Source organism: Mycobacterium sp. GA-0227b, assembly GCF_001499855.1.
Classification (GTDB): domain Bacteria; phylum Actinomycetota; class Actinomycetes; order Mycobacteriales; family Mycobacteriaceae; genus Mycobacterium.
In genome coordinates this window covers 1-195,407 of sequence record NZ_LQIK01000006.1, presented here as the reverse complement: position 1 = coordinate 195,407, position 195,407 = coordinate 1, and the positions used below count along the sequence as shown (strand labels likewise).

The 195,407-nt window shown below is 67.5% G+C and carries 195 protein-coding genes, 1 tRNA gene, 2 pseudogenes and 1 riboswitch; of the genes and pseudogenes, 117 read left to right on the top strand and 81 right to left on the bottom strand.

Annotated elements, in window-relative coordinates; all coding sequences use genetic code 11:
• Positions 1 to 171: 171 nt before the first annotated feature.
• Genes AU185_RS07785 through recN form a run of 6 tightly spaced genes read left to right on the top strand, consistent with a single transcriptional unit; the run spans position 172 to position 5,679 of the window.
• Positions 172 to 954 (top strand): tetratricopeptide repeat protein, encoded by a 783-nt coding sequence (locus AU185_RS07785; RefSeq protein ID WP_082683784.1) that lies wholly within the window; start codon positions 172 to 174, stop codon positions 952 to 954.
• A 1-nt stretch (position 955) separates the two neighbouring features.
• Positions 956 to 1,978 carry an HAD-IIA family hydrolase gene (locus tag AU185_RS07780; protein WP_059098650.1) on the top strand — a complete coding sequence of 341 codons (1,023 nt, stop codon included), beginning with the start codon at positions 956 to 958 and terminating at the stop codon, positions 1,976 to 1,978.
• Positions 1,979 to 1,986: 8 nt separating this feature from the next.
• Complete coding sequence (locus AU185_RS07775; protein ID WP_059098670.1) at positions 1,987 to 2,172, top strand: hypothetical protein; 186 nt, start codon at positions 1,987 to 1,989, stop codon at positions 2,170 to 2,172.
• 5 nt (positions 2,173 to 2,177) lie between these two features.
• On the top strand, positions 2,178 to 2,987 hold the full coding sequence (locus AU185_RS07770; protein WP_059098649.1) for a TlyA family RNA methyltransferase: 810 nt from the start codon (positions 2,178 to 2,180) through the stop codon (positions 2,985 to 2,987).
• Positions 2,984 to 3,907, top strand: coding sequence for an NAD kinase (locus AU185_RS07765; protein WP_059098648.1), 924 nt, complete (start codon positions 2,984 to 2,986; stop codon positions 3,905 to 3,907). Before AU185_RS07770 ends, AU185_RS07765 begins: the two co-directional genes overlap by 4 nt.
• Complete coding sequence (gene recN / locus AU185_RS07760) at positions 3,907 to 5,679, top strand: DNA repair protein RecN (protein WP_059098647.1); 1,773 nt, start codon at positions 3,907 to 3,909, stop codon at positions 5,677 to 5,679. The genes AU185_RS07765 and recN overlap by 1 nt, the downstream gene beginning before the upstream one ends.
• Here recN and AU185_RS07755 read toward each other — a convergent pair.
• Positions 5,676 to 6,251 carry a TetR/AcrR family transcriptional regulator gene (locus AU185_RS07755; protein ID WP_059098646.1) on the bottom strand — a complete coding sequence of 192 codons (576 nt, stop codon included), beginning with the start codon at positions 6,249 to 6,251 and terminating at the stop codon, positions 5,676 to 5,678. The two genes, recN and AU185_RS07755, sit on opposite strands and share 4 nt — an antisense overlap.
• A gap of 31 nt (positions 6,252 to 6,282) precedes the next feature.
• Between AU185_RS07755 and AU185_RS07750 the strand changes: the two genes are divergently transcribed.
• The 6 genes from AU185_RS07750 to xerD all read left to right on the top strand — a co-directional run bounded on the left by AU185_RS07750 (position 6,283) and on the right by xerD (position 12,359).
• Positions 6,283 to 6,663: a VOC family protein gene (locus AU185_RS07750; protein ID WP_059098645.1), complete on the top strand. Its 381-nt coding sequence runs from the start codon at positions 6,283 to 6,285 to the stop codon at positions 6,661 to 6,663.
• Between the two features lie 82 nt (positions 6,664 to 6,745).
• Complete coding sequence (gene steA / locus AU185_RS07745) at positions 6,746 to 7,930, top strand: putative cytokinetic ring protein SteA (RefSeq protein ID WP_059098644.1); 1,185 nt, start codon at positions 6,746 to 6,748, stop codon at positions 7,928 to 7,930.
• Position 7,931: 1 nt separating this feature from the next.
• Positions 7,932 to 8,873 carry a copper transporter gene (locus tag AU185_RS07740; protein WP_059098643.1) on the top strand — a complete coding sequence of 314 codons (942 nt, stop codon included), beginning with the start codon at positions 7,932 to 7,934 and terminating at the stop codon, positions 8,871 to 8,873.
• 165 nt (positions 8,874 to 9,038) lie between these two features.
• Positions 9,039 to 10,802 (top strand): CTP synthase, encoded by a 1,764-nt coding sequence (pyrG, locus tag AU185_RS07735; protein ID WP_059098642.1) that lies wholly within the window; start codon positions 9,039 to 9,041, stop codon positions 10,800 to 10,802.
• Complete coding sequence (locus AU185_RS07730) at positions 10,795 to 11,415, top strand: NUDIX domain-containing protein (protein WP_059098641.1); 621 nt, start codon at positions 10,795 to 10,797, stop codon at positions 11,413 to 11,415. Before pyrG ends, AU185_RS07730 begins: the two co-directional genes overlap by 8 nt.
• On the top strand, positions 11,412 to 12,359 hold the full coding sequence (gene xerD / locus AU185_RS07725) for a site-specific tyrosine recombinase XerD (protein WP_059098640.1): 948 nt from the start codon (positions 11,412 to 11,414) through the stop codon (positions 12,357 to 12,359). The genes AU185_RS07730 and xerD overlap by 4 nt, the downstream gene beginning before the upstream one ends.
• A 51-nt stretch (positions 12,360 to 12,410) precedes the next feature.
• Here the strand turns inward: xerD and AU185_RS07720 are convergent, their stop codons facing one another.
• Entirely contained in the window at positions 12,411 to 13,172 is a 762-nt protein-coding gene (locus AU185_RS07720; RefSeq protein ID WP_059098639.1) for an O-methyltransferase, read from the bottom strand.
• 138 nt (positions 13,173 to 13,310) lie between these two features.
• Between AU185_RS07720 and AU185_RS07715 the strand changes: the two genes are divergently transcribed.
• From AU185_RS07715 to AU185_RS07670, 11 genes are all read left to right on the top strand, one after another.
• A complete protein-coding gene (locus AU185_RS07715; RefSeq protein WP_059098638.1) occupies positions 13,311 to 14,183 on the top strand; it encodes a ParA family protein in 873 nt (290 codons plus the stop codon).
• Between the two features lie 8 nt (positions 14,184 to 14,191).
• Positions 14,192 to 15,028 (top strand): segregation/condensation protein A, encoded by an 837-nt coding sequence (locus tag AU185_RS07710; protein ID WP_156425435.1) that lies wholly within the window; start codon positions 14,192 to 14,194, stop codon positions 15,026 to 15,028.
• A gap of 100 nt (positions 15,029 to 15,128) precedes the next feature.
• Positions 15,129 to 15,767: an SMC-Scp complex subunit ScpB gene (scpB, locus tag AU185_RS07705; RefSeq protein ID WP_059098669.1), complete on the top strand. Its 639-nt coding sequence runs from the start codon at positions 15,129 to 15,131 to the stop codon at positions 15,765 to 15,767.
• Positions 15,760 to 16,503, top strand: a complete 744-nt coding sequence (locus tag AU185_RS07700) for a pseudouridine synthase (protein WP_059098636.1) — start codon at positions 15,760 to 15,762, stop codon at positions 16,501 to 16,503. Before scpB ends, AU185_RS07700 begins: the two co-directional genes overlap by 8 nt.
• Entirely contained in the window at positions 16,500 to 17,183 is a 684-nt protein-coding gene (gene cmk, locus AU185_RS07695) for a (d)CMP kinase (protein WP_059098635.1), read from the top strand. Before AU185_RS07700 ends, cmk begins: the two co-directional genes overlap by 4 nt.
• Entirely contained in the window at positions 17,180 to 18,598 is a 1,419-nt protein-coding gene (der, locus tag AU185_RS07690; protein ID WP_059098634.1) for a ribosome biogenesis GTPase Der, read from the top strand. The genes cmk and der overlap by 4 nt, the downstream gene beginning before the upstream one ends.
• Before the next feature lie 95 nt (positions 18,599 to 18,693).
• A complete protein-coding gene (locus AU185_RS07685) occupies positions 18,694 to 19,461 on the top strand; it encodes a sulfite exporter TauE/SafE family protein (RefSeq protein WP_059098633.1) in 768 nt (255 codons plus the stop codon).
• Between the two features lie 225 nt (positions 19,462 to 19,686).
• The gene (locus tag AU185_RS07680) at positions 19,687 to 20,601 is read left to right on the top strand and encodes a sulfite exporter TauE/SafE family protein (protein WP_059098632.1); all 915 of its coding nucleotides are present in this window, start codon (positions 19,687 to 19,689) and stop codon (positions 20,599 to 20,601) included.
• An 85-nt stretch (positions 20,602 to 20,686) separates the two neighbouring features.
• Positions 20,687 to 20,760, top strand: a tRNA-Pro gene (locus tag AU185_RS07675).
• 158 nt (positions 20,761 to 20,918) lie between these two features.
• Entirely contained in the window at positions 20,919 to 21,050 is a 132-nt protein-coding gene (locus tag AU185_RS25540; RefSeq protein WP_286131862.1) for a hypothetical protein, read from the top strand.
• 121 nt (positions 21,051 to 21,171) lie between these two features.
• Positions 21,172 to 21,486, top strand: a complete 315-nt coding sequence (locus AU185_RS07670; RefSeq protein ID WP_059098631.1) for a hypothetical protein — start codon at positions 21,172 to 21,174, stop codon at positions 21,484 to 21,486.
• Between the two features lie 107 nt (positions 21,487 to 21,593).
• On the opposite strand, the gene AU185_RS07665 is transcribed toward AU185_RS07670, so the two are convergent.
• Both AU185_RS07665 and AU185_RS07660 read right to left on the bottom strand, forming a co-directional pair.
• On the bottom strand, positions 21,594 to 22,277 hold the full coding sequence (locus AU185_RS07665) for a sensor domain-containing protein (RefSeq protein ID WP_059098630.1): 684 nt from the start codon (positions 22,275 to 22,277) through the stop codon (positions 21,594 to 21,596).
• 305 nt (positions 22,278 to 22,582) lie between these two features.
• Positions 22,583 to 22,927 (bottom strand): hypothetical protein, encoded by a 345-nt coding sequence (locus AU185_RS07660; RefSeq protein WP_059098629.1) that lies wholly within the window; start codon positions 22,925 to 22,927, stop codon positions 22,583 to 22,585.
• A gap of 681 nt (positions 22,928 to 23,608) precedes the next feature.
• Here AU185_RS07660 and AU185_RS24555 point away from each other — a divergent pair.
• On the top strand, positions 23,609 to 24,967 hold the full coding sequence (locus AU185_RS24555; protein WP_082683781.1) for an acyltransferase family protein: 1,359 nt from the start codon (positions 23,609 to 23,611) through the stop codon (positions 24,965 to 24,967).
• Here AU185_RS24555 and AU185_RS07645 read toward each other — a convergent pair.
• The 6 genes from AU185_RS07645 to AU185_RS07620 form a co-directional block, all read right to left on the bottom strand.
• Positions 24,855 to 27,722 (bottom strand): MMPL/RND family transporter, encoded by a 2,868-nt coding sequence (locus AU185_RS07645; RefSeq protein WP_059098626.1) that lies wholly within the window; start codon positions 27,720 to 27,722, stop codon positions 24,855 to 24,857. The genes AU185_RS24555 and AU185_RS07645 overlap by 113 nt on opposite strands.
• A gap of 113 nt (positions 27,723 to 27,835) precedes the next feature.
• Positions 27,836 to 28,228 carry a DUF5078 domain-containing protein gene (locus AU185_RS07640; protein ID WP_082683791.1) on the bottom strand — a complete coding sequence of 131 codons (393 nt, stop codon included), beginning with the start codon at positions 28,226 to 28,228 and terminating at the stop codon, positions 27,836 to 27,838.
• A gap of 44 nt (positions 28,229 to 28,272) precedes the next feature.
• Complete coding sequence (locus tag AU185_RS07635) at positions 28,273 to 28,620, bottom strand: DUF732 domain-containing protein (protein ID WP_059098625.1); 348 nt, start codon at positions 28,618 to 28,620, stop codon at positions 28,273 to 28,275.
• Positions 28,617 to 31,523, bottom strand: a complete 2,907-nt coding sequence (locus AU185_RS07630) for an MMPL/RND family transporter (protein ID WP_059098624.1) — start codon at positions 31,521 to 31,523, stop codon at positions 28,617 to 28,619. The genes AU185_RS07635 and AU185_RS07630 overlap by 4 nt, the downstream gene beginning before the upstream one ends.
• Positions 31,520 to 31,948, bottom strand: a complete 429-nt coding sequence (locus tag AU185_RS07625) for an MmpS family transport accessory protein (RefSeq protein ID WP_059098623.1) — start codon at positions 31,946 to 31,948, stop codon at positions 31,520 to 31,522. Before AU185_RS07625 ends, AU185_RS07630 begins: the two co-directional genes overlap by 4 nt.
• Positions 31,949 to 32,108: 160 nt before the next feature.
• Positions 32,109 to 32,705 (bottom strand): TetR/AcrR family transcriptional regulator, encoded by a 597-nt coding sequence (locus tag AU185_RS07620; protein ID WP_082683780.1) that lies wholly within the window; start codon positions 32,703 to 32,705, stop codon positions 32,109 to 32,111.
• A gap of 54 nt (positions 32,706 to 32,759) precedes the next feature.
• Here AU185_RS07620 and AU185_RS07615 point away from each other — a divergent pair, with 54 nt between their 5' ends.
• The 4 genes from AU185_RS07615 to AU185_RS07595 all read left to right on the top strand — a co-directional run bounded on the left by AU185_RS07615 (position 32,760) and on the right by AU185_RS07595 (position 38,191).
• Complete coding sequence (locus tag AU185_RS07615; RefSeq protein ID WP_059098622.1) at positions 32,760 to 33,596, top strand: mycofactocin-coupled SDR family oxidoreductase; 837 nt, start codon at positions 32,760 to 32,762, stop codon at positions 33,594 to 33,596.
• 8 nt (positions 33,597 to 33,604) lie between these two features.
• A complete protein-coding gene (locus AU185_RS07610; RefSeq protein ID WP_059098621.1) occupies positions 33,605 to 34,810 on the top strand; it encodes a cytochrome P450 in 1,206 nt (401 codons plus the stop codon).
• A gap of 373 nt (positions 34,811 to 35,183) precedes the next feature.
• The gene (locus AU185_RS07600; RefSeq protein ID WP_059098619.1) at positions 35,184 to 36,536 is read left to right on the top strand and encodes an aromatic ring-hydroxylating oxygenase subunit alpha; all 1,353 of its coding nucleotides are present in this window, start codon (positions 35,184 to 35,186) and stop codon (positions 36,534 to 36,536) included.
• A complete protein-coding gene (locus AU185_RS07595) occupies positions 36,530 to 38,191 on the top strand; it encodes an FAD-binding protein (RefSeq protein WP_059098618.1) in 1,662 nt (553 codons plus the stop codon). The genes AU185_RS07600 and AU185_RS07595 overlap by 7 nt, the downstream gene beginning before the upstream one ends.
• Here AU185_RS07595 and AU185_RS07590 read toward each other — a convergent pair whose 3' ends face one another.
• From AU185_RS07590 to AU185_RS07575, 4 genes are read right to left on the bottom strand one after another with little or no spacing between them, the layout of a single operon-like run.
• Positions 38,192 to 39,028, bottom strand: a complete 837-nt coding sequence (locus tag AU185_RS07590; RefSeq protein WP_059098617.1) for an enoyl-CoA hydratase/isomerase family protein — start codon at positions 39,026 to 39,028, stop codon at positions 38,192 to 38,194.
• Positions 39,029 to 39,037: 9 nt separating this feature from the next.
• The gene (locus tag AU185_RS07585) at positions 39,038 to 40,258 is read right to left on the bottom strand and encodes a CaiB/BaiF CoA transferase family protein (RefSeq protein WP_059098616.1); all 1,221 of its coding nucleotides are present in this window, start codon (positions 40,256 to 40,258) and stop codon (positions 39,038 to 39,040) included.
• Positions 40,255 to 41,358 (bottom strand): acyl-CoA dehydrogenase family protein, encoded by a 1,104-nt coding sequence (locus AU185_RS07580; RefSeq protein ID WP_059098615.1) that lies wholly within the window; start codon positions 41,356 to 41,358, stop codon positions 40,255 to 40,257. The genes AU185_RS07585 and AU185_RS07580 overlap by 4 nt, the downstream gene beginning before the upstream one ends.
• 16 nt (positions 41,359 to 41,374) lie before the next feature.
• Positions 41,375 to 42,529 (bottom strand): acyl-CoA dehydrogenase family protein, encoded by a 1,155-nt coding sequence (locus tag AU185_RS07575; RefSeq protein WP_059098614.1) that lies wholly within the window; start codon positions 42,527 to 42,529, stop codon positions 41,375 to 41,377.
• A gap of 93 nt (positions 42,530 to 42,622) precedes the next feature.
• Between AU185_RS07575 and AU185_RS07570 the strand changes: the two genes are divergently transcribed.
• The 7 genes from AU185_RS07570 to AU185_RS07540 are packed head-to-tail and all read left to right on the top strand — an operon-like array spanning position 42,623 to position 48,422.
• Positions 42,623 to 43,486 carry a mycofactocin-coupled SDR family oxidoreductase gene (locus AU185_RS07570; RefSeq protein ID WP_059098613.1) on the top strand — a complete coding sequence of 288 codons (864 nt, stop codon included), beginning with the start codon at positions 42,623 to 42,625 and terminating at the stop codon, positions 43,484 to 43,486.
• Between the two features lie 7 nt (positions 43,487 to 43,493).
• Positions 43,494 to 43,820, top strand: coding sequence for a DUF4286 family protein (locus AU185_RS07565; RefSeq protein ID WP_231740259.1), 327 nt, complete (start codon positions 43,494 to 43,496; stop codon positions 43,818 to 43,820).
• On the top strand, positions 43,817 to 44,797 hold the full coding sequence (locus AU185_RS07560) for a thiamine pyrophosphate-dependent dehydrogenase E1 component subunit alpha (RefSeq protein WP_059098612.1): 981 nt from the start codon (positions 43,817 to 43,819) through the stop codon (positions 44,795 to 44,797). The genes AU185_RS07565 and AU185_RS07560 overlap by 4 nt, the downstream gene beginning before the upstream one ends.
• Before the next feature lie 11 nt (positions 44,798 to 44,808).
• Positions 44,809 to 45,807 carry an alpha-ketoacid dehydrogenase subunit beta gene (locus tag AU185_RS07555; protein WP_059098665.1) on the top strand — a complete coding sequence of 333 codons (999 nt, stop codon included), beginning with the start codon at positions 44,809 to 44,811 and terminating at the stop codon, positions 45,805 to 45,807.
• Positions 45,800 to 46,036 (top strand): lipoyl domain-containing protein, encoded by a 237-nt coding sequence (locus AU185_RS07550; RefSeq protein ID WP_059098611.1) that lies wholly within the window; start codon positions 45,800 to 45,802, stop codon positions 46,034 to 46,036. The genes AU185_RS07555 and AU185_RS07550 overlap by 8 nt, the downstream gene beginning before the upstream one ends.
• Positions 46,037 to 46,049: 13 nt before the next feature.
• Entirely contained in the window at positions 46,050 to 46,913 is an 864-nt protein-coding gene (locus AU185_RS07545; protein WP_059098610.1) for an enoyl-CoA hydratase/isomerase family protein, read from the top strand.
• Positions 46,914 to 48,422, top strand: a complete 1,509-nt coding sequence (locus tag AU185_RS07540) for an acyl-CoA synthetase (RefSeq protein WP_059098609.1) — start codon at positions 46,914 to 46,916, stop codon at positions 48,420 to 48,422.
• A 75-nt stretch (positions 48,423 to 48,497) separates the two neighbouring features.
• On the opposite strand, the gene AU185_RS07535 is transcribed toward AU185_RS07540, so the two are convergent.
• Positions 48,498 to 49,655, bottom strand: a complete 1,158-nt coding sequence (locus AU185_RS07535; RefSeq protein WP_059098608.1) for a Zn-dependent alcohol dehydrogenase — start codon at positions 49,653 to 49,655, stop codon at positions 48,498 to 48,500.
• Positions 49,652 to 50,857, bottom strand: coding sequence for a cytochrome P450 (locus AU185_RS07530; RefSeq protein WP_059098607.1), 1,206 nt, complete (start codon positions 50,855 to 50,857; stop codon positions 49,652 to 49,654). Before AU185_RS07530 ends, AU185_RS07535 begins: the two co-directional genes overlap by 4 nt.
• Before the next feature lie 86 nt (positions 50,858 to 50,943).
• Here AU185_RS07530 and AU185_RS07525 point away from each other — a divergent pair, with 86 nt between their 5' ends.
• From AU185_RS07525 to AU185_RS07515, 3 genes are read left to right on the top strand one after another with little or no spacing between them, the layout of a single operon-like run.
• Positions 50,944 to 51,300, top strand: coding sequence for a Rieske (2Fe-2S) protein (locus AU185_RS07525; protein WP_059098606.1), 357 nt, complete (start codon positions 50,944 to 50,946; stop codon positions 51,298 to 51,300).
• Positions 51,297 to 52,373: an amidohydrolase family protein gene (locus AU185_RS07520; protein ID WP_059098605.1), complete on the top strand. Its 1,077-nt coding sequence runs from the start codon at positions 51,297 to 51,299 to the stop codon at positions 52,371 to 52,373. The genes AU185_RS07525 and AU185_RS07520 overlap by 4 nt, the downstream gene beginning before the upstream one ends.
• The gene (locus AU185_RS07515; protein ID WP_059098604.1) at positions 52,370 to 53,509 is read left to right on the top strand and encodes an amidohydrolase family protein; all 1,140 of its coding nucleotides are present in this window, start codon (positions 52,370 to 52,372) and stop codon (positions 53,507 to 53,509) included. The genes AU185_RS07520 and AU185_RS07515 overlap by 4 nt, the downstream gene beginning before the upstream one ends.
• On the opposite strand, the gene AU185_RS07510 is transcribed toward AU185_RS07515, so the two are convergent.
• Together AU185_RS07510 and AU185_RS07505 are read right to left on the bottom strand one after the other, a co-directional pair.
• On the bottom strand, positions 53,502 to 54,215 hold the full coding sequence (locus tag AU185_RS07510) for an SDR family oxidoreductase (protein ID WP_059098603.1): 714 nt from the start codon (positions 54,213 to 54,215) through the stop codon (positions 53,502 to 53,504). The two genes, AU185_RS07515 and AU185_RS07510, sit on opposite strands and share 8 nt — an antisense overlap.
• A 10-nt stretch (positions 54,216 to 54,225) precedes the next feature.
• Positions 54,226 to 55,035 carry a FadR/GntR family transcriptional regulator gene (locus tag AU185_RS07505; protein ID WP_059098602.1) on the bottom strand — a complete coding sequence of 270 codons (810 nt, stop codon included), beginning with the start codon at positions 55,033 to 55,035 and terminating at the stop codon, positions 54,226 to 54,228.
• Between the two features lie 118 nt (positions 55,036 to 55,153).
• On the opposite strand from AU185_RS07505, the gene AU185_RS07500 reads away from it, so the two are divergent.
• Positions 55,154 to 57,454, top strand: a complete 2,301-nt coding sequence (locus AU185_RS07500) for a CaiB/BaiF CoA-transferase family protein (RefSeq protein WP_059098601.1) — start codon at positions 55,154 to 55,156, stop codon at positions 57,452 to 57,454.
• A gap of 1 nt (position 57,455) precedes the next feature.
• Here AU185_RS07500 and AU185_RS07495 read toward each other — a convergent pair whose 3' ends face one another.
• Positions 57,456 to 58,694 (bottom strand): cytochrome P450, encoded by a 1,239-nt coding sequence (locus AU185_RS07495; RefSeq protein WP_059098600.1) that lies wholly within the window; start codon positions 58,692 to 58,694, stop codon positions 57,456 to 57,458.
• 134 nt (positions 58,695 to 58,828) lie between these two features.
• On the opposite strand from AU185_RS07495, the gene AU185_RS07490 reads away from it, so the two are divergent.
• Genes AU185_RS07490 through AU185_RS07470 form a run of 5 tightly spaced genes read left to right on the top strand, consistent with a single transcriptional unit; the run spans position 58,829 to position 62,897 of the window.
• Positions 58,829 to 59,944, top strand: coding sequence for a Rieske 2Fe-2S domain-containing protein (locus AU185_RS07490; RefSeq protein WP_059098599.1), 1,116 nt, complete (start codon positions 58,829 to 58,831; stop codon positions 59,942 to 59,944).
• Positions 59,945 to 59,958: 14 nt separating this feature from the next.
• The gene (locus tag AU185_RS07485) at positions 59,959 to 61,533 is read left to right on the top strand and encodes an AMP-binding protein (protein ID WP_156425440.1); all 1,575 of its coding nucleotides are present in this window, start codon (positions 59,959 to 59,961) and stop codon (positions 61,531 to 61,533) included.
• Between the two features lie 10 nt (positions 61,534 to 61,543).
• Complete coding sequence (locus tag AU185_RS07480) at positions 61,544 to 61,957, top strand: nuclear transport factor 2 family protein (protein WP_059098597.1); 414 nt, start codon at positions 61,544 to 61,546, stop codon at positions 61,955 to 61,957.
• A 53-nt stretch (positions 61,958 to 62,010) separates the two neighbouring features.
• A complete protein-coding gene (locus AU185_RS07475) occupies positions 62,011 to 62,484 on the top strand; it encodes an FAS1-like dehydratase domain-containing protein (RefSeq protein ID WP_059098664.1) in 474 nt (157 codons plus the stop codon).
• Entirely contained in the window at positions 62,481 to 62,897 is a 417-nt protein-coding gene (locus AU185_RS07470) for a MaoC/PaaZ C-terminal domain-containing protein (RefSeq protein ID WP_059098596.1), read from the top strand. Before AU185_RS07475 ends, AU185_RS07470 begins: the two co-directional genes overlap by 4 nt.
• Here AU185_RS07470 and AU185_RS07465 read toward each other — a convergent pair.
• Positions 62,894 to 64,348 carry an aldehyde dehydrogenase gene (locus AU185_RS07465; protein ID WP_059098595.1) on the bottom strand — a complete coding sequence of 485 codons (1,455 nt, stop codon included), beginning with the start codon at positions 64,346 to 64,348 and terminating at the stop codon, positions 62,894 to 62,896. The genes AU185_RS07470 and AU185_RS07465 overlap by 4 nt on opposite strands.
• Positions 64,349 to 64,442: 94 nt before the next feature.
• Between AU185_RS07465 and AU185_RS07460 the strand changes: the two genes are divergently transcribed.
• Positions 64,443 to 65,759 carry a lipocalin-like domain-containing protein gene (locus AU185_RS07460; RefSeq protein WP_059098594.1) on the top strand — a complete coding sequence of 439 codons (1,317 nt, stop codon included), beginning with the start codon at positions 64,443 to 64,445 and terminating at the stop codon, positions 65,757 to 65,759.
• A gap of 4 nt (positions 65,760 to 65,763) precedes the next feature.
• Here AU185_RS07460 and AU185_RS07455 read toward each other — a convergent pair whose 3' ends face one another.
• Positions 65,764 to 66,900 (bottom strand): aromatic ring-hydroxylating oxygenase subunit alpha, encoded by a 1,137-nt coding sequence (locus tag AU185_RS07455; RefSeq protein WP_059098593.1) that lies wholly within the window; start codon positions 66,898 to 66,900, stop codon positions 65,764 to 65,766.
• Between the two features lie 136 nt (positions 66,901 to 67,036).
• Between AU185_RS07455 and AU185_RS07450 the strand changes: the two genes are divergently transcribed.
• Both AU185_RS07450 and AU185_RS07445 read left to right on the top strand, forming a co-directional pair.
• On the top strand, positions 67,037 to 68,032 hold the full coding sequence (locus AU185_RS07450; protein ID WP_059098592.1) for an alpha/beta hydrolase: 996 nt from the start codon (positions 67,037 to 67,039) through the stop codon (positions 68,030 to 68,032).
• 31 nt (positions 68,033 to 68,063) lie between these two features.
• Complete coding sequence (locus AU185_RS07445) at positions 68,064 to 68,510, top strand: SRPBCC family protein (protein ID WP_059098663.1); 447 nt, start codon at positions 68,064 to 68,066, stop codon at positions 68,508 to 68,510.
• Here AU185_RS07445 and AU185_RS07440 read toward each other — a convergent pair.
• On the bottom strand, positions 68,507 to 68,914 hold the full coding sequence (locus tag AU185_RS07440) for an Rv0313 family protein (RefSeq protein ID WP_059098591.1): 408 nt from the start codon (positions 68,912 to 68,914) through the stop codon (positions 68,507 to 68,509). The genes AU185_RS07445 and AU185_RS07440 overlap by 4 nt on opposite strands.
• Positions 68,915 to 69,020: 106 nt before the next feature.
• Between AU185_RS07440 and AU185_RS07435 the strand changes: the two genes are divergently transcribed.
• The 4 genes from AU185_RS07435 to AU185_RS07420 all read left to right on the top strand — a co-directional run bounded on the left by AU185_RS07435 (position 69,021) and on the right by AU185_RS07420 (position 71,108).
• Positions 69,021 to 69,827 (top strand): nuclear transport factor 2 family protein, encoded by an 807-nt coding sequence (locus tag AU185_RS07435; RefSeq protein ID WP_059098590.1) that lies wholly within the window; start codon positions 69,021 to 69,023, stop codon positions 69,825 to 69,827.
• A gap of 36 nt (positions 69,828 to 69,863) precedes the next feature.
• Positions 69,864 to 70,043 (top strand): hypothetical protein, encoded by a 180-nt coding sequence (locus AU185_RS07430; protein ID WP_502687983.1) that lies wholly within the window; start codon positions 69,864 to 69,866, stop codon positions 70,041 to 70,043.
• A gap of 90 nt (positions 70,044 to 70,133) precedes the next feature.
• Complete coding sequence (locus AU185_RS07425; RefSeq protein WP_082683778.1) at positions 70,134 to 70,718, top strand: hypothetical protein; 585 nt, start codon at positions 70,134 to 70,136, stop codon at positions 70,716 to 70,718.
• A 24-nt stretch (positions 70,719 to 70,742) separates the two neighbouring features.
• Positions 70,743 to 71,108 (top strand): DUF732 domain-containing protein, encoded by a 366-nt coding sequence (locus AU185_RS07420; RefSeq protein WP_059098588.1) that lies wholly within the window; start codon positions 70,743 to 70,745, stop codon positions 71,106 to 71,108.
• Here the strand turns inward: AU185_RS07420 and AU185_RS07415 are convergent.
• Together AU185_RS07415 and AU185_RS07410 are read right to left on the bottom strand one after the other, a co-directional pair.
• On the bottom strand, positions 71,105 to 71,875 hold the full coding sequence (locus tag AU185_RS07415) for an SGNH/GDSL hydrolase family protein (RefSeq protein ID WP_059098587.1): 771 nt from the start codon (positions 71,873 to 71,875) through the stop codon (positions 71,105 to 71,107). The genes AU185_RS07420 and AU185_RS07415 overlap by 4 nt on opposite strands.
• 9 nt (positions 71,876 to 71,884) lie before the next feature.
• Complete coding sequence (locus tag AU185_RS07410; protein WP_059098586.1) at positions 71,885 to 72,670, bottom strand: hypothetical protein; 786 nt, start codon at positions 72,668 to 72,670, stop codon at positions 71,885 to 71,887.
• 45 nt (positions 72,671 to 72,715) lie between these two features.
• Here AU185_RS07410 and AU185_RS07405 point away from each other — a divergent pair, with 45 nt between their 5' ends.
• From AU185_RS07405 to AU185_RS24550, 3 genes are read left to right on the top strand one after another with little or no spacing between them, the layout of a single operon-like run.
• Positions 72,716 to 74,026 (top strand): NAD(P)/FAD-dependent oxidoreductase, encoded by a 1,311-nt coding sequence (locus AU185_RS07405; RefSeq protein WP_059098585.1) that lies wholly within the window; start codon positions 72,716 to 72,718, stop codon positions 74,024 to 74,026.
• Between the two features lie 33 nt (positions 74,027 to 74,059).
• Positions 74,060 to 74,251 (top strand): hypothetical protein, encoded by a 192-nt coding sequence (locus AU185_RS07400; protein ID WP_059098584.1) that lies wholly within the window; start codon positions 74,060 to 74,062, stop codon positions 74,249 to 74,251.
• A gap of 48 nt (positions 74,252 to 74,299) precedes the next feature.
• Entirely contained in the window at positions 74,300 to 74,791 is a 492-nt protein-coding gene (locus tag AU185_RS24550) for an NUDIX hydrolase (RefSeq protein WP_082683777.1), read from the top strand.
• Positions 74,792 to 74,813: 22 nt separating this feature from the next.
• Here AU185_RS24550 and AU185_RS07395 read toward each other — a convergent pair.
• From AU185_RS07395 to AU185_RS07375, 5 genes and pseudogenes are all read right to left on the bottom strand, one after another.
• Positions 74,814 to 75,212, bottom strand: a pseudogene (locus tag AU185_RS07395) (nuclear transport factor 2 family protein); the annotation flags it as partial.
• The gene (locus AU185_RS07390) at positions 75,212 to 76,087 is read right to left on the bottom strand and encodes an LLM class F420-dependent oxidoreductase (RefSeq protein WP_059098582.1); all 876 of its coding nucleotides are present in this window, start codon (positions 76,085 to 76,087) and stop codon (positions 75,212 to 75,214) included. The gene AU185_RS07390 and the pseudogene AU185_RS07395, both read right to left, overlap by 1 nt.
• Complete coding sequence (locus tag AU185_RS07385) at positions 76,084 to 77,523, bottom strand: serine/threonine-protein kinase (protein WP_059098581.1); 1,440 nt, start codon at positions 77,521 to 77,523, stop codon at positions 76,084 to 76,086. The genes AU185_RS07390 and AU185_RS07385 overlap by 4 nt, the downstream gene beginning before the upstream one ends.
• A 23-nt stretch (positions 77,524 to 77,546) precedes the next feature.
• Complete coding sequence (locus AU185_RS07380; RefSeq protein WP_059098580.1) at positions 77,547 to 78,680, bottom strand: PDR/VanB family oxidoreductase; 1,134 nt, start codon at positions 78,678 to 78,680, stop codon at positions 77,547 to 77,549.
• Positions 78,680 to 79,579 (bottom strand): metal-dependent hydrolase, encoded by a 900-nt coding sequence (locus tag AU185_RS07375; protein ID WP_059098579.1) that lies wholly within the window; start codon positions 79,577 to 79,579, stop codon positions 78,680 to 78,682. The genes AU185_RS07380 and AU185_RS07375 overlap by 1 nt, the downstream gene beginning before the upstream one ends.
• 94 nt (positions 79,580 to 79,673) lie before the next feature.
• Between AU185_RS07375 and AU185_RS07370 the strand changes: the two genes are divergently transcribed.
• Together AU185_RS07370 and AU185_RS07365 are read left to right on the top strand one after the other, a co-directional pair.
• The gene (locus AU185_RS07370) at positions 79,674 to 80,519 is read left to right on the top strand and encodes a lysophospholipid acyltransferase family protein (RefSeq protein ID WP_059098578.1); all 846 of its coding nucleotides are present in this window, start codon (positions 79,674 to 79,676) and stop codon (positions 80,517 to 80,519) included.
• 94 nt (positions 80,520 to 80,613) lie between these two features.
• Positions 80,614 to 81,048, top strand: coding sequence for an SRPBCC family protein (locus tag AU185_RS07365; RefSeq protein ID WP_059098577.1), 435 nt, complete (start codon positions 80,614 to 80,616; stop codon positions 81,046 to 81,048).
• A gap of 4 nt (positions 81,049 to 81,052) precedes the next feature.
• Here the strand turns inward: AU185_RS07365 and AU185_RS07360 are convergent, their stop codons facing one another.
• The gene (locus AU185_RS07360) at positions 81,053 to 81,463 is read right to left on the bottom strand and encodes a hypothetical protein (protein WP_059098576.1); all 411 of its coding nucleotides are present in this window, start codon (positions 81,461 to 81,463) and stop codon (positions 81,053 to 81,055) included.
• A gap of 77 nt (positions 81,464 to 81,540) precedes the next feature.
• Entirely contained in the window at positions 81,541 to 83,685 is a 2,145-nt protein-coding gene (gene malQ, locus AU185_RS07355; protein WP_059098575.1) for a 4-alpha-glucanotransferase, read from the bottom strand.
• 167 nt (positions 83,686 to 83,852) lie between these two features.
• Between malQ and AU185_RS07350 the strand changes: the two genes are divergently transcribed.
• Entirely contained in the window at positions 83,853 to 85,052 is a 1,200-nt protein-coding gene (locus AU185_RS07350; protein ID WP_059098661.1) for an MFS transporter, read from the top strand.
• On the opposite strand, the gene AU185_RS07345 is transcribed toward AU185_RS07350, so the two are convergent.
• Together AU185_RS07345 and AU185_RS07340 are read right to left on the bottom strand one after the other, a co-directional pair.
• Positions 85,021 to 85,344, bottom strand: a complete 324-nt coding sequence (locus AU185_RS07345) for a DMT family transporter (protein ID WP_059098574.1) — start codon at positions 85,342 to 85,344, stop codon at positions 85,021 to 85,023. The two genes, AU185_RS07350 and AU185_RS07345, sit on opposite strands and share 32 nt — an antisense overlap.
• Positions 85,344 to 85,676 (bottom strand): DMT family transporter, encoded by a 333-nt coding sequence (locus tag AU185_RS07340; protein WP_059098573.1) that lies wholly within the window; start codon positions 85,674 to 85,676, stop codon positions 85,344 to 85,346. The genes AU185_RS07345 and AU185_RS07340 overlap by 1 nt, the downstream gene beginning before the upstream one ends.
• A 77-nt stretch (positions 85,677 to 85,753) precedes the next feature.
• Here AU185_RS07340 and AU185_RS07335 point away from each other — a divergent pair, with 77 nt between their 5' ends.
• From AU185_RS07335 to AU185_RS07290, 10 genes and pseudogenes are all read left to right on the top strand, one after another.
• Positions 85,754 to 87,310, top strand: coding sequence for a carboxylesterase/lipase family protein (locus AU185_RS07335; RefSeq protein WP_059098572.1), 1,557 nt, complete (start codon positions 85,754 to 85,756; stop codon positions 87,308 to 87,310).
• 70 nt (positions 87,311 to 87,380) lie between these two features.
• Positions 87,381 to 88,295 carry a sterol desaturase family protein gene (locus AU185_RS07330; RefSeq protein ID WP_082683788.1) on the top strand — a complete coding sequence of 305 codons (915 nt, stop codon included), beginning with the start codon at positions 87,381 to 87,383 and terminating at the stop codon, positions 88,293 to 88,295.
• A gap of 102 nt (positions 88,296 to 88,397) precedes the next feature.
• The gene (locus AU185_RS07325) at positions 88,398 to 89,411 is read left to right on the top strand and encodes an MEDS domain-containing protein (RefSeq protein ID WP_172800158.1); all 1,014 of its coding nucleotides are present in this window, start codon (positions 88,398 to 88,400) and stop codon (positions 89,409 to 89,411) included.
• On the top strand, positions 89,311 to 90,276 hold the full coding sequence (locus AU185_RS07320; RefSeq protein WP_082683775.1) for an MEDS domain-containing protein: 966 nt from the start codon (positions 89,311 to 89,313) through the stop codon (positions 90,274 to 90,276). The genes AU185_RS07325 and AU185_RS07320 overlap by 101 nt, the downstream gene beginning before the upstream one ends.
• Positions 90,277 to 90,286: 10 nt before the next feature.
• A pseudogene (locus AU185_RS07315) lies at positions 90,287 to 91,704 on the top strand (NAD(P)/FAD-dependent oxidoreductase).
• Positions 91,705 to 91,887: 183 nt separating this feature from the next.
• Positions 91,888 to 92,571 (top strand): Rv1815 family serine proteinase, encoded by a 684-nt coding sequence (locus AU185_RS07310; protein WP_059098568.1) that lies wholly within the window; start codon positions 91,888 to 91,890, stop codon positions 92,569 to 92,571.
• Positions 92,572 to 92,625: 54 nt separating this feature from the next.
• Complete coding sequence (locus tag AU185_RS07305) at positions 92,626 to 92,964, top strand: ArsR/SmtB family transcription factor (protein ID WP_059098567.1); 339 nt, start codon at positions 92,626 to 92,628, stop codon at positions 92,962 to 92,964.
• The gene (locus AU185_RS07300; protein ID WP_059098566.1) at positions 92,961 to 93,599 is read left to right on the top strand and encodes an SRPBCC family protein; all 639 of its coding nucleotides are present in this window, start codon (positions 92,961 to 92,963) and stop codon (positions 93,597 to 93,599) included. Before AU185_RS07305 ends, AU185_RS07300 begins: the two co-directional genes overlap by 4 nt.
• A 49-nt stretch (positions 93,600 to 93,648) precedes the next feature.
• The gene (locus tag AU185_RS07295) at positions 93,649 to 94,131 is read left to right on the top strand and encodes a VOC family protein (RefSeq protein ID WP_059098565.1); all 483 of its coding nucleotides are present in this window, start codon (positions 93,649 to 93,651) and stop codon (positions 94,129 to 94,131) included.
• 8 nt (positions 94,132 to 94,139) lie between these two features.
• On the top strand, positions 94,140 to 95,615 hold the full coding sequence (locus AU185_RS07290) for an FAD-binding protein (protein WP_082683787.1): 1,476 nt from the start codon (positions 94,140 to 94,142) through the stop codon (positions 95,613 to 95,615).
• On the opposite strand, the gene AU185_RS07285 is transcribed toward AU185_RS07290, so the two are convergent.
• On the bottom strand, positions 95,612 to 97,525 hold the full coding sequence (locus AU185_RS07285) for an ABC transporter ATP-binding protein/permease (protein WP_502687732.1): 1,914 nt from the start codon (positions 97,523 to 97,525) through the stop codon (positions 95,612 to 95,614). The genes AU185_RS07290 and AU185_RS07285 overlap by 4 nt on opposite strands.
• A gap of 111 nt (positions 97,526 to 97,636) precedes the next feature.
• Between AU185_RS07285 and AU185_RS07280 the strand changes: the two genes are divergently transcribed.
• The 13 genes from AU185_RS07280 to gcvP all read left to right on the top strand — a co-directional run bounded on the left by AU185_RS07280 (position 97,637) and on the right by gcvP (position 111,855).
• Positions 97,637 to 99,289, top strand: a complete 1,653-nt coding sequence (locus AU185_RS07280; protein WP_059156954.1) for an acetolactate synthase — start codon at positions 97,637 to 97,639, stop codon at positions 99,287 to 99,289.
• 67 nt (positions 99,290 to 99,356) lie between these two features.
• Entirely contained in the window at positions 99,357 to 100,187 is an 831-nt protein-coding gene (locus AU185_RS07275; protein ID WP_059098561.1) for a GNAT family N-acetyltransferase, read from the top strand.
• A 48-nt stretch (positions 100,188 to 100,235) separates the two neighbouring features.
• Entirely contained in the window at positions 100,236 to 102,560 is a 2,325-nt protein-coding gene (secA2, locus tag AU185_RS07270) for an accessory Sec system translocase SecA2 (RefSeq protein WP_059098560.1), read from the top strand.
• A 9-nt stretch (positions 102,561 to 102,569) separates the two neighbouring features.
• A complete protein-coding gene (locus AU185_RS07265; RefSeq protein ID WP_059098559.1) occupies positions 102,570 to 103,196 on the top strand; it encodes a CDP-alcohol phosphatidyltransferase family protein in 627 nt (208 codons plus the stop codon).
• 28 nt (positions 103,197 to 103,224) lie between these two features.
• Positions 103,225 to 104,139 (top strand): DUF881 domain-containing protein, encoded by a 915-nt coding sequence (locus tag AU185_RS07260; RefSeq protein WP_059098558.1) that lies wholly within the window; start codon positions 103,225 to 103,227, stop codon positions 104,137 to 104,139.
• 22 nt (positions 104,140 to 104,161) lie between these two features.
• The gene (locus AU185_RS07255) at positions 104,162 to 104,494 is read left to right on the top strand and encodes a small basic family protein (protein ID WP_059098557.1); all 333 of its coding nucleotides are present in this window, start codon (positions 104,162 to 104,164) and stop codon (positions 104,492 to 104,494) included.
• Positions 104,495 to 104,497: 3 nt separating this feature from the next.
• Positions 104,498 to 105,310 (top strand): DUF881 domain-containing protein, encoded by an 813-nt coding sequence (locus AU185_RS07250; RefSeq protein WP_059098556.1) that lies wholly within the window; start codon positions 104,498 to 104,500, stop codon positions 105,308 to 105,310.
• Positions 105,311 to 105,355: 45 nt separating this feature from the next.
• Positions 105,356 to 105,751, top strand: coding sequence for a glycine cleavage system protein GcvH (gene gcvH / locus AU185_RS07245; RefSeq protein WP_059098555.1), 396 nt, complete (start codon positions 105,356 to 105,358; stop codon positions 105,749 to 105,751).
• Between the two features lie 132 nt (positions 105,752 to 105,883).
• Entirely contained in the window at positions 105,884 to 106,363 is a 480-nt protein-coding gene (gene garA, locus AU185_RS07240) for a glycogen accumulation regulator GarA (protein WP_059098554.1), read from the top strand.
• Complete coding sequence (gene ftsR, locus AU185_RS07235) at positions 106,364 to 107,098, top strand: transcriptional regulator FtsR (protein ID WP_059156953.1); 735 nt, start codon at positions 106,364 to 106,366, stop codon at positions 107,096 to 107,098. It begins immediately after the preceding gene.
• Positions 107,099 to 107,158: 60 nt separating this feature from the next.
• Positions 107,159 to 107,653 carry a bifunctional nuclease family protein gene (locus AU185_RS07230; RefSeq protein WP_059098552.1) on the top strand — a complete coding sequence of 165 codons (495 nt, stop codon included), beginning with the start codon at positions 107,159 to 107,161 and terminating at the stop codon, positions 107,651 to 107,653.
• A 301-nt stretch (positions 107,654 to 107,954) separates the two neighbouring features.
• Positions 107,955 to 108,590, top strand: a complete 636-nt coding sequence (locus AU185_RS07225) for a MerR family transcriptional regulator (RefSeq protein WP_059098551.1) — start codon at positions 107,955 to 107,957, stop codon at positions 108,588 to 108,590.
• A gap of 136 nt (positions 108,591 to 108,726) precedes the next feature.
• Positions 108,727 to 108,824: riboswitch (glycine riboswitch) on the top strand.
• 184 nt (positions 108,825 to 109,008) lie between these two features.
• Positions 109,009 to 111,855: an aminomethyl-transferring glycine dehydrogenase gene (gene gcvP / locus AU185_RS07220; RefSeq protein ID WP_231740257.1), complete on the top strand. Its 2,847-nt coding sequence runs from the start codon at positions 109,009 to 109,011 to the stop codon at positions 111,853 to 111,855.
• Between the two features lie 78 nt (positions 111,856 to 111,933).
• On the opposite strand, the gene AU185_RS07215 is transcribed toward gcvP, so the two are convergent.
• The 9 genes from AU185_RS07215 to AU185_RS07175 all read right to left on the bottom strand — a co-directional run bounded on the left by AU185_RS07215 (position 111,934) and on the right by AU185_RS07175 (position 124,232).
• Entirely contained in the window at positions 111,934 to 114,015 is a 2,082-nt protein-coding gene (locus AU185_RS07215) for a substrate-binding domain-containing protein (protein WP_059156952.1), read from the bottom strand.
• A 36-nt stretch (positions 114,016 to 114,051) separates the two neighbouring features.
• On the bottom strand, positions 114,052 to 116,265 hold the full coding sequence (locus tag AU185_RS07210; protein ID WP_059098660.1) for a malate synthase G: 2,214 nt from the start codon (positions 116,263 to 116,265) through the stop codon (positions 114,052 to 114,054).
• A 48-nt stretch (positions 116,266 to 116,313) separates the two neighbouring features.
• On the bottom strand, positions 116,314 to 117,183 hold the full coding sequence (locus tag AU185_RS07205) for a 3-methyladenine DNA glycosylase (protein ID WP_172800156.1): 870 nt from the start codon (positions 117,181 to 117,183) through the stop codon (positions 116,314 to 116,316).
• On the bottom strand, positions 117,176 to 118,228 hold the full coding sequence (locus AU185_RS07200; protein WP_059098658.1) for a hemolysin family protein: 1,053 nt from the start codon (positions 118,226 to 118,228) through the stop codon (positions 117,176 to 117,178). The genes AU185_RS07205 and AU185_RS07200 overlap by 8 nt, the downstream gene beginning before the upstream one ends.
• Positions 118,221 to 119,609 carry a hemolysin family protein gene (locus AU185_RS07195; RefSeq protein WP_059098548.1) on the bottom strand — a complete coding sequence of 463 codons (1,389 nt, stop codon included), beginning with the start codon at positions 119,607 to 119,609 and terminating at the stop codon, positions 118,221 to 118,223. The genes AU185_RS07200 and AU185_RS07195 overlap by 8 nt, the downstream gene beginning before the upstream one ends.
• Before the next feature lie 201 nt (positions 119,610 to 119,810).
• Positions 119,811 to 121,247, bottom strand: a complete 1,437-nt coding sequence (locus AU185_RS07190) for a GuaB1 family IMP dehydrogenase-related protein (RefSeq protein ID WP_059098547.1) — start codon at positions 121,245 to 121,247, stop codon at positions 119,811 to 119,813.
• Positions 121,248 to 121,349: 102 nt separating this feature from the next.
• Positions 121,350 to 122,813, bottom strand: a complete 1,464-nt coding sequence (gene gnd, locus AU185_RS07185; protein ID WP_059098546.1) for an NADP-dependent phosphogluconate dehydrogenase — start codon at positions 122,811 to 122,813, stop codon at positions 121,350 to 121,352.
• A 46-nt stretch (positions 122,814 to 122,859) separates the two neighbouring features.
• A complete protein-coding gene (locus AU185_RS07180) occupies positions 122,860 to 123,801 on the bottom strand; it encodes a M56 family metallopeptidase (protein WP_059098545.1) in 942 nt (313 codons plus the stop codon).
• Between the two features lie 14 nt (positions 123,802 to 123,815).
• A complete protein-coding gene (locus tag AU185_RS07175) occupies positions 123,816 to 124,232 on the bottom strand; it encodes a BlaI/MecI/CopY family transcriptional regulator (RefSeq protein WP_059098544.1) in 417 nt (138 codons plus the stop codon).
• Positions 124,233 to 124,449: 217 nt separating this feature from the next.
• Here AU185_RS07175 and AU185_RS07170 point away from each other — a divergent pair, with 217 nt between their 5' ends.
• The gene (locus tag AU185_RS07170) at positions 124,450 to 125,223 is read left to right on the top strand and encodes a hypothetical protein (protein WP_059098543.1); all 774 of its coding nucleotides are present in this window, start codon (positions 124,450 to 124,452) and stop codon (positions 125,221 to 125,223) included.
• A gap of 165 nt (positions 125,224 to 125,388) precedes the next feature.
• Here AU185_RS07170 and AU185_RS07165 read toward each other — a convergent pair whose 3' ends face one another.
• The gene (locus AU185_RS07165; RefSeq protein ID WP_059098542.1) at positions 125,389 to 125,766 is read right to left on the bottom strand and encodes a rhodanese-like domain-containing protein; all 378 of its coding nucleotides are present in this window, start codon (positions 125,764 to 125,766) and stop codon (positions 125,389 to 125,391) included.
• Between the two features lie 64 nt (positions 125,767 to 125,830).
• On the opposite strand from AU185_RS07165, the gene AU185_RS07160 reads away from it, so the two are divergent.
• Genes AU185_RS07160 through AU185_RS07130 form a run of 7 tightly spaced genes read left to right on the top strand, consistent with a single transcriptional unit; the run spans position 125,831 to position 130,633 of the window.
• Positions 125,831 to 126,259, top strand: a complete 429-nt coding sequence (locus AU185_RS07160; RefSeq protein WP_231740256.1) for a PaaI family thioesterase — start codon at positions 125,831 to 125,833, stop codon at positions 126,257 to 126,259.
• A gap of 55 nt (positions 126,260 to 126,314) precedes the next feature.
• Entirely contained in the window at positions 126,315 to 126,617 is a 303-nt protein-coding gene (locus AU185_RS07155) for an urease subunit gamma (RefSeq protein ID WP_059098541.1), read from the top strand.
• Positions 126,614 to 126,928, top strand: a complete 315-nt coding sequence (locus AU185_RS07150) for an urease subunit beta (RefSeq protein ID WP_059098540.1) — start codon at positions 126,614 to 126,616, stop codon at positions 126,926 to 126,928. Before AU185_RS07155 ends, AU185_RS07150 begins: the two co-directional genes overlap by 4 nt.
• The gene (locus tag AU185_RS07145; protein ID WP_059098539.1) at positions 126,925 to 128,646 is read left to right on the top strand and encodes an urease subunit alpha; all 1,722 of its coding nucleotides are present in this window, start codon (positions 126,925 to 126,927) and stop codon (positions 128,644 to 128,646) included. The genes AU185_RS07150 and AU185_RS07145 overlap by 4 nt, the downstream gene beginning before the upstream one ends.
• 10 nt (positions 128,647 to 128,656) lie before the next feature.
• Positions 128,657 to 129,292, top strand: coding sequence for an urease accessory protein UreF (locus AU185_RS07140; RefSeq protein WP_059098538.1), 636 nt, complete (start codon positions 128,657 to 128,659; stop codon positions 129,290 to 129,292).
• 10 nt (positions 129,293 to 129,302) lie between these two features.
• The gene (gene ureG / locus AU185_RS07135) at positions 129,303 to 130,007 is read left to right on the top strand and encodes an urease accessory protein UreG (protein ID WP_059098537.1); all 705 of its coding nucleotides are present in this window, start codon (positions 129,303 to 129,305) and stop codon (positions 130,005 to 130,007) included.
• Positions 130,007 to 130,633 carry an urease accessory protein UreD gene (locus tag AU185_RS07130; protein ID WP_059098536.1) on the top strand — a complete coding sequence of 209 codons (627 nt, stop codon included), beginning with the start codon at positions 130,007 to 130,009 and terminating at the stop codon, positions 130,631 to 130,633. The genes ureG and AU185_RS07130 overlap by 1 nt, the downstream gene beginning before the upstream one ends.
• 4 nt (positions 130,634 to 130,637) lie before the next feature.
• Here the strand turns inward: AU185_RS07130 and urtE are convergent, their stop codons facing one another.
• Genes urtE through urtA form a run of 5 tightly spaced genes read right to left on the bottom strand, consistent with a single transcriptional unit; the run spans position 130,638 to position 135,363 of the window.
• On the bottom strand, positions 130,638 to 131,330 hold the full coding sequence (gene urtE / locus AU185_RS07125) for an urea ABC transporter ATP-binding subunit UrtE (protein ID WP_059098535.1): 693 nt from the start codon (positions 131,328 to 131,330) through the stop codon (positions 130,638 to 130,640).
• On the bottom strand, positions 131,330 to 132,166 hold the full coding sequence (urtD, locus tag AU185_RS07120) for an urea ABC transporter ATP-binding protein UrtD (RefSeq protein WP_059098534.1): 837 nt from the start codon (positions 132,164 to 132,166) through the stop codon (positions 131,330 to 131,332). Before urtD ends, urtE begins: the two co-directional genes overlap by 1 nt.
• Complete coding sequence (gene urtC / locus AU185_RS07115; protein ID WP_059098533.1) at positions 132,163 to 133,287, bottom strand: urea ABC transporter permease subunit UrtC; 1,125 nt, start codon at positions 133,285 to 133,287, stop codon at positions 132,163 to 132,165. The genes urtD and urtC overlap by 4 nt, the downstream gene beginning before the upstream one ends.
• A complete protein-coding gene (gene urtB, locus AU185_RS07110; protein WP_059098532.1) occupies positions 133,284 to 134,168 on the bottom strand; it encodes an urea ABC transporter permease subunit UrtB in 885 nt (294 codons plus the stop codon). The genes urtC and urtB overlap by 4 nt, the downstream gene beginning before the upstream one ends.
• A 1-nt stretch (position 134,169) precedes the next feature.
• A complete protein-coding gene (gene urtA / locus AU185_RS07105) occupies positions 134,170 to 135,363 on the bottom strand; it encodes an urea ABC transporter substrate-binding protein (protein WP_231740260.1) in 1,194 nt (397 codons plus the stop codon).
• On the opposite strand from urtA, the gene AU185_RS25535 reads away from it, so the two are divergent.
• On the top strand, positions 135,245 to 135,532 hold the full coding sequence (locus AU185_RS25535; protein ID WP_231740261.1) for a hypothetical protein: 288 nt from the start codon (positions 135,245 to 135,247) through the stop codon (positions 135,530 to 135,532). The genes urtA and AU185_RS25535 overlap by 119 nt on opposite strands.
• A gap of 180 nt (positions 135,533 to 135,712) precedes the next feature.
• On the opposite strand, the gene AU185_RS07100 is transcribed toward AU185_RS25535, so the two are convergent.
• From AU185_RS07100 to AU185_RS07090, 3 genes are all read right to left on the bottom strand, one after another.
• Positions 135,713 to 137,086 (bottom strand): NAD(P)/FAD-dependent oxidoreductase, encoded by a 1,374-nt coding sequence (locus tag AU185_RS07100; RefSeq protein WP_059098530.1) that lies wholly within the window; start codon positions 137,084 to 137,086, stop codon positions 135,713 to 135,715.
• 108 nt (positions 137,087 to 137,194) lie between these two features.
• Positions 137,195 to 138,124, bottom strand: a complete 930-nt coding sequence (locus AU185_RS07095; protein WP_059098529.1) for an LLM class F420-dependent oxidoreductase — start codon at positions 138,122 to 138,124, stop codon at positions 137,195 to 137,197.
• 51 nt (positions 138,125 to 138,175) lie between these two features.
• On the bottom strand, positions 138,176 to 138,847 hold the full coding sequence (locus AU185_RS07090; protein ID WP_059098528.1) for an SDR family oxidoreductase: 672 nt from the start codon (positions 138,845 to 138,847) through the stop codon (positions 138,176 to 138,178).
• Positions 138,848 to 138,984: 137 nt separating this feature from the next.
• Between AU185_RS07090 and AU185_RS07085 the strand changes: the two genes are divergently transcribed.
• The 3 genes from AU185_RS07085 to AU185_RS07075 all read left to right on the top strand — a co-directional run bounded on the left by AU185_RS07085 (position 138,985) and on the right by AU185_RS07075 (position 142,160).
• On the top strand, positions 138,985 to 139,779 hold the full coding sequence (locus tag AU185_RS07085; RefSeq protein ID WP_172800155.1) for an ABC transporter permease: 795 nt from the start codon (positions 138,985 to 138,987) through the stop codon (positions 139,777 to 139,779).
• 6 nt (positions 139,780 to 139,785) lie between these two features.
• Positions 139,786 to 140,838, top strand: coding sequence for a sulfate/molybdate ABC transporter ATP-binding protein (locus tag AU185_RS07080; protein ID WP_059098527.1), 1,053 nt, complete (start codon positions 139,786 to 139,788; stop codon positions 140,836 to 140,838).
• A 221-nt stretch (positions 140,839 to 141,059) separates the two neighbouring features.
• The gene (locus tag AU185_RS07075) at positions 141,060 to 142,160 is read left to right on the top strand and encodes an APA family fibronectin-binding glycoprotein (protein WP_059098526.1); all 1,101 of its coding nucleotides are present in this window, start codon (positions 141,060 to 141,062) and stop codon (positions 142,158 to 142,160) included.
• A 69-nt stretch (positions 142,161 to 142,229) separates the two neighbouring features.
• Here AU185_RS07075 and AU185_RS07070 read toward each other — a convergent pair whose 3' ends face one another.
• The gene (locus tag AU185_RS07070) at positions 142,230 to 142,475 is read right to left on the bottom strand and encodes a CDGP domain-containing protein (RefSeq protein WP_059098655.1); all 246 of its coding nucleotides are present in this window, start codon (positions 142,473 to 142,475) and stop codon (positions 142,230 to 142,232) included.
• 257 nt (positions 142,476 to 142,732) lie between these two features.
• Between AU185_RS07070 and AU185_RS07065 the strand changes: the two genes are divergently transcribed.
• Positions 142,733 to 143,749, top strand: coding sequence for a zinc-binding alcohol dehydrogenase family protein (locus AU185_RS07065; RefSeq protein ID WP_059098525.1), 1,017 nt, complete (start codon positions 142,733 to 142,735; stop codon positions 143,747 to 143,749).
• A gap of 23 nt (positions 143,750 to 143,772) precedes the next feature.
• Here AU185_RS07065 and AU185_RS07060 read toward each other — a convergent pair whose 3' ends face one another.
• Both AU185_RS07060 and AU185_RS07055 read right to left on the bottom strand, forming a co-directional pair.
• The gene (locus AU185_RS07060) at positions 143,773 to 144,534 is read right to left on the bottom strand and encodes a CPBP family intramembrane glutamic endopeptidase (RefSeq protein WP_059098524.1); all 762 of its coding nucleotides are present in this window, start codon (positions 144,532 to 144,534) and stop codon (positions 143,773 to 143,775) included.
• An 11-nt stretch (positions 144,535 to 144,545) separates the two neighbouring features.
• The gene (locus tag AU185_RS07055; protein WP_059098523.1) at positions 144,546 to 146,963 is read right to left on the bottom strand and encodes a phosphoketolase family protein; all 2,418 of its coding nucleotides are present in this window, start codon (positions 146,961 to 146,963) and stop codon (positions 144,546 to 144,548) included.
• Between the two features lie 116 nt (positions 146,964 to 147,079).
• On the opposite strand from AU185_RS07055, the gene AU185_RS07050 reads away from it, so the two are divergent.
• Genes AU185_RS07050 through AU185_RS07040 form a run of 3 tightly spaced genes read left to right on the top strand, consistent with a single transcriptional unit; the run spans position 147,080 to position 151,724 of the window.
• Positions 147,080 to 147,952, top strand: coding sequence for a TIGR03619 family F420-dependent LLM class oxidoreductase (locus AU185_RS07050; protein WP_059098522.1), 873 nt, complete (start codon positions 147,080 to 147,082; stop codon positions 147,950 to 147,952).
• A complete protein-coding gene (locus AU185_RS07045) occupies positions 147,949 to 150,255 on the top strand; it encodes a CaiB/BaiF CoA transferase family protein (RefSeq protein WP_059098521.1) in 2,307 nt (768 codons plus the stop codon). Before AU185_RS07050 ends, AU185_RS07045 begins: the two co-directional genes overlap by 4 nt.
• Positions 150,255 to 151,724 carry an acetyl-CoA acetyltransferase gene (locus AU185_RS07040; protein ID WP_059098520.1) on the top strand — a complete coding sequence of 490 codons (1,470 nt, stop codon included), beginning with the start codon at positions 150,255 to 150,257 and terminating at the stop codon, positions 151,722 to 151,724. The genes AU185_RS07045 and AU185_RS07040 overlap by 1 nt, the downstream gene beginning before the upstream one ends.
• Before the next feature lie 5 nt (positions 151,725 to 151,729).
• Here the strand turns inward: AU185_RS07040 and AU185_RS07035 are convergent, their stop codons facing one another.
• From AU185_RS07035 to AU185_RS07005, 7 genes are all read right to left on the bottom strand, one after another.
• Complete coding sequence (locus tag AU185_RS07035) at positions 151,730 to 152,317, bottom strand: hypothetical protein (RefSeq protein ID WP_059098519.1); 588 nt, start codon at positions 152,315 to 152,317, stop codon at positions 151,730 to 151,732.
• A gap of 62 nt (positions 152,318 to 152,379) precedes the next feature.
• On the bottom strand, positions 152,380 to 153,105 hold the full coding sequence (locus tag AU185_RS07030; RefSeq protein ID WP_059098518.1) for a DUF72 domain-containing protein: 726 nt from the start codon (positions 153,103 to 153,105) through the stop codon (positions 152,380 to 152,382).
• Between the two features lie 7 nt (positions 153,106 to 153,112).
• Positions 153,113 to 153,760: an HhH-GDP family DNA glycosylase gene (locus tag AU185_RS07025; RefSeq protein ID WP_059098517.1), complete on the bottom strand. Its 648-nt coding sequence runs from the start codon at positions 153,758 to 153,760 to the stop codon at positions 153,113 to 153,115.
• A 19-nt stretch (positions 153,761 to 153,779) separates the two neighbouring features.
• Complete coding sequence (locus AU185_RS07020) at positions 153,780 to 154,112, bottom strand: TfoX/Sxy family protein (protein WP_059098516.1); 333 nt, start codon at positions 154,110 to 154,112, stop codon at positions 153,780 to 153,782.
• 102 nt (positions 154,113 to 154,214) lie between these two features.
• Positions 154,215 to 156,554 carry an endopeptidase La gene (gene lon / locus AU185_RS07015; protein WP_059098515.1) on the bottom strand — a complete coding sequence of 780 codons (2,340 nt, stop codon included), beginning with the start codon at positions 156,552 to 156,554 and terminating at the stop codon, positions 154,215 to 154,217.
• A 171-nt stretch (positions 156,555 to 156,725) separates the two neighbouring features.
• Entirely contained in the window at positions 156,726 to 157,730 is a 1,005-nt protein-coding gene (locus AU185_RS07010; protein ID WP_059098514.1) for an esterase family protein, read from the bottom strand.
• 192 nt (positions 157,731 to 157,922) lie between these two features.
• Positions 157,923 to 159,176: an alpha-hydroxy acid oxidase gene (locus AU185_RS07005; protein ID WP_059098654.1), complete on the bottom strand. Its 1,254-nt coding sequence runs from the start codon at positions 159,174 to 159,176 to the stop codon at positions 157,923 to 157,925.
• A 55-nt stretch (positions 159,177 to 159,231) separates the two neighbouring features.
• On the opposite strand from AU185_RS07005, the gene AU185_RS07000 reads away from it, so the two are divergent.
• Positions 159,232 to 159,696 carry a DUF1810 domain-containing protein gene (locus AU185_RS07000; RefSeq protein WP_059098513.1) on the top strand — a complete coding sequence of 155 codons (465 nt, stop codon included), beginning with the start codon at positions 159,232 to 159,234 and terminating at the stop codon, positions 159,694 to 159,696.
• On the opposite strand, the gene AU185_RS06995 is transcribed toward AU185_RS07000, so the two are convergent.
• Both AU185_RS06995 and AU185_RS06990 read right to left on the bottom strand, forming a co-directional pair.
• Positions 159,680 to 160,957 carry an alpha-amylase family protein gene (locus AU185_RS06995; protein WP_059098653.1) on the bottom strand — a complete coding sequence of 426 codons (1,278 nt, stop codon included), beginning with the start codon at positions 160,955 to 160,957 and terminating at the stop codon, positions 159,680 to 159,682. The two genes, AU185_RS07000 and AU185_RS06995, sit on opposite strands and share 17 nt — an antisense overlap.
• A gap of 20 nt (positions 160,958 to 160,977) precedes the next feature.
• Positions 160,978 to 161,457, bottom strand: coding sequence for a nucleoside deaminase (locus AU185_RS06990; RefSeq protein ID WP_059098512.1), 480 nt, complete (start codon positions 161,455 to 161,457; stop codon positions 160,978 to 160,980).
• 64 nt (positions 161,458 to 161,521) lie between these two features.
• On the opposite strand from AU185_RS06990, the gene AU185_RS06985 reads away from it, so the two are divergent.
• Positions 161,522 to 162,166, top strand: a complete 645-nt coding sequence (locus AU185_RS06985) for a DUF5701 family protein (protein ID WP_059098511.1) — start codon at positions 161,522 to 161,524, stop codon at positions 162,164 to 162,166.
• A 4-nt stretch (positions 162,167 to 162,170) separates the two neighbouring features.
• Here the strand turns inward: AU185_RS06985 and AU185_RS06980 are convergent, their stop codons facing one another.
• A complete protein-coding gene (locus AU185_RS06980) occupies positions 162,171 to 164,159 on the bottom strand; it encodes an FUSC family protein (protein WP_156425431.1) in 1,989 nt (662 codons plus the stop codon).
• Between the two features lie 290 nt (positions 164,160 to 164,449).
• Here AU185_RS06980 and AU185_RS06975 point away from each other — a divergent pair, with 290 nt between their 5' ends.
• From AU185_RS06975 to AU185_RS06955, 5 genes are all read left to right on the top strand, one after another.
• Entirely contained in the window at positions 164,450 to 165,286 is an 837-nt protein-coding gene (locus tag AU185_RS06975) for an SH3-like domain-containing protein (RefSeq protein ID WP_059098510.1), read from the top strand.
• Positions 165,283 to 165,996, top strand: coding sequence for a thiocyanate hydrolase subunit gamma (gene scnC, locus AU185_RS06970; protein ID WP_059098509.1), 714 nt, complete (start codon positions 165,283 to 165,285; stop codon positions 165,994 to 165,996). The genes AU185_RS06975 and scnC overlap by 4 nt, the downstream gene beginning before the upstream one ends.
• Complete coding sequence (locus AU185_RS06965; RefSeq protein ID WP_059098508.1) at positions 165,993 to 166,364, top strand: hypothetical protein; 372 nt, start codon at positions 165,993 to 165,995, stop codon at positions 166,362 to 166,364. The genes scnC and AU185_RS06965 overlap by 4 nt, the downstream gene beginning before the upstream one ends.
• A gap of 26 nt (positions 166,365 to 166,390) precedes the next feature.
• On the top strand, positions 166,391 to 167,104 hold the full coding sequence (locus AU185_RS06960) for an EthD domain-containing protein (protein WP_059098507.1): 714 nt from the start codon (positions 166,391 to 166,393) through the stop codon (positions 167,102 to 167,104).
• Positions 167,105 to 167,223: 119 nt separating this feature from the next.
• Positions 167,224 to 167,994: an enoyl-CoA hydratase/isomerase family protein gene (locus AU185_RS06955; RefSeq protein WP_059098506.1), complete on the top strand. Its 771-nt coding sequence runs from the start codon at positions 167,224 to 167,226 to the stop codon at positions 167,992 to 167,994.
• Between the two features lie 7 nt (positions 167,995 to 168,001).
• Here the strand turns inward: AU185_RS06955 and AU185_RS06950 are convergent, their stop codons facing one another.
• Positions 168,002 to 168,211: a (2Fe-2S)-binding protein gene (locus tag AU185_RS06950; protein ID WP_059098505.1), complete on the bottom strand. Its 210-nt coding sequence runs from the start codon at positions 168,209 to 168,211 to the stop codon at positions 168,002 to 168,004.
• 3 nt (positions 168,212 to 168,214) lie between these two features.
• Positions 168,215 to 168,847 (bottom strand): hypothetical protein, encoded by a 633-nt coding sequence (locus AU185_RS06945; protein WP_059098504.1) that lies wholly within the window; start codon positions 168,845 to 168,847, stop codon positions 168,215 to 168,217.
• Positions 168,848 to 169,088: 241 nt separating this feature from the next.
• Between AU185_RS06945 and bfr the strand changes: the two genes are divergently transcribed.
• The 4 genes from bfr to AU185_RS06925 all read left to right on the top strand — a co-directional run bounded on the left by bfr (position 169,089) and on the right by AU185_RS06925 (position 173,746).
• Positions 169,089 to 169,574, top strand: coding sequence for a bacterioferritin (gene bfr / locus AU185_RS06940; protein WP_059098503.1), 486 nt, complete (start codon positions 169,089 to 169,091; stop codon positions 169,572 to 169,574).
• A gap of 190 nt (positions 169,575 to 169,764) precedes the next feature.
• Positions 169,765 to 171,819, top strand: a complete 2,055-nt coding sequence (locus tag AU185_RS06935) for an MDR family MFS transporter (RefSeq protein WP_059098502.1) — start codon at positions 169,765 to 169,767, stop codon at positions 171,817 to 171,819.
• A 52-nt stretch (positions 171,820 to 171,871) separates the two neighbouring features.
• Positions 171,872 to 172,354: a carboxymuconolactone decarboxylase family protein gene (locus tag AU185_RS06930; RefSeq protein WP_059098501.1), complete on the top strand. Its 483-nt coding sequence runs from the start codon at positions 171,872 to 171,874 to the stop codon at positions 172,352 to 172,354.
• Between the two features lie 30 nt (positions 172,355 to 172,384).
• Entirely contained in the window at positions 172,385 to 173,746 is a 1,362-nt protein-coding gene (locus AU185_RS06925; protein WP_502687731.1) for a type I glutamate--ammonia ligase, read from the top strand.
• A gap of 4 nt (positions 173,747 to 173,750) precedes the next feature.
• On the opposite strand, the gene AU185_RS06920 is transcribed toward AU185_RS06925, so the two are convergent.
• From AU185_RS06920 to AU185_RS06910, 3 genes are all read right to left on the bottom strand, one after another.
• A complete protein-coding gene (locus AU185_RS06920; protein ID WP_059098499.1) occupies positions 173,751 to 174,194 on the bottom strand; it encodes a nuclear transport factor 2 family protein in 444 nt (147 codons plus the stop codon).
• Entirely contained in the window at positions 174,184 to 175,974 is a 1,791-nt protein-coding gene (locus tag AU185_RS06915; protein WP_082683786.1) for an N-acyl-D-amino-acid deacylase family protein, read from the bottom strand. The genes AU185_RS06920 and AU185_RS06915 overlap by 11 nt, the downstream gene beginning before the upstream one ends.
• 87 nt (positions 175,975 to 176,061) lie before the next feature.
• A complete protein-coding gene (locus tag AU185_RS06910; protein WP_059098497.1) occupies positions 176,062 to 176,985 on the bottom strand; it encodes an SDR family oxidoreductase in 924 nt (307 codons plus the stop codon).
• Between the two features lie 18 nt (positions 176,986 to 177,003).
• Between AU185_RS06910 and AU185_RS06905 the strand changes: the two genes are divergently transcribed.
• The 5 genes from AU185_RS06905 (at position 177,004) to AU185_RS06885 (ending at position 180,800) form a co-directional block, all read left to right on the top strand.
• The gene (locus AU185_RS06905; RefSeq protein WP_059098496.1) at positions 177,004 to 177,906 is read left to right on the top strand and encodes a dienelactone hydrolase family protein; all 903 of its coding nucleotides are present in this window, start codon (positions 177,004 to 177,006) and stop codon (positions 177,904 to 177,906) included.
• Positions 177,907 to 178,002: 96 nt separating this feature from the next.
• The gene (locus AU185_RS06900; protein WP_059098495.1) at positions 178,003 to 179,109 is read left to right on the top strand and encodes a glycosyltransferase; all 1,107 of its coding nucleotides are present in this window, start codon (positions 178,003 to 178,005) and stop codon (positions 179,107 to 179,109) included.
• A 55-nt stretch (positions 179,110 to 179,164) separates the two neighbouring features.
• Entirely contained in the window at positions 179,165 to 179,563 is a 399-nt protein-coding gene (locus tag AU185_RS06895; RefSeq protein ID WP_059098494.1) for a hypothetical protein, read from the top strand.
• A gap of 98 nt (positions 179,564 to 179,661) precedes the next feature.
• On the top strand, positions 179,662 to 180,105 hold the full coding sequence (locus AU185_RS06890; RefSeq protein ID WP_059098493.1) for a hypothetical protein: 444 nt from the start codon (positions 179,662 to 179,664) through the stop codon (positions 180,103 to 180,105).
• Positions 180,102 to 180,800 (top strand): HAD family hydrolase, encoded by a 699-nt coding sequence (locus AU185_RS06885; protein ID WP_059098492.1) that lies wholly within the window; start codon positions 180,102 to 180,104, stop codon positions 180,798 to 180,800. Before AU185_RS06890 ends, AU185_RS06885 begins: the two co-directional genes overlap by 4 nt.
• A 16-nt stretch (positions 180,801 to 180,816) precedes the next feature.
• Here the strand turns inward: AU185_RS06885 and AU185_RS06880 are convergent, their stop codons facing one another.
• The 4 genes from AU185_RS06880 to AU185_RS25530 all read right to left on the bottom strand — a co-directional run bounded on the left by AU185_RS06880 (position 180,817) and on the right by AU185_RS25530 (position 185,406).
• Positions 180,817 to 181,917: an Rv2629 family ribosome hibernation factor gene (locus AU185_RS06880; protein WP_059098491.1), complete on the bottom strand. Its 1,101-nt coding sequence runs from the start codon at positions 181,915 to 181,917 to the stop codon at positions 180,817 to 180,819.
• A gap of 71 nt (positions 181,918 to 181,988) precedes the next feature.
• On the bottom strand, positions 181,989 to 183,308 hold the full coding sequence (locus AU185_RS06875) for a cytochrome P450 (RefSeq protein WP_059098490.1): 1,320 nt from the start codon (positions 183,306 to 183,308) through the stop codon (positions 181,989 to 181,991).
• Positions 183,309 to 183,352: 44 nt separating this feature from the next.
• Positions 183,353 to 183,856 carry a Cif family virulence factor gene (locus AU185_RS06870; RefSeq protein ID WP_059098489.1) on the bottom strand — a complete coding sequence of 168 codons (504 nt, stop codon included), beginning with the start codon at positions 183,854 to 183,856 and terminating at the stop codon, positions 183,353 to 183,355.
• A 734-nt stretch (positions 183,857 to 184,590) separates the two neighbouring features.
• Positions 184,591 to 185,406 (bottom strand): glycosyltransferase family 39 protein, encoded by an 816-nt coding sequence (locus AU185_RS25530; protein WP_231740255.1) that lies wholly within the window; start codon positions 185,404 to 185,406, stop codon positions 184,591 to 184,593.
• On the opposite strand from AU185_RS25530, the gene AU185_RS06860 reads away from it, so the two are divergent.
• Positions 185,405 to 186,364 (top strand): alpha/beta hydrolase, encoded by a 960-nt coding sequence (locus tag AU185_RS06860; protein ID WP_059098488.1) that lies wholly within the window; start codon positions 185,405 to 185,407, stop codon positions 186,362 to 186,364. The two genes, AU185_RS25530 and AU185_RS06860, sit on opposite strands and share 2 nt — an antisense overlap.
• A 20-nt stretch (positions 186,365 to 186,384) precedes the next feature.
• Here AU185_RS06860 and AU185_RS06855 read toward each other — a convergent pair whose 3' ends face one another.
• The 3 genes from AU185_RS06855 to AU185_RS06845 all read right to left on the bottom strand — a co-directional run bounded on the left by AU185_RS06855 (position 186,385) and on the right by AU185_RS06845 (position 187,597).
• The gene (locus tag AU185_RS06855) at positions 186,385 to 186,849 is read right to left on the bottom strand and encodes an SRPBCC family protein (protein WP_059098487.1); all 465 of its coding nucleotides are present in this window, start codon (positions 186,847 to 186,849) and stop codon (positions 186,385 to 186,387) included.
• 100 nt (positions 186,850 to 186,949) lie between these two features.
• Positions 186,950 to 187,294, bottom strand: a complete 345-nt coding sequence (locus tag AU185_RS06850) for a hypothetical protein (protein WP_059098486.1) — start codon at positions 187,292 to 187,294, stop codon at positions 186,950 to 186,952.
• A 93-nt stretch (positions 187,295 to 187,387) separates the two neighbouring features.
• Positions 187,388 to 187,597 carry an Rv3202a family protein gene (locus AU185_RS06845; RefSeq protein ID WP_059098485.1) on the bottom strand — a complete coding sequence of 70 codons (210 nt, stop codon included), beginning with the start codon at positions 187,595 to 187,597 and terminating at the stop codon, positions 187,388 to 187,390.
• 230 nt (positions 187,598 to 187,827) lie between these two features.
• Here AU185_RS06845 and AU185_RS06840 point away from each other — a divergent pair, with 230 nt between their 5' ends.
• Entirely contained in the window at positions 187,828 to 188,715 is an 888-nt protein-coding gene (locus tag AU185_RS06840) for a cyclopropane mycolic acid synthase family methyltransferase (protein ID WP_059098484.1), read from the top strand.
• Between the two features lie 74 nt (positions 188,716 to 188,789).
• Here AU185_RS06840 and AU185_RS06835 read toward each other — a convergent pair whose 3' ends face one another.
• Positions 188,790 to 189,629 carry an alpha/beta fold hydrolase gene (locus AU185_RS06835; RefSeq protein ID WP_059098483.1) on the bottom strand — a complete coding sequence of 280 codons (840 nt, stop codon included), beginning with the start codon at positions 189,627 to 189,629 and terminating at the stop codon, positions 188,790 to 188,792.
• A gap of 61 nt (positions 189,630 to 189,690) precedes the next feature.
• Here AU185_RS06835 and AU185_RS06830 point away from each other — a divergent pair, with 61 nt between their 5' ends.
• Positions 189,691 to 190,344 carry a TetR/AcrR family transcriptional regulator gene (locus tag AU185_RS06830; protein ID WP_059098482.1) on the top strand — a complete coding sequence of 218 codons (654 nt, stop codon included), beginning with the start codon at positions 189,691 to 189,693 and terminating at the stop codon, positions 190,342 to 190,344.
• A gap of 35 nt (positions 190,345 to 190,379) precedes the next feature.
• On the opposite strand, the gene AU185_RS06825 is transcribed toward AU185_RS06830, so the two are convergent.
• Both AU185_RS06825 and AU185_RS06820 read right to left on the bottom strand, forming a co-directional pair.
• A complete protein-coding gene (locus AU185_RS06825; RefSeq protein WP_059098481.1) occupies positions 190,380 to 190,892 on the bottom strand; it encodes a GNAT family N-acetyltransferase in 513 nt (170 codons plus the stop codon).
• Between the two features lie 4 nt (positions 190,893 to 190,896).
• Positions 190,897 to 191,274, bottom strand: a complete 378-nt coding sequence (locus tag AU185_RS06820; protein WP_059098480.1) for a thiol-disulfide oxidoreductase DCC family protein — start codon at positions 191,272 to 191,274, stop codon at positions 190,897 to 190,899.
• Positions 191,275 to 191,392: 118 nt separating this feature from the next.
• Here AU185_RS06820 and AU185_RS06815 point away from each other — a divergent pair, with 118 nt between their 5' ends.
• Positions 191,393 to 192,343: a threonine ammonia-lyase gene (locus AU185_RS06815; protein WP_059098479.1), complete on the top strand. Its 951-nt coding sequence runs from the start codon at positions 191,393 to 191,395 to the stop codon at positions 192,341 to 192,343.
• Between the two features lie 15 nt (positions 192,344 to 192,358).
• Here AU185_RS06815 and AU185_RS06810 read toward each other — a convergent pair whose 3' ends face one another.
• Positions 192,359 to 193,825, bottom strand: a complete 1,467-nt coding sequence (locus tag AU185_RS06810; protein ID WP_059098478.1) for a peptide MFS transporter — start codon at positions 193,823 to 193,825, stop codon at positions 192,359 to 192,361.
• Between the two features lie 233 nt (positions 193,826 to 194,058).
• Here AU185_RS06810 and AU185_RS06805 point away from each other — a divergent pair.
• On the top strand, positions 194,059 to 195,407 hold a 1,349-nt coding region (locus tag AU185_RS06805; RefSeq protein WP_216636415.1), incomplete at its 3' end, for a DUF7159 family protein.

Here is a 195,407-nt window from a genome sequence, read left to right as displayed (position 1 = left end):
CCGGAAGCTAAGCCTGCCAGCGCCAATGATACTGCCCAACCCGGGCGGAAAAGTAGGACACCGCCGAACACAAATTAGGATTACCCCCCACGATTGCGTGGGGGGTAATTCTATTTCACGACAATCGAATACGTATTCTCGCGGTATCGTCCATCGGGTAGAAAGGCATACGTGGCTGAGGACAGGAGAGGCGGCGACAATGGGCGCCGTCCGCAACGTTCGGCCCCGCGCAGTTCGGGCCCGAATCGGGCACGGCGGTCGCAGCCCAGACCCGACGGCGAGTCGCGTCAGCCCGCGGGCCCGCCGATACCCGAAGGCATCGAAGCCAGACAACTGGCACCCGATGTCCGCGGCGAGCTCACCACCTTGGACCGTCCCACCGCCGACTTCGTGGCCCGCCACCTGGTGGCCGTCGGCCAGCTCATCGACGAGGACCCGCAGGCGGCGCTCGAGCATGCCCGCGCCGCCCGGTCCCGTGCCGCCCGCATCCCCGCAGTGCGCGAAGCCGTCGGAATCGCCGCCTACCACTGCGGCGACTGGGCCCAAGCACTCGCCGAACTTCGTGCCGCACGGCGTATGGGCAGCAGGTCTTCACTGCTGGCAATGATCGCCGACTGCGAACGCGGCGTCGGACGCCCGGAGCGGGCGATCGAACTGGCCCGCAGTCCTGAGGCCGCACAACTCACCGGTGACGATGCCGACGAGTTGCGGATCGTCGTGGCCGGCGCCCGGTCGGATCTCGGCCAGCACGAGCAAGCTTTGGCGCTCCTTTCGACACCGCAACTGGATCCGGCGCGCACCGGACAAACCGCGGCCCGCCTGTTCTACGTCTACGCCGAAACCCTTCTCGCCTTGGGGCGCAACGAGGATGCGCTGCAGTGGTTCATCAAGGCTGCCGCCGCCGATGTCGACGGCGTCACCGATGCCGAAGAGCGCATCACGGAGCTGTCCTGACGTGAGCACTCTCGCGCGCGAACATGACTGCCTCCTAATGGATCTCGACGGCACCGTGTTCCGCGGTCACGAGGCCACCGTGGGCGCGGTCGAGACACTGGCCACCGTCACCGCGCGCACTCTCTACGTCACCAACAACGCGTCGCGGGAACCGGCCGAAGTCGCCCAGCACCTGCACGCGCTGGGTTTCGCCGCCACGCCCGAGGACGTCGTCACCAGCGCACAAAGTGCCGCGAAACTTCTGGCCGGCCAATTGCCGCCCGGCGCAATCGTTCTCGTCGTCGGCACCGACGCGTTGGCCGCCGAGATCAGCCGCGTCGGCCTCAAGCCCGTTCGGCAGTGGTCGGATGGACCGGTCGCCGTCGTTCAAGGCCACTCACCGATGACCGGTTGGCCCGACCTGGCCGAAGCATCCTTGGCGATCCGGGCCGGCGCGCTGTGGGTGGCGGCCAACGCCGACCTGACCCTGCCGTCCGAGCGGGGCCTGCTGCCCGGCAACGGCGCCATGGTCGCGGCCCTCCGCGCGGCCACCGATCGCGACCCGCAGGTGGCCGGTAAGCCCCAGCCCACCCTGCTCACCGACGCGTTGGCCCGCGGCACATTTCACACGCCGCTCGTGGTGGGCGACCGCCTCGACACCGACATCGCCGGTGCCAACGCGGCCGGACTGCTCAGCCTGCTGGTGCTCACCGGTGTCAGCACCGCCGGCGACCTCGTCCGAGCGGAGGCATCGCAGCGGCCGACCTATGTCGCCGCCGATCTACGGTCGCTCGATGCGCCGGCGGACACGCTGCGCATCGGGCCGCACCCGGCCTGGCGCATCGACATCGACACGTCTGCGGCGACGGTGTACTTCACCGGCCGCGAAACCGCCGACCCACTGTCGGTGGTGCGCGCCACCGCCGACGCGGTGTGGAAGGCCCGCCTCGACGGCCGCTCGGTGACCGTGGCCGCCGGTGACGACGCCGCACAGCAGGCCCTGCGGCGCTGGTCCCTGCTTGCCGAGCCGAATCGACTAGCGTGAAACCCGACATGAGTACCGATCCCGAACAGATCCGCGCACGGATCGTGGAGTTGCTGGCCGACCTGCCCGACCCCGCGCAAGAAGGCTCGGGTTTTGCGGACCTGGCCGACACCGACATCGAGGTCCTCGCGGCACGGCTGGAAGAGGCGCACGACATGCTCGTGCAGGCGCTCGAGTCGGTCGAGAAAGGCTGACCGCCGTGACGCGGCGCGCGCGAGTCGACGCCGAGCTGGTGCGACGTGGCCTGGCCCGGTCCCGCCAGCAGGCAGCCGAACTGATCGGTGCGGGACGGGTGAGCATCGACGGCATGCCGGCCGCCAAACCCGCGACCGCGGTCGCGGTCACGGCCAGCCTCACCGTGGAGGGCGCTGACGAACGCGCCTGGGTGTCACGCGGTGCGTACAAGCTGATGGGCGCGCTGGCCGCCTTCGACGTAGTGGTCGATGGCCGCCGCTGCCTGGACGCCGGCGCATCGACCGGAGGTTTCACCGAGGTGCTGCTCGACCGCGGCGCGCGCCAGGTGATCGCCGCCGACGTGGGCTATGGTCAGCTGGCCTGGATGCTGCGCACCGATCCCCGGGTGACGGTGATGGAACGCACGAACGTGCGCGAATTGGGCGCCGACGCGATCGGCGGGCCCGTCGACCTGGTGGTCGCCGACCTGTCCTTTATCTCGCTGTCCACAGTGCTGCCGGCGCTGACGTCGTGCGCATCACCCGACGCCGATATCGTTCCCATGGTGAAACCGCAGTTCGAGGTCGGTAAGGAGCGCGTCGGAGCGGGAGGCGTCGTCTCCGATCCGGACCTGCGCGCGGACGCCGTGCTCGCGGTGGCGGGCCGCGCCGCCGAACTGCGCTGGCACACGGTCGCAGTGAAAGCGAGCCCGCTGCCCGGCCCGTCCGGCAACGTCGAATACTTCTTGCACCTGCGTTACGGCGCCGACGGCGGGCTCCAAGGGCAGGAGCTTCTGCGCGCCGTGCGCACCGCGGTCGCGGAGGGTCCGCAATGAACGTTGAGCGCACCATCCTGATGGTGGTGCACACCGGTCGCGACGAAGCCAGCGACGTGGCCCGGCGAGTGCAGAAGGTGCTCGGCGACAACGGGATCGGGCTCAAAGTACTGTCAGCGGAAGCCGTCGACCGCGGCCCGGTTCACCTGTCGCCCGACGACAAGCGCGCGCTCGGGCCGGGGATCGAAGTGGTCGACGCCGAGGAACGTGCCGCCGAAGGCTGCGAACTCGTCCTCGTCCTCGGCGGTGACGGCACGTTCCTGCGCGCCGCGGAGCTGGCCCGTAACGTCGAAATCCCGGTGCTGGGAGTCAATCTCGGGCGCATCGGCTTTCTGGCAGAGGCAGAGGCCGACTCCATCGACACAGTGCTCGACCACGTCGTCAACCGCGACTACCGCGTCGAGGAGCGCATGACGCTCGATGTCGTGGTGCGCGTGGAGGGCAAGATCGTCGACCGGGGGTGGGCGCTCAACGAGGCCAGCCTCGAAAAGGGACCCCGGCTGGGCGTCTTGGGAGCCGTCCTCGAGGTCGACGGCCGGCCGGTGTCGTCGTTCGGCTGCGACGGTGTGCTGGTGGCGACACCGACCGGATCGACGGCCTGGGCGTTCTCGGCGGGCGGCCCGATTGTGTGGCCCGATCTCGAGGCGATCCTGGTGGTGCCCAACAACGCCCACGCGCTGTTCGCCCGGCCGATGGTCACCAGCCCCGACGCAGCCATCGCCATCGAGGTCGAGGCGAGGGGCCATGCCGCGTTGGTGTTCTGCGACGGCCGCCGCGAGATGGTCGTGCCCGCCGGGGGGCGGGTCGAGGTCACCCGGTGCGGAACCCCGGTGAAGTGGGTTCGGCTCGACAGCGCGCCGTTCACTGACCGCCTTGTGCGCAAGTTCCGGTTGCCGGTCACGGGGTGGCGCGGACAGTAGTGCTTTCCGAGATCCGTATCGAGTCACTGGGTGCGATCAGCACGGCGACCGCCGAGTTCGACCGCGGTCTGACGGTGTTGACCGGCGAGACCGGCACGGGCAAGACGATGGTGGTCACCGGCCTGCATCTACTGGGCGGCGCGCGCGCCGACGCCACCCGGGTGCGGTCCGGCGCCAACCGCGCGGTTGTCGAAGGTCGTTTCACGACAACAGAACTCGGTGATGGCATCCAGTCACTGGTCGACGAGATCCTCGACTCCTCGGGTGCTGAACGCGACGACGACGGCAGCGTGATCGCCGCCCGCTCGGTCAGCCGCGACGGCCCGTCGCGCGCCTACCTCGGCGGACGCAGCGTGCCGGCGAAGTCGCTGAGCAGCTTCACCACCGAACTGCTCACGCTGCACGGGCAGAACGATCAGCTGCGACTGATGCGGCCCGACGAACAGCGCGCGGCGCTGGACCGGTTCGCCGACGTCGATACGCCGCTGAAGCGGTACCGCAGGGCGCGCGACGACTGGCTGGCCGCGCGTCGAGATCTCCTCGACCGCAGACAGCGGGCACGGGAGTTGGCGCAGGAGGCCGACCGGCTCAAGTTCGGGCTCAATGAAATCGACGCGGTCGCACCGCAACCCGGCGAGGATGCCGCACTCGTCGACGACATTCGGCGGCTCTCCGAACTCGACGCGCTGCGTGAGGCGGCCCATGTCGCACGAGCGGCACTAGCCGGGCCGGACGACCCGTCACCCGACATCATCTCGGCGACTCATGGTGCCGCACAGGCGAAGTCGGCGTTGGAGGCGACCGGCGACACCGCGCTGACGGCGCTCGCCGAACAACTCTCCGAGGCGCTGGCCGTGATCGCCAGCGTCAGTAGCGAGTTGAGCACCTTTCTGTCCGGACTGCCCATCGACGCCAGCGCCTTGGAGGCCAAGCTGGCCCGCCAGGCCGAGCTGCGCACGCTCACCCGGAAATATGCCGCCGACATCGATGGCGTGCTCGACTGGGCCAATGAGTCGCGAGATCGGCTGGCACAACTCGACGTCTCGGAGGAGGCGCTGGCCGCACTGGACGCCCGCGTCGAGGAGCTGCGCAGCAAGGTCGTCTCGTCGGCGGCCGAACTGACCAGGGCCAGAACGAAAGCGGCGAAGGGTTTGGCGAAGGCGGTGACGGCCGAACTGGCGGGCTTGGCGATGGCCGACGCCGACTTCACGGTGACGGTGAGCGCGCTGTCAGCCAAGGCCGACGACTCCGCGCCGATGACCCTGCCGTCCGGGGACATCGTGCACGCAGGCCGCGACGGCGTCGACAACGTCGAGTTCGGATTCGCGGCGCACCGCGGCACCGACGTGTTGCCCCTGAACAAGAGCGCGTCGGGCGGTGAGCTCTCCCGGGTGATGTTGGCCCTCGAAGTGGTGCTGGCCTCCTCCGCCGAGGGCACCACGATGGTGTTCGACGAGGTCGACGCTGGGGTCGGCGGCCGCGCGGCGGTGCAGATCGGCCGCCGGCTGGCCCGGCTGGCCCGCACCCACCAGGTCATCGTCGTCACCCACCTGCCCCAGGTCGCCGCCTACGCCGACGTCCACCTCGTGGTCGACAGTGGCGGGAGGAATGGCGGCAAGAACCACGCCAGCGAGGTGCGCCGCCTCAACGAGGAGGACCGAGTCGCTGAGTTGGCGCGAATGCTGGCCGGCCTGGGGGAGTCGGACAGCGGCCGTGCCCATGCGCGAGAGCTGCTCGAGGCCGCGCAGACGGACCGTGCCGAGGCCGGTTAACGCCCCAGCACCGTGTCGACCAGGCGGCTGACGAAGTCGTCATCCGCCACATCGGATGTCGCCAGTCGCCGGTAGAACAGGGCACCCGACAACGCCGTCGCCGCTGCCTCCGGATCGACACGGCCCGGGAATTCGCCGCCCGCCACACCGACGGCAACCGTATCGGTCAAGCGCTGACGGCGGTGTGCCGAGTACTCATAGAAGAAGTCCCGCACCGCGGGCTCGCTTTGGGCGGCATGGACGAGGGCGGGAACGCAGGCCGACACTGCCGAGTCGGTCAACGCGGCGGCAAGGTGGCGCAGCAGTACCTCGACGCGCCGCCGCGCCGTCGCCGCCGGCTCATCGCCTCCCGGGTTGGGTTGCACGTTGAGCGTGTCGAGCGCATCGGCGATCAGGGCGGCTTTGTCGGGCCAATGGCGGTAGAGCGTGCTGCGGCCGACCCCGGCGCGGGCCGCGACCGACTCCATTCGAAAGCCCGCGTATCCAGCGTCGGCGAACTCGTCGAGGGCGGCGCGACAGATCACGCGGCGGGAGTGCTCAGCCCGCGGATCCCGGTGACTTTTCTGGGACATAGATGTATCATAACGCTCAGGAGGTGCACTGATGTCTAACGTAAGCGTTCGCTACATCGTCGACGATGTCGATGCTGCAGTGGACTTCTACACATCGCAGTTCCAGTTCGAGGTCGGCATGCGGCCAGGCCCGGGATTCGCCATGCTGCGCCGCGGGGCGTTGCGGCTACTGCTGAACTCCCCGGGCGGCGGAGGGGGTGCGGGTCAGACCCTCGAAGACGGCAGCCAACCGGCACCCGGCGGCTGGAACCGGATTCAGCTGCCGGTCAACCATCTTGACGACACCGTCGCTTCCCTGCGCGATGCCGGCGTCGAGCTGCGCGGTGAGGTCATCACCGGGCGAGGAGGCCGCCAGGCGCTGGTGCGAGACCCGTCGGGCAACCTCGTCGAGCTCTTCGAGGCCTACTCGTGACGCTGTTACTGATGTGACAAAAGGGACAGATGATACGGCGCGCCTCCGACAGATAGGGCGCTGATCTCGACAAAATCGGCGCATGAAGATGTCAGCGCTGCTATCTCGCAATGCCAGCTCACGGCCGGGCATCACCGGCACGGCCCGCGTCGACCGCGACATCGACCGGCTGCTGCGACGCGTCACGCCGGGCGACATCGTCGTGATCGACGCGCTGGATCTGGACCGGATCACCGCGGACGCGCTGGTCGAAGCGGGTGTCACCGGGGTGGTCAACGCCTCCCCGTCGATCTCAGGGCGGTACCCGAATCTGGGACCCGAGGTGCTGGTGGCCAACGGCATCACGCTGATCGACGACACCGGGCAGGAGGTCTTTAAGAAGGTCAAGGACGGCGCGCGGGTGCGGTTGCACGAAGGCGGCGTGTACAGCGGCGATCGTCGCCTGGTGGCGGGGGCCGAGCGGACCGATCACGAGATCCATGAGTTGATGCACGAGGCCAAGAGCGGCCTGGTGGCGCACCTCGAGGCGTTCGCAGGCAACACCATCGAGTTCATTCGCAGTGAGAGCCCGCTGCTGATCGACGGCATCGGAATTCCCGACGTCGACGTCGACCTCAACCGGCGTCACGTGGTGATCGTCGCCGAGGACGTCGACGCCGCCGTCGACCTCAAGGCACTCAAACCCTTCATCAAGGAGTACCAACCCGTGCTAGTCGGCGTCGGCACCGGCGCCGACGTGGTGCGCAAGGCCGGCTATCGCCCGGAACTCATCGTCGGCGACCCGGACAAGATGAGTGCAGAGGTGCTGCGGTGCGGGGCGCAGGTGGTGCTTCCCGCCGACGCCGACGGGCACGCCGCCGGGTTGGAGCGGATCCAGGACCTCGGTGTCGGAGCGATGACGTTCCCCGCGGCGGGCTCGGCGGCCGACCTGGCGTTGCTGCTGTGCGACCATCACGGCGCGTCGCTGATCGTCACCGCCGGCCACACCGCCAGCATCGAGGAGTTTTTCGACCGCGCCCGCCAGCAGAGCAATCCGTCGACTTTTCTGACGCGTTTGAAGGTGGGCGAGAAACTCGTCGACGCCAAAGCCGTTGCCACGCTGTACCGCAGTCGGGTGTCAGGCGGCGCGATCGCAATGCTGGTGCTCGCCATGCTGGTCGCGGTGATCGTCGCACTGTGGGTGGCGCGCGTCGACGCTGCGCTGCTGGACTGGATCGTCGATTACTGGAACCGCTTCTCGCTATGGGTCCAGGGCTGGGTCACCTAGGATGATTTCGCTACGCACACACGCGATTTCGCTCGCGGCGGTGTTTCTCGCCCTTGCAATCGGCGTTGCGCTGGGGTCCGGCTTGCTGTCGAACACCGTGCTGTCGGGTCTGCGCGACGACAAGCGGGGACTGCAGGAGCAGATCAACACGCTCACCGAGGAGAAGAACAGGCTCAACGAAAAGCTCAGCGCCGCTGATGAATTCGATGCGATGATGTCCCCGCGCATCGTGCGCGAGGCACTGGTCGACAAGTCGGTCGTGTTGTTCCGTACCCCCGATGCCGCCGACAACGACATCGACGCGGTGACGCGGCTCGTCGGCCAGGCGGGAGGGACCGTCACCGGCACCGTGGCGCTGACCCAGCAGTTCGTCGACGCCAACGCCGCCGAGAAGCTGTTGTCGGTGGTCAACTCGCCGATCGTGCCGGCCGGAAGGCAGTTGAGCACCGCGTCGGTGGACCAGGGTTCGCAGGCCGGCGACCTGCTGGGCATCGCGCTGCTGATCAACCGAGACCCGAAGGTGGCGGCCGTCGACGACACCCAGCGCGCCACAGTGCTCGCGAGCCTGCGCGATACCGGCTTCATCACCTACGGCGACCAGCAAGTCGGCGCGGCGAACACGGCGCTCGTCGTGACCGGCGGGGCACTGGGCGACGACGCCGGTAACCGGGGCGCCACCGTCGCCCGATTCGCCGGTGGGCTGGCGCCGCACGGATCGGGCACGGTGCTGGTGGGTCGCGACGGCTCGGCGGCGGGCACCGCGGCGGTCGCCGTGGCCCGCTCGGACTCCGCGTTGAGCTCCGCAGTGAGCACCGTCGATGACGTCGACAGTGCGTCCGGCCGCATCACCGCGGTGCTGGCGCTGGCCGACCTGGTCAACGGCGGCCGACCCGGCCAGTACGGCATCGGCCCGGGGTCGACATCGGTCACCGTCCCGCAATGATGTCGCGTCTCTGCGACGCTCCCTCCGCGCGCACGGCGCGCCAGCGACGGCTTGTCGGTGTCGGTGTTAGGGTGGGGTTCCGTGGGTCGGCAGGCCCCAAACTGGGAATCAGCCCAGAAATGTAAGCCCTGCCCGTCGTCACGGAGGTTGCTCTTGCCCGGTCAAGTGAAGCCGCTACGCAAGCACCCGCAAACGGCCACCAAGCACCTCTTCGTCACGGGCGGCGTCGTTTCCTCACTCGGCAAGGGGCTGACCGCTTCGAGTCTCGGGCAGCTGTTGACCGCGCGTGGCTTGCAGGTGACGATGCAAAAGCTCGACCCCTACCTCAACGTCGATCCCGGCACCATGAACCCGTTCCAGCACGGCGAGGTGTTCGTCACCGAGGACGGCGCCGAGACCGATCTGGATGTCGGGCACTACGAACGTTTCCTCGACCGCAATCTGTCCGGGTCGGCGAACGTCACGACCGGACAGGTGTATTCGTCGGTCATCGCCAAAGAACGCCGTGGCGAATACCTCGGCGACACCGTGCAGGTGATCCCGCACATCACCGACGAGATCAAGGCCCGCATCCTCGCGATGGCGGCGCCCGACGAGAGTGGTCGACGGCCCGACATCGTGATCACCGAGATCGGCGGCACGGTCGGCGACATCGAATCGCTGCCGTTCCTGGAGGCCGCGCGGCAGGTTCGTCACGAGGTCGGGCGGGAGAACTGTTTTTTTCTGCACTGCTCGCTGGTGCCGTACATGGCGCCGTCGGGCGAACTGAAGACCAAGCCGACGCAACATTCGGTGGCGGCGCTGCGCAGCATCGGTATCACGCCGGACGCGTTGATCCTGCGCTGCGACCGTGATGTACCCGAACCGCTGAAGAACAAGATCGCGCTGATGTGTGACGTCGACGTCGACGGCGTCATCTCAACCCCCGACGCGCCGTCGATCTATGACATCCCCAAGGTGCTGCACCGCGAGGAACTCGACGCGTACGTGGTGCGCCGGCTGAACCTGCCGTTCCGCGACGTCGATTGGACCCAGTGGAACGATCTTCTCCAGCGGGTGCACGAACCGCATGAAACCGTGCGAATCGCGTTGGTGGGCAAGTACATCGACTTGTCGGATGCCTACCTGTCGGTGGCCGAGGCGTTGCGTGCGGGCGGATTCAAGCACCGGGCCAAGGTCGAGATGCGCTGGGTCGCCTCCGACGACTGCGAGATCGACGGCGATGCGGCCGCCGCCCTCGCCGACGTGCACGGTGTGCTGATCCCCGGCGGCTTCGGCATCCGGGGCATCGAAGGCAAGATCGGCGCGATCCAGTACGCCCGTAAGCGCGGCCTGCCGGTGCTGGGACTGTGCTTGGGATTGCAGTGCATCGTGATCGAGGCGGCCCGCTCGGTCGGTATCAGCGAGGCCAACTCCGCAGAGTTCGACCCGGCGACCCCCGACCCGGTGATCTCCACCATGGCTGATCAACGCGACGCCGTCGCAGGCGACGCGGATCTCGGCGGCACCATGCGTCTCGGTGCGTATCCCGCTGTGCTGCAGCCGGATTCGATCGTGGCGCGGGCATACGACGCTACCGAGGTGTCCGAACGGCATCGTCACCGCTACGAGGTGAACAATCAATACCGCGACCGCATCGCCGAGAGCGGCCTGCGGTTCTCCGGTACGTCGCCGGACGGTCACCTCGTCGAGTTCGTGGAGTACTCGGCCGATGTGCATCCGTTCATCGTCGGCACCCAGGCGCACCCCGAACTGAAAAGCAGACCCACCCGACCGCATCCGTTGTTCGTCGCGTTCGTGGGGGCAGCGCTCGACTACAAGGCGGAGGAGCGACTTCCCGGCATGGACATCTCCGGGAAGCGGCCCAACGGCGTCGAACATGCCGACGAAGTCGGGGCCCTGCTGCAAGAGCCCGCGACCCGTGGCTGACCACGACTTCGAGACCGTCTCCTCCGAAACCCTGTACGTCGGAAACATCTTCGCGTTGCGCGCGGACGAGGTCCGCATGCCCGGCGGCCACACCGCCCGCCGTGAGGTGGTCGAACACTACGGCGCCGTCGCCGTTCTCGCGATGGACGACGACCGCAACATCGCGCTGGTCCACCAGTACCGGCACCCGCTGGGGCGGCGGTTGTGGGAACTGCCCGCCGGCCTGCTCGACCTCGGCGGTGAACCGCCCCACCTCACCGCCGCGCGGGAACTCGAGGAAGAGGCCGGTCTGTCGGCCACCGACTGGTGCGTGCTCGTCGACCTGATTTCCGCGCCGGGCTTCAGCGACGAAAGTGTGCGGGTGTATCTGGCCACCGGCCTCACCGACGTCGGGCGCCCCGACGGCCGAGATGAGGAAGCGGATCTGACGGTGCGGTGGTATCCGCTCGATGACGCGGTCCGCATGGTGCTGGCCGGGGAGATAGTCAATTCGCTTGCGGTGGGCGGTCTTTTGGCCGCGCACGCCATCAATGATCGGGCGGCGCTGCGGCCCGTCGACGCGCCGTGGCCCGATCGGCCGACGGCGTTCGGCCGCCGGAAAGGGCATCCGTGACCACCTTTGCGACCGCGCTCGACGGTCAGGTGCAGGGTTACCTTGACCACCTGACCATCGAACGCGGCGTGGCCGCAAACACGTTGAGTTCCTACCGTCGCGACCTGCGCCGCTACACCGAACACCTGACCGCGCGCGGTATCGACGACCTGACCAATGTCGCCGAGACCGATGTCAGCGAGTTCCTGGTCGCGCTGCGGCGCGGCGACGCCGGGGCTGGCACCGCACCGCTGTCGGCGGTTTCGGCGGCGCGCGCGCTGATCGCGGTGCGGGGACTACACCGCTTCGCGGCCGCTGAAGGGCTCACCGATCTCAACGTCGCGTCGGCGGTCAAACCTCCGACGCCGAGCAGGCGGCTGCCCAAGAGCCTGACTGTCGACGAGGTGCTGGCGCTGCTCGAGGGTGCGGGCGGTGACAGCGAGGCCGACAACCCGCTGACGCTGCGCAACCGGGCGCTGCTGGAACTGCTGTACTCGACGGGGGCCAGGATCTCCGAGGCGGTCGGACTCGACATCGACGACGTCGACACCCACGCGCGGTCGGTGCTGCTGCGCGGCAAGGGCGGCAAACATCGGCTGGTCCCGGTCGGCAGACCCGCCGTCACCGCGCTGGATGCCTTTTTCGTGCGGGGGCGTCCCGATCTGGCGCGCCGTGGCCGGGGTACGCCCGCGATCTTTCTCAACGCCAGGGGCGGACGGCTGTCACGGCAGAGCGCGTGGCAGGTCTTGCAGGACGCCGCCGAGCGGGCCGGCATCAGCGCCGCAGTGTCGCCGCACGTGTTGCGCCACTCCTTCGCGACGCATTTGCTCGACGGCGGCGCCGACGTCCGCGTCGTGCAGGAGCTGCTCGGCCATGCGTCGGTCACGACCACGCAGATCTACACCATGGTGACGGTCAACGCGCTGCGCGAGGTCTGGGCCGGCGCCCACCCCCGGGCGCGGTAGTCAGCGGGAGCAGACGCAAACTGCCTCGAAAATGGCGTATTTCGGGGCAATTTACGTCTGCTCGCCTCGGAAAACCGACTCGAGCACCAGATCGGCCAGCAGCGTCTGGTACTCGGCGTGCGTCTTGTGCTCGACGGTGTCGAACAGCTTGCCCTGCTGCCGGCGCATGTACTCCCGATACTTCGGCGCCCCCGGGATCTTCACGTTGTCGGCCACCACGATCGAGCCGCGGTGCAGCCAGTCCCGGTCGAGCATGCTCTGCAGGTCGGGGAGGTAGGCGTCCTTGTCGTGGTCGAGGAACAGCACGTCGAGCTTGCCCGGACCGAAGCCGTGCTCGGCGGCCAGCGCGTCGAGGGTGCGGCCGCCGTCGCCGATGGTGCCGACCACGCAGGTGATGCGGTCGGCTACCCCGGCGTGGGCCCAGATGCCGCGGGCGATCTCGGCGTTGGCTTCGGCAAGTTCGACCGAGAAGACCCGCGCCGAGGGCGCCGCCCGGGCCAGCCGTAGCGCGCCGTATCCGCAGTAGGTACCGAGCTCGAGCACCAGGCGCGGGTCCGCGCGCCGGACCGCAGCGTCGAGGATCGCGCCTTTCTCGTCGCCGACGTTGATCAGGAACGACTTCTCGTAGGCGTACTGGTCGATCTTGGCGATGACGTCGTCGATGTCGCCCTGCCTCGCGTTGGCCAGCACATAGTCGCGAGCTGCCGCTTCCCGGCCGTCGCCGATCTGGCCGCTGGTGAGGATGTTGCGGGCGCCCACTGCCATCCGCAGGACCGACCACCGCAGCAGCGGCATGCGTTGCTTGAGACCCATGGCGTCACCTTAAGCCGCGAGGCGGCCCGATCGGCTCCGAAGTTGCCCGCGGGTCTGGCTGACCTGGCACGTTCCTCCCGTTAAACTTGCCCGGATGTCCGCCATGTCTCTGAATTGCCTGACCAGCGACGGTCGGGCATGAGCGACGACGGAACGCAGGGCGGCACGCCCGAAACACCCAGCTTGACCGGCCGTCCCCCGCGGGACATTCCCGAACCGCAGCCGAAGACCGCCCATGGTCCGGCCAAGGTCATCGCGATGTGCAACCAGAAGGGCGGGGTCGGCAAGACCACGTCGACGATCAACCTGGGCGCCAGCCTCGCCGAGTACGGCCGCCGGGTGCTGCTGGTGGACCTCGACCCGCAGGGCGCGCTGTCGGCGGGGCTGGGGGTGCCGCACTACGAACTCGAGCACACGGTGCACAACCTGCTGGTCGAACCGCGGGTGTCGATCGACGACGTGCTGATCAAGACCCGGGTCAAGAACTTGGATCTGGTGCCGAGCAACATCGACCTGTCGGCAGCGGAGATCCAGTTGGTCAACGAGGTCGGCCGCGAGCAGTCGCTGGCCCGCGCGCTGTACCCGGTGCTGGACCGCTACGACTACGTGCTGATCGATTGCCAGCCCTCGCTGGGGCTGCTCACCGTGAACGGCCTGGCGTGCAGCGACGGTGTGATCATCCCGACCGAGTGCGAGTTCTTCTCGCTGCGCGGGCTGGCGCTGCTCACCGACACCGTCGACAAGGTGCACGACAGGCTGAACCCGAAGCTGTCCATCAGCGGCATCCTGATCACCCGCTACGACCCGCGCACCGTAAACTCCCGGGAAGTGATGGCCCGAGTTGTGGAGCGCTTCGGCGACTTGGTGTTCGATACCGTCATCACCCGCACCGTACGCTTCCCCGAGACCAGCGTCGCCGGTGAACCGATCACCACCTGGGCACCGAAATCCGCTGGGGCGCAGGGGTATCGATCGTTGGCTCGCGAGGTCATCGACCGGTTCGGCGCGTGAATGACCCGGTGACGGAGACCGGACCAGCGGCAAACCCGGATTCCGTCGAGTCTTCGCCGTCCGGATTCCAGGTTCGGCTCAGCAATTTCGAGGGTCCGTTCGACCTGCTGCTGCAGTTGATCTTCGCGCACCGCCTCGACGTCACCGAGGTGGCGTTGCACCGGGTGACCGACGACTTCATCGCCTATACCAAGGCCATCGGCCCCCAGTTGGAACTCGACGAGACGACCGCGTTCCTGGTGATCGCGGCGACGCTGCTCGATTTGAAAGCCGCCCGGCTGCTGCCCGCCGGCGAGGTGCACGACGAAGAGGACCTCGCCCTGCTCGAGGTGCGCGACCTGCTGTTCGCCCGGCTGCTGCAATACCGCGCCTTCAAGCACGTGGCGGAGATGTTCGCCGAGTTGGAGGCCGCGGCGCTGCGCAGCTATCCGCGCTCAGTCGCGTTGGATGACCGCTACTCCGAACTGTTGCCTGAGGTGATGATCGGCGTCGACGCACAGGCCTTCGCGCAGATTGCCGCGACCGCGTTCACGCCCAGGCCGGTGCCGACAGTGAGCACCGACCATCTGCATCACGCGGCGGTGTCGGTGCCAGAGCAGATCGGTAACCTAATGGCACTGCTGGAGAGCCGCGGGATCGGCCGGTGGGCGTCCTTCCGGGATCTGGTGGCCGACTGTGAGGCGCCGATCGAGATCGTCGGGCGGTTTCTGGCGCTGCTCGAGCTCTACCGCGCCCGGGCGGTAGCATTCGAACAACCTGAACCGCTTGGTGTGCTGCAGATTTCGTGGACCGGTGAGCGGCCGACGCACCAGCATCTGGCGGTGGAAGAAGAACAGTATGGATAGGGAAGACCCCGACAACCTCCACGAGGCCACGACGGACCTCGACCACGAGGGCATCGTGACCGATTCCGGCCTGGGCATCGACGTCGCCGAGCCGCCCGAGATGGAGGACTCGGAACTGGGCGCGGTGCTCGAGGCGCTGCTGCTGGTGGTCGACACCCCGGCGACCGTCGAGCAACTCGCCTCGGTGGTCGAGCAGCCGCCGTACCGGGTGGCGGCCAAGCTGTCCGCGATGGCGCAGGAGTTCGCCGACCGCGGCAGTGGCATCGACCTGCGCGAGGCAGGCGGTGGCTGGCGCATGTACACGCGGTCGCGCTACGCGCCGTACGTGGAGCGACTGCTGCTCGACGGGGCCCGCTCCAAGCTGACCCGGGCGGCGCTGGAGACGCTGGCCGTGGTCGCCTATCGGCAGCCGGTGACCCGCGCCCGGGTGAGCGCGGTGCGGGGCGTCAACGTCGACGCGGTGATGCGCACGCTGATGGCGCGCGGCCTGATCACCGAGGCGGGCACCGATCCCGACTCCGGCGCAGTGACGTTCGCGACGACCGAGTTGTTCCTCGAGCGGCTGGGGCTGTCGTCGCTGGCCGATCTGCCCGACATCGCACCGCTGTTGCCCGACGTCGACGTGATCGACGACCTCAGTGAAACCCTCGACGAGGACCCGCGTTTCGTCAAACTCAGCGGTGCCCCGGCGCCCGAGCAGCCGCTGTCCTTCGATGTGGACACCGATACGAATGGCTGAATCCGACGGCGTGCGGCTGCAGAAAGTGTTGTCGCAGGCCGGAATAGCGTCGCGCCGGGTGGCCGAGAAGATGATCAGGGACGGCCGCGTCGAGGTCGACGACCGCGTCGTCACCGAGCTGGGCACCCGCGTCGATCCGGCGGTGTCGGTGATCCGGGTCGACGGGGCGCGGGTGACGCTCGACGACACGCTGGTGCACCTGGCGATCAACAAACCCAAGGGCATGCATTCGACGATGTCCGACGACCGGGGCAGGCCGTGCATCGGCGATCTGGTCGAGCACCGGGTCCGGGGAAACAAGAAGCTGTTTCACGTCGGCCGGCTCGATGCCGACACCGAGGGGTTGATGTTGCTGACCAACGACGGCGAGCTGGCTCACCGGCTGATGCACCCGTCGTTCGAGGTGCCCAAGACGTACCTGGCCACCGTGCTGGGCACGGTGCCGCGCGGGTTGGGCCGCGAGCTGCGAAACGGTGTCGAACTCGACGACGGTCCCGCCCGCGTCGACGATTTCGCGGTGGTCGACAAGGTTCCCGGCAAGACGCTGGTCCGGGTGACCTTGCACGAGGGTCGCAAGCGGATCGTGCGACGGATGCTCGCGGCGGTCGGCTATCCGGTGCAGGAGCTGGTGCGGACCGAGATCGGCACGGTCGCGTTGGGCGATCAGCGGCCGGGCAGCATCCGGGTACTGACGCAAAAGGAGCTCGGCGAGTTGTACAAGGCGGTCGGCCTGTGACGGATCTGGTGGTCGCCGTCGACGGGCCGGCCGGAACCGGAAAGTCAACGGTGTCACGGGGATTGGCGCGTGCGTTGCACGCGCGTTTCCTCGACACCGGCGCGATGTACCGGATCGTCACGCTGGCGGTGCTGCGCGCGGGCGTCGACGTGGTGGACGCTGATGCGGTCGCCGCGACCGCCGCGGCCGCCGAGCTGGCTGTCGGGTACGACCCCGATGAGGACTGTTCTTACCTTGACGGAGAAGACGTTTCGACGGAGATCCGCGGCGACGCGGTGACGAAGGCCGTCTCGGCGGTTTCCGCGGTGCCCGCGGTGCGCACCCGGCTTGTCGATGTGCAGCGTGCGCTGGCCGCAGGTGAGGGCAGCGTGGTGGTCGAGGGCCGCGACATCGGCACGGTGGTGCTGCCGGATGCGGACGTCAAGATTTTCCTGACCGCGTCGGCAGAAGAGCGCGCGCGGCGGCGCAACGAGCAGAACAAAGTGGCCGGCCTGGCCGACGACTACGAGGCGGTGCTGGCCGACGTCAAGCGGCGGGACCATCTGGATTCGACGCGGGCGGTGTCACCGCTGCGACCCGCCGACGATGCGGTGGTGGTCGACACCAGCACGATGACGCAACCTGAGGTGATCGAGCACTTGAAGCGGCTCGTGTGGGAGCGAGCGGGAGCGCAGCGATGAGTGAGGACGGCACCTGGTCCGACGAAACCGATTGGGAGCGTTGGGCGCAGGATTCAGAACAAGACATCGCCGAAGCCATCGAAGAGGCTGCTGCACCGCCGCCGGTGGTCGCCGTCGTCGGGCGGCCGAACGTCGGCAAGTCGACGTTGGTGAACCGGATCCTGGGCCGTCGCGAGGCCGTCGTGCAGGACGTGCCGGGGGTTACCCGGGATCGGGTGTCCTATGACGCGCTGTGGTCGGGCCGACGCTTCGTCTTGCAGGACACCGGAGGCTGGGAGCCCGACGCGAAAGGCCTGCAGCAGTTGGTGGCCGAGCAGGCGTCGGTTGCGATGCGTACCGCCGACGCGATCATCTTTGTGGTCGACGCGGTGGTCGGCGCGACCACCGCCGACGAGGCGGCCGCCAAACTGCTGCAACGCTCGGGTAAGCCGGTGTTCCTCGCGGCCAACAAAGTCGACAGTGAACGGGGCGAGGCCGACGCCGCTGCGCTGTGGTCGTTGGGACTCGGAGAGCCGCATCCGATCAGCGCGATGCACGGCCGCGGGGTGGCCGACCTGCTCGACAGTGTGGTCGACTCGCTGCCGGCGGTCTCGGAGATGGCCGCAGGCGGGGGTGGCCCGCGCCGAGTTGCGTTGGTGGGCAAGCCGAATGTGGGCAAGAGCTCGCTGCTGAACCGGCTCGCCGGCGACGAGCGGTCGGTAGTCCACGACGTCGCTGGCACCACGGTCGATCCGGTCGACTCGCTGATCGAAATGGAAGGCAAGCTCTGGCGGTTCGTCGACACCGCGGGATTGCGCCGCAAGGTCGGCCAAGCCAGCGGGCATGAGTTCTACGCGTCGGTGCGAACGCACGGCGCGATCGATGCCGCCGAGGTGGCGATCGTGTTGATCGACGCGTCGCAGCCGCTGACCGAGCAGGACCAGCGGGTGTTGTCGATGGTGATCGAGGCGGGCCGGGCACTGGTGCTGGCCTTCAACAAGTGGGATCTCGTCGACGAGGACCGTCGCTACCTACTGGACCGCGAGATCGACCGCGAACTCGTACAACTGCAGTGGGCGCCGCGGGTCAACATCTCGGCCAAGACGGGGCGGGCGGTGCAGAAACTGGTGCCCGCGCTGGAGAAGTCCCTGGAGTCGTGGGACACCCGGGTGCCGACGGGGCGGCTGAACACGTTCCTCAAGGAGGTCGTCGCGGCGCACCCACCGCCGGTCCGCGGCGGCAAGCAGCCGCGAATCCTGTTCGCCACCCAGGCGACCGCCCGACCGCCGACGTTCGTGCTGTTCACATCCGGGTTCCTCGAGGCCGGGTACCGGCGGTTCCTGGAGCGACGGCTGCGCGAGACGTTCGGCTTCGAAGGCAGCCCGATCCGCGTCAACGTCCGCGTGCGGGAGAAGCGGGGGTCTCGCTCACGGTGATTCTTACGGTGATTTGTGGAGTTTGAGCGGCGATAGGCGCCGCTGCCGCTCCACAAATCGCGGCGACTAGCGTTCCTCTGGTGCCCGTCGTCGACATGGTCGTGATCGCGTTGGCCGGCCTCGGAGCGGGCGCAATCAACACGCTCGTGGGCTCCGGCACGTTGATCACGTTCCCGACCCTGGTCGCGCTGGGATATCCACCGGTCACGTCGACCATGTCGAACGCCATCGGCCTGGTGGCCGGTGGGGTGTCGGGAACCTGGGGTTACCGCCGCGAATTGCGGGGCCAGTGGAAACGCCTCGCCTGGCAGATCCCGGCATCGTTCGTGGGTGCCGGGGTGGGGGCGTGGCTGCTGCTGCACCTGCCGGAGACGGTGTTCGCCCAGGTGGTGCCGGTGCTGCTGGTCCTGGCGCTGGTTCTGGTGGTGGTCGGTCCGCGGGTCCAGGGGTATGCGCGACGCCGAGCCGAAGCGGCCGGACAATCCGCCGAACACGTCTCGCGGTCGCGGTTGGCGGCGGTCGTCGTCGCGACGTTCGCCATCGGGATCTACGGCGGCTATTTCACCGCGGCGCAGGGCATCATGCTCATCGCCGCGATGGGCGCACTGCTGCCCGAGGACATGCAGCGAATGAACGCCGCCAAGAACCTGCTGTCACTGGTGGTCAACGTGGTGGCGGCGGTGGCGTACACGGTGGTCGCGTTCGACCGGGTCAGCTGGCCGGCGGCGGGCCTGATCGCAGCAGGTTCGTTGATCGGCGGCTTCCTCGGTGCGCACTACGGACGTCGACTTTCCCCCAACGCGTTGCGGGCGGTGATCTTGGTCGTGGGAATGATCGGGCTGTATCGATTGCTGACCGTCTAGACGAGGTAGGTAAGGTTACGCCGAACCATTTGACCAGAGAGGGGAGCCGGGTGGCCGAACGCCGATTCCGCACCGCGCCGTCTGCCCTCTGCGCGCTGGAGCCGTTCTGGCCCTCGCGACGGGTCATCGCCTTCGACGAGTGGTGTCGCGCGCGCATCTGATCCGCGCCCACTGTCCGTCTGGTCGCCCTCAGCCCGGTGACCACTTCCGAAAGCAGCCGAACGTATGCGTTCGCTTCTCATCTTCACGCTCGTCGGGGTCGGCGCCCAGTTGGTCGACGGCGCCCTGGGCATGGCGTTCGGCGTCACCGCTTCGACGCTGCTGGTACTCAGCGGTCTCGGCGCGGCCCAGGCCAGCGCCGCCGTGCACCTGGCCGAGGTCGGCACCACGTTGGCTTCCGGGTTGTCGCATTGGCGGTTCAAGAACATCGATTGGCCGATCGTGTTGAAGCTGGGCGGGCCTGGTGCCATCGGCGCGTTCGCCGGCGCGACGGTGCTGTCCTCGCTGTCGACGGAGCACGCGGCACCGCTGATGGCGGGCATCCTGGTGGTGATCGGGATCTACGTGCTGCTGCGCTTCTCGCTGCGTCACCCCCCGGTGCTGCGCCACGGTGAGACGCCGCATTCGGCCAAGTTCCTCAGTCCGCTTGGGTTGTTCGGCGGGTTCATCGACGCCTCCGGTGGCGGCGGGTGGGGCCCGGTGACGACGAGCACGCTGCTGTCGCGGGGCAAGACCGCGCCGCGGACGGTGATCGGTTCAGTGAGTGCCTCGGAATTCCTGGTCGCGGCGTCGGCCTCGCTGGGTTTCGGTATCGGTCTGCGCGAGGAGTTCGTCGAGAACCTGCCGGTGGTCCTCGGACTCGCGGTCGGTGGTGTCATCGCGGCGCCGTTCGCGGCCTGGCTGGTCAGCCGGATCCGGCCGGCGTTGCTGGGCACGGCCGTCGGCGGGGTCATCGTGCTGACCAACAGCCAGAAGCTGGTGCACTACTTCGGTATTCACTGGCCGTGGTCGACGGCCGTTTACAGCTTGATCGTCATCGCTTGGGCCACGGCGCTTTACGTGGCGTGGCGGTATCGGCGGGCACCACAACCGGTGCCGGTGGGGGCCGAGGCGGCGACCACCGCCAGCGTTGGCCCCTAGATCGCGGCCAGGATGCGGCGGTTGGGACCGCGGCATTGGGCTGCGGTAGGCTTTCGCCCTGCCGCCGGCGATCCTGGCGGCGTCGCGGGCTGTGGCGCAGTTTGGTAGCGCACTACACTGGGGGTGTAGGGGTCGCAGGTTCAAATCCTGTCAGCCCGACTAGTAAACCGCCTGGTCACAGGAGGTTTTCTGTTTAAGTACGGTTTAGTCCGCATAAGTCTTCGCAGGGTGCGGTCTGGTGCGGTGATTGACGAACATGCATGGGCTCGGTGCGGCCCGGGTGTCGGCGATCTTGCGCAAGCTCCAGAGAGACTCATATGGCCTACATGGCAGGGCAGCTGGCCTTCTTGGCGATGGTCGTAGCGCTGATCGGAGGGGCGATCTGGGCGGTGTGGGTAATGCGCAAGCCGCGTCCGCCGCTTGAGGACAACGACGACGACGAGTGGTGACCCGATTCGCCTCGGCGCGGTCGTCGAGGGGAACGTCGCGATCAAGGCCAGGCGGTTCACACGTTGCTCGAGAACGTCACGACGGCGAAATGTGCGCCGGAACTGGCTGAGGAGGGGAGTGATGATCGAGTACACGCTCGCCCAAGGTGGTGCCGCGCCCTGGATCGGCCCAGCTGTCCGCGCAGCCGTGTTCGCCGCCGCGGGTGTGGCGTTGTTCGTCGTCGGTGTCAGCCGCCGCCTCGCGCGAACTCGTTGGAACCGTGATGATGACCGTCGCCTACTGCATCCGGACGGGCTGACGTCGGGTGAACATCGCTCACCGTCCCCACCGTCCGGCGGAACGTGGCTCATCGCCGCCGGCGCGGTGCTTGTGATCCTCGGGCTCCTGCACATCCTCGACCTCGTCGCGACCCTCCATGAGTCCGGAATCGTCTGACGGGCATGCCCGGCGGGTCTTTCCGTCAAGATCGCCTACAAACGCAACCTGGTCGTCTCCGGTACACGGGTTGCCGACTGCCGACGTCAAAACATAGTCGGGCGTTCTCACCACCGCTTCGTTACGTTCTCGCCGATCTGCTTGGCAATCCTGACCGCCGAATCAGCGGGGTTTGCGCTGCACGTGTTGACGTCGATGATGACGTTGTTCCTGAGCGCCAGCGCGTGTCCGCAGCCCCACCCAGGGGCAGCGGCGTTCTGCAGAGTTGCGATGGTGCTGAGCACGTCATCGGCGTTCGTGATCGGCCCGACGGACCATTGTGTCCCGCTCTGAAGGTGGCTGTACTCGCGGCAGGCCGGCCACTTCTGGGCGGACGCATCGAAGAAAGCGCGGGCTTTGTCCACCAGCGGATACAGCACGACAGCCTGCTTGAGGTAATGCGCGAAGTCATTACCGTCGTTGAAACTCTGATCGCGTTCGGCGCTGAAGCCGCTGTTGGCGTAGACCGGGGCCTCAGCCGCGCCGTCGATGGCCAGGCACTCCGGAGGGGCCATGGTGGCGCTGTTGTCGGACATGGCGGTCTGGGTACTGGTCACCGTCATCTCCGTCGCACCCATCGCTGCGTTCACCTGCTCCGGGGTGAGCAGCAGCTCGACCAATTCACGCTCGACAATGGGACGCGGTATCAACGAACGGGTGGTCGTCGGCGACTGGGCATTGCCGACGGTGTTTGCGCATCCGGCGACCAGGATGCAGATCGCAACACTGAGAGCGGTCGTTGGTTGGCGCATGTGTTCCTCCCCATGGCGGCCGTGTCCAACTGTTTATCGCGTGACGACGTCCCCTGCGTCGCAGTGCCTCCGGACCAATCGTGCAACAAGGCCGTTCACGACTGCGCGAAATTCGCGGTGTTTCTCATAACGATGGGTGCGACGTTCGATAACGATCGGTGCGTCCGTCGCTGCTGATCGCGTCGGCGGCGGGGTTTCACCCATTCGTCTATGCCCGAGAATCATTTCACACCAACAGGATTCAGTTCATAGCTGGAACGCTCGCGCAGCCGGCAGCTGCGTGATCGCGATGTGGCAGACGGAATCTAGTCCGACGATCGGCCGCTGTCATCGGACTCTTCGGAGTCATCGGAGTCGTCGGAGTCATCGTCGTCGCTGGAGTCATCGGAGTCGTCGCCGTCGTCGGAGTCATCGCCGTCGCTGGAGTCGTCAGAGTCGTCGCTGGATTCGTCGCGGTCGCCGGACTCGCCCCGACCGCCGGACTCGTCGAGTCTGTCCGCGAATTTCGTCAGCAGCCGGGCAAGTTCGCGCGCTTCGTGCGGGGCCAGCGAATCATCGAACAACCGCTCGCCATCTTTGGAGGCGCGCTCGAGATAAACCTCGTTCTCCTTCGCAGCGACGTTCCACTGGCCGCCCTCCCGATCTGCCATTCGCTGCCCCCTCCGAGCGATCTTTTTACATCTGTCGCCTACGCTACTGCGTTCTCGCCGAATTGTGAGCGAACTGCTGTAGCGCAAGGGAATCGATCACCTCCGGGCAGCGCGTCAAAGTTGGGACCGGTAGGCACGCTCACGGCGTTTACTGATCTCATCAGCAACGTCCACCAATCCTGACGAGAGGTTTTCACCATGAATCGAGCCGCGCGATCGGCAGCAACTGCACTGATGTTCGGTGCCTTGGGGGCGGCCGGCATCGGGCTCGGGATCGGTACCGCCGAGGCGGCGCCGCCCTCAGGCCCCTACACCTGGTGCCCGGGGGACGACCCTCGGGGCGGACCCGGCGGTCCGTTCGTTTCGCCAGGCCCACCGAACTGGGACTGGAACGTGTGCCACACCTATTACACCGTCAACTGGGGTCAGGGAAACGTCTCGCTGACGATCTGGGATGGGCCGAACCCGCCGCCCGATAATCGAGGCCCCATTCTGCCGTGCTCGCTTCTTGACACCAGAGGTTGCGGACGGTAAGTGCGGGCGGCTGCCGTCGCGCTCGACGCTATTGCGGTTCCGGTAAACGCCAACCCTTTTCACTGCACGGAGGGCGTGGCACCGCGGTGGAGCCGACGCGTAGTACTACTCAAGCCCGCCGGCGGTGTCTCGGGGCATCCTGATTGCATGCCGCTCACCACACCCGTGTCCGCAGCCGACAAACTCGCCGCCGAAACGCCGCCGGACCGCGACCGCGCCGTCGACGTCGCCCGCCTGGCCGCACTCGTCGTCGTCATGTTCGGCCATTGCGCGCTGCTGCTGGCGACCATCGACGCCGGGGGCGTCAGAATCGGCAACATCCTCGGTGAGATTCCCGCGCTCGCCCCGGTCACGTGGGTGGTGCAGGTCATGCCCCTGTTCTTCCTGGCCGGCGGCGCCGCGGGCGCATACGGGTGGCACGCGGGCAAATCGTGGGGCACCTGGTTGTTCGCCCGCGCGCAGCGGCTGTGCCGACCGGTCTTCTGGTACCTGGCGGCCTGGTCGCTCGGACTGCTCGCGGTGCGGTTGACGCTCGGCGCCGAATCCGCCGCGGACCTCGGCCGCGAATCGGTCGCACTGCTGTGGTTTCTCGGCGTCTACCTCGTCGTGCTCGGGTTCGTACCGGCTCTGACCCGCCTGTCGACCGGCCGGGCCGTCTCGGTGGTCGTCGCCTGCCTGCTGGCCGCCGCCGCAGCGGTGGACGCGATCCGGCTCTCTGTTGGAACCCCGATGGCGGGTGTGGCGAACTTCGTCATCGTCTGGCTGATCCCTGTCGTCTTCGGTGTCGGTTACGCGCGCCGGCTGATCGGCCCGCGCATGGCGCTCGTGGTCGCGGCCGTCGCGCTCACCTCCCAGACAGTGCTGGCGATGGTCGGGCCCTACGAGATCTCGCTGGTCGTCACCGGCACCGAGCACCTGTCGAACGTGTCTCCGCCCACGCTGCTGCTCGCGTTGCACTGCACTTGGATGTCGGCCGTTTTCATCGGCTGTGCGGGGGCGATCCGGCGGTGGGCCGAGCGGCCCCGGGTCTGGTATGTCGTCGCGATCGGAAACGGGGGAGCGATGACGCTGTACCTCTGGCACATCGTGGCGATCGCCATCGCCGCGTTCTCCCTGCACCTGGCGGGCCTCGACGCGTATGACGTTGATGCAGCAGGCTTTTGGACTCTGCTCGCACTGCGGGCGGTTGTGTTCGCCGTCATCATGTTCGCAATGTTCCGGCTGCTCTCGCCGCTCGAGCATCGCCGTCTTCCGTGGTGGGACGCACCCGTGGGGGCGACCGGTACCCGTTCGACCGTCGCCGGTGTGCTGACCATGGTGGCAGGCGTCGCGCTGGTGCTGCTGGCCAAGAACGGCCTGACCCCAGGGATGGGATGGACGATGCTGGGCTGCTTTACCGCGTCGGCTGCGATGGCGCGGGCCACGGCACAGGCTTGGGCCGGGGCCGGACCCGCTGCGGCCACCAGAACCAGCGGCCGAGCAGCGCGGCGATCGACGGTGTCATGAACGCGCGGATCACCAGGGTGTCGAACAGCAGGCCCATGCCGATGGTCGTGCCGACCTGCGCGACGACCGTGAGCGCGCTGACCGACATCGAGATCATCGTGAATGCGAAGACCAAGCCCGCCGCTGTCACCACCGATCCGCTGCCGCCCATGGCGCGGATGATCGCCGTGTTGATGCCGGCCGGCAGCTCTTCTTTCAATCGTGCGACCAACAGCAGGTTGTAGTCCGCGCCGACCGCCAACAGGATGATCACGGCCATGGCCATGACCATGAACTGCAGTTCGATGCCGAGGATGTGCTGCCACACCAGGATCGACAGGCCGAACGACGCGCCGAGGGACAGCACCACGGTGCCGACGATGACCGCGGCCGCGACGAGGCTGCGCGTGATGATCAGCATGATCGTGAAGATCAGCGCGAGCGCGAGGATCGCCGCGATCATCAGGTCGTAGCTGTTGCCTTCCTCCATGTCCTTGAACGACGCAGCGGTTCCGCCGAGGTAGATCGTCGACCCTTCCCAGGGCGTGCCTTTGATGGCCTCCTTGGCGGCGAGTTTGATCGCGTCGATGCGTTTGATGCCGTCGGCGCTGAGCGGGTCGCCCTCGTGCTGGATGATCATCCGCACCGCGTGACCGTCGGGCGAGATGAAGTTCTCCATCCCCTTCTTGAACTCTTCGTTGTCGAAGATCTCCGGCGGCAGATAGAACGTGTCGTCATTCCACGCCTCGTTGAACGCGTCACCCATCTCGGCCTGGTTCTCGCCCAACGCAGCCTGCTGGTCCTGGAACCCGGACTGGCTGGAATGCATGGTCAGCATCATGGTGCGCATCGTCTTCATCGACTCGATCTGCTCGGGCAGCAGCGCCCGCAGTTGCGGCATCAGCGCATCGAGACGCTCCAAATCCGGCAGCAGTGCCTGGATGTTGTCGGTCATCAGGTTCATGCCGTCGATCGTGTCGAAGATCGACCGCATCGAGGAGCAGACCGGGATGTTGAAGCAGTGCGGTTCCCAGTAGAAGTAATTGCGGATCGGGCGCAAGAAGTCGTCGAGATCGGCGATGTAGTCCCGCAACTCGACGACATGGGCGGTCATGGTTCGGGTCTTTTCGACCATGCTGTGCGTCGTGGCGTTCATCTCGCCCATCAACGCCATCATTCTGGTCATCGTGTCGATGTTGGTCTGCATCTCGTCGGCCTGCACCAGCATGTCGGCCATCCGGTCCTGCGAGTACTTGCGGTTCAGGTCCTGGTTGACGCCGCCGAGGCTGAGTTGCGCCGGGATCGTGCTGAACTCAATGGGTTTGCCGTTCGGGCGGGTGATCGCCTGGACCCGGGAAATGCCCGGCACCCGGAAAATCGCCTTCGCGATCTTGTCGATCACCAGGAAGTCCGCCGAATTGCGCAGGTCGTGATCGGTTTCGATGAGCAGCAATTCGGGGTTCATCGTGGCGGGGGAGAAATGCCGTTCGGCCGCTGCGAAGCCCTGGTTCGCGGGCAGGTCCGCAGGTAGATACAGACGGTCGTTGTAGTTCGGCTGGTAGCCGGGCAGCGCCAGCAGTCCGACGAGGGACAGCGCGACCGTCGCCAGCAGGACCGGTCCCGGCCAGCGGACAATGGCGGCACCGATCTTCCGCCAGCCGCGAATGCGCATGGCGCGCTTGGGCTCCACCAACCCGAACCGGCTCGCGACGGTGATGATCGCCGGCCCCAATGTCAACGCGACCAGCACCGCGATCGTCATCCCGACCGCCAGCGGAATACCCAGAGACTGGAAGTAGGGCAGTCGGGTGAACGAGAGACAGAACGTCGCGCCGGCAATCGTCATGCCCGAGCCCAGCACCACGTGAGCGGTGCCGCGGAACATCGTGTGGAAGGCCTGCTCGCGGTCTTCGCCTATCGTGCGCGCCTCCTGATAACGCCCGATGAGGAAGATCGCGTAGTCGGTCGATGCGGCTATCGCGAGCGTGACGAGAAGGTTGGTCGCGAACGTCGATAGGCCGATCAACTCGTGATAGCCCAGGAACGCCACCACACCGCGGGTGGCCGCGAGCGCTAGAAAGACCATCACCAGCGTGATGAGCATCGTGGCGATCGACCGGTAGACCAGCAGCAGCATCGTGATGATGACGGCGAACGTGACGAATTCGATGATCCGTACGCTGCGGTCGCTGGCGATCTGCTGGTCGGCCAGCAGCGCCGACCCGCCGGTCACGTAAACCTTCACACCGGGCGGCGGCGGAAGACCGTCGACGATCTTCTGGACGGCCTCCACCGACTCGTTGGCCAGCGCCTCGCCCATGTTGCCGGCCAGATACGCCTGGACGTAGACCGCCTTGCCGTCTGCGCTCACCGCCGCGGCTTCGGTCAGCGGGTCGCCCCAGAAATCCTGAATGTGCTCGACGTGCGCGTCGTCGGCCTCGAGCCTGTCGATGAGCTCGTTGTAGTACCGGCGCGCATCATCGCCCAGCGGCTGCTGGCCCTCGAGGACGATCATCGCCGCGCTGTCGGACTTGAACTCCTCGAACACCTGGCCGACGCGCTTCATCGCGATCACCGACGGCGCATCCGACGGGCTCATGGAGACCGAGCGCATCTGGCCGACGACTTCCAGTTGCGGCACGGTCACGTTCAGCACCGCGATCAGCGCGACCCAGCCGACGATGATCGGAATGGCCAATCGCCGGATCCACTTGGCCAGCGGGGACCGTAGGGAATGTCCGCGCTGTTCACTCAATTCCGTGGTCGGAGCGCTCACCAGGAATTCACCTCGGCGGAGCTCCTCCCATGGTTGTCAGGGCTTGGTTGATCAATCCAGGCGGACAGAGCCCGGCGGTTCGGCGGGCTGCCCTGAGTGTGTGTTGAACGCGGCTACCAGTTCCAGATTTCGGGCTGGCTCGGCGGGTAGTTCATGCACACCTCGGTTGCATGCGCGACGACGCCCTTGTTGTTGAAGAACAGCTTGGCCCAGTTGCCCCACCGGGTCGCCATCTGCTCGTAGTAAACATTCGTCGCGGTGTTTTCCGAGTACTGACGACGGCCCGCGTAATCCAACGAGAAGAACCAGTAGATCCGGTCGCGCGCGCCCTTTTGGACATCGAGCGGCCTGTTCTTGTAATCGATCATGTACCGCTCGAAATAGAACGGGTCCTTGTCGCGAACTGCGGCCATGTACTGGTCGACCGTGCAGGTGGTCCTCAGCATCCGGTTCGGGATCGGGTAGTCATCGGTGGCGTCCGCGGCCGCTGTGCCCGGGAAGATCATCGCCGCGCAGCCGATGGTGGCCAACGCGATGGTCGCCTTACGAATCACTGCAAAACTCCTTGATCGCGTGCTTGGTCCAGGATCGGCAGCAGGTCGGGGCAGTAGAAGCGCAGCGCCCCCGCCAGGAACTTCCAGGTCTGCTCCGTGCTGTTCTGACTCCGCGGCAGTTGGTCGCGGACGAAGTTTGCCGACGCGAAGGCGTCCTTGTCGATGCCCTTGCGTTGCCGCTTACAGGTGATCTTGCCGATCCAGGCGTTGTAGTCCTTCTGGCCGTAGATGCCGTAGGTGTGCAGCTCGTTGGTGAAGTCGGTGTCGATGTCCTGCGCCTGTGCGGGCACCGCCAACATCAACGCCGCGGCGGCGGTGGCAACTGCGACGATCAGTCTCTTCATGACTGGGCTCCTTCTGGACCGGACGGCGTCAATTCTCTGGGTCTGGGCCACGGTACGGGTACCGGTCGTTCCCTTACCCGCTGTGGCCACCAGAACCACTTACCCATGAGCGCCGCGATGGACGGCGTCATGAATGCCCGGATGACAAGAGTATCGAACAACAGGCCCAGTCCGATGGTGGTTCCGACTTGTCCGATGACGGTGAGTTCGCTGACCGCCATCGACATCATGGTGAACGCGAATACCAGGCCGGCCGACGTCACGACGGAACCGCTGCCGCCCATCGCGCGGATGATCCCGGTCTTGATGCCCGCATGGAGTTCCTCTTTGAGCCGCGACACCAGTAGCAGGTTGTAGTCGGCGCCGACGGCCAACAGGATGATGACCGCCATCGCCATCACCATCCAGTGCAGCTCGATACCGAGGATGTGCTGCCAGATCAGGATCGACAAGCCGAACGAAGCTGCCAGCGAGATCACGACGGTGCCGACGATCACCGCAGCAGCGACCACGGCCCGGGTCAGGATGAGCATGATCGTGAAGATCAACGCCAGCGCCAGGATCGCCGCGATCATCAGGTCGTAGTTGTTGCCGTCGGACATGTCCTTGTAGACGGCGGCGGTGCCGGCGAGGTAGATCTTGGAGCCCTCCAGCGGCGTGCCCTTGATGGCTTCCTTGGCGGCCTGTTTGATCGCGTCGATCCTCGCAATGCCTTCGGGGGTCATCGGATCGCCGTCGTGGGCGATGATGAAGCGCACCGACTTGCCGTCCGGTGAGATGAAGTTCTCCATGCCCTTCTTGAACTCTTCGTTGTCGAAGACTTCCGGCGGCAGATAGAAGGAGTCGTCGTTCATCGATGCGTCGAACGCGTCGCCCATGGCGGTCGAGTTCTCCTGCATCGCGGCCATCTGATCCTGCAGCCCCTTCTGCGAGGAGTACATGGTCAACATCATGGTGCGCATCGTCTTCATGGTGTCGATCATCGGCGGCATCAGCGTCACCATCTGCGGCATCAACTTGTCCAGCCGCTCCATGTCGGGCAGGAGGTTCTGGATGTCGTCGGTCATCGTGTTGATGCCGTCGAGGGTGTCGAACACCGACCGGAACGCCCAGCAGATCGGGATGTTGAAGCAGTGCGGTTCCCAGTAGAAGTAGTTGCGGATCGGCCGGAAGAAATCGTCGAAATTGGCGATGCTGTCCCGCAATTCGGCCACGTCGACGGTCATGTCCTTCATCTTGGTGACCATGCTGTGCGTGGTGGCCGCCATCTCCTCGGTGAGCGCCGACATCCGCTCCATGTTCTTGATGGTCTTGGACATCTCCTCGGCCTGCACGAGCATGTCGGCCATCCGGTCCTGCAGGTACTTCTGGTTCATCTGCTGGGTGGTGCCCTGCATGCTGATCTGGAACGGAATCGAGGTGTGCTCGATCGGTTTGCCGTCGGGCCGGGTGATGGCCTGCACCCGGGAGATTCCCGGTACCCGGAACACCTGCTTGGCGATCTTGTCGATCACCAGGAAGTCCGCGGAATTGCGCAGATCATGGTCGCTTTCGATCATCAGCAGTTCCGGGTTCATCCGGGCCGGTGAGAAGTGCCGGTCCGCGGCCGCGTAACCCTGGTTGGCCGGCAGGTCGGCGGGCAGGTAGTTCCGGTCGTTGTAGTTGGTGCGATAGCCGGGCAGGGCCAGCAGCCCCACCAGAGACAGCGCGATCGTCGCGACCAGGATCGGTCCGGGCCAGCGCACGACCGCCGCCCCGACCTTGCGCCAGCCCCGCACGCGCATCGCCCGCTTCGGCTCGAGCACCTTGCCGAATCTGCTTGCGATGCTGATGATCGCCGGCCCGAGCGTCAGCGCGGCCAGAACCGATGTGACCATGCCGATGGCCAGCGGCACGCCCATGGTCTGGAAGTAGGGCAGCCGGGTGAAGCTCAGGCAGAACAACGCGCCCGCGATCGTCAGGCCCGAGCCGAGCACCACGTGCGCGGTGCCGTGGAACATCGTGTAGTAGGAGGACTCGCGGTCCTCCCCGGTGCCGCGGGCCTCCTGATAGCGGCCCGTCAAGAAGATCGCGTAGTCGGTCCCCGCGGCGATCGCCAAGGTGACGAGCAGGTTGGTCGCGAACGTCGATAGCCCGATGATCTCGTGGTATCCGAGGAACGCCACCACGCCGCGGGCCGCGGACAACTGCAGCACGACCATCACGAGCGTCAGCACCACCGTGATGATCGACCGGTAGACCAGCAGCAGCATCACGATGATCACGGTGAACGTGAGCGCTTCGATCATCCGCATGCTGCGGTCGCCGGCAATGTGCTGGTCGGCCGCGAGTGCCGCCGGACCGGTCACGTAGGCCTTCACGCCCGGCGGTGGCTGCATCTCGGCGACCATGTCCTGCACCGCTTCGACCGACTCGTTGGCCAGCGCCTCACCCTGGTTACCCGACAGGTAGACCTGAACGTAGGCGGCCTTGCCGTCGCTGCTCTGCGCGCCGGAGGCGGTCAGCGGATCACTCCAGAAGTCCTGGACGCTCTGGACGTGCTTCGTGTCGGCCTCGAGCTTGTCGATCATCTGGTCGTAGAAGGCGCGGGTGTCCTCGCCGAGGGGCTGCTCGCCCTCGAGCACGATCATCGCCGAGCTGTCGGAGTCGTACTCCTGGAAGACCTTGCCGACGCGCTTCATCGCGATCATCGACGGCGCCGAGTCGGGGCTCATCGAGACCGCGCGCATCTGACCGACCGTTTCCAGCTGCGGCACAGTCACATTGAGCACCGCGATCAGCACCACCCAGCCGATGATGATCGGGATCGCGAACAGCCGGATGGTGCGCGGGATGAACGGTCGCTTGGCGTGCCGGACGGGCGGGAACGCGTCCGTGGGGATCTCGTTCGTCGGGGTGCTCATGCGGACTTCACAAAGCAGAAGGTTTGGGCGCTCACGCCGGTGGAGGTTCTTTCGTCCTTGACTTCGTCATCGACGGTGATCCGGCAGGTGATGCTGGTGCCGTCGCCCTGGGCGACGATGTTGGGGGCCGCCGAGGGCGCCGTGGTCTGCAACGTCAGCGACCACGGCAGCGACGCGCCGTCGATTCGTTGCGGTCTCGCGTCGAGGTCCAGATAGTTGATGTCCGCATACGACCCATTGCCGAATATCTCGTACTTGATGACTTTCGGGTCGAACGGCTCGGGATCGTCGGCGAACACCCGGGGGGTGACGAGGATGCCCTCGGCACCGAAGAAGGTGCGGATGCGGCTGACCGTGAACCCGGCAATGGTCACCACGACGATGATGACGATCGGGAGCCAGACCTTTCTCGCAAGTCGGAACATCTACCGTCCCCGCCCGGTGCAACCCATATCCGCCCTCAAGTCGTATTCATCGCTGTGCATGCCCTGTGCGTAACTTAGCCCGTATAAGTTCTCACTGAGCCCCAGGTTAACTCAAGTCATCGTGCTGCTGGTCACCACCGCGTCGACGCTGTGGTCCAGCTCACAATGACTGGCTCTCGAAGCGATCCAGGTAGCGCTCGATGAATGCTTCGGCCTCGGCATGCCCCCGGGTTATGCCGAGCCCCCGTTCGAGCAGCACGATGCGGGCGAGGCTCGTGACGATCATAGACATGACTATCGGCGGGAACGCCTCCACGTCCGCGCCGTGCGCCTTCATCGCCGTCGCCACGACGTTCTCTTCGACCCCACCGAAACGCTCAGCGTATGCGGCGATCTCGCTGCGAATCGCCTTGCGATGGTTGGCCAGGGCCATGAACTCCATGAACAGCCTCGCGCCATGAGTGCTGTTGAGCCGCCACAGCGCGTGAAGGGGTTCCTCGGCGGCCGCCGCCTCGCGCTGGCGCGCCAGGTTGGCCTCAGCGCCTTCCCGCAGCACCGCGAGGAACAGGTCGTCCATGCTCGGAAAGTAGTAGTGCACGAGCGCCGGCTTCACGCCCGCCTTGGCCGCCACCCGCCGCGAGGTGGCCGCGGCATAACCCTCGTCGAGCATGACCTGGGCGGTCGCCTCGATCAGTGCCGATCGAGTCGCCGACTCGCGGCCACCCCTTGACCGGTCGCCGACCGGGCTGCTAGACATGGCGCCAGCCTAAATGTTGGGCGATCGCCCAAACAAGTGAGGGGAGCGGCGGCGATGGCTGGTCGGGTAGCGGGCAAGGTCGCTTTCGTCACCGGTGCGGCACGGGGTCAGGGCCGCAGCCACGCGGTGCGGTTGGCGCAGGAGGGTGCCGACATCATGGCGGTCGACGTGTGCCGGGCGTTCGAGGGTTCACCCGCGGAAGGGTCCACTCCCGCAGACCTCGCCGAAACCGCCGACATGGTCAAGAACCTCGACCGGCGGATCGTCACCGCGCAGGTCGACGTCTGTGACTTCGACGCCCTGGCGGCGGTCGTCGACGACGGCGTCGAGCAGCTGGGCCGTCTCGACATCGTCGTCGCCAACGCCGGTATCGGAACGGTCGGTACGAAACTGCACAAGCTCACCGAAGAGACCTGGCGGGAGATGATCGACGTGAACCTCGCCGGGGTGTGGAAGTCGGTGAAGGCCGGCGTCCCGCACCTGCTGGCCGGCGGGCGCGGCGGATCGATCGTGTTGACGAGCTCGGTTGCCGGTCTGAAGGCCTATCCGCACACCGGGCACTACACCGCGGCCAAACACGGTGTGGTCGGTCTGATGCGGACGTTCGCCGTCGAGCTCGGCCAGCACTCGATCCGGGTCAACTCGGTTCATCCCACCCACGTCAACACGCCGCTGCTGATGAACGAGCAGACGTATCGGATGTTTCGCCCCGACTTGGACAAGCCCGGTCCCGACGACCTCGCGCCGATCTGTCAGACATTCCACATGCTGCCGATCCCGTGGGTCGAGGTGGAGGACATCAGCAACGCGGTGTTGTTCCTCGCCTCGGACGAATCCCGTTACATCACAGGCGTTCCGCTGCCCGTGGACGCGGGCAGCTGTCTGAAGTAGAGAAGGCCATGACAGTCATCAGCACCGACCCTGCTGTCTATTACGACCCGTATCGGGTGGACATCGTGGCCGACCCGTACCCCACGTACGCGCGGCTGCGGGAGGAAGCGCCGCTCTACTACAACGAGCAATACGACTTCTGGGCGCTGTCACGGCACGGGGACGTCGAGCGAGCGCTGCTCGACTGGCAGACCTTCTCCAACAGCCGAGGCGACATCCTCGAACTCATCCAGTCGGAGTTCGACATGCCCAAAGGCGTGATGATGATGGAGGATCCGCCGGTCCACACGATGCTGCGCGGCCTCATGTCGCGGGTGTTCACCCCGCGGCGGATGGCCGAAATCGAGGACCAGATCCGGCGGTACTGCGTCAACTGCTTGAACCCGCTGGTGGGTGCCGACCGGTTCGACATCATCGCCGAGCTGGCGTCGATGATGCCCATGCGTGTCATCGGGATGCTGCTCGGCATTCCCGAGTCGGAGCAGGTGTCGGTGCGCGATGCCAACGACGCCAGCCTGCGCACCAAGCCGGGCTCGCCCATGAAGGTGGTGCGGGCCGACAAGATCGCCGACGGCAGCATCTACGCCGACTACGTCGACTGGCGGGCCAACAATCCCTCCGACGATTTGATGACCGCGCTTCTCAACGTCGAGTTCACCGACGAGAACGGTGTGACGCGCAAGCTCACCCGCAGGGAGGTCCTGCACTACACCCAGGTGGTCGCGGGCGCGGGCAACGAGACCACCGGGCGGCTCATCGGCTGGCTCGCGAAGGTACTCGCCGAGCATCCCGATCAGCGTCGGGAAGTGGTGCAGGACCGGTCGCTGCTGCCACGGGTGGTCGACGAGACGTTGCGGTTCGAGCCGACCGGTCACAACGTCGCACGTTTGGTGACACGGGATTTCGAGGCTCACGGACGCGTCGTGCCTACGGGCAGCGCGATACTTCTCATGTTCGGGTCGGCCAACCGTGATCCGCGCCGCTACGACCGCGCGGACGTCTTCGACATCCACCGCGACAACATCAGCCACATCACGTTCGGCAAGGGCGTGCACTACTGCCTGGGTGCCAACCTCGCCCGACTGGAGGGACGCGTCGCACTCGACGAGTTGCTCAACCGCTGGCCCGAATGGGACATCGACTACGGCACCGCCGAACTCGCGCCGACGTCCACGGTTCGCGGCTGGGAGAGACTGGAGGTGGTGCTGCCGTGAAGGTCGGTCCCGGCGGTTTGGAACGACGCGGTTCGGGGCAAGCTCGACGCATGAACAGGATCATTCGGCGTTCGATGGTCATGACCGCCGCTGCTGCCCCTCTCGCGGCGTTGTCGCTCGTGATGCCGGCGTCGGCTTCGGCGCAACCGCTCAACTGCCCGAACGGGTGGTGGGATCCCGTCGCGAATACGTGTCGAGGGCCGGTGGCGACGGCGCCGCTGGCATGCGCCCCCGGAGAATATTGGAATCCGATCACCAACGTCTGCCGCCCGCTCGGCCAGTACTAGCGGCCGGTCCGGACTGAGCCCGCTGGACCGCTTGGCTTACTTGCTATTTTTGCTATTTTAGACCGGTGACGCCTCGATCGGGGCCTGTGGACTGGACGCCGCTCCCGGTGCCCTGGGCGGTACAGACTGTCGACCGGATTCCCAAGCAGCGGTACTACGATCCGGAGTTCTACGCGCTCGAGGCCGAGATGTTCTGGCCCCGTGTGTGGCAGATGGCATGCCGGTTGGAGGAGATTCCCACGCCGGGGGACTTCGTCGAGTACGAAATCCTCGACCAGTCGGTCATCGTGGTCCGGGTCGACGCCGGTACCGTCCGCGCGTACCACAACTCCTGCCGTCATCGCGGCATGAAACTCGTCGAGGGCCACGGTTCGCGGCGCAGCTTCGTCTGTCCGTTCCACGGCTGGTGCTGGAGCCTCGACGGCGCAAGCACCTTCGTCCTTCGTTCCGAGGAGTTCAGCGAAAACAACCTGTGCGCAGGCGATCTCGCACTTGTCCCGGTCCGGTGCGAGTCGTGGGGCGGCTGTGCGTGGATCAACCTCGACGACAACGCCCCGCCGCTGCGGGACTGCATCGAGCCCTTCGCGTCCCGGCACGACGAGTGGAACGTGGCTGCGCTGCATACCGAGTGGTGGAAGTCGTGCCTGCTGCCGGTGAATTGGAAGCTCGCAACCGCGGCGTTCATGGAGGGCTACCACGTTCCGCAGACCCATCCGCAACTGCTGCCGTCCTCGTTTCACCCCGACTCCGGGTCGGTCCATCCCGTCGTGCAGGCGAGCCTGTATTTCATGCGCGCACTGGGCTCCGGTATGGGCGGCATGACGCACGAGAACGACCTACGGGTCGCCGAGGGACTGCAGGACATTCCGCTGCCCGCCGATCCGGCCGAGGCGATGGCCGCCTGGCGCAGCGCCGTCAACGACGGCGTCACCCGCTGGCACCGGGCGCGCGGATGCGACTTCCCGGACCTCAACGATCTCGACCGGCGCGGTGTCATCGACCCGATCGGTTTCTGCTTCCCCCACTACTTCCTACTGCCGCAGTACAGCAGCGCTTCGTCGTACCGGATCCGTCCGCTGGGGCCAGAGGAGACGCTGTTCGAGATCTGGTCGCTCACCCGGTATCCGAACGACCGGTCACCGGGCAGGCCGACGCCGCCCGAGCCGTTGCTGCCGGACGACCCCAGCTGGCCGACCATTCCCGGACAGGACTTCGCGAACCTGCCACGTCAACAAAAAGGGCTGCACGCCAGGGGATTCACCTACATGCGGCTCTCGCACCAGATCGAGGGGCTGATCTCCAATTTCGAGCGGGTCATCGACGGCTTCCTCGCCGGCCTGCCCACCGACCGGCTGGCGCCCGCAATTCAGAGGACCAACACCACGATCGACGTGCCGGTCGCCGATCTCGGGCTCAGCGATCGCGTTCCGGCATGGTGACATGGGACAAGTCCGTCGACCTGCTCATCGCGGGTAGCGGCGGCGGCGGAATGGTGGCGGCGCTGACCGCGCTCGACGCGGGCATCGAGCCACTGGTCGTCGAGAAGCAGGGCCTTGTCGGCGGCTCGACGGGCCTGTCCGGCGGCATCGTATGGCTGCCGAACAACCCGTTGATGCGCGCCGACGGCATCCTGGACTCACACGAGGACGGCCTGGCGTATCTGGCCGACGTCGTCGGCGACATCGGGCCAGCCTCGTCCCCCGACCGCCGCGAGATGTTCCTGACCGCCGGCTACGAGATGATCGGCTTTCTGGTCCGCAAGGGCGTACGGCTCATGCGGTGCGCGGGCTGGAGCGACTACTACCCGAATCACAAGGGCGGCAACGCAGCCGGGCGCGCTGTGGAAGGAGCTCCGTTCAACGCCGCCGCCCTCGGGGAGTGGCGCGACAAGGTGCAGCCGCCGCTCGCGCGGAACTACGGGTTCGTGGTCAAGACCAACGAACTGCGCGCGGTCCAGTACTTCAACCGCGCGCCGCGGGCGTTCGCCACGGCCGCGCGGGTGTTCGCCAGGACGATGGGCGCCCGGTTACGGCGACGCGACATCCTCACCAACGGGTCGTCGTTGATCGGCCAGATGCTCGAGATCATGATCGGCCTCGGCGACGGTAACCCCGCGGTGTGGCTCAACACCGCGATGGATGACCTCATCGTCGAGGACGGCCGCGTCGTCGGGGCTCGCGTGACCCGCGACGGGGTCCCGGTGACCGTCGAGGCCCGCAGGGGAGTGTTGTTGGCGGCGGGCGGATTCGGCCACAACGCCGACATGCGCCGCCGCTACAGCGGCGACCAGCCGAACGACGGTTCGTGGTCCATCGCCAATGCCGGCGACACCGGCGAGGTGCTACAGGCCGCGATGCGCCTGGGCGCGAAAACCGACCTGCTCGACGAGGCCTGGTGGCTGCCGATGGTCTTCATCGCCGACCCCGCCGCCGCATCGCTCGGTGTCGCCAGACAGCGGCCCGGTGCCATCTACGTCGATTCGGCCGGAAGGCGGTTCTGCAACGAGTCGAATTCCTACGTGGAGGTCGGCAAGGCGATGTACGCCAACAAGGCGGTGCCGTGCTGGCAGGTCTTCGACGAAGGCTATGTCAGCAGGTACGTCTCGGGTGCCAACCCGTTCCGGAAGCGCACCCTACCCGCGGCGTTGATGCAACAGGGCGCCATCAAGCGGGCCGACACGATCACTGGTCTGGCCCGCGAAATCGACGTTGCTCCTGCCGAACTCGAGGCCACGATCGTCCGGTTCAATCGATTCGCCGCCAAGGGTCTCGACCCGGACTTCGGCCGCGGCCAGTCGGCCTACAACGACTGCCTCGGTGACCCCGGCTTTCGGCCCAACGCCGCGCTGGGCCCCCTGGACCGCGCCCCGTACTACGCCACCCGTGTCTTTCCGGCTGACGTCGGCACGTGTGGCGGCCTGATCACCAACGAGCACGCCCAGGTTCTCGACGAGCAGCACCGCGTCATCGAGGGGTTGTACGCCACTGGCAACACGACCGCCACGGTGATGGGCCGCACGTATCCCGGTGCGGGCGCCAGCATTGCGAACTCGATGGTGTTCGGCTACGTTGCCGCCAAGCACGCCGCGGGCTGATCAATCGCCATCCCGGTCCTGGGTGAAATCCCTTGGGGTACGGCCGGACTCGATCAGCTGGGCACGGCGGTCCTGGACATCGGTCGCCGCGCCGACCATGTTCGTCAAGATGTGGCTGACCTGAAGGTGCACCCGCATGCCCATCAGCTCGTAGGCACGCTTGACGTTGTTCTTCACCGCCATCAGCGTGGTGAGCGGAATTCGCCCGATCCTGCGAGCCATCTCCTCGACGGTGTGCTCGAGGTCGTCGCGCGGTACCACCTTGTTGAGGAGTCCCCACTCGAGCGCCTCCTGCGCGGACAGCGTCGGGGCCAGCAGCAGCCAGTCCATCGTGCGGTGCCAGTTCATCAGCAGCCACGGTTCGATCATGGTGTGCCCGCCCGGTTCGCCCAGGCTCTGCGCCAACGGCATCTGGAAGTACGCGTCGTCGGAGGCGACACAGAAGTCGGTCAGCAAGCCGAGATAGATACCGCCGCCCATGCAGTAGCCGTGAATCTGCGAGATCGTGGGTTTCGGGAACTCCCACAGGTACAGCGTCGGCCACAGAAACAGGTCCGCGGTGCCTTTGTAGAGATCTTCGAACGTCTCGCCGAAGTCGGGGTAAGGGTTCTCGTCTGGGCCCCACCGCGCGACATGCCCGCCGCAGAAACCCTTGCCGTTGGCTTTGAGGATGACGACTTTGATGTCCCTGTCCCGATCGGCCTCCCGCAGGCACTGGTCGACCTCCTGAACCAGGCTGGCGTCCTTGGTGTTGGCTTTTTCGGGCCGGTTCAGGATGATGCGCGCGATCGGCGGCTCGCGCTCGTAGATCACCGATGCGAGCGTGCGCTGTTCCATCGTCGTCTCCTAGAGAATCGCGCCACTGTCTTTGGCCGCCGAGATGTCGTCCCAGTCGAGATCGAGCTCCAGCAGGATCTCCTCGGTGTGCTGGCCGTGCTCGGGGGCCCGCGCGGACGCGGGCGGTGTTTCGTCGAATTGAACTGGCGCGGCGACGATCTGATAGTCATTGCCGTGGTCGTCGATGTTGGTGACGACGTATCCGTTGGGCCGGACCTGCGGGTCGTTGAGCGTTTCCTTCGGCGTCGCGAGCGCCGCCCACACGCCGGGCTCGTCGGCGAGCGCCTCCTTCCAGTATCCGAGGTCTTCGGCGGCGATGCGGTCACCGACCAGCTTGCACGCCAGTTCCGCGTTGGCGATCAGGTTGCTCGACGGCACGAATCGCTCGTCGGTCGCCAGTTCGGGCATCCCTATTCGTCCGCAGAAGCCGGCCCAGTAGCGGTCCGGTTGGAGGAAGACCAGTTGGATCCACCGCTCGTCGCGGGTCTTGTAGCGGTTGACCAGCGGGTTGATCGCCAATCCCGGTGGTGCACCGGGGATGCCGTCGATGTCGAATAAGTCGGCCACCGAGATCGACGGCGCGATCGTCCACATCGCCTGCGCCAGAAGCGATGAGTCGACGATCGACGGCTCACCCGTCCGTTCGCGGTGAAACAACGCGGCGCAGACGCCGCCGGCCAGCGTGATGCCGCCCTGCAGGTCGCCGAAGCCGGGCCCCTGCACCGCGGGGGTCTCGGTCCCGAACGGCGTCATGGTGTACGACACACCACCGCGCGACAGGTAGGTCGCGGCGTCGAAGCCGCCCTTGTTGCGGTCGGGGCCACGGACGCCCGTACCCGTGCCGCGCGCGATGATGATGTTCGGGTTGAACGACCGGATGTCCTCGACGGTCAGCCGCGCGCGTTCCAGTGGGCCGGGCAGCCAGTTCGTCAGGAACACATCGGCCGTCGCGAGCAGCCGACCGAAGTACTGGCGTCCGGTGTCGGACTTGAGGTCGAGGGCGATGCTGCGCTTACCGCGGTTGCCGATCTCGAGGATGAAGTCGACCTTGGCACGCGCGGCGTCCTTGGTGAAGCCGCCGATCACCAGGGCCCGGCCCGGATCGCCGGCCTTGACGTCTTCGACCTTGATGACGTCGGCGCCCCAATCGGCAAGCGCGGCACCGGCCGACGGCACATACGTCCAGGACGCCAGTTCGACCACGCGAACGCCGTTGAGGACTTCGGTCATAGCGCGTCTCCTGTTCCGCGGCGTCCGGTGACCGACGAAACCAGTCGACGGCCCGCTTCCTCGAGGTAGCGGCCGGTGCCGCCGGCCATGGCGGCGAAGCTCAGCAACCGTTTCAGGTACAGATGCGCGTCGTGTTCCCAGGTGAACCCGATGCCGCCGAACACTTGGACCGCGGTGTCGCCGACGGTGGCCAATCGAGCCGCATAGCCTTTGGCGCGGATGGCGGCCAGATGCCGTTCGGCGGGACCTGCCGCGTCGGCGGCCCAGAGCGCGTGCAGAACGCCGCTGCGCGCAAGTTCCACGGTCTCGTACATGTCGACGCACAGATGCTGGACCGCCTGGAAGCTGCCGATCGGCTTGTCGAATTGCCTGCGCACCTTCGCGTAGTCGACGGCAAGGTTCGAGACGGCGCGCGCGGCGCCGACCGCGTCGGCCGCGGAGGCGATCAGGACGTCGTCGAGGATGGCCAGCACCGTGTCGCGAGGTGCTCCGGCCAGTCGCCGGGCGGGGGTGTCGTCGAAAGTGACGTCGAACAGCTTCCGCGTCGGGTCGACGTGGCCGCGAGGCGTGCGGACCACGGTGTCGGCAGTGGCGTCGACCGCGAAAAGCGCCGCGCCATGGTCTTCTTCGGCCACCACGAGCAGCACGTCTGCCGCTGCGGCGTCGGGTACCGCCTCCGCCGAGCCGCGCAATGTCCTCCCGTTCATCGCGTGCGGGCGCGGGCCCCGGAGGGCCGCGACCGTCGCGATCGAACCGTTGGCGACGGCCTGTAGCAGGTCGGCGGGCTCGGCGCCGACGCGAAGCAATGCACGCGGCGCCGCGACCGCCGAAGAAAGCCACGGCCCGGGGTTCACCGCGGCACCGAGTTGTTCGGCGACGATCCCGGCCTCGACCATCGTCGCTCCCGCGCCGCCGTGCTCCTGTGGGACCAGCAGGCCGGTGACACCGAGGTCGGCGAGCCCGGTCCACACCCCGGCCATCGTGCCGGTCGCCTCGCCGAGCATCGGCCGCACATGCGTTGCGATGGAAGCCTTCTCAGCCAGAAAGCGGCGCACGGTGTCCTGCAGGCCGAGTTGCTCGTCGGTGAGTTCCAGGTTCATCGGGGTGATCCGTTCATCACCGCGGCAACCCCAACACGCGCGTGGCGATGATGCCCTTGTTGATCTGCGTGGTTCCGCCCGCGATGGTCAGCGAGCGCGACGCCAACCGCTGATCGGTCCACCGATCGTCGGCGCACCGCGATCCGAGCAGCTCGAACGCCAGCTCGGCCAATTCCTGACCGGCTTCGGCCCACACACTCTTCGCGAGGCTGGCAGAGCTCAGCCCGTCACCACCGTGCAGCGACGCCGAAATCGCGCGCTTGCAGAGCATCTCGAGGTAGTCGATGCGCACCGACAGCTCACCGAGGCGTCGCAATACCCATGGATCCTCGAGCAACGGACGACCGTCGGACGTCTCGGCGGCCAGGTCTGTCACGAGGTCCCGGAGCTGCATCTGGAGTTGGGCATACAGGCGGGCCGCGCCGGCCCGTTCGTGGCTCAGTGTGGTGGTCGCCACCGCCCATCCGCCGTTCAGCGGGCCGAGAAGGGCGTCGGCGGGTACGCGGACATCGTGGAAGAACACTTCGGCGAAGTCGGATGCGCCGTTGAGTGTGACGAGCGGGTGCGCTTCGATCCCCGCGAGTGTCATGTCGACGATCAGGCAAGAGATGCCCTTGTGCCTGGGCGCGTCGGGATCGGTGCGCACATACAGCTGACACCAGTCGGCGCGGTGGCCCAATGACGTCCAGACCTTCTGGCCGTTGACCACGAAATCCTCGCCCTCGCGCACCGCGCGGGTGCGCAGGGCGGCGAGGTCCGATCCGGCCTCCGGCTCCGACATACCCTGACACCAGATGTCGTCGGCGCGGACCATCCGGGGGAGCAGGTCGCGCTTCTGCGTCTCGCTGCCGTACTGCATGATCGCCGGTGCGATGTTGTTCATCCCGATCACGTTGAGCGGCACCGGCGCTCGTGCGCGGATCGTCTCCTCCGCGTAGACCAACTGCTCGAGCACAGTGGCGCCGCGCCCGCCGTACTCGACCGGCCAGGACACCGCCCCCCAGCCCGCATCCGCGACGGTGACATCCCACCCGCGCAGGACGCCGAATGCGGCGTCATCGCGGGCACGTCGACGGTGGGCGGCCACGACCTCGTCGGTGAGGTTCGCGGCCAACCACGTCCGCAATTCCTTACGGAACTGCTCCACGTCGGGAGGGTAGGAGAAGTCCACCGGCGTCCTGTCGCGTCAGACAGCTGTTTTATCTATTTTTATGAGTATAGCTAGTCGAGGGCTTACAGTTGGCGTGAACCGAGGGAGGCCACAGTGGGCAGGGTCGCGGGCAAGGTCGCGCTGGTCAGCGGCGCCGCACGCGGGCAGGGCCGGTCGCACGCCAGGACATTGGCCGCGGAAGGCGCCGACATCATCGCCGTCGACATCTGCGCCGACATCGAGACCAACGAATATCCGCTGGCGCGTCCAGAAGACCTCGATGAGACCGCACGCCTCGTCGAGAAGGAGGGGCAACGCGCCTACACCGAGATCGCCGACGTCCGCGACCGGGCGGCGCTGTCAGCCGCCATCGACCGTGGGGTGGCGGAGTTCGGGCATCTCGACGTCGTGGTCGCCAACGCCGGCATCTGTCCGCTGACCGCCGGCCTGCCCCCGCAGGCGTTCGTCGACGCGGTCGACGTCGACCTGGTCGGAGTCCTCAACCTGGTGCACGCCAGCATGAAGCATCTGCACGAGGGGGCCTCGATCATCGCGATCGGATCGGTGGCCGCGTTCATGGCGTCGATGAACACCGGCGGCATCGACGGCGGCCCCGGCGGTGCCGGTTACGCGTTCGCCAAGCAGGTCGTCGCGCATTACGTCAACGATCTCGCGCTCGCGCTGGCGCCGAACAAGATTCGTGTCAACGCGATCCATCCGACCAACTGCAACACCGACATGCTGCACAGCCCGCCGATGTACCGCGCGTTCCGGCCGGACCTGGCCGAGCCCACCCGCGAGGACGCCGAGGTCGTCTTCCCGGTGATCCAGGGCATGCCCATCCCGTACGTCGAACCCGAGGACATCAGCGAGGCAGTGCTGTTTCTCGCTTCGGACGCGGCGCGCTACATCACGGGTCAGCAGTTACGTGTCGACGCCGGCGGGTTCCTCAAGGTCAAGCCGTGGGCCGGCGCGTAGGGAGGCGATGACCGTGCCGCGAGGGATCATGTACGTCGAAACCATGCCGGCATCGCCGGACCGCGAAGCGGAGTACCACACCTGGTACAACGAGACGCATCTCGCGCAGATCCTCTCGGTCGAGGGTGTGGTGTCGGCGCGGCGGTTCGCGCCGACGGACGGTAACGGTCCGTTCGTCGCGATCTACGAACTCGACTGCGACGACCTCGACGCGGCGGTGACCAGGCTCGGTGAACTCGGTGCGCCGGGCGGCCTGACCGGCATGGAGAACCTCAGCATGGACCCGCCTCCGGTGCCGCGGGTGTACCGCGAGATCGGTTCTCTCGGAACATGACTCAACCGGGCGACGTTCAGCGTCGGCTCTATGCGCTGATGACGTTGATGAAGGCCGCCGACGATCGGTTGAGCAAGGGCATCGGCACCGGCGAGTTCATGTGCGTGTACTGGCCGTCCCGCGGCCAGGAGGCCATCGCGGCCGCCATGGGTGTCGCCCTGCGCGACGACGACCAGTTGGTGACGACCTACCGGGGGCTGCACGACCTCATCGGCAAAGGCGTTCCGCTCGAGGAGATCTACGGCGAGATGATGGGGCGCGCTGTCGGCGCCGCCCGCGGCAAGGGCGGGACCATGCACATCGCCAAGCCCGAGTGCGGCGTGATGTTGTGCACCGGGATCGTCGGCGCGGGGCCCCCGGTCGCGGTCGGCTTGGCGATGGCCGCCCAGCGCAAGGGCCTCGACCGCGTGACCGTCGTCAGCTTCGGTGACGGGGCCACCAACACCGGGTCGTTTCACGAGGCCGCGAACATGGCGGCGCTGTGGAACCTTCCCACGGTGTTCGTCTGCCAGAACAATCAGTACGCGGAGATGACGCCCACCAGCGACACCATGAAGCTCGACCGGGTGGCCGACCGGGCGGCTGGTTACGGTATGCCGGGTGTGCGTGTCGACGGCAACGACCCACTCGCCGTCACGGCGGCACTGCAGACCGCAGTCGAACGGGCAAGGGGCGGTGACGGTCCCACGCTGCTCGAGTGCATGACGTTCCGGTTCCGCGGCCATTACTTCGGCGACCGGATGCCCTACATTCCCGCCGAGCAACTCGAGGCGGCCATGGCGGTCGATCCCGTGCCGCGCTTTCGGTCCCGGCTCGTCGAGACGGGAGTATGCACCGACGAAGAACTCGACCGCGTCGAGCAGGACGCGCTGACCGAGGTCGAGCGCGCGCTCGCGGTGGTGTTGGCGGCCGACGCGCCCTCGGCCGACGAACTCGACCGCGACGTCTATGCCACCGCGATCCGGTACCCGGTCTGAGGATGACGCCGATGGACGAAAAAGAGATGTCGATGCGTGAGGCGTTACACCTCGCGCTCGACCAGGCGATGGCCGCCGACGAGCGGGTGTTCCTGCTGGGCGAGGACATCGCCGACCCAGGCGCGTCCGGCCCGACCGCCGGGCTCTCCACGAAGTACGGCCGCCGGCGGGTGCTCGACACCCCGATCTCCGAAGCCGCGATCGTGGGCGCCGCGATCGGGGCGGCGATCGACGGTCTGCTGCCCGTCGCCGAGATCATGATCATGGACTTCATCGGCATCGCCGCGGACCAACTGGTCAACAATGCGGCCAAGCTGCGGTTCATGACGGCCGGACGAACCAGCGCACCCATCACCGTGCGCACCCAGGTGTACGGCGGCCTGGCCACCGGCGCGACGCATTCCCAGAGTCTCGAAGCATGGTTCATGCACATGCCCGGGATGAAGGTGATCGTGCCGTCGACTCCGCGCGACGGCAAGGGGTTGCTGACGTCGGCGATCTTCGACGAGGACCCCTGCCTGTTCGTCGAGACGATCCGGCTGCAGGCGCAGAAAGGTTTGGTGCCAACGGATCCCGGCTTCAGGGTTCCGCTTGGGGCCGCCGACATCAAGCGGGCCGGTTCGGACGTCACGTTGATCAGCTACGGGCGCAGCGTGCATGAGGCGCTCGCGGCCGCAGCGGCGTTGGACGAGCGGGGCGTCAGCGCCGAGGTCGTCGATCTGCGCACACTCGTCCCACTCGACGTCGACACGATCGTCGACTCGGTGCAGCGCACCCGGCGTGCGGTGGTGATCCACGACGCGGTGCAGTTCGCCGGACCGGGCGCCGAGATCGTGGCGATTCTGCAGGCCGAATGCTTCGCCGAACTCGTCGCTCCCATCGAACGCGTCGCGGCCCGGTTCGTGCCGACACCGGCGGCACCAGGGCTCGAATCGCAGATCTATCCGACGGCGGCGCGGATTGTTGCCGCCGCACAGCGCACGTTCGAGAGGGCGGATGTGCGTGCCTGACTTTTTCATTCGCATCCCTCGCGTGTCGGTGGCCGTATCGGAGGCAGAGCTCACCGAATTCCTCGTCGACTCCGGCCAACACGTCGACGAGGGCACCCCGATCTACACGATCGCCACCGAAAAGGTGGAACAGGAGATCGAGGCGGGCGCTGCGGGCACGGTGCACTGGACCGGCGAGATCGGCACGACCTACGACATCGGCGCCCAGATCGGCGTGATCACCTCATAACGAAGGAGAACCAGTGCAGCTGAACGAGACTCGCGAGCGGATCATCTATCAGAAGGACGGCCCGGTCGCGCGCATCATCCTCAACTGGCCGGAGAAGGCCAACGCGCAGGACCAGAAGCTTGCCGAAGAGGTCGACGCCGCTCTGCTCGATGCGGACCGCGACTACGACATCAAGGTGCTGGTGCTCAAGGCCAACGGCAAGGGCTTCTGCTCCGGGCACGCGATCGGCAACAACGCAGTCGACTATCCGGCGTTCGTCGAGGGCGCCATGAAGATGGGTCACCCGTGGAAACCGCAGTCGGACCTGTTCGTCAAGCCGACCCTGAACCTGTGGGAGTTCTCCAAGCCGACGATCGCGCAGGTGCACGGCTACTGCGTGGGCGGCGGCACCCACATGGGGCTGACCACCGACATCGTGATCGCCTCCGAGGACGCGTACTTCTCCTACCCGCCGCTGCAGGGGTTCGGGATGCCGTCGGGCGAATGTTCCATCGAGCCCTGGGTTTTCATGAACTGGCGGCGGGCGGCGTACTACCTGTATCTGGCCGAGGTGATCGACGCGAAGAAGGCGTTGGAGATCGGCCTGGTCAACGAGGTGGTCAAGCGCGAAGACCTCGACGACCGGGTGGAGGCGATCGCCCGGCACATCGCCCGCGCACCGATGACGACGCTCCTGGCGACGAAGGCGAACCTCAAACGCGCCTGGGAGCTGATGGGCATGCGGGTGCACTGGCAGAGCTCGAACGACCTCGTCGCGCTCGCCTCGATCAGCAAGGACGTCCAGGAGCTGATCCAGACCGTGTTCCGGGACAAGATTCTGCCGTCGGAGATGGCGCAGCGTCAGGCCGCCGCATCGACCGACGGCGCCGCCTCGTAGGTGCAGACCTCCGATCCGGCGGCGCCGGCGCTGATCGTGGCCGACGGCGGCATCGTCACCTACGGCGAGCTGTCCGAGCGGGCTCGGCGGGTGGCCGCGGTGCTGCACGACGCGGGACTGCGTCGCGGTGACGGTGTCGCGCTGGTGCTGCCGAACCGCCGCGAGTTCCTCGAGATCACTTGGGGCTGCCAGCTGTCGGGGCTGTACTACTCGGCGGTCAACACGCACTTCACCGCGGACGAGGTGGCTTATGTCGTCGGTGACTCCGAGGCCAAGGCGGTGTTCGTCGACACCTCGCTAACGGGGTTGGGCGAGCGGATCGGCGACGTCGACCTCCGCATCTGCGTCGGCGGCGACATCGACGGCTGGCGTAGGTACGACGACGCGCTCGCAGCGGCGGGGGCGCCGCCACCGCGCAACGACGGTTCAGAGATGCTGTACTCGTCGGGAACGACGGGCCGGCCGAAAGCGGTGCGGCGGCCGCTGCCGACGGACGGCCAAGGGTCATGGGGGCAGAACGTTCTCGAGAACGCCTTGCGTCGGCGGTACGCGATGACTCCCGACAGCGTGTACCTGTCACCGGCCCCGCTGTATCACGCTGCGGGCGTGAACTACACGATGGCGGTGCAGCGCGTCGGAGCGGCGACTGTGCTGATGCGAAGGTTCGACGCCGAGGCCGTGCTTCGATTGATCGAAACCCACCGCGTCACCCACGCCCAGTTCGTGCCCACCATGTTCGTGCGCATGCTGAAGCTGCCGGAGGAGGTGCGGGCGTCGTACGACGTCTCGAGCCTGCAGTGCGTGATTCACGCCGCGGCGCCGTGCCCCGTCGACGTCAAGCACCGCATCATGGACTGGTTCGGTCCGATCGTCCACGAGTACTACGGCGGCACCGAGGGATTCGCCGGATCGACGATCGGGCCGCAGGAATGGCTGGCCCATCCGGGGTCGGTGGGCCGGCCGTACACCCCCGTGCACGTCATTGGCGAGGACGGCGCCGAACTGCCCGCCGGGCAAGCAGGCGAGTTGTTCTTCGAGGGCGGACCGGAATTCGAGTACTTCAAGGATCCGGAGAAGACGGCATCGGTGACCAATGCGCAGGGGTGGCGATCCTTGGGCGACATGGGATATCTCGACGAGGACGGCTACCTCTACCTCACCGACCGGTCGACGTTCATGATCGTCTCCGGCGGGGTGAACATCTACCCGCAGGAGGTGGAGAACCTTCTGGTCATGCATCCCAAGCTTCTCGACGCGGCGGTCTTCGGCGTACCCAACGACGAGTTCGGCGAGGAGGTCAAGGCGGTCGTGCAACCGCGCGACGGTGTGCCGCGGGGACCGGCGCTCGCCGAAGAGCTAATCGACTACTGCCGGGCTCACCTCGCCGGCTACAAATGCCCGCGCACAGTCGATTTCGATGCCGCGCTGCCGCGCGACCCGAACGGCAAGCTCTACAAGCGGCGGATCCGCGACCGCTACTGGCAGGGCCGAACGTCGCGCATCGTGTGAGCGCCTCCCCGCCGAAACCGACGTTTCGGTTGAAAATTCCGCGTCGAACCCGTTATTTCGTAGGTCTCGCGAATCTCAGCTCAGGCTGAAGTCGATGACGCCGCGGATGATCTCGCCGTTGCGCTGGTCGCGGTAGCCGTCGTTGATGTCGTCGAGCCGGTAGCGGCGGGTGATCATCTCGTCGAGCTGTAAGAGACCGGCCTCGTAGAGCCGCGCAAATCGGGGGATGTCGACCCTCGGGTTACAGGACCCGAACACCGTGCCGACGAGGTTCTTGTTCCAGAGGATGAACTCCTGCAGGTTGATCGCGATGGAGCCGGTGGTCTGCTTGGTCATCCCCGTCAACACGCAGGTGCCGCCCTTACGGGTCAAGCTGAGCGCGGCCTGCACATCGTGTTTGGTGATCAGGGAGGGCGAGACGATGACGCTGTCGGCCATGACTCCGCTTGTCAGTTCACTGAGCAGGTCGGCGGCCTCTTCAGTCGTCGCTGCACTGTGTGTCGCGCCGAATCTCAGCGCCGACTTCTGCTTGAACTCGACCGGGTCCACGGCGATGATCTGTGCGGCGCCGTTGAGGCGAGCGCCCTGGATCGCGCCGGTTCCGATACCCCCGACGCCGATGATCACGACGGTATCGCCGGTCCGCACGTTGGCACGGTTCTCGGCTGAGCCGTATCCGGTCGGAATCCCGCAGGACAGCAACGACATCGGCAACAACGGTAGCTGCTTCGGGATCTTGACGATCGAATCCGTGGACACCACAGTGTGTTTCGAGAAGGCACCGACCTTCGACAGATGCCCGAGTTGGCGGCCGTCGGCGGTGTGATGGCGGAAGGTGCCGTCGGTCGGCATACCCGGAACCATCACCTGTGCGCCCATGTCACAGATGTACTCCATGCCGGAGTTGCACCACCGACAGCGACCGCACACCGCGACGAACGACGTCACGACGTGGTCTCCCGGCGCGAATCCGCTGACCTCCTCGCCGGCTTCGAGGATGACACCGGCGCCCTCGTGACCGCCGATCACCGGGAACATCGACGGCAGACCGTAGGCCGCCATGACTTCGTTGGACGCCGACAGGTCGCCGTTGCGGATGTGTTCATCAGAATGACACAGCCCTGCGGCGGCCATTTCCACGAGCACCTCACCGGCCTTCGGCGGGTCGAGTTCGAAGTCCTCGACGGACCACTGCTGACCCACGTCGTGCAGGATCGCCGCGCGACTTCTCATGAGGCTCGGCGGAATGTCACCGGCAGATGCTTGGGGGAGCGGAACGGCATGCCGGTGATCTTCGTGTCCTCGTCTTCGAGTAGCGCAAGGTCGGTCACTCGGTCGAAGAGGCTGTTGAGCATCGCACGGGTTTCCACGCGCGCGAGGTGCATGCCCAGGCAACTGTGGATGCCACCGGCGAACGAAATGTGCGCGCGGCGCGGCCGATGGATGTCGAACACGTCGGGGTTGTCCCATCGCTTCGCGTCTCGGTTCGCCGAACCCATGCACAGGTTGACCTGCGCGCCCTCGGGAATGGTCAGGCCGTGCATCTCGACGTCGCGAGTGGTGTTGCGTGCCACCAGCACAAGCGGCGTCTCGTACCGGATGCCCTCCTCGATGGCCGCCGGGATCAGATCGCGATTCCGCTGGAGCGCCTCGAGTTGATCGGGGTGGGTGAGCAGTAGCGCCAACAGGTTGCTCGACGAGCGATAGGTGGTCTCCAGTCCGGCGGGCAACAGCAGCCGCAGGAAGGAGATGATCGCCTCGTCGGTCAGCTTCTCGCCGTCGATCTCCGCGCCGACGAGGTCACCGATCACGTCGTCGGTCATCTTGCGGCGGCGCTGGTCGACCTGGTCTTGGAAGTAGGTGCCCAGTTCGACCGAGGCGTTCAGCCCGGCCTCGATGTCCTCGGTGATCGAGATCAAGTCCAACGAGAGCCGGCGGAACATGTCCAGGTCGTCCTGCGGCAGCCCGAGCAGTGCAGCCGTGACGCGGGTGGGGAACTCGAACGTCACCGCCTTGATCAGGTCGGCCTCGCCGTCGTCGGCGAACTCGTCGACCAGTTGATCGCAGATCGGATCGATCACTTCCGGTTCCCATTGCGCGAGCGCGCTCTGCCGGAAGGCCTTCGACACCAGGCTGCGGTGGTCGTGATGCTGTTTGCCGTGCATGCCGAGAATCGTCGGCCCGAAGACCAGCCCGATCGTGTTGTTGTACATCTCGGAGGCGAACACGGTGTCCTCGCGGAAAGCTGTGAAGACGCTCTCGAAGTCGAACAGCACCCAGTTCTCGGAGACTTTGAGTTCCGGCGGCATCAGATCGCTCTCCATGAGCGTTCCGCGCCACACCGGCGCCGTGTTGCGCATGTACTCGAAGAAGCCGTAGGGGTCGATGGCCACGTCGGGGGCGAGCTGGTCGTTCGAATCGGTGCTGATCGTCACCGTGCCTCCCAGGCAGCAGGTAGCGGCTCTCTTCGGCTATCTTTACTATTTTAGGTATTCTAGGTCAAGGAGACCGAGGGGACGTGATGCGGCGCCGCGCGGTGTGTGCGATCGAGGACCTGCCGCCCGGAAGCATGAAGTTGGTGCCTGCGGGCCAGTTCGGCGTGGGCGTCTACAACATCGGCGGTTCGCTGTATGCGATCGCGAACTACTGCTCGCACGAGGGCGCCCCGCTGTGCGAGGGATACGTCAGCGGTACCACCGAATACGCGCCGGAGATGCCCGACGGCATCCGACATGTCCGCGAGGGCCGGATCGCCCGCTGCCCCTGGCATCAGTGGGAGTTCGACATCACCACCGGCGTCAATGTCGCCGATCCCAGCAAGCGGGTCCGCACGTATCAGGTCGACGTCGACGACGGGCAGGTGTATCTCACCGCATGAGCACACCGGTCATCGACACTCCCGTTGTCGACGCTTCCGTACAGCCGCATTTCCGGTACAACGCCGAGATCCGGCAGTATCTGGCGGCTCCGCACAAGTTGCGCGCCATCCCCGACGTCGAGCAGCAGTGGTACCAGGCCCCCGGCGGAGACTATCGAACAGACCTGTACGGCAACGGATATCCGGGCTCGGATCCCGAGACCGTCTCTCGGCACCTGTTCGACGAGGGCGGCGTCGACGTCGCCATCTTGAACCCGCTGACCCGCGGCAACATCGCCGACTATCTGCTCAACAGCCGCATCTGCGCGGCGGTCAACGACTGGCTGCTCGACCGCTGGCTCGAACCCGACGCCGCAGGGCGGTTCCGTGGCACCATCCGCGTCAACCCCGAGGACGTCAAGGGCGCCGTCACCGAGATCGAACGGTTGGCGGAGCATCCGAAGATGATCCAGGTCGGGGTCCCGCAGCAGTCGCGCGAACCGTACGGCAAGCCGATGTTCGAGCCGATCTGGGAGGCCGCGGCCGCACACGGCCTGCCAGTGGCGGTGCACATCAACGGCGGCAACGGCGTCGACCACGCCCCGACGTTCGCCGGCCACGCCCACACCTATCCCGGATATGCGGCGTTCATGCCGCTGAACTATTTCGTCCACCTCGCGACGCTGATCGTCGAGGGGATGTTCGGTCGCCACCCCGGGCTGAAATTCGTGTTCACCGACGGCGGCTACGACATCCTCACGCCGTTGATGTGGCGCCTCGACACGTTCTGGATGTCGATGCGCGACCAGACACCGTGGGTGGACCGCTATCCCAGCGAATACCTGCCCGGGCACGTGCGGTTCTGCTCGTCGGCGTTCGACGGGCCCACCGACGCGGGGCACGCCGAGCGCTGGCTGGACTTCACCGACAAGGCGGACCTGCTGATGTACGGGTCGAGCTACCCACACTGGTCGGCGGTCCAACCGAACGAGGCGGTGGCCGGCCTCAACGAGCAGCAGCGCGAGAAAGTGCTGTGGCGCAACGCCACTGACCTGTATGCGCTCGAACCCCAGGTGAAGGGAAGCCTGCAATGACGACGATCGAGCGACCACCCCTCACCCAGGACATCGCGGTGAGCATCGTCGACACCGACGTGCATCCGCTTCCCGTCTCCGCCGACGTGCTGAAGACCTATGCGCCACCGCAGTGGCGGGACACGTTGTGGCCGACCGGAAACGCCGTCACCCCGCTTGCCCACTTCTACGACACACCCGACTCGTACAAGACGATGTCGTTGCGCGTGGATGCGAACCCGCCCAGCGGCGGCGTCGCCGGCAGCGATCCCGATTTCGCCGCCCAGCAGTTGTTGGTCGACGCCGGGGTGAGCATCGCCGTGCTGGAACCGATGTGCGATGCGCAGCTGCCACAGGCCGAACACGTGCTCAAGGCCGCACACAACGATTGGCTGGCCGATGTGTGGCTGTCGGACAACAACTGGCACGGCCGGTGGCGGGGCGCCATCAGCGTCACCGCGCAAGATCCGCACGCCGCGGCCCGAGAGATCGAGCGATGGGCGGGTCATCCGTACATGGCCGAGGTGCTGATGACTCCGCAGACCCGCGGAATCCCCTTCGGCGCCGAGCATTTCGATCCGTTGTACGAGGCCGCCACGCGCCACGGACTACCGGTCGCCACCCACCTGATGGGGCAGACACCGTTCGAACTGATACCGATCTATCCCGTGGGAAACCCGGCGCACTGGCACGACTTCTTCGCGTCGTGGCCGCTGCTGTACGTGTCGCATCTGATGAGCCTGGTCTTCGACGGCGCGTTCGACCGGCATCCTGACCTGAGGGTGGTGTTCGTCGAAGGCGGATTCACCTGGGCGCTACCGGCGATGTGGCGGATGGACCGGATCTGGCAGCAGCGCAAGGCCGACCTGCCACACGTCAAACGCAGGCCGTCGGAGTATCTCCGCGAGCACGTCCGGTTCACCACGCAACCGCTCGAGGAGGTCAACACCAAGGTCTACCGCGAGTACCTGGAGATGATGGATCTCGGCGACAATCTGATGTTCTCGACCGACTACCCGCACTGGAGTTACGACTCACCGGACTGGGCGATCAAAAGGTTCCCTGTCGACCAGCGCGAGCGGATCATGCGCGGCAATGCGACCGCGCTCTATGACCTGCCGTCGACGGTCAAGGCGCTGCCCGCCGAAATCACTTGACGGCGCGGCGCTGTACCTCCAGCGGCACCACCGGAGGTCGCGCCGACGGCCCGCGGGTGATCGCGTTCAGACGGATCTCGGGCACGTCGACCGACGGGTCGAGCGTGTCGAGCCAGGCGACCGCATTCGCCACGTCCGCGGCCCGGATCGCATACATCTCGAACGGCACGTCCTGCAGCATCTCGGTCTCGACCGGGCCCGGCGTGACGATGTGCACGTTGATGCCGTCGCGATCGACCTCTTGGGCGAGTGCACCCGCGAACGCGTTCATCCCCGCCTTCGCCGCCGAGTAGGCGGTGCGGGCACGCATCGGCTCGTGCGCCGCCGACGACGAGACGAACACGAACCGCGAGCCCGCCCTCATCCGGGGCAGGGCAGCGGAGCTCACCACGAAACACGAGTCGAGGTTGGCCGAAATCGTTGCCCGCCACTGGTCGAAAGTCTGCTTGCGGGCGTAGGTGCCGCCCAGGATGCCCGATGCGTGCACCAGAAGATCGATCGCGCCGGCCGCCTCGACGGCGGGCTCGAACGTCGACGGCTGGCTGGCATCCGCGACGACGTATCGCGCGCCCATCTCCTCGGCGGCCGCCCGCAACGGCTCCTCGCGTCTGGCCGTCAGGACGACGTCGTAGCCGCGCTCGACCAAGGCTCGCCCGCAGGCTTTGCCGATGCCGCCGCTACCGCCGGTGATGAGTGCCGTTCGCACACCGCACCTTTCAGCGCTGGCGCTGCGCGAGCGCCTGCGGCGACAGTGCCACGATCCGCTGTTCGGGGTCGCCTTCCAGCAGATAGGTCTGGGTGTCGGCGACGTGCCGTGCGGCCAGCTTGCGGGCCCGCTCCGCGTCGCCCGACTCGATGGCGTCGGTGATCTTGGTGTGCACGGTCAACGCAATGCGGCGCTTGCCCATCGACGGGTACTCGCCCTTGGCGGCGGTCTCCTCGGCCCACCAGTTCAGGTGACCGGTCCACAGTGTTTCGAGGCTGCCCACCACCGCGATCATCGTGTGATTGCCGCAGCCGCGCACGATCTCGTCGTGGAACTGCCCACCGATCTCGGTGAAGCGTGCACCGTCCTCGATGTGCTCGGCCATGGCGTCGTTGAGTTCCTTGAGTTTCGGAATCAACGACTTACCGCGGTCGGGATGGCGCGCCGCGAGCGCCGCGCACATCGGGTCGAGTTCCTGAAGCGCCGTGCCGAGGTCGGCGAGCGGCACGTAGTCGCTCTGCAACAACAGTCCCAGCATGTAGGCCGCGCTGGCCTTGGCCGGAGCATGGACGACCGCACCGCCGCGGTTACCTCGTCGGACCGAGACCAGCCCCTCGGTCTCCAGGATTCGCAACGCTTCTCGCAGTGACACCAGGCTGACATTGAACTGCTCGACGAGGATCTCCTGGCGGGGCAGCAGATCACCGTCGGCGAGTTCACCCTCGATGATCTGGCGGCGGAGTTCGTCGGCGACGATCTCCGCGGTTCTGCGCGATCCCAGCCGCCGCCGCGCCTCGGGCCCGATTCCCAGTGTTGTCATGACTTGGCAATGTTAACAGTGACAAGCCCGTCACCTGGGGTGTACCGGATCGCTAACTGCCAATAGTTATTAAGATGACAAAGAAACGCGGGTCCGCCTTTTGTGGGATGGAAGTGGGATGGAGGAGTGCGTGGGCCAGGCAGCACCCACCCCGCTGGACGGTCTACGTGTCGTCGAGATCAGCGACCGGATCGCCGGCGCGTACTGCGGCAAGCTCCTCATCGACGCGGGTGCCGAGGTCGTCAAGGTAGAACCCGCCGACGGCGACCCGCTGCGTCGCGTCTCGGTGACGGGCGCTAACCCGGACGGGGCCGATTCGCCGCTGTTCGGTTACCTGAACGCCGGAAAGCGCAGTGTCACAGAGCTTTCCGAAGACCTGCTGATGGGCGCAGACGTGCTGTTGCTGACCGCGGACCGCGCTGAAGCGAACCGGCGAGGTATTCACCCGGACAGGCTGGTCAAGGCGTCGCCGGGCTGCGTCGTCGTGACGATCTCCGATTTCGGCTGGACCGGACCCTGGTCTGCGCGTCCTGCGACGGAGTTCACGCTGCAGGCCGCCTCGGGTCTCACCGGATTCCGCGGAGATCCTGCAGGGCCGCCGATCTCGATCGGTGGCGACGTGGGGGAGTACATGGGCGGGGCGTGGGCGGCGTTCGGGGTGCTGGCGCTCTCGCGACGGGTGCACGGCGGCGGCCTGGGCGGCCACCTCGACATGTCGATGCTCGAGGCGGTGACGTTGATGCAGAGCGGCGAGTGGCTGCATTCCGCGCTGTTGCGGGTCCCGCCGATCCGGCGCTCGGTCGAGGTGCCGTCGATCGAGCCCACCAAGGACGGCTATGTCGGGATCAGCATGGTCACCGGCCAGCAGTGGCTGGACTTCGCCGCGATGGTGGAATGCCCGGAGCTCACCGAGATCGACCAGCTGCAGTTCCAGATCGGCCGATGGGACTACCGCGACTGGATCCGCGAGCGTATCGACCCCTGGCTGCGTGCCCGAACCGTGGACGAGATCGTCGAGCTCGGCCAGCTGTTCCGGATCCCGCTCGCGCCGATCGGCGACGGCGCGACCATCCCGCACATGGACCACTTCGTGCAGCGCGGGGTGTACATCGACAACCCGGCCGGCTTCCGCCAACCGCGGCCACCCTGGTTGATGTCGCAGGCAGCTGCGGCGCCGATTCGCCCGGCACCGGGAATCGGCGAAGCCGACGGTGAGTCATTATGGACACCAAGGGATCACGTCGAACTGCGGGATGTCCGTCTTCCGCTCAGTGGCCTGCGCATCATCGACTTCACCGCGTTCTGGGCGGGACCGGCGGCGACGCACGCGCTGGCCGCGTTCGGCGCCGACGTGATCAAGATCGAGTCGATCCAGCGCCCCGACGGCATCCGATACTCGGGTGGCATGCGCAAGGATGTCGACGACTGGTGGGAGTACGGGTGGGTATTTCACGCGATGAACACCAACAAGCGTTCCGTCACCCTCGATTTGCAGTCTGCCGAGGGCCTGCAGCTGGTCAAGCAGCTGATCAGCGACGCCGACGCTGTGGTCGAGAACTTCTCACCGCGCGTGATGGAGCAGTTCGGCCTCGGCGCGCAGGTGCTGCTCGACCTCAACCCCCGCCTGGTGATGCTGCGGATGCCGGCCTTCGGGCTGACTGGGCCGTGGCGGGACCGAGTTGGGTTCGCGCCGACCATGGAGCAGATCGCGGGGCTGGCGTGGGTGACGGGACTGCCCGACGGTCCGCCCGTCGCACCGCGCGGTGCGTGTGATCCCCTGGCCGGTGCGCATGCCGCGTTCGCGTTGCTCGCCGCGTTGGAGTTCACCGGCCGCACGGGCCGCGGGCAGCTTCTCGAGGTGCCGATGATCGAGACGGTGCTCAACGTGACCGCCGTGCAGACAATCGAATTCGAAGTGTACGGGCGGCTGATGCAGCGCCGCGGCAACCGGGGCCACGGCTCGGCGCAGCAGGACGTCTACCGGTGCGCGGGCGAAGACCAGTGGATCGCCGTGGCCCTCTGCAGCGACGCGCACCGCGCTGCGATCGCCGAGATCACCGGCGGTTCCGATCTCGAGGCTTGGTTGGCCACCCAGGACGCGCCCGGCGCCGTCGAACAGCTTGCCGCGCGCGGCATCCCCGCGGCGACGGTGATCTCTCCGACCCTGGTGACCGAGAACCCGCAACTGCGGCACCGCGGTTTCTTCGAACCGCTCGAGCACCGCCGCACCGGCGTGAATCACTATCCCTGTCCGCCGTTCACCCGGTTCGACGGCGCCGACGGCTGGCTGCTGCGCACGCCGCCGACGCTCGGCGAGCACAACACCGAGGTGCTGACCGAGATCTGCGGACTCACCGACGCCGACCTGCAGCGGCTGTCCGCCCAAGGCGTGATCGGCACCCGCCCGAAGGGGCTTTGAATCAGCGCGCCCGCAGTGAGATCGGCATCGCGTCGAAGATCGTCATGTTGTTGGTCAGGTTCGGATAGGTCACCGTGGCGGGGCCCAGAGTGATGTCGTCGGCGCGGCACAACAACTCGTCGAGCACCGCGCGGATCTCGGCGCGGGCAAGCATCGCGCCCAAACAGTGGTGCGGACCGCCCCCTCCGAACGCCACGTGTGGGATCTCCGGTCGGCCGATGTCGAAGGTGAACGGATCGTCGAACACCTCCTCGTCGCGGTTGGCCGATCTGAGCATCGACACCACCCGTTCGCCGGAGGGGATCGTGACACCGTCCATCTCCACGTCGGTCGTGGTGGTGCGGGTCCAGAACGCCACCGGTGTCGCCCACCGCAACACTTCTTCGACCGCCGCCCGGCGCACCGATTCGTCGGTCCGGTAGCGACGTATCTGGTCGGGATTGTCGACGAACGCACGCAATCCGTACCCCAGCGCGTTCTTCGTCGTGTCGCTGCCGGCGAACGCGATGACGAAGAAGAAGATCTCCAGTTCGTTGGCGGGGATGGACAGCTGCTCGCCGTTCTCGTCGGTGACAACGGCGGACGCCAGCGTGCTCCAGATGTCGTCGGCCGGATCGCGTCGCTTGTCGGCGGTCAGCTCGAGCGCATAGGTGAAGATCTGGCCGAACAGGGCGAGTTGCTCCGGTTCGGTCATCGTCGACCCGGGCGAATTGGCCGCCAGGATCCGGTCGAAGGTGTCGAAGATCTCCGGGCGGTCGTCCTCGGGGATGCCGATGATGTCGCCGATCACCGACATCGGCAGCACGTCGGCGACGTCGCCGATCCAGTCGCCGCCCCCGGCCGCCAGCAGATCGTCGATCAATGCGGTCGCGCGCGTGCGGATTCCGTCCTCGAGCTTGCCGATCGCCTTGGGAGTGAAGGCGTGCGACATCACCCGTCGCCGCTTCAGCAGCTCCGGCGGATCCATGTTGATGATCGTCGGAAACGAGCCGACAGGGCCGACGCCCTGAATGAGCGGCCCGTCGGTCGCGGTGAACGAATCGGTGTCGCGGTGAATGCGTTGCGCGTGCCGCAGCTTGGTCGTCACCCAGAAGTCCCGCTTGACCGTCGCCAGCACACTGTCGGTGAGGTCGTGGTGGAAGATGGGCCGCTCCCGGCGTAACTCGGCGAAGAGGTCGTCGGGAAATCCGTTCTGCCACAACGTCGGATCCGACAGATCGACCGAAGCTGTCATCGGCATGGGTTTTCGGTGCTCCTCGTCTGCCCACGTGCGATCGCCGCTGGGCTTGCTTGACCTAGAATGCCTAAAATAGTAAAAATAGGCAACGGGCGGGCCCGCTGACCTGGGCTGTTGCGAGCGTGGACGGAGCTGGTATGACGGAAACGGTCGAAGACCCCACCCTCGATCCCTCCGAACGCGAATTCGGCCCCAGCGGCATCAGCCTGTCGACCTACCGGTTCCCGACCGGATGGTTCATCGTCGGCTTCGCCTCCGACCTGGCGCCCGGGCAGGTCAAGCGTGCCCATTACTTCGGCCAGGAGTTGGTGATCTTCCGAACCGCAGCCGGACGCGTGCACGTACTCGACGCGTACTGCCTGCATCTGGGGGCCAACATGGGCGTGGGCGGCACCGTCGAGGGCGAGCACATCGTCTGCCCGTGGCACGGATGGCAGTGGCGCGGTGACGGCACCAATGCACTCATCCCGTACAGCAAGATCGGCTGCAAGCAGAACGTGCGCATCAGGACCTACCCGTGTGCAGAGTGGTACGGCTTCATTCTGGTGTGGCACGAGCGGCACGGCCGCGCGCCGTATTGGCAGCCGCCCGTGCTGCCGGAACTCGAGACCGGTGAGTATTACCCGCTGCATCCGCACACCAGGATGGTGAACCGCGTCAAGGTGCACGCGCAGATGATCATCGAGAACGCGGCGGACCCCTACCACGTGCAATACGTGCACAAGGCCGCCAATCCGGCCAACACCGCGTCGTTCGAGGTCTCCGGCTACCACCTGCACGCGACGGTGAACGCGAATTTCGGTGGGGGACGGGCCAAGACGTGGCTGACGCCGAACGGGCCGGTGGACGCCAAGATCGTCTACGACAACTACTCGCTGGGCCTCGGCGTCGTCCGCTTCCCCTCGGAACTGGTGGCGACCGTGCAAGTGACCGGCCAGACGCCGGTCGACGAGGACTACACCGACTACTTCTACACACAGGCGTCGATCCGCGAACCGGGCGACAGCGGTGACGTGCCGTCGGGACGGGCCGCGAAGTTCCTGCAATTGCAGCAGGAGGTCATCAAACAGGACTTCTTCACGTGGGAGAACATGAAGTACCTGGAGAAGCCGAACCTGGCGCCGGAAGAGGCGCACGACTACGCCGCGCTACGGCGGTGGGCGCACAGGTTCTATCCCGGCACGCAGCCGGCGGCGACGGACTTCGGCTACACCGCTGACGGTCAACCCGATCCGGCCGCAGCAGGGGCGTGATGCCCAGCGCCCCGGTGGCCGGCCCGGCGATGTTCGGCGTCGAGCGATTTACAGTGCCCGAGGTGCTCGATCGCCGGGCCGAGCAGTTCGGTGACCGGGTGATGATGTCGATCGCCGGGGAGCCCGTGACTTTCGCGCAGATGCGCGACCGGTCGTGCGCGGCAGCGAACGTACTTCTCGACCGGGGCGTCGCGCCAGGCCAGACCATTGCACTGTTCACCGGGACATGCCCGGAGTGGGTGTACTTCTGGCTGGGGGCCGCCCGCATCGGCGCGGTCGTCGCGGCCGTCAACGGCGCGAGCAAGGGCGACTACCTGGCCCACGCCCTCGCGGTGTCGCGCGCCGTGTTCGTGCTCACCGATCCCGGCCGAGCGGACCGGCTCACCGACGTGGCCGACGACATCGACTCGCTCGCATCCATTGCCACCGTTGGTGACTCGCTGTCGAGCGAGCTGGCAAGCGCCCGCACCACCGCGCCCGCGGCGGACGCTGCTCCGCACGACGTCGGCGCGCTGTTCTTCACCTCCGGTACCACCGGACCGTCGAAGGCGGTCGCCACGACCTGGCATTACCTGTTCACCGCCGCCGCGACGGTGGCCGCGGCATGGGAATTCAGCGCGGGAGAGGCGATCTGGACGGCGATGCCGCTGTTCCATCTCAGCGCCGCGCCGACCGTGCTGGCACCCATGCTGGTGGGCGGCACCAGCGTGCTGGCCGACGCCTTCCATCCGACCGAGGTATGGGACCAGATCCGGGACTGTGGCGCGGTGGGTTTTGCGGGCGCCGGGGCGATGGTGGCGATGCTGTGGAACCTGCCTCCGGATCCACGCGACGCCGAGACGGGCCTGCGGTTCATCTCGGCAGCTCCGATATCCGCCGAATCCTATCGCGCCATCGAGACCAGATATCGCTGCCGCGTCGTGACGATGTACGGCCTGACCGAGGCGTTTCCGCTTGCCTACAAGAGTGTTTCGGCTGAGGGCGTTCCGGGTACATCGGGAACGGTCAATCCGGCATTCGAGGTGCGCCTCGTCGACCGCGACGGGCGTACGGTGCCCGAAGGCGCCGTGGGTGAGATCACCTGCCGGACGCGGACTGCGCATGTGATGAGCGAGGGGTATGTGGTGTCCGCGCCCGGCGGAACCCGCGTGACCGTGGCTCCTCACCCCGACTGGTTTCATACCGGTGACCTCGGACGGCTGGTAGACGGGCAGCTGATGTTCGTCGATCGCGCCAAGGATTCGCTGCGCCGGCGAGGCGAGAACGTGTCGTCGGTCGAGGTGGAACAGACGGTGCTCGGCCACCCGGCTGTGGCCGAGGCGGCGGCTGTCGGGGTGCCCAGCGAGCTGGGCGAAGAAGACATCCTCGTGGTGATGACGCTGAAGCCGGGCGCGACAGTCGATTTCGCCGAGCTCCTCGACTTCTGCACCGACCGGATGCCGTACTTCTGCGTGCCGCGCTATCTCGAGGTGCTGCCCGAGATCCCGAAGAACGTGATCGGCCGGGTGCGTAAGGACTTGCTGCGCGCCAGGGGAGCGGGCGCCAGCACGTGGGACCGCGAGACCAACGGCTACACGCTGAGCAGGTGAGGAGAACCACGTGTCACTGACCTACCAACAACAGTTCGTGCTGGACGGGTTGGCCGGAAGGGCGGCGATCCTCAACCTGAATGCCCGATACAACCGGCTGTTCACGGCCGGTGATGTTGCCGGTTGGCTCGCCACGTTCCGGCATTCGGGTGCGACGTACACCCGCGACGGCCGGTCGTTCACCGATCTGCGGGAGGCGTTCGACGGCGGCGACGGACGGCGGTTGATCACGCTCGACCACGAGATCACGGTCGACGGCGTGGAGGCGGCGCAGAGATGCGTCGCGCTGCTGTTGTACGGCAACGGCATACAGGCCACCGGTGGCTACACCGATCGGCTGGTCTATGAACGCGGCGGTTGGTATTTCACGTCGCGCGCCCTGGAATGGGACCCGGCGCCCCGCGAGAGCGCATTACCGGTGTGACGCGACCCATCCGATACGACCTCGCCTTCGGCTCCTACCAGGACGCGTTGCGAATGGTCGGCACCCGCACGGCACCCAGGTACGCCGGAACGGCGGTCAGCGGCGCGCGCATCCAGCATTTCGCCGCGATGGTTCGCGACCGCAATCCGTCCTACTGGGATGAGGAATTCGCGCTGCGGCAGTGGGGTGGGCTGATCGCCCCCCCGGCGCTGCTGATGGGATGGCTGATCCCGCCGCCGTGGCTGCCGACAGACGAACCACCGACGTCGTCGATCGCGATTCGCGTCCCCCTGCCGGGCACGACGTTCATCAACGCCTCCAACGAGGTCGAGTTCCCCTGCACGATCGTCGAAGGTGACCGCCTACACATAGTCGAGGAGGTCGTGGCGGTGTCCGAGGAGAAGCGCACGCGCCTTGGCGCAGGCCATTTCGTCCAGACCCGCGACGAATTCCACCGGCAGGACGGCACACTGGTCGCGGTCAACCGCAACACGCTGTTCCGCTTCACCCCCGGGGCCGACCGGTGACGTGCGGTGTCGCCTGGGCGGACGTCACGGTGCCCACGGAGTTACCCGAGGTGATCGATCCGATCGACTACCAGCGGGTCGTCATGAACCCCGGCGCGACATGGGATTACTTTCCGGCGCACTACGATCCGGTCTACGCCGGGCAGCACGGCCACCCCACGATCTTCGTCAACACCATGCACATCGCCGGCTTCGTCGACAGGATCGCCACGGACTGGGCCGGGCCCTGCAGCAGGGTGGTGCGGCGCAAAGTCACGCTGCTCGGTTCGATCTACGCGGGTGACTCGATGGTGGGCCGCGGCCGCGTCGTCGCGAAGCGGGAGCGCCGACTGGTCGACCTGGAGATCACCGTCTCCAATCAGCGCGGAGAGTTGTGCTGTCCAGCGGAGGTGACGCTGGAGTTCTCGTCCTAAAGCTGCGGCAGCGGGTCGGCGCTCACCGTGGTCTGGAGTTCGACGTACTCACTCAGTCCCTCGGCGCCGAATTCGCGACCGATGCCGGACTGTTTGAACCCGCCGAAGGGCATCGTGGTGTCCAAGGTGTACATGTTGATTCCATATGTGCCCGTCCGGATCTGGGCGGCGATCTCCAGTCCGCGCGCGACGTCGTCGGTCCACACCGAACCCGCCAAGCCGTAGTCGGTGTCGTTGGCGATCCGCACCGCGTCACTTTCGTCGGAATACTTCAGCACCGTCAGCACCGGGCCGAAGATCTCCTCGCGGGCGATCCGCATGTCGTTGGTCGCGTCGGCGAACAGCGTCGGCCGGACGTACCAGCCCCGGTCGAAGGGAGAGTCGATGCCGCCCAACACCATTCGCGCGCCCTCGGCGATGCCCGACTCGATGTAGCCCTGTACCCGTTGCTGTTGCCGCTGCGCGACCAGGGGGCCGACGTCGGTGGCCTCGTCTGCCGGGTCACCCACGTTCAGACCCGACATCATGTCGGCGAGCGCGTCGACCAACTCGTCGTGGCGTCGTTCGCTGACCAGGATTCGGGTCTGCGCGACGCAGGCCTGCCCGTTGTTCATCAGGCTCGCCATCTTCAAATGGCTGACGGTGCGGCCGATGTCGGCGTCGTCGAGGATGATCGCCGCCGATTTGCCGCCCAGTTCCAGGCTGACCCGCTTGAGCTGTTCACCGCAGACCGCGGCGATGTGCCTGCCGGTCGCCGACGAACCGGTGAAGGAGATCTTGTCGACGCCGGGATGGCGGATCAGGCTCTCGCCGGTCGCACGGCCGCCCGGGACGATCGACACCACGCCTTCGGGCAGGTCGACCTCGTCGAGCATCTCAGCCAGCCACATCGCGTCGATCGGGGTTTCGGGGGCGGGCTTCACCACGACCGTGCAGCCCGCGATGAGCGCCGGGATCATCTTCGGCATGATCAGGAACTGCGGCACGTTCCACGGCACGATCGCGCCGACGACACCGACGGGCGCACGGCGGATCTGCACGTCGCCGAACAAGCCACGCCGCCGCTCGAGCCACGGATAGTCGCGGGCGGTGGCGAGGTTCAGATGCATCTGCGCGACGGCTCCCACCGCCTGACCGAGCCTGCTGAAGCTGCGTGGTGAGCCCATCTCGGCGGTGATGAGGTCGGCCATCTCGTCGGTGTGGGCGGTGTAGACCGTCGCGAGCTTGTCGATCACCGCCATCCGGTCGTCGACGGTCATCCGCGGCCACGGCCCCTCGTCGAACGCGGTTCGTGCCGCGGTCACCGCCCGGTCGACGTCGTCGGGACCCGCCTCGGGCGTTTCGCCGATGTGCTCCTCGGTGTGCGGGGAGACGACCTGGAGCCGCCGCCCGGTCGACGGTTCCGTCCACCGGCCGCCGAGGAAAAGCCGATCGTAGACAAGAGATCTCATCTTTGCGCCTCCCGTTCCGGCACGGCGCGACCGCCTGCCCACTAAGGTCGCTATTAATGCAAACATAGCAAGAAAACCCCCGAGGAGTGGACACGTGGGCGAGGACTGGCGTCGGTATCCGTTCTCGCTGGTCGCCGGTGACCCGCAGCTCGATTTCCCGGCCGCCGAGGCGGTCCACCCTGACTTCCAGTCCGACACCTGGTTTCTCGCCGGCGAGTTGACCGCGGAGTCCGGCCGGCGATATGCGTTTCTCTCGATCGTCAACAAGAACCGGCCTGGCGAGTCGATCGTCGCGGACTTCTACACCCTGGCGGTGTTCGACCTCGACACCGGTGTCTACGCAAGCTATACCGACTATGACATGCCGCCTGCGAACATGGCGCCGGGCGCGAGGCCGAAACTCACACTGGCCGAGGGGCACCTCGGAATCGCCTACGACAGCAGCTCCGGCATTGCGTCGTGGCAGACCTGCCGCGACGCTCGCGGCGAGTTGTTGCCCTACACCTACGATGTCGATTTTGTCGGCACCGATCCGGTGACCGGTCATTCGCTGCGCGTGACACTCAATGTGACGCCATCGCGGGCACCGGTGCCACTGGGTGCCGCCGCGCACAACGGCCGGATCGACTGCTTCGGCCAGGCGGGCACGTATTCGTACTTCCAGACCGGAATGTCGATGACGGGCACGTTGACGTGGGGCGCGCTGTCCGAACGCGTATCGGGTACGTCAGGCCACGTCGACCGGCAGTGGTTCCCGTTGGTGGCAAACGCCGGCGGCCCCGACGGCGACATCCGCTGGCGCGCGCACGAGTGGCGCACCATCAACCTCGACAACGGCGTGGACCTCAGCATCTGGCATCAGTTCGACCGCGCCGAACACAATGCGCTGCAACCGTTCTCGGGTGCGACGGTCAGTTTCCCCGACGGCACTACCGCACCCGAGTACGCGGACGACATCGAGGTCGCAGTGCACGGTTACGTGCGCTGGCCGGAGTCGGTGCGGACGCTGGTGCCGCCACCGCGCACGGCTCGGTACCTGCCGGACCGGCACCGCCTGACGTCGCGCGCGCTCGACCTCGACCTGACCGGCGAACCGCTGATTCCCGCACCGGCTCATGCGCTACCGCTGGAATACATGGAGGGTCCGTATCGGTATACCGGGACGCTGCGCGGCGAACCGGTGAGCGGATTCGCGTTCTACGAGCGCTCGCTCGCGCTCTACCGCGACTGGGAGTTGATCGACGTGCTGGCCACTGCGGTCGGGCGGCCCGCGGTCGCGCCGCTTCGCGAATTGATCGACTCCGGGCAGGGCGGTGAGGCGATCGACTATCTCACCGGCCGGATACGTCCCGGGGCCGACCCGCGGACCGCGCAGATCGTCGACGACCTCGTCGAGGCGCTGTCACCCTGAGCTGTCAGGCTCCCAGCGCCCGGGCCCAACTGGCGTGCCGGTGCTGCAGGCCTGGCTCGTTGCGGCCGAACACCAGGTTTTCGCGAACACCGGATTCCAGGTTGGCCTGAAGCGCGGCGACCAACGCGTAGTCCTCGTCACGGACGGTCGCGTGCGCATAGTCGAAGACCGCGGCCGCGCCGGCGGCGACGGATTCGTCGGTGAGGTCCAGCGGGGTCGAGTTCTGGTGCACGGTGATCGAGCGCCCGGGACCCTGCCCCGGATAGACGCGAAACAGCTCGCCGTTGGCGATGGTGCAGGACAACACGATGTTCGGGAACAGCGCGTAGATCACCACCATGTGGTGCAGCGGGTCCCACTGCTCCTCGGGGACTTCCTCGAGATCACGGATCCCGTTGAGCGGAAACACGAGTCGATGATGCGGGCCGAACGAGTCGAAGACCGTGCAGTTGCTGCGGGCGATGGTCGCAAATGTGGTCCTGTGCACGGTCGCGAAGTGGTAGTTCTCGGCGAACGTGTCGATCGCCAGCTTCCAGTTGATCGGGCAGTCGAGCACCTTCTCACCCAGCGGCGACCAGCGGCCGATACCCCAGGAGTCCAGTTCGTCGGCCAGCGGGCCGAGGAAGGCCGGGATGTCCAACGTCGCACCGCGGTCCAGCGAGAGCCACAGGAATCCCGCGCATTCGGCGGCCGGCAGTTCGGTCAGCGTCGTTGTGCCCGATGCCGCTTCGGGAAAGCCCTCCTTACCCGGCACCGCGGTCAGTGCGCCGTTGAGGTCGTAGGTCCACGAATGGTACGGACAGGCCAGTCGCCGGGCCGCGCCGCAGCCGTCGGCGATCCGCGATTGCCGGTGCAGACATACGTTGTCGAACGCGCGCACCAGCCCATCGGCCGCCCTGGTGAGCAGCACCGAGCGGCCCATGACGGTCTTGGTGCAGTAGGTGCCGGGCCGCGGGAGTTCCGACGAATAGCCCACCAGTTGCGGGGACCGGCTCAGCAGCTCGACATCCTGGTCATGGCGGTGCACCGAGATATAGCTGTCCACGCTCACCCTGCACTCGGCCGGCAGAAGATCGGTGGTGTTGTCGCGAGCAAGTTTGACCGCGCGCCGGGTGAGGTCGATGAGCAGGTCGCGGTCCATCACTGATCCTCGGAAGGGGCCGGGGGCTATTTCGTTATTTTTATAATGATGGTGCTTCTTTGTCAAAAACCGCTGGTGACCGGCGGGGTCGGCCTATCGTGCGCAACAGGTCGGGAGACGACACAGGGAGGCACCGATGACGCGCAGAGGGCGATCGGCGGTCGGCCGGTGCTGGGCCGTGGCCACGGCGGGGCTCATGGTGCTGGGTCTCGTCGCCGCGCCGGGCACAGCCCCGACCGCAGCGGCGTTTTCGAATCCGGACCTGCCCGTCGAACAACTCGAGGTGCCCTCGACGGCGATGGGCCGCACCATACGCGTCGAATTCCTCTCCGCTGGGCCGGATTCGCCCGCGCTGTACCTTCTGGACAGCATGGAGGCCGGTGAGGATTTCAACGGCTGGGACATCAACACGCAGGCCTTCGACTGGTATGACGGCTCCGGCATCTCGGTGGTCATGCCCGTGGGCGGGAAGTCGAGCTTCTACAGCGACTGGTACGGACCGGCGAAGGGCAACGCCGGAACTTACACGTACAAGTGGGAAACGTTTCTCACCCGCGAACTCCCGACCTGGCTGGCCGCCAACAAGCAGGTACGGCCGAGCCGCAACGCGGTCGTCGGATTCTCCATGGGCGGGTCGGCTGCGCTGGTCCTGGCGGCATACCACCCACAGCTGTTCAGCTATGCCGGATCGCTGTCGGGGTTCTTGAACCTGTCGGCGCCGAACGGGCCGGGCCAGGTCAGGATCGCCCAGATGTGGAACGGCGGCTTCGACCCGGCCGCGATGTGGGGGCCGCCGGGCGATCCGGCCTGGGCCCGCAACGATCCGACGGTGCAGGCGGGCCGGCTGGCCGCCAACGGCACCCGCATCTGGATCTACTGTGGCAACGGCACAGCCACCGACCCCGCGCTGGCCAGTCCCGATGCGCCCATCGCCGGCCTGGGCTTCCTCGAGGGCTTCGCGATCGACTCCAACCGCGCATTCGTCGACGCCTACATCGCCGCAGGCGGCAACAACGGCGTATTCAACTTCCCCGACGGCATCCACAGCTGGGGGTACGCGGGCCAGCAGCTGCAGCAGATGAAACCCGACATTCAGCGGGTCCTGGGAGCCAGCCCTGGCGCGCAACGCTGAGGTGCCGCAGGCGAATTCCCTGAGTTGGCTGATGACCCGCGCGCAGCGGGTGCTCACCGAGGAGGTGCCTGCCCCGCCCGCCGATGTCCGCGCGTTCTATGTCGACCTCGACAACATCGCGACGGTCCATCCGCTCGTCGTTGCGGTGCGCTCGACCGCCCACGTTCAGGTGGAGCACGGCTACCAACAGACCTATCGGGTCACCGACCGTATCCGGTTGGGACCGGCCACGCTGCGCATCACCTACCGGGCGCGGTTGACCGTTCCGGTGACCGGTGAGGTGACCGCGGAAGCTCGGCAGTTCCCCGGCGTACGGCTGCGCAGCCGCGTCGGCTTCGATTCGACGCCCTGCGGTACCCGCGTGACCGAGCGCATCTGTATCCAAGCGCCTCGACCGCTGGCCTCGTTCGTCACCCGGCAGGCGGTGAATGCGCACCGCGAGATGCTGCTCGGCATCCGCCGGAGCTTCGAGCGTTAGTCCTCGTCGGTCGGCGTGGGGTCGGTCTCGGATGCGTCCAACACACTGACCGCGATTCCGTAAGGAAGGAACCGCACCTTGCGGGCGGGGTCGGTGTTGTTCTTGTTCGCCCGCAACGCGTCCAGCTCGGTGGGATACACCTGCTCGATGTGGGCCCCGCCGTCGGCGTCGACGGTGTAGATCGCCCACACCCCGTCACCGGTCTCACCGGTCGTCTCCGGCTGGCGCCGTGGCCGAGAGGAGCGGGTGAACTCGTCGACCAGGTTCGCCCAGCCGGCGCGTTCCCCGGAGGTGCTGAAGAACCTGCCGAGGCCGTCGAGCGCATCGCGCAGCCCTTCACCCGCCTCGCGGACAACGCGGTCGAACTCTTCGGGATCGAACCCGAACGGGCCGTTGCTGCTCATCGTGCTTCCTCCTGCCGCCCCGCACCACTGCGCGGCGATAGGCCCCAGTGTGCCCGCAGGTGTGCGAGTAGTCGACTGAAGCGATCCTCAGGTGGTAGGCAACCTTATGGCAATCTCACCGGAGGACGCCTTGGCCGCCGTCGAGCGATCCCCGGCAGCGGTCACCGTCCACGACCGCGACGCGTGGGTAGCCGCGTTCACCTTCGACGGACTCATCGAAGACCCAGTGGGCTCGCAACCACACCGCGGCACCATGGCGATCACCCGCTTCTACAACACCTTCATCGGTCCGCGTGACATCACCTTCCATCGCGACGTCGACATCGTGGCCGGCGCCACCGTCATCCGGGACCTGGAACTCGAGGTCCAGATGTCGGGCGGGCTGACGATGCGAATACCCGCCTATCTGCGCTACCACCTGGAAGACACCGGTGGAGAACTGAAAATAGCTGAGCTGTCAGCTTTTTGGGAGCTACCCGCGATGGTGGGGCAGTTCCTTCGCAGCGGAGTCCGCTCGGTGCCCGCCACAGTTGCGCTGACCAAGGGGCTGCTGACCAACCAGGGCGTCGTCGGGACACTCGGATTTCTCGGCGGATTCCGCGGCACCGGCCCGCCTGGCAAGCGGCGGTTCGGCGAGTTCCTCGCGGCCGCGCGGGCCGGTGACGAGGTCGGGGTGCGACGCTGGTTGGGCGGTGGCACGCAGATCACCGCGGGTGACCATACGCCGATGAGCGGCACCGAACTGTTGACCCGCTTGACCGGCGTCCGGCCCCGCAAGGTGATCGGCTCCGGTTACAGCCTGGTCTGCGGCATCGACGGCGCCACCGGCCGCGACGTGATGATCGCCGATGTGGCGGCCAAGCCGTTCGCGATCAGGCGGATCCGCTATTACTCCGCCGGCAGCGTGACCTGATTCGATCGCCTCGGCGACGGGTAACCCCGCCGCATGATTCCGCGTGAAGACGACGACAACAGCGAACAGGACGTCGCCGACGACGACCACGTCGCAGCCTCACGCGTCGGCAAGGAAGGCGACGACGACGGCAGCTACGTGGGCCGCACGTTCTCCGACGACGCGATCGACGCGGGCGAGACCGGGGCCGAGGCACGCAGCGACGACGGTCGTTGACATTGACATCAGGCACAAACAGGGTTCGCGGCAGGTGAAGTATCGATTCGGTCGCGTCGGACGCGGTCGGCGCGCCGGACGTGAGACGGTATGAGCACCATGGCTGCCGACGACGAGATCACCGACGAGATCACCTACGAGGAATTCGGCCGCAGATTCTTCGAGGTCGCGGTGACCGAGGAGCGCGTCGGCAACGCGATCGCCGAGATCGCCGGCGACGAGTTCGAGATGGGCCCGATCGCTCAGGGGCCGGGCAAGATCGCCAAGGTCACGGCGAATGTCCGGATCCAGGAGCCACGGCTGACCCGCGAGGTCGGCGCGCTGATCACGTTCGCGATCCGCATCCCGTTGGAGATCGACATGGTTGTCGACCTGCGGATCGACAAACCCAAGTTCATGGTCTTCGGCGAGATCGCCCTACGCGCCACCGCACGTGCGGCCGACCCTCTGCTGCTGATCCTCGACGTGGAGAAGCCGCGGGCCTCCGACATTTCCATCCATGTCACGTCGAAGTCGCTGCGCGGCGAGGTGGTGCGCATACTCGGGGGCATCGACGCCGAGATCAGGCGGTTCATCGCCGCGCACGTGGCCGGCGAGATCGACAGCCCCGCGTCGAAGAAAGCCAAGGTCATCGACGTGGGAGCCACCATCGACACCGCCTGGACGGGAATCTAGCGGCGGACAGCGTACGATTCGCGGGTGCTTCGCAAATCCCTGACGACGCTGGCGCTGACCGCCGGGCTTCTCGGCGCGACGGCCGTCGTGACCGCGCCCGCGCAGGCCGATCCCGTCGACGATGCGTTCCTGAACGCAGTGACCGAGGCCGGGGTCGTCATGAGTGATCCGGGCAGCGCCGTGGCCGTCGGCCAGCAGGTGTGCCCCATGTTGGCCGATCCGAGCCAGAACGCGGCCGACGTCGCCGCCAAGGTCGCCGACATGGGTGGCATGTCGCTGGGACCGGCGACGATGTTCACCGGCATCGCGGTCTCGATGTTCTGCCCGGCGATGATGTCGTCGATCGGCAACGGCCAGTCGCCGATCCCGCTGCCGTTCCTCGGGATCTAAGCCGCCAGGACCTCCAGCCGAGGGCGTCTCGGTCCGCGGCCCTCTCCGCTCGAGCGGCCGCGCAAGTGGCTCCAGAGCCACGGCATCAGCAGATTGCGGGTCCACAGCAGCTGGGAATAGGCCTGTGACCGCAGCGGAGGCCGCCGTGGTCGTTCCGAGGCCCGTGCCCAATCGTGATTGCTGCCCGGCAAGCCGAGCGCTTCGGCGGCCGCAGCGGCGAACAGGATGTGTCCCTTGGTGGAGCCGTGCACGCGGTCGGTGCTCCAGGTGTCCAGGTCCGTCATCGACGGCGCGTAATACAGGTCGACGAGCCTGAAGCCGTGCCGTTCGGCGGCCATCCTGATCACGTGGTTGATCCGTTCGACCCGACCGGCGATCACCCGGCCGATCGGCAGTATCCGCGCCAGGTCCGGAAACGTCGTCGTCACCACCGTGGCATCGCAGACAGCCAGCCGGCTGTGCAGTTCGTCCAACTCGGCCAGCGCCTGCCGGAAGCGCAGCCCCGGCCGGGTGACGTCGTTCATCCCGATGCACACGGTGATCAGATCCGGTTCCATGGCCAGCGCGTGCGGCAGCTGCTCGTCCAGCACGTCGCGGATCCGGCGACCCCGCACCGCGAGGTTGGCGTACGCCAGGCCGGGGTAGTGGGAGTCGAGGATCGCCGCGAGCCGGTCGGCGAAACCGACCAGCCCGACGAATTCGTCACCGTCCCAAAGTCCTTCGGTCTGGCTGTCGCCGACGGCGACGTAGCGGGAGTACCGAACCACACCCGCACTCTAAAGCGTGCGACCGACGGCGCTCAGCTGGCGCAGTATGTCCTCGAGCCGGGTTCGAGGCAGCTCCATGCGCCATTGGGCCGCCGAGGCCGACAGAAGCACCACCCCCGGCGCGAAGCTGATGGCGGTCAGTTGTACGCCGTGCGGCAGTTCGGGCAGGCGCACGGGATAGGCGGGAGTACGGCCCGGTAGCGGCCAGCGCGACCGGCCGAACGCCAGTCCGCGTGGCTTGAGCCAGAGTGTCGAACCGTCCAATCGCGCGTCGACCTCCAGGTGCCCGGCCGCCGGCCGCCGCGCCAGCCGCAGCCGGGCGACCCCGTCGGCGCCGACCGCTCCGGACAGCCGGGGCGCCACCCACCGGAATAAATCGTCGAGCGCCGCCGCCGGCACCTCCAGCGTCAGCTCGACCGGGGCCGCCACGAGCACCGGTGGTGCGGTCGGCCGCATGTGCACGTTGTGCAGCACCGCCGTCGCATGGGTGAACTCCGCCTCGTTCCACCGGATGTCGCGGGCGGCCAGCCGAACGTCGTTGAGTTGGCCGACCGACAGCCCCCGAACGTCGAGCCGCGAGTCGAACTCGGTGACCGTCAACGTCAGATCCCCGTTGTCGAGCCTGACTGCCACCCGCCTGCCTACCACCAGCCGACGCACGGTCATGAACAGGGTGCGGTAGGCCGCGGCTGCTCCGCTGCTGACCGGCGCCACTGCCGCCGAAGACCACAGCGCGGTCAACATGTCGATGGGGCGGAACGGGTCGAATCGGCGCAGCGATCCCGGACGCGTCATGGCTCCAGCATTCCCGTTGCGACGCCGTTCCGTACAGTCGGGCGCATGACCTCCGTGGTAATCGTCGGCAGCGGGTTCACCGGATTCGAATGTGCGCGGGCGTTGGCCCGCAAGTTCCGCAGACAGCGTGCCGATGTGGAGATCTCGATCATCTCGCCGGTCGACTACATGCTCTACACGCCGTTGCTGCCGGATGTCGCGGGAGGCCTGGTCGACGCCCGGTTCGTCGCTATCCCGTTGGCCAATGCGCTGCGCGGCGTGCAGGCGATCCGCGGCCGGGTGGACGAGGTGGACTTCGACGGGCGCACGGTCACTTTCACCGACCCCGAAGAACGGTCCCGCGTTCTCAACTGGGACCGCCTCGTGCTGACACCGGGCTCGGTGACCCGGCTTTTCGACGTGCCCGGGCTCGCCGAGCACGCCCGCGGCCTCAAGTCGACGGCCGAAGCGCTCTACCTGCGCGACCACGTGCTCGAACAACTCGAACTCGCCGATGTCGACGACGATCCGGGCCGTGCGGCGGCCCGGCGGACGATCGTCGTGGTCGGCGCGTCGTATTCGGGTACCGAGCTCGCCGTGCAGTTGCGCGCGCTCGCCGACGCCGCGGCCAACCAGATGGGCTTCGACCCCGGCGAGGTGAAATTCGTCCTGCTCGACCTGGCCGAACAGGTGATGCCGGAGGTCGGCGAGAAGCTGGGCGCGGCCGCACAGCGAGTGCTGCGCTCGCGCGGCATCGACGTGCGGCTCGGGGTCACGCTGAAGGAGGTGCACGCCGAACATGTTGTACTCAGCGATGATTCGCTGATCCGCACGCATACCGTCGCCTGGGTCACCGGCGTCACGGGTGCGCCGCTGATCGAAAAGCTCGGGCTGCCCACCGAGCGGGGCCGGCTGAAGGTCACCACCGAACTGCAGGTGCCGGGACATCCGGACGTGTTCGCGGCGGGAGACGCCGCCGCCGTGCCCGATGTCACCGACCCGGGCAAGATCACCCCGCCGACCGCTCAACATGCCACCCGGCAGGGAAAGGTGTTGGCGCGCAACGTCGCTGCCAGTCTGGGCGTCGGCAAGGCCAAACAGTACAAGCACCGCAACATGGGTCTCGTCGTCGACTTGGGCCCGCACTCCGCGGTGGCCAACCCGCTCAACATCCAGTTGTCCGGCTTCCCCGCCAAGCTCGTCACACGGGCCTACCACGTGTATGCCATCCCGCGCGGCGTCAACCGCTGGGCGGTGACACTGGCATATCTGACCGACCTGTTCTGGGACCGCTCCGTGGTGTCGTTCGGACTGTCGTCGCGGGAAGACGCCCGGTTCTCGGCGAGCGAAGGCATACCCATGCCGAAAGCCGAGTGATTCAAACCCGGTGAACCGGGGAACTGTGTCGGCATGGCTACGTATCGCGTGCTGAACCCCAAGGGCGAGGTCGTCGACACCAAGGACATCGAGAGTGCCGACGACGCCCACGCCTGGTTCGTCGACCAGAAGGCCGACCCCGAACTCGGCTGGCGCATGGAGGTCAAGACCGACGACGGGGACTGGGACTTCTTCGACAGCAGCGAGGGCGACCGCAAATACTGACGCGCGTTGTGAAGCGGGCGAAGTGCTGCTTTCAACGGAGGGTGACGTGTGCCTAAGCTGAGCGCCGGACTGCTGCTGTACCGGGTCAGCGACGGCACGGTCGAGGTGCTCATCGGCCATCCGGGTGGGCCGTTCTGGGCACGCAAGGACGACGGCGCCTGGTCGATCCCCAAAGGCGAGTACACCCAGGGCGAAGACCCCTGGACCGTCGCGTGCCGCGAATTCGAAGAGGAACTCGGCAAGCAGCCGCCGTCCGGCCCGCGAATCGACTTCCCGCCCGTCAAGCAGCCGAGCGGAAAGGTGATCACGGCGTTCGCCGTGCGCGGCGACCTCGACCTGGCCGGCACCTTCTCCAACACGTTCACGCTGGAATGGCCGAAGGGGTCGGGCAGAATCAGGGAATTTCCCGAAATCGACCGGGTAGCCTGGTTTTCCGTGGCTGAGGCTCGGTCGAAGCTGTTGAAGGGTCAGCGGCCGCTGCTGGAGTTTCTGCTGGCGGCAATCGAAGACGACGAACGTCTCGGGTCTCGATCGCGTTGATCGTCAACGCGCGGCCGTGGATGCGCCAGCCGGCCCGCGTGCGCAGGTATTCGTCGTCGTAGCGCAGATGCCACACCAGATCGGAGACGTGCTCGCCGCGGAGCGTCCAGTGGTGGGCGATGCAGGTGATCCGGCCCAGGGCGTAGTCGGGTTCGTCGCCCTTGGCGTACACCTCTCCGACGATCGCATGCTCGATCCGGGCCACGTTGGAGACGGATGCCAGCGACGCCATGGCCGCGCGCACACCGTCGCGGCCGTGGTGGCGGCGCACCGGCTCCAGAATCCGCGGCGGGTCCGGCAGGCGCAGTTCGGCGTTGTCGGTGAACAGCTCGACGACATCGTCGAATCGGCGGTCGTCGACAGCCGAGGCGTAGATGTGCACCAGATCGGCCAGTGCCAACCGGTCGGCGGTGCTCAGCATCATGAGACAAGCCCCAATCGCTGCGCGCACTCCGACAGCATGTCGCGCGCTTCGTCGATGTCGGCCGTCGGCGGCATCGCCAGGATCAGGCGGTCCGCGCCGCGCTCGGAGAGTTTGGCCGCCCGCTCGCCGTCGATCTTGGTGACCAGGTGGCCGAGCGAGAGTTCGAGCGCACCGGGGTCGCGTCCACAGCGCACGGCCTCCTCGCGCATCAGCGAGACGAGCTCGGCCAGTTCGGCGCCACCGACACCGAGCGGCTGGAACCCGTCGCCGAGCCGGCCGGCCCGCCGAGCCGCTGCCCTGCTGTGCCCGCCGATGTGAATCGGTATGTGCGCGAGCGGTTTCGGATAGCACATCGCGTGGTCGAAATCGAAGAACTCACCGTGGAAGTCGGCTCCCTCGGAGCGGTCCTGCCACAGCAGCCGCAGCACCGCCAGCTGCTCGTCGGCGCGTCGGCCCCGGCTGGCGAAGTCGGTCCCGCAGGCCTCGATCTCCTCTTTGAGCCAGCCCATCCCCACACACAGCCGCAGCCGTCCACCGGAGAGCGCATCGACCGTGGCAACCCGTTTGGCCAGCACCACGGGGTGGTGGTTGGGCAGCACGAGCACGCCAGTGGCGAGGCCCAGCCCACGGGTCTGCCCGGCCAGGAAGGCCAGCAGCTCAAGCGGGTCCGGAACCGCACAGTCGGCAGGCAACTCGACGCGACCGGACGCGTCGTAGGGGTAGACGCTGTCGTACTGCGACATGAGCACGGTGTGCTCGACGACGACGATCGACTCGAACCCGCACTGCTCCAGGTGCTTGGCGAAGGCGGCCATGAACGCGGGGTCGGCAGTGACTCCCGCGGCTACGGGCGCGATGACGGCGTATTTCATGGCAGCGGGGGCAGGCCGTTGCTTTCGCGGATGTCCCTGCGGCATTCGCGCCGGGTCTGACCGGTCTGCTGCATGCACACCCGCACGGGCGATTCCTCGGCGGCCGGCAGGGGTTCGTCGGTCGGCTCATTGGTCACCGTCGGGCTCGGGATGTCGCCTTCGGTCAGCGACCAGATCGAGGCGCCGGTGGTCTGCAGCGTCGAGCAGTACGCCGTCGAGCCGTCCGCTGTGGTTCCGGTGCTGCCGACGGGCGAGCAGTCGGCACCGATCACGGCGACCGGTGCAGCGTCCGGCGTCGCCGTCGTGGTCGGGGGAGTCGTGGTGGTCTGGGGAGTCGTGGGTGCGGGCGTCGTCGGAGTGGGCGCCGTCGGAGTGGGCATTGCCGTGGTGGTCGGGGCGAGGCCGGCGCGCGCGGCTTCCTCTTCGTCGGCGCGACCGTACTCGAAGGCCGCAACCGCGATCGCCACGACCAGCAGCACGGCGAGGATCACCGGCACGATCACGCTCGCCCGCCGCAGCGGCCGGTCGGGCCGTTTGGACCGCTTGGGCCGGGTGGCCGCTCCGGCGAGCCGGGTGGCGTCGGCGTCCGGCGGGACGGCGCCCAGGTGGTGGCCGAGCGCCCTCGCGAAATCCGCGCAGCGCGTGAAGCGGTCCTTGGGGTCCTTGGCCAGGGCCTTGGCCAGCACGGGATCCAGGCCCGCGAGGTCGGGGCGGTCGGCGCCGATCGCCGGTGGGGCCGACGAGAGGTGCTGGCTGATGACGACCGCCGGGTTGGAGTGGTGAAACGGCGGCGATCCGGTCAGCAGATGAAATGCGGTGGCGGCCAACGCATACTGGTCGGCCCGGCCGTCCAGTTTCTCACCCATCAGCTGCTCGGGCGCGGCGTAGGAGACGGTGCCCACGGTCATGTTCGTCGCGGTCAGCCCGCTGATGTCGTTCTCCCAGCGCGCGATCCCGAAGTCGGCCAACAGGATTCGTTCGCCCCCGGAGTCGGGGTGGGCAAGCAGGATGTTCGCCGGCTTGACGTCGCGGTGCAACAGTCCGCCCTGGTGGGCGTAGTCGAGGGCGTCGGCGATGGCGCTGATGATCGAGACGACTTCCCGCGGCGGCATTCCATCGGGGTACCGCTCCTGCAGCAGGCGCGCCGCATCGGTGCCGTCGACGTAGTCCATCGAGATCCAGATCTGGCCGTCGGATTCACCGCGGTCGTGCACGCCGACGATGTGCGGATGCCACAGCGTGGCAGCGATGTCGGCCTCGCGCTGGAAGCGCCGGCGGTACTCGTCGTCGGCCGACACCGAGGTGGGAAGCACCTTGAGCGCGTCGCGGCGAGGCAGGCGCGGATGCTGGGCCAGATAGACCTCGCCCATGCCACCGGCACCGAGTAGTCGCACGATGGTGTATCCGGCGAACGTCGCACCATCGGCCAACGGCATGGGCGAAATAGTACGAGACGCAGCTACAGATCGAGCGTCAGATGGCCACCCTCGGCCGCGCGCGAGATGCAGATCAACATCAGCCCATCGTCGCGTTCGGGATCGGTGAGCAGCACGTCGCGGTGGTCGACGGCGCCCGCGAGCACGCGGGTTCGACAGGTGCCACAGAAACCCTGCTGACACGAATACGGCGCAGCCACCCCCGACCGGCGTAGCGCGGTGAGCAGGGTCTCGTCGGCGCCGACGTCGACGGACTCGCCGCTCGAGGCCACGGTCACCGAGAACGCCTTGCCGTCGACGACCGGCGGGGCGGCGAACCTCTCGAAGTGCAGTTCGACGTCGTCGCGGCCGGCCAGCCGCCCGCGGATCGCGGTCAACATCGGCGCCGGCCCGCAGGCGTAGACCGCGGTGCCGCGTGGGCAGTCGCCGAGCAAATCGTCGGCGGTGGGCAGGCCGCTGACGTCGTCGGTGCGGATGCGGACCCGCGCATGCGAGGAGCAGGAGTCACTTGAGTCGCCGAAGGCCGCGACCTCGTCGACGAACGGCAGGCTGTCGCGACTGCGGCCGGTGTACACCATCGACCAGTCGACGCCGAGGCGCTGCGCCAGGCCGAGCATCGGCAGGATCGGGGTGATCCCGATACCGCCCGCCACGAACAGCAGCCGCTGGGTAGGAGAACCGTAGCCGGGGACGGTGAGCGGGAACGCGTTACGGGGTCCGTGCGAGGTGACGGTCGTCCCGGGCCGCAGCGCGTCGTGCACCTCGATCGACCCCCCGCCTCCGTCGGGGATGCGCCGCACCGCGATGCGGTAGGCGTCGCGGCGCGCGGGGTCGCCGCACAGCGAGTACTGGCGCACCAGACCGCTCGGGAGGGTGATGTCGATGTGCGAGCCGGGACGCCACCGCGGTAGCGGTCCGCCGTCGGCGGCGGTCAATGTCAGCGCCACCACGTTCTCGTCGCGCGCCACCGCCCGCCGGTCGCAGACCCGCAGCACACGCGTCCGATCCAGTTCGGGCGGCGGCGTGACCCGCCGGGTGGCGGCTGCCACCGTGGCCATTCCGGAGATCACCGCGTCGGCGAACCCCACCATCAGGCTGCGGCGACCCTGCCGCAGGGGGTTGGCCGGCAGTTGCCGGTAGCGTTCCCGCAGACCCATCAAAGGTGCGCGGCGCGCGCGGCGGGTGAGGTGGCCAGGTAGGCCACGGCCTGGGCGGTCGAGCCCATCTCCTCGGGTGAGTAGCCGGGTCGGAAGTAGGCCAGCGTGTTGACGCCGAACAGGGTCCGGAACTTGGGCAGCAGACCGAGTTCGGAGTCGCGCATCCGCATTCGCTGCATCGTCCACCAACCGATGTCGTTGTTCGGATCGGATTTGAGCAGATACCAGGTGCCGCGCTGGAAGAACGCGAACATCGCCGTCGCCGCAAGCATCATGGCCCGGATCCGGTCGGGATAGCTGTTGTGGAAATAGACCGCGACGTCGTGGGCGACGCAGCGGTGCTCGACTTCCTCGCTGCCGTGCCAGCGGAACAGGTCGACCAACGTCGGGTGGGCGTCATGGTCGTCCCAGGACGAGTTGAGCGCGAAATCGCCGAGCACCGCGGTGTAGTGCTCGATCGCCGCGATCAGCCACAGCCGCTCACACAGGTCGTTCAGCCGCCGGTCGGGATCATCGGATTGTGTTGGCGCCAAGACCTTTTCGAACATGTACTCGACGAGGTCGAGCACCGGCGCGGGATCTACGCCGTTGCCGACGAGGAACTCTCGGATCACGTCGTCGTGGGCGGCGGCGTGCGTCGCTTCCTGGCCGATGAAGCCGCGGATGTCGTCGGCGAGCTTGGGATCGCGCACCAGCGGCAGCGCTTCGTTGTACGTGCGGACGAACCAGTGCTCGGCGGCCGGCAGCACCACGTTGAAAAGGTTGATCATGGTGGAGGCCACCGGATGACCCGGGATCCACTCCAGCGGGATGTCCGACAGGTCGAAATGCACCTTGCGGGCTTGAATCTGGACTGGCCCCGGATCGATCTCCCGGGCGAAGCGGTGCGGTCGCAGCATGTCAGCCTCCTGTCGAAGCCCTTTGTACGCAGTCTAAAAGAGGTAACTGGGAACGCAGGTTTCAGGTTCGCTCGCGCTGTCAATATGTTCGTTCATGGCGGGGATCGAGAGTGTTCTCGAGTGGGCCAAGCAGCAAGTGGCGGCCCGGGTTCCGAAAGCCGATCTGGATCAACGCGACGCCGACTACATCCGGGAGCAACTCCCGGGTCTGTGGTTGTTGGCGTCGCTGTACTTCCGCGCCGACGTCCGCGGCTTGGACCGCATACCCGCCGACGGGCCGGTGCTGCTGGTGGGCAACCACAGCGGCGGCAACCTGCCCCCAGACACCTTCGTCTTCACGCTGGCGTTCTGCTCGTACTTCGGCGTCGAGCGACCGTTCTATCAGCTCGCCCACAACCTGGTTGTGTCGATGCCGGGGCTGGGCTCGCTGCGCAAGTTCGGCACCGTCGCCGCCAACCACGACAACGCCACGCTGGCGCTGAAGTCGGGCGGGGCCCTGCTGGTGTATCCCGGCGGCGATTACGAGGTGTTCCGGCCGTCGTGGAAGCGCCACGAGGTCGACTTCGGCGGCCGCAAGGGGTACGTGAAGCTCGCTCGCGAGGCCGGTGTGCCGATCGTGCCGGTGGCCAGCATCGGGGGCCAGGAAGCGGCGCTGTTCCTCGACCGCGGGCAGTGGCTGGCCAAGCTGCTGATGGTCGACAAGACCGCGCGCCTCAAGAGCGTGCCGATCCTCGTCGCGCCGCCGTGGGGCCTGACCGTCAGCGACATGGTGCCGAGGCTGCCCCTGCCGACCAAGATCGCCATCGAGGTGCAGGATCCGATCGACGCCGACGACATCGCGGCCGGTGACGACGATGTGATCGACAAGAGGGTGCTGACCAGCCTGCAGGCCGGGGTGGATCGGCTGGCGGCCCGACGACGCTTCCCGGTGTTGGGCTGATGCGTCCTCCCGTCGCCGAGTGTGGGCTCGAGTCACGCGGTACGCCGGAAATGCGTGCGGGCAATCTACGTTCGCACGAAAGTGAGCCCGCTCGATGAGGGTGCAGCGGCGGTGCGTCATCGACGCCGACCGGGACCGGGTGTGGAAGGTGGTCAGCGACCCCGGCTGCTACCCGGAATTCATGTCGAGCCTGGAGCGGTGGGAGACGCTGACCGACGATCCCGCCGGACGCGGCGCCCGCTACACCGTGCACTGGAAGGTGGGCTCGGTGCCCATCGGCGGCACCGTCGAGGTCGTCGAGTTCGACCCGCCGCGCGAATTGTCGTGGATCGGGATCACCGGGGTGTCGCAGCGCGGCCGGTTCCGGTTGCGTGAGACCGAGGACGGCCGGACGAAGGTCATCTTCCGGCTGTCCTACGAGTCGGCGGGGAACCTACTGGGACTGATCGCGGACCGGGTTGCCGCGCGGCAGGTCGGCCGCAATATGAGCAAGACGTTGGCCAGCCTGCGGCAGATGGTCGAGGCCTGAGGCGTCAGGCTGGCGGCGGCGCACCCGCGCCGGGTGCACCCTGGATCGGCACCACCGGGGTGGGCGTCACCGTGGTGATGCCGTTGCTGCCGACCCTGGGCCCGCCGGACGGCCCCATCTCGGCGATCATGTCGGCCGCCTTCTGGCTGCAGTCGAGCATCAGCAGGATGCGGCCGCCCGACGTCATCTTCTGCTGGTCGACCAGGCACTCCGCCTGCGGCAGCACGCTGCCGAACGATCCGCCGAACGACCCTTTGACGCCCTGCGACTTCAGGATCTGCAGCGCCTTCTGATACGGCTCACCGACCACGTTGTAGTTGTTCGCCGCCGGCTGGGACAGCGCGATACCGGCGCCGACCAGTGCCGCGGAACCGACAGCGACGAACCCACCGCTGAGCACAACAAGCTTGTTCACGGCATCTCCCTAGGTCGGCGCGGTGCGAACATATCGCAGTCGGTTCGAATGTGAAACCGGAGAAAGTCCCGCCCGTGTTACACCGTCGGGCGCACCGCGGCCCGCATGATCTCGCCCAGACTCGCCGCGTCGGCATCCTCGAATACGTCTTCCAGCAGCAGTTTCCTGCCGTCAGGGCCGCTCAGCGGCACCCGCCAGTTCGGATACTCGTCGGTGGTGCCCGGCTGGTTCTGGGTGCGCAGATCACCGACCGCGTCGGTCAGCGACAGCGCCAGCAACCGCGACGGTGTGCGACCGAGATAGCGGTGCAGCGCCTCGACGATCTCGGTGACGCCGATGTCCTCGGTGTCGCCGCTCAGCAGGCCGACGCGCCGCAGTTCGCTCAACCACCCGGCCTGCTGTTCGCGGTCGGCGGCCAGTTCCTCCTCGGCGGGCCGGGTCAGCAGGCCGAGTTCGTCGCGGAGCCGGACGTGTTCGCCGGCCAGGTAGCCGGCTGTCGGAGGGAGATCGTGGGTCGTGACCGCCGACAGGCAGTACTCGCGCCAGCGCTCGGCGGGAAGCGGCCCACCGTCCCCGTCGCGGTCGGCCTCGAACCACAGGATCGACGTCCCGAACAGACCGCGCTCACGCAGGTGGTCGCGCACCCACGGCTCGACGGTGCCGAGGTCCTCGCCGACGACGACGGCTCCCGCCCGGTGCGCCTCCAGCGCGACGATGCCGATCATCGCCTCATGGTCGTAGCGCACATAGGTGCCTTGGGTGGGAGGCGCGCCCCGCGGGATCCACCACAGCCGGAACAGCCCGATGATGTGGTCGATCCGCACGCCGCCCGCGTGTCGTAGCACGGCGTTGACCAGTGCGCGGAACGGCTCGTAGGCGAGCTTCTCGAGTTGGTCCGGTCGCCACGGTGGCTGCGACCAGTCCTGGCCGAGCTGGTTGAACTCGTCCGGTGGCGCACCCGCCGTGACCCCGAGTGCCAGCACGTCCTGCAGTGCCCATGCATCCGCCCCGTTGGGGTCCACCCCGACCGCCAGGTCATGCATGACGCCCAGGCTCATGCCCGCCTGCAGGGCGGTGGCCTGCGTCGCGGTCAGCTGGTCGTCGAGCTGCCACTGCAGCCAACGGTGGAAGTCGACGGCCTCGGCGTTCTCGGCGGCGAAGTCCGCGACGGCCTCGCTCGCGGGATGCTGCAGCTCGGGTGGCCAACGATGCCAGTCGGCGCCGTGCCGCTCGGCGAGCGCACACCAGACGGCGAAGTCGTCCAGGCTGCCGCCCTCGCGCTCGCGGTAGGCGGCGTAGGCCAGCTCCCGCCCCACAGAACGCGGCACCGCGTATACCGCCTCCAACGCGGCGCGCTTGCCCCGCCACGCGGCGTCGCGGTCGATCTGGTCGGTACGGCCGGCCCGTGCCTGCAGGTACTCACGCGCCTTGCGCATCCGGTTGCGACGACGGACGTAGGCGTACTCGGGGACGGCCTCGACGCGAAGGTAGATCGGGTTGACGAAGCGACGCGACGTGGGCAGGTAGGGCGACGGTTCCATCGGCGCGACCGGAGCGGCCGCGTGCAATGGGTTGACCAGGATGAAGCCCGCGCCATGTCGGGCCGCCGACCATACCGCGAGATCGGTCAGGTCGGTCAGATCGCCGATGCCCCAGGACCTTTCAGACCGCACACTGTACAACTGGGTGGCCAGCCCCCACTGCCGGCCGGTAGGAGGTTGCAATGACGCCGGCGAGACGATGATCGGCGTGCTCGTCTCCGCCGAGTCCGCCTGCAGGTGCAGCCGGTGGTATCCGATCGGGAGGTCGGCGGGCAACTCGAACGTCGCCTCGCCGATCAACCTGCCGTCCAGATCGTAAGGCGGCCGGTTGTTTTCGACCTGACGCAGATTCGCGCGGACCGTCCCGTCCTCCAGGTGGATCCGGAGTGCCACCGGGCCGCCGTGCGTGACGTGGACCCAGAACGGCGACGTGACACCGGCCCGGCCGACGATCGTCGGCGGCAGGCGACACCCCCAGTATTCGCGGTCGTGCGCGGTGAGCGCGGCGGCGCGGTCGTCCTCGGTGGCGGCCGGGACACCGAGCGCCGCGAGCACCGAGATCAGCGTCGACTCGGCAACGGGCACTCGCGTGCCGGTCCAGTCCTCGTATTCGGCCGCGACACCATAGCGTCGCGCCAACTCCACCAGCGACGCGGCGGGCAGCTCAACCTGGACTGTCATGGCGCCAATCTTGCCTGGCGGGGAAGCGACTCGCGGATCGACACGATCCGGTGCGTACCCACCGTGAGACCAAGGCGAACCCACAGCGAAGAAACCGCCGCAAATTCGGCGGTCGCGGCACGTTCGGCGGTGATCTGCTCTGTTCGCCCTCGCGTAAGGTCGCCCGCATGGCGGCCGACCGGTTGGACACGGCGCGGGCGCAGCACCGGCGGGCCCGGATCGCGGTGGCCGCGCTGTTCTTGAGCAACGGCGCGATCTTCGCCAACCTGCTTCCGCGTTATCCGGAGATCAAGACCGACCTGCAGTTGTCGAACGCGGTGTACGGCGCGGCGATCGCGGCGTTCTCGGCCGGCGCGCTGGTCGCCGGACTGACCGCGGCGGCGCTGATCCGGCGTTACCGCTCGTCACGGGTGGCGGTCGTCGGCACCGTCGGGATCGCCGCGTTCGTCGTGGCCGCCGGCCTGGCATCGAGCCCGCTGATGCTCACTGCGGCGTTGTTCGTCGCGGGCGCATCGGATGCGATCACCGACGTCGCACAGAACGCCCACGGGTTGCGGCTACAGCGCAACTACGGCCGTTCCATCATCAACTCGTTTCACGCCGTATGGTCCGCGGGCGCGATCGTCGGCGGGTTGATGGGCGCCGGGGCGATCGCACTCGGCATCTCCCGGACCACGCATCTGACGATCGCCGCGGCGCTGTGCTGCGCGGTGGTCGCGTTCGCCTACCCGTATCTGCTGAAGGGACCCGATCACGACGACCATCCGGCCGCGCACCTGACCGGTACGGGTGGCGCCGGGACGGCGGTGTACGTCGCACTGCTGGCCCTGGTGGTGATCGCGGTCGCGGGCGCCACTGTCGAGGACGCCGGAAGTTCTTGGGCCACACTGTATCTGCGCGACAGCCTGAACGCGCCGGGCGCGGTCGCCGCCTTCGGGTACATCGCGCTGGCCGGGGCGATGTTCGTCGGGCGGCTGATCGGGGACCGGCTCGTCGACCGGTTCGGCGAACGCGCGGTCGTGCGCGCCGGCGGCGTCCTCACCGCTGCGGGCATGGGTGCGGCGCTGGCGTTTCCGTCGGTGCCCGCCACGGTCGGCGGGTTCGCCGCCGCGGGTTTCGGGGTGGCCACCCTGATCCCCGCCGCCATGCACCGCGCCGATCAGCTTCCCGGCCTGCGGCCGGGCAGCGGGCTGACGGTGCTGACCTGGCTGATGCGGATCGGGTTCTTCGGCGCGCCGCTGATCGTCGGGCTGGTCGCCGATGCGACGAGCCTGCGGGTCGGTCTGCTCAGCGTTCCGGTGGCCGGCGTGGTGGTGCTCGCGTTGGCCGGTGTGCTCAGTGCGCGGCACCCGCCAACTCGATCGTGAGCACACCCGCCACGATCAGCGCGATGCCGGAGGCCATCACCCAGGTGAGCGGCTCGGCGAACAACACCCGTGCGATCAGCGCGACGAGCGCGACCCCGCACGCGGTCCACACTCCGTAGGCGATGCCGACCGGCATCCCGAGTCCCAGCGTCAGCCACAGCAGGTAGAACGACGCCAGGTAGCCGAGCACCACTGGGGCGATCCAGGCCTTCTTGCGGAAGCCGTCGGAGGCCCGCAGCGACAGCGTCGCGACAACCTCGATCGCGATGGCGCCCGCGAGCGTCCACCACATCACGTCTCGGCCGCCCGATGCGAGCCGAGCTCGATGAGCAGGACGCCGGCGATGATGAGCCCGATGCCGGCGACGATCGGCCAGGTGAACGGGTCGCCGAACAACACGGCCGCCAGTACCGCGGTACACGCGGTGCCCAACGCGCCCCAGATGCCGTAGGCCACTCCCACCGCAATCCCGGCGCGCAACACCATCGCCAACAACACGAACGCGCAGAGATAGCCGACGATCACCACAAGCAACCACACCGAATGGTCTTGAGAGGCACGCAAAGACAACGTCGCCGCGACCTCAGCGGCGATGGCCCCGGCGAGCAACGCCCACTTGATCACGCCACCAAGCTATCGGAGGCCAGCCGTGCCCCGCGTAGCCTGGTGAGGCAGTTTTCCGCCGACGCCAAGGAGTCCTGATGACGGCCGATGCCGGGCGCACCGCCGACGACGGTCCGGTCGTCGACACCGCGAGCGGTCCGGTCCGCGGCGTCGACGACGGAACCGTGAAGGTGTGGAAGGGAATTCGGTACGCGGCGCCGCCTGCGGGGGAGCTTCGCTGGCGACCGCCGCAACCGCCCACGCGCTGGTCCGAGCCGGCGGACGCCACCAGGGTCGGCCCGGTGTGCCCGCAGCCGACCGATCCGCGGATCCCGCTCGATCTCGGGGCGCCGCAGGGCGACGACTGCCTGACCCTCAATGTGTGGGCCGCCTCGGACACCGGGCCGGGAGCGGGTAAGCCCGTGATGGTGTGGGTGCACGGCGGCGCCTACGTCCTCGGTTCGTCGGCGCAGCCCCTCTACCACGGCCGTGCACTCGCGGCAGGCGGCGAGGCAGTGATCGTCACCGTGAATTACCGGGTGGGCGCGCTGGGGTTCCTGGACCTGTCGGAGTTCGGTGACGGGTTCACGACCAACCTCGGCCTGCGCGATGTGCTGTTCGCGCTGCAGTGGGTCCGCGAGAACATCGAGGGGTTCGGGGGAGACCCGGATCGGGTGACCGTCTTCGGCGAATCCGCCGGCGCCGGGATCATCACCACGCTGCTGGCCAGCCCGGCCGCCGCGGGGCTGTTCGGAGCGGCGATCGCACAGAGCTCACCCGCGACGTCCATCTACGATCGCGAGCGTTCGCGGCGCGTCGCGAAGCTGTTCCTCGACGAACTCGGCGTGCGACCCGACGAAGCCGACCGGTTGCCGTCGGTGCCCACGGCGGCGCTGCTGGCGGCGTCCAAGCGGGTGTTCGACGACATTCCGGTGCGCACCCCGGGCACGCTGGCGTTCGCGCCGATCATCGACGGCGATGTGGTGCCGGCGCATCCGGTGCAGCTGGCCCGCGACGGCCGCACGCATCCGGTCCCGCTGATCATCGGAACCAACAAGCACGAAGCCGCGCTGTTCCGCTGGATGAGGTCGCCGCTGATGCCGATCACGCCCAAGGCGATCCGCGCGATGTTCGCCGAGATCGCCGCCGAGCAGCCGGATCTGCAACTGCCCGAGGAAGAACGGATCCGCGCTGCCTACCGCGGCCGCGGCAAGGCCATCGGCATGGGCGTGGCTCGCGACATCGGGTTCCGGATGCCGTCGGTGTGGTTCGCCGAGGGCCATCGCGAGGTGGCACCGGTCTACCTGTACCGGTTCGACTTCGCCACCCCGATGCTGCGACTATTGCGCCTCGGCGCCGCGCACGCCACCGAACTGCCTTATGTATGGGGCAATCTGGTCGCCGGCCCGAAGGATCCCACCTTCAAGCTCGGCGGGCTCAAAGCGGGTCGGGCGGTTTCGGCGCGGATGCGGCGGCGCTGGCTGAACTTCGCCGTCGACGGCACGCCGGCCGGCGGGCCGGGCGATCCGGTGTGGCCGCCCTACCGCGATCCCGGCCGCGCCACCCTGGTCATCGACGCCCAGGACCGCGTGGTCGACGACCTCGACCACGACGTGCGCACCGCGTGGGGCGATCAGGTGCTCAGCTTCCGCTGAGCCGTATGCTTTTTCCGGAGGTTTCGACGTGGACGCGAGTGCTGCCTTGTCGCACGTGTTGCCACCGCTGATGCACGACCCCGTGACATTCGCGGTGCCGTTCTTCTTGCTGCTGCTGGTCATCGAATGGACCGCCGCCCGCAGGCTTGCGCACGAGGAGGTCGGAGCCGCTTCGGCGGCGACATCGGAATCCGGGCGCGCACCGGCCGGGGCGTATCAGCGGTCCGACGCGTGGGCCAGCATCTGGATGGGCGTCGTCTCGATCGGCACCAGCGGGGTGCTGAACTTCATCGCGCTGCTGGGCTACGCGGCATTGTTCGTCTACGTCGCACCGTGGCAGTTACCCGCCGACGCCTGGTACACGTGGGTGATCGCGATCGTCGGCGTGGACTTGCTCTACTACGTCTATCACCGGATGGCGCACCGGATCCGGCTGATCTGGGCGACCCACCAGGCGCACCACTCCAGCCAGTACTTCAACTTCGCCACCGCACTACGGCAGAAGTGGAACATCAGCGGGGACGTCTTCTTGCGTGCGCTGCTGCCACTGTTGGGCGTGCCGCCGTGGATCGTCTTCGCCAGCTTCTCGATCAACCTGATCTACCAGTTCTGGATTCACACCGAGCGGATCGGCAAGCTCTGGGCGCCAATAGAATTCGTCTTCAATACGCCGTCACACCACCGCGTGCACCACGGCATGGATCGGCAATACCTCGACAAGAACTACGGCGGCATCTTGATCGTGTGGGACCGGATCTTCGGCAGTTTCGCCGCCGAAACCGTCCGCCCGCACTACGGACTGACCAAGCAGGTCGACACCTACAACATCTGGACGCTGCAGACGCACGAGTATGTGGCGATTGTCCGCGACGTGCGGCGGGCGTCCCGCTGGCGCGACAAGCTGGGGTACATCTTCGGCCCGCCGGGCTGGATGCCCGCCAAGCGGAGCGTCGTGTCGGAGGAATCCGCCGCGGTTACCGCGTAGCCGGCACCGGGCCAGGAACAGAGGTTCTTCGAGGCCGGCCTGACGGCTGCGAAGTCTATGCTCACGGTAGGCGACGGCGACGAGTCCGGAGGATCAACCACCATGACCCAAGCAGGACACGGGAGAGTCTCCCCGGAGCCGCATGACCACGTCGTGAACATCTATCACGCCGACGATGATGTTGTTGATGATGTCAGCCGCTACCTGGCCGACGGGTTGGCTTCCGATGACGCGGTGGTGGTCATCGCGACTTCGGCACACTGCGATGCCTTCGCCCGTCGGCTCGCCGAGCACGGTGTCGACCTGCGCGCAGCCCGTGGAACCGGCCGCTACCGCGCCCTGGACGCCGCGGAGACGTTGGCGAAATTCATGATCGACGGCGCCCTGCACCGGGACCGATTCGTCGAGGTGATCGGCGGAGTGATCACCGCGGCGAGCAGTGGCCGACGCCGGGTGCGCGCGTTCGGGGAGATGGTGGCACTGCTGTGGGCCGCCGATGACGTTGCTACGGCGATCGAGCTCGAAGCCATGTGGAACGACCTTCTGGCCAGTCATGAGTTCTCCCTCTATTGCGCCTATCCCGTGGACATCCTCACCACTGCCACCGATCTGGTTAGCGTGCAACAGGTTTGCGCTCAGCACTCCAGCGTCGTGGCGCCCAAGACATACGGGTCGGCTGACCCCGGTGTCGAGGCCGCGCCAAGTCGAAACGAGGTCGTTCGCGACCTGGAATCAACGGAGTTGTACGTCCCGGTGCCAAGCGCCGTGCGGGCCGCCCGCCAGTTCGTCAACGACCGGCTGAAGGCATGGGGCAGAGACGCGATCATCGACAACGCATCCCTTGTCGTGTCCGAACTGGCGACAAACGCCATAATCCATGCCGCTTCCCCCTTCCGCGTATCGATCAGCCGCACTCACGCCGCGGTGGAAATCGCCGTTGAGGACCTGAGCCCGGATCGCCCTGTCCTCGATCGGGCACGCCAAGCAGCAGGCGGTAAAGGACTCCTGGTTGTCGATGCGCTGTGTAGTCGGTGGGGCGTCGACGCCGGCCCCCATGGCAAGTCGGTCTGGGCGGAGATCTCCTCGTCAGACAGAGGCCGCAGCGATGCAGCCTGATCTTCGGCAGGCTCGGCCTGCGGGGACTGCACCGAGGGCCTCCGGGTTTTTCGACAGCGCACGGGAAACCGGCTGCAACGATCACGCCTGCTGGGCGTACTCGACCCGATCCGAGCGCGACGCCGCCGCGGCGGAGTGGTTATTGGAAGGCGCCAAGCTCGGGCAACGACCGATCGCGGTCACCGCCGATGACGACGCCGGTGCTGGATTACTCGCCGCAATCACTGACGCCCCCGGGGCTGATTCCCTGCAAGAGGTCGTCCATGTCGGCATCGATGAGCTTCACGACCTATCCGCGCCGATCGACGTGGATGCCCAGCTTGCCCGATACTCCGATGCGGTGGGAAAGGCGATTGCCGACGGCTACCGTGGCCTTCGCGTGTTCTGCGACATAACGCCGCTCATCGCAGACCCGACTCGCCACGCCAGCCACGCTCATTGGGAACATGTCGCCGACGCGTGGATGGCCCAAGGCAATCCGATGGCCGCGCTATGCGCCTACGACATCGGCGTGATCGATGATCAGGCCGAAGCGGTGATGGCCCTGCACCCCCTTCGCCATGGCCCCGCCGGCTCCTGCACCCCGTTCGGCTTGTACTGCAGAACATCCGGCCCGGTCCTCGACGGCGAGATCGATGCCTTCGGCGTGCCCGCCCTCGTCGGCGCGCTCGCGGCGCTTCCAGACGGCCCCGTCGACCTCGACGTGAGCGAACTGTCGTTCCTTGGCGTTCGGGCTGCCGCAGCCCTGGAGCAGGCATGCCAATCACAGCTACGGCTGATCGGCGCGCCGCCCATCGTCCATCGGGTCTGGCAGATCCTCGGCTTCGACATGCGGATGCTCCACTCGCGACGGTCGGCGTCGTAGTGTCCGCGAGGTGGACACCGTCTTCGACGCCCCGGTCGATCCTGGTCAGGTAGAACGTTCGCTGGCGGCGAGTGCGCCGGGTTCGGTCTGGCTGACTGCCCACAGTCCGACGACTCGGCCGCAATACCCGGCGCTGACCCTGCCGGTCACGTGCGATCTGGTCGTCGTCGGTGGTGGATATACCGGGTTGTGGACGGCGCTGCACGCCGCGCGTCGCAACCCGAACCAGCGGATCGTGCTGATCGAGGCCAATCGGATCGGATGGGCGGCGTCCGGGCGCAACGGAGGCTTTGTGGAGGCCAGCCTCACCCACGGCACTGCGAATGGAAAAGCGCGCTGGCCCAACGAGATTCACACACTCGAGGCGATGGGGCGGGACAACCTCGACGGTATGGAAGCGGAGATCCGGCAGCTGGGTCTCGACGCCGAATGGCAACGCACGGGCATGCTGACGGTAGCCACGGAACCTCATCAGGTCGACTGGCTGCGACAGGCCGCGGCCGACGGGCAGGGGCAGTTCCTCGGCAGGGCGCAAGTGCAAGCCAAGGTGCGGTCGCCGACCTACCTCGGGGGCTGTTCAGCGCCGACACCTGTGCGTTGGTGCACCCCGCCAAGCTGGTGTTCGGACTCGCCGCGGCGTGCCGGGACGCCGGCGTGCGAATCTACGAGCACACCAACGCCACGCAGCTGGATTCCGGTGGCGTCGGTCTTCGGGTGCACAGCACGCCCGCGGTGATCACCGCCCGGCGGGCGGTACTGGCCACGAACGTCTATCCGAGCCTGCTCAAGCGAAACCGGTTGCACACGGTCCCGGTTTACGACTACGTGCTGGCCACCGAGCCGCTCACCGACGTCCAGCTGGACCGCATCGGCTGGCGCGACCGACAGGGGATCAGCGACTGCGCCAACCAGTTCCACTACTACCGCCTCACCATGGACAACCGCATTGTATGGGGCGGTTACGACGCCGTCTACCACTTCGGACGCAGGGTCGACCCCGGCTACGAGGACCGGCCGGCGACGTACCGGCGCCTGGCTGCGCACTTCTTCCTCACCTTTCCGCAGCTCGACGACGTCCGCTTCAGCCACCGCTGGGCTGGTGCGATCGACACCAACAGCCGGTTCTGCGCGCACTGGGGACTCGCCAGGGACGGTCGCGTCGCCTACGTCAACGGGTTCACCGGGCTGGGGGTGGGCGCCTCGCGGTTCGCCGCCGACGTGTGTCTCGATCTGCTCGACGGCCGACCCACCGGCCGCACGGAACTGCAGATGGTGCGCGAGCGGCCGATGCCGTTTCCGCCGGAGCCGCTGGCGAGCATCGCCATCCAGGCGACCCGCTGGTCACTGGACCGCGCCGACCATGAAGCCGGGCACCGCAACGTTTTCCTGCGGACGCTTGACGCCCTCGGCGTAGGGTTTGATTCCTAGCCCGTGGCGAAAATGCGGCCGGGGCGTAACACGACGGTGATCTTCGCCGATGGGCAAGTGACGGGACCATCGTCGAGTGGTTGCTCCGTATCGGGTGCGGTTTTCCGCATGCTCGCCCGGGTATATGGAGCCCGCAACGCGCGGGTGCCCGAGGCTTAATCGGCCCGAGGAGCGGAGGCGACAGTGCGCCGACCATGGAAACGCGTACTAGCGGCCGCGGCCGCCCCGATCGCGGCGCTCGCGCTCTGTTCCGCGCCCGCGCAGGCAACCCCGGGTGTGTTGGTCTATCCCGGCATGGAAATCCGCCAGGACACCAACGTCTGCACGCTGGGCTACGTCGACCCGCAGGCGCGGATCGCGTTCACCGCCGGACACTGCCGGGGCAGTGGGCCGGTCCGGGACCGGGACGGCAACCTCATCGGCATGCAGACCGTGTTCCGCGACAACACGCCCAACGGCGCCACCGTGGACACCAACCATCAGATCGCCGATTGGGAGGCGATCGCGCTGGCCCCCGACGTCGCGGTCAACAACGTCCTGCCCGGCGGCAGGGTGCTGGTGTCGGACCCCGCTGTGGTGCCTGCGCCGGGGCAACCGGTGTGCCATTTCGGCGTGGTCACCGGTGAGAGTTGCGGCAACGTCGAGGCGGTCAACAACGGCTGGTTCACGATGGCCAACGGCGTGGTCAGCCAGAAGGGCGACTCCGGCGGGCCGGTGTATGTCATCACCCCCGACAACCGGGCGGCGCTCATCGGCATGTTCAACAGCACCTGGGGCAAGTATCCCGCCGCGGTGTCGTGGCACACGGCCAGGCAGCAGGCGAGCCAAGACGTCATCTCCGCCGCGTCGGCGAGTTCGGTGCCATAAGGCGGCAATCTAATAAAGCTTGACTTATATAAGTCGTGGCTTTACCTTGAACCGGTGCACGCGTTCGACGTCCTCGGGGACCCGGTGCGCCGTCGCATCCTCGAACTGCTCGCCGACGGCGAGATGTCGGCCGGTGCGATCGGCGCCACCATCTCCGAGGAGTTCGCGATCACTCAACCGGCTGTCTCGCAGCACTTGAAAGTGTTGCGCGACAACGGCTTCACGTCCGTACGACCGGACGGCCAACGCCGGCTCTACGCGGTCAACGGCACGGCGCTGCAGGACGTCGACCAGTGGCTCGATGCGTTCCGCCGCTTCTGGACCCCGCCGCTGAATGCGCTCGGCACCGAGATCGCCCGCGGAAAACGACAACGACGAAGGAAGGCTCCATGAAGGACATCGACGTCGACCATCAAATCAACGCGGTCAGGCGCACCGTCGGGACCCGCACGATCGACTCGGGGGAGGCGCGCGTCGTGACCATCAGCCAGGTCTACGACACCGACCAGGAGGATCTCTGGGACGCGGTCACCACCGCCGAACGCATCGAGCGGTGGTTCCTACCGGTCTCCGGTGAGCTCAAACTCGGCGGCTCTTACCAGTTGCAGGGTCACGCCAACGGCACGGTCCTGACCTGCGATCCGCCGAAGAACTTCACCGCCACCTGGGAGAGCATGGGCAGCGTCAGCTGGATCGACGTCAGCGTCGTCGGCGAGGGCGTCGACCGGGCCCGTCTTGTGGTCGAGCACATCGCGCAGGTCGATGACGACACCTGGCGTCAGTTCGGGCCCGGCGCCGTGGGCATGGGCTGGGACTCCATGCTGCTGGGCCTGGCACTGCACTTGGCCACCGGCGACTCCGTCGATCCGGCCGAAGGGCAAGAGTGGACGACCACCGAAGACGGGCGCCGCTTCCTCAAACTGTCCGGCGAACAGTGGTTCGCCGCCAACGTCGCTGCCGGGGAAGACCCCGAAGTCGCACGCGGCTCGGCCGATCGGTGCCTGAAGGCGTACTACGGCGAGGAGTAACTAGAACACGTTCTAGCCTTCGCGGCCGGGCGCGGATATCCTCGACCCGATGCATGCCCAGACACCTGTCCAGATCGCGTGGGTGACGCGGGACCTCGAGGCCACCGAACATGCGCTCACCACGTTGTTGGGCGCCAAGAAGTGGGTCCGCATGCCCGACGTCCACTTCGCACCGGATGCGTGCACCTTCCGCGGTGAACCGGCGGATTTCGTCGCGAACATCTCGCTGAGCTACGCCGGTGACACGCAACTCGAGCTCATCGCGCCCGTGTCCGGGCGCAGCGTCTACACCGAATTCCTCGACAGCACCGGGCCTGGGCTGCACCACATCTGCGTCGAGAAGTCTTCCGTCGAGGAGTTCAACGGCGCGGTTGCCGGCGCCGAGGAGGTCGTCGCCCAGGGGGTGATGCCCGGCGGGATGCGGTTCGCGTACGTCGCCGCGCCGGCGGCCGGCGTGCCCTATGTCGAGATCGCTTACATCCCAGCCGAAATCAAGGCATTCTTCGAATACATCAAACAGGAGCAGAAGTGAGCACCCAGATTCCCGACGCCCCCGACACCGTCGCCGCGGCCGATGTGACGGCATGGTCCGACGAGGCCGACGTCGTGGTGATCGGCTTCGGCATCGCCGGCGGGTGCGCGGCCGTCAGTGCCGCGGCCGAGGGTGCGCGGGTGCTGGTCCTGGAGAGGGCAGCGGACGCGGGCGGCACGACGTCGATGGCCGGCGGACATTTCTACCTCGGCGGCGGAACCGCCGTGCAGCGGGCGACCGGGCACGACGACAGCCCGGAGGAGATGTACAAGTACCTCGTCGCAATGTCACGTGAGCCCGAGCACGACAAGATTCGCGCGTACTGCGACGGCAGCGTCGAGCACTTCGAGTGGTTGGAAGCCCTCGGCTTCGAGTTCGAGCGCAGCTACTACCCGGGCAAGGTGGTGGTTCCGCCGGGCACCGAGGGGCTGTCGTACACGGGCAACGAGAAGGTGTGGCCGTTCTGTGAGCAGGCCAAGCCCGCGCCGCGCGGCCACTCGGTTCCGGTGCCGGGGGAACTCGGCGGCGCGGCGATGGTGATCGACCTGTTGGTCAAGCGCGCCGCCGATCTGGGCGTGCAGATCCGCTACGAGACGGGCGCGACCAATCTGGTGGTCGAGAACGGCAGCGTCGTGGGGGTGCAGTGGAAGCACTTCGGCGAGACGGGCACCGTGCGGGCCAAGGCCGTCGTCATTGCCGCGGGCGGGTTTGCGATGAACCCGGAGATGGTGGCGCACTACACGCCGGCGCTGGGGCAGAAGCGAAAGACCAAGCATCACGGCGAGGTTGAGCCCTATATCCTCGGCAATCCGAACGACGACGGCCTCGGCATCCGGTTGGGCATCTCGGCGGGCGGGGTCGCCAAGAACCTGGACCAGTTGTTCATCACCGCCGCCGCCTACCCGCCCGAAATTCTGCTGACCGGCATCATCGTCAACAAGAACGGTGAGCGGTTCGTCGCCGAAGACTCCTACCATTCGCGCACATCGGCGTTCGTCCTGGAACAACCGGAGCAGACGGCGTACCTGATCGTCGACGAGGCGCACATGGAGATGCCGGAGATGCCGCTGATCAAGTTCCTCGACGGGTGGGAGACCATCGAGGAAGTCGAAGCCGCACTTGGCATTCCGGATGGCAAGCTGGTGGCGACGCTGAACCGCTACAACGAGCACGCCGCCCACGGCGAGGACCCGGATTTTCACAAACAACCGGAATACCTTGCCGCCCAAGACAACGGACCGTACGCGGTGTTCGACCTGTCACTGGGCCGGGCGATGTACTCGGGGTTCACCATGGGCGGGCTGGCGGTGTCGATCGACGGTGAGGTGCTGCGCGAGGACGGCTCGGCCGTTCCCGGGCTCTACGCCGCGGGCGCGTGCGCATCGAACATCGCCCAGGACGGCAAGGGCTACGCCAGCGGAACGCAACTCGGCGAGGGCTCGTTCTTCGGCAGGCGCGCGGGCGCACACGCCGCCAAGCGTTAGACCGGCACCGGTTCGTCGCCCTCGATGCGACTGAAGCGCCACTCGCCCTCACCAAGCAGTTCCAGCTCATGGCTGTGATGCTGTTCGACCGTCTTGCGGTGGCTGACGCTGACCAGGATCGTGTCGGGAAGTCGTGTCCGCACCAACTGGTAGAGCAGGAACTCCACCCCCTCATCGAGCGCGGACGTCGACTCGTCGAGGAACACCGCCTTGGGCTTGGTCAGCAGGATGCGCGCGAACGCGATGCGCTGCTGCTCGCCGGGGGATAGCACCTTGGCCCAGTCCTGGACCTCGTCGAGTCGGCCGACGAGATGGGGCAGTGCCACCGCTTCGAGTGTGCGCTCCAACTCTCGGTCCTCGATCGCGCCACCCTCGTTCGGATAACTCACCACGGCGCGGAGGTCCCCGAGCGGCACGTAGGGCAGTTGCGACAGGAACATCGTCTCGTTCGGCCCGCACGGCCGTGTCAACGTGCCGGACGTGAACGGCCACAACTCCGCGAGGCTGCGCAGCAGAGTGGTCTTGCCGACGCCGGACGGACCGGTGACGACCAGCGTCTCGCCGATCTCCAGCCGCAGGTCGAGCGGGTTGATGAGCTGCCTGCCGTCCGGGGTGCGGACCTCGATGTCGTCGAGTCGGACGCTGCCGTCGGCGCACGGGGTGGTGGTGATCTCCGGCAGCGCCCGGCCTGCTTCGTTGGCCAGCACCAACCCGTGCAATCGGATGATCGCCGCACGGTAACCGGCGAACTGGTCGTACGCGTTGCGGAAGAACGACAGGCCCTGTTCGATATTGCCGAACGCCGCCGCGGACTGGTTCACCGCGCCGAGCGTGATCTCGCCGTTGAAGAACCGCGGGAATTGGAACAAGTACGGCGGTACCACGATGATCTGGTCCATCGACAGGTTCCAGCCGTAGAACCCCATCATCCGGTTGATGTAGCGCTTGTAGTTGGACACCACGGGGGCGAAGAGTCGGCGAAGGCCGGTGCGCTCGGCGATTTCCCCGCGATAGAACGCGACCGCCTCGGACGCGTCACGCAGCCGCACCAGCGCGTACCGGAACGCCGCGTTGAACTTCTCGTTGTTGAACGAGAGCGAGATGATCGGCCTGCCGATCCAGAATGCGAAGACGGATGCGAACAGGACGTATGCGATCAGGATCCAGAACATCGCCTTGGGCACCTCGCCGACGACCGGCAGCGTGAGGGGCCCAGACAGTCCCCAAAGGATCACGGTGAACGAGATCATCGAGACGACGGCGTTGACAGCGCCGAACAGCAGCGTGGAGGTCGAGGTGTTGTTCGGGGTGTTGGGCAGTCCGCCGACGCCGGCGGTGAAGATGTCGATGTCCTGCTGGATGCGCTGATCGGGGTTGTCGATCGTCTGGTCGATGAACCGGCCCCGGTAGTACGCCTTGCCGTCGAGCCAGTCGCCGGTAAACCGATCGGTCAGCCAAACCCGCCACGCGAGCATGAACCGTTGCGTGATGAACAGGTCCAACATGATCCGTGCGACGTGCAGAACAGCTAGCAGAGCGAATACCCGCATCGACAACCAAAACCCGTCCCGGCCCGAATCCTTGATCGCGTCGTCGCCGGTACCCAGACCGGACGCGACCACCTGGAAGCTGGTCAACATGTCGTTGCCCTGGTACGTGAAGAGCACCGAAAGTCGAACACCGACGATCACCGACAGCAGGATCACCGCCAGCCAGAGCCAGACCTTGACGCTCTCCGGGCCTTTGAAGTAGTCGCCGGTGATGCGCCAGAACTGTCTGCCCCACTCCGTGAAACGGGCGATCAGCACAAGGATCGCCAGGGTGCACACTGCCGCGACCGCCCACGCCTGGCCGATCCATGTCAGCGACGCCAGAAGCTCGTTGCCCCAGTCCAGCGTGGGGGCGAACATTCCCTCTTCCATTCGGGCAAGGTACCTCGACAACCTGTCGGAGGCGCTGCGCCGGTCTCACTGCCGGTCGCGCGTCGACCCTCGAGCGCCGCGGCTCTCTATGCTGCCAGCATGAGCACCGACGCTGCGGCTCCTGACGCGGTGAACGCGGGACACGTGATCGCCCGGCGGTTGCGGGCCAGCGGCATCGACACGGTCTTCACGCTCTCGGGTGGGCACCTGTTCTCCATCTACGACGGCTGCCGGGCGGAGAACATCAGGCTGATCGACACCCGCCATGAGCAGACCGCCGCGTTCGCCGCCGAGGGTTGGTCGAAGGTGACGCGGGTGCCGGGCGTGGCGGCGTTGACGGCCGGTCCCGGAGTCACGAACGGCATGAGCGCGATGGCGGCCGCGCAGCAGAACCAGTCGCCGCTGGTGATCCTCGGCGGCCGCGCGCCGGCGTTGCGGTGGGGGCAGGGCAGCCTGCAGGAGATCGACCACGTCCCGTTCGTCTCGCCGTTGACCCGGTTCGCGGCCACCGCGGAGTCGCCGGACGCCGTCGGGCGGCTGATCGACGATGCGCTGCGGGCAGCGGGCGGGGCGGGCGGGGCGCCATCGGGGGTGTCGTTCGTCGACTTCCCGATGGACCACGTGTTCAGTGAGACCGCCGACACTGGTGGGCCCGGAGCGCTGAGCCGGCCGCCCGCGCAGGCGCACGCCGAGGGCGATGCGGTGGACGTCGCAGTGCGACTGCTGGCCGGGGCGCGGCGGCCGGTCATCATGGCCGGGACGAACGTGTGGTGGGGCCACGCCGAGACCGCCCTGTTGAAGCTTGCCGAGTCGCTGCGCATCCCGGTGCTGATGAACGGGATGGCTCGCGGCGTTGTGCCCGCCGACCATCAGCTCGCGTTCTCGCGGGCGCGGTCGAAGGCGTTGAAGGAAGCCGACGTCGCTCTGGTGATCGGTGTGCCGATGGACTTCCGCCTCGGCTTCGGGGGCGTGTTCGGAGCCGACACTGCGCTGATCGCCGTCGACCGGGTGGCCCCCGAGCGGGCACCAGCGCGACCGGTCGCCGCCGGTTTATTCGGTGACCTCACCGCGACCTTGTCTGCGTTGTCGGCGGCCGCCACGCCCGACCACGAAGCGTGGATCGCAGACCTCCGTGCGGTGGAGACCGCGGCGCGCACCGCCGAGGCTGACGAACTTCGTGACGACCGCACGCCGCTGCACCCGATGCGGGTGTACGCCGAGCTCAATACGATGCTGGACCGCGACGCGATCGTGGTGATCGACGCGGGCGACTTCGGTTCATATGCGGGCCGCCTCATCGACAGCCACGTGCCGGGCGCCTGGCTCGACAGCGGCCCGTTCGGCTGTCTGGGCTCGGGGCCCGGATACGCTCTGGCCGCCAAGCTGGCCCGGCCGGACCGGCAGGTCGTGTTGTTGCAGGGCGACGGCGCCTTCGGGTTCTCCGGCATGGAGTGGGATACGTTGGTACGACACGGGGTTCAGGTGGTGTCGGTGATCGGCAACAACGGAATCTGGGCGCTGGAGAAACATCCCATGGAGATGTTGTACGGCTACTCGGTGGTGGCCGATCTGCGGCCGGGCACCCGGTACGACGAGGTGGTCACGGCTCTCGGCGGGCACGGCGAACTGGTGTCGACGCCCGCCGAGCTGCGACCCGCCCTGGAGCGGGCGTTTTCCTCGAGCCTGCCGGCCGTGGTCAACGCGCTGACCGATCCGACGGTGGCGTACCCCCGCCGGTCGAACCTGGCGTAGGTCCTGTTGCGGGTGAGCGCGACGAAAATCAGTCGACGCGTTCGAGATTCGCACCGATGCTGGAGTCATGGAGCTGCGCTTTCACGATTCCGCCGACGAGTTCCTCGCGATCGCCGAGCCGGTCTATCGCCGTGACCCGATCGCCAACACGATCGAGTTGACCGTCCTGCGGGCCGCGCTGCCGGACGACGCGCTGCTGCTGTCACTGTGGCAGGACTCGGAGATCCTCGGCGTGGCGCTGCAGACACCGCCATACCCCTTGGCGTGCAACGGTATTCCCGCCGAGCACATCGATGCCGTCGCCCGCGATGTCGCGGACAGGTGTCCCGACCTCACCGGTGTGCGCGGTGCTCGCCACGCCACTACCGCGTTCGCCGACGCCTGGAGTGAAAGCACGGGTCGAGTAGCCGCCGTCACGCTCGAGGAGCGGCTGTACCGGCTCGGGACGTTGCAGCCGCCGGCACGTGTCGCGGGTTCGGCTCGCATCGCGGCGGACCCGGATCGCCCCGTGCTGGCCGATTGGGTGCAGTCGTTCTTCGCCGAGACGCCCGGACATCCCGACACCGCGGGCGGCGTATTCGTCGACGCCGCGATGGGCCGCGGTGACCGGTTCGTGCTGTGGGACGTCGACGGCACGCCGGTGAGCATGGCGCTGCTGCGCTCGGCCGCGGCCGGGGTCTCGCGCATCGGTCCCGTCTTCACCCCCGCGAACCGCCGCGCGCACGGCTACGGCTCAGCCGTCACCGCCGCGGCCGCACAGGGGGCGTTGAATCGCGGCGACGCCGGCGTCGTGCTGTTCACGGACCTGGCCAATCCGACGTCGAACGCGATCTACCAGAAGATCGGGTTCGAGGCGGTGTCCGACTCCGCGCGCATCGATTTCCGGCCGCTCGATTGAGCGCGACGGTGCGCGACCTGCAGTCCGGGGGCCGCGTACGGTAGCGGTGTGGTGAAGACGAAGACCCGCAATTCAGGTCGTGTCAGCAGCAGGTTCTGGCGGCTGCTCGGCGCCAGCACCGACCGCGACCAGGCCCAGTCGATGGCCCAGGTGCGCGGCTCGGCGGAGTTCGACGAGAAGGCCGCGGCGCTCGACGACGAACAACTGCGCAAGGCCGCCAAGTTGCTGATCCTCGACGACCTCGCCGAGTCCACCGACATTCCGCAGTTCCTGGCGGTCGCCAGGGAAGCCGCCGAACGGACGACCCAGCTCCGTCCTTTTGATGTGCAGCTCCTCGGCGCACTGCGAATGCTCGCCGGCGACGTGGTCGAGATGGCCACCGGTGAAGGTAAAACCCTGTCGGGCGCGATCGCGGCGGCCGGTTATGCGCTGGGCGGCCGGCGCGTGCACGTCATCACCATCAACGACTACCTGGCGCGTCGCGACGCCGAGTGGATGGGCCCGCTGCTGGAGGCGCTGGGCCTGACTGTCGGCTGGATCACCGAGAGCTCGACGGCCGACGAGCGCCGCGCGGCCTACAAATGCGACATCACCTACGCCTCGGTCAACGAGATCGGCTTCGATGTGCTGCGCGATCAGCTGGTCACCGACGTGGCCGACCTGGTCTCACCGAATCCCGACGTCGCGCTGATCGACGAGGCCGACTCGGTGCTCGTCGACGAAGCGCTGGTGCCGCTGGTCCTCGCGGGCACCAGCCACCGCGAGACCCCGAAGGTCGAAATCATCCGGATGGTCGGCGAACTCACGCCCGGCGTCGACTACGACACCGACACCGACAGCCGCAACGTGCATCTCACCGAGATCGGCGCGCAGAAGATGGAAGCCAAGCTCGGCGGCATCGACCTGTACTCCGAGGAGCACGTCGCCACCACACTCACCGAGATCAACGTGGCGCTGCACGCGCACGTGCTGCTGCAGCGCGACGTGCACTACATCGTCCGCGACGACGCCGTGCATCTGATCAACGCCTCCCGCGGCCGGATCGCCCAGCTGCAGCGCTGGCCAGACGGTCTGCAGGCCGCGGTCGAGGCGAAGGAGGGCATCGAGACGACCGAGACCGGTGAGGTGCTCGACACCATCACGGTCCAGGCGCTAGTCAACCGGTACCAGACGGTGTGCGGCATGACCGGCACCGCGCTGGCCGCAGGCGAGCAGCTGCGCCAGTTCTACAAGCTCGGCGTTTCGCCGATCGACCCCAACAAGCCGAACATCCGCCAGGACGAAACCGACCGCGTGTACGTCACCGCGGCGGCCAAGAACGACGCGATCGTCGAGCACATCAAGGAGATCCACGAGACCCGGCAACCGGTGCTCGTCGGCACCCGCGACGTGGCCGAGTCAGAAGAGCTGCACGAGAAGCTGGTGAAGGCGGGCGTTCCGGCGGTGGTGCTCAACGCCAAGAACGACGCCGAGGAGGCCGCGGTGATCGCCGAGGCCGGCAAGCTCGGCAGCATCACGGTGTCCACCCAGATGGCCGGCCGCGGCACAGATATCCGCCTCGGCGGCTCCGACGAGGCCGACCACGACGAGGTCGCCGAGCTCGGGGGGCTGCACGTCATCGGCACCGGCCGGCACCACACCGAGCGGCTCGACAACCAGCTACGCGGTCGCGCCGGGCGCCAGGGCGACCCCGGCTCGTCGGTGTTCTTCTCCAGTTGGGAAGACGACGTGGTGGTGGCGCATCTGGAACCGAACAAGCTTCCGATGGACAGCGACGACGACGGCCGCGTCGTGAGCCCTAAGGCGGCCACTCTGCTGGATCACGCGCAGCGCATCGCCGAAGGCCGGATGCTCGACATCCACGCCAACAACTGGCGCTACAACCAGCTGATCGCCCAGCAGCGCGCGATCATCGTCGAACGCCGAAACACGTTGCTGCGCACGCCGACCGCGCGCGAGGAGCTCGCCGATCTGTCGCCGAACCGCTACGAGGAGGTCGTCGAGCGGCTCGGCGAGGAGAAGCTGGAGAAGATCTGCCGGCTGATCATGCTGTACCACCTCGACCGAGGATGGGCCGACCACCTGGCGTATCTGGCCGACATCCGGGAGAGCATCCACCTGAGGGCGCTGGGCAACCAGACACCGATCGACGAGTTCCACCGGATGGCCGTCGACGCGTTCGCCTCGCTGGCCGCCGATGCGATCGAAGCGGCCCAGCAGACATTCGAGACCGCATCGTCGATCGAGGACGAGCCCGGGGTCGACCTTTCCAAACTGGCCCGCCCGACCTCGACGTGGACGTACATGGTGCACGACAACCCGCTCGCCGACGACTCGCTGTCGGCGCTGAGCCTGCCGGGCGTGTTCCGCTAGGTTGAGTCCATGACCGAGGCGCATGGCCAAGCGCCCTCGCCGCCGGACGAGGCGGGTCAGGCCCGCGACCGGGTGCTCACGGTGCCCAACGTGCTCAGCGTGCTGCGCCTGGTGTTGGTGCCGGTCTTCCTCTGGCTGCTGCTGGTCGTGCACGCCAACGCCTGGGCGGTGGCGGTGCTGATGTTCAGCGGGTTCTCCGACTGGGCCGACGGCAAGATCGCGCGGCTGGTCGACAACCAGTCGTCGCGGTTGGGGGAGTTGCTCGACCCGGCCGTCGACCGCATCTACATGCTCGTGGTCCCGATCGCCATGGCGATTCAGGGCTCGCTTCCGTGGTGGATCGTGCTCACGCTGATCGGCCGCGATGCCGTGCTGGCCACGACGCTGCCGTTGCTACGCAGCCGCGGCCTGACCGCGCTGCCGGTCACCTACGTCGGCAAGGCCGCCACGTTCGCGTTGATGTCCGGGCTGCCGCTGATCCTGTTGGGGCAGTGGGACGCGACCTGGAGCCGGGTGGTGCTGGCCATCGGCTGGGCCTTCCTGATCTGGGGCCTGGTGATGTACCTGTGGTCCGGTCTGCTGTACCTGATCCAGGTGGGCATGGTGGTGCGACAGCTGCCGAAGGTGACGCGATGAACGCGCGCGCGACGAGCCCGGACGCCCGATGACGCAGAGCTTCCGCAGAACGCTCGGCGGTTACGACCCGCAGGCGGGCCGCAACGCCCACGAGGCGGACCGACCGACGCTGATCCCGGTCCCGTCGCTGCTGCGGTCGTTGCTGACCGACCACCTCGACCCCGGGTATGCGGCGGCGGCCGAGGCCAAAGCCGCCGGTCGGGTGCGGCCCCGGTGGCAGACGTGGATCTGGCAAGTGGCCGGTGCGTTGCTGCTGGTGGTGGTGTTCGCGGTTGCGATGGCCCAGGCCCGCGCGACCGCCCCGGGCGTCCGCGAGACGCAGCAGGTGCTCGCGGGCAGCGTGCGGACGGCCGAAGCCGACACCGCGGCCATGACGGCCCGCAGGGACACGCTGGCCGCCGAAGTCGACGACGAACGGCGCAACCGCCTCGAAGGCGATGCACGCGGCCAGCAACTGCTGGAACGACTCGACGGGGCGAACTTCGCTGCGGCCGCCACACCCGTGATCGGCCCCGGCCTGACGATCACCATCACCGACCCGGGCGTATCCGCGGACCTCAGCGACGTGTCGAAGGAGCGGGTGCCGGGCAGCCGGCAGGTGATCCTGGACCGCGATCTTCAACTGGTCGTCAACTCGCTGTGGGTCAGCGGCGCCGAAGCGCTGTCGGTGGGCGGTGTGCGGATCGGACCCAATGTGACGGTCCGACAGGCGGGCGGCGGGATCCTGGTCGACAATCAACCGATCAGCAGCCCATACGTCGTCCTCGCGATCGGACCGCCACACGCGATGCAGGGCGTGTTCGACCGCAGCCCCGGCCTGCAACGACTTCGACTGTTGGAGGTCTCCTACGGCGTCGGAGTCAGCGTCAGCACCGGTGACGGGCTCGAACTGCCCGCCGCCTCCGTCCGAGAAATCAACTTCGCCAAGGAGATTGGGCCGTAGACACAGAGATGAAGTCAGACACATGATCGGAATCGCCGCACTGGTCGTCGGCATCGTGCTCGGGCTGGTCTTCCGCCCCGACGTTCCCGACTTCGTCCAGCCGTATCTGCCGATCGCGGTCGTCGCCGCGCTCGACGCCGTCTTCGGCGGGCTGCGAGCGTATCTGGAGCGCATCTTCGACTCGAAGGTGTTCGTGGTGTCGTTCGTGTTCAACGTATTGGTCGCTGCGCTGATCGTCTATGTCGGTGACCAGCTGGGCGTCGGCACCCAGCTGTCGACGGCGATCATCGTCGTGCTCGGGATCCGGATCTTCGGGAACGCAGCCGCGTTGCGGCGCAGGCTATTCGGCGCGTGACGCATGAGTGAGCACACCCCGCAGCACGAGCAGCCGGAGCAGCACGGCCGCCACGAGTTGCCGCCCGATGCGCCCGCACCCGACCTCGACGAGTTGCGAGGAGGGCGGGGCACCCGGTCACAGCTGATCTTTCGGGCGCTGGCGGTGCTGCTCTGTGTCGTGCTCGGCGTGGCGATCGTCACCCAGGTGCGGCAGAACGAATCCGGCGATGCGCTGGAAACCGCCCGGCCCGCCGACCTGTTGGTGCTGCTCGATTCGCTGCAGCAGCGGGAGGCCGCACTCAACACCGAGGTGAGCGACCTGCAGCGCACACTGACGCAGCTGCAGGCGTCCGGCAGCAGCGACCAGGCCGCGGTCGAGAACGCGCAGGCCCGGCTGGCCGCACTGTCCATCCTGATCGGCACCGTGGCCGCGACCGGGCCCGGCGTCACGCTGACCATCACCGACACCGCGCCCGGCGTCCCCGCCGAGACGCTGCTCGACGTGATCAACGAGCTCCGCAACGCCGGCGCCGAGGCCATGGAGATCCGCGGCGGGGGACCGGGTCAACAGACCTCGGTGCGCGTCGGCGTCGACACCTGGGTGGTCGGCGACCCCGGCGCCCTGGTGGTCGACAACTCGCCGATGAAGCCGCCGTATTCCGTTCTGGCCATTGGTGATCCACCCACCCTGGCCGCCGCGATGACCATTCCCGGCGGCGCCATGGACAGCGTCGAACGCGTCGGCGGGACCATGACGGTGCAACAGTCCGACCGGGTCGACGTGACCGCCTTGCGACAACCGAAACAGCGCCAATACGCTCAGCCAGTCAAATGAGGGTCAGTGGCCAACCACGCCGAACGCTGAAGAACGAGGAGCGCCGTGAGCGAAATCCCAGCCGACCTGCACTACACCGAGGAACACGAGTGGGTGCTGCGCACCGGCGACGACACCGTGCGGGTCGGGATAACCGACTATGCGCAGTCGGCGCTGGGGGACGTCGTGTTCGTCCAGCTGCCCGACGTCGGCGCCGAGGTGACGGCCGGCGAGTCGTTCGGCGAGGTGGAGTCCACCAAGTCGGTGTCGGACCTCTACGCTCCCGTCACCGCCAAAGTGGTTGCGGTGAACGGTGATCTGGAGGGGAACCCGCAGCTGGTCAACTCCGACCCCTACGGCGAAGGTTGGCTGGTCGAGTTGCAGACCGACGCCGGCGCATTGGAGGACGCGCTTCGCGGGCTCCTCGATGCCGACGGCTACCGCAGCACGGTGACTGAATGACGGGTTGTTAGGGTTCTGCACACCGGACGCCAACTAGGGGCCGATCCGGCGGTGGTGGGCACAATCACGTCCACTGCGCGGTACGGTCAAATCAGACGCGGTATCGCCACAGCAGCCAGTTAGGAGCAGCGGGTGACGGAAAACGACCGGAATTCTGGGACCGACCAGACGTCTGACGAAGTCACCGTGGAAACGACATCGGTCTTCCGCGCCGACTTCCTCAACGAACTGGACGCCCCGGCGACGGCGGGCACCGAGGGCGCCGTCTCGGGCGTCGAAGGTCTACCTGCCGGTTCGGCGCTGCTGGTCGTCAAGCGTGGGCCGAATGCGGGCTCCCGGTTCCTGCTCGACCAGCCCACCACGTCGGCCGGGCGGCATCCAGACAGCGACATCTTCCTCGACGACGTCACGGTGAGTCGTCGGCACGCCGAGTTCCGGCTCGAGGGCGGCGAGTTCCAGGTGGTCGACGTCGGCAGCCTCAACGGCACCTACGTCAACCGCGAACCCGTGGACTCCGCGGTACTCACCAACGGTGACGAGGTGCAGATCGGCAAGTTCCGCCTGGTGTTCCTGACCGGGCCCAAGAGCGACGACAGCGGTCCGGGCAGCTAAGTGAGCGCGCCCGACACTCCCGCGCTCACTGGGATGTCGATCGGAGCGGTCCTCGATCTGCTGCGACCGGACTTCCCGGACGTGACCATCTCCAAGATCCGGTTCCTGGAGGGCGAAGGCCTGGTCACCCCCGAGCGCACCGCGTCGGGTTATCGGCGGTTCACCGCCTACGACTGCGCGCGCCTGCGGTTCATCCTGACCGCCCAGCGTGACCAGTACCTGCCGTTGAAGGTGATTAAGGCGCAGCTCGACGCGCAGCCCGACGGCGAGCTACCCCAGAGCGGATCCGCCTACGGGGTGCCGCGTCTGGTGCCGGTAGCGGCCGACGGTGATGCCGGGGCGGTTTCGGCGGTGGCGCCGACGCAGGTGCGGCTGTCGCGGGAGGACCTGTTGGCCCGCTCGGGCGTCGACGATGAACTTCTGAGCGCGCTCGTGAAGGCCGGGATCATCACCACCGGACCCGGCGGATTTTTCGACGAGCATTCCGTGGTGATCGCGCAGTGTGCGCGGGCGCTGGCGGATTACGGTGTCGAGGCCCGGCATCTGCGGGCGTTCCGCTCGGCGGCCGACCGGCAGTCCGACCTGATCGCCCAAATCGCCGGACCGATCGTCAAGGCCAACAAGGCCGGCGCCCGCGACCGCGCCGACGACCTGGCGCGTGAGGTGGCGGCGCTGGCGATCACGTTGCACACATCCCTGATCAAGTCCGCGGTGCGCGACGTACTGGATCGCTGAGGATTAGACTCGAAGCGATGGCTAACAGGCTGGCTTCTTCGGCGCGGAGGGCAGACACAGATGGGTGAGGTTCGTGTGGTCGGCATTCGCGTGGAGCAGCCTCAGAACCAGCCGGTCCTGCTGCTGAGGGAGTCCAACGGCGACCGGTATCTGCCGATCTGGATCGGCCAGTCAGAGGCGGCCGCGATAGCGCTCGAACAGCAGGGAGTCGAGCCGGCCCGGCCGCTGACCCACGACCTGATCCGCGATGTCATTGCCGCGCTTGGTCATTCGCTCAAAGAGGTACGCATCGTCGACCTGCAGGAAGGCACCTTCTACGCCGACCTGATCTTCGACCGCGACATCAAGGTTTCGGCGCGGCCGTCGGACTCGGTGGCGATCGCGCTGCGGGTCGGGGTGCCGATCTACGTCGAGGAGGCGGTGCTCGCGGAGGCCGGCCTCATCATCCCCGACGAGAACGACGACGAGGCAGCGGGCGCGGTGCGCGAGGACGAGGTGGAGAAATTCAAGGAGTTTCTCGACAGCGTGTCGCCCGACGACTTCAAGGCGACCTAGCCGGACGACGATCACGCGGCGAGGCACGAGCCGCGTTGAGGAGTCTGGCCATCGGACCTAGCCGGACGACGATCACGCGGCGAGGCTTCCTGGGCTTTTAGTCACGGAAACGTCTCGTCGCTTCGACACGCGGCGCGCGTTTTCCCCATCTACGTTTGGGGCAGCCATACTTTGGTGGCCGGACCACTGATGGGCAGTCGAAGGCACGGCGCAAAGCGTATGCTCGACACACTCGGGCTTGGCAGGATGTGCGCCCACGCAGGTCACAGACGCGGGTTCGATCGGCGAGAGGAATCGAGAAGTGGGAGACACGCCACGTCAGGAGCAGCTGGATCTCACTGCTGCTAGCGGCCCCGCGGATTCGGAACTGACGGCACCTTCGGAATCGACATCAGAACCCGTGCAGGCGGGACTCTTCCCCGACGACTCCGTCCCCGACGAGCTGGTCGGCTATCGGGGGCCGAGCGCCTGCCAGATCGCGGGCATCACCTACCGGCAGCTGGACTACTGGGCGCGGACGTCGCTGGTCGTGCCGTCGATCCGCGGCGCGGCCGGCTCGGGCAGCCAGCGGCTGTACTCGTTCAAGGACATCCTGGTTCTCAAGATCGTCAAGCGGCTGCTCGACACCGGCATCTCGCTGCACAACATCCGCGTCGCCGTGGACCATCTGCGTCAGCGCGGGGTTCGCGATCTGGCCAACATCACGCTGTTCTCCGACGGCACCACGGTTTATGAGTGCACGTCGGCCGAAGAGGTGGTCGACCTGCTGCAGGGCGGCCAGGGTGTGTTCGGCATCGCGGTGTCGGGCGCCATGCGGGAGCTGACCGGCGCGATCGCCGATTTCCCGGGTGAACGGGCCGACGGCGGCGAGTCGATCGCGGCGCCCGAGGACGAGCTGGCCTCCCGCCGCAAGCACCGCGACCGCAAGATCGGCTGACCTTTCCTCTCGCGAACAGGCGCAAACTGCCCTGTTTCGCGGCTTGAAAGGGACAGTCTGCGTCTGTTCGGCGTACAGGTGAGTGTCCAGCTGGGCGTGTAGACGCGCACGGCTAGCGGTAGAATCGCCCGTGCATCGCCCTGGTGCGGGAGAGTTCCGTGACCGCCAGTCACGGACGCCGAAGGAGCAACACCTCTCCGTCAACCTCTCAGGCCCCCGGACCGCGTCAGGCCCCGATGCCTCTGGAAAGCGGTAAGCCCACAGCTATGGGGCGCTTACCCGCCCATGGGGAAAGGCGTTTCTCGCCGCCAGGAAGCGGCGGGCCGGGAAGCGCCGAATCTCTCAGGCGCCCGGTCCGGGTCGACGACAGAGGGAGAGGAACCCACACGGTTTCTCTATGCGACTGGAGCATCCCCCAGTGTTCGATCACCACCAGCACAACTTCGCCGACCGCCACATCGGCCCGGATGCCGATGCGGTCGCGACGATGCTGAAGACCATCGGTGTGGGTTCGCTCGACGAACTCGCCGACAAGGCGCTGCCGTCGGGCATCCTCGACACGCTGTCCGCCGACGGCCTTGCCCCCGGCCTCGACCACTTACCCGCGCCCGCCACCGAGGAGGAGGCGCTGGCCGAACTGCGCTCGCTGGCCACGCTGAACACGGTGGCCGTGTCGATGATCGGACAGGGTTATTTCGACACGCTGCTGCCGCCGGTGTTGCGCCGCAACATCCTTGAGAATCCCGCCTGGTACACGGCGTACACGCCGTATCAGCCGGAGATCAGCCAGGGCCGCCTGGAGGCGCTGCTGAACTTCCAGACCATGGTGACCGACCTGACCGGTCTCGAGGTCGCCAACGCCTCGATGCTCGACGAGGGCACCGCGGCCGCCGAGGCGATGACCCTGATGCACCGGGCCGTGCGTGGTCCGTCGCACCGCCTGGCCGTGGACGCTGACGTGTACCGGCAGACCGCCGCCGTGCTGGCCACCCGCGCCGAGCCGCTGGGCATCGAGCTCGTCAGCGCCGACCTCACACGTGGCCTGCCCGACGGAGACTTCTTCGGCGTCATCGTGCAGTTGCCCGGCGCCAGCGGATGCGTCAACGACTGGACCGCACTGATCGCACAGGCACACGAGCGGGGTGCTCTGGTCGCCGTCGGCGCCGACCTGCTGGCGCTGACGCTGCTCACCCCGCCCGGCGAAGTCGGCGCCGACGTCGCGTTCGGCAGCACCCAGAGGTTCGGCGTACCAATGGGATTCGGCGGACCGCACGCCGGTTACCTGGCCGTGCGCGCCAAACACGCCCGGCAACTGCCCGGCCGCCTGGTCGGGGTGTCCGTAGATGCGGATGGGTCGCCGGCCTACCGCTTGGCCCTACAGACCCGCGAACAGCACATCCGTCGCGACAAGGCGACCAGCAACATCTGCACCGCGCAGGTGCTGTTGGCCGTGATGGCGGCGATGTATGCCAGCTATCACGGCGCAGACGGCCTGACCGGGATCGCCACCCGCGTGCACGAGCGGGCGCGGGCCCTGGCCGCCGGCCTGTCAGCGGCCGGTGTCGACGTCGTGCATCGCGCGTTCTTCGACACGGTGCTGGCTCGAGTGCCCGGGCGGGCGGGTGCGGTGCGTGACGCCGCGAAGGCGCGCGGGATCAACGTCTGGCTGGTCGACGACGATCACGTGTCCGTGTCGTGCGACGAGGCCACCACCGAGGCCCATGTGGCGGCGGTGCTGGCCGCGTTCGGCGCGACACCGGTGGACTCGGCGTTCGACGGGCCACGCATTACGACGCGGACGTCGGAGTTCCTCACCCATGCGGCCTTCACGCGGTATCGCACCGAAACCGAGATGATGCGCTATCTGCGGTCGCTGGCCGACAAGGATATCGCGTTGGACCGCAGCATGATTCCGCTCGGATCGTGCACGATGAAGCTCAACGCGGCCGCGGAGATGGAGCCGATCACCTGGCCGGAGTTCGGCCGGCAGCACCCGTTCGCGCCGGCCTCCGACACCCCCGGGTTGCGCAAGCTGATCGCCGATCTGGAGAAGTGGCTGACCGACATCACCGGCTATGACGCGGTGTCGCTGCAGCCCAACGCCGGCTCGCAGGGCGAATACGCGGGTCTGCTGGCGATCCAGGCTTACCACGCCGAACGCGGCCAGCCGGACCGCGACGTCTGCCTGATCCCATCGAGTGCGCACGGCACCAACGCGGCATCGGCCGCGCTGGCGGGGATGCGGGTCGTGGTGGTGGCGTGCCGGACGAACGGGGACGTCGATCTCGACGACCTGCGGACGAAGGTCGCCGAGCATGCCGATCGGTTGTCGGCGTTGATGATCACCTACCCGTCCACCCACGGCGTCTACGAACACGACATCGCCGACATCTGTGCGGCCGTACACGACGTCGGCGGCCAGGTCTATGTCGACGGCGCCAACCTCAACGCGCTCGTCGGTCTGGCCCGGCCCGGTCGCTTCGGCGGCGACGTCAGCCACCTCAACCTGCACAAGACGTTCTGCATCCCGCACGGCGGCGGTGGACCCGGGGTGGGGCCCGTCGCGGTGCGCGAACACCTCGCGCGCTACCTGCCCGGTCATCCGCTGGCCGGCGAACTCGGGGGCAAGCACGCGGTGTCGGCGGCGCCGTACGGGTCGGCGTCGATCCTGCCGATCACGTGGGCCTACATCCGGATGATGGGGGCCGGTGGGCTGCGTGCGGCGTCGCTGACCGCGATCGCGTCGGCCAACTACGTCGCCCGCCGCCTCGATGAGTACTACCCGGTGCTCTACACCGGCGAGAACGGGATGGTCGCCCACGAGTGCATCCTGGACCTGCGCGCGATCACCAAGCAGACCGGAGTGACCGTCGACGATGTCGCGAAACGGTTGGCGGACTACGGTTTCCACGCTCCGACCATGAGCTTCCCGGTCGCGGGCACGCTGATGGTCGAGCCCACCGAGAGCGAAAGCTTGGCCGAGGTCGACGCGTTCTGCGAGGCGATGATCGCCATCCGCGCCGAGATCGACCAGGTCGGCTCGGGCGAGTGGCCCGTCGACGACAATCCGCTGCGTAATGCGCCGCACACCGCGGAGTCCCTGCTGGTGGCCCAGTGGGACCATCCCTACACCCGCGAGCAGGCCGCCTATCCGCTCGGCAAGAACTTCCGGCCGAAGGTGTGGCCGCCGGTGCGTCGCATCGATGGGGCGTACGGCGACCGCAACCTGATGTGCTCGTGCCCGCCGGTCGCCGCGTTCGCCTAGTTCCCCGTTCCGCCGACTGTGGGCTCAATGCATGCGTCGCCGCAGCAAGCGTGCGGGTAACACCCGTTCGGCGCCCGTTTAGCCCACGAAGTTGGCGATCGCCTCGGTGAGTTCGGGGCCCGCCGAACTCGTCAGATTCTGGTAGTTGCCGCCGCTGGCCTCGGCGACGGCCTGCCAGGTCTCGCGATCGGAGTCGGAGCCGAAGTCGATCACGTTGACGGCTACCGGCCGTGCCGGGTCGAACGCGCCGCGGATGTAGGCCTGCAGACCTTCGCCGTCCAGGCTCTGGTCGGTGTGCGGGCCCGTTGTGATCACCAGGATCGAGTTCTCTTGGCCCTGACGGTAATTCGCCATCGCCTCGGTGTAGACCAGGCGCAGCGTGGTGAACGACACCGCGCCGCCGCCCGATGCGGACTGCTCGTCCAGCGCCGAGGTGAGGGCCGCCGACCGCGGGGCACCGTTGACCTGGTCGGACAACGGTCCGGTGCTCACCTCGGAGCGCCCCTCGGTGCCGTCGAAGGTCCACAGGCCGACTGCCGCCGAGGGCGGCAGCGCCTGCAGCCGGGCTGTCAGCGCGGCGACCACGTTCTCGAGCCGGGACTGGCCGCCCTCGTCGGTGGGCATCGACTGGTCGAGCATGATCGTCACGGCCGGGTTCGCCGCCGGCGCAGTCAGCGCATTGGCAAGCGTCGCCCGCATCTCGTTGTCGCCGACCGACAACGGCGCCGGCAGCGGAGCGAAATCGATGACGTCGCTGTCCGGCGGGGTCGCGCCCTCGGCGCGGAAACCGGCTTTGGAGAGTTCGGCCAACTGCTCGGGTTTGCGCATGAACCGGGCGAATTCGCTGGCCGCGCTCTTCTGTTCCTGCGACAGCCCGTCGCCCTCCAGCAGCACCGTCGGAAAATCGGCGACGGCCGGTGGGCCGGGCGGCAGCCAGGAGGCAACTGTCTTGCCCGCGTCGGGCAACTGGGCGCTGCGCTGGTACAGCTGCTGTTCGGTGGTGATGACGGCGTGCACCGGCGCTGTGGCGGGATCAGCCGCGTTGAGCAGCGCGTCCATCGCGGTCGAGGCCTTCTTGTCCGCCAGCTTCGGCTGATTGGCCACCAGCGTGTTCACCGCTCGCGTGCCGTCGCTCGGCGGCGCACCGGCCGGTGCCGAGGCCGCCGCGACCGCCTCGGCGGCCAGATAAGACGCATCGCTGTCGCCGCTGAGCGGCAGCGACAGGCGAAGGGAACCCCAGCCGGGGAGGTTCAGCTGCTCGAGCGACGCCGGGCTGGCCTGCAGCCGCGGCAGCGTCGACCAGTTCTGTTGTGCGAGAGCGCCCTTGAGTTGCGGCCGCACGGCCAGCAGCACCGGCGAGGTGACCAGCGAGCGGCTGTCGATGATCGTCTGGGCGCCCGCGGAAGCCTCGAGCCGCGCGGCGGACACCGAGCTTCCGGGGATCCACAGGGCCGGCCGATCGCCGAGCTCGGCGGGCCAGGGTCCGATGAACCCGTTGACCACCTGGTCGGATTCGGCCGGTTTGACGCCGATCTTGACGCACCGGTCGGCGACCGGGGCAGCGGTTTCGTTGTAGCGGTCGGCCAGCGTCTGGATGTGCGCGGCGATGGCCGGGTCGGCGACCACCGCGACGGCCAGTTCGCCGTCCACGCAGCGCGCCGCGGCCTGGTCGCTGCGGTCGGACAGCGCGTCCCCGAAGAAACGCCACAGGATGACCGCGCCGACGGCGACGACGACGGCGACGAGCGCGGCGATGACACCGACGCTGACGCCGCGCCTGCCGGCGGTCACCGCGCGATGGCTGCCGGTCCATTCACCGCCCTCCCAGTCGCCGCTGTGCTGCGGGCCCGACCTGGGCCCAATGCCCGGCGGGGGAGCCGAGCCGCTGCCGCTCTGCGACTCGGGATACTCGGGTCCGTCGTAGTCCTCGTAGGCCTCGTAGCCTTCGTAGTCCGACTGGTCCGGGGAGTCGTCCCGGTAGTCGCCCGGGTATTCATCCGAGTGCTCGGGACGATCGTCGGGATAGCCGAACCCCCCGAAGTAGCCCGCACCGCGCTCGGGTTCGGTCCCGCCGAGCCGGTCGAATCGCTCGGTCCGGGACTCGTCGTGTCGGTCCTCACCTGCCGAATCTTCGGGATCCGGTTTGCTGTGCCTGCCCACTTCCGCCCTTACCCGCGACGTCGACCGGTCACCGGATCACGCACCGTCGCTTGCGGCCTTATATTCGCGCCGCCGGCGGTGCAGGATCGGTTCGGTGTAGCCATTCGGCTGCTCGGCGCCGGACAGGATCAACTCCTGCGCGGCCTGGAACGCGATGCTGTGGTCCGGATCCGTTGCCATCGGCTTGAATTCGGGATCCTGCTCGTTCTGTTTGTCGACGACGGCCGCCATCCGCTTGAGGCTCGCGACCACGTCGTCGGGCGTGATCACGCCGTGGCGCAGCCAGTTCGCCAGCAACTGGCTCGAAATCCGAAGTGTGGCACGGTCTTCCATCAGTGCAACATTGTGGATGTCGGGCACCTTCGAGCAGCCGACGCCGGCGTCGATCCAGCGCACCACGTAGCCGAGTATCGACTGGCAGTTGTTGTCGACCTCCTCGCGGATCTCCTCGGGCGCCCAGGCCAGCTCCTTGGCCAGCGGCACGGTCAGCAGCTGGTCGATGCTGGTGCGCTTCTTGCCCTCGAGCTCCTTGTGCACCGCGTAGACGTCGACTTCGTGGTAGTGCATGGCGTGCAGGGTGGCCGCGGTCGGCGAGGGGACCCACGCGGTGGTGGCCCCGGCCTTGGGCTGGCCGATCTTCTGTTCGACCATGTCGGCCATCAGGTCGGTCATCGCCCACATGCCCTTGCCGATCTGGGCCTTGCCGGAGAAGCCGGTCGCAAGCCCGAGGTCGACGTTCTGATCCTCGTAGGCCTGGATCCACTGGGTGCTCTTCATCGCGCCCTTGCGGATCATCGGACCCGCCTCCATCGAGGTGTGGATCTCGTCGCCGGTGCGGTCGAGGAAACCGGTGTTGATGAAGACCACCCGGTCCGCGGCCGCCTTGATGCACGCCTTGAGGTTGACCGTGGTGCGGCGCTCCTCGTCCATGATGCCGATCTTGAGCGTGTTGGCCGGCAGTCCGAGCACGTCCTCGACGCGGCTGAACAGTTCGACGGTGTAGGCCACCTCGTCCGGGCCGTGCATTTTCGGCTTGACGATGTACACCGAGCCGGTCCGGCTGTTGACCAGCGGCCCGTTATCGTCGCCGGACTTGAGGCCGTGCATCGCGATCAAGCTGGTGAACAGCGCGTCCTGGATGCCTTCGAACACCTCTCGGTATTGCTCGCCGTCGGCGCCGTTCACCGTCATGAGGATCGCGTCGTTGGTCATCAGGTGGCCGACGTTGCGCACGAACAGCAGGCTTCGACCGGGCAGCGTCAACTCGCCGCCATCCGGGGTGGTGTAGGTGCGGTCTTCGTTGAGCTTACGGGTGAACGTCTCACCGCCTTTGCTCACCTCTTCGGTGAGATCGCCGCGGTTGAGCCCGAGCCAGTTGCGGTAGCCGAGCACCTTGTCGTCGGCGTCGACCGCGGCCACCGAGTCCTCGAAGTCCATGATCGTGGTGACCGCCGACTCCAGCACCACGTCCTTGATGCCTGCGGCGTCGGTGGAGCCGACGGGGGACTGCGGGTCGACGAGAACCTCGATGTGCAAGCCGTTGTTGCGCAACAGGACCGACCATTGCGGGGAGCCGAGCTCGCCGGTGTAGCCGACGAACTGCTCGGGCGTTGCGAGTCCGACCGAGTTTCCGTCGCCCAGATCGACGAGCAGCTGACCGTCGTCGATCTTCAGTCCGGTGGCCTCACTCCAAGAGCCGGACGCCAGCGGCACGGCACCGTCGAGGAACCGGCGGGCATAGGCGATGACCTTGTCGCCGCGAACCTTGTTGTAGCTGCCGCCCTTCTCGGCGCCGTCGTCCTCGGGGATCACGTCGGTGCCGTAGAGCGCGTCGTAGAGCGAGCCCCACCGAGCGTTCGCGGCGTTCAGCGCGAAGCGGGCGTTGAGGATCGGCACCACCAACTGAGGACCGGCAGTCGTGGTGATCTCGTCGTCGACGCCCGCGGTGGTGACGGTGAAGTCGTCGGGCTCGGGCAGCAGGTACCCGATCTCGGTGAGGAACGCCTTGTACGCCTCGGGGTCGAGCGGCTCGATCACCCGCTGCCGGTGCCACTTGTCGATCCGGGCCTGCAGCTCGTCTCGCCGGGCGAGCAGCTCGTCGTTCTTCGGCGTCAGGTCGGCGACGACCTTGTCCACCCCGGACCAGAAGGTGTCGGGGTCGATATCGGTGCCCGGCAGCGCCTCGTTGTTGACGAAGTCGTACAACACCTGGGCCACGCGCAGGTTCCCAACCGTCACGCGATCGGTCATCATTCCTCCCTCAAGCTGTCGAACCAGCTTACCCACCGGTAACTGGCGCTATCCGCCAGCCGCGGTCGTCAGTAGCCGGTCACACCGATCGGCAAGCGCGGCCCGCAGCGGCGCGGCCCGCTCAGCAACCGTCTGCTGGAGCCGAACGTATTCGGCTCGACCCGCCGGTGTCTCGATCGCGATCGGCTCGAATCCGTAGTCGCGGAGATCATAGGGGCTGGCCCGCATGTCGAGTGCGCGAGCATCGGCCGCCAGGTCCAGACAGTCCATCACGAACTCCGACGCCACCAGTGGCCCAAGCTTGACCGCCCACTTGAAGAGATCCATCGCCGCGTGGAGGCAGCCCGGCTGTTCGCTGGCGGTCTGGCCCGCCCGGGTGAGCTGCTCGGTGTTGCGCCGGGTGGCCGGCCCGGTGAAGAACCGGAACGCGTCAAAGTGGGTGCACCGCAACGGCATCGACTCGACGACCGCGTCGGTGCCCGCGGCGCCGAGCCGCAGCGGCACCCGGTCGTGACGCACCGTCGGCGCGCGGTAGACCATCGCCCACTCGTGCAGGCCGAAGCAGTTCAGCCGTGCCGGACGCGCCTCCGTCGCACACAGCAGACGGCCGATGAACCGGACGGTGTCCAGCCGCGCCAGCAGGTAGTCGCGGGCCACCGTCACCGCGGCGCCGTCCGGCCGGTATCCGGTGCGGCGCAGGTATCGCTGCGCGGCCGCACCGGCCAGCGCGATCCCGAACCCGGGATGCCAGGTCCGCAACCGCCCAGGCCGCAGGCTGTAGTAGGTGAACAGGAAATCCCAGACCGGATGCGTGTCGTCGGACCGGTGGGTGCGCAGGAAGTCGTCGACGCGCCGACGGTGACGGCGCTCGCGGTCCGTCCACTCGGCCTCGCACAGCACCCGGGCGACGTCAGACACGGTGTGTCCCGTCTCGCACGGTGCCCACCAGATCCTCGACGAGGTCTTCGAGCGCGACCATCGCCTCCACGCTGCCGTCGGGCGCGGTGACCAGTGCCAGGTGGCTGTTGGTGCGCCGCAAGCGCGACAACGCGTCGGGCAGCGGCAGCGACGCCGGCACCAGCGGCAGCGGGCGCACCATGGCAAAGTCCAGCACCGCGTCAGGGTCGTTGACGAACGCCAGCACGTCCTTGATATGCAGGTAACCGAGGTAGGCGCCGGACGCGTCGGTGATCGGAAAACGCGAGTAGCCGGTTTCGGCCAGTGCCTGCTCGACCGCGCTGACCGTCGGCCCCGCGCCGTCGCGCGCCACCGACACCGTCCTGATGTCGCGCAGCGGGAAGGCCACGTCCTTGACGGCACGATCACGGATCTGCAGCGCGCGGGTGAGCCTGCCGTGCTCCTCCGGGTCGAGCAGGCCCTCGGACAGCGACTCGGCGATCATCTCGGACAGTTCGACGGTCGAGACCGTGACGTCGAGTTCGTCCTTCGGCTCGACGCGGAATGCGCGCAGGGTGGCGTTGGCGCACCAGTTGTAGAACGCGATCAGCGGTCGAGCCAGGCGAATCCACACCAGATAGGTCGGGATCAACAGCATCGCCGCCGACTCGGGCCCGGCGATCGCGATGTTCTTCGGCACCATCTCGCCCAGCAAGACGTGCAGCACGACCACGATCGTCAGTGCGACGACGAAGGAGACGGTGTGCAGCACCGCATCGGAGACACCGACGGCGTCGAACGGCTTTTCCAGCAGGTGAGCGACGGCGGGTTCGCCGACCCGGCCGAGCAGGATGGAGCAGATCGTGATGCCCAGTTGCGCGCCGGCGAGCATCAGCGACAGACGCTCGCCCGCGCGGATCACGGTGACCGCGCTCTTCTTGCCTTGTTCGGCCAGCGCCTCGAGCCGATCGCGGCGCGCGGAGATCAACGCGAACTCCGAGGCGACGAAGAACGCGTTGACGGCGAGCAGCAGCACGGTCAGCAGCACACCGAGGAAGTCACCCATCGGCGCGGCTCCCATCGCCCCGTCCGGTACCGGATCCGTCGCCGCGCCGCCCCAGTTCGGTCAGCTCCAGCACATCGATGCGGCGCCCGTCCATCCGCACCACGGTCGCGAGCCAGCGGTTCGGATTCTCGATCGGGCCGTCGGGATCGAACGCGTCGAGTTCCACCGACTCGCCTTCTTCGGGGATGTGACCCAGCTTCTCGAGCACCAGGCCGCCGATCGTCTCGTAGTCCCCGTCGGGGGCGCGAAACGTGGTCGCGCCGGCGACCTCGTCGATGCGCAGCAGGCCCGATATCTGCCAGCCGCGCCCGGCGGGCACCACATCCGGCGCTTCGTCGTCGTGTTCGTCGCGGACGTCGCCGACGATCTCTTCGATGAGGTCCTCGACGGTCACCATGCCCGCGGTGCCGCCGTATTCGTCGACCACCAGCGCGGTCTGCAGCCCGTTGGCGCGGATCTGTGTCATCACCGCATCACCGTCCAGCGTCGACGGCACCCTCGCGACCGGAAGCGCCAGGGTGGCCAGCCGGGTGCTGTCGCGTTTGCCGGTCGGCACCTCGAAGACCTGCTTGACGTGTGCGATGCCGATCGTCTCGTCGAGGTCGCCCCGGATGATCGGGAAACGGGAGTATCCGGTCCTGATCGCCGCGGTCACCAGATCGGCGACCGTGTCGTCGGCGTCGAGGGCCTCGATCTTCTGCCGCGGCGTCATGAGTTCCTCGGCGGAGCGGTCGCCGAACCGCAGCGAGCGGTCCACCAGCACGGCGGTGATGGGGTCCAGCGCGCCGCTGCGCGCGGAGCTGCGCACCAGCGACACCAGTTCCTGTGGGGAGCGGGCCGAGCGCAGCTCCTCGGCCGGCTCGATGCCCAGCCGGCGCAGGATCATGTTGGCGGTCCCGTTGGTCAGCCGGATCAGCGGGGTGAACAGCGCCGAGAACAGCAGCTGTGGCGCGGCCGACCAGCGCGCCGTCGGCACCGGCCGCGCGACCGCGAGGTTTTTCGGCACCAGCTCACCGAAGACCATCGACAGTGACGTGGCGATCACGATGGCCAGCACGAGGGCCAACCCGCCCGCGAACCGTTCCGGCATCCCGACGGCGTCCAGGCCGGGGCGGATCAGCCTGGCTACCACGGGTTCGGCCAGGAACCCGGTCGCGAGCGTCGTGATCGAGATGCCGACCTGCGCTCCGGACAGCTGGAACGACAGCGTGCGGTGCGCCCGCCGGACCATCTGGTCGCGGCGGTGCCCGCTGCGCGCGTTGGCTTCGACGGTGCTGCGCTCGAGCGCGGTCAGCGAGAACTCAGCGGCGACGAAGACCGCGGTGCCCGCGGTCAGCAGCGCGAACGCCAACAGCGACAGCAGCGACGTGGCGACCGTCATCGGATCCTCCCCGTAGGGGTGCCGGGCCTGCTGCCCGGCCGCCTAGAGGAGGGCTCGGCGTCGGGGGGCTCGCGGTCGGGCCGCAAGGCCGGGAAGGCCCCCTCTGAAACCCGGGCCTCGACGGGTGCCTGCGGCACGGGATCCCTTTCGCGTAGATGACTGAGGAAAACCATGGTAACGGCTGAGGACGCGGGTGCGGGATCACCAGCCCGTGGGCAGCGGATGCCCTTCAGCAAAGCCGGCCGCCGACTGCACCCCGAGCACCACCTTCTCGTGAAGGTCGGCGAGATTCGCGGCGCCGACGTAGGTGCAGGTGCTGCGCACGCCCGAGGTGATGTGGTCGAGCAGGTCCTCCACGCCTCCGCGGGATGGGTCAAGACCCATCCGCGACGTCGAGATGCCCTCCTCGAACAGCGCCTTGCGGGCCCGGTCGAACGCGCCGTCACCGGCGGTGCGGGCGGCCACCGCCCGTTTGGACGCCATGCCGTAGCTCTCCTTGTACGGCTGGTCCTCACGGTCGCGCAACAGGTCGCCGGGTGACTCGTACGTGCCCGCGAACCACGAGCCGATCATCACGTTGGACGCGCCGGCGGCCAGCGCCAACGCCACGTCGCGTGGATGCCGGATACCGCCGTCAGCCCACACGTGAGCGCCCAGTTGCGTTGCCGCGGCGGCACATTCGGCAACCGCCGAGAACTGGGGGCGGCCGACACCGGTCATCATGCGCGTCGTGCACATCGCGCCCGGGCCGACGCCGACCTTCACGATCCCCGCTCCGGCGGCGATCAGGTCCCTGGCGCCCTCGGCGGACACCACGTTGCCCGCCGCGAGCGGCAACCCGAGATCCAACGTCGACACCGTCTCGATCGCCTCGAGCATCTTCAGTTGGTGCCCGTGCGCGGTGTCGATCACCAACAGGTCCACCCCGACCTCGGCCAGGCTGCGTGCCTTGGCGCCGACGTCGCCGTTGATGCCGACCGCGGCCGCGATTCGTAACCGCCCCCTGTCGTCCACCGCGGGTGTGTAGATGCCCGCCCGGATCGCACCGGTGCGGGTGAGAACACCGGCCAGCGTTCCGTCGGACTCGGTCAGCACAGCGACGTCGACGGTCGCGTGTTCGAGCAGATCGAAGACCTTGCGCGGCTCGGTGCCGACCGGCGCGGTGACGAAGTCGGAGACGGCGACGTCGCGAACCCGGGTGAAGCGGTCGACGCCTTCGCAGTTGGCCTCGGTGACCAGGCCGATCGGCCTGCCCTCGAACACCACGACCGCGGCGCCGTGCGCGCGCTTGTGGATCAGCGCGGTCGCGTCCGACACCGAGTCGTCGGGGCCGAGCACGACCGGGGTGTCGACCACGAGGTCGCGGCTCTTGACGAAGTCGACGGTCTCCTGAACCGCGGAGATCGGCAAGTCCTGCGGCAGCACGACGAGGCCACCGCGGCGGGCGACCGTCTCGGCCATCCGGCGCCCGGCGACGGCGGTCATGTTCGCGACCACCACCGGGATCGTGGTGCCCGAGCCGTCGGAGGTCGACAGGTCGACGTCCATCCGCGACTGGACATCGGAGCGTCCGGGGACGATGAAGACGTCGTCGTAGGTCAGGTCGTAAGGCGGGTTGTGCCCGTCGAGGAAGCGCATCGCCTACGAGTCTAGTTGGCCGATTTCCCTGCGCGAGCAGACGCAAAATGCCCCGAAAAACCGCGAAAATGCGGCAATTTGCGACTGCTCGGCCGGGAAAATCTAGGCCTCGACCTCGCTGCGGTCCCCGCTCCAGAGGGTGTGGAAGCGCTTGGTGCGCTCGGCGTCGATGCGGCCGTAGGTGTGCGCGCCGAAGTAGTCGCGCAACCCCTGGGTGAGTGCGGCGGGCAGCCGCTCCTGACGCAGACCGTCGTAGTAGGACAGCGCCGACGAGAAACCGGGAATCGGGATGCCGAGTTCGGTGGCGGTGACGACGACGCGGCGCCAGCCGTCGATTGCCGCCTCGATAGCGCTGCGGAAGTACGGCGCCACGATCAGCGTCGGCAGGTCGGGGTCCTCGTCGAACGCGTCCTTGATCCGGTTGAGGAACTTGGCGCGGATGATGCAGCCGCCGCGCCAGATGGTGGCCAGGTCGCCGGGGGTGATGTTCCAGTCGTACTCCGCGCTGCCCGCCTGAATCTGGTTGAAGCCCTGCGCGTAGGCGATGATCTTCGACGCGTACAGCGCCTGACGCACGTTCTCGGTGAATTTCGCTGCGTCAGTCGGCTTTTGGCCCAGACCGCCGGAGGCCAGTCCAGTGGTGGCCTCGCGCTGGGCTACCGATCCGGACAGGGCGCGCGCGAACACCGCCTCAGCGATACCGGTCACCGGAACGCCGAGATCGAGCGCCGACTTCACCGTCCAGCGGCCGGTGCCCTTCTGCTCGGCCTCGTCGAGGATGAGGTCGACGAGCGGCTTGCCGGTCTTGGCGTCGGTCTGGCGCAGCACCTTCGCGGTGATCTCCACCAGGAAGCTGTCCAGATCGCCGGTGTTCCACTCATCGAAGACGTCGGCGATCTCACCGGCCGTCTTGCCGAGGCCGTCGCGCAGCAGTTGGTAGGCCTCGCCGATGAGCTGCATGTCGGAGTACTCGATGCCGTTGTGCACCATCTTCACGAAGTGGCCGGCGCCGTCGGGCCCGATGTGCGTGCAGCACGGCACGCCGTCGACGTGCGCGGAGATCTCCTCGAGCAGCGGGCCCAGCGACGTGTAGGACTCGGCCGGGCCGCCGGGCATGATCGACGGCCCGTTCAGGGCACCCTCCTCGCCGCCGGAGATGCCGGCCCCGACGAAGTGCAGCCCACGCTCGCGCATCGCCTTCTCCCGGCGGATCGTGTCGGTGTAGAGCGCATTGCCACCGTCGATGATGATGTCGCCTTCGTCCATCGCGTCGGCGAGCTCGGTGATGACCGCATCGGTCGGGTCGCCGGCCTTGACCATGATCAGCACCCGACGCGGCTTCTCCAGCGCGTCCAGAAATTCCGCGATGGTCTCGCTGCGCACGAACTTGCCCTCGGAGCCGTGTTGTTCGAGCAACGCGTCGGTCTTGGCGACCGAGCGGTTGTGCAGCGCGACGGTGTATCCGTGCCGGGCGAAGTTGCGCGCGATGTTCGATCCCATGACGGCAAGGCCGGTGACCCCGATCTGAGCGGTACCGGTGGTCGAAGCGGAATCGTCAGAGCTCATTCGGGCAGCCTTTCGTTGTTTTGTTGTGGTGAACGCTTCGTCGGGCCTAAGCGGCGAACAACCGTTGCAGTTCGGTGAGCCACGGCAGGACCACGGCGATGGTGGGCACCACCAGCACCGCGGCCGCGGCCGAGTACGCGCACGCGGCCAGCGCCAGACTGTTGGGTGCCCCGCCGAGGCGGTGCAACCGCAGCACCGTGGTCGGCCCGCCCGCGGCCAGCGCACCCGACGGCGTGCGGCCGGCCGCGCACGCGACCAGGGCCCGGGCCAGGGGAGTGGGACCGGCGGTGCGCACTGCCGCGTCGTCGGCCAGCATCTCGATCAGCAGCCGCACCGCATCCAGCGCACTTGCGCTGCGGACGAAACGCGGAAACGCCGCGCGTACCGCGGTGAACATCTCGAGCACCAGATCATGCCGGGCCCGCAAATGCGCGCGTTCGTGGGACAGGATCGCGGCAATCTCCTTGTCCGCCAACGTGGTCAACGTACCTTCGCTGACGACGACGCGGCTGCGTACGCCCGGCAGGCAGTAGGCCAGCGGCTGGTTCACGTCGAGGATGCGCAACCCATCCCCGGCTACCGCGTGGGCCCATTTCTGCGACTTACCCACCAGGTCCACCACCATCCGGTGGTGAGCGCGCCGGCGCCGTGTCGCGATCGCGACCTGCAGTACCGAGGCGATCAAGCGGGCACCGATGACCAGTGTCAGCGCGAAAACCACCACGTAGGCGATCCAGACCGGCCAGCCCAGAACCGCTATTTCGCTGGTGAGCGTCGTGGTCGGTCTCCCGTCGCGACCCGGCGCGAACAGGCGGCTCGCGATCGCGATGCCGGCCGAGAAAGCCGACAGCACGGCCGCCAGAGCGATCGCCTGCCACAGCACGATGGCCGCCCGGGGTGCGCGGTAGGGCCAGGATGCGCGGGCCAGCACTGCTGGCACCGGTCCGGAGAGGACCAGCGCCATGACGGTGAAGGCCAGCGCGGACACGCTGTCAGTCTCCCTCAGCCGGTGCCCGGATTGCCAGCGGGCGGCGCGACGCCGTCCTCGCTCTCCAATTCGGCCAGCGCGCGACGCAACGCGGCGGCTTCGTCGGCGCCGACCCGCTCGACGAAGTGCACAAGTGCCGCCTCCCGGCTGCCCGAATCGGCGGCCTGGTCGAGCGCGTCGACCATCAGGCCGGCGACGAGTTCGTCGCGGCCGTGAGTCGGCGCGTAGCGATGGGCCCGGTCATCGCGGTGTTGCACGACGAGGTTCTTCTTCGCCAGCCGTTGCAACACGGTCATGATCGTGGTGTAGGCCAAGTCGCGATGGGCGGAGAGCGCCTCGTGAACTTGGCGCACGGTTTGGGGCTCGCGGGTGGACCACAGGTGATCCATCACTGCGCGTTCCAGTTCCCCTAGACGCGTCAACTTCGCCATGGTCAGTTCTTCTCCTAGAGGCCGTGGATCCAGCTTACTACTGGTTACTACCGTGTGTCGTATTCCGCACGGTGGACGGCCGGCAGGTTTCGCCAAACTCCACTCCGGCCGTGGTCACCGCCCGTTCTTCCGGCGGTGTGAAAGCAGTCACAGGGTCTAGCCGTCCTAGCGCGCCTAGCTATAGTAAGGCTTACCTAACTCGATATCGGGAGGCCCCATGACGGTTCTGGTCGACGATCCACTCATCGCGAGCATGGCGATCCGCAGGACGCTGCCGCTGCATGAGTCGAGTCGACGGCTGCGCGAGCTCTACCCCGAGTGTCCGCGGGTGTACGGCGTCGCGGTGATGGGCGATTTGTCGCGGCGGCGATGGTGGCCACTGGCCGAGGCGCTGACCACCGACCGGTTGCAGGTCATGTTCGACCTGGCGGCCGAGGAGACCGACAGCCGCGCGGCGGTGGCCCATCAGTTGGCGGCGACGCTCGCCCACGTCGTCGTCGGACGCGTCGTGCCGCTTCTGGTGCTCGAAGGGCGCGCATGGGACACCGGCCTGGAGAACCTGTGGGTGCACGTGGACTCCGAGGGAGCGATCGACTGGGTCGGCGTCGTCGACCCGACAGTGCGGGCGCTGCAAGACGATCCGTGCTTCGGGCACGGGTCGGCCCGCGGGTGCTCGACGCGCGACGGCATCGTGGCGTTGCCCAGCGAGGCCGCGTTGACGACGTGGGTGGCGCACCGCAGTCACCGCGCGCTCGCGCCGCTGTTCGCCAAGCTGAGCGAGATCAGCGCGGGCGCGATGTCGGTCGCGGCGATGTGGCATGTCGTGGGGGGAGCGGTCGTCGGCGCGGCGACCCAGGTGCCGCTGCTCGCCGGGTCGAGCGAGTGGACGAGCATGCGGCGCGGCCAGGCGGTGCTCGACGCGCTCGTGGGATTCGGCCTGCCCGTGCGGGGCACCTCCCGGGCCACCGCAGGGAAGGTCTTGCTTAATTAGGGCAGCCTTGCCTATGCTCATGGCAGAGATCGAGCAAGGATCAACCGAGAACCACCGGACCGCGCCGGAGTCCTGAGGGCTGCAGAGACCCCCGGTCCACACGGAGGACGGGCCCCACACCATTGGTGTGGGGCCCGTCCGCATCCGTGCTGAAAACTATGTGTGTCAAGCCTTTTCGACGGCGCCTCCGCTGTCGGCCCAGTCGCCGAACGCGCCGAGGTTGTACACCTGCTGGTAGCCGAGCTCCGTGAGCGCCTGACCCGACAGCGCCGAGCGCCCGCCGGATGCGCAGTAGAGGATCACGGGTTTGTCCTTGGAGAAGTGCTGGTCGTGATACGGCGACTCCGGGTCCGCGCGGAACTCCAGCATGCCCCTCGGCACGTGAACGGCGCCTGCCACCTTGCCGCTCTTCTCCACTTCGGGGGCGTCGCGCACGTCGACGACCAACGCGCCCTTGCTGATCAGTTCCCGAGCCTCGTCGTGGGAGATCTTGGGCACCACGGCGTTGGCTTCTGCAACGAGGTCTTTCGCGGTCTTGGCCATGATTGACCCTAACTCGCGCCACCCGGCGGGGTCATGATGTCGGCGAGCGTGTAGACACGTTCGCGTGACCCCCGATGTGACCCCCGATGCGGCGGCGGACCTGGCTTCCGAACTGGGCAAGGGCTTCGACCGCGAGCTCGGCCTGACCTACCTCGAACTCGGTCCCGACGGCGCCCGGGCACAGCTGAAGATCGAGGACAAGCTGCTGCAGCCGTACGGCATCGTGCACGGCGGCGTGTACTGCTCGATCGTCGAAAGCCTGGCCAGCGTGTCCGGGGCAGTCTGGCTCGCCGGCAACGGCGGTGGGCACGTGGTCGGCGTCAACAACAACACCGACTTCCTGCGGGCGATCTCGTCGGGAACGGTCACCGCGGTGTCCGCACCGATCCACCGCGGCAGGCGCCAGCAGCTGTGGCAGATCACCATCACCGACGACGACGACCGACTCGTCGCGCGCGGACAGGTGCGGCTGCAGAACATGCCCGCCGAGTGACCGCGAGCAGCGCGTGTGCTGCTGAAACTCGCTTGGCGTGGCAATATCCCGCACTATGCTGTTGACCCCGCACGAACAGGACCGGCTGCTGCTCTCGTATGCCGCCGAACTGGCGCGCCGCCGACAGGCCCGCGGCCTCAAGCTCAACCACCCCGAGGCGGTCGCGGTGATCAGCGACCACCTCCTCGAGGGTGCCCGCGACGGTCGCACCGTTTCAGAATTGATGGTCAGCGGCCGCGAGGTTCTCGGCCGCGAGGATGTCATGGACGGCGTTCCCGAAATGCTCGAGGCCGTCCAGGTGGAGGCGACGTTTCCCGACGGCACCAAGCTCGTTACCGTCCACCATCCCATCCGATGATCCCGGGTGAAATCGTCTACGGGCAGGGCGATATCGAGCTCAACCCGGGCGCGCGGCGCATCGAACTGGACGTCGTCAACACCGGCGACAGGCCCATCCAGGTCGGCAGCCATGTGCATTTGCCGCAGGCCAATGCTTCTCTGGAGTTCGACCGCGACGCTGCCCACGGCCACCGGCTCGACATTCCAGCCGGTACCGCGGTGCGCTTCGAACCAGGTGTCGCCCAGCACGTTTCGTTGGTGCCGCTGGCCGGATCACGCGAGGTCCACGGGCTGACCCTACAACCGCCGGGCCGACTGGACGCCTCATGAGCGAGCTGTCTCGCGCCAGGTATGCCGCCCTGTTCGGGCCGACGACCGGCGACCGCATCAGGTTGGCCGACACGGATCTGTTCGTGGAGATCACCGAGGACCGCAGCGGCGGCCCCGGGCGGGCAGGTGACGAGGCGGTGTTCGGCGGCGGCAAGGTACTACGCGAGTCGATGGGACAAGGGCGCGCGACCCGGGCCGACGGGGCGCCCGACACCGTGATCACCGGCGTCGTGATCATCGACTACTGGGGAATCATCAAGGCCGACATCGGTATCCGCGACGGCCGCATCGTCGGCATCGGCAAGGCCGGCAATCCCGACATCATGTCGGGCGTGCATCCCTCGCTCGTCGTCGGGCCGTCGACGGAGATCATCGGCGGCAACGGACGTATCGTCACCGCGGGGGCGATCGACTGCCACGTGCATCTGATCTGTCCGCAGCTCATGGCGGAGGCGCTCGGCGGCGGCATCACCACCATCGTCGCCGGCGGTACCGGCCCAGCCGAGGGCAGCAAGGCCACCACCGTCACCCCCGGGGCGTGGCACCTCGCGCGCATCCTCGAATCGCTGGACTCGTGGCCGATGAACGTGGCCCTGCTCGGCAAGGGCAACACGGTCAGCATCGACGCATTGTGGGAGCAGTTGCGCGGCGGCGCTTCGGGTTTCAAACTCCACGAGGACTGGGGGTCGACACCTGCGGCGATCGATGCCTGCCTCACCGTCGCCGACGCTTCCGGTGTCCAGGTCGCACTTCACTCCGACACGCTCAACGAGGCAGGCTTCGTCGAGGACACGATCGGCGCGATCAATGGCCGCTCGATCCACGCCTACCACACCGAGGGCGCAGGGGGTGGCCACGCACCCGACATCATCCGGGTCGCCGCCGAGCCCTACGTCCTGCCGAGTTCGACCAATCCGACCCGGCCGCACACCGTCAACACGCTTGACGAACACCTCGACATGTTGATGGTGTGCCACCACCTCAACCCCCAGGTGCCCGAGGATCTCGCGTTCGCCGAGAGTCGGATCCGGCCCTCGACGATGGCCGCCGAGGATCTGCTCCACGACATCGGTGCGATCTCGATGATCGGCAGCGACTCGCAGGCCATGGGCCGTATCGGGGAGGTGGTCCTCCGCACCTGGCAGACCGCACACGTGATGAAGCGACGGCGCGGCGCGCTACCCGGCGATAACGAAGCAGACAACACCCGCGTCCGCCGCTACGTCGCCAAATACACCATCTGTCCGGCCGTCGCGCACGGGCTCGACCAGGAAGTCGGATCGGTCGAGGTCGGCAAACTCGCCGACCTCGTGCTGTGGGAACCGGCGTTCTTCGGGGTCCGCCCGTACGCGGTGCTGAAGGGCGGAATGTTCGCATGGGCGGCCATGGGCGACGCGAACGCGTCGATTCCCACGCCGCAGCCCGTCCTGCCCCGACCGATGTTCGGCGCGGCGCCTGCGGCCGCGGCGGCGACATCGGTGCACTTCGTTTCGCCGCAGGCCGTCGATGACGGGCTCGCCGACCGCCTGGCCGTCAATCGGCGTCTGGTAGCGGTCCGCGATGTTCGACAAGTCGGTAAAGCTCAGATGCCTCTCAACGACGCGCTTCCGGACATCGACGTCGACCCGGACACGTTCACCGTGCGTATCGACGGCGACGTGTGGCAGGAGGCGCCCGCCGCCGAATTACCCATGGCGCAGCGCTATTTCCTCTTCTAGGAGTTCACCTTTGACCCCCTTGGCCACACTACTCGCGCTGTCCGACTCGCGACTGCCGACGGGCGGGCACGTGCATTCCGGCGGTGTCGAGCAGGCCGTGACAGAGGGGCTGGTCTGCGACCTCGCGACGCTTCGGGCATATCTGCGTCGTCGCATCCGTACCCACGGCCTGGTGACGGCATCGGTAGCGGCCGCGGTGCATGCCGGTGAACTAGGCATCGATCAGGCGGACCGCGAAACCGATGCTCGCACACCGGCTCCCGCCGCCCGGCGAGCCTCCCGCGCACAGGGCCGCGGCCTGATCCGGCTGGCGCGGCGGGTCTGGCCGGACGGTGGCTGGGACACGCTCGGAAGCACGCCGCACCTAGCCGTCGCGGCGGGCGCGGTTGGTGCGGCCAGCGAGATGACCCCCGAGCTCACCGCGCTGTCGATCGTCTATACCACCATGACCGGTTCGGCGACGGCTGCCCAGCGTCTGCTCGCCCTCGATCCCGGTGACGTCGCAGCGCTGACGTTCGAGCTGTCCACGTTGTGCGAGCAGACCGCCGCCGAGGCCGCCAAGGAACTTTCCGACCTGTCCGATCCGCTGTTGGACGCGCTGGCCCAACGGCATACCCAACGCGAGCGACCTTTGTTCGTCTCCTGAAAGAGAAGCGATGCCACCACATTTCCTCGACGGTCAGCCACACCGTCACACCGACCGGCCGAAGCGACATCGAGAGCCGGGAGAGCCGCTGCGCATCGGCATCGGCGGCCCCGTCGGCTCCGGCAAGACCGCGCTCGTCGCGGCGCTGTGCAGGCAACTGCGCGACGAGTTGTCCCTGGCCGTGCTCACCAACGACATCTACACCACCGAGGACGCCGACTTCCTGCGCCGCCACGCCGTGCTGCCCGATCGGCGGATCGCCGCGGTCCAGACCGGCGGCTGCCCACACACCGCAATCCGCGACGACATCACCGCCAACCTCGATGCCATCGACGACCTCATCGCGGAAAACGACCGGCTCGACCTGATTTTGGTCGAGTCCGGCGGTGACAATTTAACGGCCACCTTCTCATCCGGGCTGGTGGACGTGCAGATCTTCGTCATCGATGTGGCCGGCGGCGACAAGGTGCCGCGCAAGGGCGGGCCGGGGGTGACCTACTCAGATCTGTTGGTGGTCAACAAGACCGATCTGGCGTCGCGTGTCGGGGCTGATCTCGAAGTGATGCGTCGCGACGCGGCGACGGTGCGTGGTGACCGGCCGACAGTGTTGATCTCGCTGACCGAAGACCCTGCTGCCACCGCCGTGCTGGCCTGGGTGCGTGCGCAGCTGCGGGTGTCTGCGCACGCCTGGGGGAGTAGCGAGGGTTCGGTCTAGTGCGTTCGGACGTCCTCATCGTCGCCCGTCGCGACCGCCGGCCGCGCATCGAATGCACCGGCGGGCTCGCCGCACGCGAGACCGAACCCGACACAGTGCATCTGGTGTCGGCCGCCGCCACCCCGCTCGGTGGCGACGCAGTGCGTGTGCGCATCGTGGTCGAGCCGGGCGCGTCACTGCGGGTGCGCACCGCGGCGGCGACGGTGACGTTGCCGGGCCCGAGGACGGATGAGTCGCACACAGTCTGGGCTCTGGAGGTGGCAGGAGTTCTCGACGTCGATCCGCAGCCGACCGTGGTGGCCGCCACGTCGCGGCACATCGCCGCTACCCGGATTGACCTCACCGGATCTGGTCGCCTCCGGCTGCGGGAGCGTGTCCAGATAGGTAGAACTGCTGAGCGGCAGGGTTTTTGGGTCGGGTCGCTGCACGCGGACGTCGACGGGTCCGCCCTGCTGCGCCATCGCATCGAGATGGGCAGCGGCTCGCTGACCGACGATGAGCTCGGCGCGCCGATGGCGTGTGTCAGTGAGTTGCGCTACCCGGGCAGCCACATCGAGACGGACGGCGTTGCGCTGGCGCTGGCGGGCGGTGGCTGCCTTGCAACCTGGCAGGGCGCCCGGCTCTAGCCGGCTAGATCGCCATGGCGGCGCGGACTTCGGCCTCCGAGGCCGAACCGCCTGCGCCGCTGGACGTGACGCGGCCGGACTCGAGGATGTAATAGCGCTGCGACGACTCCAGCGCGAATCCGATGTGCTGCTCGACGAGCAGCACGCCCAGGTCGCCGCGTTTGGTCAAGTCGGTGATCGCGGCCTCGATTTCGGCCACCACCGACGGCTGGATGCCCTCGGTCGGCTCGTCGAGAATCAGACACCTGGGCCTGGTGATCAGCGCGCGGGCGATCGCCAGCTGTTGGCGTTGGCCACCCGAGAGCAGCCCGGCCCGCCGCGGCAGGAGCTCCTTGAGCGCGGGGAACAGGTCGAGCTGTTCGTCGATCAGCTGCTTGCCGTTCTTGCGTCCGTCGGCGACGACCTGAAGATTTTCGGCCGTCGTCAGCTGGCCGAACGACTGCTGGCCCTGCGGCACATACGCCAGACCACGCGCCACCCGCGCGCTGGGCCGCAGATTGGTGATGTCGTCACCGTCGAAAAGCACTCTTCCGGCACTGCATTTCAACAGGCCGACGGCGGCGCGCAGGAGTGTGGTCTTACCGGCCCCGTTGTGGCCCATCACAGCCGCCACCCCGTTCGAGGGCACCTCGACGCCGACCCCGTGCAGGACGTCGGAGCGGCCGTAGCCAGCGTGTACGTCGACTAGCCGGAGCATCAGGAGTTCTCCTCGATGAGTTCGGAGGGCCCGCCCGTGGGCAAGGTTGAAGCGCCGGCGGCCGCCGTGCCGAGGTAGACCTCCTGCACCTTCGGATTGGCCTGCACCTCGGCGACCGATCCCTCGGCGACGACCCGCCCGCGGGCCAGCACGGTCACCGAAGTGGCGAACGCGCGCATGAAATCCATATCGTGCTCGACGACGACGACGGTGCGCTCACCGCCGATGCGGCGCAGCAGGTTTCCGGTCTCCTCGCGCTCCTCATGGCTCATCCCCGCGACCGGTTCGTCGAGCAGAAGGACGTCTGCGTTCTGCACCAGGAGCATGCCGATCTCGAGCCACTGCTTCTGGCCGTGGGCGAGCACACCGGCGGGTTCTTCGGCCAGCTCGGTCAGCCCGATCGTGTCCAGGGCCGCCTCGACGGACGGCAGCATCCCGCGGCGTCGTCGCAACAGCGTCCACGGCGAGCGTCCTGCGCCCGCAGCGATATCCAGGTTCTGCAGCACGGTCAGCTGTTCGAAGACACTGGCTGTCTGGAAGGTCCGGCCCACCCCCAGCCGCGCGATCTGATGCACCTTCTTGCCGAGTAGCTCCACGCCCGACTTGTTGACCGAGCCGGTGGCGGTCACGAGCCCGGTGATCGCGTCGATGACAGTGGTCTTGCCCGCGCCGTTCGGACCGATCAGGAACCGCAGGTCGCCTTGAAACAGTGTCAGGTCGACGTCGCTGACCGCCTTGAAACCGTCGAAATCCACCGTCAGGCCGCGGACTTCGAGGTACTCGGTGCCCATGCCGACGTTGCCACCGGCCACCGGTTCCACTTTCGCACCGCTCATGTCGATGCCCCAACTTTCTCCGCGTCCGGATCGGTGTCGACCGCGGCGGGCCGCTCCACCTCCGGCAGCGGTTTGGGTCTGCGTGTGCGCCACCGCCTGTACAGCGCCCCCAACCCGGCGAAACCGGCGGGAAAGAAGCCGACGACGACGATGAACAGCAGGCCCTGCGCGTAGGTCCATTCCGAGGGAAAGCGTTCGGAGAACAGGGTTTGCGCCCACGCAACACCGATCGCGCCCAGCACCGGTCCCAGCAACGTTGTACGTCCGCCGATCGCCACACCGATCAAGAACGCGATAGACGGAAGGATGCCGACCTGTGATGGTGCGATGAACCCGACAATCGGTGCGAACAGCGCGCCGGCGATGCTGGCGAAGAGAGCGGCGACGGCGTAGGCGACCACCTTGATGTTCGCCGGGTCATAGCCCAGGAAACGCACCCGCTCCTCGCCGTCGCGAACGGCCACCAGCAGCTCGCCGTAACGGCTCTGCATGAGCTGCCGGACCACGGCGACGACGAGGAGCAGCACACCGGCGGCGATGAAATAGAGCATCCGCTGGTTCGCGGGATCGTTCAGGGTGAACCCGAAGAAGGTACGAAACCTGTTGAGCCCGTTGCTTCCCCCGAGGCTGGCCTGCCCAACCAACAGGATCGCCAGCGCCGCGGCGAGCGCCTGCGACAGGATCGCGAAATACGCGCCTTTGACGCGGCGCTTGAAGACGCCCAGGCCCAGCGCCGCGGCGATGACCGTCGGCAGCACCACGATCGCCAGCAACGTAAAGGCGGGGGAGGCGAACGGCTGCCAGTAGGCCGGTAATTCGCGCACCCCGGCGATCTGCATGAAGTCGGGGACGTCATTACCGCGGATCTGCGCGTCGGCGACCTTCAGGTGCATACCCATCATGTAGCCGCCCATGCCGAAGAACACGCCCTGGCCGAGCACCAGCATGCCGCCGCGGCCCCAGGCCAAACCGATACCGACGGCGACGATCGCGAAGCACAGGAACTTGCCGAGCAGCGACAGCCGAAAGTCCGACAACACGACCGGCGCCACCCCGAACAGCAACACCGCCGCGACGCCGAAACCGGCCCACGTCTGCCACCGGCCCAATAGGACCCTCACGCGAGACTCCTTGTCCGAACGGTGAACAGGCCCTGCGGGCGGACCTGCAGGAAGATCACGATGACCACGAACACGATCACTTTCGCCAGCGATGCGGTGGTGTTGTACTCGATGAACGAATTCAGGAAGCCCAGCGCGAACGCCGCGATCACGGCGCCCTTGATCTGGCCGAGGCCGCCGACGACGACAACCAGGAACGCGTCGATCAGATAGCTCTGCCCGATGGTCGGACTCGTCGAACCGATCAGCGTCAACGCCACACCGGCCACCGCCGCCAGTCCCGATCCGATGAAAAACGTTGTGATGTCGGTCTTGCGCGACGAGATGCCACTGGTTTCGGCCAGGTCGCGGTTCTGCACGACCGCGCGGATGCGCCGTCCCATGGGACTGACTTTGAGCGCGGTGGCCAGCGCCGCCACGCAGGCGATCGCCAACACCAGGATGAAGATGCGCGTCCTGGGCACCACCGCCCCGAAGATTTCCATACCGCCGGACAGCCACGGCGGCGCGACAACGTTCACCGCAGGCGCGCCGAAGATGTCGCGGGCCACCTGCTGCAGGATCAAGCCGACGCCGAACGTCACCAGCAGCGTGTCGAGCGGGCGGTGATACATCCGTTGAATGAGCGTCACTTCCAGCAGCGCGCCCATCGCGCCGCCGATGACGAAACCGACCACGAGCGAAATCAAGAGCGACGCACCGGCACTCGACACAATCTGCTGCACCACATAGGCGGTGTAGCAGCCCGCCATGATGAACTCGCCGTGCGCCATGTTGATGACGCCCATCTGGCCGAAGGTCAGGGACAACCCCAGCGCGGCCAGCAACAGGATCGAGCCGAGGCTCAACCCCGTTGCCAGCTGTCCGATCAGGACATCCATCTCAGCTGGAGAGCCCTGCTGCCCACGGATAGGACTTCAGGTACGGGTCCGGCTCGATCGGGCCAGGTGACTCCCAGACCGTGTAGATGAGCCCGTCGGGACGGATCTCGCCGATGCGGGCCGTCTTGGTGATGTGATGGTTCTCGCCGTCAATGGTGACCAGGCCCTCGGGAGCGTCGAAGGTGACCCCGTCCGCGTTGTCCTGAATTGCCTTGACATCGAACGACTTCGCCTTCTCGACGGTGTTCTTCCACAGGTACACCGAGACGTAAGCGGCTTCCATCGGATCCGACGTCGGCTTGTCGGCGCCGAACTTGTCCTGGTAGGCCTTGACGAATGCCTTGTTGACCGGATTGTCCACGGTCTCGTAGTAATTCCACGCGGTCAGCTGGCCGGTGATGTTCTGCACGCCGATGCCGCCGACCTCTTCCTCGGCGATCGACACCGACACCACCGGCATCGCCTGCGGCGTCAGGCCGACGTTGCGGTACTCCCGGAAGAACGCGACGTTGGAATCGCCGTTGAGGGTGTTGAACACCGCGTCGGCGTCGGCGGTGCGGACCTTGTTGACGATCGTCGAGAAGTCCGTCGAACCCAGCGGGGTGTAGTCCTCACCCTTGATCTCGATGCCGTTGGCGTCCGCATACGCCTTGATGATCCGGTTGGCGGTCTGGGGAAACACGTAGTCGCTGCCCACGAGGTAAAGCGACTTGACGCCCTTTTCCTTGAGGTAGTCCAACGCCGGGACGATCTGCTGGTTGGTGGTGGCGCCGGTGTAGAAGATGTTCTTCGACGACTCCAGGCCCTCGTACTGCACCGGGTAGTACAGCAGCGAGTTGGCGCTTTCGAAAACGGGCAGCATGGCCTTGCGCGAGGAGGAGGTCCAACCGCCGAACACCGCGGCGACACAGTCGCTGCTGATCAGCTTTTCGGCCTTCTCGGCGAAGATGGTCGGCTCGGACGCCCCGTCCTCACCGACGAGCTGGAGTTGCTTGCCCAGCACGCCGCCTGCGGCGTTGATCTGCTCGACAGCGAGGTCGATCGCGTGGCGCACGGTCACTTCGGAGATGGCCATGGTGCCCGACAGTGAGTTCAGTGCACCTACCTTGACGGTGGGACCGGAAGTGTCCACGCACGACGCGGCGCTTGCCGAATCCGATTCGGTGGCCTTGCTTCCGCAGCCGGACAGCAGCAACGCGGTCGCGGCGACGACGCCTCCCGCCCTGAAAGCCGAACGTTTCCACGAGGAGCGTCGGACAAGTCGCATGGACAGCCTTTCCCGAGAACAGCAACGCCCATCGCCGACGAGCGTCGATAGTCAAGCGGCACGTGAGACACCACGCGGTGTCGAACTGGGACGTTAGAGCGGCTGTGTTTCTACGAAATGTCTGTATGTGACGAACAAATTAACCTGTGGCTCGCCAGGCGTTGATCGGCCGTTTGCCAGGTGCGACGCTCTGGCGGCCTCGGCGCTGTGCTGGCGCAAACACGTGGGTTGGGCTATGGCGCAGCGCCGTTCGCAACGCCTGAGTACGCCAATGGCGCTAGCCGGCGACCCTCTCGGTGTCTCGTACCCCCGCGGCGATCTCCTCGAGCTCTTCAATCCGGGTGCGGGCGTAGGCCTGCTGTTCGGTGATCGTGAGGTTGCCGCGCTGCGTCGACAGGAAGGTCACCGTCCACGACAGCAGCGTGGTGATCTTGCGGCGGAACCCGACTAGGTACACCAGGTGCAGCACCAGCCAGGCCAACCACGCGATGAAGCCGCCGAACTCGAGCGGACCGATCTTGGCGACGGCGGAGAATCGCGACACCGTGGCCATCGAGCCCTTGTCGAAGTACTGGAACGGTTCGCGCGCAGCGGGGTCGGCGCCCTTCAACTCGGCCCTGATCGCGTTGGCGGCGTACCTGCCGCCCTGGATCGCGCCTTGCGCCTGCCCGGGCACGCCCTCGACGTGGGCCAGGTCGCCGACCACGAACACGTTGGGGTGGCCGGGAATCGTCAGGTCGGGCTCTACCAGGACGCGACCGGCCCGGTCGACCTCGACGTCGGACTGCTCGGCGAGATCGCGGCCCAGCGGACTGGCCTGCACACCGGCCGACCACACCTTCGTCGCCGATTCGATGCGCCGGATCGTGCCGTCGGAGTCCTTGACCGTGATGCCGTTGCGGTCCACATCGGTGACCATGGCGCCGAGTTGGATGTCGACGCCCATCTTCTCCAGCCGCGCTTGGGCCTTCTTGCCGAGCTTCTCGCCCATCGGGGGCAGCACCGCGGGCGCCGCGTCGAGCAGGATCACCCGTGCCGTGGTCGAATCGATATGGCGGAACGCGCCTTTGAGCGTGTGGTCGGCCAATTCGGCGATCTGCCCGGCCATTTCGACGCCGGTTGGGCCCGCACCGACCACGGTGAATGTCAGCAGCTTCTCGCGCCGGGCCGGATCGCTCGAGCGTTCGGCCTGCTCGAACGCGCTGAGGATGCGCGCGCGCAGCTCCAGCGCGTCATCGATGGACTTCATGCCGGGGGCCCACTCGGCGAAATGGTCGTTGCCGAAATAGGATTGGCCGGCTCCGGCGGCCAAGATCAGCGTGTCGTACGGGGTGACGTAGGTATGGCCCAGCAGCTCCGACTTGACCGTCTGGTCGGCGAGGTTGATGTGGGTGACGTCGCCGAGCAACACCTGACAGTTCTTCTGCTTGCGCAGGATCATCCGCGTCGGCGGCGCGATCTCGCCGGACGGGATGATGCCGGTCGCCACCTGGTACAGCAGCGGCTGGAACAGGTGGTGGGTTGTCTTCGCGATCAGCTTGACGTCGACATCGGCCCGTTTCAGCTTCTTGGCAGCGGTCAATCCGCCGAAGCCTGACCCGATGATGACGACTTTGTGCCGATCAGATGCAGTGGCTCCGGGATGGCTCATGTTGGGCTCCTCGACGGTGTCACGTGCAGTTCTACCCGCAACGGTAGCCGCCCGAACCTGCGATCGACGATTCCGTTAGCTGTGGCATTTCCCACGCCGTCGGCCCGATCAGCCGCCGAGAAGTGGCTTGAGAAGCTCACCGACCGCGGTGATGCCGCCCGGCTGATATCCGTTCAGGCTCGTCACCGGGCTCAGGATCACCCCATCGACGCCGGCGTCGAGAACCTTGGCCTTCACCTGCTCGACGACCTGCTCGGCACTGCCGTAGACCGCCTGCTGTTTGAAGTCGTCGGGAATCACATCGCCCGTGACGTTCTCGTCGATGATCGCGACGACCAGCATGCTGGTCTCGAGCGTGGCGGGGTCGCGGCCGATCTCCTCGCAGCGCTCCTTCACGACCTGCACCTTGCGCGGCAGCTCGTCGAAGCCCGCGATGAGGTTGAGGTGGTCGAAGTGCTTGGCCGCCAGCGGAATGGTCTTCTTCTCGCCGCTGCCGCCGATCATCAGCGGAACGTGATCGCGGAAGCGGGGCTCCGCCATGGCCTCCTTGGTGCGGTAGTACTTGCCATCGACGGTCGGACGGTCGCCCTCGAGCATCGGAAGGATGATCTGCAGTGCCTCGTTGAGCTTGTTGAAGCGGTCGGTGAAAGTCCCGAACTCATACCCCAAGGAGTCGTGCTCCAGTTCGTACCAGCCCGTGCCGATGCCGAGGATCGCGCGGCCCTGGCTCATCACGTCCAGCGTCGTGATGGCCTTGGCCAGCAGCGTGGGATTGCGGTAGGTGTTGCCGGTGACCAGCGTGCCGAGTTGGACGCGTTCGGTCGCGGTGGCCAACCCCCCAAGGGCGGTGTACGCCTCGAGCATGGGCGCATCGGGCGTGCCGAGGCCGGGAAGTTGGTAGAAGTGGTCCATCACGAAGACGGAGTCGAAGCCCGCGGCCTCGGCTTCCTGAGCCTGCGCGATGACCGTCGGGAAGATCTGGTCGACGCCGGTGCCGTAGGAGAAGTTGGGGATCTGCAGTCCGAGTTTGATGGTCACGTCTTCACGTAACCACGGCTGATCGGGGTCGATTCCCCGTCAGCGAAAAGTTCAGCCGAAGTCCGCCAGCGCACCCTTGCTGACGTGCAACGTCTGGCCGGTGATGTGGCGCGCCGCAGGGGTGGAGAGGAAAAGCGCGAGCCGGGCGATCTCCTCGGCCACCGGCGGCGGGGTACGCGAGAGGCCTTCGTAGCCCGGTTCGGTGCTGCGTCCCGACGCCACCGCGTTGACCGTGATGCCGCGGGTGCCGAAGTGCGCGGCCTGGCCGGCGGTCCAGTTGGAGATGGCCGCCTTGATGGCCGCTTCGGCACTGCCTTCTACCGGGTGTTCGGGAACCACGGTGACGATCGAACCGCCCGAGCGCAGGTGATCGCCCAGGATCTGCACGGTCAGTACCGCTGACAGCACGGTCGAGTCGAGCGCCTCCCGCCACGCGTTGGCCAGCTCCGACAGCGAGTAGGTGCGCGGGTCGCCGCCGTCCCAACGAGGCGCGGGCACATTGACGATCGTGTCGAGGTGGTGCGGGAACTGCGGTCGCGCCGCTTCCAGGCTGGCGGGATCGGTGTTGTCGAACACGATTGCGTCGACGTCGAGTTCCTTGGCGGCGACTTCGAGGTCGTCGCGGCGGGCACCTGCGATCACGACCCGGTGACCGGCGTCGCGGAAGCCTCCGGCGATCGTGCGACCTAAATCCGTGTCACCGGCGGTGACGAGCACCTCCATCGCGGGACCTCCTTGTCGTGCCAACGCTGAACTCAGCGATCCCGGGCAATGTTACTGGACAGTAGCTAGGGCGCGAAACCGGCGCGCGGGCGCATGTGCCATAGGGTTTTTCCCGTGAGGCGCAGGGCGGCGAGCGGTTGAGCATCTCGGCTGGCCTGCCGCGCTGGCTGTACCTGCCCGCCGCGGTCGGCGCGCTGTTCGTCGCCGTACCTCTTGTCGCGGTGGCGGCGAGGGTGGACTGGCCGAATTTCGTGCACCTGATCAGCAGCGAGTCCTCCATCAGCGCGCTGCTGCTGAGCCTGCGGACGGCGGCCGCCAGCACCGCGCTGTGTCTGGTTTTCGGTGTGCCGATGGCCCTGGTGCTCGCGCGCAGCGACAGCCGGCTGATCCGCGCGGCGCGGCCGCTGATTCTGCTGCCGTTGGTGCTGCCTCCGGTGGTCGGCGGTATCGCGCTGCTCTACGCGTTCGGCCGGCTCGGCCTGATCGGGGAGTACCTGGAGGCAGCGGGTGTCCAGATTGCGTTCACGACGACGGCGGTGGTGCTCGCCCAGACGTTCGTGTCGCTGCCGTTCCTCGTCATCGCGCTGGAAGGGGCCGCCCGCACCGCGGGCGCCGATTACGAAATGGTGGCGGCCACGCTGGGCGCCCGGCCGTCCCGGGTGTGGTGGCGCGTGACGTTGCCGCTGCTGATTCCCGGCCTGGTGTCCGGATCCGTGCTGGCATTCGCGCGCTCGCTGGGCGAATTCGGCGCCACGCTCACGTTCGCGGGCTCTCGTCAGGGCGTCACCCGGACGCTGCCGTTGGAGATTTATCTGCAGCGGGAGAGCGACGCCGATGCCGCGGTGGCGTTGTCGTTGTTGCTCGTGGTGGTGGCCGCGGTGGTGGTCTTGGGCCTGGGCAGTCGGCGGTTGCGGGGCGACAGTGCCTGGTAGTGCGGCGTGACAGGAGTCAGCCTGCGGGCCGTTGTCGAGCATCGGGGCGTGGATGTCGAGTTCGACGTCGCCGCCGGTGAGGTGCTGGCCGTGCTGGGCCCCAATGGGGCGGGCAAGTCGACGGTGCTGCACGTCATCGCGGGCTTGGTCCGGCCCGACGACGGTGTCGTGCGCGTGGGGAATCGGGTGCTCACCGACACCGCAACGCGGGTCGACGTGCCGACCCACGACCGCCGCGTCGGGTTGCTGCTGCAGGATCCGCTGTTGTTTCCGCATCTGGATGTCGCCGCCAACGTGGCCTTCCCGCCCGGCGGTAGGCGACCCGAGCACTGGCTTGCAGAGGTCGACGCGACGGATCTGGCCGACCGCAGGCCCCGCCACCTGTCGGGGGGCCAGGCCCAGCGGGTGGCGCTGGCCCGCGCGCTGGCCGCCGAACCCGACGTGTTGCTCCTCGACGAGCCGTTGAGCAAGCTCGATGTCGCGACCGCCGCTGCGATGCGCAAGGTGCTGCGCCGGGTGCTGGTGCGCGACGGCCGGTCGGCGGTGATGGTGACCCATGACGTGCTCGACGTGGTGACGCTCGCCGATCGGGTGTTGGTGCTCGAATCCGGCCGTGTTATGGAAAATGGTTCTGCGGCAACGGTTCTGACGGCTCCGCGCAGTGGATTCGGCGCGCGGCTGGCGGGAGTGAACCTGGTTCGCGGCACGGCGGCCGGCGGCGGGGTGCTGACCACCCGGTGGGGCGGCACCTGGTACGGAACCGCGGGCGTGGACGTGACGGCGGGGGCTTCGGCGGTGGCCTTGTTTCACCCGGCGGCCGTCGCGGTGTACCGCGAGCGACCGCACGGCAGCCCCCGCAACACCGTTGAAGTGACCATCGCCGAAGTCGACGGCCGCGGGCCGGCCATCCGGGTGCGGGCCGAGGAACAACCCGATGGCGGCCCCGGGCTCGCCGCCGACATCACCGCGGACTCCGCCGCCGAACTGCGCCTGGCGCCCGGCGAGCGCGCGTACTTCGCCGTGAAAGCGCAGGAGGTCACCATCCACCCGGGCCCGTAACGGACATCTGGGCGGCTGCGAAAAACGAGTTAGACGACCGTCGTCCTCCGGCGGTGAACGCGGTTCGACAAGCCCGCGCCACGCGCGGGGACACCGTCGTGTCAGCAATTCCGGGTACTGTTGCCTTGCATGGCATTTCCGGTTCTCAGCAATTTCTCAATTGAGCACTTTTTGAGCAATACGCACTTGCGTCACGGCGGTAACACGGTAGTTTCTTCTCCATGGATCAGCCGGACGCGATTTCGTTCCCTCGCAGGGGCCTCTCCAAGACGCTTGCAGTCGCGGCGCTGACTGGCGCCACCGCGGTTGCGCTGGCGCTGCCAACGGTGGCGCAGGCGCAGCCCGAGCCGACGCCGGCGCCACCCCCGCCGCCCGGCAACACGTTCTTGCAGGGCCCGCCACCGCCGCCACCGCCCGGGGCACCAGCGCCCGCACCCGCACCGGGTGCACCCGCGCCCGCGCCGCCACCTGGTGCGCCCGCGCCGGCACCGCCACCGCCCGGCGCGCCTGCGCCGCCACCCGCGCCCGGTGCGCCTGCGCCTGCGCCGGCGCCCGGCGATCCGAATGCACCCGCCCCGCCGCCCGGCGACCCCGGGCGTGTCGAAGCGCCTGCAGGCGGACTCAGCTACGTCGTGCCTGCGGGTTGGAAGGTGTCGGACGCGTCGCAGCTGTCCTATGGGCAGGCGCTGGTGACCAAGATCCCACCCGAAGGTGCCGAGCCGCCCAACGACACCAGCATTCTGCTCGGCCGACTCGACCTGAAGCTTTTCGCCGGGGCCGAGACCGATAACGCGAAGGCCGCTCAGCGGTTGGCGTCCGATATGGGCGAGTTCTTCATGCCGTTCCCCGGCACGCGGATCAACCAGGAGACCTTCGAACTCAACGCAGACGGTATGCCGGGCGTCGCTTCGTATTACGAGGTGAAGTTCACCGACACCAACAAGCCGAACGGTCAGATCTGGGCCGGTGTCGTCGGCAATCCGGTCGAGCCGGAGACGCCGCGCGGGCAGCGCGCCCCTGAGCGCTGGTTCGTCGTTTGGCTCGGCACGGCGAACAACCCTGTGCCGAAGGAAGAAGCGGTGACGCTGGCCAACTCGATTCGGCCGTACACCGGCCCGCCGGCGCCGACGGATCCGAACGCCCCGCCGCCGGCGGCTCCGAACGCCGCGCCTCCGGCGCCGGCCGATCCGAACGCCCCGCCGCCTCCACCGGCTCCCAATGCGCCCCCACCCGATCCGAACGCGCCTGCGCCACGGCCCGGCGTCGGGGAGCCCGTTCCGGTCGCACCGGAGAACGCGCCGGGGATGGTGCCTCCGCCCTGACGAAGTCAAGGCTTCCGCCACGACATCAAGCCGTGGCGGAAGCCGAATTCTTCAGTGCGCGTGCGGTGGTCAGGGCCCAACCCGCGGCGGGTTGGCGTTGGCGACGTTCAAGATGACGCAATTCGTGCCGCCGAACCCCATCGCGCCTGCGGTTTGACACCGCTCGAAGTTGCCGTCGGCGCTGACCGGTCCGTCGCAGATCGTCCCGCCACCCCACGGCGTCCAGCCGCCCTGGCATCCGGCGTGGGCCGGGGCGGCGAAAGCCATGCCGCCGGCCGCAAGCGCGCCGACCGCCAATGCAACAAGCGTTCTCATCTCGTCCTCTCCCTTCGCGGTACCGGAGTCCTGCGCCGGGTACGAAGCCCGTTCCGCCGATGTTCGACGGTCCACCGTTATCTCCAGGTTATGCCGTTGTCATGAGTGAGGAATCGGGGTTATCCCTACCGCTTCAACACCGCGGCGTCCACCACATTTGTCTGGCGCACCGCGGCGGTCGTTAGCGTCGTTCGCTCACAGTGAAGATGCTCGTTCCCGGGGTGGTGCATTCGTGATTCACCGGGCGACGATGAGGTATGGCGATCTCGACCATGACGGCGTGGCGGGTTCGGCGACCCGGGCCGGTGAGCACTCGACCACTCGAGCGGGCACGCGTCGAGATTCCGCGACCGATGCCCGGCGAGCTTCTGGTGGCAGTGCGGGCATGTGGCGTGTGCCGCACCGATCTTCACGTCGCCGAAGGCGACCTGCCCGTGCATCGTCCGCAGGTCATCCCGGGCCATGAGGTCGTCGGTGAAGTGGTCGAGGCGGGGCAGGGCGTCGGCGCCGAGTTCGCCGTCGGCGACCGCGTCGGCATCGCATGGCTTCGGCACACCTGCGGACGATGCCGGTACTGCATCCGAGGGGCCGAGAATCTGTGCCCCGAGTCCCGCTACACGGGCTGGGACGCCGACGGGGGATACGCCGAATTCGCCACGGTGCCAGCCGCATACGCTCATCCGCTGCCGGCGGGCTACTCCGACACCGAACTGGCGCCGCTGCTGTGCGCGGGCATCATCGGCTATCGCGCCCTGGTGCGCGCCGAGCTACCGCCCGGCGGGCGGTTGGGAATCTACGGATTCGGCGGCAGCGCGCACCTGACCGCCCAAGTGGCGATCGCGCAGGGCGTCGAAGTCCACGTCATGACCCGCGGGGAGGCCGCCCGCGCGCTGGCGCTGTCACTGGGAGCGGCCTCGGCTCAGGGCGCTGCCGACCCGCCACCTGCCCCGCTCGACGCCGCGATCCTGTTCGCACCCGTCGGCGACCTCGTGCCCTCCGCGCTCGAAGCGCTCGATCGTGGCGGCACACTGGCCATCGCCGGCATCCACCTCTCCGACGTTCCCGCGCTGAACTACCAGCGTCACCTCTTCCAGGAGCGCCAACTGCGGTCAGTCACCGCGAACACGCGAGCCGATGCCCGAGCCTTTCTGGCCTTCGCCGGTGAGTACCGCATCGAAGTGACAAGCCCGCAGTATCCGCTCGATCGGGCGGATGAGGCGCTCAGCGATCTCGCCGCCGGCCGGGTGTCGGGGGCGGCGGTGCTGACCGTCTAGAGTTCGGCCAGCGGCGGTCTGCGTCAGCTCAGGTGCCACACCAGCGCGGCGGCCAGGGCGCCGAGCCCGTTGAGCGACCAGTGCAAGGCGATCGGCGCAATCAGGCTGCCGCTGCGACGCCGCAACCAGGTGAACACGAACCCGGCGACCGCGGTGGCTGCCACCGCCAACGTCACGCCCGCGACGGTACCCATCACCCCGCCGCCGAAGATGCGCGTGAACCCGACGTTACTGCTGGTCAAACCCAGCGAGGTGGCGATGTGCCAGAGACCGAACAGCAGTGAACCCGCCGCCGCGACGCCGCGGAAACCCCAGGCGCGGTTCAACGCGCCGTGCAGCACGCCCCGAAAAGCCAGCTCCTCGGGGATCACGGTCTGCAGGGGGATGATCACCATCGACGCGATCAACGCGCCGGAGATCGTCGCGTAGTTGTTGTTCATGAACATCGGCCGCGTCCACGGCAGCAGCGCGCCGATCGCGATCACCGACAGCACCACCCCGACGGCCGCCAGCGCGTAACCGGCGCCGGACCTCCAGTGGTCGCGGCTCAACCCGAGTTCGGCCCAGCCCAGCCCGCGGGAGCGGACAAGGAGCAGCAATCCGACCGCCGCCGCGGGAACCGTCGCCACGCTGGCCCACGGAGTGGTGAAATGCGCGATCAGGTTTGTCAACGCCAGCACCACCACGACCACCGCGATGTCGACGTAGGTGCGGAAGTGATGCAGCGCGGAGAGCTGTTCGACCAGCGGATGCGGACGCTCGGCTAGCACGGCTTGGTCGGACACGAAGATCCAGTCTAGCGGTCTTGTTCGCTGAGCGAATCCTGCGAAAGCGAGGGCGCCCGGTAGTCCGGGTCCCACGTCCACTCCGAGATCGCCGGATCGTCCTCTCCGTGCTCACGGGTGTAGCGCCGCGCCGCAAGGCGGGCGTCGGCCATTTCCTGGCGCAGCCCGGCCGCGCTGCTGCCCAGTCCGTCGACGCGGTCGATGACGTCCATGACGAGGTGGAACCGGTCGAGGTCGTTGAGCATCACCATGTCGAACGGGGTCGTTGTGGTACCGCGCTCCTTGAAGCCGCGCACATGAAGCTGGGCGTGGTTGGCGTGGCGGTAGGTCAGCCGGTGAATCAGCCACGGGTAGCCGTGGTAGGCGAAGATGACCGGCTTGTCCGTCGTGAAGATCGAATCGAACTCCCGCTCCGACAGTCCGTGCGGATGTTCGGAGTCGGGTTGCAACCGCATGATGTCGACGACGTTGACCACCCGAACCTTCACCTCGGGCAACCGCCGGCGCAGGATGTCGGCAGCGGCCAGGGTTTCCAGGGTCGGGATATCACCGGCGCACGCGAGCACCACATCCGGATGCCCGGCGCCGCTGCTTGCCCAGTCCCAGATGCCGAGACCCCTGGTGCAGTGCGCGATCGCGGAGTCCATGTCCAGATAGGTCAGCGCCGGTTGCTTACCGGCGACGATCACGTTCACGTAGTGCCGACTGCGAAGGCAGTGGTCGGCCACCGACAACAGCGTGTTGGCATCAGGCGGCAGGTAGACCCGCACGACCTCCGGCCGCTTGTTGGCGACATGGTCGATGAACCCGGGGTCCTGGTGCGACGCGCCGTTGTGATCCTGGCGCCAGACATGCGATGTCAGAAGGTAATTCAGCGACGCGATCGGGCGCCGCCACGGCAGCTCGCGGCTACTGGAGAGCCACTTGGCGTGCTGATTGAGCATCGAGTCGATGATGTGGACGAACGCCTCGTAGCAGTTGAACAGCCCGTGCCTGCCCGTCAGCAGGTAACCCTCGAGCCAGCCCTGGCAAAGGTGTTCGGACAACACCTCCATCACGCGGCCCTCCGGCCCGAGATTCTCGTCGTCGGGCCCGATTTCGGCCAGCCACGCCTTGTCGGTCACCTCGAGGGTCGCCGACAGCCGGTTCGACGCGGTCTCGTCAGGGCCCATCAACCGGAACCGGTCGGGGTTGCGGGCGATGACGTCGCGCAGGAAGGTGCCGAGCACCCGTGTGGCCTCGGCGGACTCGGAGGCCGGCTTGTCGACCGCCACCGCGTAATCGGCGAACGCGGGCAAGTCGAGATCCCTGAGCAGCAGGCCGCCGTTGGCGTGCGGGTTGGCGCTCATCCGCCGCTGCCCTCCCGGCGCGATCGCACGCAGTTCGGGCCGCAGCGCGCCGTCGTCGTCGAACAGGTCCTCGGGTCGGTAGCTGCGCAGCCAATCCTCGAGCTGCGCACGGTGTTCGGGGTTGGTGTGGGTGCCCGACAGCGGCACCTGATGGGACCGCCAGGTGCCTTCGACCTTCTTGCCGTCGACCTCTTCGGGACCGGTCCAGCCCTTCGGAGTGCGTAGCACGATCATCGGCCACAGCGGGCGGCCGGCCTCACCATCGAGGCGGGCGGCGCGCTGGATCGCAGCGATCTGGTCGAACGCCTCGTCGAGTGCGGTGGCCAACTGCTGATGCACGTTGGCCGGATCGTCTCCGGCCACCGTGATGGGCCGGTAGCCGTAGCCGAACAGCAGCGACTCCAGCTCCTCCTGTGGGATCCGCGCCAGCACCGTCGGGTTGGCGATCTTGTACCCGTTGAGGTGCAGGATGGGCAGCACCGCACCGTCGGTGACGGGGTTGAGGAACTTGTTCGAATGCCAGCTCGCGGCCAGCGGGCCGGTTTCGGCCTCACCGTCGCCGATCACACACGCCACCACCAGATCGGGGTTGTCGAACGCCGCGCCGTACGCGTGCACCAGCGCATAGCCGAGTTCGCCGCCCTCGTGGATCGACCCGGGCGTCTCCGAGGCGACGTGACTCGGGATGCCGCCGGGGAAAGAGAACTGCCGGAACAACTTTCGCAGGCCTTCGGCGTCCTCGGAGATGCCCGAGTACACCTCGCTGTACGTGCCTTCCAGGTAGGCGTTCGCGACCAGGCCGGGACCGCCGTGCCCCGGTCCGGTGATGTAGATGACGTTCGCGTCGCGGTTGCGGATGATGCGGTTCAAGTGCGCGTAGACGAGGTTGAGCCCGGGCGTGGTACCCCAGTGTCCGAGCAGGCGGGGCTTGACGTGCTGCGGCGCGAGCGGCTCCCGCAGCAGCGGATTGTCCAGCAGGTAGATCTGTCCGACGGACAGATAGTTTGCCGCGCGCCAGTACGCGTCGATCAGCGTGAGTTCATCGTCGGACAGCGTGGGGGACAGTGCCTGGGCGGTCATCTAACTCATCATCGTCGTGCCGGGTGAACGCCGTGGGTTGGCGAACAGCGCGTGTGGGTTCTGGTACCCAGCCCTGATACCCACTGCACCAGAACCTACGCACTAGCCTGTCCAGCGTGTTGGGATTCGCATTGCCGCAGTACGGCGGACCCGCGGGCGCCGATCTCGCCCGTTTCGCAAAGACGGTCGAAGACCTCGGCGCCGACAGCCTGTGGGTCGGGGACCGCCTCATCACGGCTGTGCAGCCCAGCGTCGGCTACGCGGGTGCCGACACCATTCCCGAACAGTTCCGCACCGGACTGGACCCGTTCATCGCGCTGGCGGTGGCGGCCGCCGTCACCAGCCGGGTCCGGTTGGGCAGCAGTGTTTTCGTCGCGCCGTGGTATCCGCCGGTGCAGCTGGGCCGCCAGCTGACCGCCCTCGACGTGGTCAGTGGTGGGCGGCTGCTGCCCGGCTTCGGCATCGGCTGGTCACCCGAGGAGTTCCAGGCAGCGGGCGCGCCGTTTCGCCGCCGCGGGGCACAGCTGGACGAGCTGCTCGACGTGCTGCAAGCCCTGTGGACGACGAATCCCGTGGCTCATGACGGCGAGCGCTGGTCGATCCCGCCGTCGTGGGTCGACCTCAAGCCGGTGCAACAGCCGCCGCCGATCTACCTCGCCTCGTTCACTGCGGCCGGGCTGACGCGGATCGGCGCGCGCGGCGACGGATGGCTGCCCACAGTCAACGTCCCCGGCAAAGTGTTCCCCGAGATGCTCGACCGGCATCGGCGCATCATCGACGACGCCGCCCGCGCGGCGGGCCGGGATCCGTCGGCCATCCACACCTACCTTCGTGTCAACGTCGCCGAGGGCACGCCGATCGAGCGGGCCGTCGAGGCGGTGCGGATGCTCGCCGCCGGCGGCTACCAAGACATGTTCGTCGACCTGATGTACGTGGCGGCCGACACCGACGAGCGCCTGCGCTGGGCCGAACGGCTGTTGGCCGCATGAGCGAGCCACTGCTGGCATCCGCGCGGGTGCTCGATCTCGGCGGTGCGGAATCCGACGCGGTGTGCCGGCTGTTCGCCGACCTCGGCGCCGACGTGTTGAAGATCGAACCCCCGGAGGGGGGCGCCGCGCGCCGCGCCCTGCCGACCGTCGCCGGGACGAGTGTGCCGTTCGCGGTGGACAACGCGAACAAGCGCTGCGCGGTCCTCGATCCCGCCCAGCCCGGCGACTACCGGCGGCTGCTCGATCTCGCGAGTACCGCCGATATCGTCGTCGACAGCGGAAACCCGGGCGGCGCTGGGCGATTCGGAACGTCGTGCGTCGAGCTAGCGCGCCGGTTCGACCATCTCGTGGCACTGTCGGTCACCGACTTCGGCACCTCCGGTCCGTACGCGACGTGGCGGGCCACCGACCCGGTGCTCTATGCGCTGTCGACCGCGCTCTCACGCACCGGACCGACCTCGGGAACTCCGGTGCTGCCGCCCATCGGGCTGGCATCGGGCACGGCCGCGGTGCAGGCGGCGTGGGCGGTGCTGGCCGCCTATTACCGCCGGTTGCGCGACGGCACAGGAGATTACATCGACTTCTCCCGGTTCGAGGGCGTGCTCCAGTCGCTCGACCCGCCGTTCGGGTCGGAGGGTCAGGCCGCCGTGGGCCTCAAGAAGACCACCGAGATCTGGCGCGGCAGGCCGCGTAACCAGAACATCTACCCGATCTTCGCCTGCAAGGACGGACACGTCCGCGTCTGTCTGCTCTCCGCGCGCCAGTGGCGCGGAATGCGCGCCTGGCTGGGCGAACCGGAGCAGTTCGCCGATCCGAAGTTCGACACGATCGCCGCACGGTACGCGGCCTCGCGGGAACTCAACGCGCTTATCGCCGACTTCTTCGCCCCGCAGACCATGGATGCCCTGGTGGCGGAGGGGCAGGTGCGGGGGGTGCCGATCGCCGCGGTACTGACGCCCGCGGAGGCGTTGGCCTCCGAACATCTCCGCGTCGTGGGCGCGTTGACCGCGGCGGACTTCGCGCCGGGGGCGCAGGTCGTCGCGCCCGCGGGGCCGTTCGTCGTGGACGGACGTCACACCGGGGTGGGATGGCTGGCCCGGTCTCCGGGGGCCGACGAAGCCCATTGGGCCGGTGAGCCATCGGCCACGGCACGCGGGAAGGCGGCCGTGGTGCAGCGCCCGTTCGACGGCCTGCGGATTCTCGACCTCGGCATCATCGTCGCCGGAGGCGAACTGGGCCGGTTGTTCGCCGACCTCGGCGCCGAAGTGATCAAGATCGAGAGCGCCGCCTACCCCGACGGTTTGCGACAGACGCCGCCGGGCCAGGTGATGAGCAGGTCGTGGGTGCTGACCCACCGCAACGAGCAGAGCCTGGGCCTCGACCTGCGCGCCGCCGCGGGCGCCGAACTATTCGCCCGCTTGGTTGCCGGTGCCGACGCGGTGTTCGCCAACTTCAAGCCGGGAACCCTTGCTGCGCTCGGGTTTTCCTATGAGCGTCTGCGGGAGTTGAACCCCCGCATCGTGCTCGCGGAGAGCAGCGCGTTCGGCTCGACGGGCCCGTGGAGCGCGCGGATGGGTTACGGGCCGCTGGTGCGCGCAACGACGGGCATCACCTCGGTGTGGACGTCGGTCGACGGTGGGTTCTACGACGCGACGACGATCTTCCCGGACCATGTGGCCGCGCGAATCACCGCGATCGCGGCGCTGGCAGCGCTGATCCGGCGCGACCGCACCGGTGAACCCGCGCACGTACATGTCTCGCAAGCCGAGGCCGCGGTGAACCAGTTGGCGACGCGTTATGTCACCGAGGCGGCACGCGCCGCACACCTGCCGGTGGTCGACGACGCTGCCGTACACGGCGTGTACCCGTGTGCAGGCGACGACGAGTGGTGCGTGATCTCGCTTCGCACCGATGCCGACCGCGACGCGTTGACCGCCCTCACCGGCGGCGCCGACATCGCCGAGTGGACCCGCGCTCGGGACAAGACGGCGGTGGCGCACGCGCTGCAGGAGGCGGGGATCCCCGCGGCGCCGATGAACCGCGCCGTCGATGTACCTGCCGACCGGCAGGTGCGCTTCCGAAACGTGTTCGCCGCCATGGGACATCCGCTGTTCGAGGAGCCCGTGCTCAGTGAGACCGGGCCCGCGCCGTACACCAACATTCCGCCCGCGGAGATGCGACCGGCGCCGATGCCGGGAGAGCACACCCGCCAGATCTGCGAGCAGGTCCTCGGCATGTCCGCCGAGGAGGCCGATCGGCTCATCGCCGATGGCGTGCTCTTCGCCTACGAAGGAAGGCCGTGATGGACCCGAGGACACCGGTGTTGGCGGGCTACGGACAGCTCAGCCAGCGCGACGAGAACCCTGACGCGGAACCGATCGACCTGATGGTCGCTGCCGCGCGGGCCGCCGCCGATCCGCGGGTGCTCGAAGCCGTCGACTCGGTGCGCGTCGTCAGCCTGCTGTCCTGGCGATATCGCGACCCGGGACTGCTTCTGGCGCAACGTCTTAACGCCGACAGCGCCACCACACGCTACACCGGGGTCGGCGGCAACACACCGCAGTCACTGGTCAACGAGGCGTGCCGGGACATCCAGAGCGGCCGTGTCGACGTCGTCCTGATCGCCGGCGCGGAGACCTGGCGCACCCGAACCCGGTTGCGGGCCAAGGGTATCAAGCCCCAATGGACCCACCAGGACGAGTCGGTTCCGCTGGCCGAAGGCGCCGACGAGGGGGTGCCGATGGCCGGACCCGCCGAGATCCGGATCCACCTGGACCGGCCGGCGTATGTCTACCCGATGTTCGAGCAGGCTTTGCGAATCGCCGCGGGCGAGTCCAGCGAGGAGCACCGCCGTCGCATCGGCGAACTGTGGGCGCAGTTCAGTGCGGTGGCCGCGAACAATCCGCACGCCTGGAGCCGAGACCCGGTGCCGGCGGAGCAGATTTGGCGCGCCGGTCCGGACAACCGGATGATCAGTTGGCCGTACCCGAAGCTGATGAACTCCAACAACATGGTCGACCAAGCGGCGGCGCTCGTCGTCACCTCGGCCGAGAAGGCGGCTCATCTGCAGATCCCCAGGGACCGCTGGATCTTCCCGTATTCGGGCACCGACGCGCACGACACCTACGCGATCGGGGAGCGCGCAGAGTTCTACACCTCGCCGGCCATCCGGATCGCGGGTCGACGCGCCTTGGAACTGGCGGGGCTGGGCATCGATGACGTCGCGCTCGTCGACCTCTACTCGTGCTTCCCGTCGGCGGTGCAGGTGGCCGCCAACGAACTCGGGCTGCCGATCGGGGATGCCGCCAGACCGCTCACGGTCACCGGCGGGCTCACCTTCGCCGGCGGGCCGTGGAACAACTACGTCACCCACTCGATCGCCACCATGGCCGAGCGGCTCGCGACCCAGCCCGGCCAACTCGGCCTGATCACCGCGAACGGCGGTTACCTCACCAAGCACAGCTTCGGGGTCTACAGCGCCGAACCGCCTGCGCATCAATTCCGTTGGGAAGACGTGCAACCGGAGGTCGATCGCGAGCCGACTCGTACCGCCCTGGTGGAATGGTCCGGGGTCGGCACGGTCGAAACCTGGACGACGCCGTTCAGCCGGGAAGGCTCGCCGGAGAAGGCGTTTCTCGCCGTACGCACGCCCGAGGACTCGCGCGTGCTGGCCGTCATCACCGACCAGAAAGAGGCGGCGGCCACGGTCGGCGATGACATCGCCGGCGCCAAGGTTCAGGTGAATGCGGACGGTACCGCCACGATGCTCTGAGGTGGCTAGGGTGCGTCGGCGGGCACCCGGGTGTACTGCGGCTTGAATCCCTCGGGGGCAAAGGTGAAGCCCCGCCCCGTCGCCTCGCTCATGCAGGAAACGCCGGCTTCCTGCACGTTGCAGCGAAACCCGGCGGCCGCCAGGATTCGGTTGAACCCGAGCACTTTTGCGTTCTCGAGGACGAATTCCGGCTGTTCCAACGCGACGAATCGCGGCTGGCCCTCGTGCTCGATGATCACGGCGTTGGGCGCCGTCTGCTCGCCCTCGGCGTTGGGCACCGTGTCCGGTTCGCCGGTGATGTTCATGCTCGACTGCCAGGATGTCGCCGACTGGCAGCCCGCCTTGGCGCGCGGCACGATCGCACACGCCCATCGTCCGCTCGGAGTGGTGAAGTAATAAACGGCTGTTCCTGCCGGGTGGGCGACGTAGTCGAACGCGTTGACGAGGTGCCTGGTGTTCGGCGGCGGGGGAGGTGCGCTGGTGGTGGATGTCGGCGGGGACGCCGCGGGCGGCTCGTCGGTGGTCACGATCCGCTCACCCGAGCAGCCCGCCGCCAGGATGGCGACGGCCGAGATCAGACATAGGACACGCATTTCGGCTCCCAAGCGTGCCGGAACCCGATTTCGGGGCTCGACGCGGGGGTGCCCTCGGCGCGTCAGTCGGTCACCATGGCTCTGAGCGTCTGCGCATTACGCACCGCGTGACCGCCCAGATCGTTGTTGAAATACACCAGGACGCGTCTGCCTTCGCGGTCCCAAGCCATGATCCGGTCCGCCCAGCGGCGGAGCTCGTCGTCGGGATAGGAGCCCGCATACATCGAATCCTGGTCGGGACCGTGCATCCTGATGTACACCAGCTCGCTGGTTGCCCGCGGAACGCAGCGCAGCCGCGCGCCGCTCATGATCACGTACGCGGCTTCGTGGCGCGCCAACGTCTCGTACACCGCCGGGTCGTCCCACGAGGGATGCCGCAGCTCCATCGCCACCGGGATCCGGTCGGGCATCAGTTTCAAGAAGTACTCCAGGCGGGCGTCGTCGCGCTCCAACTCCGGGTGCAGTTGCACTAGCAGCGCCTCGCCGCGGTCGCCCAGCAGAGTCCAACACCGGTCGAACCGCTCGACCCATGGCTCCGGCTCGCGCAGCCGCCGGTAGTGCGTCAGCCCGCGTTGGGCCTTGACCGACATCGTGAAGCCCTCGGGCAGTCGCTGGCGCCACCCGGCGAACGCCGTGTCCTTCGGCCACCGGTAGAAGCTGGCGTTCAGTTCGACGGTGTCGAACTCCTCGACGTAGCGGGCCAGCCGCTTGGCCACCGGAGTACCGGCGGGGTACAGCACGTCGGTCCAATGGTCGTACGACCAGCCCGAGGTGCCGATCCGGATCATCTCCGCCTCATCCGCGCGCTGACACGGTGTCGCGTAGCTCGTCGTCGAGCGACACCCGGACCAGCGCCGCGGCGAGCTTCGCGTTCCTGCGCGGGGCCAGCGCGGCGAGTTCCTCGGTCCCGGTGGGCAATCCGAGCGTCTTGGCCGCCGACAGTGCCCGCTTGTCGAAGTACGGCCGTACCCAGGTCCAGACGTCCTGCACTTCGCGCAGGAAGATGTCCGCGCCGGTGTCGCCGATTCCCTTGAATTGCTTGAGCGAACGCCTCAATGCCGGCACTTCGTGACCGCTGGCCTCGGCGAGCTTGCGCAGATCCCCGCCGTACTCCTCGACGACAACGGAGGCGATGTCGGTCAGCCGGGTGGCCGAGCTCTCGTCGTACCGGACGTAGTGGGCGCGGCCGAACGCGCGGATCATCACGGCGCGATCTGCTTCGAGGGCGGCCTTGGGCGTGCGGATGCCCGCACTGAACAGTTCACGCGCGGCCGCCACGGCGATCGAGGCGTCGATCGGCTTGCTGGCCAGCATGCACAGGGTCAGCAGCTGAAAGAGGGGCATGGGTCTGTCCGCCAACCGGATACCCGCCTCATGCGCATAAGTGGTGCCCGCATGTCTCAGCAGGTTCGCCACCACCTTCTTGCGTGCCGCGGCCTCCATCTCCGCTGACGTACCCCTGCTATTTCGGCGGCAAACTTCCGGCGTAGTCGACTCCGCGGCCCACCCAGGACTGCAGCTGACGTCTGGTCCTGATGCCGTCGACCGACACCCGCAGCCAGCCACGGGTCTCTCGTCCCGCCATCACCATCGGCTCGACGTGGTCACGCGACAGCAACTTCGAGGTGTCGTCTGGTGGCACCCGCACCATCAGGCCGCCCTGCCCGCTGGCCGCCACCGCCATGTTGCCGTTGATCAGAAACGCCAACCCGCCGAACATCCGCTTCTCCTCGACACCACGGGTGCCGCCGAGAAGTTCTCGGATGCGGTTGGCCAGGTCCTCGTCGTAGGCCATGAGACGACCGTAGCGGCAGCCCCCGACAATTACTCGCCGCGCGGTTTTTGCGCGCCGGGTCGTGATCCGTTGTAAACCACGACCCGGCGCGCAATTTTCGCGTCAGGCCGCCGCCGCCTGCACCCGAGCTGGTTCCAGTGCCTGCGCGACGATGTCCGCGACATCGGTCATCGGCTTGACCTCGAGCACGTCGAGCACGTCGGCGGGAACGTCGTCCAGATCGGCCTCGTTGCGCTGCGGGATGAAAACCGTTGACAGTCCGGCCCGTTGCGCCGCCAGCAGCTTCTGCTTGACGCCGCCGATCGGCAGCACCCGGCCGTTGAGCGTGACCTCACCGGTCATGCCGACGTCCGAGCGCACCTGCCGGCCGGTGAACATCGACACCAGCGCGGTCACCATCGTCACGCCCGCCGACGGGCCGTCCTTCGGCACCGCCCCTGCGGGCACGTGGACGTGGATCCGCCGATCCAGCGCCCCGGGGTCGACACCCAACTGCTCGGCGTGCGAACGCACGTAGGACAGCGCAATCTGCGCCGACTCCTTCATCACGTCGCCCAGCTGTCCGGTCAGGGTCAGAGTGGCCTCACCGGCCCCATCTGATCCGTTGGCCCCGGCCTCGATGTAGAGCACATCCCCGCCGAGCCCGGTGACCGCCAGGCCGGTCGCCACACCCGGCACCGCGGTGCGTTCGGCCGACTCGGGCAGGAACCGCGGACGACCAAGGTAGTCAACGAGATTCGGCTCGTCGACAACGATCGGGCCGGTCTCGGAAGCCAGCTTCGTCGTCACCTTGCGCAGCGCCTTGGCCAGCAGCCGCTCGAACTGGCGGACCCCCGGTTCGCGGGTGTAGTCCGCCGCGATCTTGCGCAGCGCGCCCTCGGTCACCGTCACTTCGTCGTCGGTCAGCGCTGCCCGCTCGCGCTGCCGGGGCAGCAGGAAGTCACGGGCGATCGCGACCTTGTCGTCTTCGGTGTATCCGTCGATCTGGACCAGTTCCATGCGGTCCAGCAGCGCCGACGGGATGTTCTCGATGACGTTGGCCGTCGCCAGGAACACCACGTCGGACAGGTCGAGATCCAGGTCCAGGTAGTGGTCGCGGAACGTGTGGTTCTGCACGGGATCCAGGACCTCGAGCAGCGCCGCCGCGGGGTCGCCGCGGAAGTCGGAGCCGACCTTGTCGATCTCGTCGAGAAGCACAACGGGGTTCATCGAACCCGCTTCGCCGATCGCGCGCACGATGCGACCGGGCAGCGCGCCGACGTACGTGCGCCGGTGCCCACGGATCTCGGCCTCGTCGCGCACGCCGCCGAGGGCGACGCGGACGAACTCGCGGCCCAGTGCCCGCGCCACGCTCTCGCCCAGCGACGTCTTGCCGACCCCGGGCGGCCCGGCCAGCACCATCACCGCGCCCGACCCACGGCCGCCTACGACCTGCAGGCCCCGCTTGGCGCGGCGTGCACGCACGGCCAGGTACTCGACGATGCGCTCCTTGACGTCGTCGAGGCCGTGGTGGTCGGCGTCGAGAATCTCACGTGCGCCCGTCAAATCCGTCGCGTCCTCGGTGCGCACGTTCCACGGCAGCTCCAGCACGGTGTCCAACCAGGTGCGGATCCAGCCGCTCTCCGGGCTCTGATCGCTGGACCGCTCGAGCTTGCCGACTTCGCGCAGCGCGGCCTCGCGCACCTTCTCTGGGAGGTCGGCGGCCTCGATGCGGCTCCGGTAGTCATCCGAGGACCCGGTCCCGTCGTCATCGCCCAGTTCCTTGCGGATCGCCGCCAACTGCTGGCGCAGCAGGAATTCCTTCTGCGTCTTCTCCATGCCCTCGCGCACGTCCTCGGCGATCTTTTCGTTGACCTCGACCTCGGCCAGCTGATCACCGGTCCACTCGATCAGCGCACGCAACCGTGCGGCGACGTCCGGGGTCTCGAGCAGCTGACGCTTCTGGACCTGCGTCAGATACGACGCATATCCGGCGGTGTCGGCCAGCACCGAGGGATCGGAGAGCTGGTTGACGAAGTCGATGATCTGCCACGCCTCGCGCCGCTGCAGCATCGCCAGCAGAAGCTTCTTGTACTCCGCGGCGAGTTTCACGGTCTCCTCGGTCGGCTCCGGCTCGGTCACCTCGGTCACCTCGACCCACAGCGCGGCGCCCGGTCCGGTGGCACCGGCGCCGATGTGCGCGCGGCTTCCGCCCCGCACGATCGCGGCGGGGCCGCCGACCGTACGGCCGACCTGCACGATCGAGGCCAGCACACCATAAGACGGGTACCGGTCCTCGAGCCGCGGAGCGATCAGCAGCTCGCCGGCTCCATCGGATGCGGCGGCCCTGGCCGCTTCGACGGCGGCGTGCGCGGTGTCGTCGAGCTCGATCGGCACCACCATTCCGGGCAGCACGATCGACTCGCTCAGGAAGAGCACCGGCACTGTCTTGGCTTGAGCCATCAAACACCTCCAAAGTTCAGTCGAACGGACTCAACCCTGGCGGTGTCGTGTTTGTTCCCGCGGGCGTTCACTCTGCGCGTACAGCGCGACACGGACACCCGAAACGGCAGGAAGCCTGCCGTTCGGGGGAAACGGCAGGCTTCCTGTTGTGGGTGGATCTCGGCGGTGGCCCTAGGCGCTGGCCTGCGCTCCCAGCACCCGCTGGATGTCAGGCTTCATCATCTCGAGCTGCTGACCCCAGTAGCCCCAGCTGTGAGTGCCTTGCGGCGGGAAGTTGAACACGCCGTTGGTGCCGCCCGCGGCGACGTAGTTGTCCCGGAAGGTGATGTTGGTTCGCAACGTGAACCCTTCGAGGAACTGCGCAGCCATCAGGTTCTGGCCTGCGGTACCCGAGTCCAGATCCGACGGCGTACCGGTGCCGCAGTAGATCCAGATGCGGGTGTTGTTGGCCACCAACTGGCGGATGTTGACCATCGGATCGTTGCGCTTCCACGCCGGATCCGATGACGGGCCCCACATGCTTTCGGCGTTGTACCCGCCCGCGTCTTGCATCGCCAGCCCGATCAGCATCGGCCACCATCCCTCGGAGGGATTGAGGAAGCCCGACAGCGATGCCGCGTAGATGAACTTCTGCGGGTAGTAGATCGAGTACGTCAGCGCGGTGCTGCCGGCCATCGAAATGCCCACCACGGCATTGCCGTTCTGCGACACGCCCTTGTTGGCTTCCAGCCACGCGGGCAGTTCCTGGGTCAGGAACGTCTCCCATTTGTAGGTGTAGTCCTGGCCGTTACCCCGCGACGGCTGGTACCAGTCGGTGTAGAAGCTGGACTGCCCGCCGACCGGCATGACGACGGACAACCCCGACTGGTGATACCACTCGAAGGCCGGGGTGTTGATGTCCCAGCCGTTGAAATCGTCCTGGGCGCGCAGGCCGTCGAGCAGATAGACGGCATGCGGTCCACCGCCCTGGAACTGGATCCGGATGTTGCGGTTCATCGCCGGGGAGAACACATCCAGATACTCGACGGGCAGGCCCGGGCGGGAGAAGGCTCCCGCGGTCGCCGAACCCCCGGCGAAGCCGATCAGCCCGGGCAGCGCGGCCGCCGTGAAGGCGACCACCGCCATCCGGCGCAACAATTTCGTGCCGGTACCTCGGCACCTCTCGAAGAACTTCATAACGGCAACCAACCCACCTTTCATCGCTTCCACAAGCAATTGCCGTTGCTGTGCGTGCGTAATGAAACACGTCCTGGCACTGGGACTGTCGGCTCGACATGCAGTTACGACGTCGCGGTTGGCTAACGATTACGACTCGGCGAGGACTCAGGAAGGCAGGAAGTGCGCTGTTACCTGTGGGAACACAGGTACCTATGTGGTTCGCGGTGGAAGGTCCGACACGCCGGGTCTGAACCGGTGCAACTGAGTGACATGCCGCGGGCCGAGCTCGCTCAGAGAGCTCACACCGAGCAGCCGCATCGTGCGGTTGACCTGCTGGGACAAGATTTCGATCGCGCGGTCGACACCGGCCTCACCGCCCGCCATCAGGCCGTAGAGGTAGGCACGGCCGACCAGCGTGAAACGAGCGCCGAGGGCGATCGCCGCGACGATGTCGGCGCCGGACATCACACCGGTGTCCAGCAAAATCTCCGTATCGTCGCCGAGCTCGTGCGCGACACGCGGCAGCAGGTGAAACGGCACCGGTGCGCGGTCGAGTTGGCGGCCGCCGTGGTTGGACAGCACGATGCCGTCCACGCCGAGGTCGACGACCGCCCTGGCATCGTCAAGGGTCTGAATTCCCTTGACCACCAACTTGTTCGGCCACTGCTGTTTGATCCACGCCAGGTCGTCGAAGGTCACCGTCGGGTCGAACATGGTGTCGAGATACTCGGCCACGGTGCCCGGCCATCGGTCCAACGACGCGAACGACAACGGTTCGGTGGTGAGCAGATCGAACCACCAGCGGGGGTGGGGGACCGCGTCGAGCACGGTGCGCAGCGTGAGCGTCGGAGGAATCGACATACCGTTACGGGTGTCGCGCAGGCGCGCGCCCGCAACCGGTACGTCGACGGTCACGAGCAGCGTGTCGTAGCCCGCCGCCGCAGCCCGCTCGACCAGCGCCATCGACCTGTCCCGGTCCTTCCACATGTACAACTGAAACCAGTTGCGACCGTGCGGGTTAGCGTCATTGACCTGTTCGATGGAGCTGGTGCCCAAGGTGGACAGCGCAAACGGGATACCCGCGCGTGCGGCGGCGCGCGCGCCCGCGATCTCGCCCTCGGTGTGCATCAGGCGGGTGAAGCCGGTCGGCGCGATGCCGAACGGCAGGGCGACGTGGCCGCCGAGCACCGTCGCACTCGTGTCCACGCTGGCGACGTCACGCAGGATCGCCGGGTGAAATTCGATGTCGCGGAAGGCCTGCCGGGCACGCGCCAGCGACAGTTCGTCGTCGGCCGCGCCGTCGGCGTAGTCGAACGCCGCCCTGGGGGTCCGGCGCTTGGCGATCCGTCGCAGGTCGTCGATCGTCAGAGCGGCCGCCAGCCTGCGTTGCGTCGCGTTGCGCTGCGGCTTCTTGAACTGCAGCAGCGGCGCCAGCTCGCGGGGGCGCGGCACCCGGCGCTTCACGATGGTGCACCTGTCATTGAATCGCACAGAGTAGCTTGCCAGACTTGCCGATGAGATGGCTGACGACAAATCGGTACCTGCGGGCGATCCGTTCGACCTGCAGCGCTTCGTCGACGCTCAGCGGCCCGTGTACGAAACCGTGCTGGCCGAACTGCGCGCCGGCCGAAAACGCAGCCACTGGATCTGGTTCGTGTTTCCGCAACTGCGCGGCCTCGGCAGGAGCGCGATCGCGGAGCGGTACGGGATCTCCTCGCTCGCCGAGGCGAGGGCCTACCTCGGACACGATGTGCTGGGGGCGCGGCTGCGGGAGTGTGCGCAGCTGGTCGCCCGCAGCGGGCGGGCGTCTGCCGACGACTTGTTCGGCTGGCCCGACAACCTCAAGGTGCGATCGTCGATGACGCTGTTCCGCCAAGCCGCCGACGACCCCGACGCCGCAGCCGTGTTCGATCAGGTGTTGACGAAGTATTACAACGGCGAACCGGACCCGCTCACCGTCCAACGGCTCACCGCGGAGCGATGATCAGCCAGCCGTGCGGCCCGACGTCGGTCGTCACGACGACATCCGCCGGCGGAGCCCCCGACCCCCCGAGGATCTCACCTCGGTCGAATCCGAGTTCAGGCAACGAGATCGGCAGCGCCCCGTCATCGATGTTCAGCGCGACGATCAGCACCTCGGAGCCGACGCGGGTCTGGTAGACGTACTGGCGGTTGGTCAACAGCAGCGCCGAGGTGCGGGCCGTGTGCAGCCACGGATGGCGTCGGCGCAGCCCGATCAGGTACCGGTGCAGCCGCAGTACATCCTCGCCGTGTTCGTCGGCACCGACCGCGGTGGCGCCGAACTCCGGTCGCACGGCGTCGTCACCCCCGTACCTCTCCTCTTTGACTCCGCGGTAGGCGAACTCGTCACCGGCGTAGACGCTCGGTGTACCGCCGGTCGTCATCTGCAGCACCAACGCGTGCTCGAGGTGACGGATGTCGTCCAGCCGGCTGGCGATCCGGGTGACGTCGTGGTTGCCGACGAACGTCGTGGGCACGAATGTGTCGAGAAACTCGTTGTGGCGCAACAGCGCCCAGTCGAGCTCGTGGAAGTTGCCGTCGTTGAGGCTGCTCCAGACGGCCTTCCACAGCTCGTACTGCGTCACCGAGTGGAAACCCGACGCGCGCACCCGCTCCGCGTAGTCGCCGTGGATGATCTCGGCGAGGAAGTAGGCGTCAGGGAACTGTTCGCGGACCCGCGGTAGCACCTGCGCCCAGAATCGGTCCGACACGGCGTATGCGGCGTCGAGGCGCCAGCCGTCGGCACCGCGGCGCAACCAGTGGGTCATCACGTCGACGACGTAGTCCACCACTGCAGGGTTCTCGTGATCCAGCGCGACGAGATCGCCGTGGCCCTCGAACGTGTCGAGAGCTCCATCGCGCCGTCGAAACCACGATGTGTTGGTGAAATCGGTTCCGACATGGTTGAACACGCCGTCGAGCAGCACTCGCAAGCCCCGGCGGCGGGCCTCACCGATGAGCACGTCGAAATCCTCGTCGTCACCGAGTCGCGCGTCGATGCGGAAGTGGTCGGCGGTGTCGTAGCCGTGGCTGCTCGAGGCGAACACCGGTCCGAGCGCGAGGCCCGACGCACCGAGCGCGATCGCGTGGTCCAGCCAGTCGACGATGCGGCGCAGCCGGTGCTCCTCGGGTCCGGGCGGCGGGTCGGCGGGGTAGGCCCCGACGAAGCCGAGCGGGTAGATGTGCCACCAGATGACGTGTTCGACCCAGCTCGGTTCGGCCACCGCACCGCGCGAAGACGCGGTCACGGCCGGAACTTCGCCTCGTAGAGGGTCTTCATCGTGTCGCTGAACTGCGCGGCCGGCCCGTCTACCACGACGCCGGGGGCCACCGTCGTGATCGGCAGCGGCGCAACGGGTGACGTCGGCGCCCCCCATTCGGTCAGCCATCCGGTCAGCTGCGCCGACGACGTGGCATACACGATGCGTCCGAGACCGACCCAGGCGTGGCCCGCCGCGCACATCGGGCAGTGCTCCCCGGAGGTGTACACGGTTGCGTCGGCCCGCTGCTCGGGGCTCAGGTTGGCCACCGCCCAGCGGACGATCGCGAACTCTGGGTGGCGGGTCCGGTCGCCGTCCTTGACGCGGTTGCGATCCTCGAACAATGTCCGGCCGGTCCCGTCGACCAGCAGTGAGCCGAACGGTTCATCGCCTTCGTCGAGCGCCTCTCGCGCCAGTTCCACGCAGCGGCCGAGGCGGGCGAGATCGTCGTCGCTGATGGCCATCTGTCGAAGTCTACGGATCAGTCGCAGCAGGAACTATCGGGCGGGCGTGCTTCGTTGTCGGCCCATGCCGACCCTCACCACGCCGTTGCCGGCCCTCGCCGAACAAGCCGAGACACTGATCCGGCTGGGTGTGCACGACCTTGCCCGGCTGCCCGCCGGCCGCTTGCGCGGGATGTGCGCGCGGCCGGCGGGTCGGCGTGCGCTGCTGGCTGTGCACCCAGACCTGGTGCCCGCATCCGCGTTGGCGCCGCTGGTGCGCTGCAACGGCAAACCGGGCTTCGTGGTGTCCGACATGGTCGACGTCGACGACTTCACCCCAATCCCGTCGGTGCTGCTGCCGGACGCCCCGCTGTATGTGGTGCGCGAGCCGGATCGGGGAGACGCGATGGCGAACTGGAGTCCCGACGAAGCGCTTCCGGCCATCGCCGGCGCCGGGCGCTCGCCGTTGACACTGACCGAGGGCCTGCACTGGCTGTTGCAGCAGCCCGACACGCTGCAACGCAACCGCTGCTTCATGACCATCGGTTCGCGGCGGCGCAAGCCGTCGGGTGCGCTGGATGCCAGGACGCCCGCCGTGTGGATCAGCAACGGCACCGGTCGCGACGGCGCCGCCAACCGTGACGCACCGAAGGTCGGCTGGTGCTGGGCCGGCAACCGGCACACCTGGCTGGGCTTCGCCTCAACCGGCGCGCGTGAGGCACTGGGCTAGGCGTTCATTCGGTCGAGGCGGTCTCGCGGATAGCGGCGATCCCGGACAGGCTACGGGTGATCGACGCGATCTCGGCGACCAGTACCCGGGCGGCGCCGTCCTCGCCGGTGAGCCCCGCCGCCCGCTCGCGCACCTGCTGGTTGGCGGCCGTCAACGCCGCGAGGTCGACGGTCCACGGTGTCCCGGGGTTCGGCGGCGCCCCGCGCAGGGCGTCGACGAAATCGTCCACGGCGGCGATGAATTCGGGGGTCAGCGACGTGGGCGGACGGCTCGGCAGGCTGTCCTCCAACGCGGTGCACGAGATGGTGACCGCGTTCACCGCGGTGCGGTACGAGCGCAACCACCGCCGTAGCTCGCGGGACTCCATCCGGGTGGCACCCGAGGCGGCTTCGAACCCGGCGCGGGCGCGGAATGCGCGTTGCCACGCCGAGGACACGGCGTCGGCGGGATGGTCGAGTCGATGAACGTAGGCGCGGATGACCGTTGCGGCATAGTCGATCTCGGTCTTGAGCAGCTCGCCGGCCCGGTGATGCAGCCGGGTCAGCGCGTGATCGGGCAGTGCGACATGCGCGACCACCGCAAGGCCGCCACCGATGACAACCGAGAACAGACGGTCCTCGAGCGTCGCACCCGAAGTGGCGGTGTCGATTTCGAGGAGGAACACGGCGGCGGCCGCGACGGTCGCACTGGTGGCGATGTAACCCGTCCTGGTCGCGGCGTACGTCGATGCGAGGCAGAGCGTGGCCAGCACGGCGGCGAGTAATCCCGTCGGGTGCAGCAGCAGTGCGACCAGCGAGGCAACCAGGATTCCGCTCGCTATGCCCGCAAGTCGGCCGACGCAGCGCGTGTAGGTGTGAGCGGTCTCGGGCCGCAACACCATCAACACGGTGAGCAGGATCCAGTAGCCGTAGGCGACCGGTGCGAACCGGTCGGCGGCGGCACCGACCGCGATGGCCGCGGACAACCGGATGGCGTGCCGCAGAATCGGCGACGTCAGCGTCATGTGCGCCCGCACCGCCGCACGGGCCGCACGCAGCGGGTTGACGAGATCGGGCCGATACAGATCGGGGAAACGCAGTTCCGCGGCTTCGTGCAACTGTTGCGAAAGCCGTTTCGCGGCAGCATCGTCGGGACCGTCGAGCGCCGCTGTCGCGGTGTCCAAACGGACCAGGCCGTGCTCGGCGTCACGCCTCGCGGTGCGGCTGTGCCCGGCGATCGCGTCCAGCACATCGGCTGCGGCCGCGAGCACCCGTGAGACCGCTTCGCGGGTTTCGTCAGGTGCGCCGCGCAGCGTGCGCAACGTCGCCATGATCCGTTCGGGCACCCGGTGCCCGCCGCGGTAGGCCTCGGGATGACGGCCGGCTTGAGTGTCGACGAACGCATCGCGCAACGACGGCATCAGTACCGCCGCGGCGGGGGTCTTGGCGTCCTGCGCGCCCTCTCGCGCAGCGGTGGCCAGTGCTCGATAGGCCTCGGTCAACGCGTCACGCTGAGTGCGCCACCGCTGCGGCGGCCAGACGGCGATCAACGCTGCCTGCACAGCGGCAGCGGCCATCGTCAGGATGGTCGGGACCAGCACCGACCCCGCCGACGGCGCCAGTGGCGGCGCGATCGCGAGCAGCGCACCGGCCGCGGCGGCGACGAGGCCGGCCTTGGCGCCTACCGCCCACTGCAGTCCGGCGGCGAAGCACCACAGTGCGAGCACGGCGACGAACACGACGTCGAACGAGGACGCCAGCGACCCGAGGAAAACCGCGGCCCCCATTTCCACGGCTACGACGAGCACCCGGGTGATCCGCCCGCCGGGGCTGTCCTGCAGTCCGATGGCCCCGGCGACCGCCGCCGCGCTCGCCGCCCACACCGCGGTCGCGCCCGAATCCCAAAGCAATCCGATGGCGGCCACCGCCAGCACCGCGAGCAGGCTCCTCGCCGCCGCCCCGATGTCGGGGATGGTCGGCCGGAGAGCGTCGATGATCCGCCTGCCGGTGCTCACCCATTCATTCTGACGCCTCCGCGGGTTCTCTCGGCTGCAGCACACGCGCGTCGGATAGGTGGCGTCGCCGGGCTGATTCCGCCCGTCGCGCAATGCCCGCACCTGCCGATGCGTCAAATATCGTGGGGCACAGCGCAAAGCTCGCGCCGACGACCGGATCCCGGTCCTGGATCCGATTCCCCTGCGAGCATGCGGGTGCGCGGATAAAGTCAGCTGACGTCGCACGAGAAGCACCGAGCGCACCCGCGATTGCCGTCCGATGGCCGGCCGCGGCAACGAAGGGACTCGTCATGAGCACGGCGGCCGAGCGAGCAGCTCAACTCGATCTGGTGGCCCGGTTGAAATCGGCCTATCCCGAACTTCCGGATGCGCCCACCCCGGATCTCCTTGATCACCACCGGATCACCGCATACCTCAAACCCGTCCATGATGTCGGCGGCGAACCCGATGCGCCGATGAAGTACGAGAACAAGCAGTACGAACTCTGGGAGCACATGACGTATGTGATCTGCGAGGTCCTTGCCTGGCGCGGCATCTGGCTCTCGGAGGAACGCCGCCGGCTCGGCAACGTCGATGTGGGCAGGGCTGAATACCTGGGCCTGCCGTACTACGGCCGCTGGCTGTTGGCCGTCGCGCGGGTGCTGGTCGAAAAACATCACATCGGATTGACCGAGTTGAGCGAACGGATGGCAGAGGTCAAGGCGCGCTACGAGGGCGGCCTGGCCGGAAAGACACTGGAAGCGAAGCCGAAGTTCGAAGGGGACGGGGCGGCGGTCAAGCGCAACGCCCACCACAAGCACGCCGTCGGCAAGGGCGATCCGCAGGTCTATGCCGGGCAGGCGGGCGAGCCGAAATTCAAGGTCGGCGACGCGGTCGTCGTGCGCGAGTTGCCGGTGATCTTCTACACCCGCACTCCGGAGTACGTGCGCGGCGCCAGAGGCGAGATCGCGACCGTCGCCTATGAGAGCCCGGCGGCCGAGGACGAGACGTGGGACCGCCCGGCCAAGCCGGAATGGTTCTACGTCGTGCGGTTCACCATGTCGGAGTTGTGGCACGGCTACACCGGCACCGGCGACGACGTCATACAGACCGAGGTTCCCGAGCATTGGCTGGAGGCCGCCGCATGACCGGTCACGACCACGATCACGATCACGACCGCACCGTCGCACCGATGGTCGACGAGATCACCGACTTCGAGGTCCTCGAGATCGCGTTACGCGAACTGTGCATCGAGAAGGGCATCTTCACCGCCGAGGAGCATCGGCGTTTCACCGAGTTCGCCGAGCAGATCGGGCCGACTCCGGCGGCGACCCTGGTGGCCCGGGCGTGGCTGGATCCCGAATTCAAGAAGCTCGCCCTTGTCGAACCCATGACCGCCAGCAAGGAGGTCGGCGTCGACTGGATGGAACCGACCGGATTCGGTACACCCAGCGACTTCACCGCGTTCGAAATCCTCGCCGACACCCCGACACTGCACAACGTGATCGTCTGCGCGCTGTGCTCCTGCTACCCGCGCCCCATCCTGGGCAACTCACCCGAGTGGTACCGCACGCCGAACTACCGCAGGCGCATGGTCCGCTGGCCGCGCCAGGTGCTGGCGGAGTTCGGCCTTTACCTGCCCGACGAGATCGCCATCCGGGTACAGGATTCCAATCAGAAGCACCGGTTCATGGTGATGCCCATGCGCCCCGAGGGCACCGAGGACTGGACCGAGGAACAACTCGCCGAAATCGTCACGCGCGACTGCTTGATCGGCGTCGCGCTGCCGAAAGCGGGGGTGACCACCAACGTCATCACCGACACCCGCCCGGCCGTTCATCCCGTACCGAAAGCATGAGCGGCACACCCGATTCGGCGGGCGTCGAGCGGGCGGCGATCGCACCTCTGGAAGAGATCGTCGAGCGCAACCAGGTGTGGTCCCGGATGGCCGCCAAGTACGGGGTGGAGAACCCGGTGCCGCCGTGGAAGACCAGCCTGGACGGTATGTGCGACGCGCTCGACCGCGCCGCCTGCGACGCCGACGTCCCGGACTTCAAGCAGCGCCGCGACGAGGAGGACGTGCTGTCGGCGACGCGGTACTCGAACCTGCCCTATCCGGAGAACCAGTTGGTGTCACTCGCGCATTCGCTGGTGGCGCACGGCATCATCGGCGAAGCGGAACTCCGGCAGCGCCTCGCCGCGATCCGCCAGCGGCTGGAAGCCTGAGCGCCGCCGGGCGTTGAGTTCACCTCGTGGAAAAGATCATCATCACGCTCAGAGCGACGGACGCAGACGAGGCGTGGGCCGAGCGGATTCGGGGACCCGTCGTGACCGACCTGCTCGCCCTCGGTTTTCCGGGGCTGACCGTCAACGTGCGCGACGATCCGGTGCGCGATTCGTTGATGACGCTGACGACGCTGGACCCGCCGGTGGTCGGGTTCGTCAGCCTGTGGACGCAGCAGTATTACGGCGACGCGGTGACCGCTGCGCTCGCCCGGCTGAGCAAGGAGGCCGACGAGGTCGCGGCCTACCTCGTCACCGAATCGGTCCCGCTCGCCCCGCCGGACACCCGTCCCGGGCAACGCACCGAAGGCCTGGCCAACGTCGCGTTGCTGCGCAGACCGGCCGAGCTGGACGAGGCGACCTGGCTGACGCGCTGGCACGTCGACCACACACCCGTGGCCATCGAGACGCAGTCGACGTTCGGTTACACGCAGAACGCTGTGGTCCGCGCGTTGACGCCGGCGGCGCCGGCCATCGCAGCGATCGTCGAGGAGCTGTTCCCCGAAGCGGCGACCTCCGATCTGCACGCGTTCTTCGGTGCGGCCGACGACGTCGAGTTGCGCAGCCGGATGGACCGCATGGTGGCCAGCACCGAAGCGTTCGGCGCGAACCACGACGTCGACACGGTGCCGACCAGTCGTTATGTCTATCGAACCCCGTTCGCTACCAACACTTCCCGGTGACAGGAAGAACCGCGGTGATCGGGCCGGATACGACACCGTGAGGATGAAACAGCCCCGCGCGATCCGGCTCGTCGCACCCGCCCGCGGCTGTCAGTTCGCGGAGCGCTTACGCTGCTGCCGTGGCTGACACGACCCTGCAGATCGCCGACGACAACCGGGTCCGCACCCTGACCCTGAACCGGCCCGAGGTGCTCAACGCGTTCAACGAGGAGATGTACTGCGCGACCGCCGTCGCCCTTCGCGAGGCCGCCGCCGACCCCGACGTCGCGGTGGTGCTGCTGACCGGTGAGGGACGGGCGTTCAGCGCGGGCAACGATCTCGTCGAGATGCAAAGGCGCATCACCGATCCCGCGTTCAACGAGCAGGGCAGCCATTTCACGACCATGGTCGATGCGCTCGCAGACTTCCCGAAACCGTTGATCTGCGCCGTCAACGGGGTCGGTGTCGGTATCGGGGCAACGATTCTGGGCTACGCGGATCTGGTCTTCATGTCGGCGACCGCACGGCTGAAGACGCCGTTCACCAGCCTCGGTGTCGCGCCTGAGGCCGCGTCGTCGTACCTGCTGCCGCGGTTGATGGGCCGCCAGAATGCCGCCTGGCTGCTGATGTCATCTGAGTGGGTGGATGCGGATGAGGCACAGCGAATGGGGCTGGCGTGGAAGGTGTGCGCGCCCGAGGAGCTGTTGCCCGAAGCCCGCCGTCACGCCGACATACTCGCGGCGCGGCCCGTCGCGAGCTTGATGGCGGTCAAGCAGACCATCACCGCCCCGACCCGGGACGGCATCGCCGCCGCCACCGCCAGGGAGATCGAACATTTCGCGGTGTTGATGGGCGCCGCGGCTAACGCGAGCGCGCTGGCAGAGTTCACTGGTAAGCGCGGGCCAGCCTAGCGGCCCGCTAGCGACTCGCCACCCTGGGCACCGGGTGGTCGACCTCGACCTCGACCTCGGCGTGCGCCGCGAGGATCGCCCGCAGGGTGCGCCGGCACCGCCCGCAGTCGCCGCCGGCGCCGCAGGCCTCGGCGATCTGTTTGGACGTCCGGGCTCCGTTGGCCACGCATTCGGTGACGTCGTGGCTGGTGACTCCGGTACACAGGCAGACAAACATCGGTCAGCCCTGCCCGTCGACGCTCATCAGGTGGGCGAACCGACCGACGAACTGCGTCGGATAGGCGCCAAGCCCGACGTTGGACATCCACTCAGCGGCCGCATCGGGGTGATCGATCCACTGCCTGGCGGCGAGCTCGTCCTCGATCTCCTGCAGGATCATCACTTCGTGTCCGTCGTCCAGCGCGCGGTAGACCCAGATCTTGCGCACCCCGCTGCGCTTGAAGCGCTCGATACCGTCGTGCACCTTGACCATCAGCGCCGACACGTCCTCGACCGACGACATGACGCCCACCACCACGCGGCCCACGTGATCCGCGGGCGAGGGGGCGTACAGGTCGATCTTCTCGACCACTTCGCCGCCGAACACCGGCGGAATGTCGTCGACTCCGGCGACGTCGAACACCTCGAAAACCGCCGACGAGCGCAAAACGTCGCGAATTGACCGGGGGTTGCGGATTCCAATTGTCACGAGCACGCGGTTCGGCTCCCAAATCGACGTGTACACGACGACATGATGGGCACCAATTGATTGCAAATTATCGTGACGTTTCTTGAGCCATTTCCACATTCGCTCGACATCATCGACTCGAAAGTCGCACGCAAGAATCAGCGAGTGCAGATCGTACTCACTCATCGATTCTTACCGCCTGTCTCGACTCCGGCCCAATGGTTAGCGCAGTCTAACCTTACTTAGCCTAGGCAGTCCAGACTAGGGCCCGCATCAGGGCCTCGAGTCGTCGCGACGGCTCGTCATTGGACCGAAAACACGCCTCGCGCAAGCATTAAAGCGAGCTTGTCGGCCATAACTGGACTAGTTTGGATGGTGCATGATCGAAGCGATGCCTGACCAGCCCTCAAGTGCCCTAGGAGTCACCATGCAAGGCGATCCGGACGTACTGAAATTGCTCAACGAGCAATTGACGAGCGAACTCACAGCCATTAACCAGTATTTCCTGCATTCGAAGATGCAAGCAAATTGGGGCTTCACCGAACTCGCCGAATACACGCGTAAAGAGTCGTTCGAAGAAATGAATCACGCGGAGGACATCACCAACCGCATTCTTCTGCTCGACGGGCTCCCGAACTATCAGCGGTTGTTCTCCCTGCGAATCGGTCAGACCTTGCGTGAGCAGTTCGAGGCCGACCTGGCGATCGAGTACGAGGTGCTGGAGCGCCTGCGTCCGGGCATCATCATGTGCCGCGAGAAGGGCGACGCGATCTCGGCCACACTGTTGGAGAAGATCCTGTCCAACGAGGAAGATCACATCGACTACCTCGAGACCCAGCTGCAGCTGATGGACAAGCTCGGCGACGAGCTCTACGCGGCACAGTGCGTGTCGCGCCCGCCGACCGCGTTGTAGGCGCCTCCCCGAGGACCCCGGCGACACCTCCCCTTTCCGCGAGCCCTTTCCGCGCGCGGGTTTGCACACGACACGGCGTGCTTGTCGCAGCGTTTCACGCACGTTCGCGGGGCAACCCTCGTCGGGGTGTGTAACTTTCCTAGCCTGACTAACGATATGGGTGTGGAGAGTTTCGCCTCGGAAGGGAGACATGACCAGCCAGGCCACGCCGAGCGCCGCCGCCGACCGGGAGTCCGGCGGCGCGCTGATCAGCCGCCGGCGCCGCAACGTCATCTTTGTCGCGGTGCTGCTCGGCATGCTGTTGGCAGCCCTCGACCAGACGATCGTGGCGACCGCGCTGCCGACGGTGGTCGCGGATCTCGGCGGCGCCGGTCACCAGTCCTGGGTGGTCACCAGTTACCTGCTCGCCTCGACGATCGTCACCGCGGTGGTCGGCAAGCTGGGCGACCTGTTCGGCCGCAAGACCGTGTTTCAGGTCTCGGTGGTGTTCTTCCTCGGCGGGTCGGTGCTGTGCGGCATGGCCGGGTCGATGGCTGCGCTGGTCGCTTCGCGCGCCCTGCAGGGGATCGGCGGCGGCGCGATCATGGTGACGGCGATGGCGGTCATCGGTGAGGTCATCCCGCTACGGGAGCGCGGACGGTACCAGGGCGCGCTCGGCGCGGTGTTCGGCGTCACCACGGTGATCGGCCCGCTGCTCGGCGGGTTCTTCACCGACCACCTCAGCTGGCGCTGGGCATTCTGGATCAACGTCCCGATCGCGCTCGTGGTGCTCGCGGTCGGTGCCGTGGCAATCCCGTCGCTGGCGAAGGCCGGCCGGGCGGTGATCGACTACGCCGGCATTCTCTTCATCGGGCTGGGGGCGTCCGGGCTGACGCTGGCGACCAGCTGGGGCGGCAGCACCTACCCGTGGTCGTCGGCGGTCATCACCGGGTTGTTCGCGGCCTCGGCCGTCGCGCTCGCGATCTTCGTCTGGGTGGAACTGCATGCGGCCGAACCGATTCTGCCGATCCGGCTGTTCGCCAGCCCGGTGTTCACCGTGTGCTGCATCTTGGGCTTCATCGTCGGGTTCGCCATGCTCGGGGCGCTGACGTTCCTGCCGACGTTCATGCAGTTCGTCAACGGGGTGTCGGCGACGGAATCCGGCCTGCGGACCCTGCCCATGGTCGTGGGCATGCTCATCACCTCGATCGGCAGCGGGAACATCGTCGGACGCACGGGCCGGTACAAGGTCTTCCCGATCGCGGGCACCGCGATCATGGCGGTGGCGTTCTTCTTGCTGTCCGGCATGGATGCCGGGACACCGACCTGGGAGCAGTCGCTGTTTCTGTTCATCCTCGGCGCGGGAATCGGTCTCTGCATGCAGGTCCTCATCCTGGTCGTCCAGAACACCTCGAGCTTCGCCGACCTCGGAGTGGCGACGTCGGGTGTCACATTCTTTCGGACCATCGGAAGTTCGTTCGGCGCAGCGATTTTCGGCAGCCTGTTCGCCAATTTCCTCGCGAGCCGGATCGGGCCGGCGCTGGCTGTCAGCGGCGCGCCGCCGCTCGCCGCGGAGTCGCCACAGGCACTGCACACGCTGTCGCCGGAGATGGCCGCGCCGATCATCGATGCGTACGCCGACTCGCTGGGCCGGGTGTTCCTCTACGTCGTCCCGGTCGCCGTCGTCGGCTTCGTCGTCTCGCTGTTCCTGAAAGAAGTGCAACTGCGTGAGGTGGAAATGGTGTCGGCGACCGACCTCGGCGAGGGCTTCGGGATGCCGGGCACCGAATCGCCGGAGAAGATTCTGGAGGTGGCCGTCGGCCGGCTGTTCCGCGATTCGCCGGACATCCGGTTGCGCGCGCTTGCCGCGCAACCCGGCTGCGACCTCGACGTCTGCCAGATGTGGGCGCTGCTGCAGATCTACCGGCAGAACCAGGTGTTCGGTTCGGCCACGCTGACCGACATCGCCGAACGACTGCGCGTGCCATACGAGGTCATCGAACCGGCCTTCGACGACCTCGTGCGTCATGGTCTCGCGCTGCGCACCGGCGGCCGGCTGTGGCTCACCCAAAAGGGCATCAGACAGGTCGACGCGATCTCCACCGCGATCGTCGGGCGCATCGTCGAGAAGCTGGCGACCTCGCCGTCGTTCGAGGGGCGTCCGGACCGGTTGCAGGTGGAGGCGGCGCTCGAGCGAATCGCCCACCGCATGCTGGTGCAGCGCGACTGGACCGACGACCGCCCGCAGTTGGTCGCCACGGGCTGAAACCAAACTAGAACGCGTTCCAATTCCGCGGCTCGCGGCGTACGATGCCGTCATGAGCCGCATTGGGGACTTCGCCGCCGACGACGCCGCCGCCTGGGTGGTGAAGTCGCCGGACATCGGCGTCGCGATGGCAGGCTTCACCAACGCGGTCTACACCAAGAACCGACTGCCCATGCGGGTCCGTGAACTCGCACGGATGGTCATCGCACTCGACAACGAGTGTGTCGTCTGTCAAAACACCCGCGACTCAGAGGGTTTGGCCGCCGGTGTCGACGAAGATCTCTACGACCACGCCGCCGAGTGGCGGACCTGGCCGGGCTACAGCGCACAGGAACGCGTGGCCGCGGAGTTCGCCGAACGTTTCGCGAGCGACCACACCGGCCTGCGCGACGACGAGGACTTCTGGGACCGCTGCCGCGAACACTTCAGCGACGAACTGCTGACCGACTTGGCATTGTCGTGCGCTATGTGGCTGGGTATGGGCCGCATGCTTCGCACGCTCGACATCGGTCAAAGCTGCAAGATCACGCTGTAAGCACCGGCGCGACCGCGCACAATGGCTGTCGTGAATCCAGTGGCAGCCAAGCCCCTCGCCGCCGCGGCGATCGCGCAGCTGGAAGCCGACGGGGTCGCCACGCTGATCGGCACGGTCGTCAACCCGGCGGGGCTCACGCACGCCAAGACCGTGCCGTTGCGCCGCATGGGGGCGTTCGCCGATCCCGGACTGGGCGCCAGCCCGGTCTGGCACGCCTTCACGATCGACCACACCGGCATCGTTTACGGCCGAGCGATCACACCGGTGGGCGATCAACGGATCCGCATCGACCTCGGCGCGCTTCGCATCCTCGGTGACGGGTTGGCCTGGGCGCCAGGGATGTTCTTCAACCAGGACGGCACTCCCGATCCGTTCTGCAGCCGCGGGGCGTTGAGCCGGGTGCAGAACAGGTTGGCGGACGAGGGCCTGACCACCGTCGTCGGTCACGAGATGGAGTTTGTGCTCGTCGGTCCCGACGGCGCGCGCCTGCCGTCGCACCTGTGGGCGCAGTACGGGTTGGCCGGCGTGCTGGAGTTCGAAGGGTTCGTGCGCGACGTCACCAACGCCGCGACCGCGTCGGGCGTCGCGATCGAACAGTTCCACCCCGAGTACGGGGCCAACCAGTTCGAGATCTCGCTGGCCCCACTGCCACCCGTCGCGGCGGCTGACGCGCTGATGCTGACGCGCATCATCGTGGGACGGGTTGCGCGGCAGTACGGCATGCGGGTGAGCCTGTCGCCGGTGCCGTTCGCCGGCGGTGTCGGATCCGGTGCGCATCAACACTTCTCGATGAAGCGAGGGGAGACGGAGCTGTTCTTCGACGGCGCCGGCGCGAACGGGATGACGCGGGAGGGCGAGTCGGCGATCGCGGGGCTGGTGGCCGGCCTCCCCGAGGCGCAGGGCGTGCTCGCCGGTTCGGTGTTGTCCGGTCAGCGTATGCAGCCGGGGAACTGGGCCGGGGCGTATGTCTGCTGGGGCACCGAGAACCGCGAAGCCTCAGTGCGATACCTGATCGGCGGGCCGAGCAATCCCTACGGCGCGAACATCGAAGTCAAGGTGGTCGACCCGTCGGCCAATCCGTATTTCGCGACCGCGGCGATCCTGGGTCTTGCGCTGGACGGGATCGAACGCGGGCTGCCGCTGCCGCCGGAGACGACCGTCGACCCCGCGACGCTGACCGATGCCCAGCGCGGGGAGACGGGCGTCGTACTGCTATGCGAAAAGCAGACCGATGCGCTCGATGTGCTGAACCGATCGTCGTTGATGCGAAGGATTCTCGGCGATGAGGCCGTCGACGCCGTGGTCGCGGTGCGCCGCTACGAGCACGACAACTACGGCGCGCTGAGCCCCGAGGAGATCACCGACAAGTTCCGGCTGGCCTGGAGCGTTTGACGACCTAGACCAGGCCGGTCGCGTCGAACACCCACGACATGTCGGCGTTGGCGAAATCCTCCATCCAGGTGGGCGGCGCGTTGTTGGCGAGCGCCCCCATGTCCCAGTAGTCCTTCCACAGCGTGATCTTGCCGTTCTCGACGCGGTGCACGCTGACGAACTTCAGGACTGCCGATTCGCCTGTGGCCCAGTGCCATTCCTCGTGATGCTCGTACATCACGTCCGCACCGTTGTCGAGCATCAGGCCGTCGAAGTTCTCGTAGGACGCCAGCGGCTCGAGGCCGATCTTGAGGCGCTTGACGATGTCTTCGGGCCCACGCGCGGCAGCGGTCGGGCCGACCGGCATGTCGAGGTAGATGCAGTCGTCGGACAGGAAGGTCTTCACCGCCTCCCAGTCCCGCGCCGAAAGCGCCTTCCACATGCCGAGCACCGTATCGCTAACTGACACTGGCCAGTTCACCTTCCTGTCGCGAGAGCGCCGGCGCCTTGTGCGCCGCACGCAGAAACCGCCCGGTCCGCCGATTGCCGACGACGTCGGTGAGGTTGCCGTCGAGGAACACCGCACGCCCTCCGACCAACACGGCGGCCACAGTGTCGTCGTTGCGGTTGACCATGCGTGAGAGCCCGCCGTACTGGTCGACTTCCGCTTCGGCGTAGGTGTCCAGCGAATCGTCGAGACGCGCGGGGTCGATGACGACGACGTCGGCGCGGTCCCCGATACGCAGATGGCCCGCGTCGATGCGGTACCAATCGGCCAGTTCCCCGGTGAGCCGGTGCACCGCGTGTTCCACCGTCATGAAAGGCCGGCCGGCCTTCTCGGCGTCGCGCACGTGGCGCAGCAACCGCAGACCCATGTTGTAGAACGCCATGTTGCGCAGGTGTGCGCCGGCGTCGGAGAAGCCCATCTGGATACCGGTGTCGCGCGCGAGCTTTCTGAGCACTTGGGGCCGGTGGTTGGAGATCGTGGTCCGCCAGCGCAGCGCCCTGCCATGCTCGAGCACCAAATCGAGGAACGCGTCGACGGGGTGCAGCCCGCCGCGGTCCCGGCCGACCTGGCCGAACGACTTGCCGACAACCGAAGCATCGGGACACGCGACGATGTCGGCGTCGAAGAAGTCGCGCTGCCACACGCGGATGCCCAGCTTGCTTTCGTACTCCTTGCGGAAGCGGCGGCGGTAGGCCTCGTCGCGCATCAACTCGTTGCGCTCGACCTCGTCGCGCAGGTGCAGCGCCGCGGCGCCCGCCCCGAACTCCTCGAAGACGACCAGGTCGATGCCGTCGGCGTAGACCTCGAACGGCACCGGCAGGTGCTGCCAGCGGAAGTTGCCGCCGAGCTTGTTGACAAGCCGGGCCGCTGGACCCAATGCGTGAATGCTGTACGGGTTGGATTTCACGTCCGCCGCCGACAGCAGGCTGGTCTTGAGCGGATTGCGGACGATGCCCAGCGACTGCGCCAGCTGCGAGCCGAGGTTGAGCGGGTTCTGGATGTCCGGGCCCGACTGCAGCACCCGTCCGGCGCGGCGCAGCAGCGACTTCAACCGGCGCAGCTCCCGCGGCTTGGCGTAGGTCGACGGCAGCGTCCGCGACCTGCACACGTCACCGTCGAGCTTGTCGAAAAGCAGTTGTTGCGAAGACATTCCGACGAAGCCTGCCTTCAGCGCCTCGGCCAGCCAGCGCTCCATCTGTGCTTGTTCGCCCGTGGTGGGTCGCACGTCCTTGCGGGTGGCGCGGTCCAGGCCCATCACCGCGGCTCGCATGTCGGAGTGCCCGATGAAGGCCGCGACGTTGGGGCCGAGCGGCCGCGACTCCAGCGCCTCGATGTACTCCTCGCAATTCGTCCAGGTCTTGTGGTGCTCGATCGCGCCGATGACGTGTTCTCGGGGGATCGCTTCCACTCGACCGAAGATGTCGCCCGCGTCGGTGGCGTCGACATGCACCGTCGACAGTGAGCAGGAGCCGAGCATCACGGTGGTCACGCCGTGTCGCAGCGATTCGGCCAGGGCGGGGCCGCCCAGTACCTCGACGTCGTAGTGCGTGTGGATGTCGAGCATGCCCGGCAGCACCCACTTGCCGGTCGCGTCGATGACCTGGGGACAGTCGGTCGCGTCGAGGTCGTCGGGGCTGACCGCGACGATGCGACCGTCGCGGATACCGAGGTTTCGCATGGCCGACGAGGCACCGGTGCCGTCGAACCAGCGACCGTTGCGGATGATCGTGTCGTAGCTCACCACGCCATAGAACAGCCCGAGTTGACGAGTGTCAATGAAAATCGTGAACAGATTCTGCGATTTGTCTACTCCAATGACTGACGTACGTCATTCGACGGACCAGCTGTCCGGCTGGCGGCCGTCGACGTCGGTGAAGCCGTACTCGCGGGCTAGCTCGGCGGAGCTGACCGACCGCTGATTCCACTTGGCGCGGGAGTCGTCGGCGGCGATCGCCGCGATGCCCCGGCCGAGGTAGCGCGGTGTCTCCGACTTCTCGAAGCCGGGTGGCGCGGTCGGACCATCCGTACGGTCGGCCGCCAGCGCCTGGCGCCAGTTCTCTTCGGTGACGCCATAGTTGTTGAGCATCATCTCCGAGCGCAGCCACCCCGGCGTCACCGCTACCGCGGTAGCGCCGAACGGCTCGAGTTCGTGGCCGTGGCTGAAGGCCAGCCGATTCACGGCGGTTTTGACCAAGTCGTAGAACACCGACAACCGGTAGTGCTCGGCGTTGTACCCGCGGGTGCCGTCGGTGACCTCGACCAGCAGCCCGCCGGGTCGATCGACCATCAGCGGCAGCAGACAATGCGACGTGATCAGATGGGTGTCGAGGCCCAGCCGCAGGATTCGCAGGCCGGCCTCGAGGTCGTGGTCCCACATCGGGCGATTCCACGTCGGCGGCGGCCCCTTGAGCAGTTCGGCACCCCAGATGTCGTTTACCAGGATGTCGATTGCATCGAACTCGGCGTGGAGCTGGTCGGCGAGCCGGCGAACCTGCGCGACGTCGAGATGGTCGACCTGCACGGGTATGCCGAGACCGCCGAGTGAGGTGACGAGTTCGGCTGTGCCCTCGATAGTTTCGGGACGATCGTAATCCGATTGTGAATTGCTTGATCTGCTGCTGCGGCCCGTGCAGACCACTGTCGCACCGGCTTCGCCGAGGGCGGCTGCGATGCCCCGCCCGGCGCCGCGGGTGGCTCCGGCGACGACCGCAATACGACCGCGTAACGCATCGCGTTCAGGTGTCGAATCCATGGGGGCATACTCGCGGAGATGACCCCGTTGCAGCGCTATATCGCTGAAGAGATCGCCACCGACCACGTCGACGGGCTGCTGTCGCGGCGCGAGGCGCTGCGTCGGCTCGCCCTGCTCGGTGTCGGCACCGCCGGGGCGTCGGCGTTGATCGCCGCGTGCAGCCGAAACCGTGAGCCCGCGGAGGAGGCGCCGGTGACGTCGAGTGACCCGGGCGCACCGCCCCCGGGCGCCGAGAACGCCGTGCCGACCGCGCCGATCACGTGGGCCGGGCCTCGGGGTGAACTGCAGGGCGCCTGGGCCGAAGCGCCGAACCCCCGGGGCGGCGTCCTGGTCATCCACGAGAACAAGGGACTCAACGATCGCACCCGCTCGGTGGCGGGACGGTTCGCGGGGATCGGCTACTCCGCGTTGGCGATCGATCTGCTCTCGGCGCAGGGCGGAACGGCAACGTTCGCCGACCCCGCCGAGGCGACGGCCGCTTTGGGCAAGATTCCGCCCGAGGAGGCGCTGGCCGACCTGAGGTCCGGTGTCGACGAACTCCAGCGACGCGTCCCCCGCCAGAAGTTCGCCGCCGTCGGGTTCTGCATGGGTGGCGGTTATGTCTGGCGACTGCTGGCCGCCGGTGAGCCGCGGCTGTCGGCGGCGGTACCGTTCTACGGCCCGACGCCCGAGGACCCGAACTTTTCGCGTTCGAAAGATGTTGCGGTGCTGGGGATTTACGCCGACCGCGATCAACGGGTGAACGCCACCGAGCCCGTCGCCAGGGCGGCTCTGGAGAAGGCCGGCCTGGTGTTCGAACTGGTCACCGAACCCGACGCCGACCATGCGTTCTTCAACGACACCCGCGAGCGCTACAACGCCACCGCGGCCGCCGACGCGTGGCGCCGCGTGCAGGACTGGTTCACCCGCTACATCGGCTGACGCAGTCGACACTTCACCAGCGTTGTTAACGCGCACTTCGCCCGAGCGTCATCGCCTCGTTGGTGACCGCACACGCACCGCGGTCACATTGAGCGCATGCGGGTTGTGCAGGTAGCGAACTTCTACGGCCCGCGCTCGGGCGGCCTACGCACGGCGGTCGACCGACTCGGTGCCGAATACTGCGCACGCGGTCACGAGGTTTACCTTGTCGTGCCGGGAGCACGCCCCGAGTCGCGGCGGCTGCCGTCAGGAGTCGTTCGGATCTCGTTGCCCGCGCGCGGTATTCCGTTCACGGGCGGGTATCGCGCGGCGCTGCCCGGTCCGGTGACCGCACTGCTGGAACAGCTCACCCCCGATGCCGTCGAGGTGTCGGATCGGCTCACGCTGCGTTCCCTGGGCGCTTGGGGCCGACATCACGGCGTCGCGACGGTGATGATTTCGCATGAGCGGCTCGATCGCCTTGTCGGGCAGGTGCTTCCGAAGCGGGCCGCGCGCATGGTCGCCGACATCGCGAACCGTCGCACCGCCCAAAGTTATGACGCGGTGGTGTGTACGACGGGGTTCGCGCGTGACGAGTTCGACCGCATCCACGCCTCGAATGTGTTCACCGTGCCGCTGGGGGTGGACCTCGACCAGTTCCATCCCCGCCACCGCTCCGCGTCGGTCCGGAAACGCTGGGCCGCCCCGGAGCAGACGCTGCTGGTGCATTGCGGTCGCCTGTCGGTGGAAAAGCATGCCCACCGCAGCATCGACACCGTTGCGGCACTGCGCGCCACGGGCGTCGACGCCAGGCTCGTCGTCGTGGGGGACGGGCCGCTGCGGACGCGGCTCGAACGGCAGGCCGCGCGTCTGCCCGTCGACTTCACCGGCTACATCGGCTGCCGCGACACCGTCGCAACGATCCTGGCGACCGCCGACGTCGCGTTGGCGCCCGGCCCGCACGAGACGTTCGGGCTGGCCGCACTGGAAGCGCTCGCGTGTGGGACACCAGCGGTGGTGTCGCGTACGTCGGCGCTCACCGAGATCCTGGACGCCGAAAGCGGAGCGGCCGCCGACAACGACCCGGTCGCGATCGCGAACGCCGTCGCGTCGGTCATCAGCCGTCCGGAAACGGTGCGTCGCAACGAGGCCCGCCGCCGCGCCGAACAGTTCACCTGGCCGAGGGCCGCGACCGGCATGCTGCAGGCGCTGGGCGTGCGCTGACGCAAACCGCGGCGAGACGGCCATTTACGCGCCCAGGGTGGCTTAGGATCTGGGAATGATCAGGTCGCTGATGGTTTCGGTCCTCACCGTCGCCCTGAGCTGTCTACCGATCACCGCCGCGGCGGGCGCCGATCCCCAGACGCCGCCGTGCACCTACACGCTGTCCCCGCCACACGTCGTCGAAGTCTCGGGCACCGCCATGGTGGCCGTGACGATGTCACCGGCGGGATGCGACGGCGCCATCCCGTATCAATCGATCGCCTGCGTCCAACTGCAGGGTGGCCAGGGCCCCGGGCGGTGCGAGCAGAACAACGGGCTGTTGCCGGCGCGGGTGTACTTCTCGCCGCACCAGCCCGGCGCCACCTATGTCGCCACCGGTCGAGGTTGCTCGACGACGGGTAACCCGCCGCAACCGGTCTGCGCGCCGGCCGGCCCGCTGACCGCGACGCTGTAGCGACTGCGGCCCACCCCGTTTAACCGGGCCTGCGCCCGGTTACCCGCAGAATTAGCGGGTTCGTCAATGAGCCGGCTCGACCGATCGAAGGAGCCGACATGGATAGCAACGTCATCGTGTGGATCGTCGTCGCCATCGCGGTGATCGCCGTCATCGCGCTGGTGGCGTTCCTGGCACGCAATGCGCGCACCAAGCGCCGCCGCATGGAGGCCGACCGGCTCCGGGCGGAGATCGACCAGAAGACCCAGCACGTCGACAAGCGCGAGAACGTGGCCCAGGAGACCGAGGCACGGGCCCGCGCCGCGCAGGCGGAGGCGGAGGCGAAGGCGGCCGAGGCGGCCCGGCTGCAGGACGCCGCCCGCACGCATCGCGACGACGTGACCACCAAGCGCGACGAACTCAACGAACAACGCGCCCGCGCCGACGCTCTCGACCCCAGGGCCGGCACCACGGATGCCGCCGCCACCTCAGCCGATGGGACACCGGCGGATCCACCCACCCGTTCCGACCACACCCGGGCACCCGAACAGCGCCGTCCGTGACCGGCCGGGCGAAGACCACGTCGGCGGTGTTGTTCGACGTCGACGGCACGCTGGTCGACTCGAACTACCTGCACGTGTACGCGTGGTACCGGGCGTTCGAGGAGGCCGGCCACCCCGTTGAGGCTTGGCGCATCCACCGCTCGATCGGGATGGACGGCACGACGCTGGTCAACACCCTGGCCGGGGCAGCCGGCGAGGCAGCGCGTGAGCAGGCCAAGGATCTGCACTCGCGCTATTACAAGGAACTGGCACCCCATCTCAGACGGTTGCCGGGTGCGCGGGAACTGCTCGAAGCCGTCCACAAGCTCGACATCCGGGTCGTGTTGGCGACCTCGGCTCCGGAGGAGGAGTTGTCGGTCCTGCGCGAGGTGCTCGACTGCGACCACCTGGTGTTCGCGGTGACGTCGTCGAAGGACGTGGACACCGCCAAACCCGAACCCGACATCATCGAGATCGCGCTCGAGCGCGCCGGGGTGACGGCCTCGCACGCCGTCTTCCTGGGCGACACGGTGTGGGATATGGAGGCCTGTCGGCGCGCCGGAGTCGGCAGCATCGGGGTGCTGAGCGGGGGAGTGTCCCGTTCAGAGCTCGAAAAGTCTGGGGCACAACGGGTTTTCGAACATCCTCTCGAGCTGTGCCAGCACCTCGACGACACTTCGATCGCGGCGCTGGCCAATATCGTCGGCGCCCGCTGAGCGGCAGCTGCGGCGGTCAGCGGGGCAGCGCGTACCGCAGGATCGCCGCGACGCCGTCGGCCGGCGCGATGCGCTCATCGGTGCGGATCAACGCGGCACCGGTCGCGATCGCCGCCATCGGGAGCGCCTCGTCTGCGCGAAGGGTCTGGGTCGGAGCCGTCCCGAGTTCGGAGAGCACGTTGGCATTCGGTGCGATCGTCGCGAGGTCGTCACCGGCGACGACGGTCGCATCACCGACGTCGCCGATGATCAGCGTCTCGACCGCCCCGGCCCGCAGGGCCGCGGTGACGCCGTCGAGGCCTTCGGTCGCCAGGCCTTCACCTCGGCCCGACTCTGCGCTGAACCGTTGTGCGGCATCGTCGATCGCGGCCAGGCGGCGGTGTTGGAACTCCTGGTCGATCGCGTGCTGCAGGTCTGCGTCGTCGAAACCGCTGTGCCGCGCGCCGACATTCACGTCGACGACCAGGGCGGTGACCCGTTCGGGCAGGTGCGCGACAAGATCGGTGCGGGACTGAACTTCGCCGACGACGAACACCACCTCCGGTCCGGCGTCGTCGACCAAGGTGGTGAGCTCGCCCGCGACCGCGCGGATGTTCTGTTGGCGCGCCCCCTCGGCGGCGCGTTGCGGATCGCCGTAGCCAGGTGTCTCCGCCCCTGACGCCTTGTGCACCGGGTACGCATCACCGTCAACCGTGTCCGACACCGCGGTGCCCTCGCGGTACAGCGTGATGTCGCCACCCTCGTGGTCGACGATCACCACCGCGTATGTCGGCCGGTCAAGGGCGTGTTCGACGACCGGGACGATGTAGGGCAGCGACGAGACGCGCACGACGGGGCTGATCGGCCGGATGAGGTGCTCGTTGACCAGGATGCCGTCGCGGCTCGCCACCACGGCCCGGCCGCTGGGTCCGACCGGCGGAGTGGTCTCCACGACGGCCTGTTCGATGCTCTGCGTCACCGCCGGATCGGCGCCCTGCTGCTCGAGTTGCTCACGCAGCGACCTCCACTTCAACTCCATCTGCGCGGCCGCGTCGGCTGTGTTGTGCGAATCGTCGAAGTACACCGACGCGTATGGGCCGTTCGAGGTCAGCAAAGTGCGGAAGTGTTCGGGTTGCATGGCCGTTGGTTACCCGTCGAGCAGCCGACGACACAGGTTTTCCCGGGGACGGCCACGCGAGCGGCTCGGTTTCACTCAGGCGGTGACGGAGGTGTCCAGGACACCGGTAAGCGCTTGATCCCGTGGATGAACGGCGACAGCAGCCGCGCCGGTTCCTCGGTCGCGGCGATGTCAGGTATCCGCCGGTGCAGTTCCTCGAAGACGACGCTGATCTCACGCCGGGCCAAATTCGCGCCCAGGCAGAAATGTGCGCCACCGCCGCCGAACCCGGCATGGGGATTGGGGTTACGCCCCACGTCGAATGTCCACGGGTCGGCGAACCTGTCCTCGTCGCGGTTCGCCGAGCAGTACCACAGCGTGGCCTTGTCGCCGGCGGCCATCTTGACGCCGCTCAGTTCACAGTCCTCGGTGAGCGTGCGCCGCATGTAGATCACCGGCGAGGCCCACCGGACGATCTCCTCGACCGCCGTGGGGGCCAGGGTTTCGTAATCTGCCCACCACCGCGCCCGCTCCTCGGGATAGCGGGTGAGCGCCAGCACGCCGTGGCTGATCGCGTTGCGGGTGGTCTCGTTGCCGGCGACGACGAGCAAGATGAAGAAGGATGCGATCTCCGCCGACGTCAGCCGCTCACCGTCGACCTCGGCCTGCACCAGGGCGGTCGTCAGATCTTCCTGCGGACGCGCCCGACGGTCCTCGGCGTGGGCGGTCGCGTAGGCGCCGATGTCCATCGCGACCTTGACGAACTCCTCGTAGTCCTGCGCGATGTCCTTGTCGCCGAAGCCGAGAATCACGTTGGTCCAGTGGAAAATCTGCTGGTGATCGTCCTCCGGGATGCCCATCATGTCGCAGATCACCTGCAGCGGCAGCGGCCCCGCCAGCTCCCCGACGATTTCGCCGTGACCGTCGGGATGTTCGGCGATCATCGCCTCGACGAGACGGCGGGCCCGGTCGCGGACCGACGCCTCGGTGCGCGCCACCACTCGCGGGGTGAACGCCCGGCTGACGATGTTGCGCAGCCGCAGATGACGCGGGTCGTCCATCACGATCATCGAGCCGAAGTACTCCGACAGTTCCGGGTTGGCGTCATTGATCGTGATGCTCGGGCTCGAGCTGAAGATGTGCGGATGACGGCTTGCGTACCAGACGTCGTCGAACCGGGTGATCGCCCAGTGCCCGGGCCCCTCCTGAACACCGGGTGTCTCGAGCGGAAGATGGAACGACACCGGCGCTTCGCGGCGCAGCGTGGCGAACGCGCCGTCTCGGAAGTCGTCGGATTGCACCCAGAACTTCCAGGAGCCCAGGTCGATGTCGGACAACGGCACCTGCGGCGGCGCTGTGCCGTTCGCCCGGGCCAGCTGTACTCCAGATGTGTGCGGCGTCGCGATACCCACCCTCCCGAGAGTAGGCCGTGTGCGGCCGCAGAAGCGGAAATTCGTTAGGACAGCTGCCAGTTCATGTTTCCGGCGAACACCCGGGCGTCGTCGGAGATCGTGCCGAGCTCATGGCAGCGTTGGATGTAGCCCTGCACCATCACCAGGAAGTTCATCGGGTTGTAGGCGTCCTCCTCGTAGCTCCACTTGCCGTCACCGGCATACCTGAGCACGGTGATGACCGGTGTGCCGTGCACGCTGCCGTCGCCGGGATCCTTCATCGTGTTGACGTTCCGGTTGATGACCCAGCCCTTGTCGACGTCGATCGAGTACCACTCGACGGGATAGAACGGCATTTCGCTGCCCGAGAAGGTGTTCATCGTCGGGACGATCCAGTCGCGGATCGCCTCGCGACCGGACATGTTGCCGAGCGCATGCTCGACATATGTCGCGTCTTCGGTGAACTGGTCGGCGTAGCTCGCCCAGTTCCAGGTCCGGCCGATGTCTACCACCGCATCCTGGTAGCCGCGGAACGCGTCCTCGAGTTCTTCTCGTGACCACTGACCCATCGAACGCTCCCTCGGTTTCGCGGCTGACTGGCGTCGTTCTGTCCAACCGGGTTCTACCAAACCGGTCCGCACCGCGAGGCCGAATCAGGACACGGTCAACGTCCGTGATTGCGAATAGATTCGGTCCCACGACTCCTGCCGTCCGGTCATCAAGAACGCCCGCATCTCGTCCCCGACGTCGCCCACGACCCGCACATCGGTGAAATACCGGCTCAACTCGCTGGGGTCCTTTCCGATGTACAGGGCGGTGTCTTTGTCCCGCGGTGGTGGCGGGAAGTAGCCGTAGCTGCGGTTGACGCTGTAGGCCTCCGGCAATCCGTACCGCATGGCGTAGCCGTCGGCGTACGCCGCGACGATGTATGACCCGCCGATCAGCGCGGTGCGCTCGCGTTGTTCGGCAGGAAGGTTCCGGTACGCCTCGGCCGTGCCCGCGGCGATCTGCTCGCCGACGTCGTCGCGCACCATGGACACCGAAAGAACCAGCGTCCCAACCGCCAACGCCGCACTCACCGCGTACACCGGCCACACCAGCCAGCGCACGCGACGCGACCCAGCCTCACGGCTCTGCTGCAACGCCAGGGCGCCGACCGCCGCCAGCGGCGCGTACAGCCCAGCCAGGTAGTACGGCCGTCCGGCGGTCGCCACGAACACCACAAAGAGCACGGTGAACGCGACGCCGATGAAGCGGTAGTCGCGAAACTGCAAATCGCGGAGCCGCCACAGCCCGTAGACCATCAGCGCGACACCTGCCACCCCGGCGTACAGCAACAGCTGAACGGCGATACCGGATCTACCGCCGTACAACGCCTCCGCTTCGCCGGCCACCACCGGGGCCATCTGCAACTGGGGCCAGCCGTGGTTGAACTGCCACACCAATGTCGGTGCCGCGAGCAGCAGCGCGATCCCTGCCCCCGCCCACAGCATCGGCCTGCGCAGAAGGTCGCGCGGACCACCGCCGCAATCGCGCCCAGCAGCACGACGCACAACAACACCACCTGAAACTTCGTCAACGCCGCCACACCGACCACGACGCCGGCCGCGAGAAGCACGCGGTCATCGCGCAGGCGTATCCAGCGGACCAGCAACCACATGAGCAGTAGCCACTGCACAGGTTCGAGGCTGTAGGGCGTCAGCCAGTGACCGGCCAGCGAGGTCCAGATCACCGTCGCCTGGGCAGCGGCGGTGAAACCCTGTGCGCGGCGGTCACATCCGAGTTCACGGGCGATCAGGCCCGCAACCACCACAGCTGCCGCGGTGGCCACCACCGCGGGCAGCCTCAGCGCGATCAACGACCCCGGCGCGATGGTGTCCATCACTGCGGCCAGGGCCGGCACAACCGGCGGCTGATCGGCCGACCCCCAGTCCAGATGATGGCGGCCGATGGCCAACATGTACACCTCGTCGAACCAATAGTCGTTACCCAATGCGCCAGCGACACAATGCAATAGGGCGGCCAGACCGGCTATCGGGAGCACCGTTGCCGTGGCGAACGGGACGATGCGCTGATCTTCGGCCACAAACACGTTCAGCCACGTTAGTGTCTGGGCCATGGCTCTCGGCATCGACGCCCAGGTGCTGGCGGAGATGGCGCCGCTTCTGGCCGCAGTCGGTGACATCGAACCCGCACCGGTGGGCGACGTCGAGTCGCGGCGGGTCAACGGACACCGGATGTTCGACTCGGTCGCCGCCGCATGGAACCCCGCCGAGGGCGTCGAAGTCACGCGGTACTCGTTGCGCACTGAGGACGGCGCAACGGTGCCGCTCGGCTGGTACCACCGAGCGGGGGCACAACCCGGCAGCGCAGCACTGTATCTGCACGGCGGCGGAATGATCTTCGGGCTCGAACACATCGGCCGCCTGTACGACGCGGCGGTGCGCGACTACGTCGCTGCCTCTGGCGTGCCGATGCTCGTCGTCGACTACCGCGTCGCCCCGGAGCACCCGCACCCGAAACCGGTCGAGGACTGCTTTGCAGCGCTACGCTGGCTGGCCGGAAACGCCACGACGCTCGGTGTCGACCCGGCCCGGATCGCCGTGATGGGCGACAGCGCCGGTGGCGGCCTGGCCGCGGCTGTCTGCCTCCTGGCGCGGGATCGTGGCGGGCCGGCGATCGCCGCACAGATTCTGATCTACCCGATGCTCGACGACCGCCCCAGCGTCCAAAATCCGGCCCTGATGCCGTTTCTGACGTGGACCTATGACGACAACGCCACCGGCTGGGGCGCGTTGCTCGGTGCGGACGCGGGAACCGATTCAGTGTCGCCGTACGCCGCGCCGGCGCGCGCCGCGGACCTCGGCGAGCTCCCGGACACCTACCTCGACGTGGGTGACCTCGACATCTTCCGCAACGAGGACATCGCCTATGCCTGCCGCCTCGCCGACGCCGGGGTGCCCACCGAGCTGCACGTGTACCCGGGCTGCCCGCACGCGTTCGAGGCACTGGCCAGAAACGCCGGCATATCGCAGCGGGCGATCAGTGATCGCGTACGTCGCCTGCGCAGCGTCTGATCACGGACCGCGCCGCGGCCTCAACCGCCGTCGGGCGATTCGACGACGGCTTTGATGCGCTCGAGCGTCTTGCGCATGTCGCGGATGTTGCGGCGGCGTCGAAGTTGACCGCCCAACACCGAGAACACCTTCATCGGTATCGATTCGGACAGCCGGAACGACTCGGTGACTTCGGTGCCGCCGTCAACGGGAGTGAGCCGGTAGTGCCAGTTGTTCACCGGTTTGTCGCCGAGGAGCACCGCGAACCCGAACTCGCGGCCCGGTTCGCAGGCGGTCACCTCACATGTCGTCCAGTACACCGGCCCGATCTCGTTGCGCTTGACGTGTCCGCGGAATCGGGCGCCCAGTGCCGGGCCGGTCGCGCCGCCGAGCCATTCGGCCTCCATCACCTCGGGGGAGAACTTGCCGGTGTTCCGCACATCGGCGATCAGGTCCCAGATCCGCTCCGCCGGCGCCGCCATCGACACCGTCACCGCTCCGTCCACCGATGCCTCGCTCTCTCGCAAGCGTTTTCAGCACCCTAACGTCCATTCGCTCGGATGCACTAGGGCTTGCACGTCGCCGAACCGCCTGAACCGATTCCGGCTACCGCGTTGAGATGTCCCCGTACAGATCGGGCCACGGTGGGCGACGCACCATCGCCACCCCGGCAAGCGTCGCCGAGACCAGACCGACCAGAATGCCCGTCAACGCGATGCGCGTCGCGTCGACCGCGGGTCGCCACACGGCCTTGCCGTCCTTGACGACGAATACGCCGGCCGGTTTGGTCAGCACCCTGACGTTCGCCTCACCGCCGCGCCGTGCCCGCCCCCGCACCTCTGCGACGGGAATGACGGTCGTGCCGTCGGCCGCTTCATAGGGCTGGCCGAAGACACGGGACGCGCCGGGATCGAAGTCGAGGGTCTCCAACAGTTCTGCACGCAAATCCATGGCCTCATGCTTACTACCACCGGCGGGTGGTGGCAGCCGATCGGCCCGACGGTGCTCCACGCGCGCGGAAACTGCGCGCAGAACCGGGCGTCGTTACTCGAGTTCGAGGTCGTCGTCGGGAATCGGCACCTCGATCGACTGATCGATGAGATCCGCCTCGTCGGCGTCCCACGTGTGTGCCGTCGAGGCCGCAGCGGCGTCAAGCCAGGTGTCCTGCTCGCCCGGGTCCACCGGGATGCGCTGCTCTGCGACATCTGCTTCGGGAATGGCTTCGCCGAACGCGAGGCCGTCAGGTCTGGTCATGATCGGTCTCCGTTCCACTTCTCGAGGGACTGCTGACATGCACCTGCCAGGATAGTGCGGTTCCAGCTGCACGACACATGGCGCCTGGCGCTCGAACGTCGCGGCTCAGCCCTATGACCAGGGCAATGACGTCTGCGGGCAGGCGCTGTGCGTAAACTGCCACCCACGGGGGAGGCTCTCGAACCGTGCGGAGCTTCGAACCTGACCACTTCCGACGCCAGAGGCTTACCGTGCCAGAAAAATCGACCGACACCGCCCAGAATCTCACGCCGCATTTCGAGGACGTGCAGTCGCATTACGACCTGTCCGACGACTTCTACCGGCTGTTCCTCGACCCCACCCAGACCTACAGTTGCGCCTACTTCGAGCGCGACGACATGACGCTCGAGGAAGCGCAGCTCGCCAAGATCGACCTGTCGCTCGGCAAGCTCGGACTTCAGCCGGGGATGACGCTGCTCGACGTCGGCTGCGGTTGGGGCGCGACGATCAAGCGCGCATTGGAGAAGTACGACGTCAACGTCGTGGGCCTGACGCTGAGCAAGAACCAGCAGGCTTATGTCCAGAAGGTGCTCGACGAGCTCGACAGCCCCCGCAGCAAGCGGGTCCTGCTGCAGGGCTGGGAACAGTTCCACGAGCCGGTCGACCGGATCGTGTCCATCGGTGCGTTCGAGCACTTCGGCCGCGACCGTTACGACGAGTTCTTCAAGATGGCCTACGAGGCGCTACCCAGCGACGGCGTGATGATGCTGCACACCATCGTCAAGCCCGACGACGACGAATTCGCCGCCCGCGGCCTGCCCGTCACGATGACCAAGATCCGCTTCTTCAAATTCATCATGGACGAGATCTTCCCCGGCGGCGACCTGCCACAACCGGTGGCGGTCAAGAACCACGCGACCAAGGCCGGATTCAACGTCCGGCTCGTGCAGCCCCTGCGGTTGCACTACGCGCGCACCCTGGACCACTGGAGCGCAGCGCTCGAGGCGCACAAGGACGAGGCGATCGCCATTCAGTCCCAAGAGGTCTACGACCGGTACATGAAGTACCTGACCGGGTGCGCCGACCTGTTCCGGGAGGGTTACACCGACGTCTGTCAGTTCACCCTGACCAAAAGCTAACGGCGCAAACGCGAAAGCCGTTGCAACCGTGGCGGTCTTGTAGACCGCGAAGGTTCACCCAGGAAGGGATCAACTCAGCGCAGCGAGACCGGCTCCGAGATCGCGTCGATCAGGGCCTTCGGTGCGTCGAGGGACACGAATGTCCTGGACTCGGGCACCTCGACCAGCGTCGAGTTCGGAAACAACGCGGCCAGGCGCCTGCCGAGCGCCGGCGTGAAGGCGCGGTCGCGCTGACCCCACACCAGGGTGACCGGCTTGGTGAAGCGCGGCAATCTCGTGGCCACATCCGCCAGGTCCGTCCCGGCGACCGCACGCAGCAGCCTCGCCAGATCGCGACGGATCCGCACGTCGGTGCGGGCGGGCTCCAGCCATGACGCGGTCAACTGGGGATCCGGGTGTGTCAGAAGGCCGAAGCCGAGCGGAGAATGACGCAGCGCCGTGAGCCGCATCAGGCTGAACAACACCTTGATCGAAATCGGACCGCGCAGCAGCGCGAACACCACGTTGAAGGGGAATGGCGGAAACTTGTCGAACGCATCGCAATTGGTGAGCACCAACCGTCCGATGCGCTCGGGATCATCGTCTACGACCAATTGGCACAGCCCGCCCCCGGTGTCGTTGCCGACCAGCGTCACATCCGACAACCCCAGCGCGGCAATGAAATCGCCGACCATTCCGGCCACGGTGTGCGGTGATAGCTCCACACCGGGATTCACCGGAATCGTGTGCGAACCCAGCGGCCAGGTGGGCAGATAGCAGCGGTAGCCCTGCCGCGCGAGCCCATCGGCCACGCGGTCCCAGAGACGGCTGTCGACGAGGATGCCGTGCACGAAAACCACCGGCGGATGTGGCGAATCTTCCGGACCCAACACGCGGTAATCGATCGTGGACTGTTCCAGCGCCAATCGCGGCATGTTCGCTATCCTTTCCGTGACAACTTACAAACAGATAGTATGAAAGTTACGTGCAGCTTGTATGAAAGTCAATGACCGGGCCGCCGCAGGCTCACGCGGCCGCCGCACCCAGGCAGAGCGCACCGCCGCAACGCGCGCTCAGCTGATGGGGGCAGCCCGGAAACTGTTCGCGGACAAGGGGTTCGCCGACGTCTCGACCCAGGCCATCGTTGCGGCCGCCGGTGTCACCCGAGGCGCGCTCTACCATCAGTTCCGCGACAAGGCCGGCCTGTTCGAAGCGGTGTACGAAGAGATCGAATGCGGCATGGTCGCCGACATCGCGCGTGAGATAAGCGCACGGCAGCCGTTGGATCCGCTGGAGGCCATGCGGGTCGGCGCTCGGCTTTTTCTCGACGGCTGCGCCGAGCCCGACGTGCAGCAGATCGTTTTGATCGACGCGCCCGCGGTGCTCGGCTGGGGGCGCTGGCGCGAGGTGGGAATGAAGTACGGCCTCGGGGTCATCGAGGCGATGCTCGCGCATGCCGTCGCCGAGGGCGCCATACCCGACCAGTCGCTGCGCGCCACGGCGCACGTCTTGCTGGGCGCGCTCGACGAGGCCGCACTCTATGTATCGCGGGCGGCCGATCGGGAGCAGGCGCGCCGCGACATGGATGCCGTCTGCGACCGCCTGCTCGACGGGATCGCCGGAAGCGATGGAGCGGGGTTGCGCCCCTGAGGTTCTCCGGCCAATCGCAGGTGCGTCGACACCGATCAGGTCGCGAGGCTGCGTTGCAGCAGCACGGTGTCGAGCCATCGGCCGTGCTTGAACCCGACGGCGGTCAGCCGACCGGCTTCGACGAAACCGCGACTACGGTGCAATGCGACCGAAGTCGCCCCGTCGGCTTCGACGATGACGGCGATCACCTCACGAACACCGGCCGTGGCGCAGCCGGTCAGCAACGCGTCGAGCAGCTTGCCGCCGATTCCGCGGCCGACGGCATGGGAGGCCACATACACCGAGTCCTCCACGGTGTGCCGGTATGCGGGTCTTGGCTTCCACGGACCGCAGTATGCGTAGCCGACGATCTCGCCGTCGATGGTTGCGGTGACGAACGGTAACCCTGCTTCGACGACGGCGCCGAATCGGCGCTCCCATTCGGTGTGGTCCGGCCGTGTGAGTTCGAATGTCGCCACACCGTTTTCGACGTAGTGTGCGTAGATATCACCGATCGCGCCGAGGTCACCGGCATGCGTTGGCCGGATGGCCAATTCGGTCGCGCGCATCGTGTCAGCAGGCGGCCGGATGCGACTCGCAGTACGGCGTCGTACCCGGGAAGCGATACCGATGGCCCGCGACGTACCGGTACACGGCGTCTTGCAGGGAGCGGATGCCGGGGATGCGGTAGATCAGAAGGGGTAGCCGAACTCCCAGCGCGGCCGACACCGCCGCGTTCATCGCCTCGGCGCCGGCGTAGACATCGCCGGAATCGTCAAGCCAGCGGGCGGCTTCGCTGATCCGCGACGATGGAACTCCGAGGCGCTCCGGCGCGTCGGGACTCTGCAATGTCTCGGTGCGCAAGTTTCCGGTTCGGTTCAACCTCACGATGGTGTAGACCGCGCGGGTACACATCCCGCAGTTACCGTCGAAGTACAGGGTTCCAGCCATAGCTCCAGTGTCCTCCCTGATCACCGCAAATCTGCGGCGGAGTTGCCGATCTCACGTCCGACACGACGCTCGGGCGCAAGTCGCCCGACGTGCCGTCCGACCGGGGCACACTGGGTTCGTGGACCTGGTGACACTGGACGACATCGAGCGGGCGGCCGCGCGCATCCGCGCCTTCGTGTTGCGCACACCGCTGCTGCCTGCGCCGTGGGCAGACGACGAAGAGCGGCCGCTCTGGATCAAACCGGAGAGCCTGCAGTCGATCGGGGCGTTCAAGGTGCGCGGGGCGTTCAACGCGATCGGTCATCTCGACGAGTCCGTACGTACCAGGGGAGTGGTGGCGTACTCGAGCGGAAACCACGCCCAGGCGGTGGCGTACGCGGCGGCGATGTACGCGGTGCCCGCGCACATCGTGATGCCCGAGGAGACGCCGAACGTCAAGGTGGCGGCCACTCGCGGCCACGGGGCGCGGGTGGTGTTGTGCGCTGCGGGACAACGGGAGCGGGTCGCCGCCGAAGTTGTCGAGGAGACCGGCGGCGTGCTCATACCGCCCTTCGACCATCCCGACATCATCGCGGGCCAGGGCACGATCGGGCTGGAGATCGCCGAGGATCTGCCCACGGTCGACACGGTCCTGGTCCCGGTCAGCGGTGGGGGCCTCGCCTCCGGTATCGGCACGGCGGTGAAAGCGTTGTGCCCCAACGCCCGGGTGATCGGTGTGGAACCGGAACTCGCGGCCGACACCGCAGAGGGCTTGCGCGCCGGTCACCGGGTCGACTGGTCGATCGAAGCGCGCAACCGCACCATCGCCGACGGCCTGCGCTCGCAACCTTCCGATCTGACCTTCGCCCATCTACAGCATGTACTCGATGACGTCGTCACGGTGACCGAAGACGAAATCCGTTCGGCTGTGGTGGAACTCGTCCAGCGCGCTCACCTGGTGAGCGAACCCAGCGGGGCCGTCACGCTGGCCGCGTACCGTAAGGGGGCTGCCCCCGCGGGCCGGACCGTGATCATCGTGTCCGGCGGTAACATCGAGTCTGCTTTGCTGCGAGATATTCTGGGCGCATGACTGCCGGCGCGCCCGTCAGTGCACGCCTTGCATGTGGCGACTGATCCAGGGCGCCAGCGTGAACACCGCGACGCCCGCCGCCACCGCGACCGCCCCGATGACGCCGAAGTAGACGAACTCGCGCGCGGGGTCGTAGTAACGGGCCAACACGCCCGACATCGAAGTGCCGAGGCCGACCGAGAAGAAGTACAGAGCCATCATCTGGGCGCGGAACGCCTCGGGCGCAAGCTTTGTGGTGGCCGAGAGCCCGATCGGTGATAGCAGCAACTCGCTGATCGCGAACACTGCCATGACGCCGACGACGAACAGCGCGGGCACCGCGCGGCCGGTAGTGCCGGCCATCGGCAGAAACAGCAGGAACGCGCACCCCATTCCGATGACGCCGTACGCGAACTTGCGGGGCGTGGTCGGAGCGCGATCGCCGAGCCGGGTCCACAGGACCGCGAAAAGTGGCGAGAGCGCGATGATCCAGACCGGCTCGATCGACCCGATCCAACTCGATGGCGCGGTCCATCCGAAGATCGACCAGTTCATCCGCTCATCGGAATAGACGGCGAGCACGGTGAAGATCTGTTGGAACAGTGACCAGAACACCGCATTGGCGACAAACAGCGGAATGAACGCGCGTACCCGGGTTCGTTCGACGGCCGAGACCTTCCCGCTGGTGAGCATCACCGCGAAGTAGGTCAACGATGCCGCGACGATGACCCCGGTCGTGACCTGCGACAGATTCGACAGCTGCACCACACCGGTTGCGAAGACCACGACGATGACCGCGATGCCCACCACCGCCACGCCGGCTGCCCGACCGAAGGCGCTGTGCGGCAGCGGGTTAGGTATATGGCGACCGTGATCGCCCAGGTTCCGCCGGAACACGACGTACTGCGCCAGCCCCAAAGCCATGCCGACGGCAGCCGCACCGAATCCATAGTGGAAGCCGACGCGGGTCTGCAGAAGCCCGGTGATCAATGGGCCGGTGAACGCGCCCAGGTTGATCCCCAGGTAGAACAGCGTGAATCCGCCGTCGCAGCGGGGATCGCCCTTGTCGTAGAGCGTGCCGAGCAGGGAGGACGCATTGGCCTTCAACGCGCCAGAACCCAGGGCGACCAATACAAGACCCGCGGCCACACCCGCCAACCCCGGCACGACCGCGAGGGCGATGTGGCCGAACATCACCACCACGCCGCCGTAGAACACGGTGCGCTCCATACCGAGTATCCGGTCGGCGATCCACCCGCCGAGCACCGTCGAGAGGTAGACCAGGCCACCGTAGGCGCCGACGATGCCGGTGGCCGTGCTCTGGGGAAGATCGAGGCCGCCGTCGGTGGCCGAGTAGTAGAGGTAGTAGCCGAGAATCGTCAGCATCCCGTAGAAGGAGAACCGCTCCCACAACTCCACTCCGAACAGATTGGTCAGGCCGATCGGGTGCCCGAATACCGTGCGGCCGCTGGGCGCGCCTTCCGTCTGCTCGACTGCTGCCATGGGATGTCACCCTGCCACGGGAGTATGCGTCCCGGGCGTGATCACCCGGGATTGCGAACGGATGCCTGGGCAAAGGGGAGCAGCCGATGCTTACAGGGGATTGAAGCGGCACAGCACATTTCGATTCACGCAATCGTCGGCCGACCCGCCCCGCTGTCCCCTGCCCGGCGGAGCCGGCGGCGCGCCCGGCTGTTACGGTCACCCCCGGTGGATGGACGTCCGAAGGGGTGTGGGTGGACGCCGTACTGGGCCTGTCGGTGACACGTTCTGCTGTCGGCCTTGTCCTCGTCGAAGGACAGGATGCCGACGGCGCAACCGTCGACCGCGATGCCATCGAGATTCTTCCCGCTCGTCGGTCCTCGCCGCGCGAGACCTCCGATGAGGCGGCGGCGGCGGTGCTACGTGCCGAGGCGCTCGCCGTCAACCGTGGCCACCGGTTGCATGCGATCGGCGTGACGTGGAGCGACGACGCCGACCTCGAGGCCTCGCTGCTGCTCAGGTCCTTGAGCCACTGCGGCTTCGACAACGTCATGCCGGTTCAGTTGCCAGAGGCGTCGGAGGCGTTGGCCTGGGGTCTCGCCGAAATGATCGGTAACGATGTCACCGCGGTGTGCGTCGTCGAGCGCGACACCGCCATCGCGCTCGTGGTGAACACGCGCGAAGGCGCAGTGCAGACCGCGGTCAACCATTCGATCGACAGCGAGAGGTCGTTGACCGGTTGGCTGAACGCCGTTTTCACCAAGGCCGACTGGCGGCCCGAGGCGCTGGTCCTGGTCGGGTCGGGCGGCGGTCTCGACGCGCTGATGCCCCGGCTGGAGAAGATGCTGTCGGTGCCCGTGTTCGCACCTGCCGAGGCCGAGCTGGCGTTGGCCCGGGGCGCCGCGCTCGCCTCTGCCCACAGCCACGAGTTCGCCATCGCCGGCGACCAGTCGCTCGACCGCACGCAGAAGCATCGGCAACGCCACACCACGCAGGCCGGCCCGCTGGCCATGCTGGCCGCCGGCACGGTCACCTTCGTGGTGTCGGTTTCGGCCGCGATCAGCATGCAGGTGGCGCCCGGCAAGGACACCACGCCGGCCGAGCCCAGCCCGGCCGCCAAGTCGTCGCCCGATATGGCAGCGGCCGCCGCTCCTCGTCCGGCCGCCGATCCGCGTCCTGCCGCTGCACCCGCGGCGGTGCCCGCACCCCCGCCACCGGTCGTGACTCCGCCTCCTCCCGCCGACGTGCCCCCCGAGCCGCCTGTCGCGGCCGTCGACATCCCCGAGGCGCCGCAAAGCCCGCCGCCGGCCGTTGCGCCGCCCGAAGCGCCCGTCGTCACCGTGCCGGGGGCACCGGTGCTGCCGCCGGAATCGAGGGCGCCGGGCCTGGTGCCGGCCCAGCCCACCCCGGTGCCCGAGCGCAAAGGCTTCCTGCAGCGGATCAGGGACCGGATCTCCAATATCGGCGACGACTTGGCGGCCGAGCCCAGCCCGGCCGGCGTGGTGTCCTTGCCGGGCGCCACCTGCATGCTGATCGCGGCCGAAACCGACACCACGAAGGTGACCGAGCCGTCAGCCAGCATGACCAGCGGGCCGGCCTGCGT

Bases quoted from the DNA above. Each gene is read 5' to 3' on its own strand.
- AU185_RS07035 (WP_059098519.1), bottom strand. From the start codon at position 152,317: ATGCGTGTCCTATGTCTGATCTCGGCCGTCGCCATCCTGGCGGCGGGC.
- AU185_RS06825 (WP_059098481.1), bottom strand. From the start codon at position 190,892: ATGCGCGCGACCGAATTGGCCATCCGGCCAACGCATGCCGGTGACCTC.
- AU185_RS07455 (WP_059098593.1), bottom strand. From the start codon at position 66,900: ATGGACCGCGACCTGCTCATCGACCTCACCCGGCGCGCGGTCAAACTT.
- AU185_RS07635 (WP_059098625.1), bottom strand. From the start codon at position 28,620: ATGAAGAGACTGATCGTCGCAGTTGCCACCGCCGCCGCGGCGTTGATG.
- AU185_RS07070 (WP_059098655.1), bottom strand. From the start codon at position 142,475: ATGAGAACGCTTGTTGCATTGGCGGTCGGCGCGCTTGCGGCCGGCGGC.
- AU185_RS07625 (WP_059098623.1), bottom strand. From the start codon at position 31,948: ATGTTCCGACTTGCGAGAAAGGTCTGGCTCCCGATCGTCATCATCGTC.
- bfr (WP_059098503.1), top strand. From the start codon at position 169,089: ATGCAAGGCGATCCGGACGTACTGAAATTGCTCAACGAGCAATTGACG.
- AU185_RS07210 (WP_059098660.1), bottom strand. From the start codon at position 116,265: ATGACCGATCGCGTGACGGTTGGGAACCTGCGCGTGGCCCAGGTGTTG.
- AU185_RS07615 (WP_059098622.1), top strand. From the start codon at position 32,760: ATGGCTGGTCGGGTAGCGGGCAAGGTCGCTTTCGTCACCGGTGCGGCA.
- AU185_RS25540 (WP_286131862.1), top strand. From the start codon at position 20,919: ATGGCCTACATGGCAGGGCAGCTGGCCTTCTTGGCGATGGTCGTAGCG.
- AU185_RS07190 (WP_059098547.1), bottom strand. From the start codon at position 121,247: ATGCGCTTCCTCGACGGGCACAACCCGCCTTACGACCTGACCTACGAC.
- AU185_RS07765 (WP_059098648.1), top strand. From the start codon at position 2,984: ATGAACGTTGAGCGCACCATCCTGATGGTGGTGCACACCGGTCGCGAC.
- AU185_RS24555 (WP_082683781.1), top strand. From the start codon at position 23,609: ATGCCGCTCACCACACCCGTGTCCGCAGCCGACAAACTCGCCGCCGAA.
- AU185_RS07465 (WP_059098595.1), bottom strand. From the start codon at position 64,348: ATGAGATCTCTTGTCTACGATCGGCTTTTCCTCGGCGGCCGGTGGACG.
- AU185_RS07150 (WP_059098540.1), top strand. From the start codon at position 126,614: ATGATCCCGGGTGAAATCGTCTACGGGCAGGGCGATATCGAGCTCAAC.
- AU185_RS07175 (WP_059098544.1), bottom strand. From the start codon at position 124,232: ATGGCGAAGTTGACGCGTCTAGGGGAACTGGAACGCGCAGTGATGGAT.
- AU185_RS07300 (WP_059098566.1), top strand. From the start codon at position 92,961: ATGAAGGACATCGACGTCGACCATCAAATCAACGCGGTCAGGCGCACC.
- AU185_RS06810 (WP_059098478.1), bottom strand. From the start codon at position 193,825: ATGGCAGCAGTCGAGCAGACGGAAGGCGCGCCCAGCGGCCGCACGGTA.
- AU185_RS07700 (WP_059098636.1), top strand. From the start codon at position 15,760: ATGGCTGAATCCGACGGCGTGCGGCTGCAGAAAGTGTTGTCGCAGGCC.
- AU185_RS06965 (WP_059098508.1), top strand. From the start codon at position 165,993: ATGAGCGGCACACCCGATTCGGCGGGCGTCGAGCGGGCGGCGATCGCA.
- AU185_RS07535 (WP_059098608.1), bottom strand. From the start codon at position 49,655: ATGAGAAGTCGCGCGGCGATCCTGCACGACGTGGGTCAGCAGTGGTCC.
- der (WP_059098634.1), top strand. From the start codon at position 17,180: ATGAGTGAGGACGGCACCTGGTCCGACGAAACCGATTGGGAGCGTTGG.
- AU185_RS07425 (WP_082683778.1), top strand. From the start codon at position 70,134: ATGAGCACCATGGCTGCCGACGACGAGATCACCGACGAGATCACCTAC.
- AU185_RS07435 (WP_059098590.1), top strand. From the start codon at position 69,021: ATGGCAATCTCACCGGAGGACGCCTTGGCCGCCGTCGAGCGATCCCCG.
- AU185_RS07405 (WP_059098585.1), top strand. From the start codon at position 72,716: ATGACCTCCGTGGTAATCGTCGGCAGCGGGTTCACCGGATTCGAATGT.
- AU185_RS07755 (WP_059098646.1), bottom strand. From the start codon at position 6,251: ATGTCCCAGAAAAGTCACCGGGATCCGCGGGCTGAGCACTCCCGCCGC.
- AU185_RS07255 (WP_059098557.1), top strand. From the start codon at position 104,162: ATGATCGGAATCGCCGCACTGGTCGTCGGCATCGTGCTCGGGCTGGTC.
- AU185_RS07620 (WP_082683780.1), bottom strand. From the start codon at position 32,705: ATGTCTAGCAGCCCGGTCGGCGACCGGTCAAGGGGTGGCCGCGAGTCG.
- AU185_RS07555 (WP_059098665.1), top strand. From the start codon at position 44,809: ATGGACGAAAAAGAGATGTCGATGCGTGAGGCGTTACACCTCGCGCTC.
- AU185_RS06880 (WP_059098491.1), bottom strand. From the start codon at position 181,917: ATGCAACCCGAACACTTCCGCACTTTGCTGACCTCGAACGGCCCATAC.
- urtD (WP_059098534.1), bottom strand. From the start codon at position 132,166: ATGAGCGGTGCGAAAGTGGAACCGGTGGCCGGTGGCAACGTCGGCATG.
- AU185_RS06900 (WP_059098495.1), top strand. From the start codon at position 178,003: ATGCGGGTTGTGCAGGTAGCGAACTTCTACGGCCCGCGCTCGGGCGGC.
- AU185_RS07145 (WP_059098539.1), top strand. From the start codon at position 126,925: ATGAGCGAGCTGTCTCGCGCCAGGTATGCCGCCCTGTTCGGGCCGACG.
- gnd (WP_059098546.1), bottom strand. From the start codon at position 122,813: ATGAGCTCTGACGATTCCGCTTCGACCACCGGTACCGCTCAGATCGGG.
- AU185_RS07670 (WP_059098631.1), top strand. From the start codon at position 21,172: ATGATCGAGTACACGCTCGCCCAAGGTGGTGCCGCGCCCTGGATCGGC.
- AU185_RS07715 (WP_059098638.1), top strand. From the start codon at position 13,311: ATGAGCGACGACGGAACGCAGGGCGGCACGCCCGAAACACCCAGCTTG.
- AU185_RS07295 (WP_059098565.1), top strand. From the start codon at position 93,649: ATGCATGCCCAGACACCTGTCCAGATCGCGTGGGTGACGCGGGACCTC.
- AU185_RS07610 (WP_059098621.1), top strand. From the start codon at position 33,605: ATGACAGTCATCAGCACCGACCCTGCTGTCTATTACGACCCGTATCGG.
- ureG (WP_059098537.1), top strand. From the start codon at position 129,303: ATGCCACCACATTTCCTCGACGGTCAGCCACACCGTCACACCGACCGG.
- AU185_RS07075 (WP_059098526.1), top strand. From the start codon at position 141,060: ATGGATCAGCCGGACGCGATTTCGTTCCCTCGCAGGGGCCTCTCCAAG.
- AU185_RS07740 (WP_059098643.1), top strand. From the start codon at position 7,932: ATGATTTCGCTACGCACACACGCGATTTCGCTCGCGGCGGTGTTTCTC.
- AU185_RS07165 (WP_059098542.1), bottom strand. From the start codon at position 125,766: ATGGCCAAGACCGCGAAAGACCTCGTTGCAGAAGCCAACGCCGTGGTG.
- AU185_RS07495 (WP_059098600.1), bottom strand. From the start codon at position 58,694: ATGCCGATGACAGCTTCGGTCGATCTGTCGGATCCGACGTTGTGGCAG.
- AU185_RS07280 (WP_059156954.1), top strand. From the start codon at position 97,637: ATGAGCACCGACGCTGCGGCTCCTGACGCGGTGAACGCGGGACACGTG.
- AU185_RS07330 (WP_082683788.1), top strand. From the start codon at position 87,381: ATGCACGACCCCGTGACATTCGCGGTGCCGTTCTTCTTGCTGCTGCTG.
- AU185_RS07350 (WP_059098661.1), top strand. From the start codon at position 83,853: ATGGCGGCCGACCGGTTGGACACGGCGCGGGCGCAGCACCGGCGGGCC.
- AU185_RS07390 (WP_059098582.1), bottom strand. From the start codon at position 76,087: ATGAAATACGCCGTCATCGCGCCCGTAGCCGCGGGAGTCACTGCCGAC.
- AU185_RS06905 (WP_059098496.1), top strand. From the start codon at position 177,004: ATGACCCCGTTGCAGCGCTATATCGCTGAAGAGATCGCCACCGACCAC.
- AU185_RS06985 (WP_059098511.1), top strand. From the start codon at position 161,522: ATGCCGACCCTCACCACGCCGTTGCCGGCCCTCGCCGAACAAGCCGAG.
- AU185_RS06830 (WP_059098482.1), top strand. From the start codon at position 189,691: ATGAAAGTCAATGACCGGGCCGCCGCAGGCTCACGCGGCCGCCGCACC.
- steA (WP_059098644.1), top strand. From the start codon at position 6,746: ATGAAGATGTCAGCGCTGCTATCTCGCAATGCCAGCTCACGGCCGGGC.
- AU185_RS06820 (WP_059098480.1), bottom strand. From the start codon at position 191,274: ATGGCTGGAACCCTGTACTTCGACGGTAACTGCGGGATGTGTACCCGC.
- AU185_RS07450 (WP_059098592.1), top strand. From the start codon at position 67,037: ATGACGCGCAGAGGGCGATCGGCGGTCGGCCGGTGCTGGGCCGTGGCC.
- AU185_RS07595 (WP_059098618.1), top strand. From the start codon at position 36,530: ATGGTGACATGGGACAAGTCCGTCGACCTGCTCATCGCGGGTAGCGGC.
- AU185_RS07055 (WP_059098523.1), bottom strand. From the start codon at position 146,963: ATGACCGCCCAGGCACTGTCCCCCACGCTGTCCGACGATGAACTCACG.
- AU185_RS07680 (WP_059098632.1), top strand. From the start codon at position 19,687: ATGCGTTCGCTTCTCATCTTCACGCTCGTCGGGGTCGGCGCCCAGTTG.
- urtB (WP_059098532.1), bottom strand. From the start codon at position 134,168: ATGGATGTCCTGATCGGACAGCTGGCAACGGGGTTGAGCCTCGGCTCG.
- AU185_RS07275 (WP_059098561.1), top strand. From the start codon at position 99,357: ATGGAGCTGCGCTTTCACGATTCCGCCGACGAGTTCCTCGCGATCGCC.
- AU185_RS07520 (WP_059098605.1), top strand. From the start codon at position 51,297: ATGAGCACACCGGTCATCGACACTCCCGTTGTCGACGCTTCCGTACAG.
- AU185_RS07260 (WP_059098558.1), top strand. From the start codon at position 103,225: ATGACGCAGAGCTTCCGCAGAACGCTCGGCGGTTACGACCCGCAGGCG.
- AU185_RS07380 (WP_059098580.1), bottom strand. From the start codon at position 78,680: ATGGGTCTGCGGGAACGCTACCGGCAACTGCCGGCCAACCCCCTGCGG.
- AU185_RS06950 (WP_059098505.1), bottom strand. From the start codon at position 168,211: ATGTTTGTCTGCCTGTGTACCGGAGTCACCAGCCACGACGTCACCGAA.
- AU185_RS07265 (WP_059098559.1), top strand. From the start codon at position 102,570: ATGACCGAGGCGCATGGCCAAGCGCCCTCGCCGCCGGACGAGGCGGGT.
- AU185_RS07630 (WP_059098624.1), bottom strand. From the start codon at position 31,523: ATGAGCACCCCGACGAACGAGATCCCCACGGACGCGTTCCCGCCCGTC.
- scnC (WP_059098509.1), top strand. From the start codon at position 165,283: ATGACCGGTCACGACCACGATCACGATCACGACCGCACCGTCGCACCG.
- AU185_RS06860 (WP_059098488.1), top strand. From the start codon at position 185,405: ATGGCTCTCGGCATCGACGCCCAGGTGCTGGCGGAGATGGCGCCGCTT.
- AU185_RS07440 (WP_059098591.1), bottom strand. From the start codon at position 68,914: ATGAGCAGCAACGGCCCGTTCGGGTTCGATCCCGAAGAGTTCGACCGC.
- AU185_RS06850 (WP_059098486.1), bottom strand. From the start codon at position 187,294: ATGGATTTGCGTGCAGAACTGTTGGAGACCCTCGACTTCGATCCCGGC.
- AU185_RS07685 (WP_059098633.1), top strand. From the start codon at position 18,694: ATGGTCGTGATCGCGTTGGCCGGCCTCGGAGCGGGCGCAATCAACACG.
- AU185_RS07585 (WP_059098616.1), bottom strand. From the start codon at position 40,258: ATGACCGAAGTCCTCAACGGCGTTCGCGTGGTCGAACTGGCGTCCTGG.
- AU185_RS07490 (WP_059098599.1), top strand. From the start codon at position 58,829: ATGACGGAAACGGTCGAAGACCCCACCCTCGATCCCTCCGAACGCGAA.
- AU185_RS06975 (WP_059098510.1), top strand. From the start codon at position 164,450: ATGAGCACGGCGGCCGAGCGAGCAGCTCAACTCGATCTGGTGGCCCGG.
- AU185_RS07750 (WP_059098645.1), top strand. From the start codon at position 6,283: ATGTCTAACGTAAGCGTTCGCTACATCGTCGACGATGTCGATGCTGCA.
- AU185_RS07335 (WP_059098572.1), top strand. From the start codon at position 85,754: ATGACGGCCGATGCCGGGCGCACCGCCGACGACGGTCCGGTCGTCGAC.
- AU185_RS06990 (WP_059098512.1), bottom strand. From the start codon at position 161,457: ATGGCCATCAGCGACGACGATCTCGCCCGCCTCGGCCGCTGCGTGGAA.
- AU185_RS07040 (WP_059098520.1), top strand. From the start codon at position 150,255: ATGGACCCGAGGACACCGGTGTTGGCGGGCTACGGACAGCTCAGCCAG.
- AU185_RS07155 (WP_059098541.1), top strand. From the start codon at position 126,315: ATGCTGTTGACCCCGCACGAACAGGACCGGCTGCTGCTCTCGTATGCC.
- AU185_RS07665 (WP_059098630.1), bottom strand. From the start codon at position 22,277: ATGCGCCAACCAACGACCGCTCTCAGTGTTGCGATCTGCATCCTGGTC.
- AU185_RS07475 (WP_059098664.1), top strand. From the start codon at position 62,011: ATGGTCGGCACCCGCACGGCACCCAGGTACGCCGGAACGGCGGTCAGC.
- AU185_RS07560 (WP_059098612.1), top strand. From the start codon at position 43,817: ATGACTCAACCGGGCGACGTTCAGCGTCGGCTCTATGCGCTGATGACG.
- AU185_RS06870 (WP_059098489.1), bottom strand. From the start codon at position 183,856: ATGGGTCAGTGGTCACGAGAAGAACTCGAGGACGCGTTCCGCGGCTAC.
- AU185_RS07505 (WP_059098602.1), bottom strand. From the start codon at position 55,035: ATGACAACACTGGGAATCGGGCCCGAGGCGCGGCGGCGGCTGGGATCG.
- AU185_RS07775 (WP_059098670.1), top strand. From the start codon at position 1,987: ATGAGTACCGATCCCGAACAGATCCGCGCACGGATCGTGGAGTTGCTG.
- AU185_RS07045 (WP_059098521.1), top strand. From the start codon at position 147,949: ATGAGCGAGCCACTGCTGGCATCCGCGCGGGTGCTCGATCTCGGCGGT.
- AU185_RS07660 (WP_059098629.1), bottom strand. From the start codon at position 22,927: ATGGCAGATCGGGAGGGCGGCCAGTGGAACGTCGCTGCGAAGGAGAAC.
- AU185_RS06835 (WP_059098483.1), bottom strand. From the start codon at position 189,629: ATGCCGCGATTGGCGCTGGAACAGTCCACGATCGATTACCGCGTGTTG.
- AU185_RS07195 (WP_059098548.1), bottom strand. From the start codon at position 119,609: ATGACGGTCGCCACGTCGCTGCTGTCGCTGTTGGCGTTCGCGCTGCTG.
- AU185_RS07590 (WP_059098617.1), bottom strand. From the start codon at position 39,028: ATGGAACAGCGCACGCTCGCATCGGTGATCTACGAGCGCGAGCCGCCG.
- AU185_RS07320 (WP_082683775.1), top strand. From the start codon at position 89,311: ATGCGCTGTGTAGTCGGTGGGGCGTCGACGCCGGCCCCCATGGCAAGT.
- AU185_RS07100 (WP_059098530.1), bottom strand. From the start codon at position 137,086: ATGAGCCATCCCGGAGCCACTGCATCTGATCGGCACAAAGTCGTCATC.
- AU185_RS07325 (WP_172800158.1), top strand. From the start codon at position 88,398: ATGACCCAAGCAGGACACGGGAGAGTCTCCCCGGAGCCGCATGACCAC.
- AU185_RS07500 (WP_059098601.1), top strand. From the start codon at position 55,154: ATGGAGGAGTGCGTGGGCCAGGCAGCACCCACCCCGCTGGACGGTCTA.
- AU185_RS07720 (WP_059098639.1), bottom strand. From the start codon at position 13,172: ATGGGTCTCAAGCAACGCATGCCGCTGCTGCGGTGGTCGGTCCTGCGG.
- AU185_RS07565 (WP_231740259.1), top strand. From the start codon at position 43,494: ATGACCGTGCCGCGAGGGATCATGTACGTCGAAACCATGCCGGCATCG.
- AU185_RS06845 (WP_059098485.1), bottom strand. From the start codon at position 187,597: ATGACCAGACCTGACGGCCTCGCGTTCGGCGAAGCCATTCCCGAAGCA.
- AU185_RS07250 (WP_059098556.1), top strand. From the start codon at position 104,498: ATGAGTGAGCACACCCCGCAGCACGAGCAGCCGGAGCAGCACGGCCGC.
- scpB (WP_059098669.1), top strand. From the start codon at position 15,129: ATGGAGGACTCGGAACTGGGCGCGGTGCTCGAGGCGCTGCTGCTGGTG.
- AU185_RS07345 (WP_059098574.1), bottom strand. From the start codon at position 85,344: ATGTGGTGGACGCTCGCGGGCGCCATCGCGATCGAGGTTGTCGCGACG.
- urtE (WP_059098535.1), bottom strand. From the start codon at position 131,330: ATGCTCCGGCTAGTCGACGTACACGCTGGCTACGGCCGCTCCGACGTC.
- AU185_RS07285 (WP_502687732.1), bottom strand. From the start codon at position 97,525: ATGTTCGCCCCCACGCTGGACTGGGGCAACGAGCTTCTGGCGTCGCTG.
- AU185_RS07580 (WP_059098615.1), bottom strand. From the start codon at position 41,358: ATGAACCTGGAACTCACCGACGAGCAACTCGGCCTGCAGGACACCGTG.
- AU185_RS06895 (WP_059098494.1), top strand. From the start codon at position 179,165: ATGATCAGGTCGCTGATGGTTTCGGTCCTCACCGTCGCCCTGAGCTGT.
- AU185_RS07385 (WP_059098581.1), bottom strand. From the start codon at position 77,523: ATGCCGTTGGCCGATGGTGCGACGTTCGCCGGATACACCATCGTGCGA.
- AU185_RS07400 (WP_059098584.1), top strand. From the start codon at position 74,060: ATGGCTACGTATCGCGTGCTGAACCCCAAGGGCGAGGTCGTCGACACC.
- AU185_RS07000 (WP_059098513.1), top strand. From the start codon at position 159,232: ATGGCTGACGACAAATCGGTACCTGCGGGCGATCCGTTCGACCTGCAG.
- malQ (WP_059098575.1), bottom strand. From the start codon at position 83,685: ATGACAGTCCAGGTTGAGCTGCCCGCCGCGTCGCTGGTGGAGTTGGCG.
- AU185_RS07170 (WP_059098543.1), top strand. From the start codon at position 124,450: ATGACGGTTCTGGTCGACGATCCACTCATCGCGAGCATGGCGATCCGC.
- AU185_RS07525 (WP_059098606.1), top strand. From the start codon at position 50,944: ATGCGGCGCCGCGCGGTGTGTGCGATCGAGGACCTGCCGCCCGGAAGC.
- AU185_RS07025 (WP_059098517.1), bottom strand. From the start codon at position 153,760: ATGGAGGCCGCGGCACGCAAGAAGGTGGTGGCGAACCTGCTGAGACAT.
- AU185_RS06890 (WP_059098493.1), top strand. From the start codon at position 179,662: ATGGATAGCAACGTCATCGTGTGGATCGTCGTCGCCATCGCGGTGATC.
- AU185_RS07410 (WP_059098586.1), bottom strand. From the start codon at position 72,670: ATGACGCGTCCGGGATCGCTGCGCCGATTCGACCCGTTCCGCCCCATC.
- AU185_RS06930 (WP_059098501.1), top strand. From the start codon at position 171,872: ATGAGCCGCATTGGGGACTTCGCCGCCGACGACGCCGCCGCCTGGGTG.
- AU185_RS06935 (WP_059098502.1), top strand. From the start codon at position 169,765: ATGACCAGCCAGGCCACGCCGAGCGCCGCCGCCGACCGGGAGTCCGGC.
- AU185_RS07030 (WP_059098518.1), bottom strand. From the start codon at position 153,105: ATGATCCGGATCGGCACCTCGGGCTGGTCGTACGACCATTGGACCGAC.
- AU185_RS07200 (WP_059098658.1), bottom strand. From the start codon at position 118,228: ATGGGTGACTTCCTCGGTGTGCTGCTGACCGTGCTGCTGCTCGCCGTC.
- AU185_RS07375 (WP_059098579.1), bottom strand. From the start codon at position 79,579: ATGCTGCGACCGCACCGCTTCGCCCGGGAGATCGATCCGGGGCCAGTC.
- AU185_RS07065 (WP_059098525.1), top strand. From the start codon at position 142,733: ATGGCGATCTCGACCATGACGGCGTGGCGGGTTCGGCGACCCGGGCCG.
- AU185_RS06910 (WP_059098497.1), bottom strand. From the start codon at position 176,985: ATGGATTCGACACCTGAACGCGATGCGTTACGCGGTCGTATTGCGGTC.
- AU185_RS07010 (WP_059098514.1), bottom strand. From the start codon at position 157,730: ATGAAGTTCTTCGAGAGGTGCCGAGGTACCGGCACGAAATTGTTGCGC.
- AU185_RS06945 (WP_059098504.1), bottom strand. From the start codon at position 168,847: ATGAGTGAGTACGATCTGCACTCGCTGATTCTTGCGTGCGACTTTCGA.
- AU185_RS07515 (WP_059098604.1), top strand. From the start codon at position 52,370: ATGACGACGATCGAGCGACCACCCCTCACCCAGGACATCGCGGTGAGC.
- AU185_RS07090 (WP_059098528.1), bottom strand. From the start codon at position 138,847: ATGGAGGTGCTCGTCACCGCCGGTGACACGGATTTAGGTCGCACGATC.
- AU185_RS07365 (WP_059098577.1), top strand. From the start codon at position 80,614: ATGAGGGTGCAGCGGCGGTGCGTCATCGACGCCGACCGGGACCGGGTG.
- lon (WP_059098515.1), bottom strand. From the start codon at position 156,554: ATGGCTCAAGCCAAGACAGTGCCGGTGCTCTTCCTGAGCGAGTCGATC.
- AU185_RS07370 (WP_059098578.1), top strand. From the start codon at position 79,674: ATGGCGGGGATCGAGAGTGTTCTCGAGTGGGCCAAGCAGCAAGTGGCG.
- AU185_RS25530 (WP_231740255.1), bottom strand. From the start codon at position 185,406: ATGGCCCAGACACTAACGTGGCTGAACGTGTTTGTGGCCGAAGATCAG.
- AU185_RS07020 (WP_059098516.1), bottom strand. From the start codon at position 154,112: ATGGCCTACGACGAGGACCTGGCCAACCGCATCCGAGAACTTCTCGGC.
- AU185_RS07230 (WP_059098552.1), top strand. From the start codon at position 107,159: ATGGGTGAGGTTCGTGTGGTCGGCATTCGCGTGGAGCAGCCTCAGAAC.
- AU185_RS07640 (WP_082683791.1), bottom strand. From the start codon at position 28,228: ATGATCTTCCCGGGCACAGCGGCCGCGGACGCCACCGATGACTACCCG.
- AU185_RS07445 (WP_059098663.1), top strand. From the start codon at position 68,064: ATGACCCGCGCGCAGCGGGTGCTCACCGAGGAGGTGCCTGCCCCGCCC.